This is a genomic window from Rhizobium ruizarguesonis (genome assembly GCF_012349115.1).
GTDB classification, from domain to species: Bacteria; Pseudomonadota; Alphaproteobacteria; order Rhizobiales; family Rhizobiaceae; genus Rhizobium; species Rhizobium ruizarguesonis.
The window spans coordinates 1-230,686 of the sequence record NZ_PQIG01000001.1; the positions used below are offsets into that span (position 1 = coordinate 1).

A 230,686-nucleotide genomic window follows, 5' to 3' on the forward strand; every position below is an offset into this window, starting at 1 on the left:
TTGCCGACCGCAGTCATCGTGCAGAACTCACGCAGCAGATGGAGTTGGAGCGCTCGCTTTCGCGCACGAAGAGTTTGGGATTGAGCCTATAGTATGTGTCGATATGCCGAATGCGTTAATCTGTACATCGATTGGCGAAAAGAGCATCCACCTCCATGTTTGGTCGGTTTGCGAGTTCTCAAGCCAAGCTACGGTTTAGATTCCGGAGAACTTGGCCGCCACGCCAAGGCTTAAAGGCTTCGATATAAATCGAAGGCCGTCGAGCGCGTTCCGGCGATGATCGTCGGCGCCTGCCAATGTTCCATCAAGTTGATGGATGGCCGGCAGTGGCGATCTTCGGCGCTTCTTTGACAGCGACATCGAGGCTCAAGATTTTCGATAAAGGTTGGATGAGGATCGATTGTTCAGCGAAACCTCGAGGGAATCGTTCGGCGAAATCCGCAGTTCGAGAACGCTGCGATCATCCCTTTCAGCGGTGGCGGATTGGTCGCCGCCAAGAAACGCGATCTGCTCCGGTTCCGTCAGCTCGGCCCAGAACCCGTCGGTGGCCAGCAGGAAAATGCCTGCGACTTGCTCTTGCGTGAAGATCTCCGGTGACATGTATTCTCTTGCGCGAAAGCTTTGGGTGAGCCGGTGGCGTATTGCGGATTTGGCGATGTCTTTGAGCGGCATCGCAGCTAGGGCGTTGGCCAGAGTATGTGGGCTGGTTTGCCAGACAATATCGGCGTCGATCCATCCGAGGACGCAATCACCGGAATGGATGACCGTAAGGTCAGCCCGCTCGCCGACGTGGAAAAGAAGGATGCTGGCAGAACCGCGTGGGAACGTCTCCCGAAGCGTCTGATGTATCTGCTTGAGTGCCTTCAGGACGTGTTCGTTGCTGAAGGGGTCGGCGGCCCCGACGAACCAATCCACCACCATCTCAACGATTGACTGCGCGTATTCGCCGTTCATCGGGCCGGCTGTGGAACCATCGGCAACGATGGCCAAAAACTCGCCGTCCCGTATGCCGATCCCGGCATGGTCTCGATTGTCAATCGTGCGCGTTCCTTGTTGGCTGAACCATAGAGCTTCAATTTTCATGTGCGACACCGTCCGCACTCTGGCTTATGGCGACGAAGCGGTCCCGTACAATCCCGACACGTCCGGCGGGTCCGCGGATATTACCGGCCAGGAAATCGTCGAAGTCGCCGTTTTTCAGAAGGGCGTGAAACTGCGCGGCGATGAACTGTCGGACGTCTTCCGCTGCCGCCAAGACTTCGTCGAGGAGGGTTTCTCGGCCGTCGACGATGAGCAGGATGTCTTCTGCATCGCGGCTTGTGAGAAGATCATCATGTCCGCGCCCGATAAACGCTTCCAGCTTCGTCGCGAGAAACAGGGGCGGGGTCAGCACCAGAATGGACAGATGGTCTGAAAGTTGGTGTTGCGCTGCGGTTTCTATCCCCTCGGCGTACCAGCGATTGGTGAAGCCGAGGATCGCGGCGTCATCGGGCATGAAATCAACTTTGAGTTTGCCGAGGCGCATCCGGCATATCACCTCCTCGCCGGCGGCTTCCATGAAACCACGCAGTCGAAGCTCCTCCTGGAGATGAGCCCATGCCGGCCATCCCGCCAGGTCAACGATGAGGTCGATGTCGTCGGTGGTGCGTACGTCCTCGAGCGTTATCGGATCGGTAATGAAGAGCGCCGTTGTGCAGCCGCCGACGAAGACCAGGCGCGAACGTAGTTCGTCGCCCAGAGCGGTGGCGACGGCTCTGAGCATTTCCAGCAATTGTTCGCGGACTTCTGTCATCTGCTTACGATCCACGACCTGAGGTGATCTTCGACTTGAGGTGATCGGCGGCGAGACCCGCCTCTCGCTGATTTCCGAGCCTGATCGCATCGACCAGCGCCAAGTATTCGTAGAGCCGCTCGTCTTTCAATGCAGCCTCAGGCACGCTTCTGAAAAGGGGTTCGACCGACTGTCCCATTTGATGTCCGCTAGCGTGGGGCCAGACATAATCGTAGGTTCCGCCGCTGACGAGAAGCCCGTTCAGCATCGGCGCTGCAAACGCAGTGGGCAAGCCCCGTTGCAGCGGTCCCAATTTGGCTGGGAAGACGAATTTCAGTCCTTTTGCAATAAAATCAAACAGATTTCGCCGATGCGGCCGGGGCTCGCTCGGAATGTTATCTTTGCGCGCGATTCCGGAGGCGACGCTTCTCCTGATCGATTGGGCGATTTCAGTCTTGCTGATCCCGAGCAGGGCTTCAAGATTGCGCACGGAATAGGGGTCGCCACCGATGGATTCAGATCTTAGCTGATCCATACCTTTGGCGATTTCCTGATCTTGCAGGCTAATCAGCTTCAACAGGATGACGATATCTTGGCTTTTCATGTTTACTGTCCTCTGTCCTAGGACCGAGGACAGTAAACATGAAAGGGGCGCTTATGTCAAAGCCTGACCGTCATCGCACGGTGATGGGTCGACACCGACGTTCCCATCGCAGATTCGGTTCCGCCGGGAACGTGGCCCGTAACCGTCATGGAAGAACGAAACTCCAAGCCCCACACAGGCGACTCCCAGACCAAGTGCTGTCCTTGGTCCTAGGACAGAGGACAGATCTGAGGCTGGCTCCCGGCTGCATGCCGGTGCGGAAAAATAGCGCAAGATCCTTCACCTTAAAATTGCATCGTCGGTCAACAACGGCTATGCTGCAACGCAGCGTGTCCCTATCAAAATGAGGGTGCCCCATGCGTCCAGTGCCTGTCCTTGCGAATGTGCAGATGGAGCGCACGGCGGCGCTGCCCGAAAAACTCGCCGACAATGCCTTCCGCACGATCACTCTCGACGGCTTGCAGCGACGCAACGCCGTTCTCGACGCCGTTTTCTACGATGTGAACACCATAACCGCGGAGGAGACGCCGAGACTTGCCTTCTGGCTGGCCCGCGAGGGGGCAATCATCCTTGTGCCGCCAACCGGCCGGGGAGCACTCGAGGTCTTCCTGACAGTCAACGACTATCTGGAAAAAGCGGCACCCGTCGGCGCACTCGCCATTGCAGGTGTCGGCAGTTCTGCGCTCGGAGCCGCAGCCTTCGCGCGCAATGTCGCCGATGCGCTCGGCGAGTCGGTCACCGCCGTCGTTTCGGGATATGGGCTCGCCGACATCCTGACCGAGGCGCTCGGCGGGTTTTTCTTCTTCGGCGCCTTGAACAGCATCCGTCACGCCTTCGAGCCACTCGACAGTTTCACCAAGCTGTTTTCGAAAAGCGAAGAGCTTGAGAGCGGCTATCTCTGGACGCGCACAAGCAAGGACACCGAGACAGTCATCGCCCTCCTCGAGGATCAGCGGTTCGCGCCACGTCTCCTCGTCGGTCATTCCAAGGGCAATCTTGTCCTGTCGGAAGCGCTCTATGCAATCGAAAGCGAGCATCCGCATCTGGCAGAGGCGATCGCCACCCGCACGCGCATCGTCACGATCAGCGCCAAGGTCGGTATGCCGATGCTATTTAAGGACGTCATCGACGTCATGGGCGCCTGGGACTGGTTCGGGGCCTTGAATTCACGCCCCGATATCAGAACCGACATTGTGGTGCCGCATGCATGGCATAGCACCAATCCCGATTTTCCACTGGGGATGGGCATTTCGGTTCCGCAGACCATCGCACAGGCGATTGCCATGGAAGGACGCATGCCGGCTGGGCGTGCCACCCATCTTTCCGCAATCCTTGACGCGCCGCAGCGCACGATCGCTGCGCTACGAAACGTCGCAAAAGCGCAGCGACCCCTTTCAACAGCCCCCAGTTTGCCAAAGACGCCCCCTGTCCGCACGACAGAAAAACATTGATGTTTCAATGTGCTTGAGCGTGATCCGTCGTGATCGACGCAGGTAAGTGGGATGGTTTTGGACAAGCCCTATATCCGAAGCGGTGAAGTACGATATGCCGGACGTCAGCGGATGAGCCTTCGCTCGAGAACGCTCTGCATGTCGCGCCGTCCGCCTAAGGCGCAATAGACGACGACATCGGTGCCCATAATGCGATAGATCAGGCACCATGGCTTATGGGGCAGTTCCCGATATTCGGAAATTCCAATACCCGCCAATTCCTTCGGAATATTTCCGCCGGCGGGGAATTCTTCAAGCTCGGCGCATGCGCTCTTGATTTCCGTCAGCATGCGCTCTGCCGTCGCGGCTAGCGATGAAGCGATAGAGATCCTCGATGTCGCGTTCCTCTTCCTCGGCGAAAAGAATACGAGATGGCATCAGGGTTGGCTGTCAGCCAGACGTTTGCGGATGCGCGCGAAGGATTCCGCAGCGGGACGCAGTTTGCCCTCCTCGACCTGCCGGTTGGTGAGCGCCAACACCTTCAGGAGCGCCAGCGTCTCCTGTGTTTCTTCGTATTGGCCGATGTCCTGAAGGATGGCTTTCGCTTCTCCGTGAAGCGTAATGACGACCGGCTGCGGATTGTCCTTCAGCTGCCGAACGATCTTGGGCGCATGCGCCTTGAGGTAGCTGATCGGCTTGACCTGTTCTGACAGCTTCATGCGGTTACTCCTTTTCGACCAAGATATAGACCATCAAGTGGCGATTGAAGGAAGCCTTGCGCTGCCGGTGGGACACAGTCCCGGCAGGCGATTTTCCATCTTAGGTGCGGCCGCTTTTTTTCACTCATCGCGTTCGAAAGAGAATGCCATTTCTTATAATGAAGTTTGTCTACTGATTTTATAGACTAAACTTTGCAACCAAGGATCGGATCGTGGTGCCATGACCTACCTCCTCAGTCTTCTCGACAAAAGCCCGATCGAACAGGGTCTGACGGCCGCGGATGCGCTGCGGGCGACGGTCAAGATTGCCGCCCGGGCCGAGGAACTCGGTTATCACCGTTTCTGGGTCGCCGAGCATCATAACATGTCCAATCTGGCGAGCTCGGCGCCGGAGGCGCTGATAGCCTATCTCCTTGCCAGGACCTCGAGGATCCGCATCGGCTCCGGCGGCGTCATGCTGCAGCACTACAGCGCGTATAAGGTTGCCGAGACCTTCAATCTTCTGGCATCGCTTGCACCTGGCCGCGTCGATCTCGGTGTCGGCAAGGCGCCGGGCGGATTTCCGCTCTCGACGCGTGCCCTGCAGCTTGCCGTCGATCCGGCCAGGAAGCCAGATTTTGCGAGCCAGCTTTCCGATCTCAACACATATCTCGCTGCCGACCCGAATTACGAGGGGGCGCAGGCAACGCCTTTCCCGCCGACTGCTCCCGAACGTTTCCTCCTCGGCGCCAGCGTCGAAAGCGCCGAGCTCGCTGCCGAGAAGGGCTGGGAGCTTGTTTTCGCCGGTCACCTGAACGGCGATCCCGCCAATCTGCGCAGGACCTTCGAGGCTTATGAGCGGGCATCCGGCGGCAAGCGCGCGATCCTGGCGCTCGCCGCCTTCGCCGCCGAAAGCGAGGACTATGCCCGCGAGCGCGTCGGCAAGCTGCGCATCGTCAAGGTGTTCCTGCCGAACGGCCAGACCGTCAATGTCGGCAGCGAGGAGCAGGCGGCCGAATTTGCCCGCCAGGCCGGGGTCACCGATTACCGCATCGAGGAAAAAGTGCCGAGCGTGCTGCATGGCACGGCGGAGCAGATCCGCAAGGAGCTGGACGAATTTCACCGCCGCTACGGGGTCAAGGAGTTCGTGCTCGACACGCCGGCGCTTTCCGTCGCCGAGCGCCTGGCTTCCATCGAACTGCTCGCCAAGGAGCGGCTTTCCCTCGTCGCCTGACCGTTTCCAAAAAGGATTGATCCCATGGCTCAAAAACACGTCACGTTCGGCATCATGCTGCAAGGTCCCGGCGGCCACATGAATGCCTGGAAGCATCCAAGCGGACCGGCCGATGCCAGCGTCAATTTCGAGTTCTTCGTCAAGACAGCACGTAAGGCGGAGGCGGCGGGTATTGCTTTTGCCTTCGTCGCCGACGGGCTCTACATCAACGAGCAGTCCATTCCGCATTTCCTCAATCGGTTCGAGCCGATCGCCATTCTCTCGGCGCTCGCCGCCTCGACCTCGAAAATCGGCCTCGTCGGCACGGTGTCGACCTCCTACAGCGATCCCTTCACCATCGCCCGCCAGTTCGCCTCGATCGATCTCATCAGTGGCGGCCGGGCAGGGTGGAATGCGGTGACCTCGCCGCTCGAAGGCTCGGGGCGCAATTACAGCCGCGAACATCCCGAGCACGAACTGCGCTACGAGATCGCCGAGGACTATATCGATGCGATCAAGGGCCTGTGGGATTCCTGGGACGACGACGCCTTCGTCCGCGACCGCGAGACCGGCGTCTTTGTCGACAAGACGAAGATGCATCGCCTCAACCACAAGGGCCGCTTCTTCCGCGTCGAGGGGCCGCTCAATATCGGCCGCTCCAAGCAGGGCCAGCCGGTCGTTTTCCAGGCAGGCGCCTCGGATTCCGGCATCAGGCTCGCTGGCAAACATGCCGACGCGGTCTTCACCAATGGCGGACCGTTCGAGGAGGCGAAGGTCTTCTACCGGCAGCTCAAGGACAGCGTGATTGCCCATGGCCGCAGTGCCGCGGAAGTCGGTATTTACCCTGGTATCGGACCGATCGTCGGTGCGACGCAGGAAGAGGCTGACGCCAAGTATCAGGCGATCCGCAACCTCGTCACGACAGAGGAGGCGCTGCTCTATCTCGGCCGTTTCTTCGATCATCATGATTTCAGCATCTATCCGCTCGACGCGCCGTTCCCCGATCTCGGCGATATCGGCAGGAACAATTTCCGCGCCACCACCGACCGCATCAAGAAGACGGCGCGGGAGGAGGGCCTGACGCTCCGCCAGGTCGCGCTTGATTCCGCAACGCCGCGCACCGCCTTCATCGGCACGGCGGAACACATCGCCAACGAGATCATCCGCTGGGTGGACCATGGTGCTGCCGACGGCTTCATCCTCGGTTTCCCTGTCATCGCCGAGGGCTTCGATGATTTCTCGAGATATGTTCTGCCGATCCTCACGGAGCGCGGTTATTTCGACCCGGTCCTGAAGGGCGAGACGCTGCGCGATCATCTGGGCCTTCCCTTCCGCGAAAGCCGGTATGCGGCAGGCGCCGATCAGGTCGAACGCGGAAAGGCTGTCGGCGCCTGAGGCGCCGACGAACCGCCATGAACATCATCGCTCAGAACCCGCGCAGCAACGATCCGGTCGAGAAGGGCATCGCCGCCTATCTCGACGAGATCATCGCGCTTCGCCACGACCTGCACCAATATCCGGAGCTTGCGTTCCAGGAGCTCAGGACCAGCAAGCTCGTAGCATCCCGCCTTTCCTCCTGGGGCTATGAGGTGGCAACGGGCATTGCCGGGACCGGCATCGTCGCCACCCTCAGGCGCGGCGAGGGCCAAAGGCGGATTGGTATTCGCGCCGACATGGATGCCCTGCCGATCGAGGAGGCGACCGGCCTGGCCTATGCCAGCAGCAATCCCGGCGTCATGCATGCCTGCGGCCATGATGGGCATACGTCGATCCTGCTCGCCGCCGCGCGTTATCTCGCCGAAAGCGGCAATTTCAGCGGCACGCTGCGGCTGATCTTCCAGCCCGCCGAGGAAATCGGCGCCGGCGCCCGCAAGATGATCTCGGAAGGCCTGTTCGAACGTTTTCCTGTCGACGCGGTCTTCGGGCTGCACAATTGGCCGGGTGTGCCAGCAGGCCAATTCGGCTTCGTCGCTGGCCCCGCCATGGCTTCGGTCGATCAGGCAGTGATCAAGATCATCGGCAAGGGCGGCCATGGCGCCGAGCCGCATCGGGCCGTCGATCCGGTGCTGGCCTCGGCCTCCTTCATCACTGCTCTGCAGAGCGTCGTTTCCCGCAATGTCGATCCGCAGGACATGGCGGTCGCGACCGTCGGCTCCATCCATGCCGGCTCCGCCTCGAACGTCATCCCGGAAAGCGTCGAGATGAAGCTCACCATGCGGGCTTTCAGCGAGACGGTCCGCCAGTTGTTGCGGGAGCGCATTCCCGCACTTGCCCGCGCCCAGGCGGAAAGCTTCGGCGCCGAGGCGGATGTGAATTACCGCCTCGGCTTTCCGGCGCTGGTCAATCACGCTGGGGAAACGGAGTTTGCCAGGCGCGTCGCCTATGACGCACTCGGCCCCGAGGCGATCGAGAAGGATTTCCGGCCGAGAACCGCGAGCGAGGATTTTGCCTTCATGCTGCAGGCAAATCCCGGCAGCTATCTCTTCGTCGGGAATGGTGACAGCGCTTCTCTCCACAGCGCCCAATACAATTTCAACGACGCGATCATCGCGCCGGCCGCCCGCTACTGGGTCCGGCTCGCCGAAACCTTCCTCACTGATGACAACGGGTGATGAACGATATGAGCGATACGTTTCTCTATACCAGCCCTCTCGACCCGCGCGCCAAGCCGCTGATCGACGAATTGATCCACGAATATGACAGCCGCTACGGCAACTATTTCAATGCCGAAGGGGCCGCAGTCGAGCTGAACCGTTATCCTCCAGAAGCTTTTGCGCCGCCCGACGGCAATTTTCTCCTGTTGATTCGTGATGGCGAAACCATCGGCGGCGGCGCCTTCAAGAACTATGACGACCGCACGGCCGAGTTCAAACGCATCTGGACGCGCTCCGATCTGCGCCGCCAGGGCCTTGCCCGCAAGGTGCTGGTGGAACTGGAGGCCCAGGCTGCCCGCCAAGGCTATTCCCGCATCTACCTGACGACCGGCTTTCGCCAGCCCGAAGCGGTCGGCCTCTATCTGAACTACGGCTACACCGCTCTCTTCGACACCTCCGTTGATCCCGAGATCTACAAGAGCCTGCCCTTCGAGAAGGATATCACCCATCTCGCTCAGCCTGCTCACGAAGATGCCGAACCGCGCCTGCGGGCGGCCGGCGCAAATTTCTGAAAACGGCAAAGACCGACAATCATAAAAGGGAAGCACAATGGCACTGACGACGGATTTCGCCGGCATCGATCCCGGCAGCAGGACGGCAGGATCGAAGGATTATTCCCGTTACCGCATCGTGCCGGCGCGCCATCCGGGCCGCCTGGCAGGCACGATCTTTGCCGCCGTCGTCATCATTGCCGTGCTCTATTCCATCTTCACCAATCCGCGCTGGGGCTGGGGCGTCTTTGCTGAATGGTTCTTTGCCGAACCGGTGCTCGTCGGTCTCGGCAGGACGCTGCTTTTGACCGTGCTTGCCGCCATATCCGGCTCCATCCTCGGAACCGCTCTGGCGCTCGCCCGCGTTTCCAAGTCGCCGCTGCTCTCCGGTCTTTCCTGGGGCTATATCTGGCTGCTGCGCTCGATCCCGGTCATCGTGCTGCTGCTGATCCTGAACAATCTCGGCTACCTCTACGAGACGATCAAGATCGGCATTCCCTTCACCGATACCGTCTTCCTCGACTATCCCACAGTGCAATTGCTGACACCCTTTGCCGCCGCCTTCCTCGGCCTGACGCTCAACCAGTCGGCCTTCTTCGCCGAGATCGTGCGCGGCGGTATTCTCTCGGTGGATCACGGTCAGCTGGAGGCCGCCGCCGCACTCGGTCTGCCGCGCCGCCGCCAGGCCTTCCGCATCGTGTTGCCGCAGGCCATGCGCTCGATCCTGCCTACCGGCTTCAACGAACTCATCGGACTGGCGAAGAGCACCTCCATGGTCTACGTGCTGGCGCTGCCGGAGCTCTTCTATACGGTTCAGGTGATCTACCGCCGCAATCTGGAAGTCATTCCGCTGCTGATGGTCGCGACCGCCTGGTATCTGATCATCATGACGGTGCTGTCGATCGCTCAGCGCTATATCGAACGCTACTTCTCCAAAGGCGCCGTGCGCAATCCGACGCCGTTGCCCTTCCAGTCATTTTTCGAGCGTTTCCGCCATCCGCTGCCTGTCCTCGAGACGGCAACCGACACCGTGCGCAAGATCGGTTTCCGGGATGCTGCGACGCTGCGGGCCGCAGGCGGCGCGGTGCGCATCCACGGTATCTCCAAAAGCTTCGGCTCGCTGAAAGTGCTCGATGATGTCGAGCTCAGCCTTCCCGCCGGCAGCGTGACCGCCATTCTCGGTCCGTCCGGCTCGGGCAAGTCGACGCTTCTGCGCGCCATCAACCATCTGGAGCGTGTCGATGAGGGTTTCATCTCGGTCGACGGCAATTTCGTCGGCTACAGCAGGAAGGGCGATACGCTCTACGAGCTCAAGGAGAAGGATATCCTCAAACGCCGCGCCGATATTGGCATGGTCTTCCAGAGCTTCAATCTCTTCCCGCATCTGACCGTGCTCGAAAACCTCATCGAGGCACCGATCCAGGTTCGCGGCGTCGGCCGTGAGGACGCCGTACAGCTGGCGCAGGAGCTGCTGGCACGCATCGGCCTCAGCGACAAGATCAACGCCTATCCGCGCCAGCTCTCCGGCGGCCAGCAGCAGCGTGTGGCGATCGCCCGCGCACTGGCACTGCGCCCGAAGGTGCTGCTCTTCGACGAGCCGACATCGGCGCTCGATCCGGAGCTCGTCGGCGAAGTGCTCGACGTCATCAAGGAGCTTGCCCGCACCGGCACGACGCTCGTCATCGTCACCCATGAGGTCGGCTTTGCCCGCGAAGTCGCCGACACGGTCGTCTTCATGGACGGCGGCCGCATCCTGGAGGCTGGGCCGCCGGCCCGCATCTTCGCACAAGCGGAACATCCCCGTACGCGGGAATTCCTCGCCAAGGTTCTCTAGCGCGAAACAGCGCTGGTGAAATGCCGGGCCGCGACGGGCTGCTCCGGCCGAATAACAACAACCACAATCTAAAGATGAAATGGAGAAGGGGCATGACATTTACAGATAGGGCAAGGCTTCTGATAGCGGGAGCCGTCACCATTGCCGCGATCGGTTTCGGTTCCGCTCAGGCGCAGCAGAAGTTCGATCTCAGCCCCGAGCAGCCGAACCGGCTGCGGGTGGAAAAGAACGAGAAGCGCATTGCCGAAGTCAAGGACTTCAAGTTCGTCGACAACGGTGTCTTCACCGTCGGCATCAGCTCGAGCGGCAATCTGCCGCTGCATGATTATGCCTCCGATTCCAAGACGGTCATCGGCTATGACGTCGATCTGGCGCAGGCCATTGCCGACAGCCTGGGCCTGAGGCTCGAATTGGTTTCCGTTGCCTGGGCCGATTGGCCTCTGGGGCTGACCTCCGGAAAATTCGACGCAGTGATCTCCAACGTGACGGTCACGGAAGAACGCAAGGAGAAATTCGACTTTTCGACCTACCGCAAGGACGAGCTGGGCTTCTACGTCAAGGCCGACAGCCCGATCACGGCGATCAAGCAGCCGAAGGATATTGCCGGCCTGAAGGTCATCACCGATGCCGGCACCAACCAGGAGAAAATCCTGCTGGAATGGGATCGTGAGAACGTCGCCGCCGGCCTGAGGCCGATCGAGGTGCAATATTATGACGACGACGCGGTCAAGGATCTCGCCGTCCAGTCCGGCAGAGCCGACACCGTCTTCAGCGTGAACGCGACGCAGGCTTATTCGGCAGGGATAAACGGCAAGACCAAGCTCGTCGGCACCGTCAGCGGCGGTTGGCCGATCACGGCCGAAATTGCCGTCACCACACGCAAGGGCAGCGGCCTGGCGGCGCCCTTGACCGATGTCGTCAACGATCTGATCGCCAGCGGCGCTTATCGGAAGATCCTCGATACATGGAACCTCGGTCCGGAGGCGATCGACAAGGCCCAGACAAACCCGCCCGGGCTGCCGAAGAGCGGCTCCTGATCAGTTCCTTATAGGGCCGGCGGCAATGCTGCCGGCCACCCTGCCTGACAATTTGGAGATTGAAGACGATGATTGCCTTTCCGGCATTCCGGACCCTGCTGATCGCCGCCATGGCGTCGGCCCTTTCCTTCGGCGCTACCCATGCAGCCGAGGATTTCGACCTCAGCCCAGAGCAGCCGGGCCGGCTTCATGCCGCCAAGAACGATGCGGCGATTGCCGCGATCCCCAAGGATTTCAAGTTCGTCACACCAGGCAAGTTCACCATCGCCGTCAGCCCGGGCGGCCCGCCGCTTGCCACCTATGCCACCGACGCCAAGACCGTGGTCGGGGCAGATCCCGATTATGCCTATGCCATCGCCGACAGCCTCGGGCTGACGCTGGAGATCGTGCCGGTCGCCTGGATCGACTGGCCGCTCGGCCTCGCCTCGGGCAAGTATGATGCCGTCATCTCCAATGTCGGGGTCACCGAGCAGCGCAAGGAGAAGTTCGATTTCTCCACTTACCGCCAGGGTCTGCACGGTTTCTTCGTCAAATCCGACAGTCCTGTCACCTCGATCAAGGAACCCAAGGATGCGGCGGGCCTAAGGATCATTGTCGGGGCCGGCACCAACCAGGAGCGCATCCTGGTGAAGTGGAGCGAGAAAGATGTTGCCGCGGGCCTGAAACCGATCGAGCTGCAATATTATGACGACGAAGCGGCAAGCCTCCTCGCGCTGCGTTCCGGCCGGGCCGATGTCATCGTCCAGCCGCATGCACAGCTCGTCTTCATCGCCGCGCGCGACAAGAACATCAAGCGCGTCGGCACGCTGAGCGCCGGCTGGCCGGATCGCTCGGATGTGGCGATCACCACCCGCAAGGGAAGCGGCCTGGCCGATGCGCTGACTGTCGCCACAAACGGCCTGATCACGGATGGCACATACGCAAAAATCCTCGACCACTGGCATCTTTCCAAGGAAGCCTTGCCGGCATCCGAGACCAACCCGCCCGGCCTGCCGAAATACTGATCATCGGATGGCACGAGTGGGCAACATATCCATCAGCCATATCGGCTTTCTCACCCCCGGCAATTATCCCGACGAAGATCCGTTGTCGGGATTGGAGCAGACGCTTGAGCAACTGCAATATGGCGAAGATCTGGGCTTCGACAGTGCCTGGGTCCGCCAGCGGCACCTGGAGCCTGGAATCTCTTCGGCCAGCGCCTTCCTGGCGGCGGCGACACAGCGAACCAGCCGGATCGAGCTTGGAACCGCGGTCATCCCGATCGGTTACGAGAGCCCTTACCGGCTGGCCGAAGATCTCGCCACCGTCGATGTCCTGTCGCGCGGACGGCTGAACATCGGCGTCAGCGCCGGCCGGCCGCTGCACGCCGAGCTGATCGCTCCGCTTGTCTTCGACGGCGACTGGACGGGTTACGATTTCTCGCATGATCGCGTGCTGCGCTTTGCCGACAATCTGCGTGGCACTTATCTCGGCGACGAGCAGACCTTGATCAAGACGCCCTTCGGCCCGCAGCGGCCGCGGCTGCAGCCTTATGCCAGGGGCCTGATCGACCGGATCTGGTATGGCGGCGGGTCGCAGCGCTCGGCCGAATGGGCCGGTCGCAATGGCTTCAACCTGTTGACCGGCAATGTGATAACGGGTGAGGGGACGGATGATTTCTTCATCGCGCAATCGCGATTGATCGAAACCTATCGCGACGCCGACACGCAGCGCCGGATCGCGCTGGGGCGCGTCATCGTGCCTTTCGACAGCGCCGATGCCGCAACACGCCGCCGATATCGAGACTATGCCGCTGGCCGTCATCAGCGAACCCTTTCACCGCAGGGCGAGCGGCGCACGCTGTTCGCCCGTGATATCGTCGGCACATCGGACGAGATATTGGCACAGCTTTTTGCCGATCCGATCCTGCCCGAGGTCAGCGAGTTGAGGCTGGAGCTCCCTTACGAGTTCGAGCACGAGGAATATCGCCAGATTCTCCACGACTTCGTGATGCTGATCGCACCGGAGCTCGGATGGAAAGCGCAATCCGAAGTTAGATCCGCTTCCTGAAATGCCGTCGACCATTCGACGCCAGAACCATCACCTCGCGGGGAACATGCATCAGTGACCAAATCAGTAGAGTACTTCTTCTCGATCGGCTCGCCCTGGTCCTACATCGGCTTCGACGCCTTCGCCGAACTTGCGGCGAAGAACGACGTCGTCGTCACGCCCTATCTGACGACGGTGGTCGAGGAAAATGGCGGTATCTTTTCGCGCAACCGCCCGGAGATCAGGCGCGCCTACTGGACGCGGGATCTCAAACGCTGGGCGCGCGTGCGCGGCAAGGAACTGCAGCTCGAACATCGCCCGGATTTGAGCGATCCGACGCCGGCGTCCCTCTTCGTGATTGCCGCCTACCTCGACGGACAGGATTGGATCGGCGTTGCCCGCGCCCTGCAGCATGCTTTCTGGAGCGAGGCGAAGGATATCGGCAAGCCCGACGTGCGCGAAGTGATCGTGACATCAGCAGGTTTCGATGGCGCAGCACTCCTCAGGCGACAAGCCGACGACGATGTCCAGAACAAATGGTCGGCGGACCGCGTGCATGCCCGCGACAGCGGCGTCTTCGGCTTTCCCACCTATGTCTATGATGGCGAGATCTATTGGGGACAGGACAATTTACCCTTCCTCGAACGTCATCTTCACGGCGACAAGCCTTAGGCTTGGATTAAGCAATCCAGCCCCCGTGGACGGATTTTTTCCGATAAGCCTATAAAATAGATAGGCTTTATTCTCTACTCCTGATGCCCTGCGATAGATTGGTGTGGTTGATGGGGAAATCACGCGCATGCTCGACAGGACTTCGCAAGCCGCCGGAAAAATTGCTTCCAGGCGCACGACAGAATGGCCGACCGTCATTCTCGCATTCGTCATCCACGGCGGATTTCTCGCGCTGACATGGTGGTGGCAATCATTGCCGCTGATCGTGGCCGTGATCGCCGGAGGCTGGTTGATTGCCTGGCACGGATCCCTTCAGCACGAAGTCATTCACGGCCATCCGACGGGAAACCAAAGGATAAACGACGCGATCGGGTCGTTACCGCTGTCACTGTGGCTGCCTTATCCGATCTATAAGGAAAGCCATCTGGAGCATCATCGCGACGAATATCTGACCGATCCGATCGAAGATCCGGAATCTTCCTATTTTACCAAGGCTACCTGGGAGCAGCTTGGCGCCACTGGCAGGTTTCTGGCGCGGTGGAACACTACCCTGTTCGGCCGTTTGACTATCGGTCCTGCGGTGATGCTGTTGAGTTTCCTTGGACAGGAATGGCAGCAGATACGGGCGAACGAACCGGGACGACGTCGGATTTGGGCAATGCACGGCATCGCCGTTGCCGCCGTCCTTTTCTGGGCGATGGTCGTCTGCGGCGTGCCGCTGTGGCTTTATCTCGGTTTCGTCTATACGGGCGCTGCGATGACGCGGCTCAGATCCTATGCCGAGCACAGATATGCCGAAAGGCATGAGGAACGCACCGCCATCGTCGAAAACAGCCGTCTCTTCGGCTTGCTGTTTCTCTACAACAATCTGCACGTTCTCCATCACCGCCGGCCGGGCATCTCCTGGTATCGCCTCCCGGCGGTCTATCGCAAAAACCGCGAAACGCTGGTCCGCTCGAATGGCGGGCTTGTCTATGATGGCTATTGGGACATCGTGTACCGGTTTTTTCTGAAGCCGCACGACGATCCGACGCATCCTCATCATTCATAACAGGTACGGCGCATCGTATCCGGGGTCACCGGCTGAGCCGCCAATGCCATCGCCACGTCAGCTTTGCTGGGCGTGAGTCCAATCGCCTTTGCTGAGGTGCGTCGCGCGAAGCAGCAGGCGCTGGCCGGCGAAGCGCGCGTCGTTCCGCTCGAGCGATGATAGCGGACGGAATTCTGTTATCTTGGCAAGATTGCGCAATCCCATCGAAACCGTTCCATTCTATTGGAGGAAAAGATATGGGAAGATTTTTTTACATTGTTTGCTGCAATTAGTTCTTTTATCTCCCGGTTCATTGAAACGCGAAACGCCGCTGTATTGATCGGAGAGAGACAATGAACCCCGCCATGAACATGATGCCGATGATGAACAACATGATGCCTGCCATGATGAACCCGATGATGGGTGGAATGATGCCGATGGGCGGCATGCCCATGATGAACGGCGCGATGATGCCGATGATGGCCTCCATGCCGATGATGATGATGATGGGCTCCATGAAGTGCAGCATGACTGCCGAGGGCATGGTCTGCGAAATGAAGCCGATGGAAGGCATGGACAAGGACATGTTCATGGAATGCTGCAAGCGCATGATGTCGATGATGTCCGGCGGCATGCCCGTGATGATGAACTGCGGCGGCATGATGATGTGCTGCATGATGGCTGCCTGAGTCATCCGCCTCTCAAGGAAACGACCAGGAGCCTCCGGAGACGGGGGCTCTTTTTTGCGTCAGACGCGAACGTCTTCGAGATAGGTCGTTACCAGGTAGAGGATTGCTTCCGTTCCCGTCATGTTTCGGTAGATATGGGGCACGTCTGCATCGAAGATGATGGCGTCGCCTTCACCCAGAATATGGGGTGCCTGCTTGCCGGCAATGATTTCGACGGTTCCTTGGGCAACGACCAGATTTTCGACTGTTCCATGCTGATGGGGATCGGCACTTTCGGTATGGTGCGGAGCGATCCTGAGCTCGTAGAATTCCACCTTCCGCTCGCCTTCGAAGGGGAAAAGAGCCCGTGTCCGGAAGCGCCCTTCGGAAGAGGCGAGGATCTTCGATCTTGCCCGTGGTACCGCAATGATCGAGGTTTCGCCGCGTTCGGCGATCAGAGCGGCGCAGGGAATACCGAGAGCAAGTGCGATCTTCGAGAGAATGCTTAACGTCGGGCTGCTTTTGCCCGTCTCGATTTGCCCGAGCATGGCACGGCTGACACCGGCGATCTTTGCCAGCCGGTCCAGGGAGTAGCCGCGGCGGGTGCGAATGCGCCGCAAATTCTGTCCTGTCTGAACCGTGATCTCCTCGGCGGTGTCTCTCGCTTCGCCGTCGGGAACAAGCGCTTGATCAGACGCCATATCCGGCAATGCCCATTGCCATGACCGGGACGAAACCCCAATAGGGCACCCACATCAGAACGGGCTGCATCGCAAAGGATACGGGCGCAGTCGCCTTGAACGCATCGGGCGAATCTTTGCTGCGCGATTGCCGGTAGGCCTGCAAATCGATGACATCAGCCGTCTGCACTGGCATGAAAAGCTCCCGCTAAAATCTATAAGGAGTGTATATTTCCCGCAGAGGAAAAGGCAGGGCCGGTCATCCAATCGTTCCGCTGAACCGGAAATCTTATACCAATTATATTCGACCTTGCGGCAAAGCCATTTATGGCTTGCAGTTTGCAAGAGCTCTCGCCGGGCTCGCGACATCATCATGGCACCCGCATCAGCGTCTCCAAAAGAAGCCGAACAAGTTCCCCTTCCTGCCGTCTTCCCGCACGCTAGGTCGAAGCGGTCGCTGGACCGGCGATCCCTTTGACGATCGCCATGCAGCCTATGCGTGCTGGTGTGGCGGTGAACGTTTTTTTCAACCAGGCGAAGAAGGAGAGATGCACGTTCCTTTAATCTATCAATTTTGTAGACAATAGTTGGAGCAACGCAAAGAGAGGAAAAACCATGTCAGGTTTCAAACTCGTCGGCATCGCTGGCAGCTTCAACCGTCCATCGAAGACTTTGGCACTCGTGCGGCATGTCTCCGAACGTGCGAGCATTCGCTACGGATTTACCAGCAAGAGCTATGATCTCAATGATGTCGGTCCGTCGCTGGGCAGCGCCTTGTGGCGCAAGGATCTCGACGCGCAGGCCAGGCACGTCGTCGACGAGATCGTGCAGGCCGATGCCCTGATCATCGGCTCGCCGACCTATAAGGGCTCTTATCCCGGCCATTTCAAGCATCTCATCGACCTGATCGACCCCCACGAACTTCGGGGCAAGCCGATCATCATCACGGCCACCGGCGGCGGTGATCGGCATGCGTTGATGGTCGAGCATCAGCTGCGGCCGCTGTTCGGGTTTTTCATGGCCCATACTTTGCCGACCGCCGTCTATGCGTCCGACCGCGATTTCACAGACTATGCGGTTTCATCCGACGCGCTATTGGGCCGCATCAACGAAGTGATCGGCGAATTGGCGGCCTTCTTTCCGGGCGCAAATCCGGCCCTGGCGGCGGCCGAGTAAGGATCGTCACCATGGCTCGATCTCAGGAAGCAACGATCACAGATGCGGAAAGGCCGGGGGCAAGCGAGCAATTGTGGAGCGTCTTCGAATTCGCCCGACGCTATCGTCTCGCCAAACGCGAGGAAAACCGCCTGCTGATGCTCTACGGACCGACGGCATCGCTTCACGTTCTTCTCGCCAATGCACAACGTCATTCGCTGATTTCCTAGCCGAAGAATAACGGTTCCTGACAGGAGGTTCGCATGAAGCTTGATTTTCAGTTCTGGCTGAAGCTTTCGATCGGCCGGTTCCTCGGCCTGAAGCCGCCCGCTTCACGGGAGCCTGTGAATGGATCGTTGGCGCGGGACGACGAGCGTGAGCGGTCCGCCCGCGAATACGAACTCCATTATTGGGGCACCATGCCCGGCCTTTGGTATTGAGGAGAACGGCGTGATGGCGATTGTCGTTGAGACCGACCTGCGTCGGGGCGGTGCGAGAAGAGCGGAAGGCAGCGTCATGTCGCATTTCAGGCATGCGGCTGGAATCTGCACGATCGTTAGCTCCTTCACATTCCTGTTCGCCCTGGTGATCGGGTGGATCTGATGAGTGATGTCCGATGTTTGCCCCGATCGGGAAAAAGACCGACGCGCAGCTTCAGAGAGGATGTCGTCAGATGATCGACGTACTTATTCTTCCCGGGCTTTTCGGCTCGGGAGACGGGCATTGGCAACAGCACTGGCTGCAGGATCAGCCGGGCAGTCGTTGCGTCGCCCAGGACGACTGGGATCATCCGAACCTTGACAACTGGCTGCTGCGATTGGAAGGCGCGCTTGAAGAGGCCGGCGAGGCCTATCTGGTTGCCCATAGTCTCGGATGCCTGCTTGCCGCCCGCTTGGCCGGGCGAAGTGCAGCGCGGCGCGTCAAGGGAGCATTGCTCGTTGCCCCATGCGATCTGCCGGTCACGGAAAACCTGCATCCCGGGCATATCTCGTTTGGCGCCATGCCGACGGCGCCTTTGCCTTTTCCAAGCATCGTCGTCGGCAGCATGAACGATGCCTACATGACGGTCGATCGCTTGACCCTGTTCGGCCGCCTCTGGAATGCCGAGACCCGGAATATCGGCCTTGCCGGGCACATCAATATCGCCAGCGGCTTTGGCCGCTGGCGCAACGGCTACCGGATGCTGGACGCCTTGAAGACGCAGGCACGCGGTCGAAGGCAAAGCTTTTCGATGCCGCCGGCTTTTGCAATGTGAGACAGAGTGGAATGTCCGATATTGTCTCCGACCTGCTGCGCCTTAGCGAGGATCCGAATGCCGATCCGAGGACCCGGCGCCGCCAAACCATGGAGCGGCTGGTGCAGACGCTGCTCGCCATGGCCGACGCCGAAATGGGATCGGAAGATGCGCAGCATCGCCATTCCATCATTCATTTGACGACGATCATCCGCGAGATGACGGGAAGGATCGCAGAGGCCGATGATGCGACGTTTTCGGCAATCGTCAGGGAGGCCGCGATGCTGATACGCAGCCTGCAGCGGCGCCAGGCCGATGCGGCCAGATTTACGGTGCACTGACGCATGACGGATATTCGCGAGCGTAAACAGTCTGCGGTCCGGGGAAGCAGACTTTTGCTGACCGGATCAACAATGGCTCTAACGGACGAGCTCGTATCGCTGAGCCTTCGCCCCGCGATCGATGTCGGCCCGGAGCCACACCGAAAACCGCTGAGCGAAGCGGAGGTGGAGATGCTCGCCAACCGGCTTCTCGATGAGTCTACCGGCGCGCCGCTTTGGATCTTCGCCTATGGATCATTGATATGGAAGCCGGACTTCGACGCCGTCGAATCGCAACATGGCGCAGCAAGAGGGTGGCATCGCTCCTTCTGCCTGCAGATGACCCGCTGGCGGGGAACGCGGTCCCAGCCGGGCCTGATGATGGCACTTGACCGCGGTGGACGTTGCAACGGCGTCGTCTTCAGGCTTGCCGATGATGATCGCCTTGGCCAGATACGGCGGTTGATCCGCCGTGAAGTCGGCACGATCGAAGACGCGGCGACGGTTCGCTGGATCCCGGTCGCGACCCCGCATGGGCTGGTGCGCGCGTTGGTCTTTTGGGCTGGTCCGAAAGGCGAGCGCGTTTCCCGCAAATTGCCGCTGGAGACGGTAGCGCAGGTGCTTGCGAGAGCCTGCGGACACATGGGCTCCTGCGCCGAATATCTGTATCTGACGGTGAAGCATCTGGAGGAACGCGGCATCCGGGACCGCAATTTGTGGCGGCTTCAGAAGCTCGTTGCAGCCGAGCTGGTCGCCATACACGGGCTGAACGCGGCGGCAGGAAGCCATTGAATAGGGCTCCCTGCCGCCCTCTGGTCAGAGCTTGCCCTTCCAGGGCACGAGGAACGCCTCCAGAAAACGAATGGCGGCCGAGAAGGTGAATGCGCAGATCGCGATAATGCCGATGCCGACGAAGACGACGTCGGTCGCCAGGAACTGTGAAGCCGACATGATCATGAAACCGATCCCGCGCGTGGACGCGATCAATTCAGCCGCAACCAGCGTGCCCCAGCCGACACCGAGCGCAATTCGAATGCCGGTGAGGATCTCGGGCAGGGCGGACGGCAGGACGATGTCCAGGAAGAGCTGCAGCCGGCTCGCGCCCAGCGAACGCGCCGCATTGACCCGCTCGATCGGCAGCGAACGAACGCCGGCCTGGGCCGAAAGGCAGATCGGTGCGAACATCGCAAGCACCAGCAGCGTGATCTTCGACGTCTCGCCAATGCCGAGCCAGATGATCATCAGCGGCAGATAAGAGAGCGGCGGAAGCGGCCAGTAAAACTCGATCGGCGCGTCGAGCACGCCTTTTGCCCAGCGGTTCAGGCCCATCAGCAATCCGAGCGGAATGCCGGCCGAGACGGCAATGAAGGCTGCGACCACGATGCGGAACAGGCTTGCAAAAACATGCTCGGACAGCGACGCTCCGGCGTAACCGTCGCGATAGATGGCGCCGATCTGTGTCAGCACCTCGTCCGGACGCGGCAGAAACAAGTGGGGGACGACACCGAGCACCGATACCAGCCACCACAACAGCACTATGGCCAGCGCTGTCGCAACGCTGATGGCCACCGTCGATTTCTCGCCGGCGCCGAAGCCCGCCATTTTCACCAGCTTGACCTGATGGTCCTCTCTACCCGCCGCAATCGGCGGGGCCTGCACTATGTCGCTCATGCGGCGCTCCTCAGGTCTTCGGTGCTGTGGAGAATGGCGCGGATTTCCTCGCGCAACTCGGCAAATTGCGGCGACGCCTTGATCGATCGGGCGTCGCCGGTCTCTGCGAAGCGGCGAACGAAATTCAGATCGAAGCGTGCCACGACGCGCCCCGGTCGAGGTGACATGACCAGCACCTGCGTGCCCAGGAACAGGGCCTCTTCGATCGAGTGCGTGATGAAGAAGACCTTCTTTGCCGTTTTATCCCAGATGGAAACCAGCAGTTCCTGCATCTGCTCGCGGGTCAGGCTGTCGAGTGCGCCGAACGGCTCGTCCATCAGCAGGATGTCGGGATTTGTCGCCAGAGCCCGCGCGATGCCGACACGCTGGCGCATGCCGCCCGACAGCTCGTAGGGAAAAGCGCCGGCGAATTCGTCGAGGCCGACGAGCCGGAGAAGCTCCAGGGCGCGCGCTTGGCGCTCCTTGCGCTTGACCCCGGCGAATTTCAAACCGAGCGCGACATTGTCGACAACCGATTTCCAGGGCAGCAGCGAGTCTTTCTGAAAAACGACGCCACGATCCGCGCCGGGTTGTTCGACCGCGCGGCCATCGAGCGTGATCCGGCCGTCCGACAGCGGAAGGAAACCGGCAATCGCGTTGAGAAGGGTTGATTTGCCGCATCCTGACGCTCCGAGCGCGACGACGAAGCCCCGTTCGGGAATATCGAAGGAAACGCGATCGAGCGCGTGAACGGTCCGCCCGTCGCGGGCTGCGAAGAAAACGCTGGCGTGATCGACTTTAAGCATGTTGCCGCTCGCAGGTTCGACGCCGGCGCAACGACTGCGCCGGCGCCAGGGAGGATCAGTTGCTGACGCCGGTGAGGGCATCTGCGGTGACGAAGGCGCCGTAATTCGCCAGCACGTCGGAAACCTTGCCCTGTTCCTTCAGGAACGATGCCGTGTCCTTGAGGATCTTGCCGGCACCCGCCTTTTCGCCACCGCCAAGCCAGGCATCCGATGCCTGAACCTCAGGCGTCAGCAAGGTCAGGTTCTTCAGGGCCGAGGCCTGCTGATCGGCCGTTCCGCCGAGAAGCTTGGCAAGCGACTTGGCGTTGTCGCTGTCGGGACCCCAGGCGGATTTGTCCGATGCGAAGGACGCGTAGTATTTGTTGATGACCGAAGCGAAACCCTTCAGAAAGTCCGGATTGTCGGTGGCAAACGTCGATGTCGCGACCCAGGCCGAGAATGTTGGCGCACCCTTGTCTGCCACCTCCTTGGAGGTCACCAGAACCTTCCCGTTCTTCTTCAGTTCGGTCAGCGCCGGATCCCAGACGAAGCCGCCGTCGATGTCGCCGCGATTATAGCTGGCGACGATCTCGGGCTGAGGGATTGCAAAGACCTGAACGTCCTTTTCGGTCAGGCCCAGCGATTTGATCAGCGCCAGGAGCTGATAGTGGTCCGTGGATACCGGCGCGGCCGCAAGCTTCTTGCCCTTCAGATCATTCAGGCTTTCGATGCCGGAACCGTTGCGGACGACGAGAGCCTCGTCGATGCCGGAGATGGAGGCGAGGTAAAAGGCCTTGACCTCGAGCCCGCGTGATACTGCAGCCGCAAACGGGCTGGAGCCGACATAGCCGACCTGGACGTCACCGGAGGCAATCGCCGCAAAGATTTCGGCGCCCGAATTGAACCTGCGGAAGTCGATCTCGTATCCCGTTTCCTTGGCGAATTCGCCATTGGCGATCGCCACGGAAGACGGCAAGGCGTCGGTTTGATAGGCGACGACGACCTTTTTGTCCGCCGCTTCAGCGACAACAGCCGTTGTAAGAGTGCCGACGCCGACGGCGATTGCGGCAACCAAATTCCTGAAATTCATCTTGAGCCCCTTTGTTCAGGGCCGCATGGCCCTTGATCTCACCCTCAAAAGCGTAATGGTTGGGGAGGGGCTAGCGGGAGAAATAACAAACTATATTTATAGACTATAGAGATAATTGTTTTCGTGATTCTGCCACTCGTGCGATCAGCAGGGACCGGCGAGCGACACGGGGCTTGAATGACGAAATGTCTCGATGACGTTCCGAGCTTCAGGGAGAATGCATTTGACATATGATGTTATCGTGGTCGGTTCCGGTTTTTCAGCGATCGCGGTTACCTGCAATCTCATCGAACAGCTTCCCGCTTCGGCGAAGGTCGCCGTCGTCGGCGACGATCCTGGCTTCGGCCGCGGGACGGCCTACCGGACGGAGCTCTATCTCCATCGCCTCAATGTTCCCGCCGGCCGCATGAGCCTCTTGCCGCATCAACCCGACGACTTTGTCGACTGGCTGAAAAGCCATGGACGCCCGTTGCAGGCCGGCGATTTCGCCTCGCGCAGCGATTACGGTCTTTATGTCCGCGATACGCTTGCGCGGCTGCTTCGAAAGCGGGACGGCCGTTGCCGGGTCGATTTCATCAAGGCCAAGGCGGCGGGATGCGTGGAACGTTACAGCAGCACGCTGGCCTTCCATCTCGGCAATGGTGACGAGATTGCCGGCAAAAACGTGGTGCTATGCCTCGGTGTCGGGAACGCAACCCTGCCGGTCGCTCCGGATGGCGTCCCGTCATCACTGCGATCGCGGATCATCGAGAACCCCTGGCGGCTTTCGTGGCTGAGGCGCGTCGCACCATCCGATGCGGTGTGTATCCTCGGATCCGGCCTGACGATGATTGATCAGGTGCTGGCGCTTCGCGCCCATGGCCACGTCGGCAAGATCGATGTGCTTTCGCGGCGGGGGCTCGCACCGCTCGGACACGCGTGGACGCCGCCGGCGCCTCTGCCGATCGACGTTCACACGCTTCCGGATACGATCAGCGGCATATTGAAGACCCTGCGGGGAAAGAGCAGGACGGTTGCCGACTGGCGAGCCGTGATGGACGGACTGAGGCCTGCAACGCAGGCTCTCTGGCAACGGCTCTCGAGCGAGGAACGCGCACGCTTCCTCAGGCATGCGCTTCCCTGGTGGAACATCCACCGTCACCGGGTCGCGCCCGACGTGTTCGACAGGTTTGAGAAGCTGGTCTTAGACGGAACCGTTCGTTTCCACGCGGGCTTCCTGAAATCGCTCGGGGCAGAGGAGGGCCGGCTCGTTGCCAGCTACAGGGTCAGAGCGACGCGCGACATCGCCGAGATCAGGGCGGACTGGCTCGTCAACTGCACGGGAATGGAGCGGGCCGGGATCAGTCATTCACCGCTTTTGAAGGAAATGAGCCGCTTTGAGTTGATCGTCCCCGATCCTCTTGGCCTCGGGATCCAGGTGGATGCGGCGTCCGAGGTGATAGCCCCGTCCCGAATCTCGCCGGCCCGACTATTTGCGGTCGGCGCCCTGACGGCAGGACAATTCTGGGAGATCACGGCCGTTCCGGATATCCGGGTTCAGGCCAAAGTCGTGGTCGAGGAGATTGTTTCGAGAGGCTAGCTCCCGACGTTTAGGCAGCAGATCAAAGCTACAGCGTCCTTTGCGCGTCTGACAAGACGGGCGGCACCATAGGTCGGCACGGCGCTTGTTGAATTGCCGGCCGCTGCCAGCTACAGTATCTGGTACGCCATAATACGATTCTTGCATTCGGCCGCGGCGGCGGAAGTTGAGCGTGCAAAGTCCAACACTGAGGTAGACAATGAGCGGTGCTCTGAAGGACGCAATTCGAGTCGAGCGTCCTGCAAAGACCTTGCGGGAATTGGCACTCGACAAGGTCCGCGAAGCCATCGTCAACGGATATTTTCGTCCCGGAGATCGCCTTGTCGAGCGTGACCTCTGCTCCCAGCTCGGCGTCAGCCGAACAGTCGTGCGCGAGGTTCTGAGGCATCTGGAATCCGAAGGGCTTGTCGCCATTCTGCCGAACAAGGGGCCGATCGTCGCGCAGCTCGACATCGACCAAGCCAAACAGATCTATGAGATCCGCGGCGCGCTGGAAGGCATGGCGGCGCGGCTGTGCGCGGAGCGCCGCAGCCCGGAGATCGTCGCTGCGCTGGAGGAATCTCTGGCCGGGATCCGCAACAGCTACCGTGACAACGACATGGCGGCTGTGCTGACGAACACCTCTTCCTTCTATCACACCCTGTTCACCATGGTTGACAGGAACGTTGCCTGGGATGTCGTCAATCTCCTCACCGTGCGCATAAACCACCTGCGCTCGATGACGATCAAGACGGAGAGGCGCGGCATTGAAGGACCGCTGCAGATGTCGAAGATCGTCGACGCCATCCGCCGCGGCGACGGCGAGGGGGCTTACCGGGCCGCGATGGATCACGTCGCCGCCGCGAGCGCGATCGCCGAAGCGGTGCTGTCCGCCAAGAAGCCTGCCGAATAGGCACGAGCGAAGCCCTGACGCTTCCCCGCGGGCCTGGCAAAGAGCTCATCTCAGCTGTCGATATCACTCCATGCGCGATGATGTTCCGCGCAATTTAGCGGAACCCATACTCCGCGCTTGACACCCAACTTTGTCCAATGTGATGGTATGCCATATTAAGTAATATGTAAGGCGGTACCATGAACTGGGATGACCGTGACTTCTGGACTCGGCCTGCCTCCGCGGGGGCCGCCATGTCGTTTGTCAGCTGACAACGCGCTGACGGGAAGAAAGCGCTGCCCGGTGGGTCGAGAGTGCGCGCGGGCCAAATTGAAAAACTCCGCCTCGGCCTGAACCGCGTCCTCGCAGGAACCAACTTGACACTCATATATTATGGTATACCATAATACGAAATTGAGAAATGAGGTGCTCGATGGCCATTCAAATTCGCAAGACGGGACTGCAGATCGAAACGACGCTGATCGAAGGCGGCAAGGCCGCGGCGGTGCCGCTGAAGCTGTTTACCGCCTTCGCGGTCGTGAAGAATCCCTGGGCCGGTCGCGGCTTCGTCGACGACCTCAAGCCCGAAATTCACGCAGGCGCTCCGGTGCTCGGCGAGTTGCTGACCAAGATGATCATCGAGGCGGTCGGGTCCGGCGAGGCTGTCGAGGGCTATGGAAAGTCTGCTGTCGTCGGCCTGGACGGCGAGATCGAACACGGGTCCGCGCTTATCCACACGCTGCGTTTCGGCAATTTTTATCGCCAGGCCGTCGGCGCCAAGTCCTATCTCGCCTTCTGCAACACACGCGGTCCTGCCAATGCGCCGATCATGATCCCGCTGATGGACAAGAATGATGAAGGTCGCCGTTCGCACTATCTGACCATCCAGACGTCGATTCCCGACGCGCCTGCTGCCGACGAGATCGTCGTGGCCCTCGGTGCTTCGATAGGCGGGCGCCCGCATCACCGTATCGGCGACCGCTACCAGGATCTGAAAGACCTGGGGCAGGACGTCGCCAATCCTGCGGGCGTTTGAGGGAGCGGCTCTGAGATGCTGACAGCCGGATCGACCACACGCACCGCTGCAGCAACAAATGCCGCCGGTGCCTTGCCCCGAAAGACGACGGCAAGCGGAACGGCCTATCATGAGGCCGGCAGCGGTGAGCCGCTGGTTCTCATTCATGGCGTCGGCATGCGGCTCGAGGCCTGGGCGCCGCAGATTGCATTTCTGTCTGCAGGCCATCGCGTCATCGCTGTCGATATGCCGGGACATGGGGAGAGCGCAAAGCTGCCGGCGGGCAGTCGGCTCGAGGAATTCGTCACCTGGTTCGGACGTTTTCTCGACGAGATGGCAATCGACACGGCAAATGTTGCCGGGCACTCGATGGGCGCACTGGTTTCGGGAGGGGCGGCCGCGACATTTGGCGAGCGTATCAGCCGTGTCGCCTACCTCAACGGTGTCTACAGGCGTGACCCTGAGGCAAAGGCCGCCGTGCTTTCGCGCGCCGCGGCCATTCCGGTATCGGGCGTCGACAAGGAAGGTCCGCTGGCCCGCTGGTTCGGCGAAGATGCGGACAGCGTCACTGCGCGTGAATTGACGCGAAAATGGCTGAACCTCGTCGATCCCCAGGGATATGCCGTCGCTTACGCCGCTTTCGCGGGAGGAGACGAGACCTATGCTGACGGCTGGAAAGACGTCGCTGGTCCGGCCCTGTTTCTGACGGGGTCCGATGATCCGAACTCGACGCCCTTGATGGCAACGCAAATGGCAGAGCTTGCGCCGCGGGGCTACGCCCGCATCGTCGAAGGGCATCGTCATATGGTGAACCTGACCGCGCCTGATATCGTCAATTCGCTGCTCGCTGAGTGGCTATCGTTCGGGGAGGATGAACGATGACAATCCAGACTGTCGACCCAAGAGCACTGCGTGATGCATTCGGGGCTTTTCCGACCGGGGTGACTGTCGTCACCGCCTGCGACGGGGAAGGACATCCGATCGGCTTCACGGCGAACTCCTTCACCTCGGTCTCGCTCAATCCACCGCTTCTCCTCGTCTGCCTTGCCAAGACGTCGCGCAATTTCGCCACCATGACCGGCGCGCAGCATTTTGCGATCAACGTGCTTTCGGAAATGCAGAAAGACGTGTCGAACACTTTTGCTCGCCCGGTCGAGGACAGGTTTGCGGCGGTCGAATGGGCGAAGGGATCGGCAGGCTGCCCGATATTCTCGAACGTTGCGGCCTGGTTCGAATGCGCCATGGAAGAGGTCATCGAGGCTGGCGACCACGTCATCTTGATGGGCCGCATCGAAGCTTTCGACAATAGCGGCCGCAACGGTCTCGGCTATGCGCGTGGCGGCTATTTCACGCCGACGCTCGCAAGCAAGGCGGTGTCGGCGGCAAGCGAAGGTAATATGGAACTTGCAGCCGTTGTCGAACGCCGCGGGGAAGTTCTGCTGCTCGGCGAGGATGTGCTCTCCCTGCCGAGCGTCGACGCCCATGACGGCAACCCGACCGAGACGCTGCAAAAATACCTGGAGACATCAACCGGGCTGAAGGTCAGCATCGGCTTTCTCTATTCGGTTTATGAGGGCAAAAGCGACGGCAAGCAGCACATCGTCTATCACGCCGTTGCCGGAGAGGGCGAGCCTGCCGGCGGCAGGTTCCTGAAGCCTGATGCATTGGTTGCGGCAAAGTTCAAGACCAGTTCGACAGCCGATATCGTCAACCGTTTTGCGATGGAAAGCTCGATCGGCAATTTCGGCGTCTATTTCGGCGACGAGACCGGCGGCACTGTTCACCCAATTCCAGCCAAGGACGCAAAAGCATGAAGTTCTCCCTCTTCGTCCATATGGAACGGCTCGATGCCAGCCAAAGCCACAAGAGCCTCTACGAGGAATTCGTCGCGCTCTGCGAGATCGCCGACAAGGGCGGCATGCACGCGATCTGGACGGGCGAGCACCATGGCATGGATTTCACCATTGCGCCCAATCCGTTCGTGACCATTGCTGATCTCGCGCGCCGCACATCGCGGGCGCGGCTCGGGACGGGAACGGTGATTGCCCCCTTCTGGCATCCGATCAAGCTTGCCGGCGAGGCCGCCATGGCCGACATCATCTGCGATGGACGACTCGACATCGGTATCGCGCGGGGGGCCTATTCCTTCGAATATGAGCGTCTGCTGCCCGGTCTCGATGCCTGGGGTGCCGGCCAGCGCATGCGTGAGCTCATCCCGGCGGTCAAGGGCATATGGGCCGGCGACTACGCACATGACGGGGAATTCTTCAAGTTTCCGTCGACCACGTCGGCGCCAAAACCGCTGCAGCAGCCGAACCCGCCCATCTGGGTTGCCGCGCGCGATCCGAACTCGCATGAATTTGCCGTCGCCAACGGCTGCAACGTTCAGGTGACGCCGCTCTGGCAGGGCGACGACGAGGTTCAGTCGTTGATGGAGCGCTTCAACGACGCCTGCACCAAGCATCCCGAGATCGAGCGGCCCAAGATCATGTTGCTGCGCCATACCTATGTCGGCTCGTCAGAGGACGATGTCGCCCAGGCCGCCCATGAACTGAGCACCTACTACAATTATTTCTTCGCCTGGTTCAAGAATGAGAAGCCGATTGCCCAGGGTCTGATCGAGCGCATTCCGGACGAACAGATCAGGGCAAACGCGATGCTGTCGGACCAGGTCATGCGCACCAACAATGTCGTTGGCGACGCTGAGATCGTCATCACCCGGCTCAAGGCGTATGAAGCGCTTGGCTATGACGAATATTCCTTCTGGATCGACACCGGCATGAGCTTCGAGCGCAAGAAGGCGTCGCTCGAGCGCTTCATCACCGAGGTCATGCCAGCATTTCAGGAGTAAGACCATGCGGCGTTTCCAGCACTATATCGACGGCGAATTTTCAGATGGCGAGGCCAGCTATCCGAGCATCGATCCCGCCTCCGGCGCGGTCTGGGCTGAGATGCCCGAAGCGCGCGAGGGCGATGTCGATCGGGCTGTCAACGCGGCCGACAGGGCGCTTTACGATGGCCCCTGGCCGAAACTGACGGCCACCCAACGCGGCAAGCTGCTCTACAAGCTGGCCGACCTGGTTGCCGCTAACGCGCAGATCCTCGCAGAACTGGAGACGCGCGACACCGGAAAGATCATCCGCGAAACATCGGCGCAGATCGCTTATGTCGCCGAATACTATCGCTACTATGCCGGCATCGCCGACAAGATCGAAGGCGCCTACCTGCCGATCGACAAGCCCGACATGGACGTCTGGCTTCGCCGCGAGCCGATCGGCGTCGTTGCGATGGTCGTGCCGTGGAACAGCCAGCTCTTCCTGTCTGCGGTGAAGATCGGACCGGCGCTGGCGGCCGGCTGCACGATGGTGGTCAAGGCCTCGGAAGACGGGCCGGCGCCGCTTCTCGAATTTGCACGGCTCGTGCACGAGGCAGGCTTTCCCGCCGGCGTCGTCAACATCATCACCGGTTTCGGCGCCTCCTGCGGCGGCGCTCTCGGCCGGCACCCGAAGGTCGCGCATGTCGCCTTCACCGGCGGTCCTGAAACCGCCCGGCATGTCGTTCGCAACTCGGCCGAAAACCTCGCCTCCACCTCGCTTGAGCTTGGCGGCAAGTCGCCGTTCATCGTCTTTGCCGACGCAGACCTCGAAAGTGCGGCCAATGCTCAGGTCGCGGGCATTTTCGCCGCGACAGGGCAGAGCTGCGTTGCCGGATCGCGGCTGATCGTCGAACGCAGCGTCAAGGATAAATTCGTCGCCCTGCTGCGGGAGAAGGCGGAGGCGATCCGGATCGGTGCTCCGCTCGATATGACGACCGAAGTCGGCCCGCTTGCCACCAAGCGCCAGCAGGACAATATCGGCGCTCTCGTCGCCAAGTCGATCGAAAGTGGCGCCCGCCTCGTCACGGGAGGACGCAAGATCGACGGCGACGGCTATTATTTCCCGCCGACGATTCTCGACTGCGACGATGTCGCCTCGCCGTCGCTGATCGAGGAATTCTTCGGGCCGGTCCTGTCCGTCGTGTCGTTCGAGACGGAGGCCGAGGCGCTGCGGCTCGCCAACGATACCCGTTATGGCCTGGCTTCCGGCGTCTTCACCCAGAACCTGACCCGGGCGCACCGGCTGATGAAGGGGCTCCGCGCCGGGATCGTCTGGGTCAACACCTACCGCGTGGTCTCGCCGATCGCGCCGTTCGGCGGTTTCGGCCTGTCGGGCCATGGCAGGGAAGGCGGCATGGCCGCTGCGCTCGACTATACCCGTACCAAGACGATCTGGCTCAGAACATCGGACGATCCGATCCCCGATCCCTTCGTGATGAGGTAGCGCCGATGTTTTACGAAATCCGCACCTATCGGCTGAAGAACGGCACCATCCCGCAATATCTCAAGGTCGTCGAGGAAGAGGGGATCGAGATCCAGAAGAGCCATCTCGGCACGCTCGTCGGCTATTTTTTCTCGGAGATCGGGACGATCAACGAGATCGTTCACATCTGGGCCTTTGCGAGCCTGGACGACCGGGAGGCGAGGCGCCAGAGGCTTCTGGCCGATCCCCGGTGGCAGGCCTTCCTGCCCAAGATCCGCGATCTGATCGAAGTAGCGGAAAACAAGATTATGAAGCCAGCTAACTTTTCTCCCAGGAGCGAGGCGCACTGACGGCATAAGGCATACCCGTAGGACAAACCAGAACAAGGATAAGGGAACATGAAAACAACATTTGCATTCGCGGCGGTTGCCGCATTCGTGGCTGTGTCCGCACCGGCGCACGCCGACAACATGGTCTTCTCGAGCTGGGGAGGAACGACCCAGGACGCGCAGAAGGCTGCATGGGCCAGCCCATTCACCGAGAAGACCGGCATCACCGTCGTACAGGACGGGCCGACGGATTACGGCAAGCTCAAGGCGATGGTCGAGGCTGGCCAGGTTACCTGGGACGTTGTCGACGTCGAAGGTGACTATGCCGCCCAGGCCGGCAAGAATGGCCAGCTGGAAAAACTCGATTTCTCCGTCATCGACAAATCCAAGCTCGATCCGCGCTTCGTGACCGACTATTCGGTCGGCAGCTTCTATTATTCCTTCGTGATCGGCTGCAATGCCGATGCCGTCAGCGCCTGCCCGAAGACCTGGGCGGACCTGTTCGACACGACAAAGTTTCCGGGAAAGCGCACATTCTACAAGTGGTCGGCTCCCGGCGTCATCGAAGCGGCGCTGCTTGCCGACGGCGTGGCTGCCGACAAGCTCTATCCGCTTGATCTCGACCGCGCCTTCAAGAAGCTCGATACGATCAAATCGGATATCGTCTGGTGGTCGGGCGGCGCACAGTCGCAGCAGCTTCTGGCATCCGCCGAGGCTCCCTTCGGCAGCATTTGGAACGGCCGCATGACCGCGCTTGCTGCGAGCGGTATCAAGACCGAGACCTCATGGGAACAGAACATCACCGCTGCCGATTCGCTCGTCGTGCCGAAGGGTTCGCCGAACGCGGAAGCCGCGATGAAGTTCATTGCAATGGCGACCGCGGCCGAACCGCAGGCCGCTCTTGCAAAAGCCACCGGATATGCACCAATCAACGTTGACTCGGCCAAGCTGATGGATCCGGAGACGGCCAAGACCCTGCCGGATCAGCAGACGGCAAGCCAGGTGAATGCCGACATGAACTACTGGGCTGATAATCGCGATGCCATCGGCGAGAAGTGGTACGCCTGGCAGGCGAAATAGCCTGAAACTTGAGAACGGGCACGGCGGCGGTTCGCCGTGCCCCCCGCAGCGTCGGTGCCCGTTTGTTGGACCTCGGCGCCTGCGGAATTTGACGGGTGGGAAGGACTGTCATGTCGACATATAGCGATGCCTCCGGCGCAATTGCGCCCCTGCCAAAGGTGCGCAGGGCAACAGGGTTCGGCGGGGTCCTTCCGGCTCTCGCCTTCGTGACGATCTTTTTCATCGCGCCGGTAGCGGTGCTCTTGTTGCGAAGCGTTCTGGAACCCGTGCCGGGCTTTGGAAACTATGCGCAGCTCATCGGATCCGCGACCTATCTCAAGATCTTCGCCAATACCTTCATCGTCTCGGGTCTCGTCACGGTGATTTCGCTGCTGATCGGATTTCCCGTTGCCTGGGCGCTGGCAATCATGCCCGGGCGCCTGACGTCGGTGATCTTTGCGATCCTGCTCCTGTCAATGTGGACCAACCTGCTTGCCCGCACCTATGCCTGGATGGTGCTTTTGCAGCGGACGGGGCTCATTAATAAGATGCTGATCGGAATGGGGCTGATCGACAAGCCCTTGGCCCTCGTCAACAACCTGACCGGGGTGACGATCGGCATGACCTATATCATGCTGCCCTTCATCATCCTGCCGCTCTACGGCGTGATCAAGAAGATCGACCCGTCGACCCTGCAGGCGGCAGCACTTTGCGGCGCCAACCGGTGGCAGTGCCTGACCCGTGTCCTGCTGCCCTTGGCCATGCCGGGCATGGCGGCCGGTGCCCTCATGGTCTTCGTCATGTCGCTTGGTTATTTCGTCACGCCGTCGCTTCTCGGCGGCACTGCGAACATGATGCTCGCAGAGCTGATTGCGCAATTCGTGCAGTCGCTGGTCAATTGGGGAATGGGAGGTGCTGCGGCGCTGGTTCTCCTCGTGGTGACCCTGCTGCTTTATGCCGTGCAGCTGCGCTTCCTCGGCAACCAGAACCCGGGAGGGCGTTGACATGTTGCTCAATTTCGACCGCCTCGGCTGGTGGAAATATATCCTGCTGGCGATCACGCTTCTGACTGCGGGCTTTCTGCTGCTGCCGATCGTCTTTATCGCGGCGCTTTCCTTCGGCTCCTCGCAATGGCTGATCTTTCCGCCGCCCGGCTGGACGTTTCAGTGGTACAGCGAACTCTTTGCCGATCCGCGCTGGCTGGAATCGGCCTGGACGAGCTTCAAGATCGCGGTCATCGTGACGATCCTGTCGGTGCTGCTCGGGCTCGTGACCTCCTTCGGGCTGGTGCGCGGTTCGTTCCTGTTCCGCGATGCGCTGAAAGCGCTGTTCCTGACACCGATGATCCTTCCCGTCGTGGTTCTTGCGGTCGCCCTCTACGCCTTCTTTCTGAGGATCGGTCTTGGCGGCACGCTGGCGGGTTTCGTCATTTCGCACCTCGTTCTTGCGCTGCCCTTCTCGATCCTCTCCATCTCAAGTGCGCTGGAGGGCTTCGACAAGTCGATCGAGGATGCGGCGGTTCTGTGCGGCGCCTCGCCTCTGGAAGCAAAGATCAGGGTCACCCTGCCGGCGATCAGCCATGGGCTGTTTTCGGCGGCCGTCTTCTCGTTCCTGACATCCTGGGACGAGGTGGTGGTGGCGATCTTCATGTCCAGCCCGACCCTGCAGACGCTGCCGGTAAAAGTATGGGCGACGCTCCGGCAGGACCTGACGCCGGTTGTCGCTGCGGCGTCGACCCTTCTCATCCTTTTGACGATCATCTTGATGGCGCTTGTTGCCGTCGTGCGTAAGGTACTGAAACAATGAGAGAACCATTCCTTCAGATCCGCGGAATACGCAAGGAATACGGCCCTGTCGTCGCCGTCCACGACGTCAATCTCGACGTCCGGCGCGGGGAGTTCCTGACCTTTCTCGGACCGTCCGGATCCGGGAAGAGCACGACCCTCTACATTCTGGCCGGCTTTGAAACGCCGACGAAAGGCGACATCACGCTGGAAGGCAAGACCCTGCTCGCCACGCCGTCGCACAAGCGCAACATCGGTATGGTGTTCCAGCGCTACACCCTGTTTCCGCATCTGACGGTGGGCGAAAACATCGCATTTCCGCTGAAGGTCAGGCGCAAGTCCAAGGCCGAGGTCGACAGCAAGGTGAAGGATATGCTGCGCCTCGTTAGGCTCGAAGGCTTCGAGGATCGCAAGCCTGCGCAAATGTCCGGCGGCCAGCAGCAGCGCGTCGCCCTTGCCAGAGCCCTTGCCTATGATCCGCCGGTGCTTCTGATGGACGAGCCGTTGTCGGCGCTCGACAAGAAGCTGCGCGAGGAAATCCAGCATGAGATACGCCGGATCCATCAGCAGACCGAAGTGACGATCCTCTATGTCACCCACGACCAGGAGGAGGCGCTGCGGCTCTCCGATCGCATCGCCGTCTTTTCCAAGGGCGTCATCGATCAGATCGGCACAGGCCCGGAACTCTACGCCAATCCGCGGACCCGCTTCGTTGCCGAATTCATCGGCGACAGCGACTTCATTTCATGCGACCTGCTGTCATCCTCCGATGGACAGGCCACCATTTCGCTTGGCGGCGGGAGCGTCTTCAATCATATTCCGGTGCATGGAAAAGGAACCTCCGGGACGAGGGCAGCCCTGATGCTGAGGCCTGAGCGCATTCGATTGTCGCGCGCCCAGGCGGCGGGAGCGGGTCTTGCCGCAACGGTCAGCGACATTACCTTTCTCGGCAACAATATTCACGTCTCGACCGAGACGGCGACAGGCGAGGCGCTGGCGGTTCGCCTGCCGTTCGGCCATGAGGCTATCGCTGGGCTCAGCCGTGGAGATATAGTCCATCTGGATTTCGATCCCGGTGCTGCTCACGTATTCTGTTGAAAGTTGTCATATGAAGCTCAATGATCCCTCGCTGTTCCGTCAGGCATGCCCCATCGCCGATCGCTGGATCGAAGCGGAAGGCCGCAAGGCGGCGACGGTCCGCAATCCGGCCACAGGCGAGCCGCTGGGGGTGGTCCCTGACCTCGGTGCGGCGGAAACGGAGGATGCCATCCGCGCCGCCGTGATTGCCCAGAAGCTTTGGGCGAAGAAGACCGCCGGGGAGCGCGCCGCCGTTCTGAAGGCTTGGCACCGCCTGATGATCGAAAACCGCGACGACCTGGCGATGATCCTGACTCTGGAACAGGGAAAGCCGCTCGCCGAGGCCAAGGGGGAGATCACCTATGGCGCGAGCTTCATCGAATGGTTCGCCGAAGAGGCAAGACGCATCAACGGCGAGACCATCCCGGGACATCAGGCCGACAAGCGGATCCTCGTCCTGCGCCAGCCGGCAGGCGTGGTGGCGGCGATCACGCCGTGGAACTTTCCGAACGCGATGATCACCCGCAAGATTGGCCCCGCGCTTGCCGCCGGCTGTGCCGTCGTCCTCAAGCCGGCGCTGCAGACGCCATTCTCCGCCATTGCGATCGCCGTTCTCGGTGAGCGTGCCGGCCTGCCGCCGGGGCTTCTCAACATCGTCACGGGTGACGCAGCAGCAATTGGCGGGGCGCTGACGGCAAGCCGTGACGTTCGGGTCCTGACATTTACCGGCTCCACCCGGACGGGCGAGCTGCTTTACCGACAATGCGCGCCGACGATCAAAAAGCTCGGTCTCGAACTTGGCGGCAATGCACCCTTCATCGTGTTCGACGACGCCGATCTCGACGCTGCCGTCGAAGGCGCGCTCATCGCCAAGTTCCGCAACAACGGCCAGACCTGCGTCTGCGCCAATCGGCTTTATGTCCAGGACGGCGTCTATGAGGCATTTGCCTCCAAGCTCGCCGCGGCGGTTTCGGGCCTGAAGGTCGGCAATGGTCTCGACCGTGACGTCGTGCTTGGCCCGCTGATCGACGACAATGCCGTCGCCAAAGTCGAAAGCCATATCCGCGATGCCGTTTCAAAGGGCGCCGGGATCGTTTCAGGGGGCAAGCGCCATGCGCTTGGCGGTCATTTCTTCGAGCCGACGATCCTGCGCGATGTCGCTGCCGGCATGCAGGTCGCACGCGAGGAAACCTTCGGGCCGCTTGCACCGCTTTTTCGCTTCCGCGACGAAGAGGACGTCATCGAACAGGCAAACGACACCGAGTTCGGGCTTGCTTCGTATTTTTACGCTCGCGATCTGTCGCGAGTATTTCGTGTGGCCGAAGCGCTCGAATATGGGATGGTCGGCGTCAATACCGGTCTCGTCTCGACGGCCGAGGCTCCGTTCGGCGGCGTGAAAATGTCGGGCCTCGGTCGCGAAGGGTCGCGGCACGGATTGGACGAATATACCGAGCTTAAATATGTATGCCTGGGCGGCATTGCCTGAACTGGTCGATGTTTGCGGTTTGCCGCAAAGAAAGACGGGAACGCATCGGCAAACGGTTTTTCCGATGCGTTCTGTTAGTCCTCAAAGCTCGGGGGAAATTCAAACCCCTAAAGTGCCGAGTTTGTTTCCGTTTCGGCGAGGCGATGGGCGATGCGGTCGGCATTGGCCATGATCGTCATCGTGACGTATTTCGAGGACAGATCCGGAAGGATCGAACCGTCGACGATGTGGAGACCGGAATGGAGATTCAATTCGCCGTCTGAAGAGGTACCGAACGGACCGGACGCGCCCATAGGCAAGGTGCCGGCAAAATGGGCGTCGATGCCGGGTTCCGCCAGCGACACGCCCGGGAGCTGAATGAGACCCAGCCGTTTCCATTCCCGGCGGAGCGTCTTTTTCAAGGCCTCGGCGCGGATGTCGAAACCTTCCGCGAAGCCGCCGCGGACGGTCAGACCCTTTCCTGCCGTTTCGTCCCGACGGATGTAGCTTCGGCTTTGATTGCCGGGATAATAGATCGTCGCGACGAGGAGACTGCTCCCGATAAACTCGAACGCCGCGCGCCCGGCTTTTCGACCGAGCGGCATCCTGTTGATGAAGCTCTGCGCCGGCAGCGTACCAACTTCATAGATCGCTCCCGTCACGTAATCGGATGCGCCGTCGCCGTAGCGCAGAGATAATCCGAGCTGCGCAAGGCTGTGTGTCGCCGTCGGCGAACGCAACATTCTTGCGGGAGAGAGCAGGGGAATGGCCAGCGTGGGACTGTTCAGAAGACGCAGTCCCTGCGCGTCAATCGGCAGGAGGTCCGACAGCAGGGCGGCCGTTCCAAGGACTCCTGCGGCCAGAATGATCCTCGGTGCGGAAAATGACGATCCGTCTGCCGTTCTGACCGTCCAGCCCGAGCTGCGTGTCAACGAGACGGCCCGCATATTATCGAGCAAACGAAAATGTGGAGACTTTCGCAACAGCAGCAGATCCTGCCTGCTGTTATAGATCGCGCCGGTCGGGCAGCCATAAAGACAGTCGCCGCGCAGATCGCATGCTGCGCGCCCGGACCTCGCCTGCGAAAGTATGGCATTGACGGCGGGAAAAAGCCAGAACGATCCATCAGCCGGCTTTGCGGCCTGATGTCGATGGAGAACATGGGCCGCTGTCGCTCCAAGCGGCAGGACGGGCTCACTGTCAGCGCCTGTCGTAGAATCCGCATTCCTGCTGATGCCGATGCGCTTGGCGACATGCTCGTAGGATCTCTGCAAGGAGGCGATGTCTATCGGCCAAGCCGCGATGTCCTCGGCATCGAGATAGCTGATTTGCGCTCCCCAGATGTTGGAGAGACCGCCGCGGGCAAGGCTGCCGATCGGGAAGAAGCCGTTGCCGGTTATGCCGGATTGGTCTCGAAAAGGTTCGAGAATTCCTCGTGCAATGGGGGTCTGCAATTTCGGCGAACTTCCGTCGTCCGTTCGCAGCGATTCCAGATTGCTTCCGAGGACGCGGACGCTGCGGCTTTCCTCCCGCGATCCGGCGTCATCCCCGCCATCCAGCATCAGAACGCGGCGTCCGGCCGCGATCAGGGGAAACGCCGCGGAGACACCGGCAGGTCCGCTGCCGATGATGATGAAGTCGGCGTCCGGCCCATTCATCGATATCTCCCCGCTAAAAGCGCGCGGAACGGAAAGAGCAAGACGTCGCTGGAAATCGCCAGTATCGCGCCGAAAAATCCGGCTATTTTGCCCGGGCGCCTTTCCGGTTCGCTCGCGAGGTCGGCCAAGTAAAGGGCTTGCGCGAGGCGATGCCGTGTTCGATTGGCCGGCGGTTCAAAGAGGGCCAGCAAACCAGGATGCCTGATCATTGCCGGGGAAAGGCCAAGCGGCGACAATCCCTCATGCCGCAGCCCTTCGCAGAGTCGCTGCAGCGGTATTTCGGTGGGCGCGATGCCCAGATATCGCAGCAGGGCCTCTGCCTCACGTCGCGATTGCTCCTCGTTTGTCTGGCCGAATTCTCCTGCAAGCGTAGTCGCCGGGTCGGATAGGTTCAACATCAGGAGCCTGAGGCTCTCGCCGCTCTCCATCGGCGCGGCGCCTGCAAGCCCGAGCACGCGTTCCGGATCGACCGTGGGAATCAACGGGAGAAGTTTCGTCATGCGGCAGGCGAGGAGTGCGGCGGTCAGCGGAACCGGTATGAAATGAAGCTTGCCCTTACCCTGGCCGCGGCGGAGAATTCTGAGCCAGGCGGCAAAGCTTATGGGCTTTTCCTGCGCCAGCACAAAGGTCTGCAGCGGCTGGTCCTCTCCGGTCGCGAGCGCCAGCAGGCCTGCGGCGACTTCGTCGAGATGAATGGGCTGAACTTTTCGGCTGAGCCCTATCATCGGCAGGATTGGACTAAGCGCCGCCAATTTCGCCATCAGGCCGTACATCGCTGTGCGTGGGCCGCCGTAGACGAGCCCTATTCGCGCAATTCTGACGATCGGTGCTGCCTTGCTGGCAACCAAATGCTCTTCGATCCTGAACTTGGTCCGGCCGTAGACATTCAGTGCTTCTCGTCTGGACGAGGTGGACGAGGCAAAAACGAAGCGCGGCACGCCGGCTGCCTTTGCCGCTTCCGCCAGCTTCAAGGTGCCTGATATATTGACGTTTTCTTCTTCGGCCGCCTCTGGCGAAGTCGCCCAGGAATGCGCGAGATGGACTAGCCCAACCGCTCCCTCCAGATCGGATGCTGCAGGTTCATCGCCAATGCGCCACGCCGCGCCGGGCCGCCGGCCCAGTTCAACCACGTCGAAGCCGCGCTCACGCGCCATCGCGACAAGTCTTGCACCGATATAGCCGGTCGATCCGGTGATGATGAGACGTGGTGCCATTCACACTCTCTACTGTGCAAAAGCGATGCGCGCGCCGCTCCAGTCAAAACGAAACTCGATTTCCTTGAGCTGCGACAGCGCTTGCCGCACCTTTTCCTGACGATCTTTGGGGCAATAGAGAACGAGGAAGCCGCCTCCGCCTGCACCCGCAAGCTTGCCACCGATTGCGCCGGCAGCACGTGCTGCCTCGTAAAACTCGTCGATCGCACTGTTGGTAATCTTCGATGTCAGCGATCTCTTCATCATCCATCCGCGATGCAGGGCTTCGCCGAACGCACCGAGATCTCCACCCATCAGGATGTCACGCATTTCGTAACTCAACTGCACCATGCGCTCGACGGTCCGGAATTTTTCCTCGTCGGCCTCCATGGCTTGCACCTGCGTCGACAGCACCGAGCGCGTATCGCGCTGGCTTCCTGTGAAAAACAACAGGATGTTGCTCTCGAGTTCCGCCATCTTTTCCGAGCTGAGAACGACGGGCTGGACGTTGACGCTGCCGTTGGAATTGAATTCGATGAAGTTCAATCCGCCATGTGCGGCCGCATATTGGTCCTGTTTGCCGATCGGCTCCTTCAGGATGTCGATTTCGAGCTTGCAGGCTTCTTCCGCCAGTTGATCCTTGGAGGCAAAGCGCGACCTGTGGGCGTAGAGCGCATTGATCAGCGCCACGGAAAAGGAACTGGATGATCCCAAGCCGGTTCCCGAAGGAATGTCGGCGACCGAAGCAACTTCGATGCCAGGCTCGAGCTGATGCATTCGCAGGGCCTCGCGCAGCAGCGGATGCGCGATCTCCTCAAGCGTGTCGGCGAGCTCGGTGCGTGTATATTTGAGATGATACTTCTTTTCGTTGAAGTAGCTATGCACGATAACAAAGCTGTACTTGGCGATCGCGCAGGACAATACCGCGCCCGCCTGACGGCGGTAGTAGGACGCTATGTCAGAGCCGCCTCCGGCGAAGCTGACCCGAAAAGGTGCGGATGAAACGATCAAAGGATTGCCTCCTCAAGATTGATGACGATATCGGCCGATGCCCGCTGCAGATCGATCTTCGGCCACTCGTCTTGAATACGCGATGCCCAGAGCCCATCGGTCGCTGCTGCCGTGAGGCCTTTCCAGGCGTAAAAATTGTGAAAGCGGCTGAGCAAGGTCTGTTGTGACGCTTCGACAAACACAGCCATATCGACGTCTTCGCGGGTCGACCTGTGTCCGGCAAAGATGCCGTCCAGCAGAATGACCTCGGCGTCACGCGCATCATAGGTGGTCGTACCCTTGCGCTGACCACGGCTTGCCGCTTCGTAACCCGGCGCCTCGACCTGTCCGGATCGGCGCAGCGTGCTGACGATCTCAGGATAGACTTCGACCCTGTTGCGTTCTTCCGCAGTCATATCAGGACGGCGATATTCGAGCGGCAGTATCCAGCGATCGAGCTCCAGCCTCAGCACCCGGCGTCCTGATTCCGAGAGCATACGCTCGACCGCATGCGCAAACGTGCTTTTCCCGGAGCGGGAACGGCCGCAGATGCTGACGAGCAGCGGACCTGCTTGACTTGGAAGACGTTGATGAATGGCGCCGGACAGCCCTTGCCCGATATCTTGATAACCGCATTGAAAGCGAACGGCGTCATAGACCGTGTCGAAGACAAGATCGGCACGGGGAATATCTGCTTCCGCGGCAGGATAGCTCTTTTCATCCCGCAGGCCATAACCCGTTCGGACCCCATAGGCCCAGATGCCTGCCTTGCGGGCGGCACCTATGTCGCGCAGGCTGTCTCCGATGATGACGGATTTCGATTTTTCGACCGGCAATTCCGTCATTGCCTGGCGGATCATCAGATCGCCCGGTTTGCGGCATGCACAATTGATCTTGAGTTCCGGGATCTCATTGGGAAATCCTTTGTCCGGATGGTGCGGACAAAAATAGATACGGTCCAGGACGCCGCCATCTTCGGCAAGCTCGGCCTCCAGGCGACCAAGAACATGATCCAGGCCGGATTCATCGAGCAGGCCTTTGGCGACCTGCGGCCTGTTGGTGACGGCAACCGTCAGGAAACCGGCCTCGCGGGCGAGCCGCACCGCTTGGCCGGCTCGGGCGATCAGCTTCACCTGGTCGGGATGTATAATGCCATGGCCGCCGACATCTTCGTTGAGCACGCCATCGCAATCGAAAAATACCGCGGGTCTTCTGACTGACAGATGCACCGCATGCACCCGGTCCTGCCGAAGGTCCTCCTCCGCGGCAGCATGGCGGTTCGGCGAGCCGGTATCCTTGATGTATTCCGGCGTGTCGTAAATCGCGATCGGAATGGAACGCTTGAGGAGATCGGGAATAACGTCGTGAATCATGTCGGCCGTATGGCCCGGCAGCAGCGCCTCAAAAAACTGGTCTGAGGCCACGTACAAACCGGCCGGCACCAGATTGCGCCAATCAGCATCGCGGGGCGTTTTGCGGGGCAACAGGCGTTGGAGATAACCGCTCTTCTGGACGACGAGATCGGATGTGCGGGGATGATCGTTGGGGTGAGCGATGATGGTCAGAGCGGCTGGAAATTGATGACGGTGACGCGCCAGTGCCGCCAGGTCGATGTCAAAAAGCATGTCTCCGTAGACGATCAGTACGTCGCCGGCTGTCGTGTCCAAAGTCGTCAAGCAGCCTGCCGTGCCGAGCGGAGACGTCTCGACGAACACCTCGATCTTGATGCCGAGTTTTTCAGCTTCCGGACCAAGAGCAGGCTCCAGCTGGCTGCCAAGGTGACCACCAAGCACCCGCACATGTTGAACACCTTCGCGGGCCAGCACACGAATCTGCCTGAGAATGATCGGGACACCGCCGAGCGGCAAAAGAGCCTTCGGAATGGCATCGCCTGTCATGCTGCGAGCACGCGTTCCAAGGCCACCGGCAATAATGATCGCCTGGCGGATCGTGCCTTCAGAACCCATTCGCCAGGATCCGTTCGACGGCAAGTTCAACGGCCTCTGTCGATTTTCGCTTCGGCGACCAGCCTAGTGTTACGAGCCGACTTATGTCGTAGCTGAAGCGCGGCACATCGCCCAGCCAGCCGCGATCCTCGCTGCCGTATTCGATAGCGGCTCCGGCTGCCACCTTCGAGACCACGATCTCGGCGATATCCCGAACGGACGTTTCACCGATGCCGCTGGCATGAAATACTTCATAGGCGCCGGGTGCCTTGTCCCATGCGAGGAGAATCGCATCCACCAGGTCGCCGACATAGAGATATGGCTTTGTCTGCATTCCGTTGCCGAGCACCTGGAGTCTCGTCGGATCAGCCTTCAACCTGTTGATGAAGTCGTAGATCGCTCCATGCGTCGAGCGCTCCCCAACGACATTCGGAAAACGCAGCACCAGTGTCTTGATGCCGAATGACAGCGCATAGACGGACAGATAAGCTTCGGCGGCAAGCTTGCTGGCGCCATAGAACGAGATCGGCCGCAAAGGACCGTGATTTTCGCCGATGTTCCCTTCAGCTTCGCCGAACACGGCGGAAGTACTGGCGAAGAAAAGCCTGTCGATCTTATGCTTGCGCATGATGGCAAGCAGTGTCGTCGTCGTCAGCTGGTTCAGCTGCAGGTCCAGTTCCGCATTGGCATTGCCTGCGGCGATATCGGAATTGGCGGCGAGATGAAAAACAGCGTCCGGGCGGTCCGCCGCAATGAGCTGATCCATGCCTTCCCGATCGAGCATATCCAGCTCATGGAAGCGAAAATCCGATCGGTCCAGCAGATGGTCTATGTTCCGCATGCGGCCAAGATGAAGATTGTCGATCGCGGTGACCCGATAACCCTTTTCCAGAAGGCGATCGCAGAGATGGCTACCGATAAATCCGGCCCCTCCTGTTACCAAGGCATGCATGTCGGCAGCTCCATATGATCTGTTAAGGCTCATCAGAGCGCTTTGATCTTTCCCGAATGAGGACGCGAAAGGACGAATACACCACCGGCTAACCCGACCACAAGCTGCAGCAGGCCGAAAACCACCGATAGCGTTGCCGCGTCGGTCGTGCCTATGCCGAACACGGCAAGCGAAATGATCATACCGCCCTCCCGGATACCCCATCCTCCGACGGAAATGGGAACCATCGCGATCAAGAGCACCGGCGGGAAAGCGGCTGCGGCCTGACCCCAATCGAGCGGGAGGCCAAGGCCGAGAACGAGGATCTCAAGCGAGACGACGCTCAACCCGTGAATGGCGAGGGTCAATAGAAAGACGCCGACCATTCTTTGGTGGGTGATCAAAGCCCGCAACGCGTCGGTCAACGCGTGCAGCTTTGCCGGAAAGAACCGGACGAATAAGTGGCGGCGCCAACTGAACACCAGGGCTGATGCGATAGATCCCGCAACGCCAAGCGCCGTGAGTTCCGTCAGATAGGGGATGGGAAAGTCGTGCCCGTAAACAGTGCGCAGGATGATCAGTCCGATCAGCGCAACGACCGCCAGTCCGAAAAGAGTGAGGATGCGGTCCATGACGACGCCCAGCGTGGCTTCTCCGATCGTCAGGCCATATTTGACGGCACCGAATATGCGAGCGGCATCGCCTGGAATGGGACTTGGAAGAGCTTGATTGTAAAACAGGCTTTGCATGAAGAGGTTCATCGCGCCTGAGATCTTCAGCCTTTGCCCTATCATGTCCGATAGAAGGCACCACCGCCACGCCGAAAGCAGGGCCTGCAAGAGCAGAAGAAGGATGCTGACCGAAATGGTCGTCGCCGACAGGGTCTGGATCGCAGCCCACCCTTCCGAAAAATCTACCTTGCGCGCGATCCATATGACGAGGCCAAGCGCGACGGCCACTTTCAGAACCGGTATGCCGATGCGAAGCAACGCTGGGGAGGACGCAGTCGTCACGGTGCCCGATCCGCGTCAAAACGGTAGAGCTTCCAGCCGAACCGATCCGTCAATATCACCGAAGAGCGGGACATCATGTGCGCTACGACGCGGTTGGCCATCACCATTTTGTCTTCTCCAAGGCGCTCGGCGAGGAACGCGCTACCGGCATCGGGGGGGACGATGAAGTAGCCTATATGATTGTCCCTGATGAAAGCATCGATATCCGAACCCGGTAGAGGCAGCACGTAGCGCGGCAATTGCCAGCCGCCGTCGCGGCCGCCATTGTAAGCCGCGGACAATAATGTGTTGGCAGTATCGAAAGGTTGAAACACGGCTCTCAGCTCGTGCTCCGCGATATAGCGGTACATGAAATAAGCTTGGCGGTGGCTCTTCATATATTCGTCGACGCTTATCATCCCAAGCACGACGTCGAGTTCTTTCGCCTTGACCGGATCCATGTCGCCGCCGCCCACGCGATGCCAGTGGGAAAACCACAGGCCACCGGCCAGCAAGCTGATAACCACCGGGCTGGCGACCATGCATGCTGGCGAAGAGACAATTTTCGCAAGCGGGGCTATCTGCGGCAGGACACGCCGGTCGAGCCATTTATCGAGCCGTTCGCGAACCAGGGAGGCGCCGATAAACCCGGTCGAAAAGAAAAGCAGATAGGCGGGCGTCGCCCACCGTATGTGATTGAACATAACGGTGTACCATATCACAAACATGGCAGCGACAATCGCTGCCAGAAATGCGATGCGCCGAAAAGCCACTGCCAGACCGGCCAGTATCAAGGCAAGAGCGACGAAACTATTCGGTTTGCGAGCGAGGAACCACTCGTAAAGAATATAGAGGAAGTCGTGCCAACCTTGCAGAGTTGCGAGGTTCGTCACGAAATGTCGGTTGGCGGGATCGAAAGCCCGGCCCAATTCGAGCGTGTAATCCGCCATCCAAGCGTCGGTGAGGCCCGGATGGCCGAATAGAAAGGGATAGATCGGATTGCCGAAAACGATCAGGTTTTTCGCATACCAGTAGCCCGCGACGGCGAGAAATGCGCAGAGGCATGACAGAAAGAGCGGCAATGATACCCTTCCCTTGAGAAGCGTCGGCATCAATGCCAGCCCTATGATGCCAACCATTTGCAGTTCCGTATATTTTCCTCCGACCGCTCCCCCTAAGACGAGCGCACAATGAAAAAGCTCCGCCGGGCGCCGGGTTTCCAAATAGCGCCACAGAAAAAGCACGGCTGCGACTGAGAAACACGACCGGGCCAGATCCGTCATCGGTTCGCCGACACTCCCCCTGAAGAAGGGGATGCTGAGGATCAGAGCTGCCACCAGGAAAAAACCGCATGCCCGCCAACGACTGGCGCAGCTTGAAAGCAGGAACAGAAATCCGAAGAAAATTGCGATATTCATCGTCGCCGCGCCGGTCCAGTGACCGCTGACCATCATGACGAGCGCAAACAGCAGATTGAAGAAGAGTGGAATATTGCCGTAGAAGGGATGGTCGATCTGCGGAGACACAAAGCCGGCGTGCTCGATGATGCTGTTTGCGAGCGGGATGTGGAAGACCCACACGTCGGCAATGCCCGGCGGAAATTGGGCCAGAACGCTCCACACATAGCAAAGTACGATGCATGTGAGTGCCGCAAGCACCGGAAACGGGTTTCCGATTTTCGCTTCAGCGGCGATTTTTCGAAACAGTGAACCCAGGTCGCAAAGAACGGCGACAAGATCGCGCCGCCGCCAGATCATCGAGACAGCCACGATAGGAAGAACGATTTCCCATCGTAATCCGTGAACTGCGCCAAGGACGGTAGCCGCACCGCCTGAGATCGCCAGAGCCGGCAAAATGCCGCTGAACAAAAAGTCGATGCCGTCTCGAAAGGGCCGATCGCAACCTCGATTGAGCCAAACGACGATCCCTCGATCGATCACCAGGCCCCATAAGATTATAAAAGAAACCGCGCACCAACCTGCGATCATCACCGCTCCCGTGGCTCCTATCCCGCGAGAGGGGGCGCAGGCTTCTTGACGGGCAGCATCACCCCAAGCGCCCGGATCATGAGCCCTGAAATAAAGATCTGGAACGCTGTCGTGATAAGCCAGAGCCCGAAGACGGCCCAGTTCGTTTCGACGCCAATCTCAGGCAGCAAGTATCCATTCCCGACATAGGAATCGAAGAGCGGAAACGCCAATAAAACGCCTGCAAGTACGGCCACGACCGTTCCCCAGATCGTTGCGTTATAAGGCAGGAGCCGCTCGAAACGAGGCTGCACGCGTCCCGAATAGTCGAAGATAACCCGACCGATCGCGGCCGAAACCAGCATTGATTGACCAAGGACGGCCAGGGCCATGGCAAAAAGCATGGCATTGGACGAGAAGCGCACACCGGCAATGGACATGGGTCCAGCGAGCAATGGCAGCATGATAATCAAGCCGAGGGCCAGAAGCAGGAAGCCCGGCCAGATGAGAAAGAAATCAAACCCGTAGACGAACATCGCCTGAAGATTCCGCCAGCCAGCGCGCCACGGCTCCATCCAACCCCGCCGCTTCATGTGGCTGAGCCGTCCATCCGGATCTTTCAGGAAGTGGATCGGCACTTCGGTGGTCGGAAGCTCCATATGCACGGACTTCAGCACCATTTCCGACGCATATTCCCATCCTTGCGACCGAAGATCCATGCGCAGCAATGCATCGACACTGATGCCCCGCATGCCGCAATGGATGTCGGAAAAGCGGCTGGCGAACATCCGATTGAGAATCCACGTCGTCAGTGGCGTTCCGAAATAGCGATGCAGGGCCGGCATCGCATTGTCTTCGATCGAGCCCTTGAACCGCGAGCCCATCACGAAGTCGGAGCCGTTCCGGAAGGCCTCGATAAACGGGGCAATCTGGCGAAAATCATAGGTGCAGTCCGCATCGCCCATGATGATGAACTTGCCACGGACGAATGGGATAGCATCGATGTAAGCCCTGCCCAAACCGCGCTTCGGTGTCCGCAACACGCGGGCGCCCCTGTCGCGCGCGATTTCGGGTGTGCGATCGGTCGAACTGTCGACGATGAGGATCTCCACGGCCGCACCGCTTGCCGCGATACCCTCGCGGCACCAGTCGACGAAGGTTCCGATCGTCAATTCCTCGTTAAGAGACGGGACGAGGATGGTCACTTCAGGATCGGTGACATCATCGTTGGGGATAAGGAGCGTCAATTCCGGATCGTGAATGCTGGGGAAATTCATGCGCGTATAACGGCTCGTTAGGAAAGAGTAGGCGGGACAAGCCCGCAGGAGAAATCCAATACGGCATGGCAAATCGCCAGATGCGCGATCTCCACATAGCCATATTGATCGGAGGCCACATAAAAGTTCAGGTCACCCAGATCACGCAGCGGATTGCCCGGCGCGAAGCCGCTCAAAGTCATGATGGCGCAGCCTTTTTCCCGGGCCGTGCGGACGGCCTTGGTAATGCTTTCCGATCTCCCCGAACTGCTGATTGCCACCAGCAGGTCACCTTCGTTCGCATGCATGCCGATCTGCGTCGAGAACACATTCTCATATCCGAGATCGTTCGAGAGGCATGTCAGCGTCGCGCCGTCGTTCATCGCCATGGCGCGCAGCCCGCCGTTTTTGGAATAGTCCGTCGCCATGTGGCTGGCGATTGCCGCGCTGCCGCCGTTGCCAATGAACATGATCTTCCGTCCCGCATCGTGCGTGGCGCGAGCCAGTTGCATGGACTCTGTCACCGCTGCTGCATAGTCCAGGCTCTCACCGGCTGCCCGCGTAGCGGTTGCATTCACAAGAACATGGCGGAGAAATGTGAAGTAGCGATCCAGGTCGCCGGCTGTTACGCCAAGCCCCGAAGATCTGTTGTCGTTCTGTGACATCCTCGTTCAGTCCCTACGCCTTGGAAATTGGGGCGTCCTTAAAGATTAAATGGGGCAAAGGCAAGTTGCCCGCCCCCTCTTTTGAGGGTTGTCGCCGAGTGTCACGGCTTTGCAACTAAAGGTGTCACGCGAGGCAGTTGAATTCACCGCCTCTGCCCGACCCTCAGGACGCTGATTGATATAGCCAACCGACAACCGCTTTCAGCGCTCGCGCCGGTGATGCCATGTAGGGTGAAAGAGGAGTTCGCAGCCGCTTCCGGCAAGGTTTTTAACTGTCAGGTCCCGATCGCTGCGATCATGCCGATCTCGACAGTGAATTCCGGTCCGGCGAGCCTTGCTTCGACCGTGGCGCGCGCCGGCGCATGGCCCGCGGGCACCCAGGCGTCCCACACGGTATTCATGTCTTCGAAGCTGGAGATATCGGCAAGCCAGATCGTCGTGCTGACGATCCGTGTCGGATTGCTGCCCACGCTTTCAAGAAGCCGGGTGATCCGCGCCAGGATGTTGGTCGTCTGTTCGTGGACGGAGGCGCCTGGCGCGTCGATTGCGACCTGGCCTGCGAGGAAGACAAAGCCGCCATAGATCACGGCCTGGCTCATTCGTTTTCCGGTTTCGTAGCGTTCGATCTGCATGCTCAACCCCCTGAATTATTCTCTATGCGCAATTTTCTGACGTTCGGCACGTCGCTGCAGCCATTGGATCGTGGCGAGGAACAGCGTCGAAAACAGGATGAGCAGCGTGGCGACGGCGGCGATCGTCGGGCTCAGCGTTTCGCGCACGCCGCTCCACATCTGGCGCGGCAGCGTGCGTTCTTCGGAACCGGCGATGAAGAGTGCAATCACCACTTCGTCGAATGATGTCACGAAGGCAAAGAGCGCGCCGGACGCCACCCCCGGCGCAATGACCGGCAGCATGATGCGCAACGTCGCTTCGACCGGGGCTGCGCCGAGACTGGATGCCGCCCGCATCAGATTGTGATCGAAGCTTGCGAGCGTCGCGGTCACGGTGATCACCACGAAAGGGGCGCCGAGCGCCGTATGCGCCAGCACCAGCCCGGTCAGGCTGTTGAGCAGCCCGACGGCGGCAAAGGCATAATAGATGCCGACTGCCGAAACGATGACCGGCACGATCATCGGCGAAATCAGAATGGCGGTCAGCGTTGCCCGCGCCGGGCAGGAGGGCCGGCTGAGGCCGATCGCGGCAAGCGTGCCGAGAAAGGTCGACAGAAGCGTGGCGAAGATGGCGACGATGATGCTGTTCTTCAGCGCCAGCTGCCAGACGTTGGAATCGAAGAATTCGCGATACCAGCGCAGCGACAGGCCGGGCATCGGATAGGTGAAGAACGGCTCGGCATTGAAGGAGAGCGGCACGATCGCCACGATCGGCGCGATCAGGAACAGGATCACCAGGCCGCCAGCCAGCCACAAGAGGATCGAAAATAGCCGCGGGAAAGAAAGGAAGTTCGTCATCAGCCTATCCTCAGCCTGTCGATGCCGACAATGCGATTGTAGACGGCATAGAGGATCAGCACCGCCACCAGCAGGATCGTGCTCAAAGCCGCCGCCATGCCCCAGTTCGTGACCTGATTGGAGTAATAGGCGATGAAATAGCTCACCATCTGGTCTCCCGGTCCGCCGACCAGAGCCGGGGTGATGTAGTAGCCAAGCGCCAGGATGAAGACGAGGAGCCCGCCGGCGCTGACGCCAGGCATGCTCATCGGCAGGTATATGCGAAAGAAGGCCGATACCGGCGGCGCGCCAAGCGACGAGGCGGCGCGCAGATAGACCGGAGGGATGCTCTTCATGACGCTGTAGATCGGCAGCACCATGAAGGGCAGCAGAATATGGGTCATGGCGATCAGCACGCCGATGCGATTGTAGATCAGGTCTAGCGGATGCGCGGGGTCGATCAGGCCGAGCCAGATGAGCGCCGAGTTGATCACGCCGCGTCCCTGCAGCAAGACGACCCAGGCGCTGGTGCGCACCAGAAGCGAGGTCCAGAACGGCAGCAGCACAAGGATCAGCAGCGTATTGGCGACCGCCCCTTTCGATCGGGCGATCAGGGCGGCGAGCGGATAGCCGAGAAACAGGCAGATGACGGTCACCGAAGCGCTGACGACGAATGTGCGGATCAGGACATCGACATGCACCGCATTCTCCGCCGAGACCCTGCCGATGGCGCCCGTTGCGTCGCGCTCGAGATCGAGCGAGGCGAGCAGGTAATAGTCGGTGAAGGGCGGCGATGCATTCTTGATGATCGTCCAGTAGTGCTGCGTCTCCCACTTGGGATCGATGGCAACGAAGGCTGTCTTGTAGGGCGGCTCTGCGTTGCGGATCGTGCGTGCGGTTTTCAACAGCATCGAGCGCATGCCTGTCTCGTAATAGTTGAGACGCTTGGCCACTTCGGCGATCTGGTCGCGCGGCGATTGCTTCAGGTCCGCGGCAAAGGCGGCAAACAGCGCTTCGTCGGGCGGGGATTGTTCATCCCAGGCTGATAGAGCCGACATCGTGTAGGGCAGGGCGGCGGAGGCCGCCCTGTTGTCGACGGCGCGCGTCAACAACAGGGCAATGGGCAGGACGAAGACGAGCAGCAGGAAGATCAACAGAGGCGCGATCAGCAGCAGCGCCCTCAGTTGCGCCTTGCTTTTCGCACTGCCGAGGCTTTTCGCCCGCGTGCGAGCGGCAATCCTTACCTCGTCGCCATCATTCATTGTCGCGATCACCATCGCTCATGCCTTCCTGAGGGAGAGAAAGGGGCGGACGAGGCCAGGGGGACACCCGCCCGCCCGACGAGGTTACTGTGCGAGCCACTTGTTGAAGCGTTCGGTCAACTCCTCATCATGGTCGGCCCAGAACTCGGAGGAGACGACAAAGGCGGTTTTCGTGTTCTCCGGCGCGGTCGGCAGATCGACAAGAATATCCGGCGGAACCTTGGCGATGGCCGCTTTCAGGGTCGGGCCATAGGAAATATATTTGGACTGCTGCGCCATCACGTCGGGGTTGACGGTGAAGGCGACGAATTTGTCCGCCAGTTCCTTGTTCTTCGAGCCTTTCGGCTCGGCCCAGAGATTGAAGTCCATTCCCTGGCCGTCCCAGACGATCTTGAAGTTCTTGCCGCTGTTCTTGACGGCATCGTAGATGCGGCCGTTCCATGCCGTGGTCATCACGACTTCGCCGTCGGCGAGAAGCTGCGGCGGCTGCGCGCCCGCCGTCCACCAGACCTTCACATCCTTCTTGATCGTGTCGAGCTTCTTGAAGGCGCGGTCGACGCCCTCCGGCGTTCCGAGCACGTCGTAGACCTCGGCGGGTTTGACGCCGTCGGCAATCAGCGCGAATTCCAGCGTGGTCTTCGGCGACTTGCGCAAGGCGCGCGGCCCGGGGAACTTGGCCGTGTCGAACAGATCAGCCATGGTCGTCGGTCCGCCATTCGGGAACTTGGCGGCATCATAGGCATAGATGGTGCCGAAGACGATCGTCGCGACCGCGCAATCCATCGCGGCGCCGTCGATGAAGGCGTCCTTACCGCCGAGCTTCGAATAGTCGATCGTTTCGAGCCAGCCTTCGTCGCAGCCTTGCAGTGCATGGCTGGGTTCGACATCAACGACATCCCAGGTCACCTGGCCGGTTTCGACCATGCCCTTCAGTTTGGCGGTCGAGCCATCCCATTCATCCTGGAGAATCTTGGTGCCGGTTTCCTTGGCGAAGGGCTTGAAAAAGGCCTCCTCTTGGCTCTTCGTATAGGCGCCGCCCCAGGATGTGACGGTCAGCGTATCCCCGGCGAAAGCTGCTCCTGCGATGGCAAGAGTCATGACGGAACTGAGAAGCATGCAGTTTAAACGCATCATGGTGGTTCCCCTTTTTGTAGCTGCGTTTGCGAAAGAATGAGCGTCCGGTCAGGAGAGCGCGAGCGCGCGGCAATCCTCCGTCGCCCAGCCGATGACGGCAGTGGAGCCTAGCGACTGAACTGGAATATCCTGGGCCGCGGCGACTTTGATGAAGATGTCGTCGCAGCCGCAGGCTGAGACGCGCAACCTGACATGGTCGCCGTGATAGATGATTTCCTTCAGCATGGCGGTGAACCGGTTCGGAATTTCGGCTGCCGGCGCCAGCTGAATCCGCTCGGGCCTCAAGACCAGCGTTGCCCGCGCGCCTTCCTTCAACCCCTCTCCGGCATGGCCGGTGATGATCGAACCATCGGGCGCGCGAATCCGGCAGACGGCATTTTCGATCGCGATGACTTCGCCCGATATCGCATTGTTCTCGCCGATGAAGGTTGCGACGAAGGGGTTTGCCGGCGTCTCGTAGAGCGCATGCGGCGGTGCGATCTGCTGCAGGATGCCGTCATTGAACACGCCGACCCGATCCGACATGGTCAAAGCCTCGCTCTGGTCGTGGGTGACGTAGACGACGTTGATGCCGAGGCGGGCATGCAGGTGCTTGATCTCGAGCTGCATATGTTCGCGAAGCTGCTTGTCGAGCGCACCGAGCGGCTCGTCCATCAGCACGAGCTGCGGTTCGAAGACGAGAGCCCGGGCAAGCGCGATGCGCTGCTGCTGTCCGCCGGAAAGCTGGTTGGGCCGCCGCGTTTCGAAGCTCGCCATGCGCACCATGTCGAGCGCGCGGCGCACCCGCTCGGTGATCTCGGCCTTGCCGAGCCGGCGCATTTTCAGCGGGAAAGCGACGTTCTCGCCGACGGTCATATGCGGAAACAGCGCGTAATTCTGGAAGACCACGCCGATATTGCGGCGATGCGGCGGAACGCTGTCGATCCTGTTGTCGGCAAGCGTGATCGTCCCGTCGGTCGGCGCTTCGAAGCCGGCCAGCATCATCAGCGTCGTGGTCTTGCCGGATCCGGACGGGCCGAGAAGGGTCAAGAATTCCCCTTTGGCGACGTCGAGGTCCAGGCCGCGCACGACATAGCTGACGCCGTCATAGGATTTACGCACGCCTTCGAAAGCAATGAAGCGCTCGCTCATGAAGTCCTCCTGTTTGCATCGGCGGGTCCCTGCCTCTTTGTCTCGATGCTGGGCTATATTGTCTCGGTCTACTTCGGCTTGTCAAGCCACACAAATAATTTTGTGTGGTGGTAGCGGCAGGGTCTCGAAAACATTGGGAAAGCATGCTATGTCGCACGAAAGCGAGCTGAATCGCAGCGCCTCGGGGATTGATGTGTGCGTTCGGCTTATGGAATTTACGCCGCTGTTACAGGAATTGTATGTCTGAAAGATCGGAAGTGACCCGGACAAATCAGGGGCGGGAAACGCGGATACCGGCCTATCTGGAGCTCGCAAGCGAGCTCGAGGCGAAGATCCGCTCGGGCGCCTTGCCTCCCGGCAGTCAGCTCCCGCCTCAGCGCGACCTGGCGCGGGAGCGGTCGCTCAACGTCTCAACCGTCACGCGCGCCTACCGCGAATTGCAGAACCTCAATCTTGTGATGGGCAGCACCCGGCGCGGCACGATCGTCATGGGCGACGGCGCCATGCCGCGGGTCGACCGGGCAGCTAACCCGGCCGGTATCATAGATCTGACGGTCAACCGGCCGGCCGTCGACGATTTCCAGCAGCGCCTCGCCCAATCCCTGCCAGACCTTTCATCGGACCGGCGCTTCCGCCAGATGCAGGAGTATCAGCCGCCGGAAGGTCCTGCCTGGGCGCGCCACGCGGCGAGAAAATGGATATCGCTCAACGGCTTCGATCCGTCCGAAGACGATATCGTCGTCACCAGCGGCGCCCAGCATGCTTTGCTGGCGGTGATTAGCAGCCTGATAGAGCCCGGCGACACCATCGTCTGCGATCGGCTGACCTATTATGGCCTAATTGCGCTTGCCCAGATGTTCCGCTTCCGCATCATCGGTATCGGAAGTGACGATGAGGGCATGTCGGCGGTGGAGCTCGACGATATCTGCCGCCGGGAGAGCGTGCGCGCCGTCTTCACGGTTCCCTCGATGCACAATCCGACCGTCGTCACCATGAGCGAGGCTCGCCGGCGGGAATTGGTCGACGTCGCGGAAAAGCACGATCTCGTCATCATCGAGGACGATGTCTATGGACCGATGCTCGGGACCCGGGCAAGCGCCCTGGTCACGCTTGCTCCAAGCAGAACCTACCATATATCAGCACTCTCCAAGGCGCTGGCGCCGGGTCTGCGCGTCGGCTATCTCTTGTGCCCGCCCGGCCGGGCGCTGCTGTCTGCCGAGGCGGTCCGCACGACCGCCTGGATGCCCTCTCCGCTGCCGCTGCTGCTTGCGACGCGCTGGCTGGAAGACGGCACGGCCGAAGCGATCCTGAAGGCCCAGCTTGCCGAGCTGCGCGCCCGCCACGCGATCGTCACGACGATCCTTGCGGGCCATTCCTTCTCCGCCGATCCGCGTTGCATGTTTTTATGGCTCCGGCTGCCGGCGCCATGGCGATGCGAGGATTTTGCCGCCAATCTGCGCGCCCATGGCGTTGCCGTCATGGCCGCCACCGCCTTTGCCTGCGACCGTCAGCCGGTCGAGCACGCCGTTCGCGTCAATGTCGGCTGCGCATCGTCGCGGGATGAACTTGCAACGGCGCTACGCATCATCGCCGCCACGCTGAACGATCGTCCCCGCGCCTTAGCGGGCCTGGTCTAGCCGATGAACACGCCGCTGCAGGAGCTTCAGCCCTTGCCCGACGCCGAGCGCCGGCATGTGGCTGTGGTCGGCGCCGGATTGGTCGGCCTCTGCACGGCACTTTGGCTGCAAAGAATGGGGCACCGGGTCACGATTATCGATCCGGCGCCTCCCTTGGGCGATGCATCCTACAGGCAGGCCTGCTCCTACGGAAATGCCTGCACCTTTGCGCCGCACGGCGTCGTTCCCGTCGCGACGTCAGGGGTCATCTGGCGTGTGCCGGGAATGCTGCTCAATCCGCTCGGTCCGCTGGCGATCGTCTGGAGATACCTGCCGCAACTGGTCCCTTGGCTGCGCGCCTTCCTGGCATCGAGCACGAAAGCCGAGGTCGAGCGGATCGCCGGCACACTGGCGGTGCTGCTTTCTCACGCCGATGCGGCCTGGCAACCGCTTGTGACGCAGGCAGGCGCCGAACGGCTGAAGCGGCATGACGGCTGCCTGTATCTCTATAAGACCGAAGCGCAATTCCGGGCGGCTGACGCCGAGAATGGGCTGCGTGAGCGTCATGGCGTCGCCATGGACCGGCTGGACCGCGCCGATGTCCAGAACATGGAGCCTAATCTTGCGCCGCTTTACCACAAGGGCGTGCTGTTCCCTGACGCCTATGTGTTTTCCAGCCCCAGGCAACTCGCTTTCGCGCTCGCTCAAGCTGTTGTAAACGGCGGCGGGGAGATCGTCCGCGGCGAAGTCTCGGCGATCGAGCCGCGCGGCAATGGTATCTGCCTGCGCATCGCGGACAAGCAAATCCTGACCGACCACGCGGTCGTCGCCGCCGGCGCCCATTCGCGCAAGCTTACGGCATCGATAGGCGATCGCGTCCTGCTCGACACCGAGCGCGGTTATCACGTCTTGTTCCCGCAAGCTGGCCATCTGCTGACGCGCCCGGTCTGCTATCCCGAACACGGCTTCTACATGGTGCCGATGGCCGATGGATTGCGCGCGGCCGGAACCGTCGAACTTGGCGGGCTTGCTGCTCCCTTGAACCCCAGGCGGACCGCGATGATCCGTGACGGCGTGAAAATGCTTCTGCCGGCGGCCGGGCAAGGCAGCGACGAGTGGCTGGGTTTTCGCCCGTCCATGCCGGATTCACTGCCGGTGATCGGCAGCTCCCGGCACTTGCCCCGCGTCACCTATGCCTTCGGCCATGGCCATCTCGGCCTGACGCTGTCGGCTTTGACCGGGTATCTCGTTTCCCAGCTGGTTGCGGGACAGAGACCGGCTATCGATCTGACGCCCATGCGTGCCGAGCGGTTCTGAACCGGATTCCTGTGAATTTTCCTCATTTCGCCGATATCCGCGTTTGAGCTTGCCGTGCAGCAGCGTCCGGGATGCTTCCCTGGCTTCGACCGCCGTGTCGAACAGGTCGATCTTCATCTGTCCCTTCGTCCCCATGCGTCCCCAGCAACGCGTGAGCGAGCTGCCGCCGAACAGGGTCGGTTCGACGGCCAGAAGATAGAAGCGCGCCATGTTTCGCGCCGGATCTAGATGAAAAAGCAATGTCGGATGGGTCGCCTGGGTCATGCCGCAAGAATCCCCGTACGGCGGCCGATGCGTCCAATGAATATGCTGAATCGATCGAGCGGCAGCGATTCCATTGCGTGATGTTTCACTGCTTGGAACTGCCGGACATTACGGCGCGGTGATCAGCTCAAAGCTCAGGATGCGCTGGCGGTTCCGCGCTTTTATCTGTCTTTCCACGGATTGACGATCTGGAGGTCCATTCCCGCAAAATCCGAGACATTGCGTGTCGCGAGTGAAGCGCCCCGTGAAATGGCGATGGCAGCAATCTGAGCATCGAATTGACTGATCGGTCGACCGGCTTTGCGGCGGTCGGTGACGATAGTGGCATAGACATTTGAAGCGTCGCGATCAAACGGCAGAACGCGACCGCCAATATCCTCGCTAAATATCAACAAGATCGCCGCCTGAAGATCGCGTCGACGACGTCCATCGGGAAGGAGACGCAGTCCGTAGAGGATCTCGGCCTCGGTGACTGCTGTCGTGAAGATCGATGTAGGATGTTGTGCGGCGAACCAACCGACCACCGCCGCATTCGGTGCAGGCGTCAGCAGCTCTGAGATGACGTTGGTATCGAGAATGATCACGCGGTGAAGTCCGGGGGATCGCGGATCGGCTCGCGGGGCGGGATGTCGAGCTCGACGCCGCCAACCGACAGCAGGCGCGCGCGGATCGCATCTGCGAGATTGCGCGCCGGTGGTTCGCTGGTCGCAAGCGCCGCGCGCAGGATATCCCGCGCTTCGTCCTCCATGGAGCGGCCATGCGTTGCTGCCCTCATGCGCAGCCGCTGCTTTAGCCCGTCATCGAGATTGCGGATCGTCATGCTTGCCATCTCTATCTCCGTTCATCAATGATTGCATATTAATCATTGATTGGAGATTTTCAAGGTTGGCGTGAAGATAGCGGTGTCGCAAACGCGGTGCGCCGGCAGAATCGAGCGCCGAGACGATGGCGCGCTCGCCGTCCTCAGAACCGATGTTCCACTCCTTCGACCGGATTTGCCCAGACCGTCATACCAGGCGCAAACGGCGTCTCGCCTTCGGCGCGCACGACCATCTCGCCGAGTTCGGGGATGTCGAGGTAGAGGATCGCGTCGGCGCCAAGCCGCTCCACATGCCGGATCCTGCCCTGCCATTGCCCGGCCCCTTCCGAAAGCCTGATATGTTCCGGGCGAATGCCGTAGGTCGTGCAGTTCATTCGCCGCGCGGTCTCGCCGCCATAGAGGTTCATCTTCGGGCTGCCGATGAAGCCGGCGACGAAGGGTGTCGCGGGATTGCGGTAGAGCTCCATCGGACTGCCGATCTGCTCGACCGCGCCGCCGTTCAGGACGACGATCTTGTCTGCCATCGTCATGGCTTCGACCTGGTCGTGGGTGACATAGATCATCGTCGATTTCAGGCGGGCGTGGAGATCGGCGATCTCAAGGCGCATCTGGGCGCGGAGCGAAGCGTCGAGATTGGAGAGCGGCTCGTCGAACAGGAAGACCTTGGGATCGCGGATGATCGCGCGGCCGATGGCGACGCGCTGCCTCTGGCCGCCGGAGAGTGCTTTCGGCTTTCTCTCCAGCAACTGGGTGAGCTGCAGCGTTTCAGCCGTCGCCGCGACCTTGGCGGCGATTTCCGCCTTTGGGCGGCGGGCGAGCGAAAGGCCGAAGCCGATATTCTCGGCAACGGTCATATGCGGGTAGAGCGCGTAGCTCTGGAACACCATGGCAATGCCGCGCTCGGAGGGTTCGGCATAGGTCACGTCCTTGCCGCCGATGGTCAGCGCGCCCGAGGTTGTTTCTTCCAGGCCGGCGATGATGCGCAGCAGCGTCGACTTTCCGCATCCAGACGGGCCGACGAAAACCACAAATTCGCCGGAGGCAACCTCCAGGTCGATCCCCTTGATGACTTCAAGGGCGCCAAAACTCTTGCGAACTTGCTTGAGAGTGAGCTCAGCCATTCGGTTACCCTTTTACTGCGCCTGATGTCATGCCGGCGACGATCTGCCGGTTGAAGAAGATGAAGACGACCAGCGGTGGGATCGTCACCAGGAGGATATTCATGAAGAGGAGATTGTACTGGCTCGTATACATGCTCTGGAAATTATAGAGCGTCAGCTGCACGGTCACGTTCTCCTTGCCGGGAAGGTAGTAGAGCGGGTTGGTAAAATCGTTGAAGATCGCGATCGACTGCACGACGATGTTGGTGACGGTCACCGGTTTCAGCAGCGGCAGGATCACTCTGAAGAAAATCTGCCGGGGCTTGGCGCCATCGATCAGCGCCGCCTCGTCGAGGTCGCGTGGTATGGTCGAAATGAACGAGCGGTAGAGCAAGGTCGAAAACGAGAGATTATAGGCGACCTGGATCAGGATCATCCCGGTCATGGTCTTGAAGAGACCGATCTCCTGCAAGAGGCCGATGGTGGGCACCACGGCCGGCGGCATCATCAGGCCCATGAACAGGGCAATGGAGGCCACCCTGTTCCAGACGGTCTTGCGGCGCTGCATGACATATCCGACCATTGCCGACAGCAGGATCAGGATCGTGACGGAGACCACGGTGATCAGCGTGGAGTTGAAATAGGCGAGCGCGAGCTGGTAGTCGCGCGCCTTGAAGACGGCGATCAGATTATCCCAGAACAGCCACTGCTCGGGCAATTCGAAATCAAGGCGAGAGGCTTCGGATTTCGATTTGACCGCCTGGAGAGCGACGAAAACAAAGGGCATGACGAAGATGACGGCCGCCACCGCAAGGGCTATCGCGCCGGTCACGTAAGGGCGGACGCTTCTCATTCCTCGACCTCGCGCCGGTTGAACCACAGGGTGAATGGCAGGATGATTACGGCGATCAGCGCGAACAGGATGACGTTTCCGGCCGTCGACAGACCGTAGAAACCCGCCTGGTACTGTTTATAGATGACCGAGGCGATCACGTCGGAAGAGAAACCAGGCCCGCCGCGGGTCATGGCCCATATCAGATCGAAGGATCGAAGCCCGCCGATCAGCGACAATGTCACCACGATGACGGTGGCGGGACGCACGAGCGGCAGGGTGATCCGGAAAAATTGCTGGAGACGCGTGGCCCCGTCAATCCTTGCGGCCTCATAATAATCGGGGCTGATCGCGGCAAGCCCGGCGATGAAGATCAATGTGGCGAGGCCGACACCCTTCCAGACATCGACCAAAGCCACCGAAAAAAGCGCCAGCGCCGGATTGGTGAGCCATCCAGGTCCTGGAATGCCGAGCGTCTCGAGCGTGACATTGATGATGCCCCTGGTCGGATGCATCATCACCGTGAAGGTGATGCCGATGCCGATCGTCGAGACCAGGACGGGAAAGAAGACCAGCGTGCGCAGGAAGCCGCGGGCGAAGATATTGCTGGTCAGGAGCACTGCAAGCAGCAACCCGCAGACCGTCTTCAGGCCGGATGTCGTCACGGCATAGATCAGCGTGTTGAGCAGTCCCTTGACCAGGAAGGGTTCGGAAAAGAACTGCTGAAAGTTTTCAAGCCCGATGAATTCGGCGGTCGAAAGATCCCAGCGCGTCAGGCTGAACCAGAGAGAGGATATCGTCGGAAACAGAAACAGCACGCCGTAGATGATGGCGGCCGGAATGAAAAACCACAGCGGGTAGGGCGATTTGCGCGAGCGGGGCCTTGTCTCTGTCATGACTACCTCTTCGATCGGGTGGAACCTCGCCCCTTCAGGAGCGAGGTTAACTGACCCGAAAGACCGCTACCAGTTGGGCAGACCGAGTTGCTTGGCCTGCTTGCGCACGTCGTCGTCATAGAGCTTTGCCGCGTCGGCCGGCTGGCGAATGCCGGAACCGACTTCGACGGTGATCTGCTCGAGAGCCGGTCCCTTGATCGGCGAAACGAATTCCAGCGCCGGGGTCGTCTTGTCCTTGGCCTCGAAATAGGGGAGCATGTCCTTTATCGCAGGCGGCACGTCGGCTGGCAGGTCGCAGCCGTCGATCAGGGAAGGCCCCTGAACGGCATTGGTTTCCACCATGATCTTGCAGGCCTCGACGCTTCCGGCGAAATCGACGAATTTCCGCGCTTCCTCGGCGTGCTGGCTGGTCAAGGGAATGTAAAGGGCTGGCGGCATCCAGACCGTCAAGCCGTTGGTTGCGGCGTCGTCGCTCGGCTGCGCGAAAAAGCCGACATCGTTGAGGTTTTCGGGATAATTCTGTTTGAGCGCGCCGACCGCGAAGCTCAGCATCGGATAATGCGCTGCCTCGCCGGTTGCCACCATTCTCAGGCCATCGTCGTAGCTTGCCGCGCCGAAATCGTCGTTCATCAGACCGGCGTCGTGAACGTCCTTCAGCCGTTCGAAGCCCTTCAGGGCGGCAGGCGTCTCGGCGTATTTTGCCTTGTTGGCGGTATAGTCTGCGGCGAAGTTCGGCACGGCCGCGTGCAGGTTGTAATAGTCAGCCAGAACGAACAGCTGCGAGGTCCAGGTATCGCGATAGGTCTGCCCCACGGCGACCTTTCCGGCAGCTTTGACCTTCGCGTTGTTCGCCATGAAGTCCGCCCATGTCTTCGGGACGGACAGGCCAAGCTCCTGGTAGATTTTCCTGTTGTAGAGGATACCGCCCGCCATCGCCGTGCCGAAGGGAACGCCGTAGAGCTTGCCATCGGCACGGACGACCGATTTGAAACCGTCGTCGACCTTGGCTTGCGACGAGAGATCGCTCAGATCGACAAGCGTCTGTGTCGGCTTCAGCGCCTGTAGCAGCGAGCCGGAATTGTAGAGAAACACATCGGACATCTCTCCCGTCGCCAGTCGCGTCTTGATGATGTTGTCGCCTTCGCCGCCACCGGCCCGCGGCTCGATTTCAATCGTCACGTCGGGTGCCTTTGCCTGATAGGCGGCAACCAGTGCCTCGGCCGCCGCGACCGTGTCCGGGTTGTTGTCGATCAGGAATGACAGCGTAGTTTCTGCATGCGACGGACCGGCCGCGACCAGTGCCAAAAGCGCGGACGCGCCCGCAAGAATGAGTTTTATCCGATGTGTCATGACGTTCCTCCTCTGAACGGTGTGACGTGTATGCTCCTCAAGAATCGGGTAGGGAAAAGACCAGCTGGTGCGTCCCGGAGGGAAAAATGGCTTCCGCGACGACAGGTTGTCCGTTGAGCGACGGGTTTTGATGCCGTTTTCCGGGCCGGAACCGGCCGATGCAACCTTCCGGAAGTGTCAGCACGTAGGTGACTTTGTTGCCGTCGCACTGCCAGCCAGCCTCGATGCGCCCCTGGCTGATATCATGATAAGCCGAAACCGGCGAAAGGGACGGAATCGGCGCCGGATCGACAATGACCTCGGCAAATCCGGGTGCGCTCGGGCTCGGCGAAATTCCGGCGACGCTTTCGAACAGCCATTGGCAGACGGCGCCATAGGCATAGTGGTTATAGCTGTTCATGTCGGGTTCGTAGATGGTGCCGTCAGGCGCCATGGAATCCCAGCGCTCCCAGATCGTCGTCGCTCCCTTCGAGACCTGGTAGAGCCAGCCCGGCACATCCTCCTGCAGGAAGACCTTTTCGGCCAGATCGTCCATGCCGAGCTTCGTCAGCGCCGGTAGCAGGGCGGGCGTGCCGATGAAGCCGGTGCCGATCTTGTAGTCTGCATCGATGATCACCTGCCGGAAATGCTGCTGTGCGGCCTGCGTGTGCTCCGCCGGTATCAGGTCGTGTAGGAAGGCGAGCGCATAGGACGTCTGGTCATTATGCGCGAGCCGTCCCGCCGGCGTGATGAACTCGTTGGTGAATGCCCGCCGGATCTCGTTTGCACGCTGTTTCATCTTCTCTTCAAGCGCATGCTCGCCGAGAGTGGCAGCGATTCTTGCCACAAGGTCGGTCGAGATGAAGTGGTAGAGCGTGGCCGCGCAATCATCGGCGATCGTCGGACGAGGCTTTCGGTTGTCACCGACCGGCTGCAGCCAGTCGCCGAAGGTGAAGCCTCGGGCGCCCCAATGCGAGGGCGGACGCACGAGCGGACCATCCGAGATCGACCAGACGAAATCGACCCAGCGCACCATGGAATCCAGGCACTCCGACAGGACGGCCCGGTCGCCGTAGTGCGTGTAGAGTACCCAGGGGATCACGACGATCGCGTCGCCCCAGCCGGTCGAGCCGGCATAGCCCGGGAAATTGGCCGGATGCAGACGCGTCGGATCCGGCGAAAAATGTGAGACGGCGCCATCCTCGCGCTGATCGGCCATCACATCCCGCAGATACTTCCTCAGGAAGGATTGGCTGTCGCTCAGCCAGCATGCGGTTGCGGCAAATACCTGGGCGTCGCCCGTCCAGCCCAAGCGCTCGTCTCGTTGCGGGCAATCGGTCGGTACTTCGACGAAATTGGCGCGCTGCGACCAGATGGTATTTTCGACGAGGCGATTGACCAGTGCATTGCCCGAGGTGAAACCGCCGGCGGGCTCGGGCACCGACGAGATCGGGATGGACGCGATTGCAAGGATCTTCGCATCGCCCTTGATCGTTACCCGGGCATAGCGGAAGCCGTGGAAGGTGAAATGCGGTGCGTAGGTCTCGTCGCCGTCTCCCCGGAGCGTGTAGACGGTGTGCGCGGTGGCCGTGCGATAGTTGCGATTGTCGAAATGACGGTCGGGGCCGAGAACTTCCGAATGCTCCACCCGGACTTCAGCGCCGGCAGTGCCCCGGACCGTATATCTGACATAGCCGCCGGAATTCTGGCCGAAATCATAGACCGTCCTGCCCTCATCGTCGGTCCAGGTTTCCACAGCGGCGAGTGGCCGCAACTCGCGCACCGCAGCCGTTTCATGCGCGACGAGCAGCTCCTTGTCGAAGGGCAATCTTTCGGTGCCGTGGCTCTCCAAGTAGTTTTCCTGGCGGGCATCATAGATTTCGCCGAAGTAGATCCCCGACTTCAGGACCGGCAGAAGGCCGCTTCGCCATGTGGTGTCGGTGGAAAGAACGGTGCCATCCGGTCCGATCAGGTCCGCAATGGCGCCGATCCTGTCGCCCCAGCAATTCGGGATCGCCTCGGCGCCCCACATCAAAGGCGACCGGTACCATCCGTCGGCAAGCCAGATCTCGATCCGGTTGAGGCCCGGCTTGAGCAGGTTCGAGACGTCGTATCGCTGATAGGCAAGGCGATCGTCGTAGTTCGTCCAACCTGGGGTCAACAGGTCGCCGCCGACACGAACGCCATTGATGAAGCAGCGATAGAGGCCAAGTGCGGAGATGAAGAGCTCGACGGGAAGCTTGGCGCCATCATGTTCGAAAGTTTGGGAGACGAAGCTTGCGGCCGTTCCCTGACCGCCATCCGATAGTGGCGCGATCATATCCCCGGACCAGGTACGCGAAACGAGGTTGCCGCTGATGGCTGCCGGCTGAAAGTTCATCAAGTCCTCCCGGCAAGTTGTAGAACGTTCTCCATATAACGTTCTACATTTTATTCGGAAGCGCAATAGAATTTTCGTTGCCAGTCTGCCATGGTGGTTCTGCGGGCGATGTTGACGACCCGCAGCAAGCCAGAGATTTCATGTCAATCGAAGAAAAACAAAAGCCGCAACGAAACGATCGCGTGACGATCCGGACCGTGGCAACTCACGCAGGCGTATCGGTCGCAGCGGTTTCCAAGGTGATGCGAAATGCCTACGGCGTCAGTGATGCGCTGCGCGCAAGGGTGACCGATGCCATCGAGGCACTCGCCTATCGCCCCTCGCGGGCAGCACGAGGGCTGCGTGGCCGGAGTTTTACGATCGGCGTGCTCCTGATCGATATCCGCAATCCTTTCCTTCCGGAGGTGATTGCCGGCGTAAACGGGGTGCTGGCGCCTTCGCACTACCAGGCGATGATCGGCGTCAGCGATGCGCGCGTGCAGCTGGAGACGTCGTTGATCGAATCGATGATCGACTACAAGATGGACGGCCTTATCCTCGTTGCGCCGCGGTTGCCCTCGGAGATCCTGGCAAAGTTCGCCGTCCAGATACCGATCGTCGCGGTCGGTTACCACGATGCCAGCGCCACGGCCTTCGATACCGTCAATGCCGACGATCAGCGCGGCGCCGAGATCGCCGTGGAAGCGCTTCTGGCCTGCGGCTATCGCGACATCGAAATGCTCAGCCTTGGCGAGCGCCAGGGGCACGCGGTCTCCGTCGTCCGCCAGCGTGAGATCGGGTTCCGCCGGGCGATGCAGCGTGGCGGCCTTGGCTCCTCGCCAGCGATCGGCAAAATTCCCATTGCTTCGCCAAAGCGGGAAGAGGCGATGCGAAAGTTCCTATCGAGGAAGGACAGGCCGCGCGCCGTGTTCTGCTGGAGCGATCTCGACGCGATCACCCTTTTGAGCCTGGCTATGGAGATGGGGGTGCGCGTGCCCGAAGACCTCGCCGTCATCGGTTACGACAATTCGTCGACCGCAGCACTCGGCCTCGTCAATCTCGCAAGCATCGACCAGTCGGGGAGGGAGCTCGGCCAGATCGCTACCCGGGCCCTCATTTCCAGAATAGAAGGCCGCACCGCTTCCGAGCATATTTTCCAGATACCGTCGCTGGTCAGCCGCAACAGCCTGAAACGTTCCGGCAATTCCACCGACAGATAATAGCGACGACGGCCGGCTTGCCTGTGTTGCTTGCTGTCGTTTTCAGTCGGATTGAAGGGGGCTGCCGCACGACTGGCGCACGACCAGGCGACACGGCAATCTGGTGATGCCGGCAGGGACCGGTTCACCTTTGGAGAGGCTGAGAATTGCCAGGCCGGCGCGATGGCCGAGTTCCTTCAACTCCATGTCGATGGTGGTCAGCGGCGGGCGCGTCTGCCGTGCGACGACCTCCCAATTGTCGAACCCGACCACGGCGACATCCGTGGGAATCTCCACATTGAGGTCGCGCAGCGCGTCGATGACGCCGCGGGCGATCTCGTCACTGCCGCAGAAGATGGCGTCGGGCTTTGGGCCGGGCCGGGCAAAGACCGTCTGGACGGCTTCGTGACCCCATTCCTCCGACCACTCGCCGAACATCGCTTCGGCACCGTCGCCGCAGGCGTCGAGATAGGATTGGGCGCGAATGCGAGCGGCCAGGTAATCCCGCGGACCGGTGATGTGCAGGATCCGCGACCGGCCCAGTTCCTTGAGATGGTCGACGGCGAGGCGCGCGCCCTGTTCGTCGTCGGGAAAGAAAGTGACGCTGTCGGCCGGTCCCTCGGCAAAGACGTAGACGACGGGTATCGGCAAGCGGGACAGCTGGACCGGCGGCTCGAGGTCAAGGCGCGTCGCGGTGAATATAATGCCGTCGACCTGCCTGTCGAGCAGCGCCTCCAGGTGCAGCTGGGCGAGCCTTGGATCATTGTTCGTGGCGCAGAGGAAGACGGAAACGCCGTGATCGACCAGCACTTCCGACACCCCGGCCGCCATCGGCAGCGTCAGTCTGCCATAGGTGTCGTTGGTCAGCATGCCGATCGCATGGCTTCGCTTGCTTAGCAACCCACGGGCGAGTGCATTGGGCCGAAACCCGATCTCTTCTGCCACGCGCCGGACCCGTTCGCGCGTCTCCGCATTCGTCCGGCCGGTGCCGTTCAGCGCGTTCGACGCCGTCGAAATGCTGACGCCCGCAGCCTTCGCCACGTCGTAGATCGTCCGTCTCCGATCACCGGTATTCTTCAAGTCACGCCTCGTCTTCAGTTCATGCTAAAAGCTTTTAGCAGAAAAAATCGTGCTGTTAAAAGGTTTTATCAATCGCACGCCAGATTTATGCACACAGACTGTCGACACCAAAAAAATTCTGATCTAACGTCCGTTTCGTCCGAAGGCCTGAGGCCTGAACGAGAAAAAGGGGAACAAGCATGCTTCGACTGAAAACAACGATCACTGCTCTTGCGCTGCTGGCAAGCTCTTCTCTCGCCAGCGCCGAAGAAATCACCCTATGGGTGCGCACGTCCTCCGGCGCCGTCCTTCAGGGACTGGCCGACAAATACAACGCATCGCACTCCGACAAGGTCAACGTTACCCAGATCACGGCAGAGCAGATGGTGCCGAAGCTGGGCGCGGCGATTGCCGGCAGCGCGGCTCCTGATGGCGCCGTGCTCGACCTGATCTATCTCCCGACCTTTGCCGCGGCGGATGGTCTCGAGGATATCTCCGACTTCGTGAAGGGCCTGCCTTATTCCTCGGCGATGAGCCCGTCCCACATCCGTCTTGCCACCTATGACGGCAAGATCTACGGCGTGCCGGCCTTGCCGGATGCCTCGATCATCGCCTACAATACCGATCTCTTCACCAAGGCCGGCCTCGACCCCAACAAGGCGCCGGCATCGATGGAAGAGATCGCCGCCGATGCCAAGAAGATCACCGCGCTCGGCAACGAGACCTACGGCTTCTATTTCGTGGCGAATTCGGGAAGCTGGCTGATCTACGATTTCCTGCCGCATCTCTGGGCCGCCAATGCCGACGTGCTGAGCGATGACGGCCGCAGTGCTACCGTCGATACGCCGGCGTTGCGCGAGACCATCGCCGCCTATCGCGATATGTGGAAGGCCGGTGCGATCCATCCGACCTCGCGTTCCGGCAACGGCAACAATGCCGTCGAGGCCTTCGCCTCGGGCAAGGTCGGCATCCTGATGACCGGCTCCTACATCGTCAATCTGCTGACCAGCAAATATCCCGACGTGACGTTCGCCGTTGCGCCGATTCCGGGGCCGAAGGGTGGTGCATCGAGCTTTGCCGGCGGCGACACGCTGTCCCTGATAAAGGGCATCAGCGACGAGAAGAAGAAGGTCGCGCTCGACTTCGTCAATTTCTACATGCAGCCCGAGCAGCAGGTCTACATCACCCAGGAATCGGGCATGCCGTCGCGCACCGACCTCGCCGCTGAAGCCTATGCGAAATTCGACCCGCGCAATCTCGTTGCCTACGATATCCTCGCCAAGGCGCGCACGCCCTACACTTTTTCGTCCGATGAACTCTTCGTCAGCCGCACCGGTCCCTTCCTCAATCTGATCCAGGGCACGATCTTCGGCGACGACGTCGACGGAACGATCGCCAAGACGCAGGCCGACTTCACCCGCATCCTCGAACGCACCAATCCAAACTGAGCCCGATGGGCTTCGGCAGGGTATTAGTGGATACCCTGCCGTCCGTTCACGTCTCGACATTCAAACGGAAGGAGGAGTTGCGGTGATATCCTCGACACTTCGCAACCGGAGGCGCGCAGTCGCAACCGGAGAACCCGAGCCGAAGGGATGGCTTGGTCTTGCCTTCATCCTGCCGGGCTTGCTGTTCATCGTCGTGCTCTTCCTCGTGCCGCTTGTCATGACGGTCTGGATGAGCTTCTACAACTGGCCGCTTCTCGGCCGGACGAAGTTCATCGGTCTTTCGAACTATGCCGAACTGATCAGCGACACCCAGCTCTGGCATTCCCTGGGTTTCACGCTGCTCTACACGGTGCTCGTCACGGCTGCGATCTTCCTGGTGGCCTTTCCCCTGGCGCTGCTCGTCGACCGGCCGCTGCGGATCGCCGGCTTTTTCCGCACGATCTATTTCATGCCCGTCGTCATCGGCTTCGGGGCGGCTTCGACATTGTGGATGTGGCTGCTCAATCCCGATAGCGGCGTCTTTGCGCAGCTGTTGCGCGGCGCGGGTATCATCGACAGCGCGCCGAGGCCGCTCGAAAGTTTCTGGCCAGCACTCGGCGTCGTCATCCTGATGGTCGTCTGGAAAACAGCGGGCTTCACGATGATCATCCTCCTGACCGGCCTTCAGAGCATATCGAACGACGTCATCGAAGCCGCCAGGATCGACGGCGCCAGCGTCTGGAGCCGGTTTCGCCGGATCACGCTGCCTTTGATGAGGAACTCGGTGGTGCTGGCGCTCGTCCTCAACGTCACTTCATCGATGCTGGCCTTCGACCAGTTCTTCATCATCACCCAGGGCGGCCCTGAGAACAGCACGATCTCCGCGGTCTTCTCGATCTATCTCGCCTCGTTCTCATCCTACCGTCTCGGCTACGGTTCGGCGATCTCCTTTGCCCTGCTCGTCGTGCTGGTGGCGATCAGCGCGATCCAGTTCGTCCTGCTGCGCCAGCGGCCGGAGGAGGGTTGATGGAACGGCTCAACCACAGTCTCGCAGCGAAGCCGGTGAGCGAGCGGCTCGGTTATCTCGCTTTCGTCCTGACGGCATGCGTCTTTGCCATCTTCTTCGTGATGCCGATCGTCTGGTCCTTCGCCAATTCCTTCAAGCCCGCGGCCGCAGCACTTGCCGATCCGGCAGCGCTCTTCTCGAAAGCCTTCTCGCTTGAAAACTACCGCCGCCTCGAGCATGTCGGCGCCGGCTGGTACGTCTATGCCGGCAATTCGGTGCTGATCGCCGCCGGAACGGTGGTCCTGACGGTGCTCGTCTCGGTGCCGGCGGGATACGGTTTTTCGAAATTCCGCTTTCCCGGCCAGTCGCTGCTCTTCGTGCTGATCATGGCAACGATGATGATCCCGTTCCAGTCGATCCTGACGCCGCTTTTCCTGATCCTGAAAGTCTTCCGCCTGCAAAACAGCCTTTTCGGGCTGGTGCTGATCTACGTGACCTTCCAGCTTCCTTTTTCCGTCTTCATGATGCGCAACGCCTTCGACGCGGTGCCGAAGGCGCTGATCGAGGCGGCGCGGATAGATGGCGCCTCGCAGGCGACGATCCTGCGCCGGATCATGCTGCCGATCGCGCTTCCCGGTGTCGCCACCGTTGCGATGTTCGCCTTCCTGAATTCCTGGAACGAATTCCTCGCCGCCCTCATCTTTCTGTCCGACCAGAACAAGTTCACGCTGCCGATCATGCTGGTGAATGTTTCGTCGGGCATCTATGGCATCATCGACTGGGGCGCGCTTCAGGCCGGCATCGCCGTGACCATGGTCCCCTGCATCCTGCTTTTCCTTCTCTTGCAACGATATTACGTGCGCGGCCTGACGGCCGGCGCCGTGAAGTAACAGCGCTCGTCCCGCTCAGGAGTCCTCATGACCAGCTCACCTCGCTTTCAACCGGCACGCGCTGCGGGACGGCAGCGATACAGGCCTGCCGACCATTCCGGTGTCGTATTCGATGGCGGCTTCTGGCAGAGCTGGACGGAGACGGTCCGCAACGTCACCATCCCGACGCAGCACATGCGGCTGGAAGAGGAGGGCTTCCTCGAGGTGCTCGATTTTGACAAGCCGGCCGCGCCGCTGGTGCGCCCGATCCAGCCGAGCGGACTGTCGATGCAGCATTTCTTCGATTCCGATTTCGGCAAATGGATCGAGGCCGCAAGTTATACGCTGAAGGCCCATCCCGATGCCGCGCTCGCGGCGAAGATCGACGCCATCGTCGAGAAGCTCGAAAAAGGGCAGATGGCGGATGGCTACCTCAACAGCTGGTTCATTCGCCGCGAGCCGGACAGGCGCTGGACCAATCTGCGCGACCTGCACGAGATGTATTCGATGGGCCACTTGCTGGAAGGGGCCGTTGCCTACTACGAGGCGACGGGAAAGCGCCGTTTCCTCGATGTGATGATCCGCGCAGTCGACCATATCATCGCCACCTTCGGTGCGGAGCCTGGAAAGCTCAGGGGTTACGATGCCCATGAGGAAATCGAGCTGGCGCTGGTCAAGCTCTACCGCGTGACGCGCGATCCGCGGCATCTGAAGCTTGCGACCTATTTCGTCGACGAACGTGGCCGGATGCCCTCATATTACGACGAGGAGGCTCGCAAGCGCGGCGAGAGCCCCGATGATTACGTCTACAAGACATATGCCTATAGCCAGGCCCATATGCCGGTGCGCGACCAGCACCAGGTCGTCGGACACGCGGTTCGCGCCATGTACCTGTTTTCTGCGATGGCGGATCTCTCCCGTGAGAACGACGATCCGACATTGAAGGAGGCCTGCGACCGTCTGTTCGACAATCTGGTCAGCCGCCAGCTCTACGTGACCGGCGGCCTTGGCCCATCGGCATCCAATGAAGGGTTCACCCGGGAATTCGACCTGCCGAACGAGACGGCCTATGCCGAGACATGCGCAGCCGTCGCGCTCGGCTTCTGGAGCCATCGCATGGCGCAGGTCGATCTCGACGGCAAGTTCACCGACAGGCTGGAAACGGTGCTCTACAACGGCGCGCTTTCCGGCATCTCGCGCGACGGCGAACATTATTTCTATGAGAACGTCCTTGAAAGCCACGGGCAGCACCGCCGGTGGAAATGGCATTACTGCCCCTGCTGCCCGACCAACATTGCCCGTTTCATCACGTCGCTCGGCCAATATTTCTATTCCACGGGTGAGCATGAGCTCGCCGTCCATCTCTACGGCACCAATTCCGCCGAGCTGACAGTCGGCGACAGCTTCGTGCGCCTGATCCAGGAGACGCAATATCCCTGGGATGGCGACATCAGCCTGCGGTTCGCCGTCGAGAGGCCAAGCCGGTTTCAGCTTCGTCTTCGCATCCCTGGATGGTGCAGGCAGGCGCAGATCTCGGTCAACGGCGTTGCCGTCGATCTCGATCAATGCGTGACGAAGGGTTATGCCGCAATATCAAGAGAATGGCGCAATGGTGACGAGGTCCGCATCGGCTTCTCGATGCCGGTCGAGCGCATCTACGCACATCCTGCCGTCTCCGAAGACGGCGGACGCGTCGCGCTGCGGCGCGGGCCTGTCGTCTATTGCATCGAGGAGACGGACCTTGGCGGCGAGCCGCAGCGGCTCCGCCTGCCGGCATCTGAGAAAATTTCTGCCCGTTACGATGCCGCGCTTCTCGGCGGAGCGACCGTCCTCGAAGGCACCGCGCTCGAAGCCGATATAGCCGATTGGCAGAATGCGCTCTATCGCACCGCACCTCCCTCGCTGAAGGAGCGGCCCTTCACGGCGATCCCCTATCACCTCTGGGCCAATCGCGAGCCCGGAGCGATGGCGATCTGGTTGCAGGAGGTCTAGGAGAAAACCATGGCACGGCTGGAACTCAAGAGCATCGTCAAATCCTATGGCATCTACGAGGCCGTGCGCGGCATCAGCCTTGACATCGAAGACAATGAATTCGTCGTTTTCGTGGGCCCGTCGGGATGCGGAAAATCGACGACATTGCGTATGATTGCGGGTCTCGAACACATTACCGGCGGTGAAATCGTCATCGGCGACCAGGTCGTCAACCGGCTCGGCCCGGGAAAACGCGATATCGCCATGGTCTTTCAAAACTACGCGCTCTATCCGCACATGACGGTGCGGGAGAATATTTCGTTCTGCCTGGAGCAGCAGAAGCTCGCCAAGAGCGAGATCGACGCGCGTATCATCAGGGCGGCGGAAACCCTGCATATCAGCGAGTTGCTCGGCCGGCGTCCGGGCCAGCTTTCGGGCGGCCAGCGTCAGCGCGTCGCGATGGGGCGCGCGATCGTGCGCAACCCGAAAGTCTTTCTCTTCGACGAGCCGTTGTCCAACCTCGATGCCAAGCTTCGCGTACAGATGCGCACGGAGATCAAACGGCTGCATCAGCTGTTGCCGACGACGACCGTCTACGTGACGCACGACCAGGTCGAGGCGATGACCATGGCGGATCGTGTCGTGGTGATGAATGGTGGCATCATCGAACAGGCGGGACCGCCGCAGGCGCTCTATCATCGGCCCGTCAGCCAGTTCGTCGCCGGCTTCATCGGCTCACCGTCGATGAATTTCCTGTCCGCGACGCTGCTATCAGGAGAGAAGGGCCTCGTCATCAAGCTGACTGACGGCAGCGAGCTTGCCGTGCCGGAAGCGCGCGCCAGCGATTATGCCAGCCATGCCGGAAAATCAGTCGTCTTCGGGATCAGGCCGGAATCGATCACCGAGCGCCAGGCCCGTCCTAGTTATGCCGACATCGAAGCGAAGATCGATCTTGTGGAACCACTCGGGCCGGAGACCATGGTCTATTTCGGCATCGGCGAGGCAAGTCTTTGCGCCTGCATCGATCCCGAGAGCGGGCCCAGGCCGATGTCGACGATGCCGCTCTCGCTCAACATGAACCAGATGCATCTGTTCGATCCGGAGACCGGCCGGTCGCTGGCGCTTGCCTGAACCGCAAACACGCAAAAGGCCGGCAACCGCGGGGTCGCCGGCCTCGTTGATCACGCAGCCTGGCGGATCTTCGAAGGACGCGTGGCAGCGGCCTTCTCGACCATGGCTGTGACTTCGGCGCGGCGGGCACCCGAAAGCGGCAGGCGCGGCAGGCGGACGCGCTCGGAGCCGCGGCCCATGATCTGCTCGGCGAGCTTGATCGACTGCACGAGGTCATGCTCGGCATCGAGATGCAGAAGCGGCATGAACCAGCGATAGATCTTGCGGGCCTCTTCCCAGTCGCCGCGTTCGGCGGCGGCAACGAGCTGCACGGATTCCTCCGGGAAGGCGCTGGTCAGCCCGGAGACCCAGCCCTTGGCGCCGAGCATCAGGCCTTCGAGCGCGACGTCGTCGAGACCGGCGAAGATATCGAAACGATCGCCGAATTCATTGATGAGATCGGTGAAGCGACGCGGATCCGGCGCACTTTCCTTGACCGCCTTGATGTTCGGCACGTCGGCAAGCACCTTCAGCACATCGGCGCCGATATTGACGCGGTAGGCCGGCGGGTTGTTGTAGAGCATGATCGGCAGCGAGGTCGCTTCGGCGACGGTGCGGAAATGTGCAATCAGCTCTTCGGGCTTCGGCACATAGACCATGGCCGGCAGCAGCATCAGGCCGTCGGCGCCGAGCGTTTCGGCGTCGCGAGCATAGGCGACGGCACGGCGCGTGTCGAATTCGGACACGCCCGTCACCACGGGAACGCGGCCGTTGACGACCTCGACGGTGGCCTTCAGGATCGTGCGCTTCTCCTCGGGGTCCAGCGAATTGTTCTCGCCGCATGTGCCCATGACGATCAGCCCGTTGACGCCATCGTTTACAAGCGCGTCCTGGACGCGCTGGGTCGAGGGCAAATCAACGGAAAGATCATCGTTGAACTGTGTCGTTACGGCGGGAAATACGCCCTTCCATCCTGTGGTCATTGATCGAGCCTCGTTGAAACTGGTTGCCTTATATACAAACTGTCGACAAGATTCAATGATGTGAGCTTACAAATTTGAGGCCCCGAAGACCGACATTGCGAGAATCGGCCGAAACGAAATACAAGGCTCTAACGAAAGAGGGCGGACGAATGCGGAACGACGCGGAAAATGTGCGGGTGCGCGGCTCTGGCACGCAGAGCGTCTATGTGACGCTCAGGCGGGAAATCCTGTCGATGGCGCTGGAACCCGGCAGTCCGCTCGACGAGGTGCGGCTGTCGGAACGTTTCCGGATGTCGCGGACTCCCATTCGCGAGGCACTGTTGCGGCTCGCCGCCGACGGGCTTGTCACGACGCTGCCGAACAGGAACACCATTGTCGCGACCATCGATTTCGCAAGCCTGCCCACCTATTTCGAAGCGCTGACGCTGATGTACCGGGTGACGACCCGCGGCGCGGCGCAACGGCGCAACGGCGAGATCATGAAGACCGCCCGTCGGCATCAGAAGGACTTCGCCGATGCCGTTGCCGCGCGCGATGCCTATGCGATGATCGAGGCGAACCGCGAATTTCATGTCGCGATCGCCGAACTTGCCGGCAATTCCTATTACACGGCCTTCTTCGCCAGGCTGCTCGACGAGGGCCGCCGTATCCTGCGCCTTTACTACTCGACGTTCGACGACCGTCTGCCGCGCCAGTATGTCGACGAACACGAGGAGATCATCGCCGCGATCGAGGCCGGTGACGTCGAGCGGGCCGACCGGCTGGCGATCGCCCACGCCGGGCAGATCGTCCGCCAGATCCAGGAATATATCGCCCGCGACCTGGATCGGCCGGTGGCGATCAGCATGTCCTGATGCGACGAGAGCAATGAACCGCTCGGGCCTCAGGAGGCGAGGGGGCCGCCCTGCTCTCTGACCAAGGTCATCAGCCTGCGCAGGACAGCCGCCGATTGACGAACACCGTCGTGCTCGAATTCGTTGGTCACCCACGCCTGCACGTTGGCGACGTGGCGTGCTGTTTCGAGCGAAAGCCCGGCATCGACATACATATCGTCATGATAGATGACGGCGGCGACCGGCACCTCGTTTGCCGCGAGACGTGCCGGAGCATAGAGCGGGGCATAGCGCTCATGCGTGGCCAGCGCCTCGACACCCGCCCTGAAGGCCCTGAGCGAGCGAATTTCCTCGAACATCCAGGGATACATCATCTCCCCCGTCAACAGCAGCGGCCGCCGGTCGCCGGCAAAGGCCGGATGCTCGGCGCGGATGCGTTCGGCCGCCCAGGCAGTCGGCGTCCCGGCCTGGCCGTAAATGCTTTCCTGCAAAACGGCGAAGAGCGGATTGTCGTCATAGGAGGTCAGCGACATCACCGACGCGAGGAAGCAATCGGAGAGACGGTCTTCATTGGGACCGGAGAAGGCCTCGTCGACCAGCCAATGGATGTTCTCGTAACCCGGCGCCATGCCGAAATCGATGCCGATGGTCTGAAAGCGGCGAACGGAGAGGCGATCGCCATCGGGCAGCCGCACCTCATTGGTCTCGATATAGTCGGCGATCCGGCCGATGCGTTCGGCATCCCCGGGGTAGCGGCGGTAATAGGCGGCGTTCTTTTCGGCAACGCGCGGGTAGGTGCGCCGATAGACATCATCGGCCGTCGCCCCAAGGCCGGCAAGGCCGCCGGTGACATAACAGGCGGAAAGTCCCTCCGGCGCCTTCGAGAGATAGGTGAGTGTCAGGAAGCCGCCATAGCTCTGGCCAAGCGTTTGCCAGCGCCCGCCGCCGAAGATGGTTTTCCTCAGATGTTCGCAATCGGCAACGATGCTGTCGGCGCGAAAGAGGCTGAGATAGTCGGCTGCGGCCCTGCCGTCGGCAAAGTGCTCCATCGCCGCACTTTCTATCCGGCTGCTGCGCCCGGTGCCGCGCTGGTCGATCAGGATAACGCGGTGCGTCTTCAGGGCCTCGGCAAGCCATGGCGGCCCGCCATTGCTCGGCCGCGGCGATTTTCCGCCAGGACCGCCTTGGAGGAAAGCCAGCAACGGCAGTGTCTCGCGACGGCGGGCGGGATCGCATACTTCGCGCGCGAAAACCCGGATCGTCTCCCCCTCCGGCTTCGACCAATCCAGGGGAACGTCGACCATATGATCGCGTATCAGCATGCCCGGTATGGTGTATTCGACCGCCATCGTCATCTCCACATTTTTCATGTCGACATATTGCCTACAGCGGCATTAGTGTCGGTTCAAGATCTTGGCTGCAAGGCGAGGCCTTCATCGATCTGGAAGCGCAGGAAAAGCAGGAAAACAACATGTCATGGCAGCATAGGGTACCCCGCATCACTGAGGACGAACGGCAGAACCGCCTCGCCAGGCTTCGCAAAATGATCGAAGCAGAAGGATTGGCTGGCGTGCTTCTTGGGCCGACCGAAAGCCTGCATTACTTCACGGGGCTGGTCTGGCATCCGAGCGAGAGGTTCCTCGGCGCGCTCGTCACGCCCGCGACCATTTCCTACATCGTTCCAGGGTTCGAGCGCAGCCGCGTCGAAACGCTGCCGCATCTGCCGGGGGAAATCCTGGTCTGGGAAGAGGAGGAGAGCAGCGCCGCTCTCATCGCCAGCCTTGTTGCCCATGGCGGCAGACTTGCCCTCGACGATGGTTTGCCGCTTTTCTTCTATCATGCATTGGCAGCGGACATGGGCGCGGCGAGGCTTGCCGATGGCGGGCGGCTGATCCGCGACCTGCGTTGCATCAAATCGGCCGCGGAGATTGCCCTCATTCAGTATGCGATGGACCTGACGCTTGACGTCCACAGGCAAGCGCATGGGCTTTTGAAGCCGGGCATCAAATCATCCGAGGTGGTCGATTTCATCGACCGGCAGCATCGCCAGGCCGGCGCCGATGCCGGCTCGACATTCTGCATCGTCTCCTTCGGCGCGGCGACCTCGCTTCCGCATGGCGCCGACGGCGATCAGGTCCTTGGTCGCGACGACGTCATTCTCATCGATACCGGCTGCCGGATCGACGGTTATCATTCCGATATCACCAGGACCTATATGCTGGAGGGCGGCGAAAGCGCGTTCGAACGGGCCTGGTGGATCGAGCGCGAGGCGCAACAGGCCGTCTTCGACGCGGCCCGGATCGGCGCCACCTGCTCGAGCCTCGACGATGCGGCCCGCAAGGTGCTTGCCAAACACTCCCTCGGCCCCAACTATCGCCTGCCAGGTTTGCCGCATCGCGCCGGTCATGGCCTCGGGCTCGAGATCCATGAGGAACCCTACATCGTTCGCGGCAACGATACGCCGCTTGCCGCCGGCATGTGTTTTTCCAACGAACCGATGATCGTCTTCCCCGGGAAATTCGGGATCCGGCTGGAAGACCATATGTACATGACCGCCGAGGGACCATGCTGGCTGACCAATCCGGCGGCGGGACCGACCGAGCCATTCTCCTGAGCAGGCCCCATCTCCTGTCCGCTCAGGCAGCGCCGGTTTTCAAGTGGCTGTCAGGCTGGGCAAAAATACCTCGCATAACAGCGCAGCAGGTGCCTTCTACTGGTCTGGAGAACCGCAATTGCCGGTAGACATGGCAAGGCGAAGTCAAGGCCCCCGGCAAAGCAAACAGCCGCTGTCCATCATCCCAATTGCGGCGACGAAGCGCTTGCCATAGGTCCCTGTCCTATCCGCCGCGATCTCGGCCGACCGCTAGCGATCAGCCTATCCTGAAGCGACCGAATTCAACAGGCGGAGGCTACCCCAGCCTGAACGTGGGCGATATGACGGTTGGTTTTCGCGCCATGGGACATATCGACCGGATCGCGGTTGTCTGCAATTCGATCCATCAAGTATTTCGTCGCAAACGTTACTTGCTTTCTGGCGTCGTACAAGGTTGACTGTGGTTAAACCTATAGTCTCGAGGATAGGATGATGGACTTGTTCAGAAAGGATGAGGATGACTCGGTTCGATTTCAGAAAATGACACTGAATGGCAGATATAGAAATATGGCGGCGATGCTTTCGATAGTTGTGGTTGTCTTTTCTGTATTCTTGATATCGCTTGGCGCTTTAATTGAATTTTTTCAACCTGAGTTTTTTCCAAACGTCATTCTCGATGACGTCCCTTTGCGCTACGTCGCCTGGTTCATGATTACCTTCGGGATAATTATCGCTATCATCAACGTAATTTTGGCGGCAAGACGGGAGATCGAGCAGGAGACGGTTGAAAGCATGCTTCCATCGGACGCCGTCGAGATCAAAATGCAGACTTTGCGCGATCTTCGAACGCATCGAAATGGCTATGCGCGCTCCTCCAAGTTCAATCAATATCTCTGGAATTTTCTCACATTGGGGATCATCGTTTTGAGCGGTCTCTCCTCGTTGTTTTCGGCCTATGGCCCGGTTGTCCCCCAATGGCTGCCAATGGCGACCTCCGCACTCGTGGCGCTCTTCGGCACGATAATGGTTCAATTTCGCGTCAGGGATGTCTGGCAATTGAGAGAGCAGGGAAGGATCGAAGCGGAGATACTCGTCGCCGATGCTCATCTCATCGACATAACTGACAACCTTGCTACGCTCAAACAGGCAGCCGTCATTAGAAAGCGCGCCCATGCACTCGAGATGAAGCAACTCAACCAGCTCTTCGTGGAAACCACCGAAGCCAATCCGTAAGTCACTGTCGGCATCTGGCGGGACCGACCGAGCCGCTCTTCTGAGCGGGCTCATGCCTCACCCGCTCAGGCAATCTATCTCACCTGCGCGATCATCCGCCGCCCTCTAATCCTGAATGGCCGGGGCGCTTCCTGCCTTGAGCTTAACTTCGATGACGGGGACCACGATCTGAGGTCGGCGCACCGGCAGGACGAATGTCAATTGATCCTCGCCGACGGGGAACTGGGTGTTTGCCCACAAGGTATTGGCGGACGGGCGCAGCCAGGTGACTTCGCTGCCATCATGCAGGAATTGCGCATATTCGACTTGCCCCGCCAACGCATCGAAATGCAGATGGCGATAGGGCCAGTTGAAGAGATGGATGTAGAGACGATCGCCATTCTGGGTCAGGCGGCAATCGGCCGGAGCGGCGAAGTCGGACTGGGTGCAGCCGACGATGCTGCGCTCGTGCAGCGCCATCCACTCCTCATAAGCGGCAAGGGCCGCAATCGCGCGATGGTCGAGCGTGCCGCGCGCCGTCGGCCCGACATTCATCAGCAGATTACCACCCATGGCAACGGTGCCGACCAGCATCTGCACCAGTTGTTCCGTGCTTTTCCAGGTATCCTCGTCGCGGTGATAGCCCCAGGAACCGCTGAGCGTGTGGCACGCTTCCCAGACGACACGCCTGCCATCGCGCAGCGGCCGGGCGCGCGGCATATATTGCTCCGGCGTGACGATGTCAGGCTGCAGGCCGGCGAGATCGAGCCGATTGTTGATGATGATGTCGGGGGCGAGTTCGCGCACCAGGCGCACGAGTTTCTCGCTTTCCCAATCCTGATGGCCCTTTCCGACCAGGTCTCCGAGCTTCCATTGCGGATAGCTGAAATCGAACCACATGATGTCGATCTGGCCGAAGTCCGTCAGGAGTTCGCGGACCTGCTCGCGCATGAAGGCGGCATAACGGTGCATGTCCCGGCCTTCGTTGATTTTCAGCGCATCGGGATGATTGCGCTGCGGGTGGCGAGGATCGACCGTGAAGTCGGGATGATGCCAGTCGATCAGCGAATAGTAGAATCCGATCCTCAGTCCCTCTGCACGGAAGGCGTCGACGAATGGACCGAGCAGATCTCGTCCATAAGGCGTGTTGGTCACCTTGAAGTCGGTCGCCTTGGTGTCCCAGAGGCAGAAGCCTTCATGGTGTTTGGTCGTCAGTACGACATATTTCATGCCCGCAGCTTTCGCACGTCTGGCCCATTCACTGGGGTCGTAGAGATCGGGATCGAAATGGTCGAAATATTTCTGGTAGTCGGCGTCGTTCAGTTCTTCGCGGCTCTTGACCCATTCATGGCGTGCCGGCAGCGCATAAAGCCCCCAGTGCACGAACATGCCGAAGCGGTCGTGGACGAACCAGGCCTTCTTCTCCTCAGGCAGGGCCAGTGACTGCAGATTGTTGATATCCATCGGATATTCCTCCTGTTCCAAACTTTAAGCGTTGGAGCATGATGTCGTCCCGAAAACCGCTCACACTTTTCGGCATCATGCTCCGGGGCGTTCAGGTCGTTTCGCGGACGATGAGCTCGGGCACGATGACGATGCCGTGCTGGCGGTTTCTGGTGGCGATGCGGCTGAGCAGCAGACGCACGGCTTCCTCCCCCATTTCCCGTTTTTGCACCCGCAAGGTGGTGAGCGCCGGAGACAGCAGTTCGGCAGTCGGAATATCGTCGAAACCGATCAGGGCGATTTGCCCGGGGATCGAAACGCCGGCGGCCCGGCAGGCCTTCATGGCGCCGATCGCATTGAGGTCGTTGTAGCAGACAAGGGCATCGATGCCGGGCGTCTCCGCCAGCAGTTGCGCGGCCGCCGTTTGCCCGCCTGCCGCGGTGGGATCGCAATAAACCATGCCTTGCGCCTTGAGCCCGTGGGCCGACAGCGTCTTGCGAAAGCCGACAAGACGGCTCTTGCCGCCAAACGAACTGCGCGGCCCGGCAATGATCGCTATCTTGCGGCGCCCGCGCTCGACCAGATGGTCGATGGCACGCGAGGCTCCTGTCTCGTAGTCGGTGACAATCGTCCCGGCGACCTCGTTGGGCGCCTCGCGGTTGATGAGCACCACGGCGCGGTGGGGCGCCAGCGCCTTGTGCAGGGCGGCGTCGGGCAGCCGCGGGCTGCAGACGATGATCCCGTCGACCCGATGCCGCAGCAGCGTTTCGATGAGTTCTTCCTCCCGCTTGCTGTTTTCGACGACATTCGACAGAAGCAGGTTGTAGCCGGCAGCGCTTGCGGCATCCTCGGCTCCCCTGATGACTTCGGGAAAGAACGGATTGGTGATGTCGGGAACGAGAAGGCCGATGGCCTTCGATCGATCGGACCGCAATCCGCGCGCAAAGGGATTGGGCCGGTAATTGAGTTCGCTCGCCGCTAAAATAATCCGTTGACTGGTCTCCGCACTGGCTCCGCCCCGATCGTTGAGCACGCGCGATACCGTCATCGGTGACACCCCTGCGGCGCGGGCGACATCGGCGATGGTTATTTTGGATTCTGGCTCTTTGGGGCGGCTCAACTGGATTATCTCTTTAGAAGGTGCAGGAAGTCACGATAACGATAACTAACATAATTTCCAGGAAAGCCAAGGATCATCGGGCCAGTGTAAGGCGTTGAGAATCTCTTTGACAGGATTTAACGGTAACGATAACGTTAGAGAAAGAGGAGAATACGTTAACGATAACCTAGAGCGGAATATTGGGAGGAAGGAATGCAACACGTCAGAATCTTAAGACGGCAGGTTGTCTCGACCGTTGCCGCGGCAATCCTCATGGGTGCCGGCTGGGCCGGTGCCGCATTCGGCTTTGAGGAGTCGCCGGAACTGAAGGCGCTGGTCGATGCCGGCAAGCTGCCGCCGGTCGAAAAGCGCTTGCCCAAGGAGCCGCTGGTGCTCACTCCGCTTGAATCGGTCGGTACCTATGGCGGCACCTGGCGCACGGCCACCTTTGGCGGTGGCGACAGCGAGATCGAGCGTTCGATCGGCTATACGAGACTGGTCCGCTGGAATCCGGAATGGACCGAGGTGATCCCCGATCTCGCCAAAAGCGTCGAGGTCAATGACAACGCCACCGAGTATACGTTCACCTTGCGGGAAGGCACGCGCTGGTCGGATGGCGAGCCCTTTACCGCGGACGATCTGGTGTGGTGGAACGAGAACGTGCTGCGCAACACCAAGATCACGCCTGCAGCACCCGACTGGCTGACCGCGGGCGGGGAGACCGTCAAGGTCGAAAAGCTCGCCGACGACAAGGTCGTCTTCAAGTTTGCCGCGCCAAACGGCCTGTTCCTGATGAACATGGCGACCGTTCGCGGCTCCGATATTCTGGCGGCCGCGCCGGCGCACTACCTCAAGCAATTCCACAAGGATTTCAATCCCGACGGCGTCGACGCCCTGGTGAAGGCAGCCGGCGCAACCGACTGGGTCCAGCTCTTCAACAACAAGATCGGCTTTCCCGGCCGCTGGCGCGATCTCGGCCGTCCAACGCTCGATGCCTGGGTGTTGACCGCGCCCTATAACGGCACCACCCAGGTCGTCGCCGAGCGCAATCCATACTATGCCAAGGTGGATACCGCAGGAAACCAGCTGCCTTACTTCGATCGCATCACCATCGATGTGATGCAGGACACCCAGGCAATCATCCTAAAGGCGATCAGCGGCGAAATCGACATGCAGAACCGCTTCATCGAGACGACGGACGCCCGTACGGTGATCGTGCAGAACCAGGAGAAAGGCGGCTACGGCCTGTTCATCGCCCGGCCGGCGTGGTCGAACGCCCTGCTGATCACCCTCAACCAGACCCACAAGAATCCGGCCTTGCGCGCTGTCTTTTCCAACAAGGATTTCCGCATCGGCCTCAGCTACGCCATCAACCGCGAAGAGCTCAACCAGCTGATCTATGCCGGACAGGCCAAGCCTTATCAGGCAGCGCCGCGTGAAGGCACCGCGCTCTACGACGAGAAGATGGCGACGCAGTATCTGGAATATAATGTCGATCTCGCCAATCAGTATCTCGATAAGGCGGGCCTTACCAAACATGACGCCGAAGGCTATCGCCTCGGTCAGGATGGCAAGCGGATTACCTTTGCGATCGACGCCTTGACCGGAAGCCCGATCCAGGTGGACGCCCTCGAGATGATCCAGCGCTACTGGCGGGCCGTCGGCATCGACATGCAGCCCCGCCCGGCCGAACGTTCGCTGATCTTCTCCCGGCTGCAGAACAATGAGAATGACGGCCTTGGATGGGTTGGCGGCGGTGGCTACGACTTCCTCGGCCTGCTCGATCCCAAATGGTATTTCCCGCACGAATATGAATCGAGCTTCGCAACGGCCTGGGGCCTCTATTACCAGAACCCCAAGGATCCGAACGCTGAAGAACCGAGCCCCGCGGCCAAGAAGCAGATGGATCTTTACCGGCAGGTGCAGGAAGCGCCGACACTAGAAAAGCAGTTGGCTGCGATGAAGGAGTTGCTGGCGATCACCCGTGACGAATTCTACGTCATCGGCACCAACCTGGAGCCGGATCGCGTCGGCATCGTCAAGACCAATATGCGCAATGTTCCGAAGGTCATTCCGAGCACATCGTTCTACATGACACCGGGACCGGCAAAGCCCGAGACCTTCTACTACCAGCAGTAACGGAACGCGACCGACAGGGATGGCGTCGACGGGCGCCACTCCATCAACACCAGCCCAGTCCCAATCATCCGATCGGCGATCGCCGATTGAAGGAGCTTGACCATGGCCGGCTTCATCATCAGACGTCTGCTTTACATGATCCCGATGATGTTCGCGATTTCCGTCGTGACCTTCATCATCATTCAACTGCCGCCCGGCGACTTCCTGACCGCGATGACCGCGCGTCTTGCCTCCCAGAACGAAACGATCGATCCCGGCGTCATCGCCGGCCTGCGTGAACGCTATGGCCTCGATCAGCCCTGGGCGGTCCAATACTGGAAATGGATCAGCGGTATCCTGCTGCGCGGCGATTTCGGCCAGTCCCTCGATTGGAACAAGCCGGTCAGCGAGCTGATCTGGGCCCGCATGGGCCTGACGATGGTGGTCTCGGTCACTACGCTGCTCTTCGTCTGGGCGGTGGCCTTTCCGATCGGCATCTATTCGGCCGTGCGGCAATATTCGGTGGGGGATTACGTCGCCACCTTCTTCGGTTTTCTCGGCCTTGCCATCCCGAACTTCCTGCTGGCGCTGGTGCTGATGTATGTTTCGGCACAATATTTCGGCCAAAGTACCGGCGGGCTGTTTTCACCCGCCTATATCAATGCGGTCTGGAGCTGGGCCAAGCTCGGTGATCTCATTTCGCATATGTGGATCCCGGTCGTCGTTCTCGGCACCGGCGCCACTGCAGCGCTGATCCGGATCATGCGCGCCAACCTGCTCGACGAGCTCAACAAGCCCTATGTCGACATGGCCCGCGCCCGGGGCTTGAGCGAAATCCGGCTGTTGTTGAAATATCCGGTGCGGGTAGCACTCAACCCGTTCGTCTCGACCGTCGGCTGGGTGCTGCCGCACCTCGTCTCCGGCTCGGTGGTGGTCTCCATCGTTCTCAGCCTGCCGATCACCGGGCCACTGCTGCTCAACGCCCTCTTTGCTCAGGACATGTATCTGGCCGGCACGTTCATCCTGCTGATGAGCATGCTGACGCTGATCGGCACACTGATTTCGGATCTGCTGCTCGCCTGGCTCGATCCACGCATTCGCAACGGCTGAAGGACCATATCAATGACCGATCAAGCCATCGCGCTATCACCTGAACTGATCCAGAATTCCGACGCGGTCGCCGGGCAGTGGAAGCTCATCTGGCGGCGCTTCCGTCGCCATCGCCTGGCGGTGGCGGCGGGCGTCGTCATCTTTTTGATCTACCTGGTTGCCCTGTTTGCCGAGGTTCTCGCCCCGGTCTCATCGCAGACCTACGATTCCCGCTACACCTATGCGCCGCCGCAGCAGATCAAGTTCGCCGGCTACGACGCGGCCGGGCAGTTTCATCCGCTCTACGTCAACGGTTATTCGATGAAGGTTGACCCGATCGCGCTCAGCCGCAATTACGTGCCCGATCCGGCCGTCGTCATCCCCCTCGGCTTCTTCGTCAAGGGCGAACCCTACCGGCTCTGGGGGCTGTTTAATTTCGACCGGCACCTGATCGGCCCGATCGAGATGGGCAAACCATTCTACCTGTTCGGCGCCGATCGCCTCGGTCGCGACGTCTTCAGCCGGACGGTCCACGGCACGCGCGTTTCTATGTCCGTCGGACTGATCGGGGTCGCAATCAGCCTCATCCTCGGCATCATCCTGGGCGGCATCTCGGGGCTCTACGGTGGCTGGGTAGACGATGTGATCCAGCGCTCCATCGAACTCATCAACTCTATCCCGACCATCCCGTTGTGGATGGGCCTTGCGGCTGCCGTTCCGATCAGCGCCGATCCGATTCTGGTCTATCTCTGGATCACGATCATCCTGTCGCTGATCGGTTGGACCGACCTGGCGCGGGTGGTGCGCGGCCGCTTTCTGTCGCTCAAGACGGAAGACTTCGTCATCGCCGCCCGTCTCGACGGCTGCTCGCAGATGCGCATCATCTGGCGGCACATGGTTCCATCCTTCATGAGCCATATCATCGCCTCGGTGACGCTCGCCATCCCGACGATGATTCTCGCAGAAACCGCGCTCTCCTTCCTCGGCATCGGCCTGCGCCCGCCGGTGGTGAGTTGGGGCGTGCTGCTCCAGGAGGCGCAGAACATTCTCGCCGTCTCGAGCGCACCCTGGCTGTTTCTTCCCGGTCTCGCGGTGATCGTCACCGTGCTCGCCCTCAATTTCCTCGGTGATGGACTACGCGATGCTGCAGATCCCTATGAATACTGATCCCAATTTTGCCGCAGCCGACGGCCGGCACGGGGATCGCGACCCGCTGATCGAGGTCGACGACCTCAGGACCCATTTCTTCGGTGGTGCGGGCACCATCAAGGCGGTCGACGGCGTCTCCTTTTCCATCCCGCGCGGCAAGACGGTCTGCGTCGTCGGCGAATCCGGTTCGGGCAAGAGCATCACCGGCCGCTCGATCCTCAACCAGGTTCCGCGGGGAGGGCGGATCGTCTCGGGAGCAATCCGCTACCGGCCGGATCCGTCAGCACCCTTCGTCGACCTGGCGGCGCTCGATCCGCGCGGCCACGACATGCGGGCAATCCGCGGTGCCCAGATCGGACTGATCAGCCAGGAGCCGATGGCGGCCCTTTCCCCCGTCCATACGATCGGCAACCAGATGGTCGAAGTGATCCGCCTGCATCTGAAGATGGGAAAGAAGGAGGCGCGCGAACATGCCATCGAGACATTGGCTCTGGTCGGCATCCCGCGGCCGGCCGAGCGCATGGAAAACTATGCCTTCCAGTTTTCCGGCGGCATGCGCCAGCGCGTCTGCATCGCCTTGGCGCTCGCCTGCCGCCCCAAGCTGCTGATCGCCGACGAACCGACGACGGCGCTCGATGTGACCACCCAGGCCAATATCCTCGATCTCCTGGCCTCGCTGCAGGCCGAATTCGGGCTCTCGGTGCTGTTCGTGACCCATGATCTCGGTGTGGTGGCCGAAATCGCCGACGAGGTCGTCGTCATGTATGTCGGCCGGGTCGTGGAGGCAGGCAATGTCGACACGATCTTCCACGCACCTGTTCATCCCTACACCAAGGCTCTGCTGCAATCGGTGCCGCGCATGCATGGGCAACCCACCGAACGGCTTGCGATCATCGATGGTATGGTGCCCTCGCGCTTCAACCGGCCCCAGGGCTGCAGCTTTCATCCCCGATGCAAAGAGGCAAGGGCGGGCCTGTGTGACCAAAATGATCCGCAGCCCGTCGCCATCGGCAACGGGCATGTCGCCAGCTGTCTGCTTTACGAAGGAAGACAATGATGGTCGATCCCATGACGCAACCAAGCCCGCTGCTCGAACTGAACGATCTCAGGATGCATTTCCCCATTCGCAAGGGCGCGTTCCGGCGTGTGGTCGGACACGTCAAGGCAGTCGACGGCGTTTCGCTTCGTGTCGAGGATGGCGAAACACTCGGTATTGTCGGGGAGTCCGGTTGCGGCAAGTCCACGCTTGCCCGCACGGTCTTGCGCATCTATCAGCCGACCAGCGGCGAAATCCGCTATCGCAGCCGCAGCGGCGGCACGGTCGATCTCGCGGCGTTGTCGGGTTCTGCGCTCGACGAAATCCATCGCGACCTGCGCATCGTGTTTCAGGATCCGCAATCTTCGCTCAATCCGCGCCTTCCGGTCATCGACATCATCGGCGAGGTGCTTGGTGTCAACGGCATCGCCAAGGGCCGGGAACTCGAGCACCGGGTCGCCGACCTCATGCAGAGCGTCGGCCTGCGGCCTGAATACATGCACCGCTATCCCCATGCGTTTTCCGGCGGCGAGCGCCAGCGCATCGGCATCGCCCGGGCGCTGGCCTCCAATCCGCGGCTGGTGATCGCCGATGAGGCCGTTTCGGCGCTCGATGTCAGCGTGCAGGCACAAACCATCAACCTGCTGCAGGACCTGCAGGAACAGTTCGGTCTGACCTATCTCTTCGTTGCTCACGACCTCTCGGTCGTCCGGCACATCTCGGACAATATCGCCGTCATGTATGTCGGCCGGGTCGTCGAAAAGGCGCCGACGGAGCAGATCTTCTCGCGTCCGCTCCACCCCTACACCGAAGCGCTGCTCTCGGCCGTGCCGATCGCCGATCCGCGGATGCGCCGCCACGGCCAGCGCATCCGGCTGGCGGGTGAGGTTGCCGATCCCGCCCATCCGCCTCCCGGCTGCGCATTTCATCCGCGCTGCCGCTACGCCACCGAGCTTTGCAAGCAGGAGGTGCCGGCGTTGCGCACCGTCACCGCCGATGGGCACGCAGTGGCCTGTCATTACGCCGAATCCCTGACGCTTCTTCCCTTTGCCGACCGTAACGTTCCGGAGTTCAATTGATGCCCGAATTCATTCCACGCTCCGAGCAGCGTCCGATTGTGGATACCTCCTCCACGACGCTCGATCTCATCTACTTCGATCTCGTCACGCTCGCCTCCAACGAGCAGGACATCCGGCGGCTGCCCGCGCACGAAAGCCTCTACGTCGTGCTGTCGGGTCAGGTGGATATCGAAGTGGATGGCATCATGTTCGAAGCGGTGGGCCGACGAGCCGATATCTGGGGAGGCGATGCGGACTCGGTTTACGCGCCCGTCGGCGCCAATGTCCGGATATCGGCTCGTGGCGCGGCGGCGGAAGTCGCCATTGCCGGCGGCCTCTGCGACACGCGCTACGCCCCGTTTCGCATCACTCCGGATGAGGTCGACGCGGTCAATGTCGGTTCGTCGGACACCCACAGCCAAAGGCGGATCGTTCACCTGCTCGGCCAACGGCAGAACGGGCGCTGCGGCAACCTGCTGGTGAGCGAACTCTATGCCGGCGAAGGCTGCTGGTCCGGCTATCCCCCTCACAAGCACGATACAGAAGACGGCGATGTCGAGACCCGGCACGAAGAACTGTATCACTACCGCTTCCAGCCCGAGACCGGCTTCGGCAGCCAGATCACCTATGACGAAGACGGTCCGGTCAAGATCCTTATGACCCGCAACGGCGACACTGTCCTGGTCGACCGGGGTTACCACCCGACGGTCACCTCGCCGGGGCACCGGGGCTATATCTTCACCATTCTCGTCGGCAAGCACCGCCGGGGGCTGATCCAGCGCTTCGATCCCGCCCATCAGCATCTGACCAAAACCATCCCCGGCATCGATGCGATGCGCGACAAGTTCAAATAATCCGGCTCCTGGCCTCGTGCCGGCATTGCGGCGCGCCGCCAACTTCCGTCCAAGGAGAGACGACCCATGCGTGAACGTACGCGAATAAACGTTGATGCCGGTGCAGCGGTACGCCCGTTCAACCGGTTCTGGCGCGGCACCGGCTTTTCGCCGGCCGAGCTGCTGCTCGAGCCCGAGATGCGCCAGATGCTTGCCTATATCGGTGGCCTGCCGAACGAAGGCATCCGGTTCCTGCGGGTGCATTATCTCTACAATCTGCTGAGTGCGAAGGGCGGGGGCGGCTATGACTGGTCCGTGCTCGACCGCGCGCTCGACGTGATGATCGGACACCGCCTGAAGCCGTTCTTCGAGCTGATGGGCAACCCATCCGGCCTGTTCACCGACTATGAAGACATGGATCAGGTCAGGCGCTGGCGGGATCTCGTGACGGCAACGGTCGATCGCTATGGCGCGCGTTACGGCATGGACGAATTGCGCACATGGTATTTCGAAACGACGAACGAGGCCGATTCGGGCTGGTGGACCTACGGGATCAAGGGTTACACCAACTACTATGACGCCTGCGTCGCCGGGCTCGATGCCATCGATCCCAGCCTGCCGATGGGCGGGCCTGGCACCGCCCGCACGCTGTCGCCGATCTTTCGCGCCCTCATGGCCCATTGCGACAGCGGCACGAGCTGCCTGACCGGCGATGGCCCGCCGCGCCTCGACTACATCTCGATCCACGAAAAGGGCGTCAACGGCAGCAAGGAAGACCTGACTCCGAAAACCAACGCCATCGTCGACCGCACGCTTCTCGTCGTCGACTATCTCAAGGAGCATCACCTGCGCCTCGCGGGCCTGCCCATCGTCAACGATGAATGCGATCCGCAGCTCGGCTGGAGCGATCACCATAGCTGGCACGGCAAAGCCTATTACGCCGGCATCATCGCCCGCATCATCGAACAACACGACCGGCGCATCATCGCCCCGAAAGCGGCGAATTTCACCTTTCTGAGCAATGACCACGCCTTTATCGGCGGCTGGAGCCAGCGCACGATCTTTGCCTATTTCGGTTCGCGCAATTTCACCAAGGCGCAGTGGGAGCACAAGACCAATCTGGATATGCTGGTCACGGACGTCGACAGGGCGCCGCCCTTCGACATCATCAAGAAGCCCGGCCTCACATCGATGGAACTGCTGGCAACCCTCGGTGATACCGTTTGCAAGGTGACGGCCGAACCGCCGCTTGCTCCCGACCAGGATGGCCTGGCGATCCTGCCGACGCGGCTGCCGGGCGGCGGTGTTTCCATCAGCCTCATCCATAGCGTCGATGCCATCAACCGTTCGGGCCGGACCGCCGTCCGCCTCGAGGTGAGCGGCCTGGTTCCCGGCCGCCACGCGCTTTGCATGCTGCGCATCGACGAGGAATTCACCAATCCGATGGAGGTCTGGGAAGCTCAGCGCGACGAAAGCAATCCACGCGGCCCCTTCGAACCGGTCGGCGCACCGCCCGCACCGACCGAGGCGCAGTTTGCCGAACTGCGCCGGGCGCAGGAGCCCGCCTTGCTGCATCCGATCAGCATCGTCGACTGCGACGAAGGCCGGATCAGTGTCGACCTGGATGTGCCATTGCCGTCGCTGACGCAGGTGCTTGTCGTTCCCGATACCGGCGTGCCCCCGGCGGCACCGAGCCGCCTTGTCGTCGAACGCTACCTTGGTCTTGGCGGCCGGGAAGAGCGCATGCTGTTCTGGGCTGCCGGCGATGCCAGCCCGGCCATCTTCTACGATGTCCTGGTCAGCACCGATGGCGGGACTTTTGAAAAGGTCAGTTCAGCGCCGCTGATCTCGACGGCATTCCTGCACATGTCGCCGCCGGAAGGCGTGCGTTATGCGGTGTGCGCCCGCGATGCATTCGGTCGCCGCAGCGAACTTTGTCTTTCCCGCTCATGAACGACGCTTTCCTCTTTCGGATCTGATCCATGGATATTGCCTATTTCACCAAGACCCTGGAGGGCCTGCCGCTCGAGAAGGCGGCCGGGATCACGGCCGGTTTGGGATTCGAGTGTGCCGATCTCCTTATTCGCGATGGCCATGCCGTTTCCCCAGACAGGCCGGAGGAGATCGTCAATGCCGTAAAGCTCTTTGCCGTGGCCGGCTTGCGCACCCCGATGGCGACCATCGATTCCACCCGGCCCGACGATGCCACATCCTGGCTTCTTAGTTGTTGCGGCGAGGCTGGCATCGGGCAGGTCCGGCTTGGCTTCTGGCGCTACGACCCGTCGCGGCGCTGGCAGGCCCAGGTCGATGAGGCGCGGCACGATCTCGACGGCTTCGAGCGCCTGGCCGAACGCTTCGGCATCAAGCTGACCATCCAGCTTCATGGCGGGACCCTGCACAGTTCGGGCGCGCTGGCCGTGCAATTGCTGGCCGGGCGTGATCCCATCAGGATTGGCGCCTATCCCGATCCGGCCAACCAGATTCGCGAGGGAAGCGAAGACTGGCGTCTGACCCTCGATATTCTCGAACCGTGGTTCTGCTGCATGGGCGTCAAGAACAGCGGTTGGTTCCCCGGCGCTTACGGAGCTCATGGCCAACGCGCATGGCATTCGGACTGGTACGGGCTCGACGAAGGCATGGTGCCCTGGAACGAAATCGTTTCGCATCTGGTGGCCACTGGCTTTGCCGGCGTGCTCTCGATGCATTCCCAATACCGCGTCTCCCGAGAGCAGGCGCTCGACAAGGTCCGCGCCGATCTTGCCCATCTCAGGCGCCTGGTCGCCGCAGCGAAAGAGTAGAAGCATGATTGAACAGGCTCCCGTTATCGCCGTACTGCTGACCGAAAAGACCCGCCGGATGATGCTGGACGATGCGGCGATTGCCCAGTTGAACGTCCTTGGCGAGGTGCGTTGGCCGACCGCCGCCACGATCGACGCAGCCGATGTCGACCAGCTGCTGCAGGGCGCCACGGCATGTCTCACCGGATGGGGCACGCCCCCATTCGATCCCGCCGCGCGTCAGCGCCATCCGCAACTCGCCCTTGTCGCCCATTCGGCAGGCAGCGTCCGCACACTAGTCCCGGCGCGTCTGTTCGACGATGGCATTCGCGTTACCCATGCCGCCTCGAAAATTGCCGCCTCGGTTGCCGAGTTCGTCGTCGCCGAAGCGCTTCTGGCGATGCGCGGCATTCATCGGCTGCATCATCAGTTGCGCGACGGCGGCGAATGGCTCGACGTCCGCGCCGCCGTGCCGCAGAGATTACTTGGCGCCAGAACGGTCGGCATCGTCGGCGCCGGATATGTCGGGCGGGCGGTCATGCGGCTGCTCGTTCCATTCGGTTGCCGCGTGCTGGTCGTCGATCCGTTTCTGAGTGATAGCGAGGCCACGGCACTCGGCGTTGTCAGTGCCGGGCTGGACGATATGCTGGCTCAAAGCGACGTGATCTCGCTGCATGCGCCTGTCTTGCCGGAAACGCGCCGTATGATCGGCGCCCGCGAACTGGCGCTATTGCGTCCCGGCACGCTGTTCATCAACACGGCGCGCTCACAACTGGTCGACGAAACGGCACTGCTCGCCGAAATCCGCTCCGGCCGTTTCGAGGCGGCCTTGGATGTCTTTGACGACGAGCCGCTGCCTGCGGATAGCCCCTTCCGCGACCCCGCAATGGCCAATGTCACCATTTCGCCGCATGCCGCCGGTCACACTGAAGAGGCGCATTTCGCCCAAGGCCAGGCCATGGTGGACGAGATCGGCCGGCTGCTTCGCCGGGAACCGCTCCATCACGAAGTGTCGCGCGCCATGCTCGACCGGATGGCATGATCGTGGACAGTAACATTGGAGGTTCCGTGACGGCGCCGCGCATCAGAGTGATCGAGATCGACGCCTTCGAGCGCGATATCAGGCTGCGCCTGCCGTTCCGCTTTGGTGCGGCAACCCTCGAAAAGGCGCCGCAAGCCTTCCTCAGGGTCCGCGTCGAGGATGAAGAGGGACGAACCGCCCTTGGCGCGGCCGCCGAGATGATGGTGCCGAAATGGTTCGACAAGAACCCGGTGCTGACGCCGGCGCAGAATGTCGATCAGTTGCGCACCTCGATCCGCACCGCTGCGGCTGCTTCGCTCGAACCGTCTGCGCCGGCGACATTGTTTGCCACCGCCCGTCTGAACGAGATGGAGACTGTTCGGCGCCTGCCTGGAAATCCATTGGCGGCCGGTTTCGGTCCGTCGCTCATCGCTCGCGCCGCGCTCGATGCTTATTGCCGCCTGGCAGGCATTTCCTTCTTCGATGCGGTGCGCCGCAACCTCGTCGGCATCGGCGGTCCCATGCTGCCCGGCGATATCGACGCGGACGCCGCCTCGGCGATGCTCGCCAGCCTTCGCCCTGCCGGCGCGATCTCGGCCCGGCATACGATCGGGCTTGTCGATCCGATCAGCGAGGGCGATATCGTCCATCCCGTCGGTGACGGCCTGCCGGAAAGCCTCGAGGCGGTGATTGCCCGCTATGGCAACCGCTGGTTCAAGATCAAGCTTTCGGGCGCGATCGATGTCGATATCGACCGCCTGACGCGGATCGCCGCCGTGCTGGACCTCCTGCCCGACTATCGGGTGACGGTCGATGGCAACGAACAGTTTGGCGCCGCCGAACAGCTTGCCGCCTTGCTGGCGCAAATCGAGGCGACCCCCCGGCTGGCGCGGTTGCGCGCGGCCATTGCCTTTGTCGAGCAGCCGTTCTCGCGCGCGATCACCATGGAAACGCCGCTGGGGGACCTGGCGGCGCAATTGCCCTTCCTGATCGATGAGAGCGACGACGGCGACGGCGCCTTCGCCGCCGCCAGGCGGCTCGGTTATACCGGCGTCTCCTCGAAAACCTGCAAGGGCATTTACCGCTCGCTCATGAAGGCGATCCGCATCAGAACCGGAACCGCGCCGGGACTGTTCCTCTCGGGCGAGGATCTGACCTGCCAGGCGGGGCTTGCCGTGCAGCAGGATCTGGCGCTGGTCTCCTTGCTCGGCCTCTCTCATGTCGAGCGCAATGGCCATCACTATGTGGCAGGCATGCAGGGTGCGCCGCAGGCCGAGAAGGCGCGCTTCGCCGCGGCCCATCCTGATCTCTACGAGCAGGGTGGTGACGGACCGCTCCTGTCGATCCGCGACGGACGGATAGCCATCGCTTCGCTGGGGGCGGTCGGCTACGCAAGCGGCGCCTTGCCCGATTTCGAAGCGATGCCCCCATTGTCATGACGCCCGGCAATGTTCAGCATGAGATAGGGCGTGCTGCCCTGTTTAACTGTTCGATCTGTCCGGCAAACGCGCCCTGATCACCCGGAGCATCGATCACCCCGTTCCTCCAATTGAAATGTCGTCCAGTAGAGCATGACGCTCTATTCGAACGTTTTCTGCGCGGCCTGATTGGATCCCGGGACTTAAGAAAACAGCAATTGAGATATAATTCTTTGAATCAAGCTTCAGCAACCACCGCCAAATCTCGGCAAATATGATTTTCCGCTCCGCGAAGCGGCAACGCAGAATATTGCGATGTGCCTTGGACACACGACACTCCGGATTGAACTGAGATCGAACTCTAATAGCCGCGTGGACGTTAAGCGCGGTTAAGGAAGTGTAAAGTTTGGTAAAGGTTCTTTCTGCGATGCGGGCGAGGTACGCTGTTGGCAGAGAAGATGTAGGACGCGCAGGCGGCGCGAGGCTGCCTGCGAGGGAACACGTCCCGCGGTCTCGTTCCGCGAGCGAGAGCGGCAGAGCCATCAGAAGCGTGAACGGCTGCAGGAAGTCGTGAAAGAGCAGGACGAGGATCGCATAGATGCAGAACACGCCGATCGCCATGGCGAGGCCGAAGCTCTGAAACAGCTCCGAACTGCGCTGAAGTTTGCCCTGTTCGACGAGAGTGACGCCCGACGCTCGTCAATTCGTCGGCGACTTGCGGTCGATCAGCGAAAAACCGGGCTATCTCTCCACAGGGTTCCAGCCATGAGCTCTGCATATCCGAGATTGTAGACGGCGCACATGTACTGAGTGTTGAACGGATCGAGCATGGAATAGGGAACTTGCACGTCGATCGATGCGAGGTGGAAATGCGCACCCGTCAATTTTGAATAGTTATAGAGCGCCGTCAGCGCGCTCTGCGTCTGGGATTTGACGAAAATAGAGAACGCTCTTGCGATCACGGATAGCGTTGTGTCGGGCGTCTTGGCAAATTCGGGCATGAGTGCATTGTTGACGATTACGTAAAAATTAACGGCCGTCCGCTTTGCCGGGCCGAGGCGATGGGAGCTCGTCAGGAGCGCCTGCGGGAGCATCAGCACCTGAGAGGCCGAACCTCCATCCGAATGCATTTCCTCGAAGCGGTGTCCTCCGGATTCGGCCTTTATCATCACCGCCGGATAAACGCCCCGTATGCTTGCCGAGGCTACCATGATGTCCTGAAACAGCCTCAGCGCATCCGGCCGACCACTGGCTGCGATGGCGCCCATGTTCCAAACAACGGCTCTCTGCGTGTCGAGGTTGGTCGTCAGGACGAGGAGGCGGCGGCCCTTGCAATGCTCGGCTGCAACCTGCCGCAGGATTGCCGGCGTGATGAATTGCTCGATCATTCGCCGCAAAGGATCGGCTTTGAGCAAGCTCGGACCAATCAATCCGCTGGCTCGCTTGCTGCTTGCAAGCTCTTCGGCGACGCCGCTCGTGTAGAGGTGCACCAGAGTGTCGTCATAGGCCGATCCGAGAAATGCAAAAGGCGCGATCAGGGCCCCCGTGCTTACACCAGTCACGATATCGAACCGAGGACGGGTTTTCGTTGCGCTCCACGCGGAAAGGACGCCGACGCTGAAGGCGCCGCCGGCGCCGCCACCTGAAATCATCAGCACGTCGACGCGATCCCGCTTGGTCGCCGGCTCCCAATCGATATCTTTCGGCGCTTCGTCGAGCCGAGCATCCAGATATGTCCGAATCTCGCCATAACCGGCAATCGAAGCCGTTTCCGCCTCCTTCGCATCGAGCGCTCTGTCCATGGTCTCGGTGCACCCAGGTAAGACAAAAGCGAAAGAGAGCAAGGCGATCAGTACTCGCATCGGGCCTGTTTTCAAAGCCAAAGCCGTTTCAACGGTCCATTATCCGATCGCCTCCCTGGCGCATAATTCCTGAAATCGAAATTCTCTTTAGGAATTATGCAGAAATTCAAAGGGTTACAGCGTCCTTTGTGCGTCTGAAAGACGCTCGACGCTGTAGTGGTGGCAGGACGCGCAGGCGGCGCGAGGCCGCCTGCGGGGGTACACGTCCCGCGGTCTCGTTCCGGGGGAGGGAATTCGACCGAAGAGGTTGCCATGAAGGTCGTCGGGCGTCGCCCGCATCGGGCGCGCGACCATCTGGCCGATAGCTCGCCGAGAGGAGGTCATCTCTGAGCTTGCCCTCGCTTCGAAAGCTCGGGCTTGAAGGCGATCGCTGCTCGATCGTTGGATGCCTGCGGTTCCGCGTCGGTGGTGTCAGGCCCGGTCCGGTGAACGAGGCGCTTGAGCGCTTCGTTGAGGTCGTCGACGAAGGTGAAGATGACAGGGATGACGACGAGGCTGAGCAACGTTGACATCATCACGCCGCCGATCACCACAATCGCCATCGGCTGCCGGAAGCTGGAATCGCCGCCCGTCAGGCTGAGTGCAACCGGAAGCATGCCGCATGCCATGGCGATCGTGGTCATGATGATCGGTCGTGCGCGCTTGTGGCAGGCATCCACGAGGGCATCGAACCGGGGCATGCCCTGACGGCGCGACATGATCGCGTATTCGATGAGAAGGATGGAGTTCTTCGTCACCACGCCCATCAGCATGAGCAGCCCGATGACGGCCGACATCGAGAAGCTGGTTCCGGTCACCACCAGGGGCACCAGCGCGCCGCCGAGCGAGAGCGGCAGAGCCATCAGAAGCGTGAACGGCTGCAGGAAGTCGTGAAAGAGCAGGACGAGGATCGCGTAGATGCAAAACACCCCGATGGCCATTGCAAGGCCAAAGCTTTGGAACAGCTCCGAGCTGCGCTGAAGTTCGCCCTGTTCGACGAGAGTGACGCCCGACGGCAGATGCTGAAGTGCCGGCAGCGCCTGCGCCTCGCGGTTGACGTCGCCCAGGATGCGGCCGTTGAGCTCGACGGAAAGAGTAACATTGCGCATCCGATCGATGCGGTCGATCTCCGACGGGCTGCCGCCGATCCGGATATCGGCGATCGATCCGAGATCGACATTGCCGTTCGTTCCTGCCACTCGCATGTTCTTGATGTCGTCGAGCTTCGTGCGTGTCTCGGGGCTGAAGCGAACGACGATCGGAACCTGACGCTGCGGCAGGTTGAGCTTTGGCAGATCGGCGGAGTATTCCCCATCCGTCGCCACCCGCACGGCTTCGGCGATGGCGCTCGAGGTCACCCCGAGCGCTGCTGCGCGGGCGAAGTCGGGCGTGATCTGGATTTCCGGCGCCTGCCTGGCTGCGGTCGATGTCACCGCGCCGATGCCCTGCAGCGTGCGCAGCTGCTCTTCAAGCGCCGTACTTGCGCTGTCAAGCGCATTGGCATCATCACTGGCAAGAGTGATCTCCAGCTTCGTACCGTTGCCGCCGCCGCCGACTGCGATCCGCACACCGGGCAGAACCGAGAGAGCCTGCCGGATGTCGTTTTCGATTTCCGACTGCTTGCGGTCACGCTCGCCGATGGGCGACAGCACAGCGACGATCGTAGCGGATCCGACACTGCTCGTGGTGCTGGAGTCGGGGCCACCGCCCGAGGATGCGGAACCGACCGAGGAAAAGACATGTGTCACGTCCTGGAGCTTGCCGATGATATCGGCCGCCTTCGTGGTCGTGGCGTCCGTCTGCTCGATAGTAGCACCCGGGTGCATGGTGAGCGTGATCTGGGCTCGCGCATCGTCGGAAGCGGGCAGGAAGCCGGATTTCAGGAGTGGGATGGTGGCAAGCGAAAGTGCGACGACGATGGCAGTCACGGCCACCGTGGTTTTCCTGCGGTTCATGGCGGCTTTCACGATTGCAAGATAGGCGCGCATGATGCGGCCGTCCTTTTCCTCGCTCTGATGGGCCTTCATGAAATAGGCGGCCATCATCGGTGTCAGCAGCCGGGCGACGACGAGCGAGACGAGGACCGCCACGGCGGCAGTGATACCGAACTGGCGGAATATAAGTCCCGGTATACCGCTCATGAAGGCCGTTGGCAGGAAGACCGCGACCAGCGTGAAGGTGGTCGCGATGACGGCGAGTCCGATCTCGTTGGCCGCCTCCAGAGCGGCGTCGATCGGCCGCTTGCCCATCTGCAGGTGGCGAGCGATGTTCTCGACCTCGACGATGGCATCATCGACAAGGATGCCGACCACGAGCGACAGTGCCAGCAAGGTGACGACATTCAGGCTGAAGCCGGCCAGATACATGACGAGGAAGGTCGGTATGACCGACAGCGGCAGCGCCACGGCCGACAGGATCGTCGCACGCCAGTCCCGAAGGAAGAGCCAGACGACGATGATCGCCAGGATCGCGCCTTCGTACAGCATGCGCATGGAACCATCGTAGTTATCGATGATCGGCCCGAGCGTGCTTTAGGCCTCCTCGATCTGCACGTTGGGATGCTTGGCTGCGAACTGTTTCATCGCCTCGTCGACGTCGGCCGCGACACTGCTGTCCGAAAATCCGTTCGAGCGCTTGATCTCGACCGCGACCACCGGCTTGCCGTCGAGATAGGCCATCGAGGACCGCTCCGCGAAGCTGTCCGTGACGGATGCGACATCGTCGAGGCGAACCTGCTGCCCGTTGGCCAGGGGAATTCTGAGCTCCTTCAGAGCATCGACCGACGCCACCGCACCGAGCGTGCGCAATGTCTGACGGGTGCCGCCAATCTCCCCAAGGCCACCTGATGTATCGGCCTGAACCGACTTCAATTGCGCCGACACAGTGGTCGCCGTCACGCCGAACGCGGCCATCGTCGTCGGATCGAGGTCGACGTGAACCTCGCGGTCGACACCGCCGATGCGATTGACCTGTCCGACGCCCGGTACCGACAGGAGCGCCTTGGTCAGATCGTTGTCGATGAACCAGGAGAGCTCGGTTTCATTGAGGACGGCAGACCGGATGGCATAGGTGACCAGCGCCGAACTCTGTACGGTGACTTTGGTGACGCTTGGCGTTTGCATCTGCGCCGGCAGATCGGCCGTTGCGCTGTCCACGGCGTTGCGGACCTCGTTCAGGGCCGTTTCGCTGTCTTTCTCCAATTTGAAGGAGACGCTGATTGACACCATGCCGTCGGTTATCGTCGTGGTGACGTGGTCGAGATAGCTCAGCGAGGCAAGATTGTCCTCGATCGTGCGGGCGACCTCCGTCTCGAGCTGCGCCGGTGCGGCGCCATCGAGCGTCGCGGTAATTTTGATGGTCGGGAGGTCCATATCGGGGAAGTTCTGGACCGACAGATGCTTGAAGGCCAACAAACCGCCGACGGCAAGCATCGCAAAGAGCAGGATCGCCGGTACCGGATTGCGGATCGAAAATGCGGAAAAGTTCATCAACCTTCTCCCGCAATCTTCACGAGATCGTTGTCCGACAGAAACGCTCCGCCCGACGTCACCACTCTCGCCGAGAAATCTATGCCGGAGACGATCTCGACTTCGCCGTCGGTGCGGCGGCCGGTCTCGACCCGCACCCGTCTTACCCGCTTGTCCTCGCCGGACGTGAAGACGTAGTTTATGCCGTCACGGAAAACGATCGCTGTCTCCGGAACCGTCAGCGCCGGCGTGGTCGTCAGTTCGATGGCGCCGGTGACATAAAGACCGGTGCGCGGCTGAACGTCCTGGGGAAGCGCGACATAGACGATCGCCCGGCTTGTATTGGTGTCGATCGAAGGTCCGACGAGCCTTACCTTGCCCTGAATGGGACGCCCGTCCGGCCCGTCGATGTCGACGCGCAATCCTTCCGAGATGCGTGAGAGGTAGCGGGCCGAAACTTCGGCCTGCCATTCGACCCGCTGCTGGCGGACCAGGCGAAACAATTCGGTGCCCGACGAGACGACCGCGCCGAGTTCGGCCGATCGCGAGGTTATCAGGCCGTCGTCGACGGCCGTGACGGTCGTCTGGTCGAGCTTGATCTTCTGGCTGTCGAGCGCCGCCTCTTCAGACGCAAGACTTGCCGTCGCCGTCTGTTCGTCGGCGAAATATTCGACAATCTTCTCATCCGAAAGGGCGCCCGAAGAGCGGAGCTGCCGAGCCCGGTCCGCATTGGCCTTCGCCTTTGTCAGGTTTGCCTGAGCGGTCACGACGGCCGCCTCCTGCTTGCGAAGGTCGGCCTGGACGCTGTCCTGCGACAGCCGGACGAGGGTCTGCCCCTTCTTGACCACGGAGCCGACGTCGGCCAGGATTTCGGTTACGCGCAGGCCACTCGTCTCGGAAGCGATGATCGCTTCCTGCCAGGGCTTCAGCCAGCCGCTTGCGGGAACGGTTTCCGGCCAGTCTCGTTGCGCCGGCGTCACCAGCGAGACGGTCAGGGCGGGTGCGGCGGATTGATCCGCCATGGCATTGCGCAGGGGAAGCAGGAGCGCTGCCGCAACAAGAGCGGCAGCGAATATTCTGGGCGGGTTTCTCAACGATGCATTCCTTGTGGTCGAAGGCATTGGTGCCTTTTCCCGAGCTGTGCCAACTCGATGAAGGATTGCGGCTCATGTGGAGGCAACCCGATCCTGGCTCGCGGTGATGTCATGGCAGGATAAGTAACGGGGTGAACGTTAAGTGCGGTCAAGTTAGTGTTAAGTTAGGTAAAACCCGGTCGCGCGGCTGTGTTTGTGCTGTATGGCTTACCCGGAACAATGACGGACGAAGCGAATGAACAAGGTTCTCCTCATCGACGACGATGCCGAGCTGACGACGCTTCTGCAGGAATATCTGGTCGAAGAAGGATATGAGGTCGTCACCGATACGGACGGTCGCGCCGCCATTGCGGCGGCGGCCGGCAATACGGTCGATATTATCGTGCTCGACATCATGATGCCTCGGATGAACGGGATCGAGGTTCTGCAGAGGATCAGGAAGCTCAGCCAGGTCCCGGTGCTAATGCTGACCGCAAGGGGCGATGACGTCGACAGGATATCGGGTCTCAATCTGGGCGCCGACGACTATGTGCCGAAGCCATGCTCGCCGGGCGAACTTGCGGCGAGACTGCGCGCTATCCTCCGCCGGGCGGGCCAGCCGGCGGCCGGCGCGACGACCGACACGATAAGGGCGGGAAAACTCGTGATACATCCGAGCAGCAGGATCGCCGAATGGCGCGGCGAAAGCTTGGAACTGACCGGCACGGAATTCAGCCTGATCGAGGTCCTGGCCCGTAGCGCCGGCCAGCTCGTGTCGAAGCAGGACATTTCGAAGCGGGCCTTCGGCAAGCCGCTGACCCCGTTCGATCGCCGTATCGACGTTCATATCAGCAGCGTTCGTCAGAAGCTCGGACTGAGAGAGGACGGACAATCCTGGATCCAGTCCGTTCGCGGCCAGGGCTATCAACTTCTCGTGGACTGACCATGCCCCGGCTTTTCTGGAAATTCTTCACGACGATCTGGCTGACGATGGCGGCGACAGTCGGCGTGATCTTCCTGCTCGTCAATTTCCTCCAGGGGGTTCCTTTTGCGCGCGAACTGGAGGAAGAGCGGCGAGCGATCGCCCTGAATCTCACCGCAAACGTGCTCGCCAGAGACGGCGAAGATGCCGCCGCGCATTTCGTGCGCACAAGCGAAGAGACGCTACCGTCTGGTCTGACGATCTCCAAAACTGCGAAAGCCGATGCCTGTGCGGTTCCAAAGACCGTCGATACAAGATCCGTCCAGAAGGACGGGGTTTGCTATCAGATTTCCCTGCCGGTCCAGGCGACGTTCACCTTCGACAACATTGGTCCCTTCATACCGTGGCTCGCGATCCTGATTTCGAGCACGATATCGGCAGGTGCACTCGCCCGGTACCTCATTCGTCCCGTCGTGCATCTGCGTGATGGCTTGAGCGCGCTCGCCCATGGCCGCTTCGACTTCCGCATCGGTGACAAGATGGCCGGCCGAAAGGACGAGGTTACCGCGCTTGCTCATGACTTCGATTCCAGCGCCGCCCGGCTTCAGGAGCTTCAGGATGCGCAGCAGCGGTTGTTCCATGATGTCTCCCACGAACTGCGTTCGCCTTTGTCCCGCCTGCAAGCCGCTGTCGGCGTCCTGCGGCAGAGCCCGGCGAAACTCGGCGCCATGCTGGACCGCATGGATCGGGAGGTCGAACGGCTCGATGCACTGGTCGGCGAAGTTCTGACGCTTGCCAGGTTGACTGCGGGATCCAGCCGGCCGCTGAAAACGCACACTCTTGATGTCATCGAGCTCCTGAACGAAATTCTCGGCGATGCGGCATTCGAAGCCCAGGCGCGGGAGGTCTCAATCACAACCAGTGTCGAGGGCGTCTTCCGCGCAGAAGTCGAAGGCGAACTGATCTACAGGGCGCTCGAAAACGTCGTCCGCAACGCCGTCAAGTACACGGCCGAGCATTCGCGCATATCAGTATCTTGCGAGACGACGGACGAGCGGCTCAAAATCTGTGTCACCGATCAAGGGCCAGGTGTCAGGCGGGACGAACTCGAACGGATCTTCCAGCCGTTCTCACGCGGAAACGAGGCTGTACCGAGAGGCGGATATGGCCTGGGTCTTGCAATCACCAGGCAGGCCATCGAGCGCCATGGCGGGCGTGTGCATGCGTCGTTGCCGGATGCCGGAGGTCTGGCAATCACCCTGGAGCTTCCCAGAAAACCGACGCCCTATGGTTCGGTTGACCACCAAGCCTGATCCGGCTCCCCGCGATTTTACCTAACTTTACAGTGTCTTTACCGCCATTAACGTTGGCGCCGCTAAGCCTGAACCTACGATCCCGGTTCAGAAAGCTCGCCAGTGACTCCGTCGCTCTGCACAAGAATATCATCCCTCCGCTACGCCGCATCGGCATTCACGCTTCTGCTGGCGGGCTGCGTCAGCGGCCCGGAGCACGTTCCCCCGCAGATGCCGCTTCCTGCCAAATTCCAAGAGGGCGGGAGCAAGAGCAACGGCGATGTCGTGGCGGCGCAGTGGTGGACGGCCTATCGTGACAAGCAGCTCGATGGCCTGGTGGCTCATGGTCTGAGCGAGAACCTCGATGTCCTGCAGGCGCTCGAGCGCATCAATTCGGCTTCCGCCAATGTCACGGTTGCCGGTGCCGGTGGCCTGCCGAGCCTCGATGTCAGCGCATCGCACACCGTGTCCGGTGAGAAGGGTTCGCAGCGTACGACCATCGGCACCACGAACACGACAGGTGGCGAGGCCAGCCTTTCCTGGCTGCTCGACTTCTTCGGCCAATACCGTCGCTCGAAGGAGAGTGCGATTGCCTCGCTGGGGGCCGCCTATGCAACGGCCGACAATGCAAAGCTCACCTTCCTGAAAGACCTGGTCGAGAGCTATATCGACGCCCGCTATTACCAGGAGCGCATCGCGCTTTCACAGGCGAGCTTGAATTCGCGCCAACAGACTTACGAACTCACGCAGCTGCAGCTCAAGGCAGGTGCGGCCTCCCGCCTCGATGTCGTTCAGGCCGAGGGTCTGGTACAGTCGACAAAGTCCGACATTCCTGGCCTCCAACAGAGCTTCACCGAATCGGCCCATCACATTGCCACTCTGCTCGGGATGCCGGCGGCCTCGCTGATGGGCGAACTGCAGAAAAGCGCCGGTCAGCCGGTTTTCCGCGGCGACATTCGCGCCGGCATTCCGGCCGACCTCATCCGCAACCGTCCCGATATCCGCAAGGCAGAACGCGACCTGGCAGCGGCCGTCGCCGATATCGGTGCTGCCGAGGCCCAGCTTTATCCATCGATCTCGCTCTCCGGGTCGATCTCGCCGAGCTGGGTCAAATCATCGGGCGCCAGTGGCGGAACTCTGACCAGCTGGTCGTTCGGACCGACGCTCAACCTGCCGATCTTCGACGGCGGCAAATTGCGGGCGAATGTCGATATCGAAAAATCCGATGCCAGGACCCAGTATCTCGCCTGGAAAGAGGCGGTGCTGAACGGGGTCGAAGAGGTGGAAAACGCGCTGTCGGCGGTTCGCCACGACACGCAGACACTGGCGCCGCTGCGCAGGCAGGTGCAGACGGCTGAGGAATCGCTCGCGCTTTCAACGACGAGCTATAAAGACGGCGCCTCGTCGCTGCTTGACGTCCTGGACGCTCAACGTTCGGTCTCCGATGCCCAGGCAAGCCTTGCAGCCACCGTGCAGGAGGTTGCCAAGGACTATGTGGATCTCTATGTCGCCATCGGCGCCGGCTACCTGACAGAACAAGGGCAGAATGCTCCCGAGCGAATGGCGAAGTCAGACTAATTGGCCGTAGACAGTCAAGCGAGCGGCTCGCTGGCTATCGGCCTGATATCTCCAGGATGCGGAGGGCAAGCTTGAGATGCGGCAGGTCCAGCATGCGTCCGTCAAGCTGGATGACGCCCGCGTCGGGCCTGGCGGCAAAGGCGGCGGCGACTTTCTCTGCCCAGGCGATCTCGGATGCGTCCGGCGTGAAGGCGTGATTGATCGTTTCGACCTGGCTCGGATGGATGGCCATCATCCCGGAAAAGCCGTCGCGCCGGGCTCGGCCGACATAGGCCCTGAGACCGTTGAGATCGTGGAAATCGGGATAGACGGTGTCGATTGCCGGAACGGCGGCGGCATGGGCCGCGAACAGCGTGAGCGAGCGGGCAAGCTCGTAGGGCGGCGTGTAGCGGCCATCCGTCCTGCGCGCGGTCGTAGCCCCCATCGCGGCAGACAGATCCTCAGCACCCCAGGTCAGGCCGCAGAGGCTGCTCGCGACATCCCGGTAGCTGCCGATCTCGAAGATCGCGGATGGCGTTTCGGTTGCGATCGGCAAGATGGGAATTGCAGATGCAAGAGAGCCTGCAAGCTTCAGCACCGAAGCAGCACCCTGGGCCTTCGGCAGCACGATCGCGAAAGGATGAAGGCCGCTCAAAGCGGCAAGGTCGCCTTCGAATTCTGGCGAGGCGAGGGGATTGATGCGGACCAGGAGAGGGGTCTCGCCGGCATGATGCAAGACGAATTCGTGCACGCTTTCACGCGCTTTCGGCTTGTTTATGGGCGCAACCGAATCCTCCAGGTCGAGAATGACGGCATCGGCGCCTGAGGTGAGCGCTTTTTCGAAACGCTCCGGCCGGTCACCGGGCGCAAAGAGTAGCGAGCGCAGCCTCATGACGGTTTCACCTTCAGCATTGCCGTGCGCAGGCACTGGCAGACGATCTCGCCGCGCTGGTTCAGGGTGATATGCCGGAAGGTGGCGATGCCGGCATCGGGGCGGGAGTTCGAGCGACGCAGCTCCATCACCTCCGTTTCCACCCGCAGCGTATCGCCGATAAAGACCGGCTTTGGCATCGTCACCTTGTCATAGCCGAGATTGGCGACGAGCGTACCGAGCGTGGTGTCGCCGACCGAGAGGCCGACGGTGAGCGCAAAGGTGAAGGTGCCGTTGACGACGATCCGGCCGAATTCGGTGCCGGCCGCATAATCGGCATCGAGATGCAGCGGCTGCGGATTGTGGGAAAGCGTCGTGAACAGCAGATTGTCGGTCTCGGTGACCGTGCGGCGGATGTCGTGGGCGATGCGGTCGCCGACCGTCCACTCGTCGAAATAACGGCCGGCCATCAATCCTGCTCCTTCACAATGCTGACGACCAGCTGGTTTTCCGAGACCCTGATCCCCGAGGAAACCTGCAGCTTTTCGACGATGCCGTCGAAGGGCGCACGCAGAGAATGTTCCATTTTCATCGCTTCGACTGTCAGCAGGCGGTCCCCCTTGGCGACACGATCGCCTTCGGCGACATCCACCGAAATGACGAGGCCGGGCATGGGAGAAAGGATCGCGCCATCGCCGGCACCCTGACTTGCCTCGACTTCGCTTGCCACGGGCAGGCTGATCGGCCAGGCATTGCCGGCGTCGAAAAGCACCGTGGTTTCACCGATCGTGACGGCATTTGCCTCAAGCTCCGGACGTGACTGCCCCCAAAGGAGTTGCTCGCCGATACGGATGCGCACCCTCTTGTCATCCGCGCCGGCGATGCGGAATCCGGCAAGAGCGGACCAGGGATCACCATCCGTATTTCTTGAAAGCACCGTGGCCGCCGTGTCGATTGCGATTTCGCTCAGCTTCGTTGCCACAAGGCTATCGCCATGGCGGTCGAGGAAGCCGGTATCGATCCGAGCTGCGCAAAAATCCGGGTCGACGGCGATGCGGGCGAGAAGGCCGGCATTGGATTTGACCGGCCAGACCTCGATGCCGGCGCAGGCGGCTGCGAGCTTCGAAAGTGCCGCCTCGCGGTTCGACCCATGGACAATGATCTTGGCAATCATCGGGTCATAGAAGGCGGTGATGTCATCCCCTTGCTCGACGCCGCTATCGACACGGACGGCCTCCGGCAGGCTGAGATGTTCGAGCCGACCGGTCGAGGGCAGATAGCCGGCGGCAGGATTTTCGGCATAGAGGCGGGCTTCGAACGCCCAGCCGTTCATGGCGATCTCGTCCTGCAATTTCGGCAGCGGTTCGCCGCTAGCGACCTTCAACTGCCAGAGCACCAGATCCTCGCCAGTAATTGCCTCGGTGACCGGGTGTTCCACCTGGAGGCGGGTGTTCATCTCCATGAACCAGATGCGATCTTCGCGAAGGCCTTCCGAGGCATCGGCGATGAATTCGATGGTGCCGGCGCCGACATAATTCACCGCTTTTGCGGCTTTCACTGCCGCATCGCAGATTGCCGCGCGCGTTGCGGCATCGAGGCCGGGGGCAGGGGCCTCCTCGATAACCTTCTGGTGACGGCGCTGCAGCGAACAGTCACGTTCGAAGAGATGAACGCAATTGCCGAGCGTATCGGCGAAAACCTGCACCTCGATATGGCGCGGATTGGCAATATAGCGTTCGATCAGAACGCGGTCGTCGCCAAAGGAAGCGGCCGCTTCACGGCGACAGGAGGCGAGAAGTTCGGCGAAATCTTGCGCGCGCTCGACGCGGCGCATGCCCTTGCCGCCGCCGCCAGCGACCGCTTTGACGAGCACGGGATAACCGATGGTGTCCGCCTCGGCCGCCAGCCTTTCTTCGCTCTGGTCCGCGCCCATATAGCCGGGGGTGACGGGCACGCCTGATGCCTGCATCAATTCCTTCGCCGCGTCCTTGAGCCCCATCGCCCGGATGGCGGCGGGCGGTGCGCCGACCCAGATTATGCCTGCCTTTTCCACCGCTTCGGCAAATCCGGCATTTTCCGAAAGGAAACCGTAGCCGGGATGGATCGCCGCAGCGCCGGTTTTCCGGGCGGCCTCGAGGATGCGGGTCTGAGAGAGATAGCTTTCGCGGGCCGGCGAGGGGCCGACGGCGATCGCCTCGTCCGCTTCCCTCACGAAGGGCAGGCCGGCATCGGCCTCGGAATAGACGGCGATGGTGCGGATGCCGAGCACCTTGGCCGAGCGGATGATGCGGCGGGCGATTTCGCCCCTGTTGGCAATGAGAAGACTTTCCATCATACCGCGCCTCACATCCTGAACAGGCCGAAGCGCGGCCCTTTCGGGATCGGCGCATTCAGGCAGGCGGAAAAGGCAAGGCCGAGCACATCCCGGGTCTGGCGAGGGTCGATGATGCCGTCGTCCCACAGGCGAGCCGTGGCATAATAGGGATTGCCCTCGGCCTCGTAGCCGGCGCGGATCGGCGCCTTGAAGGCTTCCTCCTCTTCAATAGACCAATTCTCACCGCGCGCCTCCATGGAGTCTCGGCGGATGGTGGCGAGCACCGAGGCCGCCTGTTCGCCGCCCATCACGCTGATGCGACTGTTCGGCCAGGTGAAGAGAAAGCGCGGGCGATAGGCGCGGCCGCACATGCCGTAATTGCCGGCGCCGAAGCTGCCGCCAATGATGACGGTGACCTTCGGCACGCTCGCGGTTGCGACCGCCGTCACCAGCTTTGCCCCATCCTTGGCGATGCCGCCGGCCTCATAGCGGCCGCCGACCATGAAGCCGGAGATGTTCTGCAGAAAGAGCAAGGGTATGCGGCGCTGGCAGGCAAGCTCGATGAAATGCGCGCCCTTCAGCGCGCTTTCGGAAAACAGCACGCCGTTATTGGCGATGACGGCAACGGGCATGCCCCAGATGCGGGCGAAGCCGCAGACCAGCGTGGTGCCGTAGAGCGGCTTGAACTCATGCAGTTCCGAGCCATCGACGATCCGGCCGATGACCTCGCGCACATCATAGGGCGAGCGTACATCCTCCGGGATCAGGCCGCAGAGATCCTCGGGATCGAGTTTCGGCGGCCGTGGCTTCTGCAGGTCGATATCAATGGCCTTCACGCTGTTGAGAGTGGCTGCGATATCACGCACGAGCAGCAGCGCATGTTCGTCGTTTTCGGCGACATGATCGACGACGCCGGAGCGGCGGCCATGGGTTTCGGCGCCGCCGAGCTCTTCGGCTGAAATGATCTCGCCGGTCGCGGCCTTCACCAGCGGCGGGCCGGCGAGGAAGATCGTGCCCTGATTGCGCACAATGACCGTTTCGTCGGACATGGCGGGCACATAAGCGCCGCCGGCCGTACAGCTTCCCATCACGCAGGCGATCTGTGGGATTCCCTCGGCCGACATCTGCGCCTGGTTGTAGAAGATCGCGCCGAAATGGTCGCGGTCGGGAAAGACTTCGGCCTGATGTGGAAGATTGGCGCCGCCGCTATCGACCAGATAGAGGCAGGGCAGGCGGTTCTGCAGGGCGATCTCCTGCGCCCGCAGATGTTTCTTCACCGTCATCGGGAAATAGGCGCCGCCCTTCACCGTCGCGTCATTGGCGACGATCATCACCTCGCGGCCGGAAACGCGGCCGATGCCGGCGATGATGCCGGCGCCTGGCGCCTCGTCATCATACATGCCGTTAGCGGCCAGCGTGCCGATCTCCAGGAACGGGCTGCCGGCATCGATGAGCAGCTGGATGCGATCGCGCGGCAGGAGCTTGCCCTTGCCGGTATGGCGCTCGCGCGCCGTTTGTGATCCGCCCTCGCGCGCTTTCGCCGAACGATTGAGGAGTTCGTCGATCAGGGCTTTATTCTTGCTGGCATTGGCCTTGAAGCTGTCGCTGTCGCGATCGATCGCAGTCGAAATCACCGTCATGATGCGATGAGCTCCCGGCCGATCAGGTAGCGGCGGATCTCATTGGTGCCGGCGCCGATATCGTAAAGCTTGGCGTCGCGCAAAAAGCGTTCGACCGGCCATTCCTTGGTATAGCCGGCGCCGCCGAGCGCCTGGATCGCCTCCAGCGACACTTTCACGGCGTTCTCGCTGGCGAAAAGGATCGCGGCAGCAGCATCCGTGCGCGTCGCGCGGCCGGCATCGCAGGCGCGGGCGACGGAATAGACATAGGCGCGCGCCGAATTCAGCGCCACATACATGTCGGCGATCTTGCCCTGCATCAGCTGGAAATCGCCGATCGCTTTGCCGAATTGCTTGCGATCGCGAACATAGGGCAGCACGACATCGAGGCAGGCTTGCATGATGCCGAGCGGCCCGCCGGCAAGCACGGCACGCTCATAATCGAGGCCGGACATCAGGATCTTCACGCCTTCTCCCTCCCGGCCCATCAGCGCCTCGGCCGGCACCTCGCAATCCTCGAACACCAGTTCGGCCGTATCGCTGCCGCGCATGCCGAGTTTGGAGAGCTTCTTGGAGACGCTGAAACCGGGCAGGCCTTTCTCGATGATCAAGGCGGAAATGCCTTTCGGGCCGGCTGCGGGATCGGTCTTGGCATAAACGACCAGCACGTCGGCATGCGGCGCGTTGGTGATCCAGAACTTGGTGCCGTTCAGAATATAGCGGTCGCCTTTTTTCTCCGCACGCAACCGCATGGAGACGACATCGGAACCGGCGCCGACCTCCGACATGGCGAGCGAACCGACATGTTCGCCGGAGATCAGCTTCGGCAGGTGGAGGCGCTTTTGTTCCGGCGAGGCCCAGCGGCGGATCTGGTTGACGCAGAGATTGGAATGGGCGCCGTAACTGAGCCCCACGGAGGCCGAGGCGCGCGAAACTTCCTCCATGGCGACGACGTGATCGAGATAACCGAGACCGGCGCCACCGAATTCTTCCTCGACGGTGATCCCATGCAGGCCGAGCGCACCCATCTCGGGCCAGAGCTGGCGTGGAAACGTGTTGCTTTCGTCGATCTCCGCAGCCAGCGGAGCAATATGATCGGCGGCAAACCGCGCCGTCGTTTCACGGATCGCGTCCGCGGTTTCGCCGAGCGAAAAATCAAACATGGCACTCCTCCCGCTGAAATATGTAGCGCGGGTTGCGGCAGGGTCAAAGTGCCCTTGAATGATGCGGCCGAAGAACCTTGCGAATTCTTGGCGAGGGCGCGTGAGCGCCATTTTCTTGAAAATATGGAAAATATGGAATATATGGAAATCAAACCGGAGACGATGATCATGCGACAGTTCACGACAGGTGATCTCAATAAACAGATTGGTGATGTCACCGATGTCGCGAGCCGCGAGCCGGTTATTCTTACCCGCCACAACAAACCACGTTTCGTGCTGATGAGCTATGAGCACTATCAGCGAATGCGCAGCGGCGGGGACCCGCGTCGTGCCCATCATATTTCGGAGATGCCGGACGAGCATGCCGAATTGTTCGGCGAGGCGATTGAGCGGATGGCGCACGGTGAAGGCTACGACGATGAGCCATGAGTTTCGCCCGGGCGAGGTGATAACCTATCCCTATCTCTGGGCATGGCAACAGCAGCGTGGTGAGACCGAGGGGCGCAACAGCGCCCAGTCTGTGTCGTCATCGCCATCCGCAGTGCGAGCGATGGAAACACGCATCTCGTCCTTCTGGCAATCACCACACAGTCGCCGGAGGTGGGAAGGGTTGCGCTGGAAATTCCCGATATCGAACGCCGGCGCGCCGGTCTCGGTGATCTCAAACAGAGTTGGATCGTCGTCGACGAATACAATTACGATATCGTCGAGCGATCCTGGTACATCGAGCCTCATCAGGCGGTTCTTGGCCGCTTCAGCAAGTCGTTCACGATGAAGGTTGCCGCCATGTTCGCGAAAGCGCGAGGCCAGTCAGGGCGGGTCAACCGATTCGACTGACATGCCCTCGATTTCCGCTCCGTCCCGCCGAAAGCCCTCGGGGCTCTTGCCCACCCATTTGCGGAAGGCCCGGAAGAAGGCGCTCGGCTCGGAATAGCCGAGCTGCACGGCAATCTCACCGATGGTCATCGACGTGTTCAGCAGCAGTTCGACGGCGAGATCCCGGCGGATGTCGTCCTTGATGGCGGCATAGCTTTGTCCCTCGTCGTGCAGGCGGTGGCGGAGCGTGGAGGGCGGCATGCGCATATCGGCGGCAAGCTCGGCAAAACTCCGCCACATGGCAGGCGTTGCCTGGTTCAAGCGCCGGCGGACGGCGGCGGCGATGCCGGCATCATAGCGGTAGCGCACCAGAATATTGGCGGGTGCGCCGCGCAAGAATTGCTTCAAGGCCTGTTCACTGCGTGAGATCGGCAGATCCAGCAAGGCGCTGTCGAAGCCGAGCCGGCTGATGGCTTGCGAGAAACGCACCGGGGCGCCGAAGAAGAGCCGGTAGTCCGCCCCTTGTTTGGGTTCCGCGCAGCGGAAATCGACAAGCCGGATCGGAATGCGCCGGCCGACCAGCCAGCAGATGATGCCGTGCAGGATGATCCAGTAGGTGCGGTAGGCGAAGGCCGAACGCGGGCCGCCGGCGTCGCTGAGCTCGATCTCGGCCAGACCGTCGCGGATGACGAGCCGTCCCCGGGGGTCGTCGAGCACGACATCGAGGAAGCGCAGCGCCCGGCGGAGCGCTTGACCCAGCGTCGGCGCATGCAGGACAGAGTGGCAGAGCAGCGTGAAGCTGCCGCTACGCATCGGCCGTGCGCCCATGCCGAAGAATTCATCGTCGAGCTCGGCGGCGATCGCCAGCCAGAGCGCGCCATAGGTCTCCGCCGAAACCGGCTGATCGACCGGGGATGCCAGGCCGACGCGGGCAAGGACCGGCGCCGTCGGCTTGCCGAGCCGCCGCAGGCTGTCGAGTGCCTCCTCCACGAAGCCTGGCGCGATCATGCGTCGCTCGATCTCGGCCATTCTATCCTCGCTATGGCAAAACTGGCCGAAATAATGGAGCAGTTCTGTCATCGCTTGCAATAGGTGGAGCGAATAGAATCGTATCCGTCGGTTGCGCTTGGAGGGGGTGCGGTCGGCAGGGAGGAAGACATTCATGCTGATCCGTGGAGCAAGTTTCATCGTGACCGGCGGCGGCTCCGGCTTGGGTGCGGCAACAGTGCGCGCGCTTGTGGAGGCCGGCGGGCGCGTGACGATTGCCGATCTCAATATGCAAGCGGGCGAAGAGATTGCCCGGGAATTCGGAAGCGATGCCCGCTTCGTCAAGGCCGATGTAACCGATGGCGAGGAGGGGGCTGCGGTGGTTGCCGCTGCCGTCGAAGCCTTCGGCAGCCTGCGCGGTTTGGTGAATTGCGCGGGCGTGGCGCCGGCCGAAAAGGTGATCGGCCGCGACGGACCGCACCGGCTGGAGAGTTTTGCCCGCACGGTCGGCATCAATCTCATCGGCACGTTCAACATGATCCGGCTGGCCGCCGCAGCGATCCAGACGACCGAGCCGGATGCGGAAGGCGAACGCGGCGTCATCGTCAATACGGCCTCGGCTGCAGCCTTCGACGGCCAGATCGGCCAGGCAGCCTATGCCGCCTCCAAGGGCGGGGTGGCGGCGATGACCTTGCCGATCGCCCGCGAGCTTGCACGTCACGGCATTCGCGTCGTGTCGATCGCACCCGGCATTTTCGAGACACCGATGATGGCTGACATGCCAGCCGAGGTTCAGGCGGCGCTCGGCAAGAGCGTGCCCTTTCCGCCGCGGCTCGGCCGTCCGGCGGAATTCGCCGGGCTGGTGCATCATATCTTTGAAAACAACATGCTGAACGGCGAGGTCATCCGCCTCGACGGCGGATTGCGGATGGGCGCGCGCTGAGCGCGTTGCCCAGAGGAGGAAACATGACATTGCAGGATCCCATCGTCATCGTCGGTGCAGCGCGCACCCCGATCGGCAGCTTTCAGGGAGAGCTGAAGGAGGCGACAGCGCCGGAGCTCGGAGCAACGGCGATCCGCGCGGCGCTTGAGCGGAGCCGCGTCGAGGCCGAGGCGATCGAGGAGGTCGTCTTCGGCTGCGTACTGCCGGCGGGGCAGGGGCAGGCGCCGGCGCGCCAGGCGGCGATCCATGCCGGTCTGCCCTTCGCCACGGCGGCGAGCACCGTCAACAAGATGTGCGGCTCGGGCATGAAGGCGGTGATGATGGTGCATGACCTGATCGCCGCCGGCAGCGCTTCTGTAGCGGTTGCAGGTGGCATGGAAAGCATGACCAATACGCCCTATCTCCTTGACAAGGCCCGTGGCGGCTACAGGCTCGGCCATGGGCGTGTCGTGGATCATATGTTCCTCGACGGGCTGGAGGATGCTTATGACAAGGGGCGCTTGATGGGCAGCTTCGCGGAGGATTGCGCCGAGGCCTATCAGTTCACGCGCGAGGCGCAGGATAGCTACGCCATCACCTCGCTGACGCGGGCGCAGAAGGCGATCGCCGAAGGCTGTTTCGAAAGCGAGATCGTGCCGGTCACGGTAAAATCGAGCAAGGCCGAGCAGCTGGCGAGCCGCGATGAACAACCCGGCAAGGCGAAGCTCGACAAGATCCCGACGCTGAAGCCCGCCTTCCGCGAGGGCGGCACGGTGACTGCCGCCAATTCCAGCTCGATCTCCGATGGCGCGGCAGCCCTGGTGCTGATGCGCCGTTCCGAGGCGGAGCATCGCGGCCTGAAGCCGCTCGCCACCATCCTCGGCTATGCCACGCATTCACAGGCGCCCAATCTTTTCGCCACCGCACCGATCGGCGCGCTGCAGAAGCTGTCCGATCGCACCGGCTTGCCACTCTCGGAGGTCGATCTGTTCGAAATCAACGAGGCTTTCGCCGTCGTCGCCATGGCGGCGATGCGCGATCTCAACCTGCCGCATGAAAAAGTGAACGTGCATGGCGGCGCCTGCGCGCTCGGCCATCCGATCGGCGCGTCGGGGGCTCGCATCCTGGTGACGCTGCTTGCGGCGCTGGAGCGATACGACCTGAAGCGCGGCATGGCCGCGCTCTGCATCGGCGGCGGCGAGGCGACCGCCGTTGCCATCGAACGGCAATAGGAGAGGGAGAGAACAGATGATCCTTTCCGACCTCCAACAGCAGATCTCAGATCTCGCCCGCGACTTTGCCCGCGACCGGCTGGCCCCGGGGGCAGCCAAACGCGACCGGGAGCATCTCTTCCCGCGCGAGGAACTGAAGGAAATGGGCGAACTCGGGCTGCTCGGCATGCTGGTGCCGGAAGCCTATGGGGGATCGGATACCGGCGTGGTCGCCTATGCGGCGGCGCTGGAGGAAATTGCCGCGGGCGACGGGCCGTGTTCGACGATCATGAGCGTGCATAGCTCCGTCGGCTGTGTGCCGATCCTGAAATTCGGCACCGAGGAGCAGCGGCAGCGCTTCCTGCCGAAACTGGCCAGCGGCGAATGGATTGGCGGCTTTGCGCTGACCGAGCCGCAGGCCGGTTCCGATGCCTCCAACCTGAAGACCCGGGCGCGGCGTGATGGCGACCACTACGTGATCGACGGCTCCAAGCAATTCATCACTTCAGGAAAGAACGGCAATGTCATCATCGTCTTTGCCGTTACCGATCCCGATGTCGGAAAGAAGGGCATCACCGCCTTCATCGTGCAGACGGATACGCCGGGCTACGAGGTGATCCGCGTCGAGGAAAAACTTGGACTGCATTCCTCCGATACCTGCCAGATCGCCTTCAACAGCATGCGCATTCCGGCAGAACTCAGGCTCGGCGCGGAAGGCGAGGGCTATCGCATCGCGCTCGCCAATCTCGAGGGCGGACGGATCGGCATCGCGGCGCAGGCCGTCGGCATGGCACGGGCGGCCTTCGAGGCGGCGCGCGACTACGCCAGGGAGCGCACGGCCTTCGGCAAGCCGATCTTTGAGCACCAGGCCGTTGCCTTCCGCCTTGCCGATATGGCGGTGCGGATCGAAGCGGCGCGGCAGCTTGTCTTTCATGCCGCCTCCCTCAGGGAGGCCGGGCTGCCCTGCCTGTCGGAAGCTTCGATGGCGAAGCTCTTTGCCTCCGAGATGGCCGAGCGCGTCTGCTCCGACGCGATCCAGATCCATGGAGGTTATGGCTACATGGCTGACTATCCGGTCGAGCGCATCTACCGCGATGTGCGCATCTGCCAGATCTATGAAGGAACGAGCGACGTGCAGCGCATGGTGATCGCCCGCAATCTATAAGAACCACATCCGGCCCTGCTTCCGGAGGGGGGAGCAAGGCCGCCAAAGGGAGGAAAGAAAAAGCATGGTGGATTCCGCTCGGTTGAGCCTGCATGTTCCCGAACCCGCCGTTCGTCCCGGCGGTCAGCCCGATTTTTCCAACGTCAAGATTGCCAAGGCCGGCTCCGTGCCGCGGCCGGAGGTGGATGTCGCATCCGAAGATATCCGCGACCTCGCCTATTCCATCATCCGTGTTTTGAATCGCGAGGGCGAGGCGGTCGGTCCCTGGGCAGGGTCGCTCTCCAATGAGGAGTTGCTGACCGGGCTTCGCAACATGATGAAGCTGCGCGCCTTCGACGCCCGCATGCTGATGGCGCAGCGGCAGGGCAAGACCTCCTTCTACATGCAGCATCTCGGCGAAGAGGCCGTCAGTTGCGCCTTTCGCAAGGCGCTCGAGAAGGGAGACATGAATTTCCCGACCTATCGCCAGGCAGGGCTGCTGATTGCCGACGACTATCCGATGGTCGAGATGATGAACCAGATCTACTCGAACGAGAGCGATCCTCTGCGCGGCCGGCAATTGCCGATCATGTATTCCTCCAAGGAACACGGCTTCTTCACCATCTCGGGCAATCTCGCCACCCAATATGTGCAGGCTGTCGGCTGGGCGATGGCCTCGGCGATCAAGAACGACAGCCGCATTGCCGCCGCCTGGATCGGCGACGGATCGACGGCGGAATCGGATTTCCACTCGGCGCTCGTTTTCGCCTCGACCTACAAGGCGCCTGTTATTCTCAACATCGTCAACAATCAGTGGGCGATCTCGACCTTCCAGGGCATCGCCCGCGGCGGTTCCGGCACTTTCGCGGCGAGGGGCCTTGGCTTCGGCATTCCGGCGCTGCGTGTCGACGGAAACGACTATCTCGCCGTCCATGCCGTCGCCCGCTGGGCGGCCGAACGCGCGCGGCGCAATCTCGGCCCGACGCTGATCGAATATGTGACCTATCGCGTCGGCGCGCATTCGACTTCCGACGATCCGAGCGCCTATCGGCCCAAGACGGAATCGGAGGCCTGGCCGCTCGGCGACCCCGTGCTGCGGCTGAAGAAACATCTGATCGTCAAGGGCGCATGGTCGGAGGAACGGCATGTGCAGGCCGAAGCCGAAATCATGGACGAGGTGATCGAGGCGCAGCGCCAGGCAGAGGCGCATGGCACGCTGCATGCCGGGGGCAGGCCTTCGGTGCGCGACATTTTCGAGGGCGTCTATGCCGAGATGCCGCCGCATATCCGCCGCCAGCGACAGAAGGCGGGGTACTGACATGGCCAGAATGACGATGATCGAGGCCGTGCGCAGCGCCATGGACGTCTCGATGGCACGTGACGACAATGTCGTCGTTTTCGGCGAGGATGTCGGTTATTTCGGCGGCGTCTTTCGCAGCACACAGGGCCTGCAGGCAAAATACGGCAGAACACGCTGCTTCGATACGCCAATCAGCGAGTCCGGCATCGTCGGTACGGCGATCGGCATGGCGGCCTATGGGCTGAAACCCTGTGTCGAAATCCAGTTCGCCGATTACATGTATCCGGCCTATGACCAGCTGACCCAGGAGGCGGCGCGCATTCGCTACCGTTCCAACGGCGATTTCACCTGCCCGATCGTCGTGCGCATGCCGACAGGCGGCGGTATCTTCGGCGGCCAGACGCACAGCCAGAGCCCGGAGGCGCTTTTTACCCATGTCTGCGGGCTGAAGGTGATCGTGCCTTCCAATCCCTATGACGCCAAAGGCTTGCTGATCGCGGCGATCGAGGATCCCGATCCGGTCATGTTCCTGGAGCCGAAGCGCCTCTATAACGGCCCCTTCGACGGCCATCACGAGCGGCCGGTGACGCCCTGGTCGAAACACGAACTCGGAGAGGTGCCCGATGGCCACTACACCATCCCGATCGGCAAGGCCGAGGTGCGGCGCGCGGGATCGGCGGTGACGGTGGTTGCCTACGGCACGATGGTACATGTGGCGCTTGCCGCGGCCGAAGATGCCGGCATCGATGCCGAGGTGATCGATTTGAGAAGCCTGCTGCCGCTCGATCTCGATACGATCGTCAAATCGGTCTCGAAGACGGGACGCTGCGTCGTCGTGCATGAGGCAACCTTGACATCCGGCTTCGGCGCCGAGGTCGCAGCACTGGTGCAGGAGCATTGCTTCTATCATCTCGAAGCGCCGGTGGTGCGCGTGGCCGGCTGGGACACGCCCTATCCGCATGCGCAGGAGTGGGACTATTTCCCCGGTCCCGGCCGTGTCGGGCGGGCGCTTGCCGAAGTCATGGAGGCCTGAGCCATGGGCGAATTCATCATCAAGATGCCCGATGTCGGGGAGGGGGTCGCCGAGGCCGAGATCGTAGAATGGCATGTGAAGACCGGAGATCCCGTCCGCGAGGACATGGTGATCGCTGCCGTCATGACCGACAAGGCCACGGTGGAAATTCCGTCTCCCGTCAATGGCACAGTCACCTGGCTTGCCGGCGAGGTCGGAGACCGTATCGCGGTCAAGGCTCCGCTGGTGCGGATCGAGACGGCGGGAGATGTCGGCGAGGCCCAGTCTGTTGGGATTTCGCAGACGCCGATTACTGAGGCGACCAGGGCCGAGATTGCAAAACCTGCTCCGGCAGCACCAACTCCTGCGGCGATACCAGTGCCTGCGGCGCCGCCGCCGGCCGAAAAGCCGCTTGCCGCTCCCTCGGTGCGACTCTTCGCCAGGGAAAGCGGTGTCGATCTCAGGCAGGTGCAGGCGACCGGACCGGCCGGGCGTATCCTGCGCGAGGATATCGAGCAATTCCTAAGCCAGGGGACCGCGCCTGCAACGGCAAAGAACGGCTTTGCCAGGAAGACGGCGACCGAGGAGATCAAGCTGACTGGCCTGCGCCGCCGCATTGCCGAGAAGATGGTGCTTTCCGCCTCGCGCATCCCCCACATCACCTATGTGGAGGAAGTGGATATGTCCGCGCTCGAGGAGTTGCGCGCCACCATGAACGGCGATCGCAGGCCTGATCATCCGAAGCTGACGGTTCTGCCCTTCCTGATGCGGGCGTTGGTCAAGGCCATCTCCGAGCAGCCTGACGTCAACGCCACTTTCGACGACGATGCCGGCATCATCACGCGCTATAGTGCCGTGCATGTCGGCATCGCCACGCAGACGCCGGCCGGTCTGACCGTTCCGGTCGTGCGGCATGCCGAAGCCCGCGGCATCTGGGATTGCGCCGCCGAGATGAACCGGCTGGCGGAAGCGGCGCGATCGGGTACTGCGACACGTGATGAGCTGTCCGGCTCCACCATCACCATCAGTTCGCTCGGCGCGCTCGGCGGCATCGTCTCGACACCCATCATCAATCATCCCGAGGTGGCGATCATTGGCGTCAACAAGATCGCCACACGACCGGTCTGGGACGGCGCGCAGTTCGTGCCGCGCAAGATGATGAACCTCTCCTCCAGCTTCGATCACCGCATCATCGACGGCTGGGATGCGGCAAACTTCGTGCAACGCATCCGCACGCTCATCGAAACGCCTGCGCTCATTTTTATCGAAGGCTGAGATCCATGAAAGAGATCGTCTGCAAGCTCCTCGTCATCGGCGCCGGTCCGGGCGGTTATGTCTGCGCCATTCGCGCCGGGCAGCTCGGCATCGATACCGTCATCGTCGAGGCCGGCAAGCCGGGTGGCACCTGCCTGACGGTCGGCTGCATTCCCTCCAAGGCGCTGATCCATGCGGCCGAGGAATTCGATGCGACGCAAAAGATGCTTGCCGGCAAAAACCCGATGGGCATCCGCGTCGAAGGCGCGTCGATCGATCTCGGCAGGACGATTGCCTGGAAGGACGGGATCGTCGGCCGCTTGACGAGCGGTGTTTCGGGGCTGCTGCAAAAGGCGCGCGTCAAGATCGTCCACGGCCGGGCCCACTTCCGCGACGGCAAGACGGTGGAGGTAGAGACGGAAACCGGCCAGCAGATCATCCGCGCCGAGACCGTGGTGATCGCCACCGGTTCGGATCCGGTGGAGCTTGCGAACCTGCCTTTCGGCGGCCGCGTGATTTCCTCGACAGAGGCGCTGTCGCTGACGCAGCTGCCGAAAAAACTCGTCGTGATCGGCGGCGGTTATATCGGGCTGGAGCTCGGGACCGCCTTTGCCAAGATGGGGTCCGATGTGACGGTTGTCGAGGCGACGCCGCAGGTGCTGCCGCAATATGATGCCGAACTGGTGCGGCCTGTCATGCGCAAGCTGACTGAAGGCGGTATCCGGCTGTTGACAGGTGCGAAGGCGATCGGCCTTGCCGACAATGGCGAGGCTCTGATCGTCGAAACGGCTGATGGCCGGCGTGAGACCCTGCCGGCCGACCGTATCCTCGTCACCGTCGGTCGCCGCCCAAGAACCGCAGGATCCGGTCTCGAAGAGCTCGATCTCGATCGTGCCGGGCCTTATCTGAGGATCGACGACCGTTGCCGCACCTCGATGCGCGGCATCTATGCGATCGGCGATGTGACCGGCGAGCCGATGCTTGCCCATCGGGCCATGGCGCAAGGCGAGATGGTGGCGGAAATCATCGCCGGGAAGAAGCGCGCCTGGGACAAGCGATGCATCCCCGCCATCTGCTTCACCGACCCGGAGATCGTCAGCGCCGGCCTGTCGGCTGTGGACGCGAGGGCGCAAGGCTATGAAATCCGCATCGGCCAGTTTCCGTTCAGCGCCAACGGACGGGCAATGACGATGCTGTCCGAAGAAGGCTTCGTGCGCGTTGTGGCCCGTGCCGACACCAATCTCGTGCTTGGCCTGCAGGCGGTTGGAGCCGGGGTCTCCGAGCTTTCGGCGGCTTTTGCGCTGGCCATCGAGATGGGTGCACGTCTGGAAGACATCGCCGGCACCATCCACGCGCATCCGACCCGCAGCGAAGCGGTCATGGAGGCGGCGCTGAAAGCTTTGGGAAGCGCTCTGCATATCTGAGCCGAAGCCTGGGACCGTGGCCATCCGAACGGTGAGGCGCTCCGGGATGATAGCAGCGCCTCTCTTTCCGGCTTCCTTGCCAGTCGCAGCAAGGAAGTCTGTGTGGCAATGGCGAGTTGCCATCAGCGGCGGATATCGATGGCTTGGCGTGGCATTTTCTCGGCGTTTTGCAGGCGGCAATGAACCTGCCACAGGCAGGCGCGAGCGGCCGCGTGCTGCGGCGCGTCATCGACCTCGGGATGTCGGCATGGCCGCTGAAATAGCAGATGCGGGGAATGCACGGGAACGAGCTTCGTGACAGATCATAGCGGTTTCAGGAAGCAGGCTTCTGGGAATCTGCGTCTTGATAACGGTCATGAGAAATTGGCTCGTTTCACCTCTCAATTTACTGGGTGGGCCAAGAGTTCTTATCCCATCAAGAGCACCAAACAGGCGGGACCCCGGCTGAGCCGAGCGCTTGACAACGATTGCTTCGAGTCTTTCTCGCAACACCTAAGCGGGAACTGTAATCTTGGACGGATTTGGCTGGATTAGAGCGATTCAGTTGCGGTATCCGTAGGACTGCGAAGCGATTTGCGCGAGCGGGACTGCTAGAGACAGCACGTCCGCATCTCCTAAAGCAGGACCTTGATGAACGCGGATATGATAGCCGCCTGGGCGGTGGAAAATGGATTCCATGCGATCGATTCGGGGAATTATCGTCGCCATGACAATGCAGGCGTGATCACGATCGAGATAAAGAGGATGTCATTCCTCCTCATCGATGAGAGGCAAGGATTGCGACCGCGTCTCATATCGCGGTTGTTCAAAGACATATCCCTCACAAGCGGGAGCGGCCGCTTGCAGGGTCTTCTTCGTGATCGCAATCCCGATCATTGAGCGCTCACGCTATCCCCCAGCCCAGCCAATTCAGGTGGCGGATCATGGCTGACGCCGATGAGCACCGTCGCAAACGTTCAACACGTTCAGTATTTCTTCTTGCGAACGATCTTGTTGCCGCGGGGTCCGCTCACGACCGGTGTTCGGTCGCGGTTTTCGGCAAGCAGGTTCCGCCAGCGTTCCAGGCGATCGGCGTCCAGGGTACCGCTTGCGACAGCTGCCTGGACCGCGCACCCAGGTTCATGGGCATGGGTGCAATCGCGAAAGCGGCAAAGCGGCGCCAATTCGGTTATTTCAGCAAAGAGGGTGTCTATACCGTCGGCAACATCGCTCACGTAAAGCGTTCTTATTCCCGGCGTATCGATGACCCAGCCGCCGCCTGAAATTGCATGCAGGGACCGCGCCGTGGTTGTGTGTCGGCCCTGCGCGTCATATTCGCGGATGGTGCCTGTCTTTTGCTTTGCGTCAGATTCAGGCCCGGTCATGGTGTTCACCAGCGTTGATTTTCCGACACCAGAAGATCCCACCAACGCAACCGTCTGGCCAACGCCGCACCAGGGCCTCAACAGGGAAACGGCGTCCGCGGAGCGCCCATTCAAGGCAATGACAGGCAGATCGCGCTGCAAAGCTTCGGCTTGCGCCTGGTATATGCCTGCATCTTCCGCGGTGTCGGCCTTCGTCAGCACAATCACCGGATTGCTCCCGGCCTGGTTGGCCATGATCAGGTAACGTTCCAGCCGACCAAGGTTAAAATCGGCATTGCACGAAGTCACGATCAACAGGGTGTCGACGTTGGCGGCAACAAGTTGCTGGCCACGCCCGCCTTCCGGGCGTCGTTGAAAGACGCTTTTTCGGTCGAGACGTCTGATAAGCATGTCAGTCAGTGCATCGGCAAGAACCCAGTCGCCGACCGCGTAGTCACCAGTACTGGTACTGGATGGAAATTCCAGCCCGACCGGCCCGGTGACATCGATTGCCTCGATGCGCGCCCGGTGAACTGAAGCGATGCGTCGGGGGATCAAGTCCGCTTCGCTGGGCTGGACCTGGTCCGCGAAGAATTCAGACCACCCAAGCAGTTCCAGCGGTGAAGGAAGTTGGGAGCTGGTCAAATCTTGTTCCACTTTCAGTAAGGCTGCCATAAAGGGTTTTTGAATGATCTTCGGCGGCGTTTCGCCTAGCTGCGTGGATGATCCCGTTTTGGCAACGAGGTTGCGTAAGCAGCAGCTTCGCCGGGGTAGGGGAAATCGTCCCCGAGCTGACGGTCGCCATCGTAGACTTTGAAGCTAGGCCCTTCAACTTCAACGATCTTATAGCCATTCACGTATTCGATCTTCGGTGTTTTCCAGCCCATCAAAAGCTCTCCAGTCCGGTCCGAGGGTTTGTCTCTGAACATGGTGCCAAGACCTCATACCCAGCGGTCTATGACCTATCAGGTGCTTCACGATTAGCCAACGTCGGTTCGATCCCGTTCAAGACCGACAGGCACATAGCTGTAATTCTGAGCCGAAGGTTAACCCATTATAGGCAAAGCTCTTCATACTGATTTCAAATGTAATTCGACGCCAGGCAGAGGTCACGGCCATCGCCGCTCGGCAACTTTCGAATCCGTAGCGGAATGATACCCAATGCGGAGAACGTCGCCGACCTGCGAGGAGTCCAGGCTTCGGAAGGGTCTTCAGCGGCCCGTCTCATCAATTATTAGCTTTTTCCCGCTTCTGTGCGTTTGAAGGCGTCTCGCCGGCGCGCAACCCTATAACTCATGCCCCGGAAGAGATCCCGATCGCCAGTCCGTCGCCACGTGGATCATGTGCGCCGGTCGCCATGCCGTCCTCGTCGATAACGATCACACCTGCCTGCCCTGCAAGCGGGCTCTGCGCCTCGATCGGTGACAGTGCGTGGCCTCGTGCGGCCAGTTCGGCAAGTACAGCTTCGCCGGCATCGCTTTCCAGCTTGAGGCTGTCACGGCTGTCGGAAAAGGTCTTGCCGAGAAGAAAGCGTGGACCGGCCAGCGCTGTTGCTGGTTCCTCGTCGAAGTCGATCAGCCGGGTCAGCAGCATTGCCAGCGTCTGCGGCTGGCCGTCGGCGCCCTGCGTGCCGTAGAGCAGCGCAGGCTTGCCGTTGCGCAGGCCGAGGCCGGGATTCAAAGTATAGAAAGGCCGTTTGCCGGGTGCGATGGCATTGACATGCTTGGGATCGGACGAAAAGGCCGCCCCGCGGTTCTGCCAGAGAATACCGGTATCGCCGACCACCACGCCGCTGCCCCAGTCGAAATAGGTGCTCTGCAAGACGCTGACGCTGCCGCCCTCTGCGTCGGTTGCGGCGAAGAACACGGTGTCGCCACTGCGAAAGGGCGCCGGCCATTCGAGCGCTCGTGCCGGATCAATGGTGGCTGCCGCCTGCGCAAGATGCTGCGTGCTCAGCCATTCCTCCACCGGCTGCGGCACGACATCGGGATCGGCAATGCTGGCGCGCTCGAGGAACGCGCGTTTGACGGCTTCGACGCAGAGATGGAGATGATCGGCGCTGCCGGCCTTTTGGCTGGCAAGATCGAAATGGGCGAGAATGCCCATGATCGCCAGTGTCGACAGACCCTGTGTCGGCGGCGGCGGCGCAAGCAGCTCGAAGCCGCGATACGAGAGGCTGACGGGTGGCACTTCGCGCGTTCGGGTTGCCTTGAGATCGTCGCTGGTCAGCGGAGAGCCCACGGCCTGCAGGCCCGCCGCAATCCTCGTGCCGAGTTCGCCTTCGTAGAATGAACGCGGCCCATCACGGGCAATCAGTAAAAGCGATAGCGCCAAATTCTCCTGCCGGAACAGGCTGCCCGTTTTCGGCGCCGCGCCATCCGGCATGAAAAGTGCGGCAAAACCCGGCCAGCCGGCTGCCTCCGCCTGCCTGAAGGCAAGCCAGAAGCTCTGCGAGCGCGTAACAGGAAATCCCTCTTCGGCATGACGGATCGCATCGGCTAGCAAGACTGGGAAATCGATCTTTCCGCGCCAGTGCCGTGCGGAATAGTCATGGGCGTGCCGCCAGGCATCGACGGCGCAGGCCGAGGTGAGCGCCGAAAGCGGTCCGCGCAGCGGAATGCTGCCATTGAAATCCGGCAATTTGCGCCCCGCTTGCCCGATGCCGAGAAAACATGTTTTCCGCCCGCTGCGATCGGCAACGATCCAGACGGAATCGCCGCCAAGACCGCAGAAATGCGGGAAGACGACGGCAATCGTGCTGCCGATGGCGATCGCAGCCTCAAGCGCATTGCCGCCGGCTCGCAGGATCGCCGCACCTGCCTCGCTCGCCAGCGCATGCGGGCTTGTTATCATGCCGCCGCGCCCGGCTGCCTGTCTTGTGGAATCCCGTTCTGCCGGTGTCGTCACGCTATCAAATCCCACTCGGTCTATGGCCTGTAAAGCGCACGATAGGTCCGATAACCCCGATCATAAACCGCTGCATTGTCGGGATTGGGGAGGATTCTGTCACCTTGGCCGACAAAGGCCGTCACGCCGGACCAATCCTCGGTCAATCCCGCACCGATCGCCGCGGCCCAGGCGACACCGAGGCAGGAGCCGGGATGGCCGGTGAGACCCTGCAGTGGCTGCTGCAGCACGTCGGAAACGATCTGCATCCAGATACGGCTCTGCGATCCTCCGTCGGAAACGATGAAACGCGTTGTCGGATGGCCTATGTCGTTCAGCACGTCGATATGATGGCGCAGTGCATAGGCGTAGGCTTCCAGCATCGCCCGCCAGAGATGGCCGATATGATGCGACAGCGTCAGCCCGTCGATCAGGCCGCGCGCACCGGCATCATGGATCGGCGTCTTCTCGCCGAGGAAGTAAGGCAGGATCGTCAGCCCGTCCGCGCCGGGCGCGCATGCCGCCGCCAGCCGATCGAGATAGTGGTGCGCGGATATTCCCTCCGCCTTTGCCGCGATCTCCTCGCGTCCGGCGAAGGTGCTGATGAACCAGTTGAGCCCCGAGCCGCCGGTCGACATGCAGCCGTTCGGCATATAGAGCCCCGGAACCAGATGATAATCGAGAAACATGCGAGGATCGGGCCGCACGACATCCGTTGCCGTCAGGATATCGACGGCACCCCCGAATTTCAGCAGCACGTCGCCCGCCTTGTTGATCCCTGCGCCGAAGGCCGAGGCGATCATGTCGGCTGCCCCGCCGATAACAGGCGTTCCGGGCGCGAGTCCCGTCGCCTTGGCGGCCTCGTTGGTCACATGGCCAAGCACCTCATGCGAAGCGGCCTTCCTGGGAATGGCGTCCCGCCGCACTCTGGCAAGCCCGATCAGTTCGTCATCGAGCCTGTCGGTATTGATATCGACGAAGCCCGCTTCCAGCGCCCAGTTCTGCTCGATAGCCTTTTCGCCGGTCAGCTTCCAGTTGATAAAATCATAGGAGCCCAACACAGTGGCAATGCGCTCGAAAACAGCGGGCTCATGCCGGGCCGATCCAGCGCAGCTTCGCCGTCACCAACTGCTGATTGATGCCGTTTCCCGCCCTGGCGAGAAAATCCGCTTCGTTCCATTCGGCCCTAAGTTCCTCGACCTCCTTGCCGCAGCGCCCGTCGCTTTGCTGGATGCTCGGCCTCAGCACGTCGCAGGCGTCATCAAGCAGCACGACGGCCGGCAGCATGCCGGTCACGCCGACGGCCGAGATTTGCCTAGCCTCGATCCCGCTCGTTGCAATCAGTTCGCTGGTGATCTCACAGACATTCGACCACCATTGCGCCGGGTCTTCCTCGGCCCAGCCGTGCTGCGGTGAATGAAGCGTCGACGGCCGTGAGGTGAGGCCGAGCACGCGGTTCGGCAGTTCGATCAAGATGCCGATGGTGGAGGTGGTGCCGATATCGAGGCCGAGCGTGATGGACATGGCGGTTCCTCTCGTTCAGCGCAGCGCCTCGACGATCTCCATGAAGCGCTTTACCCGGTCGCCGTCGACCGGGTTCCAGGTATTGCCGTCCACCTTGAAATGCGTGCCGATGATGACGCCGCTGGCAACGCTCAATATGTCGCGCACATTGTCCTTGTTGACGCCGGTATTGGCAAAGACGGGGACATCCTTGACCGTCTCGCAAACGCGCCTGAGGTCCGATTGATCGACCGCCTGTCCGGTCAGCGGCCCCGACACCAGGATGGCGTCGGCGAGCGACGAGAACACGGCGCTCTTCGCCCTGAGTTCGATCGGTCGCTGGTCCAGCGAATGGGCAAATTCCGCGTTGATGTTGAAGAGCATCTTCATCTCTTCGCGGCCGAGGCTATGTCGCAGCCGTGCCGCCTTGGCGCAATCCGGCTGCCAGATGCCCATGTCGGAGGCGAAGACGCCGGTGAAGATCTCGCGAACGAAGCTCGCGCCCGTCACCGCGCCGATCGCAACGCTTGCCGACGGATCCCAGAGATAGTTGACGCCGAACGGCACGGTCAGATGCGGCTTCACCCGCTCGACGATCGACGTCATTGCCGCCAGCCCTTCCGGCGGCGCCTGGAAGACGTAGGGCCGGTCGTTCTCATTGCCGAACATGATGGCGTCGACGCCGCCCGCCTGCAGCTTCTCGATGTCGGAAAGCACGTCGTCGACGAGCTTGTTCACACCGGCGGCGGCGTCATAGGCGGGCGAGCCGGGCAGGGCTCCGATATGCGCCATCGCGATGACCGCCTTCTTCTTGACGCCAAAAAAGTCGAAGACCATGCGGGAACTCCCTGAAGCGAAATCGAGTGGAACAGTCATCCGCCGGGGGACGGATGCGGGAAAGGGCAAATCAAAGCAGCGGCTGCTCCTCGGGCGCGATGCGCACATCGACGCCAGCGGCGGCGAGCGCATCGGCGAGATCGGCCGGCGGCATGGCATCGGTGATCAGCATGTCGAATTGCTGCAGCGGCGCGATATGCACCAGCGACATACGCTTGAACTTGGTGGAATCGCAAAGCACCACCTTCTGCGTGGCGCGGCGCAGATAGACCCGCTTCATGTCGGTGTCCTCGAAGGAATAGTCGTAAATTCCCTGCGCCGTAATCCCGGACACGCCAACGAAGGCGATGTCGAACCAGAGTTCCTCGAATTGCGAAACAGCCGATTGGCTGCTGATCGCCATCTCCTCGCCACGCATGCGCCCGCCAGGCAGGTAGACCTCGCCAAAGCCGGTGCCGAGCTGCATGGCGTTGCGCACGCCGTTGGTGAAGATCTTCGTATGCGGCTGGTTGAGCAGCAGGCCGGACAGCAGATAGGTCGTGGTGCCGACGTCGAGTGCCAGGGTGCGTGCTCCGGCGGCAACGCCTGCCGCTGCCATCGCGATGGCCCGCTTCGCGGCGGCATTGCGCGTCAGCCGGGATTCGAAAGTCGGCTCCTCGCGGTCGACAGCCTCGTTGGCGATCGGCTCGAAGGCCTTGCCGCTGCGCACCGCGCCGCCATGGGTGCGCACCAGCCTGCCATCCTTTTCGAGTTCGATCAGGTCGCGGCGGACGGTCATTTCGGAAACGGCAAGCTGGGAGGCGACATCGCTGACGGAGACCGCGCCTTTGCGGGCCAGTGTCTCCAGGATGCGCGCATGCCGCACCTGGGCCAGAACCTTCGGTTTTTCCGCTGCGGCGACCATCTGCTGTTCCGCGTCCATGATACCGTTCTCATCCTCCCGCCGTCGCAACTCGTGGCTACTATTGTCTGATTGTTGCTCCCTATGTATCGAATGACTCGAACAAATTCAAACATAAATTTTTCTTGTTGTGTATGATTTTGTTGTTATATGATCGGTGATGTTTCCAGTCGATGAGGGCGAACATGCAGTCTCCGAGCTTTCCAGAACTATCCGGCAAGCGTGCGATCGTAACCGGCGGGGCGACTGGGATAGGGCGCGCGATCGCGACCTCGCTCTCCCGCCAGTCGATTCAGGTGGCGATCTGCGACATCAACCTGGCGGCCGCCGAACAGACGGCGGCCGAGATCGGCAACGGCGCCACTGCCTATGCGATCGACGTTCGCAAGCGCGCCTCCGTCGAGGCGACCTTTTCCGAGGTGGTCGAGAGGACAGGCGGTTACGAGATCCTCTGCGCCAATGCCGGCGTCTCCACGATGCAGCATGCGCTGGAACTGACCGACGAGGAATGGGACTATAATTTCGACGTCAACATTCGCGGCATCTTCCTGACCAACCAGATTGCCGCCCGGCACTTTACGAGCACCGGCACCGGCGTCATCGTCAACACCGCCTCGCTCGCCGCAAAGATCGGCGCACCGTTGCTGGCTCATTATTCCGCCAGCAAGTTTGCTGTGCTCGGCTGGACGCAGGCGCTCGCCCGCGAGCTCGCAGCTTCAGGCATTCGCGTCAACGCCGTCTGCCCCGGTTTCGTCAAGACCGGCATGCAGGAACGCGAGATCGCCTGGGAAGCGAGCCTGCGCGGCGTCACGCCCGAACGCGTCGTTGCGGATTATATCGCCCAGACGCCGCTCGGCCGGCTGGAAACGCCTGAAGACGTGGCCGACGTCGTCGTTTTCCTCTGCTCGAATTCGGCCCGCTTCATGACCGGGCAGGGCGTCAACGTCACCGGCGGCGTCTACACGACCTGACCCGTCCAGGACCTGCAACAGGCCTCCCCGTTCAGCAAGGAAAGAGCATGGCTGAAATCGTCTTCGACCAGATCAGCAAGAGCTATGGCGATGGCTATGCGGCGATCCGCAATCTGGACATGACCATCCGCGACAGCGAATTCCTGGTCCTCGTCGGCCCCTCCGGCTGCGGCAAGTCGACGGCGCTGCGTATGATCGCCGGCCTGGAGGAGATCACCGATGGCCGCCTGACGATCAACGGCGCCATCGTCAACGACCTTGCCCCGCGCGATCGCGATATTGCCATGGTCTTCCAGTCCTACGCGCTTTACCCGCATCTGACGGTGGCCGAGAATATCGGCTTCGGCCTTCGCGTCCGCGGCCTCGACAAGGCCGACATCGCCCGCAAGGTGCAGGAGACGGCAAAGCTCCTGGAGCTCGAGGACTATCTCGCCCGCAAGCCCGCCCAGCTCTCCGGCGGCCAGCGCCAGCGCGTCGCCATGGGCCGGGCGCTCGCCCGCAGCCCTCAGGCCTTCCTGATGGACGAGCCGCTTTCCAACCTCGATGCTCGCCTGCGCGGCCAGATGCGCGCCGAAATCGCCCGCATGCAGAAGATGTCGGGCATCACCACGGTCTATGTCACCCACGACCAGGTCGAAGCCATGACCATGGGTGATCGCGTCGCCGTCATGAAGAGTGGCGTCCTGCAGCAGCTCGGCACGCCGCGCAGCCTCTATGATCAGCCGGCCAATCTGTTCGTCGCAAGCTTCATGGGCTCGCCGGCGATGAACCTGCTGGCGACCGATCTCTTCGCGACGGAGAACGGCCCCGAGGCTCGCTTCGGCCAGGCCTCCATCCTTTTCTCGGGCGAGGTGCTCGCCGAGCGGCCGCGCATCGCCGCCGCCGCCGGGTGTGCCGTTGTGCTCGGCATCCGACCGGAAGCATTCCAGCCGGTCGACGCAGGCGGTCTCACTGGAACCGTTGCCTTCGTCGAGGATCTTGGCGCCAACCTGCTCGTTCACGTCGATGTCGAGGCTGCCGACCGGTTGAAGTCGCTTTCGGCCGAAGAGGACGATGTGACGCTGTCCGCCCCGCGCCTGCGCGTCATCATCGACGCTACCCGCCGCGTCAAGATCGGCGAGCGCCTGTCACTTGCCGCCGATCCCGCCCGCATCCACGTCTTCGATGCCGCCACCGAGGCGGCCATTCGCGCCTGACGTTGTGTCTCTTTAGTGAATGCCCTTCGTCAGGCCCTGCACGAAATAACGGTTGAGGAAAAGCACGATCAGTACGATCGGGATCGTCGAAAAATGCGCCAGCGCGCCGAGCGTGCCCCAGGTGATGTCCTTCGTTCCATAGGCTGAAAGCAGCGCCACCGAGATCGGCTTGGAATCGAGCCGGGTGAGAAACATCGGGTAGAGGAAGTCGTTCCAGGAAAACATCAGGCAGAACAGCGTGGAGGCGACGACGCCTGAGCGCACCGCTGGCAGCGCCACGCGCCAGAAGGAGCCGAAAAGCGTGCAGCCATCTGTCAGCGCTGCCTCTTCCAGCTCCTTCGGCAGGCTGCGGAAATAGGAAAACATCATCCAGGTGACGAAGGCCGAATTCAGCATCGCGTTGATGAGCACGACGGAGATCCAGCTGCCGAGCAGCCCGATATCGCGCATCATCAGATAGAAGGGGATCAGCGCCGCCACCGCCGGCACCATGCGGATCGCCATGAAGAAATAGGCAACGGCAATGGCATAGCGGCTGGTCGAGCGTGCCAGCGCATAGCCTGCCGGCACGCCGAGAAGCAGCGACAGGATCACCGAACCGCCCGCGATCAGCAGGCTTGACGATACGAGGCTCCAGACGTCGAACAGGCGGAAGACCGTCGCGAACTGCTCGAGGGTTGGTGTAAAAGTCAGTTTTGGCGGGATCGAGAAGATGTCGCGCGACGGCTTGTAGGCGGTCGATGCCAGCCACAGGAAGGGCAGCAGGAAAAAGGCGAGCATGACAAGGATGAAGGCGCGCTCGCCGATGCGGCTCAAGGTGCGTGTGCTCATCGCCCGTTCGCCTTTCTGTCCGCCTTGCGGATCAACAGGATGAAGCCTGCCGCGATTACGGCGATGCAGATCAGTGTCAGGTTGGAGATCGCCGAGGCGCGGCCGATATTGAAGAATTCCAGACCCTGTTTCACCGCATGCAGCATCAGCGTGTTGGTCGCGTTGCCCGGCCCGCCGCCCGTCGTCACGTAAACGCTATCGAAGATGCGGAAGGCATCGATGGTGCGCAGCGTCAGCGCCAGCAGGATCGAAGGCAGCATCAGGGGAATGACGATGATCCTCAGCCGCTGCAGCGCCGTTGCCCCGTCCACTTCCGATGCCTCGAGAATATCGCCCGGCAGCGCTTTCAGGCCAGCCAGCAGGATCAGCGCCACCAGCGGCGTCCATTCCCATATGTCCACGAAGATAAGGGTCGCCAGCGCCGAACTCGGATTGGCAAAAAGCCCACGCGGATCGGAAAGCCCGAACTCGGCGAGATAATAGCCGACAAGCCCGTAATCGGAGAGCAGCAGCGCCCGGAAGATCAGTCCGACCACCAGCGGCGTGATCGTCACCGGTATCAGGATCAGCGCGAGGCAGATCCGGTTGAAGCGGTCATCGCGCCAGAGCGCCAGCGCAATGGCAAAGCCGAGCAGCAGTTCGACAGTCACAGCGCCGACGGTGAAGATGACGGTATTGACGAAGGCCCCGCGTGTCACCGGGTCGGAGAGAAGGTCGATATAGTTGCCGAGGCCGACGAAATGCGTCCGCGCCGGCTTCAGCAGATTATATTCGTAGAGGCTGAACCAGATGCCCTGCGCCAGCGGCCAGACGCCGATGACGAGCACGTAGATGACGGCCGGCAGTGTCATCAGGATGAAGAACAACCGCCTGCGCTCGAGATAGGAAACGCTCAAGGCCGGGGAGGGCTTCAGCGCGGAAGTGAGGGATAGGGTCACGTCATGTCCATCGGGTTCCTGGTTCGATGCGCGTCCCGGGGATCGAGCCCGGGGCTCACCCGATCATGAAGCCCGAGGCGCATCGGATCAATGGTCTCGAAATGGCAGGGCCGCGACATAGGCCGCGGCCCCTGGGAGGAACCGTTTTGTTCTCAGAAGAGCTTTGCGGCGGCTTCCTGAGCTGCGTCGAGCGCCTTCTTGGGATCGGCATTGCCAACGAGCACGTCGTTGACGGCGGTGCCGAGCAGGTCCTGAATCTCTGGATATTGCGGGATGCGCGGACGATATTCGCCGTCACCATGCTCGAAGGTTTCGGCGATGACAGGCAGGAAGGGGAACTTCTTCAGCAGATCGGGATCGGTCATCTCGCTCTTGCGCAGGAAGCTGCCGGCGCCCATCATGTTGAATTCCTTGTGCACCGGCGGACTGAGCAGCCACTTGATGAAGGCCCAGGCGGCTTCCTTCTGCGTGTCCTTGATGCCGGCGTTGATCGCCATGCCCCAACCGCCGATCCCATAGACCTTCGGAAGGCCAGCGCCGCGGGGCGCCGTCGTGATCGCCACCTTGTCGACGATCTTGGAAATCGACGGATCATAATAGCCGGGCGCGCCGACCGACCATGTCTGCATGGTCGCGGCAATGCCCTGGCGGAAGCTTTCCTCGCGTCCGCCCCAGTCATAATTAACGGCGCCGGGAGGTGCCGCTTTCATGAAGAGGTCCTTATAGACGGTCAGGCTCTTGATATTAGCTTCGGAATTCAGCGCCGGCTTGCCGTCGGAGCCGAGGATCGAACCGCCCATCTCGGTATTGTACTGCATCCAATCCTGGGCGACCGCCGGGCCTTTCTGGCCGTTGGCGACGAAGCCGTAGATCTTCTTGCTGGGGTCGGTCAGCTTGTAGGCGGCCTCGACCATTTCCTCCATCGTCGTCGGCGCCTTCAGGCCGGCGGCGTCGAAGAGATCCTTGCGATAGGCAAGCACGTTGGCATAACCGGCAAAGGGAAAGGCGACCTGCTTGTCTCCCCAGTGGCCAAGCGCGTTGAGAAGCGTCGGATAGATGTCGTCGAGCTTCAGTTCGGCGGCGTCGCGCTTCATCCACTCGGTGAGATCGACGGTGTATTTGTTTTCGGCATATTGGCCCGCCCAGACGATGTCCATCGTCACCAGGTCATAGCCGCCGGTGCCGCCGACGAAATCGGTCGTGGTCTTGGTCAGCAGCGAGCCGTAATCGAGAATGTCGACCTTGACGTTGGCGCCCGTCTCCTCGGTGAACTTAGGGGCGATGGCAGCCAGAACAGCGGCGAACTGGTCGTTCTGCGAGGCAAGCGTGAGCGTGATGCCTTCATATTTCTTGTCGGCGCCGATGGCGGAGCCCACAAATGCGACCGAGACGAGGCCCGCGATCGCCAATTTCCGTGTGAGACTGTTGAGCGATTTCATATTTGCTCCCCTTTTTTGATTGGCTTGAGGCACTATACATCAAACAAAATCGCACTCAAGCGCACTTGACAAAAAAGCACAAACATTAAAAATCACAAATTAGAACATATTCGCGCAGAAATGTCCATATTTTGTGCGCGTTGCATAAAAAATAGCAGGGAGTTGATCATTCCCTGCGCGTCTATACTGTCCTGTCCACCGCGCACGAGCTGCACATTCATGAAGACCACGCCGGACGAGCGCCTGAGAGAGCTGGAACGTCGCGCCCATGATGAAATGGTGCGCATAGAAGCCCTCTGCGCCGACTGGCCGACGCTCGGCGATGAGGACCGCGACGACCTGCATTCCGTCGTGATCTGCGGTGCTGGCCTCTCCGGCCTGTCGATCGCCTTTGCCCTGAAGCGGCGCGGCATCAGGTCCGTTCATGTGATCGATCAGAGCGACGAGGGCCGCGAAGGCCCCTGGATCACCTGCGCCCGCATGCAGACCCTGCGTTCGCCGAAATATCTCTCAGGCCCGGATCTCGGCATCCCGAGCCTGACGCTGCGTTCCTGGTACGAGGCGCTGAATGGCGCCGACGCCTGGGAAGCGCTCGACAAGATCAGCCGCCAGGACTGGATGGCCTATCTCGTCTGGTTTCGAAGGACCGTCGGTATCGACGTCGAAAATAGCACGACGCTTTCCTCGATCAGTCAGACGGAAGGCGGACTTGCTCTCACGCTGTCAAAGGCTGACGGCACCAGCCGCAGGATCACCTGCCGCCAGCTGGTGATGGCGACCGGCATCGACGGCTGCGGCGGCCCGCGCATACCCACGATGGTCAAGGCGCTGCCGAAATCCACCTGGACGCATAGCAACGAACCGATAGCGATCGATTTCCTAAAGGGCAGGGATGTCGCGATCCTTGGCGGCGGCACGTCGAGCTTCGACTGGGCGGTGGCGGCGCTCGAAACCGGCGCCCGAGAGGTGACGATGTTTGCGCGAAGTGCCGATCTGCCGCGCACCGAGGTTCTCGCCTGGACAAACTTTCCCGGCTTCCTCGGCCATTTCGCCGACCTGCCGGATCTGGAGCGCTGGCGCTTCGCCCACCTCTACTTCAATTTCAAGGTGCCGCCGACCCAGGAGCAATATGACCGGGCTTGTAGCCACCCTGGTTTCACCATGCAGCTCGGTTGTGGTGTCCGTGAACTCTCGATGGACGGCGGCAAGGTCAAGCTGACGACCGCAAACGGCACTTATCATGCCGATCATCTCCTGCTCGGCACCGGTTACGAGATTAATTTCGCACTCAGGCCCGAGCTTGCCGGCCTCGTCGAGGCCGCAGCGCTTTGGAAGGATTGTTTCCAGCCGCCACAGGGAGAGGAGAATGCCTTGCTTGCCGGCTATCCCTATCTCGGCCCCGGTTTCGAACTCACGCCCAGATATGCCGAAGCCGGCTGGGTTTCACGCATCCATATGTTCAATACCGGCGCGCTGGCGAGCCTTGGCCCGATCAGCAATGGCGTCACCGGGCTCAAATACGGCGTGCCGCGCATCGTCGGCGCGCTGGTGAAAGCGCTGTTCATCGACGATTCCAACCGGTATCTTGCAGCATTGGCCGCCTATGACGAACCGCATTTCGATCCCGGCATAGACGAGGACGTCATGACACCAAGGGAGGTTTTGGCATGAGACAGGCTGCCGCCGTTCAATTTTCGGGATTGGAGACCATCCTTTTGCGGGCCCGCGAGGATAGCGTCGAATTTCCCTATCTGCTGGCCAACCACGTTCCGATGGTGCTGATCGCGCTCGATCGCCTCGGCGCCTCGCCGGAACGGCTGGAACAATGGTACGAGCAGTATCGCGAGGGCCATGCACTTCCCCCAATGCCGCCACCGGTTGCCCCGATCATCAGGGCAGCCTGGACCGAGGCGCTCGGCGATCGCACGCGTGAGGCGGATTACCGTGCCTTCTTCATTGCCGAAACCCGCCGGCTCGGCATCGATGCCGTGATCCGCACCTATCTGCCCGCCATGGTGAACGGCCTTGCGGGCAGCGCCACGCATCCGCTGATGCGCCTTGCCTATGCTGTGCTCAAGAAGGACGACCAGGAGGTCGGCACTGCGCTCGGCTATTGGGCGGCGTGCTATCTGCCGCTGCCATCCGCGACCGGTGCCGCGCCCGATACGGACGATCCAGGAAAGATCCTTGCCGATGTCGGCACTATCGAAGGCATCCGAGATTATGAGCCGGAAACCGATCTGCTCTGGCATAATATCCGCGCCGTCGCCGCGCTTCCGGGCTTCCGCCCCGTTATCGACCGCCTTGCCTTCAAGGCCGATACACCGCGCCGTATGGCCACGACCTCGCTTGCCCTCTTTGCCGGAACCATGGATTTCTCCGCACTCCATTCCCTCACCGGTATGCACTGGCTGCGCCTCGTCTCTCCGCACCTCGAAAATGCCGAGCCTTTCTACCGCGCCTTCTGGCAGGTGATCGCCTCGCTGGTGCCGAAGATCGGTTTTCCAGCACTCCCCACCGCCGAGGCGCTGGAAGAAATGCGCAGACGACAGGCGCCCGCCTGGGCGGAGATCAAGCGCGCCGCGATTGCTTCGGACGATGAACACGATGTCAGCCTGGTTTTTTCCGCCCTGCAGGAGGAAGAGGTGTGGAAGGATCCGCTCTATCGCGTTGTCGCGGCGCGCCGGGTCGGGCTGATTGCGTAGCGGATGATGGAAGAATTGATGACGCCGAGCCTCGTAGTCGAAAACGCCAGGACCGAAGCCGGTGAGATCGTCTCGCTTATTCTGAACAACGATCGGATCGCCGCGATCGGCCTAAATGCGGCCGCAGGCATCGACCCAGCAGTGCCGCGTTTCGATGCTGCCGGCGGCCTGCTCTGCCTTCCCTTCGTCGATGGCCATATTCATCTCGATAAGACTTTGATCGGCCTGCCCTTCATAGCGCATATTCCGGGCGATACGGTCGCCAAGCGCATCGAGGCGGAAAAATCCCTGCGGCGCACGGTGGCGCTACCGGTCGAAGCCCGCGGCGGCGCCCTGCTGGAGAAGCTTGCAGCCTACGGCACGCTTTCCGTTCGCAGCCACGTCGACATCGATACCGAAGTCGGCCTGAAAGGCCTCGAGGCCGTGCTCTCGCTGAAGCAGAGCCATGGTCATCTCGTCGATATCCAGACCGTTGCCTTCCCGCAATCCGGCGTGCTGCGCAATCCCGGCACGGCCGGGCTGCTCGATGCGGCGATTGCCGCCGGCGCCGATCTCGTCGGCGGCCTCGATCCCGCCGGCATCGACAACGATGTGACCGGCCATCTCGATGCGATCTTTTCCGTCGCCGGCAAATACGGTGTCGGGCTCGATATCCATCTGCATGACGGCGGTGCACTCGGCGCCTTCGAACTTCGCCAGATCGCCGATCGCGCGGCAGCACTCGGCCTCGAAGGCAAGGTGGTCGTCAGCCACGCTTTCTGCCTCGGCGAGTTGGACGATGCCGAATTCGGCCGCACTGCCGCGGCCCTCGCCGGATCGGGCGTGGCGATCATGACCAGCGCGCCAGGAGCCGTGCCGATGCCACCGGTCAAGCGGCTTGCCGCCGCCGGCGTCCGGCTCTTCTGCGCCAACGACAATATCCGCGACGCCTGGTCGCCTTTCGGCAATGGCGACATGCTGGAGCGTGTCGGCATCCTCTGCGATCGCCAGGATTTCCGTTCGGATGAGGATTTGGCGGCGGCCTTCCGCCTGGCGACGCAGGCGCCGGCCGAAATCCTCGGCCGCCCCGTCGGCCCGCTCCAGGCCGGCTCGCGTGCTGATTTTATTATTTTGCCCGCCGCGTCGCTGGCAGAAGCCGTCGCTGCCCGTCCCCTCGATCGCATCGTCTTTCGCGGCGGCACTATTATCGCCCGCGGGGGCCGGCTCGACGTCTGATTTTTCCATCAATGTATGGCGCATGGGAGCACCGCAGATGAAGGGCCGACTTTGGATCCAATCGCCGCTCGCCATCATGGCTGAGGGCGCCGAGGGCGGCATCGTCATCGAGAATGGCCGCATCGTCGAGCTGGTTGCGGCTGGACGGCAGCCTGCGAGCCCCGTCGATGCACGCTTCGACGCTGGCCGGCATGTCGTCATTCCCGGTCTCGTCAACACCCATCACCATATGTTCCAGACGCTGACACGCGCCCATCCGGCTGCGATCAACAAGTCGCTCTGGCCATGGATCCGCGCGCTCTATCCGATCTGGGCAAGACACATGACGCCGGAGGCCTTCCGTCTTGCCGTCCGTCTCGCGCTGACCGAGCTCCTCCTTTCCGGTTGCACCACCACCTCCGACCACCACTATCTCTATGCCGCCGGCCTCGAAGACGCGATGGATGTCGAGGCCGAGGAGGCGGCTCGCCTCGGCATGCGCATCACGCTGACGCGGGGCAGTCTCAATATCAAGGACCAGCAAGGCGTGATTTCGCCGGCCAATGTCGTGCAGGACGACGACGTGATCCTTGCCGACAGCGAGCGTGTGCTCCGGCGTTATCATGACCGCTCCGAAGGGGCGATGACGCAGGTGGCGCTCGCGCCCTGCGCGCCCTTCGACGTCACGCTGGAACTGATGCGCGAAACCGCGGCGCTGGCGGAACGCTACGATTGCCGGCTCCACACCCATCTGGTCGAGACCAGAGCGGAAGCAGAATTCTGCCGCAGCAAATTCGCCTGCACGCCGGTGGAATATCTCGATCGCTGCAACTGGCTGAGTGCGCGCACCTGGCTCGCCCACGGCATTCATTTCGACGATGCCGAGATCGTCGAACTCGGCCGGCACGGCGTCGGCATCTGCCATTGCCCGACCTCGAACATGGTGCTTGCATCAGGCATGTGCCGCACCTGCGAGCTGGAAGCCGCAGGAGTGCCTGTCGGCCTTGGGGTCGACGGCTCAGCTTCCAACGACAATTCCAACCTGATGGAAAGCGTGCGCCATGCCTTGATGCTGAACCGGCTGACCTATGGCGCCGAAGCGGTTACCCATCTCGATGCGCTCCGCTGGGGAACCGCTGGGTCGGCAAGGCTGCTCGGTCGCGACGACATCGGGATCATCGCGCCGGGCCGCCAGGCAGATCTGGCCTTCTACAAGCTAGACGAATTGCGTTTCTCCGGTGCCGGTGATCCGCTGGCAGCCCTCGTGCTTTGCGGCGCCACCACGGCTGATCGCGTCATGATCGCAGGCGAATGGCGCGTCACCGACGGCATGCCGGATAGTGCCGATATCGAGGCGCTGATTGCCGATCACAACCGCGTCGCCCGCAATTTTCTTCTGTCGGTCTGAGGAGGCCCCATGGCGATCGATTTCGTCATCCGTAATGCCCGTATAGCCGGCTTGACCGAACCGACCGACATCGCCTTCGAGGCAGGCCGAATCGCGGCAATCGCACCTCGCTTCGTCTGCGACGCACCCCACCATGATGCCGGAGGGAAATTCGCCTGCGCCGGCCTGATCGAAACCCATATCCACCTCGACAAGGCCGGCATCATCAGCCGCTGCAATCTCTGCACCGGGACACTCACGGAGGCCGTCAGCGAGACCTCTAGGGCCAAGGCGGCCTTCACCGAAGAAGACGTCTATGCCCGTGCTGGCGCAGTCGTTGAAAAGGCGATCCTCCACGGTACCACCCGCCTGCGCACCTTCGTTGAGATCGACCCGCGCGCCGGCTTCCGCTCCTTCGAGGCGATCAGAAAATTGAAGGCCGACTATACCAGCCTCCTCGACATCGAAATCTGCGCCTTCGCCCAGGAGGGCCTGACGAACGACCCCGGCACTGAGGAGATGCTGGAACAGGCGATGAAAATGGGTGCCGATCTTGTGGGCGGCTGCCCCTACACCGATCCGGAGCCCGTCGAACACATCCGCCGCATCTTCGACCTCGCCATGCGCCACGACGTTGCTGTCGATTTCCACCTCGATTTCGACCTCGACCCCGCAGGCTCCAATCTCCCTGTCGTCATCGCCGAGACCGTCGCGCGCCGGTACCAGGGGCGCGTCTCCGTTGGCCATGTCACCAAGCTCTCTGCTTTGCCGCCGGAAGAACTGGAGCCGATCGGCCGCCGTCTTGCCGAGGCTGGCATCGCATTGACCGTGCTACCGGCTACCGATCTCTTCCTGACCGGCCGTGATTCGACCCATCTCGTCCCGCGCGGCGTGACACCCGCCCACCGCCTGGCAGCGCTCGGCGTCGTCACGACCATCTCCACCAACAATGTCCTGAATCCGTTCACGCCCTTCGGCGACGTCAACCTGATGCGCATGGCCAATCTTTACGCCAACATCGCCCAGATCGGCACCCCCGATGGCTTCGACGGTGTTTTCGCGATGATCACGACACAGGCTGCCACCCTCCTGGGAAGAAAGGCTTACGGCATTGCGATCGGCAGCGCGGCAGATATCGTCGTCTTCGACGCCCCCTCGGCTGCCGATGCCGTCGCGACAATCGCGCCCGCGAGCGCCGGGTGGAAAAATGGTCGTCGGAGCTTCCTTCGCCCGCGGCCGCAGCTTTTCCTGGACCCAGGCTAGGCACCGCATACGCTTCGCTCTAGGCGGATCGGTCTCCGCCAGCAGCTTCGGGCCGCACGCCGTCATCGTTTCAGGCAAGAGAATAGCGCTTGCGCGTATGGAGATGAGAATCCTTAGTTTTCTATTGGAAAGGCAGGGTCCGATCAGTACCCGTGAGCAACTCATTGAGGCTCAAATACGATGATCATTGATGTCCGCACATCCTAGCCTCTAACGGGTTCACGGCGACGTAGGCGCCCGGATCTCTGCGGGGCTAAACAGGCGCTCTCCTAAACGGGTCAGCGATAAAGGAAGTGCTGCCGGTGGCGTCCACATGGATGATCGGCATCAATCTCCATACTTGGCCGGTTGTCGTTTAGGGAAAAAAGCCCGGCCGCGCACAAGGCCACGACGCTTGAGAAGTGGGTGGCTCCGACGTCTGGTTCACGTTACCGCCTCGGGGTTGCAAACCCAGGAAAGTTACGAAACAGACGTCGGCTTAGCAGTGTTCGGAGATGATTGAATTGAAGGCCCTGCGAATTCATCTGTTGGATCGAAATGCGGCTCGATAGCTCCGCGTCTTCAAATCATGCCTGGAATTAGGTTAGATCAGCCTCTGCAAACCTCCGAACCGTGATTGCCGATGCGCTTTCGCGGAAGTCCGGATATCAGCAAGCGCTGCACCAACCTTGAAAGCTTCGAAACCCACTAGTGAACTGCACCAACATCAATTTCCCTTCTCCCATCCTCTTTTCCAAGCATCAGAAAACTTTCTCATGATCAATCATACCAGCGTCTATTCGATGCCCGGAACGTGTTTTTTCGATCTGGCTCCTGCTGCGGGCGGCGAGCCCTATCGCATATTCCTTTCCATTCCGGCGGAGAGACCGCCGGCGGGAGGATGGCCGCTTCTCGTCATGACCGACGGCAACGCCACTTTCCCCTTCGCGGTCGCCAGCTTGGTCACTCAGGCACCTTATCCGACGGGGACGAATGTCGGTTGGGGAGTGATCGCGGCGATCGGCTACCCGTCCGACGAGCCCTATGATCCGCTCCGCCGGTCTTGGGACCTGGGCCCTCCGCCGGTCAAATCCTATCCGCCGTTCGTTGAGGGCGGTCCGCCGGTTGTCATCGGAGGGACCGGTAAGCTGGTGGATTTCATCGAAAACGAGCTTATCCCGCGGATCGCAGAGATGGTGATACTGGACCCGATGCGCCGATCGCTTTTCGGACATTCCTTCGGCGGCCTCTTTACTCTCTATGCTCTGTTCGAGCGTCCAGGTCTGTTTGCCAATTGGATTGCGGCCAGCCCAACCATCTATTGGGAGAACAGTGAAATCCTCAAGAATGAGGCGCAGCGTCAAGACGCGCCGGGGAATGCACCCTTCCTGCATTTGTCCGCCGGAGAATACGAAGGCGATGAGCTGGCACCCTTCCAGTACCGGAACGAGGATGCCCCTGCGCGTCTGGAGAAGAGGAAGACGGAGCGGACCGTCCTCCTGGCGCGAGAGATGGCAGAGCGATTAAACGGCACTGCCGACGGCGTGCGTACCGAATTCGAGCTTTATGCCGGTGAGACCCATATGTCCGTTCTTGCGGCGGCCGTGAATCGTGCAGTTAGCATCGCGTTCGCCGTCCAGAGTTTGACCGACCTGTGACGCTCTCCGACGGTTAGACGATCGTAGTTGAGACGAACGACCTCGTGCCGCGCACTCGTCAAGGTCGGTGCCACATGGGCGTTCGGGATTACGTCGTCTCTCCGTGTTGCCCCTAAACCTCATGGTCCCGACCAGGAGCAAAGATGGTCACAAAAGGATGATTATTAAGTTGACTCCAATTCTCCTGTTTTAGTAAACGGACTCGCTGCAGTGGCCGGAGGGGCGGCCGTCACACTGCTGAATATTGGTCTGACAGGGGAAGTATGACAGTGGGACTACAGGGAAAGTTGCGCATATTCACAAGCCGATTGATTGCGAGCAGCGCTTTGATGACGGTGTCGTCCGGATCGGTGGGCATTGGCCGGGCACAAGACAATGCGGCGGAAGAGGCGACGCAATTGGCCCCGATCGTCATAACCGGCAAGTCGGATCGTGTGGTTGGCCCTGATCGCACCATCGTTGCCAAGGATACCGCCACAGGCACCAAAACAGATACTCCGGTCGTCGATGTACCGGCGTCCGTGTCGGTGGTGACGCAAAAAGAGTTGGAAGAGCGTCATGTGGACAATCTTCAGCAGGCGGTCGCTTATACCGCCGGCGTCTTTTCGGATGAGTTCGGTAACGACGACCGCTACGACTATATAAGAATTCGCGGCTTTGATCAGACGGCGCTTGGCACCTACCGGGATGGACTGGCGGCGCGCATTCCCGCCTGGTTCACTGCCAGCCGCCTCGAACCCTATGGTCTTCAGCGCGTCGAGGTCCTGAAAGGATCGACTTCGACCCTCTTTGGCCTTAACGGCCCGGGAGGACTGGTCAATGCAATCACCAAACGGCCCCTGGATGAGAAGCATGGCGAAGTTTACACGTCTTATGGTGATGGTACCAAGGAAGTGGGTGCAGATTTCGGCGGCCCGATTGATGCCGATGGCGTGTGGACCTACCGGCTTACCGCACTTGCCAAGGACGGTGACCAGGGCTTGGATTATTCGAACGACGACCGCACCTACATTGCACCGGCACTGACGATCAAGCCGGAAGAGGGGACCTCGCTCACCATTCTGACCGATTATTATAAACGCGATGGAACGGGCGCGCGCGGCTTTCCCACAGGCGCAAATATCGATATCGACACCTTCCTCGGCGAACCGGACTTCAATCGCTTCAATACGGAGCAGGTCGACATCGGATATCAGTTCGAGCACTCGTTCAACGAGAACCTGACCTTCCGCTCCAACGCTCGCTATACACATTTGAGCCTGGACTATGCTGAAGTCTATGGCGCATCGCTGGATCCGACGGCCAATCGAACGGCGTTCTCGGTTGACGGCATGTCCAATCGCTACGCCTTCGACAACCAGCTGCAGTACGATACCGCATGGGACGGGATCGACAGCAAGACGCTCGTCGGCGTCGATTACACCAGTGACAATACGCGCGAAAACATCCTGTTCGGCACGGCGGGGCCGATCGATATTGATAATCCGGTCTATTGCGGTCTTTCCTGCATTAACCTTGGCCCTTACGTGAACTGGCGCGTCAAGCAGCAGGCGCTCGGGATCTATGCTCAGGAGCAATTGACGTTCGACGATCGATGGATCGTTACTCTGGGCGGGCGATGGGACCAGGTTCACACGACTGCGGATTACCTCGATAGCGGGACAAGCGACGACGACACGGCGTCAGCTTTCACCAAGCGGGCCGGGCTGACGTATAAATTTACGCCGAATCTCGCAGCTTATGCGAACTATTCGGAAAGCTTCCAGCCGCTCGTCGCGCAGACCGCAAACGGCTACGCTGTGACAGGATCGTTGAAACCGCAGCAGGGTGAACAATACGAGGTTGGCTTCAAATACCAGCCGGATGGGTTTGACGGCCTCTTCACCTTGGCGCTGTTTGATCTTACCCAAACCAATGTGCCGAGCTATGTCAGCCCTCTGGTGCAGGAGCAGATTGGCAAGGTTGGAGTGCGCGGCATCGAATTCGAAGGAAAAGCCGCAATCAACGACAGGCTCAATCTGACGCTTGCTTATTCCTATTGGGATGCTGAAATCCGCGAAGACGGGACAGGCGGCAATGTCGGTAACCGGCCTTCCCGCGTGCCGCGACATCTGGCATCGGCCTGGCTCGATTACACGATTCCGGGAGATGGATGGCGCGGTGACCTGACGATCGGGGGAGGTGTCCGCTATATCGGTCAGACCTACGGTGACGATGCAAATACGGTGTCGCTTGCCAGCTATACTCTGGTTGATGCCGCAGTCAGCTACAAGGTGACCGAGGACGTGACGCTGGGCGTCAATGCGACGAACCTATTTGACTATAAGTATCTCGCCACCAGCTATTACGGAACTGAGTTCTACGGCGATCGGCGTAAGGTCGTCGGCACGCTGAAGTATTCCTGGTAAAGTGGTGGGCGCCGCCTTTGTCCGATCAAGGCCGCGTCCGCGATCTGAGCGTCGGAGTTGTGTAATAATTCAAAGTGTTACAGCGTCGCGCGTTTGAAAAGGCGTGCGGCGCTGTAGCCGCGTTCCAGGCATTTGGTTCTTTCGAGAACGAACGTCCTGCAGTTTTCGACAAGACAAAGCCTTTCGCTATCGGTGCTGCCAGGCCATACCGGGGATCGTCGGAAGAAAAGCAGTTATCCACGGAGTGCCGAACTATCGCGCCGGCGTACCTGCTGGTGCTTGCCTCATGGCCATCCCCTCCTAGGGGCAACCTCAGCTGGCCCGGCGCTTCCGCATCATCAGCATCAAGAACGGTGCTCCGATGAGTGCGGAAACAAGACCGGCCGGGATCTGGTAGGGTGATACGATCGTGCGGCCGACGAAGTCAGCCGCGACCATGAGCCCCCCTCCGATCAGAGCGGCGCCAACCATTTGCGGCAGCGCGCGCACCAATCCCGCCTCCCGCGCAAGGTGAGGTCCCATGAGGCCGATGAATGACAATGGGCCAACCGTGAGCGTCGCGGCAGCCGTCAACAATCCCGCGAGGCCAAAAAGCGCAAATCGCGATTTCGCCAAGGGTATACCGACCGCCGCCGAAGGCGACGGCCCAAGGGGAAGTATGTCAAGCCAGCGGCGAACGGCGAGCGAGACGGCAATCAGCACGGCGCCGAGCGCCACCTCCATTGCGGCGGTCGACCCGTCGATAAGATAGGTGGACCCGCTCATCCATCGCATCAGCAGGACTGCTCTCGGATCTCCCGTCGAGCTCAACACGCCGACGACGGCATCGACCATCGCGCTTAAGGCAATGCCCGCAAGCAGGACGCGCTCAGGCGCGAACGCGGATCGCCGGGAGCTGACGAAGATGACAACAAGCACACTGATCGCACCGGTCACGGCAAATGCAAATTGACCGGGAAACCCTGGAGCGACGGCAAACAGGGCAATCGCAACACCGAAGGTCGCGCCGGCACTGATTCCCAGAACTTCGGGACTTGCCATTTCGTTTCCGGTCAGCCGTTGAAGGATGGAGCCCGCGACAGCAAGCATCGCGCCCGATGCCAGGGCGGCGAGGATTTTAGGTATCCTGATCGCAAGGACATCGACCGAAAATTCGCCGGAGGCAAAAGCCCAGCCGCCATTGACGTCACGTCCGAGAAAAACGCTGACCATCAACAGCACGAGCAGTCCGGCGGCCGTGATGATGACCGGTGCGCTTCCATCCCATCGACGTGGCCGTCTGAACGCCGGCGATTGCTGTAGTCTATGACGGATCTTCAGCCGCGGCAGGAGCGCGAGAAGCAGCGGCGAACCGAAGATGGCCGTCACCGCCCCCGTCGGCAAGAAATCACCAAGCCCGCCGGCGACGAGTTGCAGGATGGAGTCGGCAAAAAGGAGCAGCCCGGCGCCGATCAGGGGGGACCAGAAGATCAGCTGCGCGGGACGCCGTGCTCCGGACAATCGTGTAATCGTCGGCGCGACCAGTCCAATGAAACCAATGACCCCAACGGCGCTCGTGACAAATGCAGCAAGCGCAACGGCAAGGGCGACGACAACGAAACGCAGACGGACCAATCTGACGCCGAGTGCTGTGGAACTGCTCTCGCCAAGATCGAGAAGCGAAAGCGGCCTGATCACGAAAGCGCAGACGATGGCGGCGGCAACCAACTTCCAAAGAAGCGATAAGGGAATGACCCAGCTTTGTTGTGCCAGCGAGCCGGCGCCCCAGATGAACAGGCTCGACAGGTAGCGCTGGTTCAAATAGGTCAGGATGGCAGCGAGGCCGCCGCACCATAGACTGAGAACCAGCCCCGACAGAACAAGCGAATAAGGCGAAAAACCGCGGCGCGCCCCAAGGCTGACGACGATTGCAGCCGCGGTCGCGCTGCCGATCAGAGCGACAAGATCACGGCCAGCGCCTAGCAAGTCCGGAAGAAACAGAGATGTTACCACTAGCGCCAGGTTTGCTCCGGCCGATACGCCGAGGGTTGTCGGATCGGCCAGCGGATTTCGCAAAACTTGCTGAAACAGCGCACCGGACAGGGCAAGCGCGGCTCCGGCAATCAGCGCCGTCGCAAGACGGGGAAGCGTCGAATAGGTGAACACCATTCGCGTGACATCGTAATCCGGTCGAGCCATTTCTGACAGCGCAGGAGCGGCAAGAAACCACGATGCCACGCCTCCACCGCACATCAGGAGGAGGAAGACAATTGCTGGCCCGATATTGTCGCGGCGGGATACCATCAAGCGTCCTTCTCCAGAAGATCTGTCAGAAGGCCTGCGAAACGCACGGCCTCGTTCACCATCCCGAACATCAGGGCTGGCGGCAGAATCGACAGATGGCCTGGACGCGCAAACGAAAGCCTGTTCCACAGCGGGCTCTGAGCGAGTTTCGCAAGAACGTCCGGAGGAATCGGGTCAAAGGCGATCAGACGCGCGTCCGGATCAGTGACCTTGGAGAGATCTTCAATCCCGATCGTTTCAAAGCCCCAATAATTCGACTCTCTGGTCCAGGCGTTCCGGACACCGATGCGCTCAAGCACATTGTGGAACAGTCCAGGACTCGAGTAGATGCGGGCATGGCGGGCATCCATGAAGTTCACCAGGGCGACCGGCGGCAGGTTCTTGCCCACCAGGCGACTGCGGCATTGCGCAAAGAAGGCGTCGGCTCGCGCAAGGAACTGCTCTGCTTCATTCTCACGGCCAAGCTCAACGGCCAATTTACGCGTCGCCGCGATGGCAGCGGGAAGAATAGGTCCGATGCCCGGCGTAAAGATTTCCAGCCGAACGACTTTCGCCACCGACTGTAGTTTGGGCAACAGCTCATCCAGGTAAGGTGTGGTCAAGATAATGTCGGGCTTCAGCGTGACGAGAATTTCAAAATTGACCTCGAACGAACTGCCGATATCGACAACGGATTTTGGCATCGGCGGTTCGACAACCCATCTGTCCCAATCGGCGAGGTCCGAGATCCCGACCGGAGGCAATCCGAGGGATAAAAGAGTGGACGCAAGACCGTAGTCGAGGCTGACGATCCTTGGGCCCATCGACTGTGCAAACAGCGGAGCTGGAACGACCGAGGCAGCCGCGAATTGCAAAAAGGAGCGTCGCGAAATCCCCATTGAACGCTCAGCCTCAGCAAACATAGGCAAGCGGATAGGGCAGGTTGGGCGCGGAGATCACATCCATGTCGATCCCATAGATCTCTTGCAGCGTATTCGGCGCGAGGATCGCGCTCGGTGTTCCGCTGGCAACCACGCGACCACGTTTCAAGGCATGAATCCGATCGCAGAAGCGAGCGGCCATGTTGATATCGTGGAGAACGATGACGACACTCCTTCCACCCTCATGCGCCAAGCGTCGCACAAGTGAGAGCACCTCGATCTGATGAGCAACATCGAGTGCCGCCGTCGGTTCGTCGAGCAACAGGCAGCGAGCATCCTGAGCGATCAGCATCGCGATCCAGGCACGCTGCCGCTCACCGCCCGATAGTGTTCCCATGATACGGTCGGCGAACGTCTCGATATGCGTTGCTCGAAGAGCTTCCACGACTTTGGCTTCATCGTTCTTGGTGAAGCGGCCGAGCGCTCCGTGCCACGGATAGCGACCGCATCCCACAAGCTCGCGGACCGTCATTTCCGATCCGGTCGTGACATCCTGGGGCAGATATGCGACCGAACGAGCGAAGACGCGTTCGCTATACATCCTAAGATCCCGGTTCCCGTAAGAAATCGATCCAGCGGTCGGCACAAGCTGGCGAGCCAACATCTTGAGAAGACTGGATTTACCGGAGCCGTTGTGGCCGACCAGTGCCACAACCTCTCCTGCGGGAAATTTAAGACTTACGTCGCGGAGAATCTCGTTCCCCTCTATCGAAAGATCTATATTTTCGGCGACGAAAGTTTCGGCCGTGGGAGGCGGATCTTGCGTCGGGGGGAGTGTAGCCACGTGACATCCTTTAACCGGGTGATAGGGGTCGGTACTAAAGATGAGACTGTCAATCAAGTATTTTCGCTATTCCCGGCCTAGGTACTCGTCATCCTTATGCTGGTGGCACGCCTTTCGGCCATCTGGTCAGTTTGATTTTCCAAGCGCGATCGGTCGCTCAGTCGGCACCGTCTGAGTCGTAAGATGTCCGCCAACCCCTTTGGACGCCGGGCAATTCTAGCTCGTCTGGCACAGTCGTTCGAAGTGTTGTTAGGAAGAAGTTGGGAGCTCCCAACTGAAGGGGCGCGGTCGGCAGACGCAGCCGAATTCCTGACCTCTCACGCTCGCAATGGGCAGCCGAAGCGTGACGGCGCCTGTGGGATTGCTTCGGCTTGGTATTCAGAAGGATCTATCTTTGTTGTCGTCAAATGTGATCCACCCGATCAAGGTGCGGCAGAATGAGATGATCAAGGGTAGTCGCTATGGCGACGGTTACCGTGACATGGTTGAATGCAACAAACGGTTGGCTTCATCCGGTCCGACGACGGCGGTGAAGCTATGTTCACAACCGAGGTGGAGCGGCCTAGGATGCACGGTCTGATGGGTGGCCAGAAGATCCTTGCGAGCAGGTAAAGGATCGCACCCGCGCTGACCCTTGAGCGGGCAGGCCGTCTTAAGGTCGAAAGGAGATGAAGATGACTGGGAGCAAGTCATGTGCCGAAACATAAAGACGCTGTTCAATTTCGATCCGCCGGCGACTGATCAGGAAATCCATGATGCCGCACTGCAATTCGTACGAAAGCTGAGTGGAACGACCAAACCCTCGAAACGCAATGAGGCAGCGTTCGAACACGCAATCGTTTCGATCGCGGCATGCGCGCGCGAATTGCTCGATTCGCTCGAGACTTCACATCCGCCGCACAACCGCGAGGAAGAAGCGGCAAAAGCGCGTGCGAAAAACCTGACCAGGTTCGCATGATTTTGTAGGGGGTCGTGTCACCGCTTCGCTCGCTTTAGATAGGTGAGGCGCATCGAGGAGCGTAGACCCGTTCGGCCGCCGGCAAGATTCGGATTTACGCGCTTACCGTCAATTCGGTGTTGCCGCGTTCTTGCGGCTTTACCGGCCGACTGCCGGCATCAAGGCCGGCTGGTCTGCGCAAGGAGGATAGACCACTCAGCCGATTGAGGGGTTCACCGCCTCGTAGATGACCCACTTGCGCCAAAGATCGGCGAGGAGAAACTGAACGCCTGCTTCAGGAAAGGGTGCCCACCGCAGTTCGAAGGTAATCTCGCGGAGCCATCGGACATGGACTATCCGTGTAAGAACGCGACAAGCGATATCGGCATCTGGACCGCGAAAAAATCCATTGCCGCTCTGATAATCATCACCCACACGGTTATCAGGAAAATTAATGCTGCAACCCTAATTTCTACTGGTTGCATTATTTGCTCCCCCCAGCATATGCGTCCCCCCCGAGACAAAACCTTATTATCCCTCGCGCAAATTCGCTGTGCGCTAGGGATGGTGTGCGACTGAGGAGAGCGTGGGCGCGTGCAGCGCCGAAGTTTTGGCTCTCTCAAAACTGATATCGCTTTGACCGATCAAGTCGCCCGACAAAGCCCTGTTGCTGCGTTCGAGATAATGCCCATCAAGGAAGGAGCGGTAGGCGTCCGCAATACCCTCCTTCAGACCTATCTTAGGAGACCAGCCGAGAGTGCGAAGCTTGTCGACGCTCAAGAGTTTACGTGGCGTGCCATCTGGCTTGGTGAGGTCGCGCGTGATCGTGCCTTCGAAACCAACGACCTTGGAGACGAGGTATGCCAAATCCAGGATGGTAATGTCTTCGCCCGAACCTACGTTCACATGACTTTCGGCGGAATAGGTCTTCATGAGATGGAGGCAGGCGTCGGCGCAATCGTCAACATGCAGGAATTCGCGTCGCGGCGAGCCAGTCCCCCAGATGCATATCTCTTGCTGCTGGTTGATCTTGGCCTCATGCGCCTTGCGTATGAGCGCCGGCATGACATGGCTCGACCCGAGGTCAAAATTATCCCCTGGACCATAAAGATTGGTAGGCATGGCCGAGATGAAATCTCTGCCGTGCTGTTTGCGATAAGCATGGCAGAGCTTTAATCCGGCAATTTTGGCGATCGCATACCATTCATTCGTGGGCTCAAGCGATCCAGTCAGAAGTGAGTCCTCAACGATCGGCTGATCGGCGAATTTCGGATAGATACAGGACGAGCCCAGAAACATCAGTTTTTCGACGTGAGCTCTATGGGCTGCGTGGATGACGTTCGCTTGGAGAATCAAGTTGTCGTACAGGAAGTCGGCCGGATAGCTAGCGTTCGCCAGAATACCACCGACCCTTGCAGCAGCCAGGAAGACAGCGTCGGGACGATTCTTACTCATCCAGGCCTCCACCTCGTCCTGCCGTCTGAGATCGACTTCGGCGCGGGTTGCCGTCAATATCTCGCAGCCCTCGGAAGCGAGACGCCGCACGATCGCAGAGCCCACCATGCCGCGGTGGCCCGCGACATAGACCCTTTTTCCGACAAGGCTGTAGATCACGTCAGGCATGGGCAAATCCTTTGGTTACACCGACCGACGGAACATTGCGTGCCATGATTTTCAGATCCTCGCGAACCATCTCCGCAACCAGCTGATCAAGATTGGTCTCATGTTTCCAGCCAAGCTTCGTATGCGCCTTCGTCGGATCGCCAATCAGAAGATCAACTTCAGTCGGACGGAAGTAGGCTGGATCGACCTCCACCACACACTGACCGGATGTCTTATCGTATCCCTTTTCCTCAACCCCGTTCCCACGCCAATCAATCGGCATGCCCACCTGGGCAAAGGCCTTGTCGACAAAGGAACGAACCGAGTGCGTTTCGCCGGTCGCAAGAACATAGTCCTCCGGTTCGTCCTGTTGCAGCATCAGCCACATGCCGCGGACATATTCTCGTGCATGACCCCAGTCGCGCTTGGCATCCAAATTGCCGAGATAGAGCCTTTCCTGCAGCCCAAGATGGATCGCAGCCGCTGCCCGGGTGATTTTACGCGTCACGAATGTTTCGCCACGGATCGGGCTTTCATGATTGAACAAGATGCCGTTCGAGGCGTGCATGCCATATGCCTCGCGGTAATTGACCACTATCCAATAGGCATAGAGCTTGGCCGCCGCGTAGGGTGATCGAGGGTAGAACGGCGTCGTTTCGCTCTGCGGGACTTCCTGGACTTTGCCGTAGAGCTCTGAAGTGGACGCTTGATAGAAGCGGGTCTTCCTGGTCAGCCCCAGGAGGCGAATTGCTTCAAGTAGCCGAAGGGTGCCAGTTCCATCTGCGTTGGCTGTATACTCCGGCGTCTCGAAAGAGACTTGAACGTGGCTCTGTGCCGCGAGATTATAGATCTCGTCCGGCTGGGTTTCCTGAACGACACGGATGAGATTCGTTGAATCAGTCATGTCCCCGTAATGCAAAATAAAGCGAGGATTCTCGACATGAGGATCCTCGTAGAGATGCTCGATGCGGCTGGTGTTGAAGGACGATGAACGTCGCTTGAGGCCATGAACAATATAGCCCTTCTCCAGGAGCATTTCGGCCAGATACGCACCGTCCTGACCTGTTATACCCGTGATCAGCGCGACTTTTCGGTTCTTTGTCATTCCCGCATCCATGATTGCCCTCCAACTCGATTACTAATGCAGAAGCAGATTATGCTGTGTAGTTCGTACAATTTCGTAAGAGTGAGCGATCGCGCCCTATGTGAGAAGTAGTCACGATTTTAAGCTGTAGTATTTCATCAGGGATTTCGAAAACAGTTCCGAGTCAGTGAAATTATACAGCGCGTGCAATTTGGGATTTACATTGTTGATCGCAACAACAATTTCAGAATTTCGCGAGCCTTTCATTTGCTGCAGGCTGAACTCGACCGCGCGGCGGCTCGTCTTTCCCCATCTGACAACCGCCAGTGTTCTTTCCGCCAGGGCAGTCAAATGCACGGTATCTGTCGAGGCGAGCACAGGCGCGCTGTCGAAGATGACAATCTGGCCGGCCGCGCCCGCCATCTCGATGATTTCTGCCAGGCCGTTCGAACGGGTGCGCCGCTGGAGACTGAATCTTCCAGATGGAATGAAGTCGATACCGCTTGGATGGCGGTAGACGATGTCGCGGATATCGGCCTGACCATTCAGGAACTCGTTCAGTCCGTACATTAACCCCGACCTGAAAAACGAATCGAGTTTTCCCCGCCGAAGGTCGCCATCGACCAGCAGCACCGGAATTGCGGCGGCGGCAAGTTCGATAGCCAGCGATCTCGCGACAAGCGACTTGCCTTCCCCGCTGTGGGCTGAGGTAACGACGATACTGTTCGGTAACTTGCCGCCATTGGACTGCTTGAGTGAAAGAATCACGGTACGGATTGCTTCGTCAAACATCGGGACTGGCATATGTTCGAACATCGTTTTCGAATTTTCCCACCGCGCCAGACGCGGGATAAGTCCAGCCGGGATCGTGCGCATCATTGCAGCCATTTGGTCGAAACTCCGGACTGTCCGGTCCGACATTTCGATGACGAAAACAGCCGTTACGGCTCCCGAGATTGCAGCCAGGAGGGCACTCACCAGATAGAAAAGCCGTCCACGTCCCTGTGACGCGATCGGCACTGAAGCCGGTGATAGAACTTCCAATTCCGCCCCTGGCAGCATGGCCTTCGCGGCGAGGTCACGGCGCTGATCCTCGAGCTTGTCGAGTGCCGTTTGTTCCTTGTCGGCGATATGTTGCAGTCGCGTCAATTCCGTCTGCACCATGGCATCGCGTGTGCGTTTTTCATGCGCTTCAGCCAGGATGGATTGTATTGACATAGCTTCGTGATCAAGTGCGGCGAGCTTGGCTCGCATTGTTTGGAGATATTGCTTGGTCGCAAGGTTGAGATCGGCACGGGATTCCTGGATCTTCCCACGTAAATCCACCACGGCCTCGGCATTGCCGTCATATGTCTGAAGAAGGCGGGCGAGATCTTGCTCCTGTGCGCGAAGATCGCGTTGCTTTGTGGCAATGTTGTCGGGGACGGCGATATTCTCGGCAGCGACCGAAGCATTATCCGTTGCTTCCAGCGTGGATATCGTCGCCTTAACCTCAAGCCGGCTTTCTTCGATTTTCCCTTCGCGGCCAGTGACTTCTATGATTGACTTGATCCGTTCATCCTGAGCGTCCTCTTTCGAGACGACGTCCATCGATTCTTGATAGTTGCGGGCAGCGGCGCGAGCAATATCCGCGCGAGCCTGCTGTTCGGTGATGCGCTGTCGGATCCATTTTTGCGCTAAATCCAGGCGGCCACCGAGATTGTCCTTCCGTTCATCGAGGTAGATGCTGATGATCCGGTTCGGGACCGCGGCTGCGAGTTCAGGATCATTCGAAGTGAAGCTGATCTGGATAACGTCACTCTTGTCTTCGTGCCACACGCCGAGCGCCCTGAAATATTCCGGGATGATGGCGTCGATGTTGTCGCGTACAGGCGAGGTGCGTTTTTCCGTGTCGAACAGGGCGCGCAACTTTGCCCGGATACTGTCAATGAACGAGATCTCGCGCAGCGCTGGATTGAATTCCGGCCGCACGTTGAACCGCAGTTCGTGGACGACTCGCTCTGCGATGCTTCTGGATAGAAGCCGCTCGGTCTCCGATTTCGCGTCAAGTAGATCACTGTGGCTATCGTCGGCTCCAAGTGATGTTGCGAGAGGCTGGTGGATAATCAATCGGGCCCAGGCCTGATAGGCGGGCTTCAACCCAGAGATAATGATCACCGTGGGCGCCATCAGAAGCGCGGTTATCGCGATGATCATGATCATTCTTCGCCGGACGAGACGGAAGGCGGATGCGAGATCAAAGTTGTCCGCCTTGGTCTCCACCTGAAAGCGAGGATCGTAGCGCATCTGTGAGATCGGAAGGTTGCGGTCCGGCGGAACAGTGGAAATCGTCATCGTGCGCCAACCACTGCTTGAGGTTTCGCGGAAACGGTTTCGTAAAGTTTCTCGAGCGACCGCATATAGGCCATCATGCTGAAATGGTTGAGGTAATGTGCGCGCCCCTGAACCGAAAGGCGGATGCAGATTTCTGGATCGGACACCAGCTTCGCCAGCGCTGCAGCCAGCGCATCCTGGTCTCCGACTGGGACGAAGATGCCGGTTTCACCGTCGGTAATGACTTCGTCATGCGCCCCAACACGCGTGGTGACGACGGCGAGGCCGTGGGACAGCCCTTCGAGCACGGCCATTGCCAGACCTTCGGCGTGCGAAGGCAAGACCAGGATATCTGCACGCGCACACAGGGCTCGCGCCTCACCGGCGTCAAGCCAGCCGGGCATCTCTACCAGATTTGAAAGTGCCATGGCGTCAGCCTGACGGCGATAATCCTCGACAGGTCCGTCGCCTGCCAGTACGGCCCGCCACTGGAGTTCTTTCATGACCGGGTGGCTCAGGGCCAACAGAAGCTCCGTGACCCCCTTGCGTTCGCTCAACCGGCCAAGGAATACGATCAACGGTGTCTGACCGACGCGAATATTGTGCGCCCCAGGATCGGGGACGCAATTATGGGCAACGACCGTGCGGCCCTCGTCAACGCCCAAAAGTGTCGTCAGCGTCATGCAATCACGCCGGCCGAGCGCCACAACGCAATCGGCATTCTGAAACATCCGACGTATGAGCCGTTGTTGGCGCGGCGTGCGTTTCGCAAAGTCGCCGGCATAGTCGTAGTCGTGCAGGTGCAATATGTGGCAGCACCCGAACAAGCGGGCAGCCTCGGTCAGGATCAGTTTTCGGTAGGTGCTGCCGCGGCCAGCGATATGGAAATGGTGAATGCGGGCTGGCGCAACAATCCGGTCCTTTGCCATCGTCAGGATGGCGCCGAGCAGGCGTGCGGGTGACGTCACCTTGGACCATCGAGCCCCTCTGGTATCGGTGACGAAATGTTTCGTGCCGGTCTCTTTCGCTGTCTCTGTTATATAGCCGACCAACCTGCCAATGCCGCCGCCGTTCTCGCAGCCGCCCGGAACATAGTGGCGGACGCTGGCCGCGCTCCGTGCTGCCAATCGACTTCTGTCCGTGAGGGCCTCTGTCAGCATGACCCGACCACCTCCCGATAAACGGCCGCGGCCTGGGCACCGACCCGTTCAGGCGAATTCGGTCCTTTGGCCCATTCGAGCGCATTTGCACCGAAATTGTTTCTAAGCTCGCCGTCCTCTGCCAATGTCCTGATAGCCGCCGCGAGCTCTTTGGCATCTCCGGGAGGGATCACCATTCCCAACCCGTTGAGCTGAACGGTGCCTCGCAACTCGCCGACATCCGTGACGATGACCGGTTTGCCAAATGCGGCGGCAAGGTTGAGCACACCGCTTTGGGATGCTTCCGTATAGGGAAGCACGACGATGTCGGTGTCCAGGAAAAGCTGGGCGACCTCTGCATCCTCGATAAAACGATTGCGAATATCGTAGCGGCCGGCATCCCCCATGAGCGGCTGAAAGATCAGCGGATTGTCGCCACGGCCTGCGACCGTAATGCGCAGGTTGGGAAGTACGTCCTTGAGCATCGCCTCGGCCCGGACCAGATGTTCCAGGCCCTTGTAGGCAAAAATCCGCCCGAAGAGCAGGACGCGTGTAGTTCCATCCGCTGCGCGCGGCGCCATCTTCTGTCGCCGGGCGAGCTCCGCATAGCGAAGGATGGAGGGATGCGACAGGACATGGACACAGTCCGCCGATTTTGAATATCGATTAAGGACCAGCCGCTTCAGCCCCTCGCCGTGGACGACAAGATGTCCAGATTGCTTCACCATCAATTCGGGAGCCCAGCCTGGCAGCGTACGCGTATCGGAATCGCCGGGATGGATTTCCACGTCATGAATGGTCGTCACAAGCGGGATCGGGCGCCAGAACGGCACGGCGAGGTTCAGCCAAAGTGTCGAATTGCTGAGGAGATGAATGAGGTTCGGCCGTTCCCGCCGGATCAGACGCGTAAGCTGGTACAGAAACCAGGGATTGGAGAGAGAACGGTGTCTCGGCCAGTCCAGAAGGTGCAGATCGACAGCCGGATCAATGGAAGAGGCGAGATGTGCATAGCGCCGGCGCGGCACGGCAAGCACAACGTCCAGGTGTTGGGCAACGCCGCTGGCAAACGAGATGGTATAGTCTTCCAGTTCGGAAACCAATAGCAGCGCCTTCATTTCGCTGCCTCCGACAAGCCGACGTCCAGACCGAGCCGTGACAGGCCGCGCGCCGAGCGCAAACTATCGCGCGTCCGCCTGAGCAGGTTCGGTTCGCCGGCAAAGAAGAGGCCTTCGACGGCAAGCTTGAACCGGGTGCGTGCATCGGCTCCCTGCAGCTTTGCCGACGCGATGCGATAGGGATAGTGATCCGTCAGATGTAGTCTTGCCGGTAGCTTATGGGCTGACAGAAACAGGTTCGTTGCTTCAACGGTATGCTGCCAGTGCGTCATCCGCCTCCTGAGTGTGGTCGCATCCTCGGTCGGGCGATACCAGTTGTTATTGTGGATGCGGTAGAATCCAAGCGGATCCGGCATGGCAATGACGTCCCCCAGAAACGGATAGATCCCCACGAGCCAGGCGTCGGCTGATATGCGGAATTGTTCGGGAATGCTGCCCGCAGCATTCCAGGCGCTACGTCGTACCGCGATGGCTGACGTCATCGGAAAAGGCCACCAACCAGCCGATCTGGTGAGTAGCGGCGACAAAGCGCCCGAACACAGGCTTCGAGGAAGCGGCTTGGAAGTCGGCGTGCCATCGACCAGCGTTGGCTGTAGTCGGTGATAGACGAGCGATGCTTGAGGGTTTGCGCGAAACGCTGCTGCCGTCGCCGACAGCTTGCTCGGCGCCCACCAGTCGTCGGCATCCAGAAAACAGAGGATCTCGCCCACGCTTGATCCCACAGCGGTATTGATCGCGGCGGCCTGTCCTGCGTTCTCCTGAAAGATCACCTTCACTCGGCTGTCATACGCTTCCAGAACGGACCGCGACTGGTCGGTGGAGCCGTCATCGACGACGATTATCTCGACGTTGTGCGCGTCTTGGCTCAACACGCTGTCTATCGCCCGCCCAACGAAGCGAGCGTAGTTGTAATTATTGATGAGGACACTGAGGGCCGGCTGCTCCATGACGCGCTCTCAGGCGAGTTGCAGCGATGCACCGCTGTGCAGCAGCGCAAAGTTGCTTAGGACGTCGACCTTTACACAGCCATCGAAGTTCGGAGCCTCGGTGAGGGTGATATCCAAAAGACCTTGTCGGCCGAACAGCATCTGGCGCAGAGCCGATAAGATCGCCACGACGAGGTGAGCCCCCGTCGTCTTGCATAGAGAACTAGGATCGTGACGCAGAAACATAGTAATCCTAAACCTTCCAGGCTTCGACTGCAGAGCGAGCCTCTGTCAGAATTGTTGCCTCATTCCAGTGGAACCGCGGCTTACCCACCACGCTTCACAAGACACTCATCGCCACGGTAGCGGTGAACGGACATGCGCAACATCTGCTCTTATGGGCAATCGGCGGACATGAAGACCCGCCTTTTGGGTGAATACCGGCCGAAAGCTTACGCACAACACCGTCTTTGGGTGGAGCGAAGGTGCATTAGGCGTAGCCCGCGCTTCGCTAGGACAGGTTGACTGCGGATGTGACTGGATGATTGCTTGAGAGCAGCGCAGCACGAAGGCCGACATCTGTTTTTTGATCTGCCGCGATCAATAGTCGCTTGTCTTTTCAAGTCAGTCGGGACGGATAATGAGAGTAGATAGCCTCGGAACTGCCAGCGGACCTACTATCAGTTGGCGGGTCATAGAATGCTGGGGCGCCGGCATATCCATTTTCATTCAGGCAGGCGCCTTTCTGCCACTTATTCTGGCCGATGCGGACGGAACGCTCAGCGAATCTGCCAAGTCTATACTGCGTCTTCCCTGCTTTCCTGTATATGCATTTACAATCGTGATTCTGGTGCGCAACTTTCCGCAATTTCTAATGGCGCTCAGGCGAAATCTGATTGTTCCCCTGATCCTTGTCCTGCCCTTCTTGTCTACACTATGGTCAATAGGACCCTCAACGACCATGAGGCGCGCAACCGGCCTTTTGTTTTGCGTGCTTCTTTCCTATGTCCTGGCGATACGTTTCACGCCTAAGCAGCTGCTGTTCCTGCTATTTGTAACCCTTGGAGCCTGTATCTCCCTCAGTGTGGTTATGTCAGTGGTGTCACCAAGCCTCGCCAGTATGCCGGATGGTGCCATGCGGGGCGTCTTTATTCACAAGAACGTCCTGGGCTGGTACGCGGCTTTGATGATCTTGGTGGCGACGGCCGTGCTGATCGACGGGACGCTCGGCCTGCGGCGGACCGCGTTCATCTTTTTGGCGGCGGGTGTGATCTGTCTTGCAAGCTCCGGATCGATGACCGCGATCATCGCAACGTCAGTGGCATATTGCCTGATCGGCTTTTATTCCCTGCTGCAAAGAAGCAGCAGCATTGGCCGCGTCGTCATCGTCCTTTTTTTCGTTCAGCTGTCTCTCGGTATCCTGATTTCGCTTCACGAATTCCTGGTTCCGGCCCTTGAAGCGCTCGGCAAGGATGCGACTTTGACGGGTCGGGTGCCATTGTGGGAACTGGTTGATCGCGAAATATCCGACCGTTGGATGCTTGGCTATGGTTACCAGGCTTTTTGGACAGTCGCGAACCCGGAAGCGACGCATATCTGGCTAATGCTCGGATGGGCGGCGCCCCACGCGCATAATGGATACCGCGATATCTTGTTGAGCTTTGGAATCATGGGAATGATTCCGTTTGTTCTGATGCTTCCTTATGCAATCCGCCAGGGCGCGTTCCTTCAATGTCATGATCCGCAATACGGGTGGCTCTGGCTCAATGTCCTCACGATCATGATTCTTGTGATGAATCTGACCGAAAGTATTTTTTTCGTTCAGAACGACGCCATCTTTATCCTGTTTACCACAGCCATCATCATGTTTTCGCTGTACGCGCCCGTCGTCTCGATCAGCCGTTCGCCACGTGGGCAGGCGCCCACGCGTGCCCTTACGAGCGGGTTGCAGACATCATGAGGCGGCGTTTTGAACTGATCCTGAGCATTTTGCCTGTCATGCTCTTTCCGCAGTCCGGCAATCCTGCGCCAGTCGGGACAGAAATAGATGCGCCTGAGCGCTTGCAGATGCTCGTCAGGGAGGCGACTTGCGCGGAAGCTCCAGCGACTTTGTCAGGCAAGTTGAATGGGACTTCTTTAAGCGACGTATTGAGCAGCAGCGCTGGGGCGCGGACGATATTTTACGTTTCTCCCGATGGCAAAGACACCTGGAGTGGCCTCCTTCCGACAGCAAATCAGCAGGGCGGCGACGGCCCTTTCGCCAGCATTGAAAGAGCCCGTGATGCTGCCCGTGAGAAGGGCGGCACCAACACAATCGCGCTGGGTAAAGGCGATTACTACCTGACTCAGCCGATCGTCTTTGACACCCGCGATAGGGGCTTGATCCTCACGGCAAGATGCAATGAAGCGCCGATTTTGCATGGGGGGCTACGTGTGCGCAGCTGGGCGCAGCAGGCCGATGGTCGCTGGACGGCGCCGCTGAAATTGCCACCGGATGAAGGGGTCGGTGACCTTTTCGTCAATGGGAAACGCCAAACTCGGGCTCGATATCCCAACGCTCCCGCTGATGGCGATCCACGCAAGGGATGGTTGTTTGCCGCAAAGTGCGAGCCTGCCATCGACGTGTGGAAAGGAAACACGCGCTTTTGTTTCCATGCCGGCGATCTTCCGGCAGTGGGTGATACAAGTGGGCTGGTCGTGGACATCGTTGGGGGGTATCAACCGGGAAGCCAGTGGGGCAATGACACGCTCCCAGTTGTATCCATCGATGGCGCAGGCCGGACTGTCTATACGAAAGGCACAGGCTATTTCTTTACCGCAGAAGGCAGCCGCTATTTCCTAACCGGAGCCAAGGCCTTGCTCGATGCTCCCGGAGAGTGGTGGTACGACCTTGTCGCGGGCCAGCTTCATTATATCCCTGTCGATCAGTCGTTACCCGATTCCGTGGTGGTTGCTGGCATTCTGCCGACATTCTTCAAATTGGATGGGGCCGATGGGATGGTCGTATCAGGGCTCGAGTTTAGAGATGGAGCTCCTGAAGGCAGCGGCAAGTTCTATACGGAAACCAGAGGGTTTGGCGCCATACGGATCGAACACGCTGATGGCGTCAAGATTCTCGGCAACAGCATCGAAAATGTCGGGGTCGGGGTCCATGTGACGGAAAGCAAGGATGCGTTGATTGCCGGCAATGTGATTGCGGATGTGGCTGGCAACGGGATTTACGTCGGCACAAATTATGGCACGTTCGGCAAGTCGAACGGCTCCAGGATCCTTTCAAACCATATCCATGACATCGGAAAGGTTTACATTGAAACCGCCGGAATATGGTTCCAGGCGGCTGATAATGTCAGGATCGCCGACAACCTGATCGAAAACACCGCGCAGTTCGGAATCGCCGGCGGTTCGCTGTGGGGTTCTAACGACGCCGTCTATAACGCTGTCATCGAGCATAACGTCATCCGTAACGCCAATCAGCAGACCGCAGATGGCGGCGCCATCAAGATGATGGGCGAGCAGGCCGACCCTTTGAACAGCACCATCCGCTTTAATCTTGTGACCGGGACCGGTCATCTGATGAACAGGGTCGATGGGACCTTCTGGCCTCCCGGATATGAGAATACCAGCGAATGGCCGTCTCCTATCAGCTGGGCGATCTACACGGATGGGAAGGCGAGCGGGCTGCGTATCGAGGGAAATACGCTCTCGGGCAACGTTGCGGCGATCGGTATTAACGGCGGATGGAGCAACCTGGTGGCGGGAAACGTCATCACACACGGATCGGGCGCGGCATTTCGCGTTGATGACGGTACCGGCAGGGGTTGGCGTCCGCCATGGGCACGCCCTAATCGTATTGAGGAGAATGTTGTATCGGTCGACGGTGACAGCGGCGTCGTAGCGTATGTCAACGCTCCCGATCTTGGGCTTGGATTTGTGCAATTCGCGCGCAACCGCTACAGCGGCAACTTGAACGACAAGAGCTTCAGGGTACATCCGGAGATCATGCGTCCGGGAGAATTTGGCAGTCTAGGAGATCTTCAGAAGGCTGGGCAGGACACCGGAAGCGTCGTCACGCCGCCCGAGTAACAAGAGGCGCCGCGACGAGGGGTGCTGCGATAAAGTCCGCAGCTGTGGCGTTTTATAACACCCTTCAATCATGGCGAGCACGCTCTGCTGGTAGCCGCCGCAGGCAGGAACGGTGGCGAGATGAGCGTGGCGAGCCGATTTCAAAGCGAAATTCCAACCCTTGACCAACTCGCACCCTGCGCGAGGTTCCCGCCGAGCCGTCGAATGATCGATCGCGTCAAGGAAGGCCTTTTGAGCGTCCAGGCAAAGCCGCGGCCAGATCCGTTCGAAGATCCTGCCAGGCTCAAGCGTTGCACTTGCTCCGCTGTCAGAAATTCCCTGATGACCATATGACACATAGGCGTTGGAACTTAGATCGTTCCGCAGCCGGTTGGTTCTGTCGGACATCTCTGAATGCTCGCCAGCCGGAGCCTTCACCTCGCCTATTGGCTTGACCATGTCTCTCCCCGCCTTTGCTTTCGCTCCAACCTCACCAGCTTTGTTCGCACTGGAGTGAATAGCTTCTGCGGCTCTGCGCGGGTCGAAGCGCCCTTTCGGGCCAACGGTCATCAAAAAGAGCAACAGGGTAAGCTGTGGGGTACATAGACTTACTTCGAATATTGTACGTCATCGTGGCATAAGACGTAAATATGAAATCTCTTCTACGTCCAATAGCTGGAGCTGCAAGTATGGAGGCAATCGGCCTGCCGGGATATTCTGATGACAGTTTCGATCGCGAAAGCGTAGGTCATGGGAAAGCAAACAGCAGGCAGCAGCCAAACTTCAGTTCTTCATCCAAAGGGTTCCTTTGAATGGACGAATGTCCTTGGTGTTCGCGTTTCGGCAGTCAATCTCAAAAGCGCGACTGGATTTATTCAAAAAGCGATCGAAGACGGCAGGAAAGAATATGTTTGCGTTCGCGACGCACACGGCATCGTCCGCTGTCAAGATGATCCCGAGCTTCGGTCGATACATAACCGGGCTTTCCTTGTAACTCCCGACGGCATGCCGCTTGTTTGGGCGTTGAAGCGTGCTGGTCATGCCGAAAGCGACAGGGTCTATGGACCGGATCTCATGCTATCCGTTTTCGATGCCGGCAGCTCCAAGGGCTTGCGCCACTTCCTTTATGGCGCAACGGCCGAAACGCTCGAACAACTGCAGGCTCGCCTTCTGGCAAAATTTCCGCAAGCACGGATCGTCGGCTCCTACGCGCCGCCTTTTCGCAAACTGTCGACGCAGGAGGAAACGGATATTGCTGACCGGCTTAATCGGTCGGGCGCCGATATCATCTGGGTCGGGCTGAGCAGTCCCAAGCAGGAACTCTGGATGGCGCGCATGCGCGATAGTCTGGAAGCATCGATGCTCATCGGGGTCGGAGCCGCATTCGATTTCCACGCCGGCCTCAAGCGGCAGGCTCCAAGGTTCATTCAAAGAAGCGGCTTCGAATGGGCGTTTCGTCTTTTGTGCGAGCCGCGACGGCTATGGCGGCGCTATGCGCTCGTCGTACCGACCTTCATCTCACTGACGGCATTCCAGAGACTGGGGCTTCGGAAGTTTCCGATCGAAGACGCGGTATTTGGATCAAGCGCGCCAAAAGCAGCAGCTGCAAAGGTGTAAAGCCATCATGTCCCTATTTGCGTCGCCAGCAATGACACCGGGCCCGTCGAAGGCAGCCATATCAAATGACATGACGGCGCGGGCGCTTCCGGCAGCTTCCGTGCCACCCATAGCAGCTAAGCCCGCCGATCCCTTTGTAGGGGCAGGGCCGAATATGCCCGTCGCGCTGCGGCGCCGGCTTCCTCGGCTTGCAACCTCGTCCTTGCTGGTCGCCGGCGACATTGCCAGCTATTTGATTGCCTATTTTGCTCTCCTGTCCTTTCTCCCCAGTGGGGCGGAGGGCGCGATAGTGGAGCGCACCTTCACGATCGCAGCACTTGCTGCGATCGTACTCTACGGATCGGCCGGCCTCTATCCTGGATATCGGTTACATGACCACGAACATCTGAGGCGTCGCAGCATAGCTGCCGTCAAGGTGGCTGTCCTGGCGGCATTCGGAGCAATTATCCTGCCCGAGGGGGAACGACTGCTGCTTGCCGTTATTGGGTTCCTCGCCCTCGGGCTGATTGTTCAGCCCCTTGTGCATTGGCTTGCACGAGGCCTGTGCTGGAAACTTGGAATCTGGGGCGAGCGCGCGGTTGTCATAGCGGGGTGCAACCTTGCTCCCGCGCTCGTGGCCCATTTCAAGAATCGCTGGCAGTACGGCATCAGGCCGGAGCCCTTTTCCCCCGATACTTTGGAAGCATTGCCCGATGGCGTGCCATCCATTGCCGTGATTGCCGGCGACACAGGATCGCTTGTACCCGACTTGGCGGGGCTGCGTGGGAAGTTCGCCGAAGTCATTTTGCTGTCCGACACTCCCAACCTCAAGGTAAGTGGTTTGCGACCTGCGGATGTCGGCGGAGAGATCGGTATTCGCCTCACCACCGGTGGGAGTTGGGTCAACTCGGATCTGGTTCGCCGAATCCTCGATCTTGCAATCGCCATCCCTGCAATGATCGTGGTCGCGCCATTCATCGCGTTTGCAGCGGCCGCAATCTATGCCATCGATCCAGGTCCCGTCTTCTTCCGGCATACCAGGGAAGGGCGATCCGGCAAGCCGGTGCACGTCCTGAAATTGAGGACGATGTACCAAGATGCAGAACAGCGCCTTGAAGCACTGTTCCAAGACAACCCTACTATGCGCGCCGAGTGGTTGAGCCACTTCAAGCTCAAGGACGATCCGCGCATCCTTCCGGTTATAGGACATATGCTGCGCTCTTCGAGCATCGACGAGCTCCCGCAATTGGCAAACATCATTGCCGGCCAGATGGCCATCGTCGGGCCACGTCCGTTCCCGGAATATCACCTCCTGGCCATGGACGGCGAATTTCGAAACAAGCGCCGTTCCGTCACGCCGGGGCTCACGGGCCTTTGGCAAATATCCGAACGAAGCAATGCGGATATCGAGCTGCAGCAGCAACTCGACGAGTTCTACATCGACAACCGGTCGCTGTGGTTTGACTGCCAAATTCTTCTCAGCACAATCCCTGCGGTCTTCAAGCGCAGGGGAGCCTACTGACCATCCTCGCTTTCGCGAGGCAACCGTCAACAACGGAGCACACCAATGCACGGACAAAAGCGAATTATGGTAACCGGCGGCACCGGCTTTCTGGGATCTTTCCTGTGCGAAAGGCTTTTGCGAGAGGGCAATGACGTTCTCTGCGTGGACAATTACTACACCGGTTCGCGCGACAATGTGCTGCATCTTCTTGACGATCCTCACTTTGAGGTGCTCCGCCATGACATTACCTTCCCGCTCTATGTGGAGGTCGACGAGATTTACAACCTCGCCTGTCCAGCATCTCCGGTCCACTATCAGCACGACCCCGTGCAGACCGTGAAGACCAATGTGCACGGGGCCATCAATATGCTCGGCTTGGCAAAACGCACCAAGGCGAAGATCTTCCAGGCATCCACAAGCGAGGTTTATGGCGATCCGGCAGTCCACCCTCAACCCGAGGAGTATCGAGGCAGCGTCAATCCCATAGGACCGCGGGCATGCTATGACGAAGGCAAGCGGTGCGCCGAGACGCTGTTCTTCGACTATCATCGTCAATATGGCGTGGAAATCCGGGTGGCGCGGATCTTCAATACCTACGGTCCGCGCATGCAGACCAATGACGGCCGTGTCGTCTCCAATTTCATCGTTCAGGCGCTTCGAAACGAGCCGATCACCATCTTTGGCAATGGCGGGCAAACACGATCGTTCTGCTATGTGGACGACCTGATCGACGGCTTTATCCGTCTGATGGGCGCGCCCAGTGGGGTCACGGGCCCCATCAATCTCGGTAACCCCGGAGAATTCCAGGTCCGTGAATTGGCAGAAATGGTGATCGAAATGACCGGATCGAAGTCCGGCATCGTCTTCAAGGACCTGCCAGTTGACGATCCGACACAGCGCAAGCCGGATATCAGCCGCGCAACGCAACAACTGGGCTGGCAGCCGAAGGTGAACCTTCGTGAGGGGCTTGAGAGAACGATTGCTTATTTCGAGTGGAAGCTTTCCGGCGGCGTAAAGAACAGGTTTAGCGCCAAGTCCTCGCAAGAGGCTTATCCGCCGCATCTGGCGTCTGCCAACGTCGAACTCACTGCTCCTGAAGCCATTCGATAGGGACATGAATAGCAACGTTGATCATCGAAAACCGCGGCTCGTTTTTTTTCAATGGGACCATCAGCCCAATGCGAACGCGGCCGGTTACCTGCTGCTGCACATGCAGCAGCAGGTCAAATGCCTCGCAACACATTTCGATGTCGTCGTCATTAACCGCGACTGCGACTATGCAGAGATATGCGACAGGTACGAGCCGGAACTGACGCTGTTTGAAAGCGGTTATCGCTCGCATGGGTCGCGTCGGATAAAAGTCACCAACACCAATACACATATCGCCGTTCCGAAGCTTGGCCTTCATAACGCGGACGCATGGTGCGATCGACGCGCGGGCTTCCTTTCCGATATGGAGCAGTGGGGCATCGAGGCGTATTTCGCGATCGCAACGATGACTCCGGAATATATGCCGGCGGTGAAGGAGAATCTGTTCGTCTGGCCAAATTTCATCGATCCGGAAGTCTACCACGACTATGGCCAGCAAAAGGTCATCCCTGTCATGCTCACAGGTCAGGCCTATGGCCTTTATCCCTGGCGACAGACGGTCTTTCCGATGATCCGCGACCGTTACCCCTGCCTGGTCTCGCCGCAACACGCCTATGAGAGCAAGCTAGCTTCCCAGCTCCTGTCTGGTGAGGCTTATGCGCGCGCGCTCAACGCGAGCCTCGTCGTCCCCACCTGCGGCACAATGGGCGGCGAGGTCGTACGCAAGCACTTTGAGATTCCCGGGGCAAATGCCTGTCTCGTGACCGAACGCACGGCAGCAGTGGAGGCAGCCGGCTTTCTCGACATGGAAAACTGTGTCTTTGTTGACGGCCACAACGTGGTCGAGCGACTAAATTACCTTTTTGCCCATCCCGACGAAATACGGCGTATCACGACAGCTGGTTACAGTTTGATCCATTCGTGTCATACAGTGAGCCACAGGCCACAAATATATCAGTGGTTCATGCTGAACAAAGGCCTGCAGTTCGGCGAAAAGATCATCCAGTCCGGCCCCTTCGGCGATCTTACAAAGGTCCAGCGGATCTCCAAGCAAGAGAGCGTCCATGTCGTGGGGAAAGCGAGCGATCGCGCTTTGCTGAAGCAGGGCGATCTGCTCCTCGAGCAGGGCAGGGTGGAGGAAGCCAAGCAGTGCTACGCGCGCTGCCTGGACTATGTATCCTACCTGCCCGAAGCCAAATTCCGCCTTGCCATCTGTGCATTGCAGGAGGGCGACGCCGAGCGCGCCTATGACCTTTTGGTGGACCTGGTCAAGGTGACCATGATCGAATATGGGGCACTCAACCCGGATCCGGTCGAGTGGGCGTACTTCCTTCTCGCTTTGATCTGCAGAGGCCAGTTTGAGCGGGCGCGGAGGCTGCAAGATTTCTATCCATCTCTATCCCACGACGAATTCAGGCGCGCGCGCCTCGTCATCGCGCAGCTCGGTCGCTCAGGCGATGGGGTCGTATCGGGACGGTATGGCAGCGATCGAAAAAGCATTCATCAGATTCCCGATCGGAGCGATTCCGATTGGCTTGCATGGTTCTCCGATATTCTTGAGCGCTGTCAGCAGCCAGATCTTGCAAATGTTCTTCGTCACGCTCCCGTCGGCGGAAGCGGCGCCGCCGAGAAAGTAACATTTCTACACTTCAAACGTGATGCTGGTTGGCGTCTGCGACTATATTCAGGCGTCGACGGCCTGATGGTCAGACTGCGCCTGAATCGCCTGCGGCCGAATGTACCGCCGCTGCCTGAGTTCCGATATTTCTGGCATCTTGCGCGCGGTCTGGTCCCCCGTTCGCAGAGAGGCCCGTTGCGCAGGATCCGAACGGCGCTTTCCAGGCTTCCTATGGGCGCCGGCAATTAGCTGTGGGAAAATCGCACCTGCAGACCGCCTCGCCTGGAGAGGCGTGCATGACAAACTTCCCAGTTGAGGATGAAGATGCAATCGCGGACTCGGTGGCGTATTTGGCGCGCCGCCACCGAGGATGCGCTGGTGATGCGATGCAAGATCTGATCGGCCGACCGCATCAGCAAAGGCTGCTGGCCGCGGAGCCGCCCGAAAGAAAAAGGTCGTTGAGCTTGAACACGACTTCGGTTCTATTCGTTGCTTTGACCTTTTTCATAATATTACGAACATGCACCTTTACCGTGCTTTCTCGCAGATTAAGCTCATAAGCGATAATTTTGTTCGCCTTGCCGCGTCGCAGCGCCTCCACGACTTCGACCTGACGATCCGTGAATATGCCGGCCAGGGGGCGGGCGGTCGAATTGCTCGAGTCCAGCAAGTGACGCATGGCGAACAGGGCGCTTGCAGGCACAAAAATTCCTCCTGCCACTGACAGCGCGATCAGCTCCATACAGACACTGACGCTGACTGAGGCGGGTATGAACCCTTTGGCTCCGTACTCAAGTGCCTTAACGATTTGGCCGAAATCGTCGCTATCGGCCAATACGATGAGCGGAGTTGATACGAATTCCGACGCAAGCTTCCGGATTTGCTCCGAAACGGCCGGTTCATCGATCTTTTTGCCGCCGACGTTCAAGAGGATTGCCGAAAGCGGAGGATGTTCGTCGCGCTTCTGCTTCCACTCCTCAATTGAGCCAAAAGCCAGAATCTCCAAATCCGCCTTTTCGGCAGCCATGCATTGCGCCAAGCATTGCCGATCGAGTTCACGATTATCGAGAATGACAAGCGAATGCGTGTGTCTTCCCGGCACGGCAGTTGTGTTTGGATTATTTTCCATCCTGAGGGGAAGAGCTAAGTTCTCCTGCCTGAGGTCCAAATTCGGTATAAGTGCTGAATTCACAGCTTCACCCTCCCCTAACACGTTACGCTCAACTACAGCCCGAGTACCAACCCCTCTCAATACGGGGGTTTAGGAAACTCTAAAGTAGGAATCGAATACCACAATTCGCGGAGCGTTACAGTAGCTAATATAGGCTAAGTAGTGAGCAACTTCCATTGCAAGTCGGAAATAGAAAGATAAATCTGAAGTAGTCTTGGGTGTTACTAGAAAGATTGCAGAATAAACTTCATAGTTACACCGTAGTTTGCGATGGCCCACTAAATGCATGGAAACAATCGCAGTCTCCGGCGTAGGACCACAACGGATGCGGTAGGTGAGCCCGGCACCAACGTCGGTCGATGTATCAACAAGGGTGTAAGTCATCATAAGTAGATACGCCTTTAGGTGAATAACCTTAAACGTTTTGTTTCTTTACTCAGATGCAGAAAACAATTCTCTTTGGGGCGTAGAAAAATATTAGTCCTGTCGGTGTGAAACCTTGGGTGCAATCGAGCGATCGTTGGTTTCAACTGAAAGTCTGGACCTGTTCAAGAGTTAGGGGTTTTGCAGGGATGATTGCATCAAACGTCAAGCTGGATGACGGCACCATTATCCACCATCCGGACCTCGTGAATCTCTACGGCTGTACGATCGGTGCAGGAACGCGCATCGGCACCTTTGTCGAGATTCAGAAGAACGTCGTCGTCGGAAAAGACTGCAAGATCTCCAGTCATTCCTTCCTCTGTGAGGGCGTGACGCTGGAAGACGGCGTGTTCATAGGCCACGGGGTCATGTTTACCAACGACACATACCCGCGCGCCGTCAATGCGGACGGCAGCCTGCAGACGGAGACCGACTGGATCCTCATCCCTACGCTGGTCAAGCGTCTCGCGTCGATCGGCAGCAACGCCACTATTCTGCCTGGCGTGATCATCGGAGAAGCCGCACAGGTCGGCGCCGGCGCGGTTGTAACCAAGGATGTGCCCGACGGCGCCATTGTTGTCGGCGTCCCGGCCAGGATCATCGGTCGCGTTCATGACCGATCAGTCAACATGCAAGCGTTGGGAGAAGTGCAATGATCGGTATCGCCGTTGTTGGGTATGGGTACTGGGGTCCGAATCTGGTTCGTAACATCTCGGAAGCGGCCGGCGCGCAGCTCATTTCAGTCTGTGATCTCAATGTCGAACGGTTGGCGGCTGTCAAAAGCCGCTACCCCGCAGTGACGATCACCGATGATTTCGAGGAAGTCCTGCGCGATCCAAGAGTGGATGCCATCGCTATCGCGACGCCGGTCTTCACCCATTTCAAGCTCGCAATGCAGGCTATGATGGCCGGAAAGCATGTCTTCGTCGAAAAGCCGATGGCTTCGACGACGGAGGAAGCCTCGCGGATGGTCGAGGAAGCCGCCCGCAGACGCCTCGTGCTGGCTGTGGATCATACTTTCGTCCATACCGGCGCCGTCCGCAAGATGCGCGAGCTGGTCGAAAGCGGCCTCGGCGACATGTATTACTACGACTCGGTTCGGGTCAATCTGGGGCTCTTCCAGCACGATGTCAGCGTCATCTGGGACCTCGCGGTGCATGATCTGTCCATCCTGGACCATGTTGTGCAGGAAAGGCCGGTAGCCGTTTCTGCGACGGGCATGAGCCATGTGCTCGGCGAGCCGGAGAACATCGCCTATCTGACGCTTTTTTTCGAGAGCAAGCTCATCGCACATATCCACGTCAATTGGCTGGCGCCAGTCAAGGTCCGCCGCACGCTGATCGGCGGCAGCAGCAAGATGATCGTCTATGACGATCTGGAGCCCAGCGAAAAGATCAAGGTCTATGACAAGGGCATCACCATGTGCCCCAATTCCGATGCATATGGCGAGAAGGTGCATCAGATGATGGTCGGCTACCGCAGCGGTGACATGTGGGCGCCCAAGCTCGATATGACCGAAGCACTGAAACGCGAACTGGATCAGTTCGTCGATTGCATCGAGCAGAATTCGCGGCCCATTACGGATGGCCAAGCCGGGCTGCGGGTCGTTCGCATCCTTGAAGCCGCAAGCCGATCGCTCGCCCAGCGCGGTCGTATCATCGAGCTTGAAGAGGCGAGGCGCATTGCATGATCCCGTTCCTGGATATCAAGGCACAATATCAATCCATCAAGAGCGAAATCGACGCCGCCGTGCTCGGTGTCCTGGCCTCGGGGCAATACATATTGGGCGAGGAGGTCGCTCGCCTCGAGCAGGAATTCGCGGACTATTGCAACGTCAAACATGCGATAGCCGTCAACACCGGGACGAGTGCCCTGCATCTGTCGCTTCTCGCGGCAGGCGTGGGCCCCGGCGATGAAGTCATCACCGTGCCATTTACCTTCGTCGCAACCGTATCGGCGATCTGCTACGCAGGTGCACGACCGGTATTCGTCGATGTCGAGCCCGTGACGCTCACGATGGATCCGGCGCAACTCGAAGCAAAGATTACACCCCGAACCAAGGCCATTGTTCCTGTCCATCTCTACGGTCAGATGGCCGATATGGACGCGATCAAAGCGATTGCTGACCACTACCGGATACCGGTCATCGAGGACGCCTGCCAGGCGCACGGAGCGCAATACAAAGGTGCGCGCGCCGGCAGCATCGGCACATCCGGCTGCTTCAGCTTCTACCCCGGTAAAAATCTCGGCGCCTGCGGCGAGGGGGGGATCGTCGTCACGAACAGCGACGATCAGGCCAAGACGATGCGCATGCTGCGCGACTGGGGTCAGGAACAGCGCTATCACCATCTGCTGAAGGGCTTCAACTACCGCATGGATGCCATTCAGGGCGCGATCCTGCGCATCAAGCTCCGGCATCTCGAAGCCTGGACCGAAGCGCGGCGCGCCCACGGACGCCGCTACACGTTGCTGCTGGGCGGTTCGGCGAATCTCAGGACGCCTGTCGAAATCGCCGACCGGCGCCACGTCTATCACGTCTATGCCATCAGAAGCCGCGATCGCGACCAGCTTCAGCGCGTACTGAGCGAAGAGGGCATTCAGTCCGGGCTGCACTATCCGATCCCAGTTCATCTGCAGAAGGCCCATGCCGACCTTGGTTACAAGGCCGGCGATCTCCCTATATCGGAAGCTGCCGCACGGGAGGTCCTCTCGCTGCCGATCTATCCCGAGATGCCTGCGTGGCACGTCGACCAGGTGGCCGCCGCGCTGGAGAACACCTATGTCAGCTAACCGTGCGGGCGAGGCCCGGATCGTGCAAGCGGTCCATGGCCGTCATGAAAGGCCGGCGGACCCTGCCTACCAGGCCGGGCTGGCCGAAGAACTCAGGCAGTCATACGGGCGCGCTGGCCTGATCGAACTATACGGTCGTTTCGCGACCGGTGACGGTGTCATCGATACTCTGATGCGAAAAGCCATCTGGCAAGCCATCACGCGGAGCTGTGGCACAGGATTGCAGGTTGCAGGCGGTGCCGGTTTCAAACATCCCGAGACGTTCGATATCGGCAATGGGGTGTTCATCGGGGCTCAGGCCTATATCCAGGGTCGCTACGATGGCACCTGCGTGATCGGCGACAATGTCTGGATCGGGCCGATGGCCTATTTCGACGCTCGCGATCTCGTGATCGAGGATTCTGTCGGGTGGGGACCTGGCGCCAAGGTGCTTGGCTCGACCCACACGGCACTGCCCTTGGATGTGCCGATCATTCGCACGGATCTTGAAATCAAGCCGGTACGAATCTGTGCAGAGGCCGATATCGGAACGAATGCGACCATTCTTCCCGGCGTGACCATCGGGAAGGGGGCGATCGTTGGAGCGGGGGCAGTTGTCGTTTCCGACGTCGAGCCGTTCTCGGTCGCCGCAGGTGTACCTGCGAAATTCATACGTTGGCGTTCGGACAATGATCCGATGACGAACATGTTGCGTGAGGGAAGATCATGAGAGACAAACGGGTGCTCATTACCGGCGGTGCCGGTCTGATCGGCTCGCATATTGCCGATCTTGTCGCTCTGGAAAAACCTCGCGAGATCATCGTCCTCGACAATTTCGTGCGCGGGCGCCGGGACAATCTCAGCTCGGCGATATCAAGCGCGCCTCTTAAGATCATCGACGGAGATATCCGCGACAGAGCGGTTCTCGCAAAAGTCTTCGAAGGCGTCGACATCGTCTTTCATCAAGCCGCCATCCGCATCACGCAATGCGCCGAAGAGCCACGACTGGCATTCGAGGTCCTTGCGGAGGGCACGTTTAACGTTCTCGAAGCCGCCGTCAAGGCGGGCGTATCGAAGGTCGTTGCTGCATCTTCCGCTTCCGTTCTGGGGCTTGCCGAGAATTTTCCAACGACCGAAGAGCATCACCCCTACAATAACCGGACGATCTACGGCGCGGCGAAAACATTCAACGAGGGGCTGATGCGTAGCTTTTCGGAGATGTACGGCCTGCGCTATGTCGCGCTTCGTTATTTCAACGTCTATGGGCCGCGCATGGACGTTTACGGCGCCTATACGGAAGTTCTGATCCGTTGGATGGAACGCCTGATGGCCGGGATGCCGCCCCTCATCTATGGGGATGGTAGCCAGACGATGGACTTCGTCGATGCACGCGACATCGCCCGCGCAAACATTCTGGCCGCCAAAAGCGATGTCACAGACGAAGTGTTCAACGTCGCGAGCGGCAAGGAAATAAGCCTGCTGGAACTGGCGAAGATGCTGAGCGACATTATGGGTTCCTCACTCGAACCGCAGCACAAAGAGGCCCGCACGGTCAACGGTGTGACCCGTCGCCTTGCCGATATCAGCAAGGCTGAACGGCTCCTCGGCTTCAAGGCTGAGATCTCTATGGAGCAAGGGCTTCGTGATCTCGTTGCCTGGTGGCAAATGCAGACCAACGCAGGGGGGGCGGCTGCATGAGCTCATCTCAATTGACAATTCCGGTCGCCAAACCCGTCCTCGGGGAGGAAGAGGCCGAGGCTGCGCGCCGCGTTATTCTGTCGGGATGGGTGACGCAGGGGCCGGAAGTCGCGGCTTTCGAGCGTGAATTCGCTGCCTTTGTGGGCGCTGCGCATGCTTGCGCCATGTCCAATTGCACGACCGCGTTGCATCTGGCCCTGAAGGCGGTCGGCATATCCGCCGGTGATGAAGTCGTCACGGTCAGCCATTCTTTCATCGCGACCGCAAACGCGGTTCGCTACTGCGATGCGGTGCCTGTTTTCGTCGATATTGAAGAAGATGGTTACAACATCGACGCCAGTCTGATCGAAAGGGCAATCACGCCCCGCACCAAGGCAATTCTCTGCGTGCATCAACTCGGCATGCCTTGCGATCTCCGCGCCATCGTGGAGATCGGCAAGCGCCACCAGATACCGGTCATCGAGGATGCAGCCTGTGCGACGGGAAGCGAAATCCTGTGGGACGGCCGTTGGGAAAAGATCGGCAAAGCGCATGGCGATATTGCCTGTTTCTCCTTCCACCCCAGGAAGGTCGTCACGACAGGCGATGGCGGCATGTTGACGACGGCCAATCCCGAATATGACCGAAAGTTCCGACTCTGGCGCCAGCATGGCATGAGCGTCACCGATGCTGTTCGTCACGGCTCGAAACAGGTCATCTTCGAAGACTATGACGAGTTGGGTTACAATTATCGGATGACCGATCTTCAGGCGGCCGTCGGACGCGAGCAGTTGCGGCGGCTGCCGGAGCTGGTTGCCCAGCGCCGGCTGCTTGCCGAGCAATATTGCGAACGTCTGTCGACGATTGCCGGGCTTTCTCTGCCGGCCGAGCCGGGTTGGGCTCGCAGCAACTGGCAGAGCTTCTGTGTGAGACTGGCCGATACGATCGACCAGCGCGCCATCATGCAGACCCTGCTCGATCAGGGGATCTCGACCCGGCGCGGGGTGATGAACATTCATCTGGAGAAAGCCTATTCTGGTGAGAGCTCCCACCGCGCTGCCACGAGCCTGGTGCGAAGCGTATCTGCGCAGCAGCAAACGATAATCCTGCCGCTTTATGCCCAGATGACGGTGTCCGACATGGACCGGGTTGTTGAGGCCCTTCGCGCAGCCCTTGCGGAAGCGACCGTCGGAGCCGCCAGCGTGCAACGTGCCATGGATGTCGCTGTCGCCTGAACCCACAAATGCCTGACGTAACAATGCATAACGAAACAATGCGCGTATCTCCGGATGCGCGCATTGTTCGTCATGCTGATTTCGTGATCCATCCGCGGATGGTTGCTGGCACGGACTCCGGAAGCAGGTCGATCAGCATGCGCAGCGAATAGAGCCCGCAGAGAGCGACGGCGACAAAGCCAATCACCGTCGCCGGCCATAGCGGTAAGAACAAAAAGACCGAGACGACCAATCCCGATGCAGGCAGGAACAGAAGCGCGTGCCTGCGATTGGCCGGCGACCAGCGAAAGCCAGTCAGTCGATGCACGATCACGTAAATCAGAATACTATGCCAGACGTAGAGGCCGAAGAATGCCATGCCGGCCCCTGAAGTGCCGAATTCTGATACAAGGAGCCACCCCAGCCCCACATGCACCAGCGTTGCTGCGACCTCCGTCCAAAAGAAGATCGTCTGCGCACCCTTCGCCAGGACGATGAAACCCATCGGCCAGGCGACGATCCTGAGCATCATTCCAAGGCAGATCCAGCGCAGAAGCTCCACGGCCCCATGAAACTCCGCCGAATAGAACAAACTCATCACGAGCGGTGCCAGGGTCAGGGTAGCGAGCAGACCAGGGCCGGCCAGCAACAAGCTGATTTCCGCCTGCTCATTGACCAGCCGGTTGCACTCGGCATCATTGTGCGCGATTGCCGTCAAGCGCGGATAGAAGTCCGTTCCCATCGCCTGCAGGATGAAGCCGGCGTAGAGACCGCCAAGCGCCCAGGCTGCCTGATACAATCCCGCCGCTACGACGCCTCCTTCATTCAGCACGATAATGCGAATGGCATAGGCCGCGCCGAAGGTCAGAAGTCCGCTTGCCATGAAAGCAACACCGAGCCTGAACAGGGATTTCGCTTCCCGGCCGAACTGGCGCGCCGACATTGGCTGTGGGTGCGTGGATATCTGTTTGCTGTACCACCAGGTGGGAAGGACTGAGACGGCCGCGATCGCCACGAGAGAGGGTACAATCGCCTGTTCGCCGAACAGATAGATTAGCGGGATGCTGACTATCGTGCCGAAGAGCCCTGAAAGCACATTGATGCGGGCAAGATTTGCAATGCCCCGCAAGCCCTGGATCAAGGCAGCTTGCCCGGCAGACACGAGCCGAAAGAATACGGCCAGGGAGAGCAGTACAACGCCGCCGGCGTGCTGGTAGTCGCCGAAGGTGAATTTCGAGACCGGAAACGCCAGCGCCGCAAGCATAAGCCCGCCAAGCAACCCGAGCACCAGCGAGATGCGTCTGAGCGCTGTCGCCGACCGCGCGATCTTCTCTCCGTCGCCGGCGCCCGCCGCCTCAGCGACCCGGCGCACAGCGCTGCTGCTCACGCCCATACCAGCTATCGCTTGTGCGATGTCGAGGATTGCCCCGTAAAGACCGAGAAGCCCCACACCTTCGGGACCGAGTAGAAGGGCGAGCGCCTTGTTGCGAATGATGCTAAGGGCGACATTGACCAGCGAGGACCCGCCCATCAACATCGTCGACTTCAGGATTTGGGTATAAGTCTGACCGCTGGGTGGGGTCATGCGCAAAGTCATCACTTAACCCTAGCCGTCAGGTTCGGTTGTGGCCGGTCCATATCAAGAGCGATTTCTTCCAGGCAGGCGGCCTTAGCGCCTTGGTGACGCTCCAACGTCCGCTCCAGCTGTGTTAATAGGTGCACGTCGCGGGTCACTGGCCGGCTCGATCTGCGAGCGTTTGGGCTTCGAAAGATCGGGCTGAGTCGGTCTGAAGCGAACTATCCAAAATATGAGGCTGAACGACTCTCACCACATCGCCCGGTGCCAGCGTCGTCGTTTCCGAGGCTTCAAACTGATCGATTTGTCCTCCATTCCGACGGGTCACGCTAAAGGTAAGCGGGAGGTCCTCGCCGAGGCTTTTGATGCCGTCGTTGCTCCCAAGATCTTCGATGAGCAGCTTCTGCGTTGTTTCGCGCTTCATTTTCATTTGATCGAGACTTGCCCGTTCGGACTGCGCTTCGGTCGCCACTTCGCTCCGGCGTGCGTCGTAAAGTCCCTCAAGGTTCCGCGTCGTCTCGCTGATCGCCTGGCGGCCCCGCATGACGGCGGTGACAAGGTCGAGCTTGTCGGAGCGGTAAGTCGTCAGCAACCGTTCCAGATCCAGCTGCCTTGACGAGACCGTGAGGCCTTTCTGGACCAGGGACTTGACGCTGACCAATTGGTCATTGACGGATTTGATATTGTCGTCTGCGCCCGTCAGTTTCTCTTCCAACGTCGATATCTCGGTGGTTAAAAGATCGCGTAATTCGGTGAACGCCCTTGCCTGCCTCTCCAACGCATTGGCGCGAGCCCGAAAGATAATCCTTTCCTCATTGTATATTCCGGCAGCAAATTGCTGATCGGCGCCAGTCATCTGATCGAAGGTAATCTCCTGTGCTCCATCCATCTCTGCCTGGAGCCGCGCCAATCTCGCGGTGCTGCGCAGAATCGAGTGATTGATTTCGCGCAATTCTCCTACGAGTTGCGTCGAATGCGTTTGCTGCTGATCTTTGGCGCGACGCGGCCCGCCGCTCATTGCCAGGGATTGCAGGACGGTCACTCCGGGGCGGAAACTGTATTGACCAGGAGTGGTTACGTCTCCCACGACATAGATTGGTGGGTATTCGAGAACGTCGATGGTCACCGCAGGCGCCTGTGCCAAACCCATCTTTGCCTGAAGGCGCTTGGCGATCTCGTTGGTGAGGCTCGCACTGTCCAGACTTCCAACTGACTGCGACCCCAGAAAGGGTAGGGAGACCTCACCTGCATCTGAAACCGTATATTCGCCGCCAATCGCATCCCATCGCTCAAACTGGCCCTTGGACGGCATCCATTGCACGACCGTCAGGCGGATTTTCGTTTGTGGAGCCAACGGGGCGCTATCGGCGAGAGCCGGCGACACAGCTCCGGCAAAAAAGACGAGTGCGCTGATGATAAACGTGGCGCGAAAGAACGGGTGCGGGGCACGGTGCGATAGATTCATTACATGTCTCGCCTTCAAAACATCCTTTAACGGACGCTGGTCCAATGCCTTGAGCACTGTTCGAGCGCCGGACGCCAAGCCCAAAACCAGATCGCTAGTGTGCAGTCTGGCGAAGCCTTGAGGAAGGTGGAGGTCGGTTCATTTGCCTAATCACAATTGATGAGGTGGGGAGGGTGCTTAAGCCTAAATCGAGCAGAAACACATATCTTCGGCGCGACACAGGGCGTCGCCTCGGGCGTGCTAGCCTCGAAGAACCGCAATCCCCCGCGGCAGAGCCTTTATGCTCGCATCTCCAAATTTTGCCGGACGACGATATTGACCGGCGGCGTCGCCTTTCATTCGACAACTCGAAGCAGCGCCAGCGGTGCTGCACAAGGCCGTTCTCGTGCCAGATCTTGACGACCGAAGATGCCGCCATCTCAGCCACCTATGCGGCTTCAAGCTTGCACAGCAAGCGGCGAATCTTCGCGCGTCGCATTCATCACCTGGGCGTGCAACACGGCCGGTTGCCCAAAGGATGCCGCCTGTAGAGCGAAAGGCGTAGCCTATACTCTCTCATTTTTCGACTACAATTCAGGGCCGCCTATTGAGCGGTCCTCATAGATTCGATCCTGATAATCTCGCGGGAGGTGCCTGCCATGTATCGCAACGCTCGTCGGTGGACCTCACGCTCACTCCTGGTGGATTCGTTGATTCCCGGATGGCTGACCGTCGGCGGCAAGGGAAAGCCGCGCAAACCTGCCGAAAAGCACGAGGACAGTGCTCAACTTGCGGCATCCGTGCAAACTGCCGATGGAAACAAGTATGGTACGCTTGTCGACAATCCCCACAACAACGCGGCGCTCAACGAGCATGACTCTGAACATAGAGTGAGCGTGATCGAGGACCCGGACGGTCTGGCCAATATCACTCGCGTATCGCCGCCCTTGCCCGACGCCTTCGCAACAAGTCGCGAGGCGGGGGGGCGAAGCGGTCATACTGCCGCGTCCGTGTTGCCCGCCCACACGCCTGGTTTTGCAGGTTTCCAGCTGAACGCGAAAGGAATTGCATTCGGGGCTCAATCGACCCCTTATCGCACCTACGCTGGAACGAGCCTCATAGGCGATGATCCTTTGGCTCCATATCTGCCGCAAAGCCCTGCATCGACAACTTCGGGGCAGGGTTCTGCTGCGGTGGCGGCTGAGCGCACGCACTCGGGCAAAGTCGTCATTCTCGAATCGACGCCGTCGGCGCAGTCGACCGGGCAGCATGCTGGAGCAAATGCGCTGGCGTTTGGCATGCCCTTTGGTGTGTGCGGGTGCGGCTACTATACGTCCCCCACACGGATTCTCGATTGGGCCCATGGCGGCGCCTTGCTTCAGCAAGATGGTCAGTTGCCGGGAACAAGGCTGACCGAAGGTCCGGACTATGTGGAGACGATCAAGAAGGCCATCGGAGCCTCGGTCAGCGACCCGCTTCTCGATCGTAGCCTGTCTCCTCTCTCGGGCTGGCGCGGAACCGCAACGTGGACAGAATCAACGGCCCTGAACGGATCGTTGCCCGGCGGCGGAGAGACCGGAAAGGGCACGACCACGAAGGGTGTCGGCATTCTTTCCGGCTCGGTGACGACGCCGCCTCAACCTTCTGCGCAGCGCTCGTTGACGACGCAAAATCTGGCGGCCGCTGCTGCGGCGGCCAGCAACGCGATCGTGCTGGAAAACCAGAAGCAGGGCAATCCGGAGAGCGAGTGGGGCATCGACGGTGCCGGCAGCACCAACATCGAAGGGTTTGCGACCGACATCAGCGTCGACAACGGCAACACGGTCAGCTTCAAGATCAACACGAATTCCACCAACTACCGGATCGATATCTATCGACTCGGCTATTATGGCGGCATGGGCGCGCGCAAGGTCGCGACAATGCAGCATACCGGATTGCAGACCCAGCCCAATCCGTTGCGCAATGCTACGACCGGCACGGTCGATGCCGGCAACTGGGCGGTCTCGGCTTCGTGGACCGTACCTGATGATGCCGTCTCAGGCGTCTATATCGCCAAGCTCGTGCGCCAGGATGGCACCTCTGGCGAAAATCAAATCCCGTTCATCGTGCGCGACGATGCCAGCCACAGCGACGTCGTCTTCCAGACCGCAGACGAGACCTGGCAAGCTTACAACGGCTGGGGTGGCGCAAACTTCTATGGCGGCAACGGCCCCGCGACGGGCCAGGGCGCTGGTCGCGCCTATGCGGTCAGCTACAACAGGCCGATTGCGACCCGCGATGGAGTCGGCACCTATGCCGGCCCGCAGGACTATCTGTTCGGCGCCGAATATGCAGGCATCTACTGGCTGGAACAGAACGGTTATGACGTCTCCTATATGTCGGGCGTCGACGCCGACCGCTATGGCAGTCTCCTGCTCAATCACAAGACCTATATCGATGCCGGGCACGACGAATACTGGTCGGGACAGCAGAGGACCAATGTCGAAGCCGCACGCGATGCGGGCGTCAACCTTATGTTCTGGAGTGGCAACGAGGTCTACTGGCGTACCCGTTGGGGTAATGCCTACAGCGCCGACGGAACCCCTTATCGCACCCTGATCTCCTACAAGGAGACTTGGGGACCGCCCGGTACCAGCCTCGATCCTTCCAACGAATGGACAGGCACCTTCCGCGACCCGCGCCTCAGCCCGCCTGCTATCGGTGGCGGCAATCCTGAGAACTCGCTGACCGGCCAACTCTTCAAGGTCGATGACGTCGGCGGCAATCTTGGCGCGATCAAGGTTGCCTATGATGATGCCAACCTGCGCTTCTGGCGCAATACGAGCGTCGCAAACCTTCAGCCCGGCCAGACGGCAACGCTCACCAAGAATTATCTTGGCTACGAGTGGGATGAAGCGCCGGACAATGGCTTCGATCCGGCCGGCCTGGTAAAACTCTCGTCGACGACGCTGCCAGTCAGCACTTACTTGCTCGACTACGGAAACACGACCGGCGATGCGACCGCGACCCACAATCTGACCCTCTATCGTGCGCCCAGCGGTGCATTGGTGTTCGGCGCCGGTACGGTCTATTGGACATGGGGCCTGAGCGACAATCACGATAACGAGGCGACCCCCACCGATCCCCGCGTGCAGCAGGCAATGGTCAATCTGCTTGCCGACATGGGCGTTCAGCCGGGGACGCTGCAATCCGGGCTGACCGCCGCGACTGCTTCATCGGACCATACTGCGCCGACCTCCGTCATCACGGTACCCGCCACGGTGACCGCTGGATCCATCGTGACGATTTCGGGCACCGCTGCCGACACGGGCGGCGGGGTCATCGCCAGCGTCGAGGTTTCCACCGACAACGGTGCGAGCTGGCATCCGGCCACGGGCGACGAGAACTGGACCTACACATGGTCGCCGTCGATTGCCGGCACCTATACGATCCGGTCGCGGGCAGTGGACGACAACATCAACCTCGAGACACCCTCGGCGGGACGCACTGTCACCGTCACCGGGCCGACTTTTACATCACTCTTCGGCGGCGCGACGCCGGCGGTCGTCAACACCAACGACACTGCAGCCGTTGAGCTCGGGGTCAAATTCCAGTCCTCCGTGGCGGGCACGGTGAGCGGTATTCGGTTTTACAAGAGCAGCCTGGATACGGGCACACATAGCGGGTCGCTCTGGTCAAGCACGGGCACGCGGCTTGCGACCCTCACCTTCACCAACGAGACAGCCAGCGGCTGGCAGAGCGCTACTTTCTCGAGCCCGGTGACGTTGACACCCGGACAGACCTATACGGCATCTTATCATACGAATGTCGGCAACTATTCGACGACCGCCAACTACTTCCTCTCCAATGTGACGAGTGGCCCGCTGACGGCGCCGGCAAGCGGCAACGGCGTCTATAACTATGGCACAAGCGTATTCCCGGCGAGCAGCTTCGACCAGACGAACTATTGGGTCGATGTGATGTTCAACCCCTCGAATGCGAACAATACGACGCCGACGGCGGTCGCCGATGCGGGGGATGCGACCGAGAAGGGCGGGGTCGCCAATGGTTCGGGTGGTGTGGTTGCCAGCGGCAATGTGCTGACCAACGACACCGATCCGGATGCCGGCGACACCAAGACGGTCAGTGCGGTCAGCTTCGGCGCGACGTCGGGCACACTCGGCTCGGCGCTGAACGGCACCTATGGCAGTCTCGTTCTCAATGCATCGGGCACCTATAGCTATGCGATCAACGAGAGCAATTCCGCCGTCCAGGGGCTACGGCTGTCGACCAACACGCTGAACGATGTCTTCAGCTACACGATGCGCGATAGCGCCGGCACCACCGCCACGGCAAATCTGACCGTCACCATCCACGGCGCCAATGACGCGCCGGTGCTCGCCGTCCAGACGGCGACCCAGAATGCCACCGTCGGCTCCGCCTTCTCCTACGTGCTGCCGACGACGACCTTCACCGATGTCGACAGCGGCGAGACGCTGGCCTACGCGGCAACGGCTGCCGACGGCACGGCATTGCCCGCCTGGCTGAGCTTTAACGCCTCGACGCGGACCTTCTCCGGCACGCCGACAACGGGCGGCACTTATGGTGTCAAGGTGACGGCGACAGACCTCGGGGGCCTTGCCGCCAACGAGACCTTCAACATCGCCGTGTCAGTTCCCGGCAATACGACGCCGACGGCGGTTGCCGATGCGGGGGATGCGACCGAGAAGGGTGGTGTCGCCAATGGTTCAGGTGGTGTGGTTGCCAGCGGCAATGTGCTGACCAACGACACCGATCCGGATGCTGGCGACACCAAGACGGTGAGTGCGGTCAGCTTCGGCGCGACGTCGGGCACACTCGGCTCGGCGCTGAACGGCACCTATGGCAGTCTCGTTCTCAATGCATCGGGCACCTATAGCTATGCGATCAACGAGAGCAATTCCGCCGTCCAGGGGCTACGGCTGTCGACCAACACGCTGAACGATGTCTTCAGCTACACGATGCGCGATAGCGCCGGCACCACCGCCACGGCAAATCTGACCGTCACCATCCACGGCGCCAATGACGCGCCGGTGCTCGCCGTCCAGACGGCGACCCAGAATGCCACCGTCGGCTCCGCCTTCTCCTACGTGCTGCCGACGACGACCTTCACCGATGTCGACAGCGGCGAGACGCTGGCCTACGCGGCAACGGCTGCCGACGGCAGCGCACTTCCCGCCTGGCTTGCCTTCAATGCCTCGACGCGCACCTTCTCCGGCACGCCGACGACAGCAGGCAGCTATGGCGTCAAGGTCACGGCAACCGATATCGGCGGCCTCTCGACCAACGAGACTTTCACTATCGCCGCCGCGGCGGGGCCATCGACCTACAGCCTGTTTTCCGCCTCCAGCACGCCGGCCCAGACGAACCTCAATGATGGCCAGCAGCTCGAGCTTGGCGTCAAGTTCACGTCGAACGTTGCCGGGGATGTCACCGGCATCAGGTTCTATCGCAGCGCCAACGACAACGGTCAGAACGTCGTCGATCTGTGGACCGCGACGGGCACCAAGCTTGCCACTGCCACCTTCACCAACACCACGGCAAGTGGCTGGCAGACGGCGAACTTCACGACGCCCTTCACCATTGCCGCCAACACAACCTATGTCGCCTCCTACCACACGACCGGCGCCTACGTGGCGACCGACAGCTTCTTCACCACCGCCGTCACCAACGGTCCGCTGACGGCGCCAGCCGCCGGCAATGGCCTCTATGCGTATGGCGGCTCCGCCACCGCAGGTCTCTTCCCGACCAGCACCTTCAATTCAGCGAACTACTATGCCGATGTGGTCTTCCGACCGCAGCTTGCCGCGTGAAGGATCGGGGAGGTCGGGAACGGGATCGAAATGAGGCGCATGCGATGCAAATGCTTGCCGCGGCGACGGTCGCCCCGAACGTCCATATTCGAGGGATGTCGATGAACGGGATCGACCGGCTACCCGTGACAGTGCTCACCGGCTTTCTCGGCGCCGGGAAGACGACGCTTCTCAGCCACGTGCTGATGAATCGTCAGGGCCTGCGGGTCGCCGTGATTGTCAACGATATGAGCGAAGTGAACATAGACGCCAGTCTCATCCGAGACGGCGGCTGCAACCTGTCGCATACGACGGAGACATTGATCGAGCTCAGCAATGGCTGCATATGCTGCACCCTGCGCGACGACCTGCTGGCGGAAGTGCGGCGACTGGCCGAAGAGGGACGATACGACTATCTGTTGATCGAGGGGACCGGCATTGCCGAGCCATGCCCTATCGCGGCAACCTTTTCATTCCGCGACGAGAAGGGCGTCTCGCTCGCCGATTTTGCCAGCCTCGACACAATGGTGACCGTGGTCGACGCTGCAAACCTGTTAGCCGACTATAGCAGTGCCGATCTGCTCGCCGACCGCGGCCTGCAGCGCGACGGTGAGGATCGGCGCACGCTCATCGACCTGCTGGTGGATCAGATCGAGTTTGCCGATGTTGTCGTGATCAACAAGATCTCGGAGGCGAGCGAAGAGATCCGCGCTGATGTTCGCAAGATCGTTGCCGCGCTCAACCCGGATGCGCGCCAGGTGGAGACGGACTTCGGCAAGGTTTCTCTGGCAACCATCCTCAATACGGGCCTCTTCGATGAAGCAAAGGCCGCCGCGCACCCGTTGTGGCACAAGGAATTGTACAGCCCGGGCGACCATGTTCCAGAGACGGAGGAATACGGGGTCTCGAGCTTCGTCTATCGCACGAGGCGTCCCTTCGACCCCATGCGGTTTCGAGCATTCCTGGACGAGCCCTGGCCGGGGGTGATGCGTGCCAAAGGCCACTTCTGGCTTGCCACGCGCCCGCGTCATGTGGGCCTGATGTCGGCTGCCGGCATCCAGCGGCGCTGCGAGCCCATGGGGCTCTGGTGGGCAGCCGTGCCCCGGCAGGACTGGCCGAACCATCAGCAGTTTCGTCAGCATCTCGAGAGCCGGTGGGATAGCGCTTGGGGCGATCGTCGGCAGGAATTGGTCTTTATCGGCGTTGATATGGACGAGACAGCTGTGCGGACCGCACTGGACGGATGCCTCGCCAGCGCCGATCCGCGCGACTGGGCGACCCTCGAAGATCCGTTTCCGGCGTGGTAGCACGGGGCGGCGCAGGACACCCCCTGCGTCAACTGGCTTGACCAGCCGGACCGGCCCAGAATTCCCTTTCAACCAGCGTCAGCCACTGAGAGCGCCGCGCGTCTTTTCAGACGCGCTAAGGACGCTCTAACACTTTGAATGGGCGCATAAATCCTTCCAAAAATCGATTCCGATTTTCGGGGTCATGCGCTGGCAGTAGCCGCAGGCAGCTTTGGGGCCTTGTCGGTCGGGTATGAGGTGAGGGGTCATCATATCGGCGTATGGGGGTACCACCCACATACCCCAGATTGGTGTCATACGTTCCCTTGGCAAAGGTGCCAGAATGAATGTCTTCTATAGCGGTCGAAGGGCCGGCCGGTGCGGAAGGGGACGCCGCTAATGCGGAGAATTCATGTGAGTAATCGTGAGTACCTGAGTACATTTGGTGGAGCGTTGAGTATCTGTCGTGCATCCTCTGCCTGGAGCGCAGTCCTTGGATCCGCGACGGTCGTATCTTCGAGTACCGATGGATCCCCAAGCTTTGCCAATCAGAGCAGCGCAACCGTCCAATCCTCGTTCACCGGCACGGTCACATCATCCTTGATATCATCAGGCGACGTGCAATCGTCCCCTGCATCGTCGACCCCGATGCCGGCGTCTGCGGCCGATGTCGGGGCGCAGGACACGTCCACGAAGACGGCGTCGGCTGCGACGGTCTTCCAGACGGCTTCCTCGCCGCCGCAACGCACCGTGCTTGGCCCGGATCCTTACGAGGAGGCTGCGACACTGCCTGCCGCTCCCACGCTTACGGGTATTGCCAGCGACGCCGATACCGGCAGCGCCAAGACGGCGGCGCCGGTCAGTTCTTCCAGCAGTCTCGACACGGCTTCGTTGCGCCTTCAGGCGTCGATAGCATCCATCTCGGTGGAGCCAAGCCAGGACGTTTCTGCCGAGACGACTGCGGCTCCGACGGCACTGGCGGCACCGCTGGCGGCGGCCGCGGCTGCGGCGACGCCCAACAAGATCGCGCTCGAAAACCTGAAGCAGGGCAACCCGATCAGCGAGTGGGGTCTGGAGGGCGACGGCGGCGGCACCATCCAGGGCTTCGCCACAGAGATCAGCACGAATATCGGCCAGACCGTCGATTTCAAGATCGCCACCGATTCCACCCATTACCGCATCGATATCTACCGCATGGGCTATTATGGCGGGGACGGCGCGCGCAAGGTCGGCTCCATCGAGCAATCGCTGACCACGGCGCAGATCCAGCCTCACCCGATCGTCGATATGTCGCTCGGCCTGATCGACTGCGGCAACTGGTCGGTCTCGGCGAGCTGGCAGATTCCGACGGACGCGGTCTCCGGCGTCTATTTCGCCAAGCTGGTGCGCGAGGACGGCGTCGAAGACGCCAGCATCATTCCTTTCGTCGTGCGCGACGACGCCTCCACCAGCAATATCGTCTTTCAGACGTCCGACACGACATGGCAGGCCTATAATGCCTGGGGCGGCGCCAGCCTCTATTATGGCGAAGTGCCCGTCGATCCCGCAGACATGATCGGCTACCTGCCGCCGAACTGCAGCTGCGGCCTGCAGGCCATCGGCCGGGCCTCGGCGGTCAGCTATAACAGACCGATCATCACCAATACGAGCCCGGTCGGCGGTTCGCACGATTACATCTTCGGCGTCGAATCCTCCGCCATCTCGTGGCTGGAGCAGAACGGCTACGACGTTTCCTATATTTCCGGCGTCGATGCGACGCGCAACGGCGCCCTGCTGCTCAACCACGATGCCTATCTCTCCGTCGGGCATGACGAATACTGGTCTGCCGAACAGCGCGCCAATGTCGAGGCGGCCCGCGATGCCGGCGTCAACCTCGCCTTCTGGAGCGGCAACGAGTGCTACTGGAAGGTTCGCTGGGAAAGCAGCATCGACGGTAGCGGCCAGGCCTACCGCACCATGGTCTGCTACAAGGAAACCTGGGGCACGAGCACGGATCCGAGCAATGTCGGCACCGGCACCTGGCGCGATCCGCGCTATGCCGATCCGGGGCAGCAGCCGGAAAATGCGTTGACGGGCACGATGTTCCAGGTGGACAGCTACCGCCAGGATACGATCTCCATCCCCTACGACTATTCGAACCTGCGCTTCTGGCGCAATACCGATGTCTCCCAGCTGACCGAAGGCGAAACCTACAACCTGGTGCAAAACCTGCTCGGCTACGAGTGGGATTCCGATGTCGAGAACGGCTTCCGTCCGGATGGTCTCATCAACCTGTCGCTCTCGTCGGTCTCGGTCGATACCTATCTGCGAGATTACGGCGCAACGATTGGTTCGGCCGTCGCCACCCATAGTCTCACCATGTACCGGGCGGAAAGCGGCGCGCTCGTCTTCGGCGCCGGCACCGTCTTCTGGTCCTGGGGGCTGAGTGACAACCACCAGGGCCCGGCCACGTCAACCGATCGCAACGTGCAGCAGGCGATGGTCAACATGTTCGCGGACATGGGCATTCAGCCGACGACGCTGGATGCGAGCCTGATCCTTGCGACACAATCGACCGACACGCTGAAGCCCACCTCGTCGGTCACGTCGCCGATCGTCGGCGCAAGCTTCCTCGAAGGGCAGCATGTGACGATCACGGGAACGGCGCAGGATTTCGGCGGCGGCATCATTGCCGGCGTCGAGGTCTCGACCGATGGCGGCCAGCACTGGTTCAAGGCCACCGGCCGCGAGAGCTGGAGCTATAATTGGGTCGTGCAGGCGAGCGGCACTTATACGGTTATGTCACGGGCCGTCGACGACAGCGTCAATATGGAGGCGCCATCGGCGGGCAAGCAGGTGACTGTCACCCTGCCTGGAACGACGGGCCTCTGGACGCTTGCGGAAAAGCCGGCGGTCGAAGTGGCGATCGATCGCGATTCCGTCGAGCTCGGCCTGCGCTTTCAGACGACGACGGCAGGCTCCCTGGAGGGCATCCGCTTCTACAAGGGCTTCAACAATATCGGCGACCATGTCGTCAGCCTCTGGAGCGCCAACGGAACGCTGCTGGCGACCGGCGTGTCGGTCGGTGAGTCGCTCTCCGGCTGGCAGACAGTGATGTTCTCCAGCCCGATCCAGATTGCCGCCGGCACGACCTATGTGGCCTCCTATCACAGCAGCGGTTTCTACTCGCTGACGAACAATTATTTCACCGGCGGCACCTATGCCAGCGGCGCGGTGAAGGCCGTCGATGGCGGCGGTGTCTTCGCCTACGGCACCACTGCCGGCACGTTTCCCGGCCAAAGCCCCGGCACCGGCACCAATTACTGGGTCGACGTGGTCTTCGATGCCGGCCCCAACAGCGCCCCGGTCGCGACCGACGATATTGGGCTGACCATCTCCGGCAATGATACCGTCGTCATCTCCATCGCCTCACTTGTCGGAAACGATACGGACCCCAATGGCGATGCGCTGACGATTTCGGCCGTCGGCAATGCCGTCAACGGTACGGTGACGCTCAACAAGCAGAACGGCACCGTCATCTTCACGCCGACCAACAATTATTCGGGGCCGGCAAGCTTCACCTATACGTTGTCGGACGGGCGCGGCGCCACGGATCAGGGCAGCGTCAGCCTCACCGTGAACCCAGGCCCTGCCGGGGAAACGCTGTTTACATCAAGTGAAGGGCCGACGGGCGCAGGCTTCAACGACGGCCAGTCGATGGAACTCGGCATGAAGTTCGTCGCTTCGACCGGCGGCATGATTACAGGTATCCGCTACTACAAGGCGGCCGGCGATACCGGCGCCCATACCGGCTCCCTGTGGACGGCCGACGGCACGCTGGTCGCGACCGTCACCTTCGCCGACAGCGGATCGGTGAACGGCTGGCAGACCGCGACATTCGCCAACGCGGTGCATATCGCGGCCGGCACGACCTATGTCGCCTCCTACAGCACCACAGGCTCCTATGTGGCGACGGCAAACTATTTCACGACAGCCCATACCAACGGCGCGCTGACGGCGCTGGCCGGCAGCAATGGTGTCTACGCGGTCGGGGGCTCGGCATTCCCGACCTCCAGCTACCAGTCGTCGAACTACTGGGTGGATGTCGTCTACAATCAGTCGACGGGCAACGCGGTGCCGGTCGCTGCCAATGACAACGGCTACACGACCTATTTCAACACCGCACTGTCGATTGCCGCAGCCAGCTTGCTTGCAAACGATACCGATGCCGATGGCGACCCGCTCAGCATCACCGGCGTCAACGGTGCGATCAACGGAACGGTGACCTTCAACAGCCAGACCAAGTCTGTCACTTTCACGCCAACGGCGGGTTATACGGGTGCGGCGAGCTTCTCCTATTCGATCTCGGATGGGTACGGCGGAGCCGCCTCGGCCACGGTCAGCCTCACTGTCGGCACGCCGCCCGGCGGAGGCACGACGTCGAGCCTGTTCACCGGCGCCGACACCTCGGGTGTTGCCGCCGCCAATGATGCCAACTCGGTCGAACTCGGCGTCAAGTTCATCGCTTCCGCCAGCGGCCAGATCACCGGGATCACTTATTACAGGAGCGCCCAGGATACCGGCACGCATGTCGGATCGCTCTGGACGGCGAGTGGCCAGCTTCTGGCCCAGGCGACCTTCATCAGCGAGACGGCGAGCGGATGGCAGACGGTTTCCTTCACCCAGCCGATCAATGTGACCGCCGGCGCCACCTATGTGGCAAGTTACCATTCGAACGGCTTCTATTCCGCAACGGCGAACTACTTCACGATGGACCATACGAGCGGCACGCTGACGGCGCCGGCAAGTTCGGTCAGCGGCGGCAACGGCGTTTATGCCTATGGCACGGGCAGCCTGTTCCCCAATTCCTCCTACAATGCCAGCAATTACTGGGTCGACGTGCTCTATCAGCAGGGCTCGCAGAATGCGGTTCCGGTCGCCGTCAATGACAGCGGCTTGTCGACCAATACCGGCACGCCGATCACCATCCAGGCCTCAGTGCTCCTGGCCAACGACACCGATGCCGATGGTGACCCGCTTGTCATCACCGGCGTCAGTGGCGCGGTCAACGGCTCGGTCGCCTACAATGCCCAGGCCCAGACGGTGACCTTCACCCCGACGGCAGGCTATTCGGGACCGGCGAGCTTCAGCTACGCAATTGCAGACGGCAAGGGCGGCACGGCGTCGGCGCAGGTGGCACTCACCATCAACGGCGGCCAGGCGGCAGGGCCGGAGCAGAACCTCTTTGCCGCCAATGCGACGCCTTCAATCGTCTCCGTCAACGATAACCAGCCGGTCAATCTCGGCATGAAATTCCAGGCCGATACGGCAGGCTGGGTCACCGGCATCCGCTTCTACAAGGGGACAGACAATACAGGCCCGCACAACGGCTATCTCTGGACCGCCTCGGGCACATTGCTCGGCAGTGTCAGCTTCAGCAACGAAACGGCAAGCGGCTGGCAGACCGCAACGCTCACCCAGCAGGTCGCGGTCGCCGCGGATACGACCTATGTCGTTTCCTACAGCACCAACGGCAATTATTCGGCGACCGGTAATTACTTCAGCACCGATGTGACGAACGGCGACCTGACGGCGCTCAGCGGCACCAACGGCGTCTATGCCTATGGGTCGAGCGGCTTGTTCCCAAGTGCCAGCTATAACAGCACAAACTACTATGTGGACGTAGCATTCAGACCGCAGCTCGCGGCGTAATATAAGCGAGCGGGGAGTACCGATGATGAGTGCAGACAACAGACTTCCGGTGACGGTCCTTGCCGGTTTTCTTGGCGCCGGCAAGACGACGATCCTCAACCATGTCCTGCGCAATCGCGAGGGGCGCCGGGTCGCCGTCATCGTCAACGACATGAGCGAGGTGAATATCGATGCCGATCTCGTGCGCGACGGGGGAGCGAACCTGTCACGGACGGATGAGACGTTGGTGGAGCTCACCAATGGCTGCATCTGCTGCACATTGCGCGACGATCTCCTGAGCGAAGTGCGCCGCCTCGCTGCCGCCGGCCGTTTCGACTATCTGCTGATCGAGGGCACCGGGATCGCTGAACCGCTGCCGGTCGCAGCGACCTTCTCCTTCCGCGACGAGAGCGGGGCAGCCCTCTGCGACGTCGCGCGGCTCGACACGATGGTTTCCGTCGTCGATGCGGTCAATCTTCTGGCCGATTATGCGAGCGCGGAATTCCTGAGGGATCGCGGCGAGAGCCGGGACGGAGACGACGAGCGCAAGCTGGTGGAACTGCTCGTCGAGCAGATCGAATTTGCCGATGTCGTGGTCATCAACAAGGCGCAGGATGTGCCGCCTGCAGCGCTTGCCGAGGTTCGCCGCATCGTTGCCGGACTCAACCCCGATGCCCGCGTCATCGAGACCGGTTTCGGCCGGCTGAAGCTCGATGCCATCCTGAATACCGGCCTCTTCAGCGAAGCGAGAGCTGCCCGCCATCCGCTGTGGCACAAGGAACTCTTCGGTTGGGGCGAGCATGTGCCGGAGACGGAAGAATTCGGCATTTCGAGCTTCGTCTATCGCAGCCGCCGGCCGTTCGATCCCTCCAGGCTGCGGGATTTTCTCGACAGGAAATGGTCGGGCCTCATCCGCGCGAAAGGCCATTTCTGGCTGGCGACAAGGCCCGACGAGATCGGCCTGCTGTCGATTACCGGGACGCAGTGCCGCATCGACACCAAGGGCTTCTGGTGGGCATCCGTGCCGAAGGCGCAATGGCCGCGTTATCCGCAGTTCCACCAGCTCATCGACCGGCATTGGGACGAGGTCTGGGGCGACCGCCGCCAGGAACTCGTTTTCATCGGCGCCGGCTTCGACGAAGACGCAATCCGCACCGCGCTCGGCGACTGCCTGACCGGTGAGGAGACGGGCTTCGATCCGCAGACTGCCGCCGGGCTTCGGGACCCGTTTCCGGCCTGGCAGCACGCACATTCAAATAGTTAGAGCATCCTAATGGACGTAAGACGCCCTGAGATGAAGACGTTTTGATTATCAACCGGAGGAGAGAACAATGAGCAACGAACTTTACGCAGATGGCATCGGCGAAATCACCATCACGGGAACCATTGTGCGGATCGACCTGATGTCGCTCTCGGCCACCGATCGTGACGCCAACAACAACCCGAAGCCGGTTTTCCGCCAGCGCATCATCATGCCGGTCGATGCCTTCGCCAATGCGGTCGATCTCATGCAGAAGGCGCTTGGCGGTTTGGTCGAAGCGGGTGCGGTCCGTCGCATCGGCGATATGTCGACTGCGGCGGCTGCCGATATCCAGTCGGTGCAGGCCGGCGCTTCGAACGCCTCGCCGAACTTCAACTGATAAACAAATATTGCCTCGGTCTCGTACTGTTTCGGGTGGGCCATGAGTGGTTTTCTGCATACCAACCTGCACTGTCTTGCGCTGGTCGCGCGTCATCACGGCGTCGATCTTGCTCCTGAACGATTGCAGCACGATTATGCCGTCGGCAACGATCCTGTTGCCGTGCGGCAGCTGCTGCGCATGGCCAAGGATGCCGGCCTTAGGGCAAGGCATCTGACGCTCGACTGGCGATCCTTGTTCCAACTTGGCGAGGCATTCCCGGTGCTCGCCGAGCTGACGAACGGCAACTGGGTGGTCATCGCCGGCGCTATCGGGAGCGGGGAGGATGAGAGAATCCGCGTTCTCGACCCGCTGGCATCACGCGCCGAAGTGATGATGCTCAGCGAAGAGCAGTTCACCAAGGCCTGGCTCGGATCGGTGATCCTGCTGAAGCGCAACTATCGCATGTCCGATGAGGACCGGCCCTTCGGCTTCCGCTGGTTCGTCCCCGAGATCATCAAGCAGCGCAGCTTCTTCCGCGATGTCGCGCTCGCCGCCTTCGTGCTCTACGGGCTGGGGCTGACGACGCCGATCTTCTTTCAGCTCGTCATCGACAAGGTGCTGGTGCATCAGAGCTATGCGACGCTGATGGTTCTGACAGTGGGCATTGCGATCGCGCTCGTCTTCGACGCGACCTTCACCTTCCTGCGCCGCTATCTGCTGCTCTATGCAACGAACAGGATCGACATCCGCGTCGCGACCCGCACCTTCGGCCATCTGCTCAACCTGCCGATCGCGCTCTTCGAGCAGGCCTCAGCCGGCGTTCTCGTCAAGCATATGCAGCAGACGGGGCGCATCCGCGAATTCCTGACCGGCCGGCTGTTTCTCACACTGTTGGACGGCGTTTCGCTCCTGGTCTTCGTGCCGATCCTGCTTCTCTACAGCGTCAAGCTGACGCTTGTCGTGCTCGGTTTTGCCGCCCTCGTCGGGCTCGTGGTGATGATGCTCGTCGGGCCGTTCCAGCGCCGGTTGCAGGCGCTCTATCAGGCCGAAGGCGACCGGCAGGCATTGCTGGTGGAAACCGTGCACGGCATGCGCACCGTCAAATCGCTGGCGCTGGAGCCGCGCCAGCGCAAGGTGTGGGACGATTATTCGGCCCAGTCGATCTCCGTGCGTTTCCGGGTCGACAAGATCTCGACCATCGCCCAGGCGATGACCGGACTGCTGGAGAAGCTGATGAGCGTCGCGATCATCGGCCTCGGCGCGCTCGATGTCTTCAGCGGCGCGATGACGATCGGCGCGCTGGTTGCCTTCAACATGCTCGCCGGCCGGGTCTCGGGACCACTGGTGCAGATCGTCACCATGGTGCACGAATATCAGGAAGTCGCGCTCTCCGTGCGCATGCTCGGCGAGATCATGAATCAGCGGCCGGAGCAGGCGGGCCGCGGGCGAGGTGTTCGGCCGCATCTGCAGGGTCGCATCGAATTCGACAGGGTCACCTTCCGCTACGGCCCGGATAGCGCGCCGGCGCTCGACAATGTCTCCTTCGCCATTCCGACGGGCTGCCTCTTCGGCGTGGTCGGCAAGAGCGGCTCGGGCAAGACGACGATCACAAGGCTCATCCAGGGCCTCTATCAGAGCCAGGAAGGCCTCGTGCGCATGGATGGTTATGACAGCCGCGAGATCGACCTCGTGCATCTGAGAACGAGCATCGGCGTCGTGCTGCAGGATAGTTTCCTGTTTCGCGGCTCGGTGCGCGAGAATATTGCCGCCGCCAAGCCCGATGCCAGCATCGAGGAGATCATGGAAGTTGCCCGTATCGCCGGCGCCGAGGAGTTCATCGAGCGCCTGCCGCGTGGCTTTGACACGATGCTGGAGGAAAACGCCTCCAACCTGTCAGGCGGCCAGAAGCAGCGGCTTGCCATTGCCCGCGCGCTGATCACCGATCCGAAGCTGTTGATCTTCGACGAGGCGACGAGCGCGCTCGACCCCGACAGTGAGGCGATCATCCGCGAGAATCTGAGCCGCATCGCCGCCGGCCGCACCGTCATCATCGTCTCGCACCGGCTTTCGACGCTCGTCGATGCCGATGCCATTCTCGTCATCGATCGTGGCAAGGTCGCCGATATCGGCCGGCACGATCAGCTTGTATCGCGCTGCATGACCTATCGCCACCTGTGGTCCCAGCAGATGAGGCAGGTCGCATGAACGCGCACACCAGAAAACCCAGCGAGAACCTGCCGGTCCCTTCAGGCAACGGCCCTTCAGACAAGGCGCCCTCAGGCAAAGGAAGGGAACTGACCGCCCGCCCGCCGCTGCCGCCGGCAATTGCGGAGTTCCAATCCGATGCGGTCGAGCTCGAGGAACGCGCGCCGCCCAGAGTTGCGCGCATGACGCTCTATTGCGTGACGGCGCTGATTGCTTCGGCGATCATCTGGGCCTCGGTCTCGTCGATCGACGAGGTGGTGATCGCGCCCGGCAAGCTCGTCACCACCCAGCCGACCATCGTCGTCCAGCCGCTCGAAACCTCGATCATCCGCACGATCGAGGTGAAGGCCGGCGAAGTGGTGCATGCCGGCCAGACGCTCGCGACCCTCGACGCTACTTTCAGCCAGGCCGATGTCGACCAGCAGCAGGCGAAATTCTCCGCGCTCGACGCCCAAGTGCGGCGCATCGAGGCCGAGCTTGCCGGCAACGATTACACGGCGGGAGATACGCCCGACCAGATGCTGCAGGCGCAGCTCTTCGGCCAGCGACGGGCCTTCTACACGGCGCAGCTGCAGAATTTCGAGCAGCAGATCGCCGGCCAGTCAGCCGCTCTTCTGGCGAGCAAGAACCAGGAGGCCGTGCTCAATGACAGGCGCGATGGGCTCTCTCAGATCGAGGCGGCGCGGGAGCGGCTCTACAACAAGCAGAGCGGCTCGCTGATCACGCTGCTCGGCTCGCGCGGCGGCCGCCTCGACGTCGAGTCCGATCTGACGGCCGTCCGCGGCCGGGCCGACGAGGCCGCGCACGCCTATGCCAAGCTGAGCGCCGACCGCCAGGCCTTCATCGAGGATTTCCGCCGGGCGGCGATGGAGCAACTGGTGGAGCTGCGCGGCCAGCGTGACATGGCGGACGAGGAACTGAAGAAGATGGCACTGCGCCGCAACATGGTCGTGCTGACGGCGCCGGCCGATTCCGTCGTGCTCGACCTAGCGCAGCGCTCGGTCGGTTCGGTGGTGCGGGAGGCGGAGCCGGTGGTCACACTCGTGCCCATTAACGTGCCGCTGGAAGCGGAAGTCTCGATCAACACGCGCGATATCGGCCGGGTCGCCGTCGGCAAGGAAGCCCGTGTCAAGCTCGACGCCTATCCGTTCCAGAAATACGGAACCGCGACAGGCGAGGTGAGGACCATCAGCCAGGACACGTTCCTCACGGGCCAGCAGGAGCAGACAGCCACGCCCAGCCAGCCGGCCGCCCCCTTCTTCAAGGCGCGGATCCTGCTTGCCGATACCCGGCTGAATGCCACAGATGTGCCGGTGCGACTGCTTCCCGGCATGACTGTGACCACGGAAATCAAGGTCGGCAACCGTACGGTGATCTCCTATTTCCTGTATCCGCTGCTGCGTGGCCTCGACAACGCAATACGCGAACCGTAGGTCGTGACGATCAGTTTGCCCCGAACGAGATCCCGAGTGAGATTCAAGGCAGATATTTCGCATCCCATGGCCGCGGCCTGGCCCGCCCGCATGTCGTGAAGTCGGATTTGCCCGGCTTTCAGGGGCGCGCACTATCAACGAATCGCCGAACGCGCCAAGCTTTCGCTCAGCATTAACTTCGATCGATTGGGAATGAGTGTCACAATGATTCACGACGTCTGCATCATAGGCGGCGGTATAGTTGGTCTTGCCACCGCCATGGCCGTTCTGGAAAAGCGCCCCGGTGCAAGTGTCGTTCTCCTTGAAAAGGAGCCTGGCTTGGCCCTCCACCAGACAGGGCACAACAGCGGCGTCATCCACGCGGGAATCTACTATGCGCCAGGCAGCTTGAAAGCGCGCCTTTGTCGGGAGGGGGCCGATGCCATCAAGGCGTTCTGCAGGGAGAAGGCTGTACCTTATGAACAATGCGGAAAACTGGTGGTTGCCACCAACGAGCTCGAACACCGCCGCCTGAAGGATCTGGCCGAACGGGCAAAGATCAACAACATCGATATCGAATGGCTCGATCGGAAGACGCTGAAACAACGGGAGCCCATGGTCGAAGGCGTCGCGGCAATTTTCGTTGGGGCGACGGGTATCGTCGACTACAAGGCTGTGTGCGTCGCCATGGGCGCTCATCTGGCCGCTCAGGGCGTGGAAATCGAATTGAATACGCAGGTTTCCGCGATCCGCGAAACCTTGGATCTCGTGGAGATTGCAGCGGGTGATCGCCAATGGCGGGCCAGACAGCTGATCGCCTGCGCCGGCCTGCAGTCCGACCGCATCGCCAAACTTGCGGGCCTCAAGATCGATCATCAGATCATACCGTTCAGGGGCGAATATTTCCGTCTGCCGCCGTCGCGGAATGGACTGGTCAGGCACCTGATCTATCCGGTGCCCGATCCGTCGCTTCCATTCCTTGGCATTCATGTCACCAAGATGATCGACGGCAGCCTTACCGTCGGACCCAATGCGGTTCTGGGAATGGCGCGCGAGGGGTATCCGAAATTCAGCATAAACATCCGGGATCTCAGCGAGTGTCTCTCGTTTCCGGGCCTATGGCGGCTTCTCTGGAAGAACGCAGGGGGCGCCGTGAACGAATTCAGGGACTCGCTGTGGCGGAAAAACTATCTGGAAGCGTGCCGCAAATACTGCCCATCGCTGACACTCGAAGACCTTCAGCCGATGGAAGCGGGCATCCGGGCCCAGGCCGTCATGCGGGACGGGCGCCTGGAGCATGATTTCCTGTTCCTAAAAACGGGTCGCATGCTGCACGTCTGCAATGCGCCGTCGCCAGCGGCCACATCGTCGATCCCGATCGGCCGGGATATCGCCGACAGGTGCTTTTCCGCCGGCTGAACGAAGCCGTGAGAGAAACCGCATGACGTTCAAGACAAGATTTCTCGAAGCCGGAATGAACGATGCCGGTCGCTCCGGGCTGCGGCGCCAGCGGGAGGTCGACCTCGTGCCAGGGCAGGACAAGGAGAACTGGCATAGCTTCGATGCGACCGGCGCCGTGCCGTTTATCCGGCTCCGAGTGGCAGCCTTTTTCGTTTCTTCATTCTGCCGTCGCCGGAAGACGGGCTGACGCCTGAGATCGATCGAGAGATCAACGCGACAGCCGCACCGGAGTACAAAATCCATGCCTGTGCCGATCTACGACATCTTCGACGGTATCGACCGGTTCGTTGAGCCCCATGCCGCGAGTACGCTGGTCCGGTTCGATGGAGGCGATCCGCCAAGCCTTGCGTCCTCACCAGAAGCTTGTCAGTCTTGCTCGGTTGCCCTGAGCGGTAGGGCATCCCTCCCTGTTGCCCCGTTCCAATAGGCCGGGGCCTGCGCCAGAGACAAGAACTATTGGTGCTTCCTTCCGCCGACGGCGTTCCTTACAATCTTGCCTGTTCTCCCCGTCCTGGAAATGAGGTTTTCATGAGCACGCTTACCCGCTTCTCCGTTCAGCCGCTCTCGACCATGACCCGCCGTCTTGCGGATGTCGCCTCCGCTCGTCGCGAACCAGACCTGGTCATCCAGGGCGCGCGCGTCTTGTCCACCTATTCGGAGCGCTTTCTCGACGGACGGGAAGTCTGGATTTCGGGGGGCCGCATTGCGGCCGTGAAGCCGGCCGGCAGCTACAGGGGCGCGAGCGCTAAGCTCTACGACGCCAAGGGCGGCATCATCGCGCCCGGCCTGGTCGATCCGCATATCCATATCGAATCCTCGATGGTGACGGCCTGCGCCTATGCCGAGGCGGCGCTCCTCAACGGCACGACGACGATCTTTTGCGACAGCCACGAGATCGGCAACGTGATGGACGTCGCCGGCGTCGAGGCCATGCTCGAGGATGCACGGCAGGCGCCGCTGTCGATCTTCCTGACCGTACCGAGCACCGTGCCGGCGACGACGCCGGATCTGGAAACAGCCGGCGGCGACCTGACGCCGGACAAGATCGCGGCGCTGTTCGACAAATGGCCGGAAGCGGTGGCTCTCGGTGAGAAGATGGATTTCGTCCCCGTTGCGATGGGCGACGAGCGCAGCCATGCGATCCTGGCTGCAGCACTCGAGCGCGGCAGGCCGGTATCGGGCCATGTCTACGGACGAGAGTTCGTTGCCGCCTATGCCGCATCCGGCGTTACCGACACGCATGAAGCCATAGACCGCGACATTGCCGACGACCTGCTGGAAGCCGGCGTGTGGATCTTCCTGCGCGGCGGCCCGCCGACGACTCCCTGGCATTCGCTACCGCAGGCGATCAAGACGATCACCGAGCTCGGCGCTTCCCACAAGCGCGTCGCCGTCTGCACCGACGACCGTGATGCGGAGGATCTGCTCGCCTTCGGCCTGGACTGGGTAACGCGCGAAGCCGTGAAATACGGCATGAGGCCGGAACAGGCCTGGGCGATGGGTTCGCTGCACGGCGCGACGCGGTTCGGAATGGAAGGTGAAATTGGCGGTCTCGGCGGCGGACGCCGCGCCGACCTGGTGCTTCTCACCGACGACCTTACGCCGGTCAGCACCTGGTATGGTGGCGAACTCGTCGTCGACGGCAAGAAGATCACGCCGATCCTCGACGAAGCCCTGTCGAAACCGTACCGCTATCCGGATGCCGCCTACCACACGGTCAAGCTGCCAAAGAACCTCAAACTGACGCCGGACCTGCCAACGGAGACGGTCGTTGCTCATACGATCAAGACGGAGCTGCCTGGCATCACCCTCGGCCATGTCACCGTCACGCTGGAGCCGGCCAATGACTGGCAGGCGCATTTCGACAAGCACGACCTCTGCTTCGTGACAGTGGTGGAGCGTCACGGCAAGTCTGCCGGCAATGTCGCCCACGGACTGCTCAACGGCTTCGGCCTCAGACAAGGCGCGGTCGCATCTTCGGTTGGCCACGACAGCCACAACATCATTGTCGCCGGCACCAATGCAGCGGATATGCAGGTGGCGCTCGATGCGATCGCCGAAAGGCAGGGTGGCGTCTGTGTCGTCATGGATGGCAAGGTGACGGCCATGGTGCCACTGCCGATCGCCGGGCTTTTGTCCGACAAGCGCGTGCACCAGGTTGCCGACGAGGTAAAGGCCTTGAAGCTCGAATGGGAAAAGGCAGGCTGCACCATCGCCTATATGGGCTTCAACCTCATCCCGCTATCGGTCATCCCGGAAATCCGGATAACCGACAAGGGTCTGGTGCTGGTGCCGGAAATGGTGATCTCGCCACTCTTCGAAAAGGCCTGACCGGCAAAAAACAGTGGGCGCGTGCGGCGAGGATGCCAACATATAATAGCGTTTGCGCCAAAGGCAGCCTCGGCAGACGCTACTCGGCCGGCACCCTCTGATCCTTCGGCAGCAAAATCGTCATCGCCGCCGCGACGGCGGCCGTGACTGCAACGGCGAGATAGATGCCGCTGAAACTCTCCGTCGATGTCTTGATCACGCCGCCAAAGAAGTTCCCTGTAGTGCCGCCGATGCCTTGGAACACGGTGCAGATGCCCAAGACGGTCACCGCAAGGCGTGGCGTGGCGCGATGTGAGACGTAGGCCGGCAGCAGGCCATAGATCGGATAAAAGCCCAGCGAAAAGAAGATGCCTGACAGGATCGAGAGCTCCATCGAGGGATCGAGGACGACGAGGGCGCCGGCGGCGAGGAAGCTTGAGTAACAGGCTAGCATGGCATAGCGCGATCCGAGGCGCGACGATATTGTGCCGATGGCGAAGCCTGCGCCGATCCCCACGGCCCCGATCGTTGCCCAGAGCCAGGAGGCAAAGCCGACGGAATAGCCGAGTTCCTCGCGCAGGAACGGCGACAGGTAGGTGAGATAGGGATAGGGCATCAGGCCGTTGATGAAGCCGAGCGCGAAGATCAGCGCCACCCATGGCATGATGGAGCGCAGGCTTGCTGAAGCGCCGGCAGTTGACGCGAGCGTTTCGTGACTTGTCCCGCCGTCGAAGAGGCCGGCCCGCCCGAAGAGGATGTGGGTGACAATGGCCAGTGTGATCGTGGCGGCGCCTGTGAGATACCAGACCATCTGCCAGTGACCGCTTCCGGCGTATGCCGCCACGAGTGCGCTGTTGATGAGGACGCCAAAGGCCGGGGCGCTGGAGATCAGGCTCATGGCAAAGCCGCGTTGTTCTGCTCTCACCACCCGCGAGGCGAGGTTAATCATCGGCACGAAGGTCGATGCGCCCGTCGCGCCGGCGACCATCAGCAGGCCGGCAACAATATAGAGATTGTCGATGATGGGGATGCCCGACAGGCAAAGCCCACAGAGCGACACGGACGCCACCACCGTCCGTGCGGCACCGATGCGATGGACGAGCCAGGTACCGAGCACGGCAAATGCCACCGTGGAAAACTGGACCAAGCCGGTGACAGTGCCGACGAACGCATAGTCGAAGGCAAGATCTTTCCGCATGTCGGGGATGATCTGGGGAAACAGGCTGAGGCCGAAGCCGTAACACGTGGCGACGCAGGCGATCATGACGGCGACGAGAACGTTACCCGGGAGACGCACGCTAGTCATGATGATCGGCCTCTGTTGGCATCGCGGTCACGCCTGTTCGACACGATGATCATCTAGCATGGGCAGCCGGCGGACTGTCGGGTCTGCGACGCCGGCTGCCGATATTGCCGGCACTCGAGTTCACCGGAGGCTTCGGCCATATAATGCGTCTCGAGCCATGGTGGCAAAATACCTGACAGTCAGCAGTCGTTCAGTGCCGCGTGCCGGGCAGAAAACTGTCCTGATCGTTTGCCTGGGAGAGGGATACGCCGCTTCCATCCAGGTCCTGCAGCAGGGCGCCCAGCGCAAGATCCAGGCAATAGGCAGAGAATTCGGCGTTCAGCTCCCTGGCGTTCTCTCGGGCATAGGCGACCAGCCTGGCGAGTGATGCCAGCTCCTTGAGCTCTTCCTCACTCTTCCGCGTGACTGTTGCTTCGGCTGTTTCGTGCATCTGAGTGTTCCCCCGGCTTCCTTTGCCGGCACATGCCGACAAAGCGGAGACAGCTTAGTCCTCTTCAAGGAAGGACGCGCGTGACACGGGCGTGACAGGACTTTCCCGCCGTTCGGAACCAGATCTCAGAAACCGGCCCGCGCAGCGCCTCACGATACTGCTCCTTCTGCCACTGCTCCTTGAAGGGAACGACGGAAAGCCATTTGTCGACATCGAAATCCGGATAGATCGCGCGCACCTTGCGCCTATAGAGACGCGCATTTTTCGTATCGCCGAGCATGGCCCAGCAGCCGTGCTCGGGAATGTGTGAAGCCGGCAGCCGGAAGGCGGCCAAGGCCCGCCAGACGCCAAAACCACGCAGTCATCGTTCCAGGTCGAATAGTGCTTGCGTTCGGGATATGATTTTCTATTATTTTAGTAGAGAATTATGCGACTGGTCGGATCGGGCGAATTTAGATCGACCGGTCCAACGCAGAAGGAGCCGATGAATGACTCTTCTCTCGTCACGTTCTTCGAATTCGAAGAGCCAGGATGCGGACCACCTCGCAAGGATTGCGATTGTCGGCCGAGGCTTCACGGGGATCATGACCGCAATCGCTCTTTTCAAAAGAGTTGATCGGCCTTTCCATCTGGTGATGTTCGATCCGCGAGCAAAGATAGATATCGGCGAGGGCATAAGTCAGCCCGCGTCGACGGTGCTGACCAGCCGCGTTCGCGACCTTTCCGTTGATCCCGAGCTGCCGGACGATTTTCGCCGGTGGCTCGAAACCGATGACACGTGGCGCGATCGGCTGATCTCGGATCCTGCCGGTCTCGAACACGCCTTTGTGCCGGGAGAAATCTTCAGCACCTATGTGTACAAACGCTTCGCCGAAGCCCTGGCCGGTCGGCCTGATGTCATCGTCCAATTTGGCTCGGATACTGTAACGGCGATCGATAGGCATCTGGACGGAGGCTATTCCGTATTCCTTGGAGCGGAGCAGCGAACCCGCTTTGACGCGGTGTTTCTCGCCACTGGTTACGGGATGCGGGAAAATTCGGAGGCGGCGCCTGCCGGTGGAGCGCAAAGCGCCGTCGTGATCGGCGGCGGCATCCACGCGGTCGACAGGGCGCTCGGACTGCTGGCGGACGCCAAGATTTCCCATGTCACGTTGATCTCGGAATCGGGCTTCCTGCCTCAGTCGCATGCTCCCGCCGCCGTCGGAGCTATTGTCACCGACCAACCCATGCCGGGGACGCTACGCGGCGCGTTCCGTTTCCTGCGTGAGGCCGCCGGCAAAGCCGATCTGGAAGGTTCGGGATGGCAAGGCATTATGAACGGGTTTCGTTCGCGTGCGCGCGACCTCTGGGCGGGATTGACGCCGGAAGAGCGGGCGCGGTTCAAACGCCACGTCAAGGCCATTTACGACAGTCATCGCAACCGCTTGCCGCCGGAGCACTATCAGCGCCTGCATCATGCGATCGCCAGCGGCGCGATCGCCGTGAGGAAGGGAAAAGTGAATTGCATCGCCACGAACGGCGTGCTGTTTTCAGGCCCGGCCGGGCTCGAGGTCCTTCCCGCGGACCTGACGATAGACTGCCGCTTCCGGCCGTCCGGGACCGATAGCCCGCTTGTCCGTTCGCTTATCGTTGCGGGGCTTGCAAGGCGTGACGAACTCGAGATCGGTATCGTCGTAGATGAATGCGGGCGGACCAAGGCGAGCGCGTTACATGGGCTGTTCGCAATGGGACCGCTCGGCCTGGGCAGCCTTCCGGATATCGATCTGGTGCCTCAGATCGTCTTGCAAAGCCATGCGGCTGCGTCGTTGCTCAGCAGCTGGATTGGTGACGTGGCCAAAAGCGCAGCACGTCGTCAAAGCCTGTGACGACGTGTGAAAGTCCCAACCTGTGAATGGATGGCAACAGCTGACCAATGCTGCATCGCCGCGCTGGGCGATGCAGCGGGTCGCGAATGGGGCGCCGTCAGGCTGTTCGCGATGCCTGGATGACTGTCGGTGGCGCAAGCGGCGGCAGGCGCCGCGGCATATGAAGCTGCATGGTCGCCCCCTGTCCGGCCGCGCTTACGCGGCCTTTGCTTTCGGCTTGGCGGCCTTGACGTGGGTTATGCTGCGGCGGCCGTCGACGCTGACGGGGACGTCGCCGTCAACAGTGGCGCGGCGCACGACCCGGTGCTGGTCGCCGTAGTCGTTGACAGCATAGTGCTGGGTCGCGCGATTATCCCAGATCGCCACATCCCCGGCTCTCCAGCGCCAGCGCACGGTATTTTCCGGGGCGGTAACGTAGGACTGGAACACCTCGTAGAGTTTCGCGGAGTCGCTTTTCGACAAGCCGACCAGGCGCTGAACGAAATTGCCGAGCAGCAGCGATCTTTCGCCGGTTTCGGGATGGACACGCACGACCGGATGCTCGGTCTCGTAGATGGTCGAGGTGTGAAAACGTCCTCGAAATGCTTCTTCTCTTCAGCGGTGGCACGAGGGCGCACGGCTGCGTAGTCATAGGCATTGCTGTGAATGGCCCATAAATTGTCCGCCAGCAATTTGAGCGATGCCGGCAGACTTTCGTATGCGGCATGGGTGTTGGACCAGATCGTATCACCTCCAGCTGCCGGAATGACGACGCCGCGAAGGACCGAGAATTTAGGATAGGCATCCACGAAGGTGACATCTGTGTGCCATTGGTCCGCCCTGCCGCCGCCGCGGCTGGAATCGAGATTGAGGATGGAGGCCGTGCCGGTCACCGGACCCTGGGTTGGATGAGGCACAAGGTCGCCCAGGCGGCGTGCGAATAATTCCTGTTGGGCATCGTCAAGATGTTCCTGGTCGCGGAAGAAGACGACCTTGTGTTTCAGGAGAAGCTGGTTGATGGCCGCCACCGTTGCATCCGAAAGGTCTCCGCCGAGGCGGATACCCCTGATTTCGGCGCCGACGCGGCCAGTCAGCGGCACCGACATCGGACTCGGGAATGATCTGATTGACGAGAACTGGATTGCTCATGGAAATCTCCTGGTTGATCTTGGAAGAAGACGGCAAGTCACATGCGCCGAGCGAAGCATCCGCCGGGCGTTCGAAAATCTCATTGTCAAAATCGACAGGGCGATGGAACGATATAATCTATGAAATCCATAGATAGAATTTTCTAATTTTGGCCGCTTGCCCGAAACAGCCGCCTTCGATAGCCTCTTCTTCCCAACGAATTCCTCACTTGGGGCCTTCAGCGATGCATCGTTTCACCGAAGGCACTGGAGCGCTTCCGCAAATCAGGGTCCGCAGACCAGCAGTGCCTTGGCCAACCGGTTTTGTTCAGCAAGACGCTCAGCGTGGCAGGGATCCTGCTTGTTTCTTCGGAGAATTTAGGCCCCGATATCGTCACGCCGTGGCGTTGGGATATGCCGCTCAGCGCTTCCGTCCGGATATGTCGGATACTTCGGGCGCTTGGCACTCAACACGTGCCATCAAGAACTGTTCGCAGCATCGGGTTCACTCTGTGACGCGAGACACGAACTCCGTCGATCCGACGGCTTTCACCTCCGCGGCTTAAAAAAGAGATTATTCGCCCAAAAAAGAAACAGCCTATGCGTTCATCGCATAGCTGAGGTGAGAGATTGTCGCTGTTTTAAACCGATTGAACCTCCTATATTCCAATCATCGAAACGACGCCGGAGCCAAGCAAGGTTGCTGACGTCAGACAGCCCTCAGGAAAGGGGATTATCATGAACGTAGCACGCTCTTTCAACAACTGGCGCAAGTTCCGTCAGACCGTCACCGAACTCGGCCGCATGTCCAGCCGTGAGTTGCAGGACCTCGGTATCGACCGCGCTGACATCCGCAGCGTTGCCCGCGCATCGATCGCGCGCTAATCGCACAGCATTTGATATCGAACGCCGCTTGACGCCCGCTCCTGATGCGGGCGTTTTTGTGGCTGAGCTCGTTGGGGTCCTCGTTCGTATTGTAAGCCTTCCGCCTTGTATTCCTTGCATAGCTGCAGTGCAGCATAAGACATTGGCACCATCCATGGTCGGTGTATAATCAGACCCATCGAAGCAATGCACCTCCTCCCGCAAAGCTTCGACTTTCAGACGGCCCACTCCTCCTCCCAAGGGACGTCTGTCGGAACAGCGGCACTCCTCCTCCCAGTCGCTGTTCGGTTTTCAGAAAGCCTGCCGCACCTCCTCCCGCGGCAGGCTTTTTCGTATGCCGAACCTTCCCTGTTGCGGATCGAGTGCGACTGTTCCAACGTCGCGTCACTCCACTCATCTGGACCCGTCGTCCTTTGGAATCGGTTGGGGGCCACTGGAAAACCCAGGAGGCCGGCGAAATTCTTGATCCGGCTGCCTCCCTCGATCATCAGATGCGTTTCGAGCCATAATGGCAAAACACCTCGGCGGTCGGTCCGTGCCGCATGCCGGGCAGAAAACTGTCCTGAACGTTTGCCTGAGACAGGGACATGCCGCTTCTATCCAGGTCCTGCAGCAAGGCGCCCAGCGCAAGGTCCAGGCAATAGGCGGAGAATTCAGCGTTCAGCTGCCTGGCGGTCTCTCGGGCATAGGCGACCAGCCTGGCGAGCGAGGCCAGCTCCTTGAGCTCTTCCTCACTCTTCTGGGTGGTGGTTGCTTCGGCTGTTTCGTGCATCTGAGTGTTCCCCCGGCTTATCTTTCCAGGGCATGCCGACAAAGCGGAGACAGCTCAATCGCCTTGAACGAAAGACGCGCGTGACGCAGGCGTGACAGGACTTCCCGGCGTTCAGAACCAGATCTCAGAAACCGGCCCGGCGCAGCGCCTCACGATACTGCTCCTTCTGCCACTGCTCCTTGAAGGGAACGACGGAAAGCCATTTGTCGACGTCGAAGTCCGGATAGATCTCGCGCACCTTGCGCATATAGAGACGCGCATTTTTCATATCGCCGAGCATGGCCCAGCAGGCAGCCGAAAGCCGGTCGGCCGGTGTGCGGTCGTCCATTGCGGAGATCTGCTCGAGCGCCTCGGCATAATGGCCGAGTGCGAAATTGGCGCCGGCCGCCGTCCATAGATAATCTGTCGGGCTCAGCGGGTTGAGCGAGATGGCCCGATCGATCTTGATCAGCGCATCGGAGGGGCGCGACGCATGAACGAGGGTATCGGCATAACTTGCAATGCCGTCGGCATAATGCGGACTCAATTCTTCCGCGAGCTTCAGCGCCAGAAGGCTTTCATCGATGTCCCCGAGATAAAGCTTGGCGACGCCCAGCTCGCGAAAGCCGGCAGCGAGCGATGGATCGGCGACAATCGCCCGGTTCGCATAATCTTCTGCAAGTCCCAAAAGCTCTCTGTCGCCACGTGCCGTCAGCAGCCATTCGACGACAAAGGTGCGCGACAATCCGCTAAGTGCAGGGGCAAAATGCGCGCTGTGTTGAAGCGCTTCGCGGAACGCTTTCCGGGAGCGGCGAATATCGGGAAGGGAAAGCCGCTTCACGTCCCGCAGGCCAAGAAGGTAGCTGTGATAGGCGGCCGAATTGCCCTCGAAGGAGTGGCGCATGGTTTCATGCCGGCGAACCTGCCCGGCAAGCTCCCTGGCGATCCGCCGCGCAATGTCGCGCCGATGACTTATCAAATCATATTTCTCGAGGTTGAAACGCTCGGCCCAGATGACCTCATCGCCGCTGGCATGAATCAGCTGAACAAAGAGCGCATGATCGGTCAGCCTCGTATCGAGAACATAGGAAATCGAGTGACGCAGGATCAGCTCGGCCTTGTCGGCATGACCGGCGATCCGAGCGGCCGTATGCGGCGCCACGACGGACACGGTATTCAGCGCGCAAAGGCCGATCGTCACGTCCTCGATCAGCGGTCCGCAGAGCATCGGCAAAGCACCGGCCGCATCCATCCCGCCAGGTGGCAGCAGCACGAGACGGGGCAGGGGACGAGCAACCCGACTGCCGCCGTCGCTCAGTGGCTCCATAACGCTCGGCGGCGATTGACTGCCGGCAAAGACCTTGCGGACCTCTCTCAAAGCCTGAACGTCAAGGCCGATATCGAGTGCGCTTTCCAAACCATGCCTGCTGGCCTCAAAAAGCCGGCGGGCATTCTCCAGCTGCCCCTCGGATTCGTAGGCTTCGAGAAGGATACGACGAATATTCTCGTCATCAGGTGCATCGCGGAAAATCCTGAGCGCCGCCTCCTTGATCAGGCTTATATCCTCTCGCGACCGGGCCGTGGGCAGCGCCGTCTTCATCGCATCCACCAGGATCGCCATGTGCCTGTCGCGCTGGCCGGCGATCCATTGCTGCGTGCTGACGCTTTGGTCGGCGAGCACAGCCAGGAAATCCTGGCGTAGGACGGCAACCAGCCGCCGCAAATTTTCAAGTGCGCCACCGCCATCGGACTTGGCGAGTTCGAAGAGATCGCAAACAAACGCATCCGGCTTGATCCGCACACCGGTCGCCGTGAAGATTAGAAGCTCGGTGCCGAGCTCGGTCTGACGTGCCTGAATGCGCGATATGGTCTTGCGCAGGTTGGCCATGATGTCAGGATTGTCATGGCTGTCCCACAGGAACCGCGCCAACGCCGAGCGCGGATATTCGCTCCCGGCCCCGTTCTGCAGATAACGATCCAGCAAATAGCAAATCGCAAGCAGACCCTTTTCCGGGAACGCCACGGGTTGCCCGGCCAGATCGATCAGCCGCAACTCACCAAATGACTCGAGCCTGAGCTTCATGCGGATACTGCCTGCCGATATCCCTGGCTATTCTCCGAGCGGAAGAGTGATATCCGTTACGGAGGTTCGCGATGTTACGCCGCGACTTTCCGCCTGCGCCATCGCCTTCACCAGCGCGATGACCGTTTCGCGGATATTGCGGTCGGCAATCTTCAGAAAGGCGCGATTGAGCACCAATCCCTCTTTCGTTCGCAGGAATTCGGCAACTGGATCAGTATTCGCCGACAGATCCAGCCCTTGCAGCGTCAACGGCTCGGAGTTCTCCTGTTCGAAGAAGAAGCTCGGCGACGTGTGAAGCACATCGGCGATCCGCTGCAGACGGCTCGCGCCGATGCGGTTGATGCCCTTCTCGTATTTCTGAACCTGCTGAAAGGTCACGCCGATCTGCTCGGCAAGCCGTTCCTGGCTCATCCCGAGCAACTGCCGGCGCATTCTGATACGCGCTCCGACATAGCTGTCTATCGCATTCGCTGTCTTGACATTCATCGTGTGTTTTCAGCCTCGATCGCTTTTTTCAATCGGTGCAGCTGTAGTATCCCCTGCATGGCTTTTCCATGGTTGTTTTCACATAGCATACTGGATATGCGATGATCGCGACTGACTGTGATATGAATGCCCGTCTGGAAAGACGCTAAGCTGGGCAGAAATCACTTGTCCGGAGAGCAAATCGAACAAAAGCCGTACCAATACGGATGAAACTGGGCTGTAATTGCGTCTCCGCTTACGCTAAATGCACTTCAGCGACCGTCGCACGAGAGTCTTCCCAGCCCCGATCGCCCGAAAATCCATCGAACAAAGCGACGTGGTACGGCACCGGCCGTGCCTGTGCAGGAGAAGCATTGATGGCAACCGTTGCCGAGAGCGCCCCCCGTTTCGAAAAAACAACGATGTCCATCCTCATGGCGGTCAGCTTCTGCCACATGCTGAACGACATCATGCAGTCACTGCTCGCCTCGCTCTATCCGCTGTTCAAGGCGAACTACGATCTCGATTTTGTGCAGATCGGCCTCCTTACCATGACTTTCCAAGTCACGGCTTCGCTGCTGCAGCCGCTGGTCGGCATCGTCACCGACCGCTGGCCGATGCCCTATTCGCTGCCTGTGGGCATGGCGAGTACCTTCTGCGGCCTCATTCTGCTCGGCAATGCCGGCAGCTTCGAACTGCTGCTGGTTGCCGCAAGCCTGATCGGCTTCGGCTCGGCGGTCTTCCACCCGGAATCGTCGCGCGTTGCCCGTCTTGCCTCCGGCGGTCGCCACGGTTTCGCGCAATCCTTCTTCCAGGTCGGTGGCAATGCCGGCCAGGCGATCGGTCCGCTGCTTGCCGCCTTCATCGTGCTGCCGCTCGGCCAGCACAGCGTCTCGTGGTTCGCCGTAATCGCCATGGTCGGCATGGTCGTGCTGAGCTGGGTCGGCAACTGGTACATGAGCCACAGGCGCCAGAATGCCAGCAAGCCGGCAATAAGCCGGACCCTGCCGTTGCCGCAGAACCGGGTCATCTGGGCGCTGCTGATTCTCGTGCTGCTGACGGCAACCAAGAATGTCTACATGGCCAGCGTGTCGAGCTACTTCACCTTCTATGTCATCGACAAGTTCGCGCTCAGCGTACAGCAGGCACAGCTGATGCTCTTTCTGTTCCTCGGCTCGGTCGCCGTCGGCACCTTCCTCGGCGGGCCGATCGGCGACCGTTTCGGCGCGCGTTTCGTCATCTGGTTCTCGATCCTCGGTGTCATTCCCTTCGCGCTCCTGCTTCCCTATGCGAACCTTTTCTGGACGGGTGTGCTCAGCATCGTCATCGGCCTGATCTTCGCTTCGGCCTTCTCGGCAATCGTCGTCTTCGCACAGGAACTGGTGCCCGGGCGCGTCGGGCTGATTGCCGGCGTCTTCTTCGGCTTCGCATTCGGGGCAGGGGGGCTTGGTGCGGCACTGCTCGGCGAATTCGCCGATACCCATGGCATCGATTTCGTCTACCGCATATGCTCCTACCTGCCGCTGCTTGGTCTCCTGACAGTCTTCCTGCCGCGCATTCCCAAGCAGAAACCAGTCTGAGGCGATCGCTTACGGACAATCGATCGAGCCGGAATGTCACCGACACTCCGGCTCGATGCATCCTGCAGTTACGCACGTTGCCATCGCCCACAGGCCCGAACGTATTTTTCTCCTCCTATGGGGAAGAGGGATCACCATTCCTTTAATCCACTATTTTTATAGATAATATTCGTGAGAATGATGACGTCGGTTTCGGCACGATATTGGAAGGAAATGGCATGTCTGCTCCCAAACTGGTCGGCCTTGCGGGTAGTTTCAACCGCCCCTCGAAGACCTTTGCGCTTGTTGAAAACATTGCCGGTCTCGCCGCCGAGAAATACGGCTTCGACAACACCATCTACGACCTGACCGATGTCGGCCCTTCGCTCGGCCAGGCGCTGCGCCGTGACGATCTCGACAATCGCGCCAGGCAAGTCATCGACGACATCGTCAATGCCGATGTGCTGGTCATCGGAGCGCCAACGTACAAGGGCAGCTATCCCGGCCTCTTCAAGCATCTGATCGACTTGATCGACCCGCATGAGTTGCGCGCCAAGCCGATCATCATCACCGCGACCGGCGGCGGCGATCGGCATGCGCTGATGGTCGAGCACCAGCTTCGCCCGCTCTTCGGTTTCTTCATGTCACACACGCTGCCGACGGCCGTCTACGCCTCCGACCGTGACTTCACCGATTACCGTGTCTCATCCGACCCGCTTTCCAAGCGGATCGGGGAGGTGATCGGCGAGCTCGCGGCCTTCTTTCCCAGCCGGAATCAAGCGCTTATCGCCGCCGAGTGAAGTGTGCGGGATAGGCTTGAAACGGCGCCGCTAAGGCGCCGTTTTCATTTCGGCCATCCCTCTCAACTAAATATAGTCCACAAAATTGATGGAAATTTATCCTGCCGATATCGATGGCAGGGCAAGAGTTTTTCCGGCCCTTCCTCCACATCAGACATTCGTGCTTCGCTCCCGATACGCGCATTTGCCATGATCGGTCTGCTCGGGGCGCTTGGCCTCATTCAGTCAGACGGGATATAAAATGACCAAGAACAAAAATCTTCACGGCTTCCACCTTTCGCGCCGGGCGGCTCTTGCCGCCGTCGCCGTTTCTGCTGCCGCCCTCTTTGCCTTTGCAGCACCTGCTCCTTCCTTTGCCGAGGACAAGTCGATCAAGGTCGGCATCATGGCCGGCGAGGAGGAGGACATCTGGCGCGTGGTCGCGAGCGAGGCGGCCAAGAAGGGCCTCAAGATCGAGACCATCACCTTCAACGACTATACGCAGCCGAATGAAGCGCTGGAACGCGGCGAACTCGACGCCAACGCCTTCCAGCACCAGCCCTATCTCGACAACCAGATCAAGCAGCACGGCTATCACATCGTTCGCGTCGGTTATACCGGGGTCTGGCCGATCGGCCTTTACACCAAGAAGTACAAGTCCGTCGCCGAGATCCCGGAAGGTGCCGTCATCGGCGTGCCGAACGATCCCTCGAACGAAGGCCGTGCGCTGCGCGTTCTCCAGAGTGAAGGCCTGATTAAACTCAAGGATGGCACCGGGATTCTCGCGACCGTCGCCGACGTCACCGACAATCCGAAGAAGATCGAGATCAAGGAACTCGACGCCGGCATCGTCGGCCGCTCGATCGACGATCTGGATGCCGGTATCGTCAACACCGACTGGGCGCTGAAAAGCGGTCTTTCTCCGGCCGAACGCATTGCCCAGGAGCCGATCGCCGACAATCCATACCGCAACTTCATCGCCGTCAAGGACGAGAACAAGGATGCCGACTGGGTCAAGACGCTTGTGTCTTCTTATCAGAACGAGACCGTCAAGGCCGAGTTCGACAAGGTGTACAAGGGCACGGGTCTTAGCGCCTATTGATCCGGGGCAGGGCTGGGGTTAAGGCCTGCCGAGAGGCGGTCCGGGCGTTCTTTGCCCGGGCCGCCTTCAGCATTTGTAAGGAAAAACACATGAATTCCTTTGTTTCCAGCACGGCGATCGCGGCAGAGCCGCAAACGGCGACCGAAGAGGTGGTGAGGCTTACCGACGTGAAGCGGCGGTTCGGAACCACTGCAGCCCTCGACGGCATTTCGCTGACGGTGAAGAGAGGCGAAATCCTCGGCATCATCGGCCGTAGCGGCGCCGGCAAATCGACGCTGATCCGATGCCTGAACGGCCTGGAGCGCGCCGATAGCGGCGAGATCCTCATCGAAGGCCGAGATATCACCGGACTTTCAGAACAGGATCTGCAGCCGCTGCGCCGCCGCATCGGCATGATCTTCCAGCATTTCAATCTGCTTTCCGCCAAAACCGTCGAGGAAAACGTCGCCCTGCCGCTGAAGATCGAGGGTCTTGCAAAGAGTGAGCGCCTGAAACGGGCGCATGAGCTGCTCGAGCTCGTCGGCCTTGCCGACAAGGCGAAGGCCTATCCCGCATCGCTGTCCGGTGGCCAGAAACAACGCGTCGGCATCGCCCGGGCGCTTGCGGCACGCCCGGCACTGCTGTTGTCCGACGAGGCGACATCGGCGCTCGATCCGGAAACGACCCGGTCGATCCTGGCATTGCTCAAGGACATCAACCGTAAGCTCGGGCTGACCATTCTGCTGATCACCCATGAGATGGAAGTGGTCCGCGGCATTGCCGATCGCGTCGCAGTCATCGATGCCGGGCGGATCGTCGAGGAAGGGCAGGTCTGGTCGATCTTCGCCAACCCGCAGGCTGACATCACCAGGAGCCTGCTCGGCGGCATCCGCCCGCAGCTTCCTGAGCATATCGCCGGCCGGCTGTCGGCTGCGGCGGGCAGCGAAGCGATCCTCAGCGTCGATCTCGCCGGCCCGCAGGCGCAGGGCGCGCTGTTTGCCGAACTCTCGGCGGCGCTGCCGCATTCCTTCCGCCTCGTCCATGGCGGCATCGACCACATCCAGAACCAGCCGGTGGCGCGGTTCTTCATCGCCGTTCCCGCGCGTGACCCCGCCCTTGCCGGAAAGGTCGAACAATTCCTGATGGCCCGGTCCGCCCGGGTGGAGGTGCTTGGTTATGACACCGATCATGCTTGAACTGCTTATTCGCTCCCTTTGGGAGACGATCCTGATGACCGTCGCCTCGGGAGTGATTTCGCTCGTCGCCGGCCTGCCGCTCGGCCTTGCTCTGGTCGCAACGGCGCACGGCGGCATCGCCGAAAACCTCTGGATCAACCGCGTGCTCGGCAGCGTCATCAACGGCTTCCGCTCGGTGCCCTTCATCATCCTGCTGGTGGCGCTGATTCCGCTGACGCGGCTGATCGTCGGCACGGCGCTCGGCACCTGGGCGGCCATCGTGCCGCTCGCCATCGCCGCAACGCCCTATTACGCCCGCATCGCCGAAGTATCGCTGCGCGAGGTCGACCGCGGGCTGATCGATGCCGTGCGCGCCATGGGCGGCAATCGCTGGACCATCATCCGCGAGGTGCTGGTGCCTGAAGCGCTGCCAGGCATCGTCGCCGGTTTCACCGTCACGCTGGTGACGCTGATCGGCGCCTCGGCCATGGCGGGCGCGATCGGCGCCGGCGGCCTCGGTGATCTCGCCATCCGCTATGGCTATCAGCGTTTCGAAACCAGTGTGATGATCGCGGTGGTGGCCGTCCTCATCGTGCTCGTCTGCGGCATCCAGTGGCTTGGCGACCGGCTGGTTGCCAGGCTGGACCACCGATAAATCAGCGTCGGAACTGGGCTGCGGGATGAGCGGCGGGCAACCTGCCGTTCCCGCCGCCGAAAAGTTTCTGCCGCAGCGGCCCTGCAGCATAGTCCGCCTTGAAGACGCCGCGCTCCTGCAGCACCGGGACGACCAGCTCGACGAAATCGCGCAGGCTTTCCGGCGCCACTGTCCGCGCCAGATTGAAGCCGTCGATGTCACCCTCTCCGATCCATGTCGTGAGATGATCGGCGATCTGGTCGGGCGAGCCCACCATCGGCTTCATCCGGCTGCCGAGTACCATCTGGTCGATGATGTCACGCAGCGTTACCGGCTTCGCTGCCTGTTTCGTGATGGCCGCAAGTGCGGATTGATTGGCGTTGGTCGAGCTCTGGTCGATGACGTCGTCCAATTCATACTTCGAAAAATCGATGCCTGTCGAAGCGGAGTAATGCGCAAGCGAGGCCTCGACGCTCGCATGGCGGCGGTACTCCTCCAGCTTGTCCTGGGCTTCCTTCTCCGTCCGCCCGACGACAACAGTGATCAGGCTCAGGATCTTCAATGCGTCGGCGCCGCGGCCGAATTCCTCCGCCTTCGCCCGCAGCGCATCGACGGTCGGCCTGGCCGCCTTGGGATTCGGCCCGGCGATGAAGACGCATTCGGCGTGGCGGGCGGCAAAGTCCTGCCCGCGTGCAGAGGCGCCGGCCTGAAAGAGCAGGGGCGTGCGCTGCGGTGAGGGTTCTGAGAGATGGATGCCCTCCATCCGGTAATATTTGCCGTCGTGACGGACAGTGCGCACTTTCGAGGGATCGGCATAGGTGCCGCCCGCCTTGTCGCGTAGCACTGCATCGTCGTCCCAGCTCCCTTCCCAGAGCTTGTAGAGTATTTCGAGATATTCCTCGGCCGCATCGTAGCGCGCATCATGTTCCGGCAGCTTGTCGAAACCCATGCTGCGGGCGGCACTGTCGAGATAACCGGTGACGATGTTCCAGCCGATCCGTCCCTTGGTCAGATGATCGAGCGTCGACATGCGCCGCGCCAGCAGGAATGGTGGCTCATAGGTGGTGTTGACGGTGACGCCGAAACCCAGATGTTTCGTGACATAGGCCATCGCCGAAATCGGGATCATCGGATCATTGACCGGGATCTGCGCGCCCGTCTCGATCACCGGCGCTGGGCTACCCTTGTAGACATCATAGACACCGACGATATCGGCCAGGAAGATGCCGTCCAGCTTGCCGCGTTCGGCGGTCTTGGCAAACTCTGTCCAGTAGTCGAGATCGGTATAATGCGCTGAGCGGTCGCGCGGATGCGTCCACAGGCCGTGGTTGATATGCCCGACGCAGTTCATGTCAAAGGCATAGATCTGCATGGTCTTCATGAGGCGGGTCCCAAAGCCGGCAATAAAAATCAAGGATTTGCCGCATTAATTATCCTAGAGCATGATGCCGAAAAGTGTGAGCGGTTTTCGGACGACATCATGCTCTAACTATATAATGTAGAACAGGATTCAGATTTTGGGCCGGCTCGGCCTAAAATCATCCTGTTCGGGCTCTATCGCACGAGGAGCCGGTGAAATGGTAGGGTGGGAATGAAGAAAGCCGGAGGAACCGCATGACGAAGAAGACGCTGTCGGATTGGGCGGAGCTTGCGCAAAAGGAACTGCGCACCTCGCCCGAAACGCTGATCTGGCAGACGCCGGAAGGCATTGCCGTCAAGCCGCTCTATACGGCCGAGGATCTCGACGGCGCCGGGCATCTTGATTCGCTCCCCGGCTTCTCGCCTTTCACCCGCGGCCCGCGGGCGACGATGTATGCCGGCCGGCCCTGGACGATCCGCCAATATGCCGGCTTCTCGACGGCAGAGGAATCGAATGCCTTTTATCGCCGCAATCTGGCCGCCGGCCAGAAGGGCCTGTCGGTCGCCTTCGATCTTGCCACCCACCGCGGTTACGACAGCGATCATCCGCGCGTCGAGGGCGATGTCGGCAAGGCGGGTGTGGCAATCGACAGCGTCGAGGACATGAAGATCCTGTTCGACGGCATTCCGCTCGGCGATATGTCGGTGTCGATGACGATGAACGGTGCCGTCATCCCGATCCTTGCCTCCTTCATCGTGGCCGGCGAGGAGCAGGGCGTTCCACGGGCCGAACTTTCTGGCACCATCCAGAACGACATCCTCAAGGAGTTCATGGTCCGCAACACCTATATCTATCCGCCCGAACCATCCATGCGGATCGTTGCCGATATCATCGACTATACCGCCCGCGAGATGCCGAAGTTCAACTCCATCTCGATCTCCGGCTACCACATGCAGGAAGCCGGCGCGACGCTGGTGCAGGAACTGGCCTTCACGCTGGCCGACGGCCGCGAATATGTCCGCGCCGCCATCGCCAAAGGCCTGAGCGTCGACGAGTTCGCCGGCCGCCTGTCGTTCTTCTTCGCCATCGGCATGAACTTCTTCATGGAAGCCGCCAAGCTACGCGCCGCCCGCCTGCTCTGGACGCGGATCATGGAAGGGTTTCATCCGAAGAAACAGTCCTCGCTGATGCTGCGCACCCATTGCCAGACCTCCGGAGTCTCCCTGCAGGAACAGGACCCCTATAACAACATCATCCGCACCGCTTTCGAGGCGATGTCGGCCGTGCTCGGCGGCACGCAGTCGCTGCACACCAACTCCTTCGACGAGGCGATCGCGCTGCCGACGGAATTCTCCTCACGCATTGCCCGCAATACGCAGCTGATCCTGAGCCACGAAACCGGCGTGACAAAAGTGATCGATCCGCTCGCCGGCTCCTACTATGTCGAAAGCCTGACGGCCGAGCTTGCCGAGAAGGCCTGGGCCTTGATGGAGGAGGTCGAGGCACTGGGCGGCATGACCAAGGCCGTGGCCGATGGCCTGCCGAAACGGCTGATCGAGGAAGCGGCCGCACGCCGCCAGGCGGCGGTCGACAAGGGCGAAGAGGTCATCGTCGGCGTCAACCGCTACCGGCTCGACAACGAGCAACCGATCGACATTCTGGAGATCGACAACAGCGCGGTGCGCAAAGCGCAGATCAGACGTATCGAAGAAACGAAGCGGCGGCGCGATGGCGGAGCCGTGCGTGAGGCGCTGGCGGCCCTGGCGGAGATCGCACAGAACGGCAAGGGCAACCTGCTGGAAGCCGCCATCGAGGCGGCGCGCGCCCGCGCCACGGTCGGCGAAATATCGGACGCCATGCGCGCTGCCTTCGGCGATCATGCCGCGACCCCTGAAGTCATTAAAGGCGTCTACGGCGAGGCGTATGAAAACGAGCCGGAACTCGCCGTGCTCAAGACCCGCATGACCGAAGTGACGGAAGCCATGGGTCACCGGCCGAAGATCATGGTCGCCAAGCTCGGTCAGGACGGACACGACCGAGGCGCCAAGGTGATCGCCTCGGCCTTCGGCGACATCGGCTTCGATGTACTCGCCGGTCCCCTTTTCCAGACACCGGAGGAAGCTGCCGGCGTCGCACTCAGCGAAAAGGTCAACGTCGTCGGCGTCTCGTCGCTGGCGGCCGGTCACAGGACGCTGCTGCCGCAGTTGATCGACAGGCTGAGGGAACAGGGCGGTGGTGATATCATCGTCGTCTGCGGCGGTGTTATCCCGCGGCAGGACTATGAATTCCTGCATGAACACGGCGTTGCAGCCGTGTTTGGCCCGGGGACAAACGTTCTCGAGGCGGCAAACTCCGTTCTCGACCTGCTGCAGGGCAGGCGGCGAAACCAGTAGTTTAGAGCAGACCGCGCTTTGCGAGGTTGCTCATCAGCGCCGAAATACCGAAGGTCCAGGGCGGGCATTCGGTGGAGAGCCGAACGGTGTTGACGAGCGCGCCGAGGCCTGCCGAGGAAATCTCGACGACATCACCGATCTTGTGGGTGAAGCCTTGCTTTGGCGCGTCGCGGTCCTGCGTCGGCGCAAACAGCGTGCCGAGAAAGAGCATGAAACCATCGGGATATTGGTGATGGGCGCCGACCGTCTGCTTGACGAGATCGGTCGGGTCGCGGCTGATCTTTGACATCGAACTCTTGCCGTGCAGCACGAAACCGTCCTGGCCGGTGACTTTCAGGTCGAGTTCGGCGTTGCGGACGTCATCCAGGCTGTAGCCGGCATCGAACAGGCGGATGAAAGGACCGATCGAGCAGGATGCGTTGTTGTCCTTGGCCTTGCCGAGCAGCAATGCCGAGCGGCCCTCGACGTCGCGCAGATTGACGTCGTTGCCGAGTGCCGCCCCCTTGATTTCGCCACGGCTGTTGACCGCGAGCACGATTTCCGGCTCGGGGTTGTTCCAGGTCGAGATCGGATGCAGGCCGACATCCGCACCCCAGCCGACCGAGGAGAGCACCGGCGCCTTGGTGAAGACTTCGGCATCCGGCCCGATGCCGACCTCGAGATATTGCGACCACATGCCCTCGTCGATCAGTGCCTGCTTGACCTTGGCCGCCTCCGGCGAACCGGCCTTCAGATTGGTGAGGCTGCCGCCGATCAGCGTGCTGACACGCTCGCGGATCGAGGCGGCGCGTTCCGGATTGCCGGCCGCCTTCTCCTCGATGACGCGCTCGATCATCGACTGCGCAAAGGTAACGCCGCAGGCCTTGACTGCCTGCAGGTCGACGGGCGCAATGAGATAGGGACGCGTTTGATCCGGAGCTCCGGTACTGTTGGCGGCGATGTCCGCCAGCGAGCCAACCGCCTTGCCACTTGCTGCACGGACGAAGCCGGCGGCATCCTGCCGCTCGAGCAGGGCGCTCAGCGTCGGCGCCTCGCGCGACGTGATGTCGACCAGCATACCCTCGCGTGATGTCACAATGCTCGGTCCGGCAACCTCGGGATTCCAGATGCGACCGACAAAAAGACCATCCGAAGCGGCGACATCGAGAAGAGCTTGAGACATGGTGATCTTTCATCAAGTCGAGCGAGAAGCGCTCTTTTGAAAATTGCTGGGTATTGCCGCCCTCCAACCCGGCGGCGACCAAAATCGATCACATTCATGAAGACGGGGCAAGATGCGTTGGGGAAAAAGACTTTTTCTCGATCGGCTCAAGCGCGGCCTTTCTCGGGAATCCAATCGTAAAAGCTCACAAAATAACTATTTAGATACAAAATAACTGTTATATTTCAAATATTTAAATACAGGCTGTGACGATTTTGCCCTCCATCTCGCCTTGACAGGAGCCGGCTTTCGTTATCTGTTTTGCCCAACATGGAGGAGGCTGGCATTAGCCGGCCGCACGAAAATCCCAGGAGGATATTGCAGCGATGTTGAGATTTGCCGTCGTCGGAATCGACCATGGGCACACGTTCGATCACGTGAAGGGATTGCTGGCCGCAGGCGGAGAGTTCGTCGGCTATTGCCCGCAGACCTCGGTGCCGGCATTGCGCGAGGCCTTCGAGAAGACCTATCCTGACGCGCCGCAGATCGACCGGGAAAAGCTGTTCGACGATCCGTCAATCGATGTCATCTGCATTTCCGCAATCCCCCGTGATCGTGCCGGACTTGCCATCCGCGCGATGAGATCGGGCAAAGACGTGATGACCGACAAACCTGGCGTGACGACCTTCGCCCAGCTCGAGGAGGTCAGGCGCACCGTTGCCGAGACCGGCAAGATCTTCTCGATCTGCTTTTCCGAACGCCACTGCGTGCGCTCCGCCGTCAAGGCCGGCAAGCTCGTCGCCGAAGGCGCGATCGGCAAGGTAATCCAGACGCTCGGTGTCGGTCCACACCGGCTGCAGCTGCCGACCCGACCGGACTGGTTCTTCGACCCGGAAGCCTTCGGTGGGATCATCGTCGATATCGCTTCACACCAGGTCGACCAGTTCCTGTTTTATACTGGCTCGACCACAGGCGAGGTCATCGCCAGCTCGATCGGCAATTTCGGCATGCCCGACAAGCCCGCCTTCGAGGATTTCGGCGAGGTGCTTCTGCGCTCCGACAAGGCGGCGGGTTATGTCCGTGTCGACTGGTTCACGCCGGAGGCGCTGCCGACCTGGGGCGACGGGCGCCTCACCATTCTCGGCACCGAAGGCTACATCGAACTGCGCAAATATATCGATATCGCCGGCCGGCCGGGCAAGGATCACCTCTTCCTGGTCAACGGCAAGGAAATGACCCATATCGATTGCAGCGGCGAAAAGCTTGATTATTTCGACGCTTTCACCGCCGACGTCGGCAACCGCACGCAGACGGCGATGACCCAGGATCACGTTTTTGAAGTCTGCCGTCTTTCGCTGGAAGCCCAGGCGAAAGCCGCGCGCATCGGCGCTCGCTGAGGAGGATATCATGACCAGGAAATTGCGCGTCGGCGTCATCGGCGCAGGCATCGCTGCGCGGCATCTTGCCGGCTTCGGCTGGAACAAGGAGCTTTTCGAAGTTCCCGTGCTCTGCTCGCTCGATGAGGAGCGCGGCAGGGCGCTGTGCGAGGAGTACGGCATTGGCGAATATACCCAGGATGCGGATTCGCTGTTTGCCCGTGACGATCTCGACATCATCGACATTTCGACGCCGCCGAGCTCACATTTCGAGTTGTGCCGCAAGGGTATCGAATCCGGCAAGCATGTGATTTGCGAGAAGCCGCTGTTCGGCTCGATCGCCGAGGTCGACGAGATGGGCCGCATTCTTGCCCGTTACCCCGGCAGAAAGCTGATGCCGATCTTTCAGTATCGCTATGGCTCCGGGCTGCAGAAACTGAAACTGCTGATCGAGCGCGGCCTTGCCGGCAAGCCGTTCCTGACGACGATCGAGACACATTGGTGGCGCGGCCCGGATTATTATGCCGTGCCATGGCGCGGCAAATGGGCGAGCGAACTGGGCGGCGGCCTCCTCGGCCACGCCATCCACGCCCATGACATGTTGAATTATGTGCACGGTCCCTGCGCCGAGGTGTTTTCCTATGGGGCGACGCTGGTCAATCCGATCGAGGTCGAGGATACGGCAGCCCTTTCGGTGAAGATGCAGAACGGCTCGCTGGCGACGCTGTCGATGACGCTGGGTTCGCGCAAGGAAATCTCGCGGCTGCGCTTCTGCTTCAACGACCTCGTCGCCGAAAGCATCATCGAACCCTATACGATGGGCCGTGATCCGTGGACGTTCGTCGCCGGGACAGAGGAACATCAGGCCCGGATCGACGAAGTGCTCGCCGCCTATGTGCCTGGCGAGGATGGCTACACCCGTCAGTTCGAGCTCTTCCACAAGGCGATCGTCGAGGACACCGACCCACCGGTGACATTGCAGGATGCCCGCAATTCGCTGGAACTGGTAACGGCCGCTTATTTCTCGCAGCGCACCGGCCAGCCGACGCCGATGCCGATCGCCGCCGATCATCCGCTCTATCGCTCCTGGCTGCCGGCAGGGGAATGGCGTGCCGCGGTCACCGTCTGAACCGGGAAGGGCTCTCCCATGCTGAAATCTTTCGAGCATATCGGCATGACGGTCAGCGACATGGACCGCACCATCGATTTCTACTGTGGCCTGCTCGGCCTCAGCCTCGTGCTGCGCAAGACGATGGCGAATGGCATGCAGGTCGCGTTCCTCGATGCAGGCGGCGGCATGCTGGAGGTCTTTGCGCCGCCCGGCGGCGCGTCGAGGGCGATCGACGTGCCTGAAGATACGGCCGGCGTCCGGCACCTCACCTTCCATTTCGACAATGTCGACGAGGCCTTCGCCCGCCTTGAACAGGCGGGCGTCGAGATCAAGGAGCGGCCGCGCTTCGCCGTCCACTCCGAGATGCTGAACAAGATCGCCTTCGTTCGCGATCCCGACGGCATCATCGTCGAGCTTGCCGAACGCTCGCAGAGCCGCCAAGGCTGACACAGGCGCCGCCGATCGCTTCGCTGCGGGCGGTCAGACCGTCCCGCAGCAGATCGATCAGGCGCCCGATGAGCTTTGCTGCCATGCAAGGCTTCCCTCAGCTCGCCAGCTTGGCGCTGATATAGTTGCGCCAGCCGCCAAGCGCCGTGATTTCCTCGGCACCTTTCACCGCATGCGCCTCGCAGACGAAGCCGGAGACGCTGGAACCGTCTTCGAGCGTCAGCTTACCGATGCCGAGGGGTGCCGGAATCTTCTGGACGAACCGGCCGAAAGCATCGGCCGGCAGTGCCCAGACCTCGACCTCCAGCCCCTGACCCTTATGGCCGGGGTCGCGCAGCAGCCCTGGTTTCGCTGGCGTGGTATTGGGCAGAACGAAGAGGCGATAATCGCCGACCGTGCGGCAGGTCTTGACCAGACGCCCGCCCGAGCCTGCCAGTTCGTGATTGAGCGGCATGCCAGTCAGATGCGCACCGACGACCGCGATCTCGATGAAACCGTCATCGCCAGGCACAACACGGCTTGCTTCGGGGATCGCAGCCTGCCGGTCGATGCCCATGCCGGAACCTGCTGCGCGGTGCAGCGCATCGGCAAGCGGCGCCAGCGCATCGTCGGTGAAGGCAGGTGCGATGACGGTGACGCCGCCCGGCAGCCCACCTTTTCCGAAGCCGGCCGGAACGGCGATCGCCGCGCAATCGAGCAGGTTGACGAAATTGGTATAGCGGCCGAGGCGGCCGTTGAGCACGACGGGATTGGCCAGCATGTCCGCAACGGTGTAGGTGGTCGGTGCGGTCGGCAGCAGAAGCACGTCGGCCTTTTCCCATTCGGCCTCGGTCTTGCGACGCAATTCTTCCAGCTGATATCGGCCGTTGAAAGCCTCGACCGCGGTCTTGCCCTTGGCGCCTTCGATAATCCCCCTGACCGTCGGGTCGAAATCGGCCGCGTTCGTGGCGAGGAAGGTCTCGACCGCCGCCAGGCGTTCGGCGACCCACGGCCCGTCATAAAGAAGGGCGGCCGCCTCGCGGAATGGCGCGTAATCGAACGGCACGATGATGGCGCCGAGCCCTCTGGCCCGCTCGATCGCCTGGTCGTAGAGCGCCTCCACCTCCTTGTCGCCGAAGAATTCCCGTTCGGCGTCGGCGAGGACGCCGATGCGCAACCCCGACACAGGCAGGTTCGCCGGCTTGGAGCGACGCGAGAAAGCATCGGCGGCATCGAAGCCTTCGGCGACCTTGCGGATCGTAACACCGTCGCCGACGGTCGCGGCAAAGATCGTGATGCAGTCGACGCTCTTGCAGGCCGGTATGGCGCCGGTATTCGGCAAGAGACCCGGCGTCGGCTTGATACCGACCAGATTGTTGAAGGCAGCCGGCACCCGGCCGGAGCCTGCCGTATCGGTGCCGAGCGCAAAGGCCGCAAGGCCGGAAGCAGCCGTGACGGCAGAACCGGAGCTCGAGCCGCCGGAGATATAGGCCGCATCGAAGACCGAGCGCGGCGCGCCATAGGGCGAGCGCGTGCCGTTGAGGCCGGTCGCGAACTGATCGAGATTGGTCTTGCCGATGATGATGGCGCCGGCTGCCTTCAACCGGGCAACGACGGTGGAGTCCGCTTCCGGCCGATACGCATAGGCCGGGCAGGCGGCTGTCGTCGGCAGGCCGGCGGCATCGATATTGTCTTTCACCGCGAAGGGAACGCCCCAGAGCGGCAGGCTGTTTGCCTCCGGCGCGCGTGCCATTAAGGCTTTCGCGGCGGCACGCAGCTCGTCATCCGGCACCGGGGTGATGAAGATTGCCGGATCTTTCGAGGCGGCACGCCGCGCGATCACCTCTTCGATGGCGTCGAGCGGCGTCAGGCCGGATTGATAGGCGGCGCGAAGGCTTGAGAGATCGAGGATGGTCGGCAGCATGTCAGCATTCCTCCAGAACGACGATGATATCGCCGGCTTTGACGTTTCTTCCCGGCCCGGCGCGCAGGTCGCGGACGCGGCCTGCCGCATGGGCGGTGACGTTGATTTCCATTTTCATCGATTCGATGATGGCGAGTGTGTCGCCGGCCGCAACCGAGGCCCCCGGCTCGACCAGCAATTTCCAGATATTGCCGGGCACGGCGCTGGCAACACCGAAACAGCCGTCGGGAATATCCCCGTCCGGACTTTCGCCCGTGCCTTCGTCGGTGACGAAGCTGTCGAGCCCGGCTTCCTTCCAACGCTGGCGCTCAGTATCGAAGGCGGCCTGCTGTGTTGCCTTGAAACGGCCGATCGACGCCGCGTTCGCCTGCAATTCCTTCTCGTAGGCGGCATAGGAGAATTCCGTCTCCTCGATCCTGATCGGATAACCGCCATGCGGGAAGGCGGCGCGCGCCTCGGTCAGCTCCTGATTGCTGACCGGGAAGAAGCGGATCTGGTCGAAGAAGTTCAGCAGCCAAGGTTTTCCCTTGGCAAAGACCGGCGTCTCCCGCCAAGTGTTCCAGACCTGGATGGTGCGGCCAAAGAGCTGGTAGCCGCCCGGTCCTTCCATGCCATAGATGCACATATAGGCGCCGCCGATGCCGACGGCATTTTCCGGCGTCCAGGTGCGGGCGGGATTGTATTTCGTCGTGACGAGACGGTGGCGCGGATCGGTCGGGGTCGCAACCGGCGCGCCGAGATAGACATCGCCGAGTCCCAGCACGAGGTAGCTGGCATCAAAGACGATATCGCGGACGGCCTGTTCGTCGGGAAGACCGTTGATGCGGCGGATGAACTCGATATTCGACGGGCACCAGGGCGCATTCGGGCGCACCAGCTCCTGATATTTGCGCATCGCAAGCTCCGCATCCGGATCGTTCCAGGAAAGCGGCAGGTGCACGATGCGGCTCGGCACCGTGACCTCCTGGGCTGCCGGAAGCGTCGCCTCGATCTCGCAGAGCAGCCCCAGCAGGCGCCGGCGCGTCAGCTGCGTGCCGTCATAATGGATCTGCAGCGAGCGGATGCCTGGGGTGAGGTCGACGATGCCGGGAAGGCGAGCCTCGACAACCGCCTGCATCAGCAGATGCACCCGCAGCCGAAGCGCGATATCGAGCGTCATCGGTCCATATTCGACGAGCAGGTTGTCGTCGCCCTGGCGGCGATAGACGACCGAAACCGGTCCGTCCTCGCTGGTGCCGACGATCGGCGAACCCGTCTCTTCCGCGACCCGCCGTACCGCTGGACCAGCGACCGGGTCTTCCGGCCGCACGACTGCATGAAAATGGATGCGGTCGCCGGGCTTGAACTGGCCCATCTTCCACTGCTCGTCGCGGGCAATCACCGCCGGGCAGACGAAGCCGCCAAGGCTCGGCCCGTCAGGACCGAGAATGATCGGCATGTCGCCGGTGAAATCGATTGCACCGATCGCATAGGCATTGTCGTGCAGGTTGGAGGGGTGCAGCCCCGCCTCGCCGCCATCGTGGCGCGCCCAAACCGGGGCCGGGCCGATGAGGCGAACGCCGGTGCGGGCGCTGTTGAAATGCACTTCGTAGGCCGTCGAGAACAGCGTCTCGATATCGCTGTCCACGAAGAAATCTGGCGCGCCGTGCGGACCGTAGATCACGCCGACATCCCATTCGCGCGTCAAGGCGGCTGGCTCCGCCGCGGGTATCACCGGTTCGGCCGGCGTCTGCCGGGCAAAATGCAGCACGTGCCCCGTTTTCAGCGCACCGGTGGCGTTGCCGCCGAACTGACCAAGACCGAAAGTCGCCCGCGAGCCGAGCACGACGGGTGCTGCAAAACCGCCGGCGACGGCGAGATAGGCGCGCTGCCCCGGTCCTTCGATCGTGCCGATCGATAGAATCTGACCGGCGCGGATCAGGACTGGCGCATCGTGCGGCAACTTTATGCCGTCACATGTCATCGCCATCCGGGCGCCGGCAAGCCCGATCGTCTGGTCGGCATAAAACCGCAGCGTCGGGCCGGAAACCGTCAGTTCGAGTGCCGCTGTCACGTCGGCATTGCCGACGAGGCGGTTGGCATGACGGAAGGAGCGCTCGTCCATCGGCCCGCTCGGCGGCACGCCGACATGCCAGAGGCCGAGCCGGCCCGGTAGTTCCTGAATGCTCGACTGCGCACCCGGCGCAAGCACCTCGACGACATCGGGAACGAAGGCGAAGTCACGAAGCGCCGTCGTCTTAACCTTGGCGCCGGCAAGCAGTTCGGAAGCGGCGATCGTTCTCAAATAATCGAGATTGGTCTCGATGCCTGATATCGACGTTTCGGCGAGTGCTGCCTTCAGCTTCTCGATCGCTGCCGGCCGGTCTCTCGCCGCCACGATCAGCTTGGCGAGCATCGGATCATAGAAGGGCGTGACCTCGGTTCCCGTCTCGATCCAGCCGTCGACGCGGGCATTGTCCGGGAAGACAACCTCGGTCAGCAGGCCGGCATTCGGGCGGAAATCGGCATGCGGCATCTCGGCGTAGATCCGCATCTCGATCGCCGCGCCCTTCGGCGTCAGGCTTCTAGCGCCCGAGAGCACGTCCTCGCCGGCCGCCTGCCGGATCATCCATTCGACGAGGTCGATGCCGAAGACGGCTTCCGTGACGGGATGCTCGACTTGCAGGCGGGTATTGACCTCGAGGAAATAGAATTCCTCGCGCTGGGGATCATAGATGAATTCGACGGTGCCGGCCGATTCATAGGAGACCGAACTTCCCAGATCGACCGCCGCCTTGTGCAGCCGCGCCCGCGTTTCCGCGGAAAGACCGGGGGCAGGGGTTTCCTCGACGACCTTCTGGTTTCGCCGCTGGAGCGAGCAGTCGCGCTCGCCGAGCGCGATCACCCGGCCCTTGCCGTCGCCGAAGATCTGCACCTCGACATGGCGGGCTTCGGCAACGAAGCGCTCGATATAGACGCGCGCATCGCCGAAGCTGGCCCGCGCCGTCCGCTGCACGCTTTCGAAGGAGGCCTTGAGGCCTGCTGCATCGGCGCAGAGCTGCATGCCGATGCCGCCGCCGCCGGCCGTGCTTTTCAGCATGACGGGATAACCGACGGTCTCAGCGGCCGAAAGCGCCTCGTCGACGCTCTGCAAGAGATCGGTGCCGGGCAGCAGCGGCACGCCGCTCGCTTTCGCCAGTTCGCGCGCCGTGTGCTTCAGGCCGAAGGCTGACAGATGTTCCGGCCGCGGGCCGATAAAGGCGATGCCTTCGGCGGCAAGCCGCTCGGCAAAGCCGATATTCTCCGAGAGGAAGCCGTAGCCCGGGTGAACGGCCTCAGCACCCGTCGCCTTGCAGGCGGCGATGACGGCGTCCACGTTGAGATAGCTTTCGGCAGCGGGCGCCGGACCGAGGCGGACGGCTTCGTCGGCGGTCAGCGCCGGCTTCGAGAACCGGTCGGCATCGGAATAGACGGCGACCGAGGCGATGCCCATCCTCTTCAATGTGCGGATGACGCGGACGGCGATTTCGCCGCGGTTGGCGATCAGGACTTTGGTGAACATCGATCAGTCCTCGCCGTCCCAGATCAGCACCCGGATCGGCGTCGGATCGAAGCCGTTGCAGGGATTGTTGATCTGCGGGCAGTTGGAGATGACGCAGAGCACGTCCATGTCAGCCACCAGCTCGACATAGTCGCCGGGCGCGGAGATGCCGTCGACGATGGTCATCTCGCCGTTCGGCTTGATCGGCACGTTCATGAAGAAATTGATGTTCGGCACGATGTCGCGCTTGCTCATGCCGTGCTTTGTCACCTCGAGCACGAAATTGTCGCGGCAGGCATGCAGGTATTTGGTGCCGTGGCCGAAGCGCACGGTGTTGCTCTCGCAGGAGCAGGCGCCGGCGGATGTATCGTGCCGGCCGCAGCTGTCGGCCGTCATAATGAGCATGACGTTGCCTTCGTTCGAAATGATCTTCGTGCCGGTGCCGATATAGGCGCCGCCCTGCGCCCGCATCGTATCCTGGTTGGAATAACGCTCGGCAAAATCATCGGCGCGATAAAACAGCGTGTCGATCGCCTGCTGGCCGTAGCTGTCCTCGATGCGGATGGTCTGGCCCTTGCGGACGATGCCGGACCATGGCGCTTCGGCCGGGATGAAGTGGTCCTGCACGGCGTTTTCGAGGCTGCGCGAAGCTGAAGTCTTGATGAAATCGGTCATCGTCATCCTCCTCAGGCCAGCATCGCGGCGTTATTCTCGAAGCCGCGAACGGCTTCGGCGGTCGCCGTGCGCGAGAGGTCGTCGACTGCAGGTGCGGGCGCGCGAAAGCGCGTGACGATGACCGGCTTCGGCGCATAGACCGGATCGGGATCGAGTGGATGCGGGCAATTCGAAAAGCCGACGATCATGTCCATCTCGGCGCGCAGTTCGGCATAGTCGCCGCTGTTGGAGAGCTTGCCGCGCCACTGGAAGCCGCCGTCATCGTCGACTCGGACCGGGGCGAAGAGGTTGAGAATCCCAGGGATGTCGCGCCTGGTGAGACCAAGCTTGCCGGCGACGAGCACGAGATTGTCGCGGGTGTTACGGGTCTTGACGCCGGGATATCTTGCAGCGTTCGAAGCAGCCGTCGAGCCGCCCATCAGGCAGTCATGCGCGCCGGAACTATCCTCGATCAGCGAGAACATCACCCGGCCCATATCCGAGAAGATGACGCGGCCCTTGCCGAGGGCGGTCGTCCACTGCACCTTGACCGTATCGACGAGATTGAGCCGCTCGTTGGTATCAGTGGCGTTCCAGGCAACGAGCGCCACGGTCGATCCGCCTTCTCCCTGATCGATGCGGAGCGCCTCGCCGCGCTTGACCGTAGTCGACCAGTACCAGCCGCCGGGGATAGTCTCCTGATGGATGATCGCAGCCGCATCGATGGCAGGGGCAGGCAGGGGGCTTGGCGCCGGCAAGGCCTTCGGGGCAAATTCCAACCCCTTCTTCTGATGTTCCTCGTAGCGCTGCCGGTTGGCGGCAATTCCTTCGGGTGAACGCCTGACATGCATCATGGTTTTTCTCCTGACGGACTGGAAGCCGGGTCGTCCCGGCGAAGGCCCAGAGAAATGACCGGGCCGTCCCGGTCGGGGCTGAAGATGGAGGGCGCGCCGGCAAGCCTCGGCGGCCAGATCGAAATATCCTTGGTGATCGTCGCGCCGTAGCGCTCCTTTTCTTCCGGGCGGTCACGCTTGCGCTCGAAGGCGACGACCCGCGTCGCCAGCGTGAAGGCCTCGCGCATGTCGTGCGTCACCATGACGACGGTCATCTGGGTTTCGTGCCAGAGCCGCTTCATCAATGTGTGGATTTCGGCGCGAATGCCGGGGTCGAGTGCGCCGAAGGGCTCGTCGAGGAGCAGCACTTTCGGTTTCATGATCAGGGCCTGCGCCAGCGCCAGCCGCTGCTGCATGCCGCCTGAAAGCTGCGCCGGATATTTGTTCTCGGCGCCGGAAAGGCCGACTTCGGCAATCAGCCGCCGGGCTTCGTCAATGGCGTTGCGACGGGCAGCGCCGAAAAGCTTGGCTTTATAGCGAGACGCTGTGAGTTCCCGCCCAAGCAGCACATTGCCGAGCACGGTCAGATGCGGGAAGACGGAGTAGCGCTGGAAGACGACGCCGCGATCCGGCCCCGGCTCCTGCGGCAGAGCTTTGCCGTCGAGCAGGATTGTCCCTCGCGTCGGCCGCTCCTGGCCGAGCAGCATGCGCAGGAACGTCGACTTGCCACAGCCGGACGGGCCGACAAGGGCGACGAAGGCGCGCGAGGCAACCGTCAGCGACACGTCCTCGAGCACGATCTGGTCGCCATACTCTTTCCAGACCTTTACGATCACCAGTTCGCTCATGCCTGCTTCTCCAGTTCAGACCAGGGGAAGACGGCGATGCGGATGCGATCGAGGACGTAATTCATGACCACGGCCAGCAGCGTGATCCAGACGACATAGGGAAAGATGATGTCCATCGAGAGATAACGGCGGACGAGGAAGATGCGGTAGCCGAGGCCGGAATCCGATGAGATCGCCTCGGCTGCGATCAGGAACAGCCAGGCCGGGCCGAGCTGAAGCCTGAGGCAGGTGATCAGCCGCGGCAGGATCTGCGGCAGCACGACGCGAAGGCCGATCTGCCAGGAGGAGCCGCCGAGCGTTTCAGCCTTGACGATCTGTTCGCGCGGCAGCTCCAGCGCCTTCAGCGCAAGGTCGCGGATCATCGTCGGCGCAACGCCAATGACGATCAGCGCGATCTTCGAGGCTTCGCCAAGACCCATGGCGATGAAAAGGATCGGCAGCAGCGCCAGCGGCGGCACCATCGAGACGACGGCGACGAAGGGCGAGAGCAGGGCTCGGAGATAAGGCAGCATGCCGATCAGCATGCCGATGATAAGCGCGGTAAGCGTCGAGATGCCGAGGCCTGCGAACAGCCGGACCAGGCTCGCGCCCGTATCGGACCAGAGCAGATATTGTCCGGTGCGCGGATCGGCGATGAAGGCAAGGCGATCGATCGCATCGGCAAAACCGGCAAGACCGGGCAGCAGCTTGTCGTTGGCGTTTTCCGCCAGCCGTGCCGCCGAGCCGACCGTGTAGGCAACGATCAGCAGCACGAAGGGCAGCAGCGTCAAGGCAAGCTGCGCGCCCCGGCTCGGCCTCGTGTTGATCCAGCGCATGAGGAAAGCTCCGCTGATGAAGGTTGGGCGGTGCGGTCAAAGCCGCACCGCTGCTTGGACATCGCTCAGAGCGAACCGTCGGCGGCTGCCTTCATGTAGGTCTCGGTGAAGCGCAGCTTGACGTTGCCGCTATCGCCGAGGATCTTGCCATCCGGCATTTCGATGCCAATGACGTCGGCCGATGGCGCGCCATTGCCGAGCAGGCCCTTTTCGAACAGGAAGTTGCGGACGAGATCCATCGTCTTCGGCAGGCTGGCCGAGGCGGTGAAGGCAACGGCATCGGCCGGCTTGGCAAACAGCTTGGTGACGGCAAGCTGGGACTCGTAGCCCTTGAGATCGGTGCCCGATGCCTGGCCCATCGCCTCGCGGGCAGCCTTGCCGTCGGCGCTGTCGGCGGTCAGCAGAGCCGCGGTCTCATACCAGATGCCGGCGAGCGCCTTGCCGAAATTCGGATTGTCCTTCAGCACGCCTGAATTGGCGACCATCAGGTCGATGATCTCACCCGGCACCTGCGAGCTGTCGAAGACCTTCTTGGCCGTGGGATCCTCGAGGATGGTCGAGACCAGCGGGTTCCAGGTGACGACTGCGGTGACATCTGCCGTCTTGTAGGCGGCGACCATATCGGCGTCGGACGTGTTGACCACCTTGACGTCACGCTCGGTCAGTTTGATGCTTTCGAGCGCGCGGGCAAGCAGGTAGTGCGAGACGGAAAATTCGACGAGATTGACGTTCTGGCCCTTGATGTCGGCAAGGCTCGCCTTGTCCTTCAGGATGACGGCATCATTGCCGTTCGAGAAGTCGCCGACGATGACTGCTGTCGTATCGACGCCGCCGGCAGCCGGGATCGACAGACCGTCCATGTTGGTCAGCGTCACGGCATCGAAGGCGCCGGCGGTATACTGGTTCATCGATTCGACGTAGTCGTTGAACTGGGTGACCTCGATCTTGATGCCGTATTTGTCGGCCCATTTCTTGACGATGCCGTGATCAGCAGCATAACCCCAGGGCATCCAACCAACATAGATCGACCAGGCGACCTTGAAGTCGGTCTTCTGTTCGGCCTTGGCGACGGAGCCGAGTCCCAGCGCCAGGGACGCCGTCAGCGCGGTAATCGATAGAATCTTCGAAAAAGTCTGCATTGAAATTCCCCTTTTGCTTTTCTTCAAAAGGGATCGGCAATGACCATCGTGCCGCCAATCCCTTGGCTTACGAGGTCTCCCGGGCTTTTGTCCCGCCGTGCACCCGGCGGGATGTCTCCCCTGCCGGTGGTAGCTCTCGGACCAGCCACGCCTTGCGACGCCGGAACCCTAGCCACCAACTCTGCAACTATCGAAGCAAAGTGCGTGCCAAATTATAAACCGTTGATTTTATTGAGAGTGCGATGGCACCAAATTCCTGGAAAATGCAATAGTGCATGCACTTGCACAGAAAATGTGCGTATTCTGCCGCCACCTTAGGCGTTGGTTCTTTTTTACCCAGTGAAAAACAAGTCGCAGGCAGACGCACCAGAACGCCGAATTGCGGTTGGCCCTGAGCTAGTTGCGGAAAGCGCCGGAGGGCATCGTCGTCACCAGCCGGATATCGCGGCGGAAGTCCGATGGTGACATGCCGGCGATGTGGCGGAAGGATTTGTTGAAGGCGCTGATCGAGCCGAAGCCGCTGTCCATCGCCACCTGCAGCACATTGGCGCCCTCGCTCATCAGCATCGCCTGGGCGCGCGACAGCCGCAGCAGCGTCACATATTTGCTGAGCGTCATGCCGGTCGATCGCTTGAAAAGGTTCATCGCATATTTCGGATGAAGGTCCGCGGCGCGGGCGATATCGACCGAATCGATGTCGTGCAGGAAATTGGCGGCGATGAAATCGCACATGCGCGCCACGCTGCGCGAGGAATGCGGATACGGGTGATCGCCGTCGAGATTGATGGCCGCCTGCGACGTCATCGAATAGGGTTCGAGCGCGATCCGCTCGATGCGCAGCAGCAGTTCGTCGACGGCGTGCTGGGCCTTGGCGGGATCGCCAGAGTTGGCATAGCGGAACCAGCGGGTGAAGTTCTCGCTGTCGGCGGTGTCCGTTGCCGAGGTCAGCAGCGTCTCGCCCTTCATCAGCCGGCTGGAAACGCTGATCGGCAGGCGCAGCCGGAAGAAATAGACGAGCGGCAGATGGGCGCCGGCATAGAGCGAATCATCCGAGGATTCGTCCATCTGATGCGGCTGACCACCCCAAAAGAGGCACATTTCGCCGGCGTTCAGCCGGAATTCGTGGTCGCTCATCCGGTAGTGCACGGTGCCGCGCATCACGTAGTTGACCTCGACCTGCGCATGCCAGTGCGGCATGGCCATGACAGGTGGATGGGCATGAAACATCTGGAGCGCTGTCGGCAAACCCTCGATGCTGCTCGCGCCGGGCTGGTAGATTGCACGTGTGCCGACCTTACTTTCCGCCAAATTCATGTTCCCTTTTTAGGAGACAGCCGCTCCCTTACAGATAGTTTAACCGCGTTCGTAAGATCGGCAATTGAAAAGGGAGGATTTTCAATGCGCTTCAAACTTCTCGCTGCGACCGCAGCTGTCGCAGTGCTTGCTT

Annotated in this window: 190 protein-coding genes, 6 pseudogenes and 1 riboswitch (1 of these 197 cut by a window edge); of the genes and pseudogenes, 110 read left to right on the forward strand and 86 right to left on the reverse strand. The window is 60.8% G+C overall.

Annotation, left to right across the window (positions count from 1 at the left end; all coding sequences use genetic code 11):
* Positions 1-366: 366 nt before the first annotated feature.
* From C3Y91_RS00005 to C3Y91_RS00015, 3 genes are read right to left on the reverse strand one after another with little or no spacing between them, the layout of a single operon-like run.
* Positions 367-1,083, reverse strand: coding sequence for a PP2C family protein-serine/threonine phosphatase (locus C3Y91_RS00005; protein WP_168574860.1), 717 nt, complete (start codon positions 1,081-1,083; stop codon positions 367-369).
* Complete coding sequence (locus C3Y91_RS00010; protein ID WP_130657531.1) at positions 1,073-1,792, reverse strand: hypothetical protein; 720 nt, start codon at positions 1,790-1,792, stop codon at positions 1,073-1,075. Before C3Y91_RS00010 ends, C3Y91_RS00005 begins: the two co-directional genes overlap by 11 nt.
* Positions 1,793-1,796: 4 nt before the next feature.
* Entirely contained in the window at positions 1,797-2,375 is a 579-nt protein-coding gene (locus tag C3Y91_RS00015; protein ID WP_130657532.1) for a hypothetical protein, read from the reverse strand.
* Between the two features lie 356 nt (positions 2,376-2,731).
* On the opposite strand from C3Y91_RS00015, the gene C3Y91_RS00020 reads away from it, so the two are divergent.
* Entirely contained in the window at positions 2,732-3,826 is a 1,095-nt protein-coding gene (locus C3Y91_RS00020) for a hypothetical protein (protein ID WP_027688940.1), read from the forward strand.
* Between the two features lie 104 nt (positions 3,827-3,930).
* Here the strand turns inward: C3Y91_RS00020 and C3Y91_RS00025 are convergent.
* Both C3Y91_RS00025 and C3Y91_RS00030 read right to left on the reverse strand, forming a co-directional pair.
* A pseudogene (locus C3Y91_RS00025) lies at positions 3,931-4,243 on the reverse strand (type II toxin-antitoxin system RelE/ParE family toxin).
* A complete protein-coding gene (locus tag C3Y91_RS00030) occupies positions 4,243-4,524 on the reverse strand; it encodes a type II toxin-antitoxin system Phd/YefM family antitoxin (protein ID WP_130676661.1) in 282 nt (93 codons plus the stop codon). Before C3Y91_RS00030 ends, C3Y91_RS00025 begins: the two are co-directional and overlap by 1 nt.
* A 220-nt stretch (positions 4,525-4,744) precedes the next feature.
* Here C3Y91_RS00030 and C3Y91_RS00035 point away from each other — a divergent pair, with 220 nt between their 5' ends.
* The 11 genes from C3Y91_RS00035 (at position 4,745) to C3Y91_RS00085 (ending at position 16,151) form a co-directional block, all read left to right on the forward strand.
* A complete protein-coding gene (locus C3Y91_RS00035) occupies positions 4,745-5,737 on the forward strand; it encodes an MsnO8 family LLM class oxidoreductase (RefSeq protein ID WP_168574861.1) in 993 nt (330 codons plus the stop codon).
* A 24-nt stretch (positions 5,738-5,761) separates the two neighbouring features.
* A complete protein-coding gene (locus C3Y91_RS00040) occupies positions 5,762-7,111 on the forward strand; it encodes an LLM class flavin-dependent oxidoreductase (RefSeq protein WP_130688994.1) in 1,350 nt (449 codons plus the stop codon).
* A 17-nt stretch (positions 7,112-7,128) separates the two neighbouring features.
* Positions 7,129-8,328 carry a M20 aminoacylase family protein gene (locus C3Y91_RS00045; RefSeq protein WP_018071738.1) on the forward strand — a complete coding sequence of 400 codons (1,200 nt, stop codon included), beginning with the start codon at positions 7,129-7,131 and terminating at the stop codon, positions 8,326-8,328.
* Positions 8,325-8,882: a GNAT family N-acetyltransferase gene (locus C3Y91_RS00050; protein WP_130828052.1), complete on the forward strand. Its 558-nt coding sequence runs from the start codon at positions 8,325-8,327 to the stop codon at positions 8,880-8,882. The genes C3Y91_RS00045 and C3Y91_RS00050 overlap by 4 nt, the downstream gene beginning before the upstream one ends.
* 37 nt (positions 8,883-8,919) lie before the next feature.
* Positions 8,920-10,695, forward strand: a complete 1,776-nt coding sequence (locus C3Y91_RS38335) for an amino acid ABC transporter permease/ATP-binding protein (protein ID WP_130828053.1) — start codon at positions 8,920-8,922, stop codon at positions 10,693-10,695.
* A gap of 92 nt (positions 10,696-10,787) precedes the next feature.
* The gene (locus C3Y91_RS00060; RefSeq protein WP_130680758.1) at positions 10,788-11,732 is read left to right on the forward strand and encodes an ABC transporter substrate-binding protein; all 945 of its coding nucleotides are present in this window, start codon (positions 10,788-10,790) and stop codon (positions 11,730-11,732) included.
* Between the two features lie 68 nt (positions 11,733-11,800).
* The gene (locus tag C3Y91_RS00065) at positions 11,801-12,736 is read left to right on the forward strand and encodes an ABC transporter substrate-binding protein (protein ID WP_130683482.1); all 936 of its coding nucleotides are present in this window, start codon (positions 11,801-11,803) and stop codon (positions 12,734-12,736) included.
* Between the two features lie 7 nt (positions 12,737-12,743).
* The gene (locus C3Y91_RS00070; protein ID WP_130828054.1) at positions 12,744-13,781 is read left to right on the forward strand and encodes an LLM class flavin-dependent oxidoreductase; all 1,038 of its coding nucleotides are present in this window, start codon (positions 12,744-12,746) and stop codon (positions 13,779-13,781) included.
* Positions 13,782-13,835: 54 nt separating this feature from the next.
* Positions 13,836-14,432, forward strand: coding sequence for a 2-hydroxychromene-2-carboxylate isomerase (locus tag C3Y91_RS00075; RefSeq protein WP_130666132.1), 597 nt, complete (start codon positions 13,836-13,838; stop codon positions 14,430-14,432).
* A 127-nt stretch (positions 14,433-14,559) separates the two neighbouring features.
* Complete coding sequence (locus C3Y91_RS00080) at positions 14,560-15,483, forward strand: fatty acid desaturase (protein WP_130666131.1); 924 nt, start codon at positions 14,560-14,562, stop codon at positions 15,481-15,483.
* Positions 15,484-15,815: 332 nt separating this feature from the next.
* Positions 15,816-16,151, forward strand: a complete 336-nt coding sequence (locus tag C3Y91_RS00085) for a hypothetical protein (RefSeq protein ID WP_164579850.1) — start codon at positions 15,816-15,818, stop codon at positions 16,149-16,151.
* A 59-nt stretch (positions 16,152-16,210) separates the two neighbouring features.
* Here the strand turns inward: C3Y91_RS00085 and C3Y91_RS00090 are convergent, their stop codons facing one another.
* A complete protein-coding gene (locus C3Y91_RS00090; RefSeq protein WP_130666129.1) occupies positions 16,211-16,831 on the reverse strand; it encodes a helix-turn-helix domain-containing protein in 621 nt (206 codons plus the stop codon).
* On the reverse strand, positions 16,821-17,006 hold the full coding sequence (locus C3Y91_RS00095) for a hypothetical protein (RefSeq protein WP_130690388.1): 186 nt from the start codon (positions 17,004-17,006) through the stop codon (positions 16,821-16,823). The genes C3Y91_RS00090 and C3Y91_RS00095 overlap by 11 nt, the downstream gene beginning before the upstream one ends.
* A gap of 419 nt (positions 17,007-17,425) precedes the next feature.
* Here C3Y91_RS00095 and msuE (C3Y91_RS00100) point away from each other — a divergent pair, with 419 nt between their 5' ends.
* The 7 genes from msuE (C3Y91_RS00100) (at position 17,426) to C3Y91_RS00130 (ending at position 20,311) form a co-directional block, all read left to right on the forward strand.
* A complete protein-coding gene (gene msuE / locus C3Y91_RS00100; RefSeq protein ID WP_130657543.1) occupies positions 17,426-17,986 on the forward strand; it encodes an FMN reductase in 561 nt (186 codons plus the stop codon).
* An 11-nt stretch (positions 17,987-17,997) separates the two neighbouring features.
* Entirely contained in the window at positions 17,998-18,195 is a 198-nt protein-coding gene (locus C3Y91_RS00105) for a hypothetical protein (protein WP_018494050.1), read from the forward strand.
* 33 nt (positions 18,196-18,228) lie between these two features.
* Positions 18,229-18,405, forward strand: a complete 177-nt coding sequence (locus C3Y91_RS00110; RefSeq protein WP_165420840.1) for a hypothetical protein — start codon at positions 18,229-18,231, stop codon at positions 18,403-18,405.
* Positions 18,406-18,418: 13 nt separating this feature from the next.
* Complete coding sequence (locus C3Y91_RS00115) at positions 18,419-18,568, forward strand: hypothetical protein (RefSeq protein ID WP_017997703.1); 150 nt, start codon at positions 18,419-18,421, stop codon at positions 18,566-18,568.
* Between the two features lie 70 nt (positions 18,569-18,638).
* Positions 18,639-19,220, forward strand: a complete 582-nt coding sequence (locus C3Y91_RS00120; protein ID WP_130828056.1) for an RBBP9/YdeN family alpha/beta hydrolase — start codon at positions 18,639-18,641, stop codon at positions 19,218-19,220.
* A gap of 11 nt (positions 19,221-19,231) precedes the next feature.
* Entirely contained in the window at positions 19,232-19,540 is a 309-nt protein-coding gene (locus tag C3Y91_RS00125; RefSeq protein WP_113542937.1) for a hypothetical protein, read from the forward strand.
* 3 nt (positions 19,541-19,543) lie between these two features.
* The gene (locus C3Y91_RS00130) at positions 19,544-20,311 is read left to right on the forward strand and encodes a gamma-glutamylcyclotransferase (protein WP_130828057.1); all 768 of its coding nucleotides are present in this window, start codon (positions 19,544-19,546) and stop codon (positions 20,309-20,311) included.
* Positions 20,312-20,335: 24 nt separating this feature from the next.
* Here C3Y91_RS00130 and C3Y91_RS00135 read toward each other — a convergent pair whose 3' ends face one another.
* The 3 genes from C3Y91_RS00135 to tauA are packed head-to-tail and all read right to left on the reverse strand — an operon-like array spanning position 20,336 to position 23,044.
* Entirely contained in the window at positions 20,336-21,190 is an 855-nt protein-coding gene (locus C3Y91_RS00135; RefSeq protein ID WP_024323773.1) for an ABC transporter permease subunit, read from the reverse strand.
* On the reverse strand, positions 21,187-21,975 hold the full coding sequence (locus C3Y91_RS00140; RefSeq protein ID WP_130828058.1) for a taurine ABC transporter ATP-binding protein: 789 nt from the start codon (positions 21,973-21,975) through the stop codon (positions 21,187-21,189). The genes C3Y91_RS00135 and C3Y91_RS00140 overlap by 4 nt, the downstream gene beginning before the upstream one ends.
* A 55-nt stretch (positions 21,976-22,030) precedes the next feature.
* Entirely contained in the window at positions 22,031-23,044 is a 1,014-nt protein-coding gene (gene tauA, locus C3Y91_RS00145) for a taurine ABC transporter substrate-binding protein (protein WP_130828059.1), read from the reverse strand.
* A 217-nt stretch (positions 23,045-23,261) separates the two neighbouring features.
* Between tauA and C3Y91_RS00150 the strand changes: the two genes are divergently transcribed.
* The 13 genes from C3Y91_RS00150 (at position 23,262) to C3Y91_RS00210 (ending at position 36,542) form a co-directional block, all read left to right on the forward strand.
* Positions 23,262-24,623, forward strand: coding sequence for an FAD/NAD(P)-binding protein (locus C3Y91_RS00150; protein ID WP_130828060.1), 1,362 nt, complete (start codon positions 23,262-23,264; stop codon positions 24,621-24,623).
* 199 nt (positions 24,624-24,822) lie between these two features.
* Positions 24,823-25,515: a GntR family transcriptional regulator gene (locus C3Y91_RS00155; RefSeq protein ID WP_168574862.1), complete on the forward strand. Its 693-nt coding sequence runs from the start codon at positions 24,823-24,825 to the stop codon at positions 25,513-25,515.
* Positions 25,516-25,927: 412 nt separating this feature from the next.
* Positions 25,928-26,530 (forward strand): amino acid synthesis family protein, encoded by a 603-nt coding sequence (locus C3Y91_RS00160; protein ID WP_018071756.1) that lies wholly within the window; start codon positions 25,928-25,930, stop codon positions 26,528-26,530.
* 15 nt (positions 26,531-26,545) lie between these two features.
* Positions 26,546-27,391: an alpha/beta fold hydrolase gene (locus C3Y91_RS00165; protein WP_130828062.1), complete on the forward strand. Its 846-nt coding sequence runs from the start codon at positions 26,546-26,548 to the stop codon at positions 27,389-27,391.
* Complete coding sequence (locus C3Y91_RS00170) at positions 27,388-28,323, forward strand: flavin reductase family protein (RefSeq protein WP_017968879.1); 936 nt, start codon at positions 27,388-27,390, stop codon at positions 28,321-28,323. Before C3Y91_RS00165 ends, C3Y91_RS00170 begins: the two co-directional genes overlap by 4 nt.
* Positions 28,320-29,360 carry an LLM class flavin-dependent oxidoreductase gene (locus tag C3Y91_RS00175; RefSeq protein WP_130828064.1) on the forward strand — a complete coding sequence of 347 codons (1,041 nt, stop codon included), beginning with the start codon at positions 28,320-28,322 and terminating at the stop codon, positions 29,358-29,360. Before C3Y91_RS00170 ends, C3Y91_RS00175 begins: the two co-directional genes overlap by 4 nt.
* Before the next feature lie 4 nt (positions 29,361-29,364).
* The gene (locus tag C3Y91_RS00180) at positions 29,365-30,828 is read left to right on the forward strand and encodes an aldehyde dehydrogenase (protein ID WP_130828065.1); all 1,464 of its coding nucleotides are present in this window, start codon (positions 29,365-29,367) and stop codon (positions 30,826-30,828) included.
* Between the two features lie 5 nt (positions 30,829-30,833).
* Entirely contained in the window at positions 30,834-31,157 is a 324-nt protein-coding gene (locus tag C3Y91_RS00185; protein WP_003538302.1) for an NIPSNAP family protein, read from the forward strand.
* Positions 31,158-31,205: 48 nt separating this feature from the next.
* Positions 31,206-32,216 carry a polyamine ABC transporter substrate-binding protein gene (locus tag C3Y91_RS00190; protein WP_027688919.1) on the forward strand — a complete coding sequence of 337 codons (1,011 nt, stop codon included), beginning with the start codon at positions 31,206-31,208 and terminating at the stop codon, positions 32,214-32,216.
* Positions 32,217-32,326: 110 nt separating this feature from the next.
* Positions 32,327-33,199 carry an ABC transporter permease gene (locus C3Y91_RS00195; protein ID WP_018071763.1) on the forward strand — a complete coding sequence of 291 codons (873 nt, stop codon included), beginning with the start codon at positions 32,327-32,329 and terminating at the stop codon, positions 33,197-33,199.
* Between the two features lies 1 nt (position 33,200).
* Positions 33,201-34,001, forward strand: a complete 801-nt coding sequence (locus C3Y91_RS00200; RefSeq protein WP_018071764.1) for an ABC transporter permease — start codon at positions 33,201-33,203, stop codon at positions 33,999-34,001.
* The gene (locus tag C3Y91_RS00205) at positions 33,998-35,077 is read left to right on the forward strand and encodes an ABC transporter ATP-binding protein (protein ID WP_018071765.1); all 1,080 of its coding nucleotides are present in this window, start codon (positions 33,998-34,000) and stop codon (positions 35,075-35,077) included. Before C3Y91_RS00200 ends, C3Y91_RS00205 begins: the two co-directional genes overlap by 4 nt.
* A 10-nt stretch (positions 35,078-35,087) precedes the next feature.
* Positions 35,088-36,542, forward strand: coding sequence for an NAD-dependent succinate-semialdehyde dehydrogenase (locus C3Y91_RS00210; protein WP_075225089.1), 1,455 nt, complete (start codon positions 35,088-35,090; stop codon positions 36,540-36,542).
* A gap of 107 nt (positions 36,543-36,649) precedes the next feature.
* Here the strand turns inward: C3Y91_RS00210 and C3Y91_RS00215 are convergent, their stop codons facing one another.
* From C3Y91_RS00215 to C3Y91_RS00280, 14 genes are all read right to left on the reverse strand, one after another.
* A complete protein-coding gene (locus C3Y91_RS00215) occupies positions 36,650-38,179 on the reverse strand; it encodes an FAD-dependent oxidoreductase (RefSeq protein WP_168574863.1) in 1,530 nt (509 codons plus the stop codon).
* Positions 38,176-39,393 (reverse strand): NAD-dependent epimerase/dehydratase family protein, encoded by a 1,218-nt coding sequence (locus tag C3Y91_RS00220; protein WP_130663062.1) that lies wholly within the window; start codon positions 39,391-39,393, stop codon positions 38,176-38,178. Before C3Y91_RS00220 ends, C3Y91_RS00215 begins: the two co-directional genes overlap by 4 nt.
* A gap of 9 nt (positions 39,394-39,402) precedes the next feature.
* Positions 39,403-40,383 carry a GHMP family kinase ATP-binding protein gene (locus C3Y91_RS00225; RefSeq protein ID WP_024322591.1) on the reverse strand — a complete coding sequence of 327 codons (981 nt, stop codon included), beginning with the start codon at positions 40,381-40,383 and terminating at the stop codon, positions 39,403-39,405.
* Entirely contained in the window at positions 40,380-42,329 is a 1,950-nt protein-coding gene (locus tag C3Y91_RS00230; RefSeq protein ID WP_027688913.1) for an HAD-IIIA family hydrolase, read from the reverse strand. Before C3Y91_RS00230 ends, C3Y91_RS00225 begins: the two co-directional genes overlap by 4 nt.
* Complete coding sequence (locus tag C3Y91_RS00235; RefSeq protein ID WP_024322589.1) at positions 42,319-43,260, reverse strand: NAD-dependent epimerase/dehydratase family protein; 942 nt, start codon at positions 43,258-43,260, stop codon at positions 42,319-42,321. Before C3Y91_RS00235 ends, C3Y91_RS00230 begins: the two co-directional genes overlap by 11 nt.
* A 32-nt stretch (positions 43,261-43,292) precedes the next feature.
* Complete coding sequence (locus tag C3Y91_RS00240; RefSeq protein ID WP_027688911.1) at positions 43,293-44,252, reverse strand: lysylphosphatidylglycerol synthase transmembrane domain-containing protein; 960 nt, start codon at positions 44,250-44,252, stop codon at positions 43,293-43,295.
* The gene (locus tag C3Y91_RS00245; RefSeq protein WP_027688910.1) at positions 44,249-46,219 is read right to left on the reverse strand and encodes a glycosyltransferase family protein; all 1,971 of its coding nucleotides are present in this window, start codon (positions 46,217-46,219) and stop codon (positions 44,249-44,251) included. The genes C3Y91_RS00240 and C3Y91_RS00245 overlap by 4 nt, the downstream gene beginning before the upstream one ends.
* Before the next feature lie 17 nt (positions 46,220-46,236).
* The gene (locus C3Y91_RS00250; RefSeq protein ID WP_018071774.1) at positions 46,237-47,475 is read right to left on the reverse strand and encodes a glycosyltransferase family 2 protein; all 1,239 of its coding nucleotides are present in this window, start codon (positions 47,473-47,475) and stop codon (positions 46,237-46,239) included.
* Positions 47,476-47,492: 17 nt separating this feature from the next.
* Positions 47,493-48,119: an SIS domain-containing protein gene (locus C3Y91_RS00255; RefSeq protein WP_024322586.1), complete on the reverse strand. Its 627-nt coding sequence runs from the start codon at positions 48,117-48,119 to the stop codon at positions 47,493-47,495.
* 275 nt (positions 48,120-48,394) lie between these two features.
* Positions 48,395-48,751, reverse strand: coding sequence for a RidA family protein (locus C3Y91_RS00260; protein ID WP_024322585.1), 357 nt, complete (start codon positions 48,749-48,751; stop codon positions 48,395-48,397).
* Positions 48,752-48,766: 15 nt separating this feature from the next.
* Entirely contained in the window at positions 48,767-49,588 is an 822-nt protein-coding gene (locus tag C3Y91_RS00265) for an ABC transporter permease (RefSeq protein WP_024322584.1), read from the reverse strand.
* Positions 49,588-50,844 carry an ABC transporter permease gene (locus C3Y91_RS00270; RefSeq protein WP_168574864.1) on the reverse strand — a complete coding sequence of 419 codons (1,257 nt, stop codon included), beginning with the start codon at positions 50,842-50,844 and terminating at the stop codon, positions 49,588-49,590. The genes C3Y91_RS00265 and C3Y91_RS00270 overlap by 1 nt, the downstream gene beginning before the upstream one ends.
* A 69-nt stretch (positions 50,845-50,913) precedes the next feature.
* On the reverse strand, positions 50,914-51,963 hold the full coding sequence (locus C3Y91_RS00275; RefSeq protein ID WP_024322582.1) for an ABC transporter substrate-binding protein: 1,050 nt from the start codon (positions 51,961-51,963) through the stop codon (positions 50,914-50,916).
* Between the two features lie 48 nt (positions 51,964-52,011).
* Positions 52,012-53,094, reverse strand: coding sequence for an ABC transporter ATP-binding protein (locus C3Y91_RS00280; RefSeq protein WP_027688907.1), 1,083 nt, complete (start codon positions 53,092-53,094; stop codon positions 52,012-52,014).
* 239 nt (positions 53,095-53,333) lie between these two features.
* On the opposite strand from C3Y91_RS00280, the gene C3Y91_RS00285 reads away from it, so the two are divergent.
* Positions 53,334-54,731, forward strand: a complete 1,398-nt coding sequence (locus C3Y91_RS00285; RefSeq protein ID WP_027688906.1) for an aminotransferase-like domain-containing protein — start codon at positions 53,334-53,336, stop codon at positions 54,729-54,731.
* Positions 54,732-54,734: 3 nt separating this feature from the next.
* Positions 54,735-56,027 (forward strand): NAD(P)/FAD-dependent oxidoreductase, encoded by a 1,293-nt coding sequence (locus C3Y91_RS00290; protein ID WP_130690408.1) that lies wholly within the window; start codon positions 54,735-54,737, stop codon positions 56,025-56,027.
* A gap of 30 nt (positions 56,028-56,057) precedes the next feature.
* Here the strand turns inward: C3Y91_RS00290 and C3Y91_RS38340 are convergent.
* The 8 genes and pseudogenes from C3Y91_RS38340 to C3Y91_RS00330 form a co-directional block, all read right to left on the reverse strand.
* Positions 56,058-56,291: pseudogene (locus tag C3Y91_RS38340) on the reverse strand (WGR domain-containing protein); the annotation flags it as partial.
* Between the two features lie 161 nt (positions 56,292-56,452).
* Positions 56,453-56,875: a type II toxin-antitoxin system VapC family toxin gene (locus C3Y91_RS00300; RefSeq protein WP_027688904.1), complete on the reverse strand. Its 423-nt coding sequence runs from the start codon at positions 56,873-56,875 to the stop codon at positions 56,453-56,455.
* Complete coding sequence (locus C3Y91_RS00305; RefSeq protein ID WP_027688903.1) at positions 56,872-57,120, reverse strand: FitA-like ribbon-helix-helix domain-containing protein; 249 nt, start codon at positions 57,118-57,120, stop codon at positions 56,872-56,874. Before C3Y91_RS00305 ends, C3Y91_RS00300 begins: the two co-directional genes overlap by 4 nt.
* 134 nt (positions 57,121-57,254) lie before the next feature.
* The gene (locus C3Y91_RS00310; RefSeq protein WP_027688902.1) at positions 57,255-58,232 is read right to left on the reverse strand and encodes an ABC transporter ATP-binding protein; all 978 of its coding nucleotides are present in this window, start codon (positions 58,230-58,232) and stop codon (positions 57,255-57,257) included.
* 4 nt (positions 58,233-58,236) lie between these two features.
* Positions 58,237-59,064: a carbohydrate ABC transporter permease gene (locus C3Y91_RS00315; protein ID WP_018483069.1), complete on the reverse strand. Its 828-nt coding sequence runs from the start codon at positions 59,062-59,064 to the stop codon at positions 58,237-58,239.
* Positions 59,061-59,939 carry a carbohydrate ABC transporter permease gene (locus C3Y91_RS00320; protein WP_018494017.1) on the reverse strand — a complete coding sequence of 293 codons (879 nt, stop codon included), beginning with the start codon at positions 59,937-59,939 and terminating at the stop codon, positions 59,061-59,063. Before C3Y91_RS00320 ends, C3Y91_RS00315 begins: the two co-directional genes overlap by 4 nt.
* 66 nt (positions 59,940-60,005) lie before the next feature.
* Positions 60,006-61,289, reverse strand: coding sequence for an ABC transporter substrate-binding protein (locus C3Y91_RS00325; protein WP_027688901.1), 1,284 nt, complete (start codon positions 61,287-61,289; stop codon positions 60,006-60,008).
* 37 nt (positions 61,290-61,326) lie between these two features.
* Positions 61,327-63,648, reverse strand: a complete 2,322-nt coding sequence (locus C3Y91_RS00330) for a family 78 glycoside hydrolase catalytic domain (RefSeq protein WP_130663052.1) — start codon at positions 63,646-63,648, stop codon at positions 61,327-61,329.
* A gap of 140 nt (positions 63,649-63,788) precedes the next feature.
* Here C3Y91_RS00330 and C3Y91_RS00335 point away from each other — a divergent pair, with 140 nt between their 5' ends.
* The gene (locus tag C3Y91_RS00335) at positions 63,789-64,847 is read left to right on the forward strand and encodes a LacI family DNA-binding transcriptional regulator (RefSeq protein ID WP_130674257.1); all 1,059 of its coding nucleotides are present in this window, start codon (positions 63,789-63,791) and stop codon (positions 64,845-64,847) included.
* 42 nt (positions 64,848-64,889) lie between these two features.
* Here C3Y91_RS00335 and C3Y91_RS00340 read toward each other — a convergent pair whose 3' ends face one another.
* A complete protein-coding gene (locus C3Y91_RS00340) occupies positions 64,890-65,906 on the reverse strand; it encodes a LacI family DNA-binding transcriptional regulator (protein WP_130663051.1) in 1,017 nt (338 codons plus the stop codon).
* A 179-nt stretch (positions 65,907-66,085) separates the two neighbouring features.
* On the opposite strand from C3Y91_RS00340, the gene C3Y91_RS00345 reads away from it, so the two are divergent.
* The 5 genes from C3Y91_RS00345 to C3Y91_RS00365 all read left to right on the forward strand — a co-directional run bounded on the left by C3Y91_RS00345 (position 66,086) and on the right by C3Y91_RS00365 (position 72,289).
* The gene (locus C3Y91_RS00345) at positions 66,086-67,333 is read left to right on the forward strand and encodes an ABC transporter substrate-binding protein (protein WP_027688897.1); all 1,248 of its coding nucleotides are present in this window, start codon (positions 66,086-66,088) and stop codon (positions 67,331-67,333) included.
* An 82-nt stretch (positions 67,334-67,415) separates the two neighbouring features.
* Positions 67,416-68,339, forward strand: coding sequence for a carbohydrate ABC transporter permease (locus C3Y91_RS00350; RefSeq protein ID WP_018483063.1), 924 nt, complete (start codon positions 67,416-67,418; stop codon positions 68,337-68,339).
* Entirely contained in the window at positions 68,339-69,208 is an 870-nt protein-coding gene (locus C3Y91_RS00355) for a carbohydrate ABC transporter permease (protein WP_027688896.1), read from the forward strand. The genes C3Y91_RS00350 and C3Y91_RS00355 overlap by 1 nt, the downstream gene beginning before the upstream one ends.
* A gap of 27 nt (positions 69,209-69,235) precedes the next feature.
* Complete coding sequence (locus C3Y91_RS00360; protein ID WP_027688895.1) at positions 69,236-71,179, forward strand: glycoside hydrolase family 127 protein; 1,944 nt, start codon at positions 69,236-69,238, stop codon at positions 71,177-71,179.
* 9 nt (positions 71,180-71,188) lie between these two features.
* Entirely contained in the window at positions 71,189-72,289 is a 1,101-nt protein-coding gene (locus C3Y91_RS00365; protein WP_168574865.1) for an ABC transporter ATP-binding protein, read from the forward strand.
* 50 nt (positions 72,290-72,339) lie between these two features.
* Here C3Y91_RS00365 and C3Y91_RS00370 read toward each other — a convergent pair whose 3' ends face one another.
* Positions 72,340-73,251 (reverse strand): dihydrodipicolinate synthase family protein, encoded by a 912-nt coding sequence (locus C3Y91_RS00370; RefSeq protein WP_027688893.1) that lies wholly within the window; start codon positions 73,249-73,251, stop codon positions 72,340-72,342.
* A gap of 149 nt (positions 73,252-73,400) precedes the next feature.
* On the opposite strand from C3Y91_RS00370, the gene C3Y91_RS00375 reads away from it, so the two are divergent.
* Positions 73,401-74,105: a GntR family transcriptional regulator gene (locus C3Y91_RS00375; RefSeq protein ID WP_168574866.1), complete on the forward strand. Its 705-nt coding sequence runs from the start codon at positions 73,401-73,403 to the stop codon at positions 74,103-74,105.
* 29 nt (positions 74,106-74,134) lie between these two features.
* Here C3Y91_RS00375 and C3Y91_RS00380 read toward each other — a convergent pair whose 3' ends face one another.
* Positions 74,135-75,433: an alpha/beta fold hydrolase gene (locus tag C3Y91_RS00380; RefSeq protein ID WP_027688892.1), complete on the reverse strand. Its 1,299-nt coding sequence runs from the start codon at positions 75,431-75,433 to the stop codon at positions 74,135-74,137.
* Between the two features lie 122 nt (positions 75,434-75,555).
* Between C3Y91_RS00380 and C3Y91_RS00385 the strand changes: the two genes are divergently transcribed.
* Together C3Y91_RS00385 and C3Y91_RS00390 are read left to right on the forward strand one after the other, a co-directional pair.
* On the forward strand, positions 75,556-76,698 hold the full coding sequence (locus tag C3Y91_RS00385) for a M24 family metallopeptidase (protein WP_024322561.1): 1,143 nt from the start codon (positions 75,556-75,558) through the stop codon (positions 76,696-76,698).
* 471 nt (positions 76,699-77,169) lie between these two features.
* Positions 77,170-77,910 carry a cation diffusion facilitator family transporter gene (locus C3Y91_RS00390; RefSeq protein ID WP_024322560.1) on the forward strand — a complete coding sequence of 247 codons (741 nt, stop codon included), beginning with the start codon at positions 77,170-77,172 and terminating at the stop codon, positions 77,908-77,910.
* A gap of 105 nt (positions 77,911-78,015) precedes the next feature.
* On the opposite strand, the gene C3Y91_RS00395 is transcribed toward C3Y91_RS00390, so the two are convergent.
* Positions 78,016-79,374 (reverse strand): alpha-L-fucosidase, encoded by a 1,359-nt coding sequence (locus C3Y91_RS00395; RefSeq protein ID WP_392397404.1) that lies wholly within the window; start codon positions 79,372-79,374, stop codon positions 78,016-78,018.
* A gap of 70 nt (positions 79,375-79,444) precedes the next feature.
* Entirely contained in the window at positions 79,445-80,452 is a 1,008-nt protein-coding gene (locus C3Y91_RS00400; protein ID WP_027688890.1) for a LacI family DNA-binding transcriptional regulator, read from the reverse strand.
* Positions 80,453-80,644: 192 nt separating this feature from the next.
* Between C3Y91_RS00400 and C3Y91_RS00405 the strand changes: the two genes are divergently transcribed.
* From C3Y91_RS00405 to C3Y91_RS00450, 10 genes are all read left to right on the forward strand, one after another.
* Positions 80,645-82,570, forward strand: coding sequence for an ABC transporter substrate-binding protein (locus tag C3Y91_RS00405; protein WP_024322557.1), 1,926 nt, complete (start codon positions 80,645-80,647; stop codon positions 82,568-82,570).
* A 102-nt stretch (positions 82,571-82,672) separates the two neighbouring features.
* Entirely contained in the window at positions 82,673-83,659 is a 987-nt protein-coding gene (locus tag C3Y91_RS00410) for an ABC transporter permease (protein ID WP_011654306.1), read from the forward strand.
* 12 nt (positions 83,660-83,671) lie between these two features.
* Positions 83,672-84,805 (forward strand): ABC transporter permease, encoded by a 1,134-nt coding sequence (locus tag C3Y91_RS00415; RefSeq protein WP_024322556.1) that lies wholly within the window; start codon positions 83,672-83,674, stop codon positions 84,803-84,805.
* The gene (locus C3Y91_RS00420) at positions 84,795-85,844 is read left to right on the forward strand and encodes an ABC transporter ATP-binding protein (protein WP_032989428.1); all 1,050 of its coding nucleotides are present in this window, start codon (positions 84,795-84,797) and stop codon (positions 85,842-85,844) included. Before C3Y91_RS00415 ends, C3Y91_RS00420 begins: the two co-directional genes overlap by 11 nt.
* Entirely contained in the window at positions 85,844-86,902 is a 1,059-nt protein-coding gene (locus C3Y91_RS00425; RefSeq protein WP_174826910.1) for an ABC transporter ATP-binding protein, read from the forward strand. Before C3Y91_RS00420 ends, C3Y91_RS00425 begins: the two co-directional genes overlap by 1 nt.
* Positions 86,902-87,735: a 5-deoxy-glucuronate isomerase gene (locus C3Y91_RS00430; RefSeq protein ID WP_027688889.1), complete on the forward strand. Its 834-nt coding sequence runs from the start codon at positions 86,902-86,904 to the stop codon at positions 87,733-87,735. The genes C3Y91_RS00425 and C3Y91_RS00430 overlap by 1 nt, the downstream gene beginning before the upstream one ends.
* Positions 87,736-87,801: 66 nt before the next feature.
* Positions 87,802-89,667 (forward strand): GH39 family glycosyl hydrolase, encoded by a 1,866-nt coding sequence (locus tag C3Y91_RS00435; protein WP_168574868.1) that lies wholly within the window; start codon positions 87,802-87,804, stop codon positions 89,665-89,667.
* A 29-nt stretch (positions 89,668-89,696) separates the two neighbouring features.
* On the forward strand, positions 89,697-90,512 hold the full coding sequence (locus C3Y91_RS00440; RefSeq protein ID WP_027688887.1) for a sugar phosphate isomerase/epimerase family protein: 816 nt from the start codon (positions 89,697-89,699) through the stop codon (positions 90,510-90,512).
* Positions 90,513-90,516: 4 nt separating this feature from the next.
* Positions 90,517-91,533, forward strand: a complete 1,017-nt coding sequence (locus tag C3Y91_RS00445; RefSeq protein ID WP_027688886.1) for a hydroxyacid dehydrogenase — start codon at positions 90,517-90,519, stop codon at positions 91,531-91,533.
* A complete protein-coding gene (locus tag C3Y91_RS00450; protein ID WP_130663050.1) occupies positions 91,530-92,951 on the forward strand; it encodes an enolase-like domain-containing protein in 1,422 nt (473 codons plus the stop codon). Before C3Y91_RS00445 ends, C3Y91_RS00450 begins: the two co-directional genes overlap by 4 nt.
* A gap of 93 nt (positions 92,952-93,044) precedes the next feature.
* Here C3Y91_RS00450 and C3Y91_RS00455 read toward each other — a convergent pair whose 3' ends face one another.
* The 4 genes and pseudogenes from C3Y91_RS00455 to C3Y91_RS00470 form a co-directional block, all read right to left on the reverse strand.
* A complete protein-coding gene (locus C3Y91_RS00455; RefSeq protein WP_027688884.1) occupies positions 93,045-93,551 on the reverse strand; it encodes an efflux RND transporter permease subunit in 507 nt (168 codons plus the stop codon).
* Positions 93,552-93,655: 104 nt separating this feature from the next.
* Positions 93,656-94,792, reverse strand: a complete 1,137-nt coding sequence (locus C3Y91_RS00460; protein ID WP_168574869.1) for a patatin-like phospholipase family protein — start codon at positions 94,790-94,792, stop codon at positions 93,656-93,658.
* A gap of 320 nt (positions 94,793-95,112) precedes the next feature.
* Positions 95,113-98,259: pseudogene (locus tag C3Y91_RS00465) on the reverse strand (efflux RND transporter permease subunit).
* Entirely contained in the window at positions 98,259-99,359 is a 1,101-nt protein-coding gene (locus C3Y91_RS00470) for an efflux RND transporter periplasmic adaptor subunit (protein ID WP_085065875.1), read from the reverse strand. Before C3Y91_RS00470 ends, C3Y91_RS00465 begins: the two are co-directional and overlap by 1 nt.
* Positions 99,360-99,567: 208 nt before the next feature.
* On the opposite strand from C3Y91_RS00470, the gene C3Y91_RS00475 reads away from it, so the two are divergent.
* The 3 genes from C3Y91_RS00475 to C3Y91_RS00485 all read left to right on the forward strand — a co-directional run bounded on the left by C3Y91_RS00475 (position 99,568) and on the right by C3Y91_RS00485 (position 103,103).
* Positions 99,568-100,254, forward strand: coding sequence for a response regulator (locus tag C3Y91_RS00475; protein WP_018071821.1), 687 nt, complete (start codon positions 99,568-99,570; stop codon positions 100,252-100,254).
* Positions 100,255-100,256: 2 nt separating this feature from the next.
* Positions 100,257-101,546: a HAMP domain-containing sensor histidine kinase gene (locus C3Y91_RS00480; protein WP_018071822.1), complete on the forward strand. Its 1,290-nt coding sequence runs from the start codon at positions 100,257-100,259 to the stop codon at positions 101,544-101,546.
* A gap of 102 nt (positions 101,547-101,648) precedes the next feature.
* Positions 101,649-103,103 carry an efflux transporter outer membrane subunit gene (locus tag C3Y91_RS00485; protein ID WP_018071823.1) on the forward strand — a complete coding sequence of 485 codons (1,455 nt, stop codon included), beginning with the start codon at positions 101,649-101,651 and terminating at the stop codon, positions 103,101-103,103.
* A 34-nt stretch (positions 103,104-103,137) separates the two neighbouring features.
* Here C3Y91_RS00485 and C3Y91_RS00490 read toward each other — a convergent pair whose 3' ends face one another.
* The 5 genes from C3Y91_RS00490 to C3Y91_RS00510 are packed head-to-tail and all read right to left on the reverse strand — an operon-like array spanning position 103,138 to position 109,049.
* Complete coding sequence (locus C3Y91_RS00490) at positions 103,138-103,974, reverse strand: HpcH/HpaI aldolase/citrate lyase family protein (RefSeq protein WP_168574870.1); 837 nt, start codon at positions 103,972-103,974, stop codon at positions 103,138-103,140.
* Complete coding sequence (locus C3Y91_RS00495) at positions 103,971-104,423, reverse strand: MaoC family dehydratase (protein ID WP_018071825.1); 453 nt, start codon at positions 104,421-104,423, stop codon at positions 103,971-103,973. The genes C3Y91_RS00490 and C3Y91_RS00495 overlap by 4 nt, the downstream gene beginning before the upstream one ends.
* The gene (locus tag C3Y91_RS00500; RefSeq protein WP_027688879.1) at positions 104,423-106,288 is read right to left on the reverse strand and encodes an acetyl/propionyl/methylcrotonyl-CoA carboxylase subunit alpha; all 1,866 of its coding nucleotides are present in this window, start codon (positions 106,286-106,288) and stop codon (positions 104,423-104,425) included. The genes C3Y91_RS00495 and C3Y91_RS00500 overlap by 1 nt, the downstream gene beginning before the upstream one ends.
* A gap of 8 nt (positions 106,289-106,296) precedes the next feature.
* Positions 106,297-107,907 carry a carboxyl transferase domain-containing protein gene (locus tag C3Y91_RS00505; RefSeq protein ID WP_027688878.1) on the reverse strand — a complete coding sequence of 537 codons (1,611 nt, stop codon included), beginning with the start codon at positions 107,905-107,907 and terminating at the stop codon, positions 106,297-106,299.
* Positions 107,904-109,049 carry an isovaleryl-CoA dehydrogenase gene (locus tag C3Y91_RS00510; RefSeq protein ID WP_027688877.1) on the reverse strand — a complete coding sequence of 382 codons (1,146 nt, stop codon included), beginning with the start codon at positions 109,047-109,049 and terminating at the stop codon, positions 107,904-107,906. Before C3Y91_RS00510 ends, C3Y91_RS00505 begins: the two co-directional genes overlap by 4 nt.
* A 168-nt stretch (positions 109,050-109,217) precedes the next feature.
* Between C3Y91_RS00510 and C3Y91_RS00515 the strand changes: the two genes are divergently transcribed.
* Positions 109,218-109,478, forward strand: coding sequence for a type II toxin-antitoxin system Phd/YefM family antitoxin (locus tag C3Y91_RS00515; protein ID WP_027688876.1), 261 nt, complete (start codon positions 109,218-109,220; stop codon positions 109,476-109,478).
* Positions 109,468-109,886 (forward strand): annotated as a pseudogene (locus C3Y91_RS00520) (hypothetical protein). The gene C3Y91_RS00515 and the pseudogene C3Y91_RS00520 overlap by 11 nt, the downstream one beginning before the upstream one ends.
* Here C3Y91_RS00520 and C3Y91_RS00525 read toward each other — a convergent pair.
* Positions 109,860-110,945, reverse strand: a complete 1,086-nt coding sequence (locus tag C3Y91_RS00525) for an AraC family transcriptional regulator (protein WP_027688875.1) — start codon at positions 110,943-110,945, stop codon at positions 109,860-109,862. The pseudogene C3Y91_RS00520 and the gene C3Y91_RS00525 overlap by 27 nt on opposite strands.
* 82 nt (positions 110,946-111,027) lie before the next feature.
* Here C3Y91_RS00525 and C3Y91_RS00530 point away from each other — a divergent pair, with 82 nt between their 5' ends.
* The 8 genes from C3Y91_RS00530 (at position 111,028) to C3Y91_RS00565 (ending at position 119,998) form a co-directional block, all read left to right on the forward strand.
* Complete coding sequence (locus C3Y91_RS00530) at positions 111,028-111,795, forward strand: 3-hydroxyacyl-CoA dehydrogenase (protein WP_168574871.1); 768 nt, start codon at positions 111,028-111,030, stop codon at positions 111,793-111,795.
* Positions 111,796-111,818: 23 nt separating this feature from the next.
* A complete protein-coding gene (locus C3Y91_RS00535) occupies positions 111,819-113,006 on the forward strand; it encodes an acetyl-CoA C-acyltransferase (RefSeq protein ID WP_027688873.1) in 1,188 nt (395 codons plus the stop codon).
* A gap of 16 nt (positions 113,007-113,022) precedes the next feature.
* Positions 113,023-114,150 carry an acyl-CoA dehydrogenase family protein gene (locus C3Y91_RS00540; protein WP_027688872.1) on the forward strand — a complete coding sequence of 376 codons (1,128 nt, stop codon included), beginning with the start codon at positions 113,023-113,025 and terminating at the stop codon, positions 114,148-114,150.
* 64 nt (positions 114,151-114,214) lie between these two features.
* Positions 114,215-115,447: a 3-methyl-2-oxobutanoate dehydrogenase (2-methylpropanoyl-transferring) subunit alpha gene (locus C3Y91_RS00545; protein WP_027688871.1), complete on the forward strand. Its 1,233-nt coding sequence runs from the start codon at positions 114,215-114,217 to the stop codon at positions 115,445-115,447.
* Between the two features lies 1 nt (position 115,448).
* Entirely contained in the window at positions 115,449-116,462 is a 1,014-nt protein-coding gene (locus C3Y91_RS00550; RefSeq protein ID WP_018071836.1) for an alpha-ketoacid dehydrogenase subunit beta, read from the forward strand.
* A gap of 3 nt (positions 116,463-116,465) precedes the next feature.
* Positions 116,466-117,716, forward strand: a complete 1,251-nt coding sequence (locus C3Y91_RS00555; protein WP_027688870.1) for a dihydrolipoamide acetyltransferase family protein — start codon at positions 116,466-116,468, stop codon at positions 117,714-117,716.
* Between the two features lie 5 nt (positions 117,717-117,721).
* A complete protein-coding gene (lpdA, locus tag C3Y91_RS00560; RefSeq protein ID WP_027688869.1) occupies positions 117,722-119,119 on the forward strand; it encodes a dihydrolipoyl dehydrogenase in 1,398 nt (465 codons plus the stop codon).
* 630 nt (positions 119,120-119,749) lie between these two features.
* Entirely contained in the window at positions 119,750-119,998 is a 249-nt protein-coding gene (locus C3Y91_RS00565; RefSeq protein WP_027688868.1) for a hypothetical protein, read from the forward strand.
* A gap of 86 nt (positions 119,999-120,084) precedes the next feature.
* Here the strand turns inward: C3Y91_RS00565 and rsgA are convergent, their stop codons facing one another.
* The 6 genes and pseudogenes from rsgA to C3Y91_RS00595 form a co-directional block, all read right to left on the reverse strand.
* Positions 120,085-121,137: a ribosome small subunit-dependent GTPase A gene (gene rsgA, locus C3Y91_RS00570; RefSeq protein ID WP_027688867.1), complete on the reverse strand. Its 1,053-nt coding sequence runs from the start codon at positions 121,135-121,137 to the stop codon at positions 120,085-120,087.
* A 35-nt stretch (positions 121,138-121,172) separates the two neighbouring features.
* Positions 121,173-121,349: a hypothetical protein gene (locus tag C3Y91_RS00575; RefSeq protein ID WP_018071841.1), complete on the reverse strand. Its 177-nt coding sequence runs from the start codon at positions 121,347-121,349 to the stop codon at positions 121,173-121,175.
* A gap of 406 nt (positions 121,350-121,755) precedes the next feature.
* Positions 121,756-123,315: a gamma-glutamyltransferase family protein gene (locus C3Y91_RS00580; protein WP_168574899.1), complete on the reverse strand. Its 1,560-nt coding sequence runs from the start codon at positions 123,313-123,315 to the stop codon at positions 121,756-121,758.
* Positions 123,316-123,389: 74 nt separating this feature from the next.
* Positions 123,390-124,872, reverse strand: a pseudogene (locus C3Y91_RS00585) (FGGY-family carbohydrate kinase).
* Between the two features lie 15 nt (positions 124,873-124,887).
* Positions 124,888-125,688 (reverse strand): BtpA/SgcQ family protein, encoded by an 801-nt coding sequence (locus tag C3Y91_RS00590; RefSeq protein ID WP_024322524.1) that lies wholly within the window; start codon positions 125,686-125,688, stop codon positions 124,888-124,890.
* Between the two features lie 70 nt (positions 125,689-125,758).
* On the reverse strand, positions 125,759-126,610 hold the full coding sequence (locus C3Y91_RS00595; RefSeq protein WP_024322523.1) for a DeoR/GlpR family DNA-binding transcription regulator: 852 nt from the start codon (positions 126,608-126,610) through the stop codon (positions 125,759-125,761).
* Between the two features lie 164 nt (positions 126,611-126,774).
* Between C3Y91_RS00595 and C3Y91_RS00600 the strand changes: the two genes are divergently transcribed.
* Positions 126,775-127,560: an SDR family NAD(P)-dependent oxidoreductase gene (locus tag C3Y91_RS00600; protein ID WP_024322522.1), complete on the forward strand. Its 786-nt coding sequence runs from the start codon at positions 126,775-126,777 to the stop codon at positions 127,558-127,560.
* A 47-nt stretch (positions 127,561-127,607) separates the two neighbouring features.
* Positions 127,608-128,756, forward strand: a complete 1,149-nt coding sequence (locus tag C3Y91_RS00605) for an ABC transporter ATP-binding protein (protein WP_027688864.1) — start codon at positions 127,608-127,610, stop codon at positions 128,754-128,756.
* 12 nt (positions 128,757-128,768) lie between these two features.
* Here C3Y91_RS00605 and C3Y91_RS00610 read toward each other — a convergent pair whose 3' ends face one another.
* From C3Y91_RS00610 to C3Y91_RS00620, 3 genes are all read right to left on the reverse strand, one after another.
* The gene (locus C3Y91_RS00610; RefSeq protein WP_027688863.1) at positions 128,769-129,587 is read right to left on the reverse strand and encodes a carbohydrate ABC transporter permease; all 819 of its coding nucleotides are present in this window, start codon (positions 129,585-129,587) and stop codon (positions 128,769-128,771) included.
* Positions 129,584-130,525 (reverse strand): carbohydrate ABC transporter permease, encoded by a 942-nt coding sequence (locus tag C3Y91_RS00615; protein WP_024322519.1) that lies wholly within the window; start codon positions 130,523-130,525, stop codon positions 129,584-129,586. Before C3Y91_RS00615 ends, C3Y91_RS00610 begins: the two co-directional genes overlap by 4 nt.
* Positions 130,526-130,677: 152 nt before the next feature.
* Positions 130,678-131,964, reverse strand: coding sequence for an ABC transporter substrate-binding protein (locus C3Y91_RS00620; protein WP_168574872.1), 1,287 nt, complete (start codon positions 131,962-131,964; stop codon positions 130,678-130,680).
* A gap of 219 nt (positions 131,965-132,183) precedes the next feature.
* Here C3Y91_RS00620 and C3Y91_RS00625 point away from each other — a divergent pair, with 219 nt between their 5' ends.
* The 7 genes from C3Y91_RS00625 (at position 132,184) to C3Y91_RS00655 (ending at position 142,558) form a co-directional block, all read left to right on the forward strand.
* Complete coding sequence (locus tag C3Y91_RS00625) at positions 132,184-133,635, forward strand: NAD(P)-binding domain-containing protein (RefSeq protein WP_168574873.1); 1,452 nt, start codon at positions 132,184-132,186, stop codon at positions 133,633-133,635.
* Positions 133,632-134,669: a questin oxidase family protein gene (locus C3Y91_RS00630; protein ID WP_027688861.1), complete on the forward strand. Its 1,038-nt coding sequence runs from the start codon at positions 133,632-133,634 to the stop codon at positions 134,667-134,669. The genes C3Y91_RS00625 and C3Y91_RS00630 overlap by 4 nt, the downstream gene beginning before the upstream one ends.
* A gap of 18 nt (positions 134,670-134,687) precedes the next feature.
* Positions 134,688-135,884, forward strand: a complete 1,197-nt coding sequence (locus C3Y91_RS00635; RefSeq protein WP_130663045.1) for an amidohydrolase — start codon at positions 134,688-134,690, stop codon at positions 135,882-135,884.
* Positions 135,885-135,921: 37 nt separating this feature from the next.
* The gene (locus C3Y91_RS00640; protein WP_027688860.1) at positions 135,922-137,271 is read left to right on the forward strand and encodes an 8-oxoguanine deaminase; all 1,350 of its coding nucleotides are present in this window, start codon (positions 135,922-135,924) and stop codon (positions 137,269-137,271) included.
* Positions 137,272-137,280: 9 nt separating this feature from the next.
* Entirely contained in the window at positions 137,281-138,513 is a 1,233-nt protein-coding gene (locus tag C3Y91_RS00645; RefSeq protein WP_027688859.1) for an amidohydrolase family protein, read from the forward strand.
* 755 nt (positions 138,514-139,268) lie between these two features.
* Entirely contained in the window at positions 139,269-140,150 is an 882-nt protein-coding gene (locus C3Y91_RS00650; RefSeq protein ID WP_027688858.1) for an alpha/beta hydrolase, read from the forward strand.
* A 263-nt stretch (positions 140,151-140,413) separates the two neighbouring features.
* Positions 140,414-142,558 (forward strand): TonB-dependent siderophore receptor, encoded by a 2,145-nt coding sequence (locus C3Y91_RS00655; protein WP_130773321.1) that lies wholly within the window; start codon positions 140,414-140,416, stop codon positions 142,556-142,558.
* A gap of 312 nt (positions 142,559-142,870) precedes the next feature.
* Here C3Y91_RS00655 and fhuB read toward each other — a convergent pair whose 3' ends face one another.
* Genes fhuB through C3Y91_RS00670 form a run of 3 tightly spaced genes read right to left on the reverse strand, consistent with a single transcriptional unit; the run spans position 142,871 to position 146,545 of the window.
* Positions 142,871-144,841 carry a Fe(3+)-hydroxamate ABC transporter permease FhuB gene (gene fhuB, locus C3Y91_RS00660; protein WP_027688856.1) on the reverse strand — a complete coding sequence of 657 codons (1,971 nt, stop codon included), beginning with the start codon at positions 144,839-144,841 and terminating at the stop codon, positions 142,871-142,873.
* Positions 144,841-145,719: an iron-siderophore ABC transporter substrate-binding protein gene (locus C3Y91_RS00665; RefSeq protein ID WP_024322510.1), complete on the reverse strand. Its 879-nt coding sequence runs from the start codon at positions 145,717-145,719 to the stop codon at positions 144,841-144,843. Before C3Y91_RS00665 ends, fhuB begins: the two co-directional genes overlap by 1 nt.
* 13 nt (positions 145,720-145,732) lie before the next feature.
* The gene (locus tag C3Y91_RS00670; protein ID WP_027688854.1) at positions 145,733-146,545 is read right to left on the reverse strand and encodes an ABC transporter ATP-binding protein; all 813 of its coding nucleotides are present in this window, start codon (positions 146,543-146,545) and stop codon (positions 145,733-145,735) included.
* A 691-nt stretch (positions 146,546-147,236) separates the two neighbouring features.
* Here C3Y91_RS00670 and C3Y91_RS00675 point away from each other — a divergent pair.
* A complete protein-coding gene (locus C3Y91_RS00675; RefSeq protein ID WP_018483888.1) occupies positions 147,237-147,503 on the forward strand; it encodes a DUF2277 domain-containing protein in 267 nt (88 codons plus the stop codon).
* Positions 147,504-148,040: 537 nt separating this feature from the next.
* On the opposite strand, the gene fcl is transcribed toward C3Y91_RS00675, so the two are convergent.
* From fcl to C3Y91_RS00710, 7 genes are all read right to left on the reverse strand, one after another.
* Complete coding sequence (gene fcl / locus C3Y91_RS00680; protein WP_130690422.1) at positions 148,041-149,105, reverse strand: GDP-L-fucose synthase; 1,065 nt, start codon at positions 149,103-149,105, stop codon at positions 148,041-148,043.
* Complete coding sequence (gmd, locus tag C3Y91_RS00685; protein ID WP_027688852.1) at positions 149,098-150,201, reverse strand: GDP-mannose 4,6-dehydratase; 1,104 nt, start codon at positions 150,199-150,201, stop codon at positions 149,098-149,100. Before gmd ends, fcl begins: the two co-directional genes overlap by 8 nt.
* A 99-nt stretch (positions 150,202-150,300) precedes the next feature.
* Complete coding sequence (locus C3Y91_RS00690) at positions 150,301-152,502, reverse strand: GumC family protein (RefSeq protein WP_027688851.1); 2,202 nt, start codon at positions 152,500-152,502, stop codon at positions 150,301-150,303.
* Complete coding sequence (locus C3Y91_RS00695) at positions 152,499-153,641, reverse strand: glycosyltransferase family 4 protein (protein ID WP_027688850.1); 1,143 nt, start codon at positions 153,639-153,641, stop codon at positions 152,499-152,501. The genes C3Y91_RS00690 and C3Y91_RS00695 overlap by 4 nt, the downstream gene beginning before the upstream one ends.
* Entirely contained in the window at positions 153,635-154,735 is a 1,101-nt protein-coding gene (locus C3Y91_RS00700) for a glycosyltransferase family 4 protein (protein ID WP_024322504.1), read from the reverse strand. The genes C3Y91_RS00695 and C3Y91_RS00700 overlap by 7 nt, the downstream gene beginning before the upstream one ends.
* On the reverse strand, positions 154,732-155,682 hold the full coding sequence (locus tag C3Y91_RS00705) for a glycosyltransferase family 2 protein (RefSeq protein ID WP_027688849.1): 951 nt from the start codon (positions 155,680-155,682) through the stop codon (positions 154,732-154,734). The genes C3Y91_RS00700 and C3Y91_RS00705 overlap by 4 nt, the downstream gene beginning before the upstream one ends.
* Positions 155,683-155,691: 9 nt before the next feature.
* Entirely contained in the window at positions 155,692-155,850 is a 159-nt protein-coding gene (locus C3Y91_RS00710; RefSeq protein ID WP_226532246.1) for a hypothetical protein, read from the reverse strand.
* Between the two features lie 451 nt (positions 155,851-156,301).
* Between C3Y91_RS00710 and C3Y91_RS00715 the strand changes: the two genes are divergently transcribed.
* The 6 genes from C3Y91_RS00715 (at position 156,302) to C3Y91_RS00740 (ending at position 165,779) form a co-directional block, all read left to right on the forward strand.
* On the forward strand, positions 156,302-157,621 hold the full coding sequence (locus C3Y91_RS00715; protein ID WP_024322501.1) for an O-antigen ligase family protein: 1,320 nt from the start codon (positions 156,302-156,304) through the stop codon (positions 157,619-157,621).
* A complete protein-coding gene (locus tag C3Y91_RS00720; RefSeq protein WP_075223627.1) occupies positions 157,618-159,744 on the forward strand; it encodes a right-handed parallel beta-helix repeat-containing protein in 2,127 nt (708 codons plus the stop codon). Before C3Y91_RS00715 ends, C3Y91_RS00720 begins: the two co-directional genes overlap by 4 nt.
* 729 nt (positions 159,745-160,473) lie before the next feature.
* Complete coding sequence (locus C3Y91_RS00725) at positions 160,474-161,340, forward strand: WecB/TagA/CpsF family glycosyltransferase (protein WP_024322498.1); 867 nt, start codon at positions 160,474-160,476, stop codon at positions 161,338-161,340.
* Positions 161,341-161,347: 7 nt separating this feature from the next.
* On the forward strand, positions 161,348-162,841 hold the full coding sequence (locus C3Y91_RS00730) for a sugar transferase (RefSeq protein ID WP_027688845.1): 1,494 nt from the start codon (positions 161,348-161,350) through the stop codon (positions 162,839-162,841).
* Positions 162,842-162,886: 45 nt separating this feature from the next.
* Entirely contained in the window at positions 162,887-163,933 is a 1,047-nt protein-coding gene (locus tag C3Y91_RS00735; protein ID WP_024322496.1) for a UDP-glucuronic acid decarboxylase family protein, read from the forward strand.
* A 4-nt stretch (positions 163,934-163,937) separates the two neighbouring features.
* A complete protein-coding gene (locus tag C3Y91_RS00740; protein WP_024322495.1) occupies positions 163,938-165,779 on the forward strand; it encodes a glycosyltransferase family protein in 1,842 nt (613 codons plus the stop codon).
* A 163-nt stretch (positions 165,780-165,942) separates the two neighbouring features.
* Here the strand turns inward: C3Y91_RS00740 and C3Y91_RS00745 are convergent, their stop codons facing one another.
* Positions 165,943-166,722 carry a LuxR C-terminal-related transcriptional regulator gene (locus C3Y91_RS00745; RefSeq protein ID WP_024322494.1) on the reverse strand — a complete coding sequence of 260 codons (780 nt, stop codon included), beginning with the start codon at positions 166,720-166,722 and terminating at the stop codon, positions 165,943-165,945.
* A gap of 551 nt (positions 166,723-167,273) precedes the next feature.
* Between C3Y91_RS00745 and C3Y91_RS00750 the strand changes: the two genes are divergently transcribed.
* From C3Y91_RS00750 to C3Y91_RS00775, 6 genes are read left to right on the forward strand one after another with little or no spacing between them, the layout of a single operon-like run.
* Positions 167,274-167,780, forward strand: a complete 507-nt coding sequence (locus C3Y91_RS00750) for an acyltransferase (protein WP_024322493.1) — start codon at positions 167,274-167,276, stop codon at positions 167,778-167,780.
* Positions 167,777-168,814 (forward strand): Gfo/Idh/MocA family protein, encoded by a 1,038-nt coding sequence (locus tag C3Y91_RS00755; protein WP_018071889.1) that lies wholly within the window; start codon positions 167,777-167,779, stop codon positions 168,812-168,814. The genes C3Y91_RS00750 and C3Y91_RS00755 overlap by 4 nt, the downstream gene beginning before the upstream one ends.
* Positions 168,811-169,914: a DegT/DnrJ/EryC1/StrS family aminotransferase gene (locus C3Y91_RS00760; protein ID WP_168574874.1), complete on the forward strand. Its 1,104-nt coding sequence runs from the start codon at positions 168,811-168,813 to the stop codon at positions 169,912-169,914. Before C3Y91_RS00755 ends, C3Y91_RS00760 begins: the two co-directional genes overlap by 4 nt.
* Complete coding sequence (locus tag C3Y91_RS00765) at positions 169,904-170,623, forward strand: acyltransferase (protein WP_024322491.1); 720 nt, start codon at positions 169,904-169,906, stop codon at positions 170,621-170,623. Before C3Y91_RS00760 ends, C3Y91_RS00765 begins: the two co-directional genes overlap by 11 nt.
* The gene (locus C3Y91_RS00770; protein WP_027688842.1) at positions 170,620-171,591 is read left to right on the forward strand and encodes an NAD-dependent epimerase/dehydratase family protein; all 972 of its coding nucleotides are present in this window, start codon (positions 170,620-170,622) and stop codon (positions 171,589-171,591) included. The genes C3Y91_RS00765 and C3Y91_RS00770 overlap by 4 nt, the downstream gene beginning before the upstream one ends.
* Positions 171,588-172,805: a DegT/DnrJ/EryC1/StrS family aminotransferase gene (locus C3Y91_RS00775; protein ID WP_130801061.1), complete on the forward strand. Its 1,218-nt coding sequence runs from the start codon at positions 171,588-171,590 to the stop codon at positions 172,803-172,805. The genes C3Y91_RS00770 and C3Y91_RS00775 overlap by 4 nt, the downstream gene beginning before the upstream one ends.
* Positions 172,806-172,875: 70 nt before the next feature.
* On the opposite strand, the gene C3Y91_RS00780 is transcribed toward C3Y91_RS00775, so the two are convergent.
* Together C3Y91_RS00780 and C3Y91_RS00785 are read right to left on the reverse strand one after the other, a co-directional pair.
* The gene (locus C3Y91_RS00780) at positions 172,876-174,381 is read right to left on the reverse strand and encodes an O-antigen translocase (protein WP_027688840.1); all 1,506 of its coding nucleotides are present in this window, start codon (positions 174,379-174,381) and stop codon (positions 172,876-172,878) included.
* A gap of 133 nt (positions 174,382-174,514) precedes the next feature.
* Positions 174,515-175,825 carry a polysaccharide biosynthesis/export family protein gene (locus C3Y91_RS00785; RefSeq protein ID WP_027688839.1) on the reverse strand — a complete coding sequence of 437 codons (1,311 nt, stop codon included), beginning with the start codon at positions 175,823-175,825 and terminating at the stop codon, positions 174,515-174,517.
* A gap of 638 nt (positions 175,826-176,463) precedes the next feature.
* Here C3Y91_RS00785 and C3Y91_RS00790 point away from each other — a divergent pair.
* The 10 genes from C3Y91_RS00790 (at position 176,464) to C3Y91_RS00835 (ending at position 197,601) form a co-directional block, all read left to right on the forward strand.
* Entirely contained in the window at positions 176,464-181,635 is a 5,172-nt protein-coding gene (locus C3Y91_RS00790; RefSeq protein ID WP_168574875.1) for a N,N-dimethylformamidase beta subunit family domain-containing protein, read from the forward strand.
* A 101-nt stretch (positions 181,636-181,736) separates the two neighbouring features.
* Positions 181,737-182,921, forward strand: a complete 1,185-nt coding sequence (locus C3Y91_RS00795) for a GTP-binding protein (RefSeq protein ID WP_024323480.1) — start codon at positions 181,737-181,739, stop codon at positions 182,919-182,921.
* Between the two features lie 378 nt (positions 182,922-183,299).
* Positions 183,300-188,591 (forward strand): DUF4082 domain-containing protein, encoded by a 5,292-nt coding sequence (locus C3Y91_RS00800; RefSeq protein ID WP_042941122.1) that lies wholly within the window; start codon positions 183,300-183,302, stop codon positions 188,589-188,591.
* 22 nt (positions 188,592-188,613) lie between these two features.
* Positions 188,614-189,834, forward strand: a complete 1,221-nt coding sequence (locus C3Y91_RS00805; protein ID WP_027688835.1) for a GTP-binding protein — start codon at positions 188,614-188,616, stop codon at positions 189,832-189,834.
* A gap of 67 nt (positions 189,835-189,901) precedes the next feature.
* Positions 189,902-190,210 carry a hypothetical protein gene (locus C3Y91_RS00810; protein ID WP_018067994.1) on the forward strand — a complete coding sequence of 103 codons (309 nt, stop codon included), beginning with the start codon at positions 189,902-189,904 and terminating at the stop codon, positions 190,208-190,210.
* 42 nt (positions 190,211-190,252) lie between these two features.
* Positions 190,253-192,397: a peptidase domain-containing ABC transporter gene (locus C3Y91_RS00815; RefSeq protein ID WP_024323477.1), complete on the forward strand. Its 2,145-nt coding sequence runs from the start codon at positions 190,253-190,255 to the stop codon at positions 192,395-192,397.
* Positions 192,394-193,830 carry an HlyD family type I secretion periplasmic adaptor subunit gene (locus C3Y91_RS00820; RefSeq protein ID WP_168574876.1) on the forward strand — a complete coding sequence of 479 codons (1,437 nt, stop codon included), beginning with the start codon at positions 192,394-192,396 and terminating at the stop codon, positions 193,828-193,830. Before C3Y91_RS00815 ends, C3Y91_RS00820 begins: the two co-directional genes overlap by 4 nt.
* Positions 193,831-194,022: 192 nt before the next feature.
* Positions 194,023-195,228, forward strand: a complete 1,206-nt coding sequence (lhgD, locus tag C3Y91_RS00825; RefSeq protein WP_081377678.1) for an L-2-hydroxyglutarate dehydrogenase — start codon at positions 194,023-194,025, stop codon at positions 195,226-195,228.
* A 22-nt stretch (positions 195,229-195,250) separates the two neighbouring features.
* Positions 195,251-195,457, forward strand: coding sequence for a hypothetical protein (locus C3Y91_RS00830; RefSeq protein WP_027688833.1), 207 nt, complete (start codon positions 195,251-195,253; stop codon positions 195,455-195,457).
* 341 nt (positions 195,458-195,798) lie between these two features.
* Positions 195,799-197,601: an adenine deaminase gene (locus C3Y91_RS00835; protein WP_027688832.1), complete on the forward strand. Its 1,803-nt coding sequence runs from the start codon at positions 195,799-195,801 to the stop codon at positions 197,599-197,601.
* Between the two features lie 79 nt (positions 197,602-197,680).
* Here C3Y91_RS00835 and C3Y91_RS00840 read toward each other — a convergent pair whose 3' ends face one another.
* The 3 genes from C3Y91_RS00840 to C3Y91_RS00850 all read right to left on the reverse strand — a co-directional run bounded on the left by C3Y91_RS00840 (position 197,681) and on the right by C3Y91_RS00850 (position 199,650).
* Complete coding sequence (locus C3Y91_RS00840) at positions 197,681-198,886, reverse strand: MFS transporter (protein WP_168574877.1); 1,206 nt, start codon at positions 198,884-198,886, stop codon at positions 197,681-197,683.
* Between the two features lie 190 nt (positions 198,887-199,076).
* Complete coding sequence (locus tag C3Y91_RS00845) at positions 199,077-199,316, reverse strand: hypothetical protein (protein WP_024323471.1); 240 nt, start codon at positions 199,314-199,316, stop codon at positions 199,077-199,079.
* A 64-nt stretch (positions 199,317-199,380) separates the two neighbouring features.
* Positions 199,381-199,650 carry a hypothetical protein gene (locus tag C3Y91_RS00850; RefSeq protein WP_075223635.1) on the reverse strand — a complete coding sequence of 90 codons (270 nt, stop codon included), beginning with the start codon at positions 199,648-199,650 and terminating at the stop codon, positions 199,381-199,383.
* A gap of 250 nt (positions 199,651-199,900) precedes the next feature.
* On the opposite strand from C3Y91_RS00850, the gene C3Y91_RS00855 reads away from it, so the two are divergent.
* A complete protein-coding gene (locus C3Y91_RS00855; RefSeq protein WP_246780163.1) occupies positions 199,901-201,181 on the forward strand; it encodes an FAD/NAD(P)-binding protein in 1,281 nt (426 codons plus the stop codon).
* Between the two features lie 195 nt (positions 201,182-201,376).
* Here the strand turns inward: C3Y91_RS00855 and C3Y91_RS00860 are convergent.
* Positions 201,377-202,309, reverse strand: a pseudogene (locus C3Y91_RS00860) (TauD/TfdA dioxygenase family protein).
* A gap of 716 nt (positions 202,310-203,025) precedes the next feature.
* On the opposite strand from C3Y91_RS00860, the gene C3Y91_RS00865 reads away from it, so the two are divergent.
* Positions 203,026-203,172 (forward strand): DUF1127 domain-containing protein, encoded by a 147-nt coding sequence (locus C3Y91_RS00865; RefSeq protein ID WP_003552150.1) that lies wholly within the window; start codon positions 203,026-203,028, stop codon positions 203,170-203,172.
* A gap of 487 nt (positions 203,173-203,659) precedes the next feature.
* On the opposite strand, the gene C3Y91_RS00870 is transcribed toward C3Y91_RS00865, so the two are convergent.
* The 3 genes from C3Y91_RS00870 to C3Y91_RS00880 form a co-directional block, all read right to left on the reverse strand.
* Positions 203,660-203,944 carry a hypothetical protein gene (locus C3Y91_RS00870; RefSeq protein WP_075223638.1) on the reverse strand — a complete coding sequence of 95 codons (285 nt, stop codon included), beginning with the start codon at positions 203,942-203,944 and terminating at the stop codon, positions 203,660-203,662.
* 124 nt (positions 203,945-204,068) lie between these two features.
* Positions 204,069-206,006 (reverse strand): SARP family transcriptional regulator, encoded by a 1,938-nt coding sequence (locus C3Y91_RS00875; protein ID WP_130663024.1) that lies wholly within the window; start codon positions 206,004-206,006, stop codon positions 204,069-204,071.
* 27 nt (positions 206,007-206,033) lie between these two features.
* Entirely contained in the window at positions 206,034-206,492 is a 459-nt protein-coding gene (locus tag C3Y91_RS00880) for a helix-turn-helix domain-containing protein (protein WP_024323465.1), read from the reverse strand.
* Between the two features lie 356 nt (positions 206,493-206,848).
* On the opposite strand from C3Y91_RS00880, the gene C3Y91_RS00885 reads away from it, so the two are divergent.
* From C3Y91_RS00885 to C3Y91_RS00905, 5 genes are all read left to right on the forward strand, one after another.
* Positions 206,849-208,051, forward strand: coding sequence for an MFS transporter (locus C3Y91_RS00885; protein WP_130666057.1), 1,203 nt, complete (start codon positions 206,849-206,851; stop codon positions 208,049-208,051).
* A gap of 218 nt (positions 208,052-208,269) precedes the next feature.
* Complete coding sequence (msuE, locus tag C3Y91_RS00890; protein WP_130666056.1) at positions 208,270-208,830, forward strand: FMN reductase; 561 nt, start codon at positions 208,270-208,272, stop codon at positions 208,828-208,830.
* 241 nt (positions 208,831-209,071) lie between these two features.
* Positions 209,072-209,911, forward strand: a complete 840-nt coding sequence (locus C3Y91_RS00895; RefSeq protein ID WP_075223642.1) for a MetQ/NlpA family lipoprotein — start codon at positions 209,072-209,074, stop codon at positions 209,909-209,911.
* Positions 209,912-210,000: 89 nt separating this feature from the next.
* Positions 210,001-211,086, forward strand: coding sequence for a methionine ABC transporter ATP-binding protein (locus C3Y91_RS00900; RefSeq protein ID WP_130718519.1), 1,086 nt, complete (start codon positions 210,001-210,003; stop codon positions 211,084-211,086).
* Positions 211,067-211,720 carry a methionine ABC transporter permease gene (locus C3Y91_RS00905; protein ID WP_130792193.1) on the forward strand — a complete coding sequence of 218 codons (654 nt, stop codon included), beginning with the start codon at positions 211,067-211,069 and terminating at the stop codon, positions 211,718-211,720. The genes C3Y91_RS00900 and C3Y91_RS00905 overlap by 20 nt, the downstream gene beginning before the upstream one ends.
* 1 nt (position 211,721) lies before the next feature.
* Here C3Y91_RS00905 and C3Y91_RS00910 read toward each other — a convergent pair whose 3' ends face one another.
* A complete protein-coding gene (locus tag C3Y91_RS00910; RefSeq protein WP_130657643.1) occupies positions 211,722-213,080 on the reverse strand; it encodes an LLM class flavin-dependent oxidoreductase in 1,359 nt (452 codons plus the stop codon).
* A 233-nt stretch (positions 213,081-213,313) separates the two neighbouring features.
* On the opposite strand from C3Y91_RS00910, the gene scpA reads away from it, so the two are divergent.
* Positions 213,314-215,452, forward strand: a complete 2,139-nt coding sequence (gene scpA / locus C3Y91_RS00915; protein ID WP_027688819.1) for a methylmalonyl-CoA mutase — start codon at positions 213,314-213,316, stop codon at positions 215,450-215,452.
* 1 nt (position 215,453) lies between these two features.
* On the opposite strand, the gene C3Y91_RS00920 is transcribed toward scpA, so the two are convergent.
* Positions 215,454-216,614, reverse strand: a complete 1,161-nt coding sequence (locus C3Y91_RS00920; RefSeq protein ID WP_027688818.1) for a fumarylacetoacetate hydrolase family protein — start codon at positions 216,612-216,614, stop codon at positions 215,454-215,456.
* Positions 216,615-216,979: 365 nt separating this feature from the next.
* Between C3Y91_RS00920 and C3Y91_RS00925 the strand changes: the two genes are divergently transcribed.
* Genes C3Y91_RS00925 through C3Y91_RS00935 form a run of 3 tightly spaced genes read left to right on the forward strand, consistent with a single transcriptional unit; the run spans position 216,980 to position 219,527 of the window.
* Positions 216,980-217,990: a Gfo/Idh/MocA family protein gene (locus C3Y91_RS00925; RefSeq protein WP_024323457.1), complete on the forward strand. Its 1,011-nt coding sequence runs from the start codon at positions 216,980-216,982 to the stop codon at positions 217,988-217,990.
* Between the two features lie 10 nt (positions 217,991-218,000).
* Positions 218,001-219,098 carry a Gfo/Idh/MocA family protein gene (locus C3Y91_RS00930; protein ID WP_130792195.1) on the forward strand — a complete coding sequence of 366 codons (1,098 nt, stop codon included), beginning with the start codon at positions 218,001-218,003 and terminating at the stop codon, positions 219,096-219,098.
* 18 nt (positions 219,099-219,116) lie between these two features.
* Entirely contained in the window at positions 219,117-219,527 is a 411-nt protein-coding gene (locus tag C3Y91_RS00935) for a VOC family protein (protein ID WP_130705706.1), read from the forward strand.
* 97 nt (positions 219,528-219,624) lie between these two features.
* Here C3Y91_RS00935 and atzF read toward each other — a convergent pair whose 3' ends face one another.
* From atzF to C3Y91_RS00975, 8 genes are all read right to left on the reverse strand, one after another.
* Entirely contained in the window at positions 219,625-221,430 is a 1,806-nt protein-coding gene (gene atzF / locus C3Y91_RS00940; RefSeq protein ID WP_168574878.1) for an allophanate hydrolase, read from the reverse strand.
* Position 221,431: 1 nt separating this feature from the next.
* A complete protein-coding gene (uca, locus tag C3Y91_RS00945; RefSeq protein ID WP_168574879.1) occupies positions 221,432-224,971 on the reverse strand; it encodes an urea carboxylase in 3,540 nt (1,179 codons plus the stop codon).
* A gap of 3 nt (positions 224,972-224,974) precedes the next feature.
* Entirely contained in the window at positions 224,975-225,625 is a 651-nt protein-coding gene (locus tag C3Y91_RS00950) for an urea amidolyase associated protein UAAP2 (RefSeq protein ID WP_075223650.1), read from the reverse strand.
* Positions 225,626-225,636: 11 nt separating this feature from the next.
* Positions 225,637-226,458: an urea amidolyase associated protein UAAP1 gene (locus C3Y91_RS00955; protein WP_168574880.1), complete on the reverse strand. Its 822-nt coding sequence runs from the start codon at positions 226,456-226,458 to the stop codon at positions 225,637-225,639.
* Complete coding sequence (locus C3Y91_RS00960) at positions 226,455-227,285, reverse strand: ABC transporter ATP-binding protein (protein WP_168574881.1); 831 nt, start codon at positions 227,283-227,285, stop codon at positions 226,455-226,457. Before C3Y91_RS00960 ends, C3Y91_RS00955 begins: the two co-directional genes overlap by 4 nt.
* On the reverse strand, positions 227,282-228,100 hold the full coding sequence (locus C3Y91_RS00965; RefSeq protein ID WP_130663012.1) for an ABC transporter permease: 819 nt from the start codon (positions 228,098-228,100) through the stop codon (positions 227,282-227,284). Before C3Y91_RS00965 ends, C3Y91_RS00960 begins: the two co-directional genes overlap by 4 nt.
* Before the next feature lie 65 nt (positions 228,101-228,165).
* Complete coding sequence (locus C3Y91_RS00970) at positions 228,166-229,239, reverse strand: putative urea ABC transporter substrate-binding protein (protein ID WP_018069314.1); 1,074 nt, start codon at positions 229,237-229,239, stop codon at positions 228,166-228,168.
* A gap of 74 nt (positions 229,240-229,313) precedes the next feature.
* A riboswitch (guanidine-I (ykkC/yxkD leader) is annotated at positions 229,314-229,422 on the reverse strand.
* A 213-nt stretch (positions 229,423-229,635) separates the two neighbouring features.
* On the reverse strand, positions 229,636-230,553 hold the full coding sequence (locus C3Y91_RS00975) for a helix-turn-helix domain-containing protein (RefSeq protein WP_018069315.1): 918 nt from the start codon (positions 230,551-230,553) through the stop codon (positions 229,636-229,638).
* An 84-nt stretch (positions 230,554-230,637) separates the two neighbouring features.
* Here C3Y91_RS00975 and C3Y91_RS00980 point away from each other — a divergent pair, with 84 nt between their 5' ends.
* Positions 230,638-230,686 carry the beginning of an extracellular solute-binding protein gene (locus C3Y91_RS00980; RefSeq protein WP_017992297.1) on the forward strand. Its footprint extends 1,226 nt past the window's final position, so 49 of the gene's 1,275 nt are visible here — the first part of the coding sequence; its start codon is at positions 230,638-230,640; the stop codon falls past the right edge of the window.

Coding starts and splice junctions, on each gene's coding strand:
- C3Y91_RS00005 (WP_168574860.1), bottom strand. CDS start 1,083: ATGAAAATTGAAGCTCTATGGTTCAGCCAACAAGGAACGCGCACGATT.
- C3Y91_RS00010 (WP_130657531.1), bottom strand. CDS start 1,792: ATGACAGAAGTCCGCGAACAATTGCTGGAAATGCTCAGAGCCGTCGCC.
- C3Y91_RS00015 (WP_130657532.1), bottom strand. CDS start 2,375: ATGAAAAGCCAAGATATCGTCATCCTGTTGAAGCTGATTAGCCTGCAA.
- C3Y91_RS00020 (WP_027688940.1), top strand. CDS start 2,732: ATGCGTCCAGTGCCTGTCCTTGCGAATGTGCAGATGGAGCGCACGGCG.
- C3Y91_RS00030 (WP_130676661.1), bottom strand. CDS start 4,524: ATGAAGCTGTCAGAACAGGTCAAGCCGATCAGCTACCTCAAGGCGCAT.
- C3Y91_RS00035 (WP_168574861.1), top strand. CDS start 4,745: ATGACCTACCTCCTCAGTCTTCTCGACAAAAGCCCGATCGAACAGGGT.
- C3Y91_RS00040 (WP_130688994.1), top strand. CDS start 5,762: ATGGCTCAAAAACACGTCACGTTCGGCATCATGCTGCAAGGTCCCGGC.
- C3Y91_RS00045 (WP_018071738.1), top strand. CDS start 7,129: ATGAACATCATCGCTCAGAACCCGCGCAGCAACGATCCGGTCGAGAAG.
- C3Y91_RS38335 (WP_130828053.1), top strand. CDS start 8,920: ATGGCACTGACGACGGATTTCGCCGGCATCGATCCCGGCAGCAGGACG.
- C3Y91_RS00060 (WP_130680758.1), top strand. CDS start 10,788: ATGACATTTACAGATAGGGCAAGGCTTCTGATAGCGGGAGCCGTCACC.
- C3Y91_RS00065 (WP_130683482.1), top strand. CDS start 11,801: ATGATTGCCTTTCCGGCATTCCGGACCCTGCTGATCGCCGCCATGGCG.
- C3Y91_RS00070 (WP_130828054.1), top strand. CDS start 12,744: ATGGCACGAGTGGGCAACATATCCATCAGCCATATCGGCTTTCTCACC.
- C3Y91_RS00080 (WP_130666131.1), top strand. CDS start 14,560: ATGCTCGACAGGACTTCGCAAGCCGCCGGAAAAATTGCTTCCAGGCGC.
- C3Y91_RS00085 (WP_164579850.1), top strand. CDS start 15,816: ATGAACCCCGCCATGAACATGATGCCGATGATGAACAACATGATGCCT.
- C3Y91_RS00090 (WP_130666129.1), bottom strand. CDS start 16,831: ATGGCGTCTGATCAAGCGCTTGTTCCCGACGGCGAAGCGAGAGACACC.
- C3Y91_RS00095 (WP_130690388.1), bottom strand. CDS start 17,006: ATGCCAGTGCAGACGGCTGATGTCATCGATTTGCAGGCCTACCGGCAA.
- msuE (WP_130657543.1), top strand. CDS start 17,426: ATGTCAGGTTTCAAACTCGTCGGCATCGCTGGCAGCTTCAACCGTCCA.
- C3Y91_RS00105 (WP_018494050.1), top strand. CDS start 17,998: ATGGCTCGATCTCAGGAAGCAACGATCACAGATGCGGAAAGGCCGGGG.
- C3Y91_RS00110 (WP_165420840.1), top strand. CDS start 18,229: ATGAAGCTTGATTTTCAGTTCTGGCTGAAGCTTTCGATCGGCCGGTTC.
- C3Y91_RS00115 (WP_017997703.1), top strand. CDS start 18,419: ATGGCGATTGTCGTTGAGACCGACCTGCGTCGGGGCGGTGCGAGAAGA.
- C3Y91_RS00120 (WP_130828056.1), top strand. CDS start 18,639: ATGATCGACGTACTTATTCTTCCCGGGCTTTTCGGCTCGGGAGACGGG.
- C3Y91_RS00125 (WP_113542937.1), top strand. CDS start 19,232: ATGTCCGATATTGTCTCCGACCTGCTGCGCCTTAGCGAGGATCCGAAT.
- C3Y91_RS00130 (WP_130828057.1), top strand. CDS start 19,544: ATGACGGATATTCGCGAGCGTAAACAGTCTGCGGTCCGGGGAAGCAGA.
- C3Y91_RS00135 (WP_024323773.1), bottom strand. CDS start 21,190: ATGAGCGACATAGTGCAGGCCCCGCCGATTGCGGCGGGTAGAGAGGAC.
- C3Y91_RS00140 (WP_130828058.1), bottom strand. CDS start 21,975: ATGCTTAAAGTCGATCACGCCAGCGTTTTCTTCGCAGCCCGCGACGGG.
- tauA (WP_130828059.1), bottom strand. CDS start 23,044: ATGAATTTCAGGAATTTGGTTGCCGCAATCGCCGTCGGCGTCGGCACT.
- C3Y91_RS00150 (WP_130828060.1), top strand. CDS start 23,262: ATGCATTTGACATATGATGTTATCGTGGTCGGTTCCGGTTTTTCAGCG.
- C3Y91_RS00155 (WP_168574862.1), top strand. CDS start 24,823: ATGAGCGGTGCTCTGAAGGACGCAATTCGAGTCGAGCGTCCTGCAAAG.
- C3Y91_RS00160 (WP_018071756.1), top strand. CDS start 25,928: ATGGCCATTCAAATTCGCAAGACGGGACTGCAGATCGAAACGACGCTG.
- C3Y91_RS00165 (WP_130828062.1), top strand. CDS start 26,546: ATGCTGACAGCCGGATCGACCACACGCACCGCTGCAGCAACAAATGCC.
- C3Y91_RS00170 (WP_017968879.1), top strand. CDS start 27,388: ATGACAATCCAGACTGTCGACCCAAGAGCACTGCGTGATGCATTCGGG.
- C3Y91_RS00175 (WP_130828064.1), top strand. CDS start 28,320: ATGAAGTTCTCCCTCTTCGTCCATATGGAACGGCTCGATGCCAGCCAA.
- C3Y91_RS00180 (WP_130828065.1), top strand. CDS start 29,365: ATGCGGCGTTTCCAGCACTATATCGACGGCGAATTTTCAGATGGCGAG.
- C3Y91_RS00185 (WP_003538302.1), top strand. CDS start 30,834: ATGTTTTACGAAATCCGCACCTATCGGCTGAAGAACGGCACCATCCCG.
- C3Y91_RS00190 (WP_027688919.1), top strand. CDS start 31,206: ATGAAAACAACATTTGCATTCGCGGCGGTTGCCGCATTCGTGGCTGTG.
- C3Y91_RS00195 (WP_018071763.1), top strand. CDS start 32,327: ATGTCGACATATAGCGATGCCTCCGGCGCAATTGCGCCCCTGCCAAAG.
- C3Y91_RS00200 (WP_018071764.1), top strand. CDS start 33,201: ATGTTGCTCAATTTCGACCGCCTCGGCTGGTGGAAATATATCCTGCTG.
- C3Y91_RS00205 (WP_018071765.1), top strand. CDS start 33,998: ATGAGAGAACCATTCCTTCAGATCCGCGGAATACGCAAGGAATACGGC.
- C3Y91_RS00210 (WP_075225089.1), top strand. CDS start 35,088: ATGAAGCTCAATGATCCCTCGCTGTTCCGTCAGGCATGCCCCATCGCC.
- C3Y91_RS00215 (WP_168574863.1), bottom strand. CDS start 38,179: ATGAATGGGCCGGACGCCGACTTCATCATCATCGGCAGCGGACCTGCC.
- C3Y91_RS00220 (WP_130663062.1), bottom strand. CDS start 39,393: ATGGCACCACGTCTCATCATCACCGGATCGACCGGCTATATCGGTGCA.
- C3Y91_RS00230 (WP_027688913.1), bottom strand. CDS start 42,329: ATGGGTTCTGAAGGCACGATCCGCCAGGCGATCATTATTGCCGGTGGC.
- C3Y91_RS00235 (WP_024322589.1), bottom strand. CDS start 43,260: ATGCATGCCTTGGTAACAGGAGGGGCCGGATTTATCGGTAGCCATCTC.
- C3Y91_RS00245 (WP_027688910.1), bottom strand. CDS start 46,219: ATGATCGCAGGTTGGTGCGCGGTTTCTTTTATAATCTTATGGGGCCTG.
- C3Y91_RS00250 (WP_018071774.1), bottom strand. CDS start 47,475: ATGAATTTCCCCAGCATTCACGATCCGGAATTGACGCTCCTTATCCCC.
- C3Y91_RS00255 (WP_024322586.1), bottom strand. CDS start 48,119: ATGTCACAGAACGACAACAGATCTTCGGGGCTTGGCGTAACAGCCGGC.
- C3Y91_RS00260 (WP_024322585.1), bottom strand. CDS start 48,751: ATGCAGATCGAACGCTACGAAACCGGAAAACGAATGAGCCAGGCCGTG.
- C3Y91_RS00265 (WP_024322584.1), bottom strand. CDS start 49,588: ATGACGAACTTCCTTTCTTTCCCGCGGCTATTTTCGATCCTCTTGTGG.
- C3Y91_RS00270 (WP_168574864.1), bottom strand. CDS start 50,844: ATGGTGATCGCGACAATGAATGATGGCGACGAGGTAAGGATTGCCGCT.
- C3Y91_RS00275 (WP_024322582.1), bottom strand. CDS start 51,963: ATGATGCGTTTAAACTGCATGCTTCTCAGTTCCGTCATGACTCTTGCC.
- C3Y91_RS00280 (WP_027688907.1), bottom strand. CDS start 53,094: ATGAGCGAGCGCTTCATTGCTTTCGAAGGCGTGCGTAAATCCTATGAC.
- C3Y91_RS00285 (WP_027688906.1), top strand. CDS start 53,334: ATGTCTGAAAGATCGGAAGTGACCCGGACAAATCAGGGGCGGGAAACG.
- C3Y91_RS00290 (WP_130690408.1), top strand. CDS start 54,735: ATGAACACGCCGCTGCAGGAGCTTCAGCCCTTGCCCGACGCCGAGCGC.
- C3Y91_RS00305 (WP_027688903.1), bottom strand. CDS start 57,120: ATGGCAAGCATGACGATCCGCAATCTCGATGACGGGCTAAAGCAGCGG.
- C3Y91_RS00310 (WP_027688902.1), bottom strand. CDS start 58,232: ATGGCTGAGCTCACTCTCAAGCAAGTTCGCAAGAGTTTTGGCGCCCTT.
- C3Y91_RS00315 (WP_018483069.1), bottom strand. CDS start 59,064: ATGAGAAGCGTCCGCCCTTACGTGACCGGCGCGATAGCCCTTGCGGTG.
- C3Y91_RS00320 (WP_018494017.1), bottom strand. CDS start 59,939: ATGACAGAGACAAGGCCCCGCTCGCGCAAATCGCCCTACCCGCTGTGG.
- C3Y91_RS00325 (WP_027688901.1), bottom strand. CDS start 61,289: ATGACACATCGGATAAAACTCATTCTTGCGGGCGCGTCCGCGCTTTTG.
- C3Y91_RS00330 (WP_130663052.1), bottom strand. CDS start 63,648: ATGAACTTTCAGCCGGCAGCCATCAGCGGCAACCTCGTTTCGCGTACC.
- C3Y91_RS00335 (WP_130674257.1), top strand. CDS start 63,789: ATGTCAATCGAAGAAAAACAAAAGCCGCAACGAAACGATCGCGTGACG.
- C3Y91_RS00345 (WP_027688897.1), top strand. CDS start 66,086: ATGCTTCGACTGAAAACAACGATCACTGCTCTTGCGCTGCTGGCAAGC.
- C3Y91_RS00355 (WP_027688896.1), top strand. CDS start 68,339: ATGGAACGGCTCAACCACAGTCTCGCAGCGAAGCCGGTGAGCGAGCGG.
- C3Y91_RS00360 (WP_027688895.1), top strand. CDS start 69,236: ATGACCAGCTCACCTCGCTTTCAACCGGCACGCGCTGCGGGACGGCAG.
- C3Y91_RS00365 (WP_168574865.1), top strand. CDS start 71,189: ATGGCACGGCTGGAACTCAAGAGCATCGTCAAATCCTATGGCATCTAC.
- C3Y91_RS00370 (WP_027688893.1), bottom strand. CDS start 73,251: ATGACCACAGGATGGAAGGGCGTATTTCCCGCCGTAACGACACAGTTC.
- C3Y91_RS00375 (WP_168574866.1), top strand. CDS start 73,401: ATGCGGAACGACGCGGAAAATGTGCGGGTGCGCGGCTCTGGCACGCAG.
- C3Y91_RS00380 (WP_027688892.1), bottom strand. CDS start 75,433: ATGGCGGTCGAATACACCATACCGGGCATGCTGATACGCGATCATATG.
- C3Y91_RS00385 (WP_024322561.1), top strand. CDS start 75,556: ATGTCATGGCAGCATAGGGTACCCCGCATCACTGAGGACGAACGGCAG.
- C3Y91_RS00390 (WP_024322560.1), top strand. CDS start 77,170: ATGGACTTGTTCAGAAAGGATGAGGATGACTCGGTTCGATTTCAGAAA.
- C3Y91_RS00405 (WP_024322557.1), top strand. CDS start 80,645: ATGCAACACGTCAGAATCTTAAGACGGCAGGTTGTCTCGACCGTTGCC.
- C3Y91_RS00410 (WP_011654306.1), top strand. CDS start 82,673: ATGGCCGGCTTCATCATCAGACGTCTGCTTTACATGATCCCGATGATG.
- C3Y91_RS00415 (WP_024322556.1), top strand. CDS start 83,672: ATGACCGATCAAGCCATCGCGCTATCACCTGAACTGATCCAGAATTCC.
- C3Y91_RS00420 (WP_032989428.1), top strand. CDS start 84,795: ATGAATACTGATCCCAATTTTGCCGCAGCCGACGGCCGGCACGGGGAT.
- C3Y91_RS00425 (WP_174826910.1), top strand. CDS start 85,844: ATGGTCGATCCCATGACGCAACCAAGCCCGCTGCTCGAACTGAACGAT.
- C3Y91_RS00430 (WP_027688889.1), top strand. CDS start 86,902: ATGCCCGAATTCATTCCACGCTCCGAGCAGCGTCCGATTGTGGATACC.
- C3Y91_RS00435 (WP_168574868.1), top strand. CDS start 87,802: ATGCGTGAACGTACGCGAATAAACGTTGATGCCGGTGCAGCGGTACGC.
- C3Y91_RS00440 (WP_027688887.1), top strand. CDS start 89,697: ATGGATATTGCCTATTTCACCAAGACCCTGGAGGGCCTGCCGCTCGAG.
- C3Y91_RS00445 (WP_027688886.1), top strand. CDS start 90,517: ATGATTGAACAGGCTCCCGTTATCGCCGTACTGCTGACCGAAAAGACC.
- C3Y91_RS00450 (WP_130663050.1), top strand. CDS start 91,530: ATGATCGTGGACAGTAACATTGGAGGTTCCGTGACGGCGCCGCGCATC.
- C3Y91_RS00455 (WP_027688884.1), bottom strand. CDS start 93,551: ATGGCGATCGGCGTGTTCTGCATCTATGCGATCCTCGTCCTGCTCTTT.
- C3Y91_RS00460 (WP_168574869.1), bottom strand. CDS start 94,792: ATGCGAGTACTGATCGCCTTGCTCTCTTTCGCTTTTGTCTTACCTGGG.
- C3Y91_RS00470 (WP_085065875.1), bottom strand. CDS start 99,359: ATGCCTTCGACCACAAGGAATGCATCGTTGAGAAACCCGCCCAGAATA.
- C3Y91_RS00475 (WP_018071821.1), top strand. CDS start 99,568: ATGAACAAGGTTCTCCTCATCGACGACGATGCCGAGCTGACGACGCTT.
- C3Y91_RS00480 (WP_018071822.1), top strand. CDS start 100,257: ATGCCCCGGCTTTTCTGGAAATTCTTCACGACGATCTGGCTGACGATG.
- C3Y91_RS00490 (WP_168574870.1), bottom strand. CDS start 103,974: ATGAGGCTGCGCTCGCTACTCTTTGCGCCCGGTGACCGGCCGGAGCGT.
- C3Y91_RS00495 (WP_018071825.1), bottom strand. CDS start 104,423: ATGGCCGGCCGTTATTTCGACGAGTGGACGGTCGGCGACCGCATCGCC.
- C3Y91_RS00500 (WP_027688879.1), bottom strand. CDS start 106,288: ATGATGGAAAGTCTTCTCATTGCCAACAGGGGCGAAATCGCCCGCCGC.
- C3Y91_RS00505 (WP_027688878.1), bottom strand. CDS start 107,907: ATGACGGTGATTTCGACTGCGATCGATCGCGACAGCGACAGCTTCAAG.
- C3Y91_RS00510 (WP_027688877.1), bottom strand. CDS start 109,049: ATGTTTGATTTTTCGCTCGGCGAAACCGCGGACGCGATCCGTGAAACG.
- C3Y91_RS00515 (WP_027688876.1), top strand. CDS start 109,218: ATGCGACAGTTCACGACAGGTGATCTCAATAAACAGATTGGTGATGTC.
- C3Y91_RS00525 (WP_027688875.1), bottom strand. CDS start 110,945: ATGACAGAACTGCTCCATTATTTCGGCCAGTTTTGCCATAGCGAGGAT.
- C3Y91_RS00530 (WP_168574871.1), top strand. CDS start 111,028: ATGCTGATCCGTGGAGCAAGTTTCATCGTGACCGGCGGCGGCTCCGGC.
- C3Y91_RS00535 (WP_027688873.1), top strand. CDS start 111,819: ATGACATTGCAGGATCCCATCGTCATCGTCGGTGCAGCGCGCACCCCG.
- C3Y91_RS00540 (WP_027688872.1), top strand. CDS start 113,023: ATGATCCTTTCCGACCTCCAACAGCAGATCTCAGATCTCGCCCGCGAC.
- C3Y91_RS00545 (WP_027688871.1), top strand. CDS start 114,215: ATGGTGGATTCCGCTCGGTTGAGCCTGCATGTTCCCGAACCCGCCGTT.
- C3Y91_RS00550 (WP_018071836.1), top strand. CDS start 115,449: ATGGCCAGAATGACGATGATCGAGGCCGTGCGCAGCGCCATGGACGTC.
- C3Y91_RS00555 (WP_027688870.1), top strand. CDS start 116,466: ATGGGCGAATTCATCATCAAGATGCCCGATGTCGGGGAGGGGGTCGCC.
- lpdA (WP_027688869.1), top strand. CDS start 117,722: ATGAAAGAGATCGTCTGCAAGCTCCTCGTCATCGGCGCCGGTCCGGGC.
- C3Y91_RS00565 (WP_027688868.1), top strand. CDS start 119,750: ATGAACGCGGATATGATAGCCGCCTGGGCGGTGGAAAATGGATTCCAT.
- rsgA (WP_027688867.1), bottom strand. CDS start 121,137: ATGGCAGCCTTACTGAAAGTGGAACAAGATTTGACCAGCTCCCAACTT.
- C3Y91_RS00575 (WP_018071841.1), bottom strand. CDS start 121,349: ATGGGCTGGAAAACACCGAAGATCGAATACGTGAATGGCTATAAGATC.
- C3Y91_RS00580 (WP_168574899.1), bottom strand. CDS start 123,315: ATGATAACAAGCCCGCATGCGCTGGCGAGCGAGGCAGGTGCGGCGATC.
- C3Y91_RS00590 (WP_024322524.1), bottom strand. CDS start 125,688: ATGGTCTTCGACTTTTTTGGCGTCAAGAAGAAGGCGGTCATCGCGATG.
- C3Y91_RS00595 (WP_024322523.1), bottom strand. CDS start 126,610: ATGGACGCGGAACAGCAGATGGTCGCCGCAGCGGAAAAACCGAAGGTT.
- C3Y91_RS00600 (WP_024322522.1), top strand. CDS start 126,775: ATGCAGTCTCCGAGCTTTCCAGAACTATCCGGCAAGCGTGCGATCGTA.
- C3Y91_RS00605 (WP_027688864.1), top strand. CDS start 127,608: ATGGCTGAAATCGTCTTCGACCAGATCAGCAAGAGCTATGGCGATGGC.
- C3Y91_RS00610 (WP_027688863.1), bottom strand. CDS start 129,587: ATGAGCACACGCACCTTGAGCCGCATCGGCGAGCGCGCCTTCATCCTT.
- C3Y91_RS00620 (WP_168574872.1), bottom strand. CDS start 131,964: ATGAAATCGCTCAACAGTCTCACACGGAAATTGGCGATCGCGGGCCTC.
- C3Y91_RS00625 (WP_168574873.1), top strand. CDS start 132,184: ATGAAGACCACGCCGGACGAGCGCCTGAGAGAGCTGGAACGTCGCGCC.
- C3Y91_RS00630 (WP_027688861.1), top strand. CDS start 133,632: ATGAGACAGGCTGCCGCCGTTCAATTTTCGGGATTGGAGACCATCCTT.
- C3Y91_RS00635 (WP_130663045.1), top strand. CDS start 134,688: ATGACGCCGAGCCTCGTAGTCGAAAACGCCAGGACCGAAGCCGGTGAG.
- C3Y91_RS00640 (WP_027688860.1), top strand. CDS start 135,922: ATGAAGGGCCGACTTTGGATCCAATCGCCGCTCGCCATCATGGCTGAG.
- C3Y91_RS00645 (WP_027688859.1), top strand. CDS start 137,281: ATGGCGATCGATTTCGTCATCCGTAATGCCCGTATAGCCGGCTTGACC.
- C3Y91_RS00650 (WP_027688858.1), top strand. CDS start 139,269: ATGATCAATCATACCAGCGTCTATTCGATGCCCGGAACGTGTTTTTTC.
- C3Y91_RS00655 (WP_130773321.1), top strand. CDS start 140,414: ATGACAGTGGGACTACAGGGAAAGTTGCGCATATTCACAAGCCGATTG.
- fhuB (WP_027688856.1), bottom strand. CDS start 144,841: ATGGTATCCCGCCGCGACAATATCGGGCCAGCAATTGTCTTCCTCCTC.
- C3Y91_RS00665 (WP_024322510.1), bottom strand. CDS start 145,719: ATGGGGATTTCGCGACGCTCCTTTTTGCAATTCGCGGCTGCCTCGGTC.
- C3Y91_RS00675 (WP_018483888.1), top strand. CDS start 147,237: ATGTGCCGAAACATAAAGACGCTGTTCAATTTCGATCCGCCGGCGACT.
- fcl (WP_130690422.1), bottom strand. CDS start 149,105: ATGCCTGACGTGATCTACAGCCTTGTCGGAAAAAGGGTCTATGTCGCG.
- gmd (WP_027688852.1), bottom strand. CDS start 150,201: ATGGATGCGGGAATGACAAAGAACCGAAAAGTCGCGCTGATCACGGGT.
- C3Y91_RS00690 (WP_027688851.1), bottom strand. CDS start 152,502: ATGACGATTTCCACTGTTCCGCCGGACCGCAACCTTCCGATCTCACAG.
- C3Y91_RS00695 (WP_027688850.1), bottom strand. CDS start 153,641: ATGCTGACAGAGGCCCTCACGGACAGAAGTCGATTGGCAGCACGGAGC.
- C3Y91_RS00700 (WP_024322504.1), bottom strand. CDS start 154,735: ATGAAGGCGCTGCTATTGGTTTCCGAACTGGAAGACTATACCATCTCG.
- C3Y91_RS00705 (WP_027688849.1), bottom strand. CDS start 155,682: ATGGAGCAGCCGGCCCTCAGTGTCCTCATCAATAATTACAACTACGCT.
- C3Y91_RS00715 (WP_024322501.1), top strand. CDS start 156,302: ATGAGAGTAGATAGCCTCGGAACTGCCAGCGGACCTACTATCAGTTGG.
- C3Y91_RS00720 (WP_075223627.1), top strand. CDS start 157,618: ATGAGGCGGCGTTTTGAACTGATCCTGAGCATTTTGCCTGTCATGCTC.
- C3Y91_RS00725 (WP_024322498.1), top strand. CDS start 160,474: ATGGGAAAGCAAACAGCAGGCAGCAGCCAAACTTCAGTTCTTCATCCA.
- C3Y91_RS00730 (WP_027688845.1), top strand. CDS start 161,348: ATGTCCCTATTTGCGTCGCCAGCAATGACACCGGGCCCGTCGAAGGCA.
- C3Y91_RS00735 (WP_024322496.1), top strand. CDS start 162,887: ATGCACGGACAAAAGCGAATTATGGTAACCGGCGGCACCGGCTTTCTG.
- C3Y91_RS00740 (WP_024322495.1), top strand. CDS start 163,938: ATGAATAGCAACGTTGATCATCGAAAACCGCGGCTCGTTTTTTTTCAA.
- C3Y91_RS00750 (WP_024322493.1), top strand. CDS start 167,274: ATGATTGCATCAAACGTCAAGCTGGATGACGGCACCATTATCCACCAT.
- C3Y91_RS00755 (WP_018071889.1), top strand. CDS start 167,777: ATGATCGGTATCGCCGTTGTTGGGTATGGGTACTGGGGTCCGAATCTG.
- C3Y91_RS00760 (WP_168574874.1), top strand. CDS start 168,811: ATGATCCCGTTCCTGGATATCAAGGCACAATATCAATCCATCAAGAGC.
- C3Y91_RS00765 (WP_024322491.1), top strand. CDS start 169,904: ATGTCAGCTAACCGTGCGGGCGAGGCCCGGATCGTGCAAGCGGTCCAT.
- C3Y91_RS00770 (WP_027688842.1), top strand. CDS start 170,620: ATGAGAGACAAACGGGTGCTCATTACCGGCGGTGCCGGTCTGATCGGC.
- C3Y91_RS00775 (WP_130801061.1), top strand. CDS start 171,588: ATGAGCTCATCTCAATTGACAATTCCGGTCGCCAAACCCGTCCTCGGG.
- C3Y91_RS00780 (WP_027688840.1), bottom strand. CDS start 174,381: ATGACTTTGCGCATGACCCCACCCAGCGGTCAGACTTATACCCAAATC.
- C3Y91_RS00785 (WP_027688839.1), bottom strand. CDS start 175,825: ATGAATCTATCGCACCGTGCCCCGCACCCGTTCTTTCGCGCCACGTTT.
- C3Y91_RS00790 (WP_168574875.1), top strand. CDS start 176,464: ATGTATCGCAACGCTCGTCGGTGGACCTCACGCTCACTCCTGGTGGAT.
- C3Y91_RS00795 (WP_024323480.1), top strand. CDS start 181,737: ATGAACGGGATCGACCGGCTACCCGTGACAGTGCTCACCGGCTTTCTC.
- C3Y91_RS00800 (WP_042941122.1), top strand. CDS start 183,300: ATGCGGAGAATTCATGTGAGTAATCGTGAGTACCTGAGTACATTTGGT.
- C3Y91_RS00805 (WP_027688835.1), top strand. CDS start 188,614: ATGATGAGTGCAGACAACAGACTTCCGGTGACGGTCCTTGCCGGTTTT.
- C3Y91_RS00810 (WP_018067994.1), top strand. CDS start 189,902: ATGAGCAACGAACTTTACGCAGATGGCATCGGCGAAATCACCATCACG.
- C3Y91_RS00815 (WP_024323477.1), top strand. CDS start 190,253: ATGAGTGGTTTTCTGCATACCAACCTGCACTGTCTTGCGCTGGTCGCG.
- C3Y91_RS00820 (WP_168574876.1), top strand. CDS start 192,394: ATGAACGCGCACACCAGAAAACCCAGCGAGAACCTGCCGGTCCCTTCA.
- lhgD (WP_081377678.1), top strand. CDS start 194,023: ATGAGTGTCACAATGATTCACGACGTCTGCATCATAGGCGGCGGTATA.
- C3Y91_RS00830 (WP_027688833.1), top strand. CDS start 195,251: ATGACGTTCAAGACAAGATTTCTCGAAGCCGGAATGAACGATGCCGGT.
- C3Y91_RS00835 (WP_027688832.1), top strand. CDS start 195,799: ATGAGCACGCTTACCCGCTTCTCCGTTCAGCCGCTCTCGACCATGACC.
- C3Y91_RS00840 (WP_168574877.1), bottom strand. CDS start 198,886: ATGACTAGCGTGCGTCTCCCGGGTAACGTTCTCGTCGCCGTCATGATC.
- C3Y91_RS00845 (WP_024323471.1), bottom strand. CDS start 199,316: ATGCACGAAACAGCCGAAGCAACAGTCACGCGGAAGAGTGAGGAAGAG.
- C3Y91_RS00855 (WP_246780163.1), top strand. CDS start 199,901: ATGACCGCAATCGCTCTTTTCAAAAGAGTTGATCGGCCTTTCCATCTG.
- C3Y91_RS00865 (WP_003552150.1), top strand. CDS start 203,026: ATGAACGTAGCACGCTCTTTCAACAACTGGCGCAAGTTCCGTCAGACC.
- C3Y91_RS00870 (WP_075223638.1), bottom strand. CDS start 203,944: ATGCACGAAACAGCCGAAGCAACCACCACCCAGAAGAGTGAGGAAGAG.
- C3Y91_RS00875 (WP_130663024.1), bottom strand. CDS start 206,006: ATGAAGCTCAGGCTCGAGTCATTTGGTGAGTTGCGGCTGATCGATCTG.
- C3Y91_RS00880 (WP_024323465.1), bottom strand. CDS start 206,492: ATGAATGTCAAGACAGCGAATGCGATAGACAGCTATGTCGGAGCGCGT.
- C3Y91_RS00885 (WP_130666057.1), top strand. CDS start 206,849: ATGGCAACCGTTGCCGAGAGCGCCCCCCGTTTCGAAAAAACAACGATG.
- msuE (WP_130666056.1), top strand. CDS start 208,270: ATGTCTGCTCCCAAACTGGTCGGCCTTGCGGGTAGTTTCAACCGCCCC.
- C3Y91_RS00895 (WP_075223642.1), top strand. CDS start 209,072: ATGACCAAGAACAAAAATCTTCACGGCTTCCACCTTTCGCGCCGGGCG.
- C3Y91_RS00900 (WP_130718519.1), top strand. CDS start 210,001: ATGAATTCCTTTGTTTCCAGCACGGCGATCGCGGCAGAGCCGCAAACG.
- C3Y91_RS00905 (WP_130792193.1), top strand. CDS start 211,067: ATGACACCGATCATGCTTGAACTGCTTATTCGCTCCCTTTGGGAGACG.
- C3Y91_RS00910 (WP_130657643.1), bottom strand. CDS start 213,080: ATGAAGACCATGCAGATCTATGCCTTTGACATGAACTGCGTCGGGCAT.
- scpA (WP_027688819.1), top strand. CDS start 213,314: ATGACGAAGAAGACGCTGTCGGATTGGGCGGAGCTTGCGCAAAAGGAA.
- C3Y91_RS00920 (WP_027688818.1), bottom strand. CDS start 216,614: ATGTCTCAAGCTCTTCTCGATGTCGCCGCTTCGGATGGTCTTTTTGTC.
- C3Y91_RS00925 (WP_024323457.1), top strand. CDS start 216,980: ATGTTGAGATTTGCCGTCGTCGGAATCGACCATGGGCACACGTTCGAT.
- C3Y91_RS00930 (WP_130792195.1), top strand. CDS start 218,001: ATGACCAGGAAATTGCGCGTCGGCGTCATCGGCGCAGGCATCGCTGCG.
- C3Y91_RS00935 (WP_130705706.1), top strand. CDS start 219,117: ATGCTGAAATCTTTCGAGCATATCGGCATGACGGTCAGCGACATGGAC.
- atzF (WP_168574878.1), bottom strand. CDS start 221,430: ATGCTGCCGACCATCCTCGATCTCTCAAGCCTTCGCGCCGCCTATCAA.
- uca (WP_168574879.1), bottom strand. CDS start 224,971: ATGTTCACCAAAGTCCTGATCGCCAACCGCGGCGAAATCGCCGTCCGC.
- C3Y91_RS00950 (WP_075223650.1), bottom strand. CDS start 225,625: ATGACCGATTTCATCAAGACTTCAGCTTCGCGCAGCCTCGAAAACGCC.
- C3Y91_RS00955 (WP_168574880.1), bottom strand. CDS start 226,458: ATGATGCATGTCAGGCGTTCACCCGAAGGAATTGCCGCCAACCGGCAG.
- C3Y91_RS00960 (WP_168574881.1), bottom strand. CDS start 227,285: ATGAGCGAACTGGTGATCGTAAAGGTCTGGAAAGAGTATGGCGACCAG.
- C3Y91_RS00965 (WP_130663012.1), bottom strand. CDS start 228,100: ATGCGCTGGATCAACACGAGGCCGAGCCGGGGCGCGCAGCTTGCCTTG.
- C3Y91_RS00970 (WP_018069314.1), bottom strand. CDS start 229,239: ATGCAGACTTTTTCGAAGATTCTATCGATTACCGCGCTGACGGCGTCC.
- C3Y91_RS00975 (WP_018069315.1), bottom strand. CDS start 230,553: ATGAATTTGGCGGAAAGTAAGGTCGGCACACGTGCAATCTACCAGCCC.